General features: G+C 65.7%; 211 protein-coding genes, 3 tRNA genes, 1 pseudogene and 2 riboswitches (2 of these 217 cut by a window edge). Of the genes and pseudogenes, 105 read left to right on the forward strand and 110 right to left on the reverse strand.

Annotation, left to right across the window (positions count from 1 at the left end; translation table 11 throughout):
* A protein-coding gene (locus tag E4S58_RS00820) for a thiamine/thiamine pyrophosphate ABC transporter permease ThiP (protein WP_136634430.1) crosses the window boundary here: on the forward strand, positions 1-1,258 show its 3' portion. It extends 275 nt beyond the left edge of the window; the window shows 1,258 of its 1,533 coding nt (coding positions 276-1,533); its start codon lies beyond the left edge, outside the window; it ends in the stop codon at positions 1,256-1,258.
* Positions 1,245-1,937 (forward strand): thiamine ABC transporter ATP-binding protein, encoded by a 693-nt coding sequence (thiQ, locus tag E4S58_RS00825; protein ID WP_136634431.1) that lies wholly within the window; start codon positions 1,245-1,247, stop codon positions 1,935-1,937. The genes E4S58_RS00820 and thiQ overlap by 14 nt, the downstream gene beginning before the upstream one ends.
* A 230-nt stretch (positions 1,938-2,167) precedes the next feature.
* Here thiQ and E4S58_RS00830 read toward each other — a convergent pair whose 3' ends face one another.
* Genes E4S58_RS00830 through petA form a run of 3 tightly spaced genes read right to left on the reverse strand, consistent with a single transcriptional unit; the run spans position 2,168 to position 4,876 of the window.
* Positions 2,168-2,959, reverse strand: coding sequence for a cytochrome c1 (locus E4S58_RS00830; RefSeq protein ID WP_136634432.1), 792 nt, complete (start codon positions 2,957-2,959; stop codon positions 2,168-2,170).
* Between the two features lie 15 nt (positions 2,960-2,974).
* Positions 2,975-4,294: a cytochrome b gene (gene petB, locus E4S58_RS00835; RefSeq protein WP_136634433.1), complete on the reverse strand. Its 1,320-nt coding sequence runs from the start codon at positions 4,292-4,294 to the stop codon at positions 2,975-2,977.
* Positions 4,295-4,306: 12 nt separating this feature from the next.
* Positions 4,307-4,876 (reverse strand): ubiquinol-cytochrome c reductase iron-sulfur subunit, encoded by a 570-nt coding sequence (gene petA / locus E4S58_RS00840; protein ID WP_136634434.1) that lies wholly within the window; start codon positions 4,874-4,876, stop codon positions 4,307-4,309.
* Positions 4,877-5,096: 220 nt separating this feature from the next.
* Here petA and E4S58_RS00845 point away from each other — a divergent pair, with 220 nt between their 5' ends.
* Positions 5,097-5,762 carry an outer membrane protein gene (locus E4S58_RS00845; RefSeq protein ID WP_136634435.1) on the forward strand — a complete coding sequence of 222 codons (666 nt, stop codon included), beginning with the start codon at positions 5,097-5,099 and terminating at the stop codon, positions 5,760-5,762.
* A 191-nt stretch (positions 5,763-5,953) separates the two neighbouring features.
* Here E4S58_RS00845 and E4S58_RS00850 read toward each other — a convergent pair whose 3' ends face one another.
* The 4 genes from E4S58_RS00850 to dapF all read right to left on the reverse strand — a co-directional run bounded on the left by E4S58_RS00850 (position 5,954) and on the right by dapF (position 9,420).
* Positions 5,954-6,553 carry a glutathione S-transferase gene (locus E4S58_RS00850; RefSeq protein ID WP_136634436.1) on the reverse strand — a complete coding sequence of 200 codons (600 nt, stop codon included), beginning with the start codon at positions 6,551-6,553 and terminating at the stop codon, positions 5,954-5,956.
* 57 nt (positions 6,554-6,610) lie between these two features.
* On the reverse strand, positions 6,611-7,231 hold the full coding sequence (locus tag E4S58_RS00855; protein ID WP_136634437.1) for an FMN-binding negative transcriptional regulator: 621 nt from the start codon (positions 7,229-7,231) through the stop codon (positions 6,611-6,613).
* A 99-nt stretch (positions 7,232-7,330) separates the two neighbouring features.
* On the reverse strand, positions 7,331-8,584 hold the full coding sequence (gene mtaB, locus E4S58_RS00860; protein ID WP_136634438.1) for a tRNA (N(6)-L-threonylcarbamoyladenosine(37)-C(2))-methylthiotransferase MtaB: 1,254 nt from the start codon (positions 8,582-8,584) through the stop codon (positions 7,331-7,333).
* Positions 8,584-9,420 carry a diaminopimelate epimerase gene (dapF, locus tag E4S58_RS00865; RefSeq protein WP_136634439.1) on the reverse strand — a complete coding sequence of 279 codons (837 nt, stop codon included), beginning with the start codon at positions 9,418-9,420 and terminating at the stop codon, positions 8,584-8,586. Before dapF ends, mtaB begins: the two co-directional genes overlap by 1 nt.
* Positions 9,421-9,571: 151 nt before the next feature.
* On the opposite strand from dapF, the gene E4S58_RS00870 reads away from it, so the two are divergent.
* A tRNA-Lys gene (locus E4S58_RS00870) sits at positions 9,572-9,647 on the forward strand.
* Positions 9,648-9,737: 90 nt separating this feature from the next.
* On the opposite strand, the gene E4S58_RS00875 is transcribed toward E4S58_RS00870, so the two are convergent.
* Together E4S58_RS00875 and E4S58_RS00880 are read right to left on the reverse strand one after the other, a co-directional pair.
* Positions 9,738-10,451: a winged helix-turn-helix domain-containing protein gene (locus tag E4S58_RS00875; protein WP_136634440.1), complete on the reverse strand. Its 714-nt coding sequence runs from the start codon at positions 10,449-10,451 to the stop codon at positions 9,738-9,740.
* Positions 10,452-10,454: 3 nt separating this feature from the next.
* The gene (locus tag E4S58_RS00880; RefSeq protein WP_136634441.1) at positions 10,455-10,688 is read right to left on the reverse strand and encodes a hypothetical protein; all 234 of its coding nucleotides are present in this window, start codon (positions 10,686-10,688) and stop codon (positions 10,455-10,457) included.
* A 176-nt stretch (positions 10,689-10,864) separates the two neighbouring features.
* On the opposite strand from E4S58_RS00880, the gene E4S58_RS00885 reads away from it, so the two are divergent.
* From E4S58_RS00885 to E4S58_RS00895, 3 genes are all read left to right on the forward strand, one after another.
* Complete coding sequence (locus tag E4S58_RS00885; RefSeq protein ID WP_136634442.1) at positions 10,865-11,326, forward strand: hypothetical protein; 462 nt, start codon at positions 10,865-10,867, stop codon at positions 11,324-11,326.
* A gap of 232 nt (positions 11,327-11,558) precedes the next feature.
* Complete coding sequence (locus E4S58_RS00890; RefSeq protein WP_136634443.1) at positions 11,559-12,191, forward strand: ribonuclease HII; 633 nt, start codon at positions 11,559-11,561, stop codon at positions 12,189-12,191.
* A 96-nt stretch (positions 12,192-12,287) separates the two neighbouring features.
* A complete protein-coding gene (locus E4S58_RS00895) occupies positions 12,288-13,379 on the forward strand; it encodes a site-specific DNA-methyltransferase (protein ID WP_136634444.1) in 1,092 nt (363 codons plus the stop codon).
* 86 nt (positions 13,380-13,465) lie between these two features.
* Here E4S58_RS00895 and E4S58_RS00900 read toward each other — a convergent pair whose 3' ends face one another.
* The 3 genes from E4S58_RS00900 to E4S58_RS00910 are packed head-to-tail and all read right to left on the reverse strand — an operon-like array spanning position 13,466 to position 15,974.
* Positions 13,466-13,768: an antibiotic biosynthesis monooxygenase family protein gene (locus E4S58_RS00900; RefSeq protein ID WP_136634445.1), complete on the reverse strand. Its 303-nt coding sequence runs from the start codon at positions 13,766-13,768 to the stop codon at positions 13,466-13,468.
* Positions 13,765-14,895 carry an alkane 1-monooxygenase gene (locus E4S58_RS00905; protein WP_136634446.1) on the reverse strand — a complete coding sequence of 377 codons (1,131 nt, stop codon included), beginning with the start codon at positions 14,893-14,895 and terminating at the stop codon, positions 13,765-13,767. The genes E4S58_RS00900 and E4S58_RS00905 overlap by 4 nt, the downstream gene beginning before the upstream one ends.
* A gap of 17 nt (positions 14,896-14,912) precedes the next feature.
* Positions 14,913-15,974 (reverse strand): A/G-specific adenine glycosylase, encoded by a 1,062-nt coding sequence (locus E4S58_RS00910; RefSeq protein WP_136634447.1) that lies wholly within the window; start codon positions 15,972-15,974, stop codon positions 14,913-14,915.
* 105 nt (positions 15,975-16,079) lie between these two features.
* On the opposite strand from E4S58_RS00910, the gene E4S58_RS00915 reads away from it, so the two are divergent.
* From E4S58_RS00915 to E4S58_RS00925, 3 genes are read left to right on the forward strand one after another with little or no spacing between them, the layout of a single operon-like run.
* Positions 16,080-16,586, forward strand: a complete 507-nt coding sequence (locus E4S58_RS00915) for a DUF721 domain-containing protein (protein WP_136634448.1) — start codon at positions 16,080-16,082, stop codon at positions 16,584-16,586.
* 12 nt (positions 16,587-16,598) lie between these two features.
* Entirely contained in the window at positions 16,599-17,264 is a 666-nt protein-coding gene (locus E4S58_RS00920; protein ID WP_136634449.1) for a DsbA family protein, read from the forward strand.
* Positions 17,264-18,370, forward strand: coding sequence for a CaiB/BaiF CoA transferase family protein (locus E4S58_RS00925; RefSeq protein WP_136634450.1), 1,107 nt, complete (start codon positions 17,264-17,266; stop codon positions 18,368-18,370). Before E4S58_RS00920 ends, E4S58_RS00925 begins: the two co-directional genes overlap by 1 nt.
* A 91-nt stretch (positions 18,371-18,461) precedes the next feature.
* On the opposite strand, the gene E4S58_RS00930 is transcribed toward E4S58_RS00925, so the two are convergent.
* Positions 18,462-19,280, reverse strand: a complete 819-nt coding sequence (locus tag E4S58_RS00930) for a sulfotransferase family protein (RefSeq protein WP_136634451.1) — start codon at positions 19,278-19,280, stop codon at positions 18,462-18,464.
* Between the two features lie 142 nt (positions 19,281-19,422).
* Between E4S58_RS00930 and E4S58_RS00935 the strand changes: the two genes are divergently transcribed.
* Both E4S58_RS00935 and E4S58_RS00940 read left to right on the forward strand, forming a co-directional pair.
* Positions 19,423-21,000: a DUF5928 domain-containing protein gene (locus E4S58_RS00935; protein ID WP_136634452.1), complete on the forward strand. Its 1,578-nt coding sequence runs from the start codon at positions 19,423-19,425 to the stop codon at positions 20,998-21,000.
* 9 nt (positions 21,001-21,009) lie between these two features.
* Positions 21,010-21,390 carry an HIT domain-containing protein gene (locus tag E4S58_RS00940; RefSeq protein ID WP_136634453.1) on the forward strand — a complete coding sequence of 127 codons (381 nt, stop codon included), beginning with the start codon at positions 21,010-21,012 and terminating at the stop codon, positions 21,388-21,390.
* Between the two features lie 153 nt (positions 21,391-21,543).
* Here E4S58_RS00940 and E4S58_RS00945 read toward each other — a convergent pair whose 3' ends face one another.
* Complete coding sequence (locus E4S58_RS00945) at positions 21,544-21,951, reverse strand: GFA family protein (protein WP_136634454.1); 408 nt, start codon at positions 21,949-21,951, stop codon at positions 21,544-21,546.
* A complete protein-coding gene (locus E4S58_RS00950; RefSeq protein WP_136634455.1) occupies positions 21,948-23,336 on the reverse strand; it encodes an aminotransferase family protein in 1,389 nt (462 codons plus the stop codon). Before E4S58_RS00950 ends, E4S58_RS00945 begins: the two co-directional genes overlap by 4 nt.
* A gap of 121 nt (positions 23,337-23,457) precedes the next feature.
* Here E4S58_RS00950 and E4S58_RS00955 point away from each other — a divergent pair, with 121 nt between their 5' ends.
* Positions 23,458-24,717 carry a glycerate kinase type-2 family protein gene (locus tag E4S58_RS00955; protein ID WP_136634456.1) on the forward strand — a complete coding sequence of 420 codons (1,260 nt, stop codon included), beginning with the start codon at positions 23,458-23,460 and terminating at the stop codon, positions 24,715-24,717.
* Positions 24,718-24,720: 3 nt separating this feature from the next.
* Here the strand turns inward: E4S58_RS00955 and E4S58_RS00960 are convergent, their stop codons facing one another.
* Positions 24,721-25,743: a zinc ABC transporter substrate-binding protein gene (locus E4S58_RS00960; RefSeq protein WP_136634457.1), complete on the reverse strand. Its 1,023-nt coding sequence runs from the start codon at positions 25,741-25,743 to the stop codon at positions 24,721-24,723.
* Between the two features lie 64 nt (positions 25,744-25,807).
* Between E4S58_RS00960 and E4S58_RS00965 the strand changes: the two genes are divergently transcribed.
* The 4 genes and pseudogenes from E4S58_RS00965 (at position 25,808) to E4S58_RS00980 (ending at position 31,061) form a co-directional block, all read left to right on the forward strand.
* Positions 25,808-26,290 carry a Fur family transcriptional regulator gene (locus tag E4S58_RS00965; RefSeq protein WP_136634458.1) on the forward strand — a complete coding sequence of 161 codons (483 nt, stop codon included), beginning with the start codon at positions 25,808-25,810 and terminating at the stop codon, positions 26,288-26,290.
* A pseudogene (locus tag E4S58_RS00970) lies at positions 26,260-27,048 on the forward strand (metal ABC transporter ATP-binding protein); the annotation flags it as partial. The gene E4S58_RS00965 and the pseudogene E4S58_RS00970, both read left to right, overlap by 31 nt.
* A 227-nt stretch (positions 27,049-27,275) precedes the next feature.
* Positions 27,276-28,064 carry a metal ABC transporter permease gene (locus E4S58_RS00975; RefSeq protein ID WP_136635774.1) on the forward strand — a complete coding sequence of 263 codons (789 nt, stop codon included), beginning with the start codon at positions 27,276-27,278 and terminating at the stop codon, positions 28,062-28,064.
* A 57-nt stretch (positions 28,065-28,121) separates the two neighbouring features.
* Positions 28,122-31,061 carry an error-prone DNA polymerase gene (locus tag E4S58_RS00980; RefSeq protein WP_136634460.1) on the forward strand — a complete coding sequence of 980 codons (2,940 nt, stop codon included), beginning with the start codon at positions 28,122-28,124 and terminating at the stop codon, positions 31,059-31,061.
* Positions 31,062-31,139: 78 nt separating this feature from the next.
* Here the strand turns inward: E4S58_RS00980 and E4S58_RS00985 are convergent, their stop codons facing one another.
* A complete protein-coding gene (locus E4S58_RS00985) occupies positions 31,140-32,555 on the reverse strand; it encodes a lytic murein transglycosylase (RefSeq protein WP_136634461.1) in 1,416 nt (471 codons plus the stop codon).
* Between the two features lie 104 nt (positions 32,556-32,659).
* Positions 32,660-34,822 carry a response regulator gene (locus E4S58_RS00990; protein WP_136634462.1) on the reverse strand — a complete coding sequence of 721 codons (2,163 nt, stop codon included), beginning with the start codon at positions 34,820-34,822 and terminating at the stop codon, positions 32,660-32,662.
* Between the two features lie 162 nt (positions 34,823-34,984).
* Here E4S58_RS00990 and E4S58_RS00995 point away from each other — a divergent pair, with 162 nt between their 5' ends.
* Together E4S58_RS00995 and pbpC are read left to right on the forward strand one after the other, a co-directional pair.
* The gene (locus tag E4S58_RS00995; RefSeq protein ID WP_136634463.1) at positions 34,985-40,453 is read left to right on the forward strand and encodes an alpha-2-macroglobulin family protein; all 5,469 of its coding nucleotides are present in this window, start codon (positions 34,985-34,987) and stop codon (positions 40,451-40,453) included.
* Positions 40,450-42,612: a penicillin-binding protein 1C gene (pbpC, locus tag E4S58_RS01000; RefSeq protein ID WP_136634464.1), complete on the forward strand. Its 2,163-nt coding sequence runs from the start codon at positions 40,450-40,452 to the stop codon at positions 42,610-42,612. Before E4S58_RS00995 ends, pbpC begins: the two co-directional genes overlap by 4 nt.
* Positions 42,613-42,725: 113 nt before the next feature.
* On the opposite strand, the gene E4S58_RS01005 is transcribed toward pbpC, so the two are convergent.
* From E4S58_RS01005 to E4S58_RS01015, 3 genes are all read right to left on the reverse strand, one after another.
* Positions 42,726-43,904 (reverse strand): acetyl-CoA C-acyltransferase family protein, encoded by a 1,179-nt coding sequence (locus E4S58_RS01005; protein ID WP_136634465.1) that lies wholly within the window; start codon positions 43,902-43,904, stop codon positions 42,726-42,728.
* 138 nt (positions 43,905-44,042) lie between these two features.
* Complete coding sequence (locus E4S58_RS01010) at positions 44,043-44,789, reverse strand: metallophosphoesterase family protein (RefSeq protein WP_136634466.1); 747 nt, start codon at positions 44,787-44,789, stop codon at positions 44,043-44,045.
* 61 nt (positions 44,790-44,850) lie between these two features.
* A complete protein-coding gene (locus E4S58_RS01015) occupies positions 44,851-45,786 on the reverse strand; it encodes a LysR family transcriptional regulator (RefSeq protein WP_240789424.1) in 936 nt (311 codons plus the stop codon).
* Positions 45,787-46,001: 215 nt separating this feature from the next.
* Between E4S58_RS01015 and E4S58_RS01020 the strand changes: the two genes are divergently transcribed.
* Positions 46,002-46,358, forward strand: coding sequence for a cupin domain-containing protein (locus E4S58_RS01020; protein ID WP_240789425.1), 357 nt, complete (start codon positions 46,002-46,004; stop codon positions 46,356-46,358).
* Positions 46,359-46,371: 13 nt separating this feature from the next.
* Positions 46,372-46,749 carry a hypothetical protein gene (locus E4S58_RS01025; protein ID WP_136634469.1) on the forward strand — a complete coding sequence of 126 codons (378 nt, stop codon included), beginning with the start codon at positions 46,372-46,374 and terminating at the stop codon, positions 46,747-46,749.
* Positions 46,750-46,828: 79 nt separating this feature from the next.
* Here the strand turns inward: E4S58_RS01025 and serA are convergent, their stop codons facing one another.
* Together serA and E4S58_RS01035 are read right to left on the reverse strand one after the other, a co-directional pair.
* On the reverse strand, positions 46,829-48,424 hold the full coding sequence (gene serA / locus E4S58_RS01030) for a phosphoglycerate dehydrogenase (protein WP_136634470.1): 1,596 nt from the start codon (positions 48,422-48,424) through the stop codon (positions 46,829-46,831).
* A 96-nt stretch (positions 48,425-48,520) separates the two neighbouring features.
* Entirely contained in the window at positions 48,521-49,675 is a 1,155-nt protein-coding gene (locus E4S58_RS01035; RefSeq protein WP_136634471.1) for a phosphoserine transaminase, read from the reverse strand.
* Between the two features lie 292 nt (positions 49,676-49,967).
* Here E4S58_RS01035 and E4S58_RS01040 point away from each other — a divergent pair, with 292 nt between their 5' ends.
* From E4S58_RS01040 to E4S58_RS01055, 4 genes are all read left to right on the forward strand, one after another.
* Positions 49,968-50,483 (forward strand): SRPBCC family protein, encoded by a 516-nt coding sequence (locus tag E4S58_RS01040; protein ID WP_136634472.1) that lies wholly within the window; start codon positions 49,968-49,970, stop codon positions 50,481-50,483.
* 42 nt (positions 50,484-50,525) lie between these two features.
* Entirely contained in the window at positions 50,526-51,008 is a 483-nt protein-coding gene (locus tag E4S58_RS01045; RefSeq protein WP_136634473.1) for a (2Fe-2S)-binding protein, read from the forward strand.
* 98 nt (positions 51,009-51,106) lie between these two features.
* The gene (locus tag E4S58_RS01050; RefSeq protein WP_136634474.1) at positions 51,107-53,473 is read left to right on the forward strand and encodes a xanthine dehydrogenase family protein molybdopterin-binding subunit; all 2,367 of its coding nucleotides are present in this window, start codon (positions 51,107-51,109) and stop codon (positions 53,471-53,473) included.
* 51 nt (positions 53,474-53,524) lie between these two features.
* A complete protein-coding gene (locus tag E4S58_RS01055; protein WP_136634475.1) occupies positions 53,525-54,310 on the forward strand; it encodes an FAD binding domain-containing protein in 786 nt (261 codons plus the stop codon).
* 47 nt (positions 54,311-54,357) lie between these two features.
* On the opposite strand, the gene E4S58_RS01060 is transcribed toward E4S58_RS01055, so the two are convergent.
* The 3 genes from E4S58_RS01060 to E4S58_RS01070 form a co-directional block, all read right to left on the reverse strand.
* On the reverse strand, positions 54,358-55,560 hold the full coding sequence (locus tag E4S58_RS01060) for a winged helix-turn-helix domain-containing protein (protein ID WP_136634476.1): 1,203 nt from the start codon (positions 55,558-55,560) through the stop codon (positions 54,358-54,360).
* A 3-nt stretch (positions 55,561-55,563) separates the two neighbouring features.
* Positions 55,564-56,586 carry a LacI family DNA-binding transcriptional regulator gene (locus tag E4S58_RS01065; RefSeq protein ID WP_136634477.1) on the reverse strand — a complete coding sequence of 341 codons (1,023 nt, stop codon included), beginning with the start codon at positions 56,584-56,586 and terminating at the stop codon, positions 55,564-55,566.
* A gap of 106 nt (positions 56,587-56,692) precedes the next feature.
* Positions 56,693-59,050, reverse strand: a complete 2,358-nt coding sequence (locus E4S58_RS01070) for a methyl-accepting chemotaxis protein (RefSeq protein ID WP_169052567.1) — start codon at positions 59,048-59,050, stop codon at positions 56,693-56,695.
* 249 nt (positions 59,051-59,299) lie between these two features.
* Here E4S58_RS01070 and E4S58_RS01075 point away from each other — a divergent pair.
* The 5 genes from E4S58_RS01075 (at position 59,300) to E4S58_RS01095 (ending at position 63,527) form a co-directional block, all read left to right on the forward strand.
* A tRNA-Arg gene (locus E4S58_RS01075) sits at positions 59,300-59,376 on the forward strand.
* A 109-nt stretch (positions 59,377-59,485) separates the two neighbouring features.
* Positions 59,486-61,132, forward strand: a complete 1,647-nt coding sequence (locus tag E4S58_RS01080; RefSeq protein WP_136634479.1) for a thiamine pyrophosphate-binding protein — start codon at positions 59,486-59,488, stop codon at positions 61,130-61,132.
* Positions 61,129-62,172: a dipeptidase gene (locus E4S58_RS01085; RefSeq protein WP_136634480.1), complete on the forward strand. Its 1,044-nt coding sequence runs from the start codon at positions 61,129-61,131 to the stop codon at positions 62,170-62,172. Before E4S58_RS01080 ends, E4S58_RS01085 begins: the two co-directional genes overlap by 4 nt.
* 145 nt (positions 62,173-62,317) lie before the next feature.
* The gene (gene aroQ, locus E4S58_RS01090) at positions 62,318-62,758 is read left to right on the forward strand and encodes a type II 3-dehydroquinate dehydratase (protein WP_136634481.1); all 441 of its coding nucleotides are present in this window, start codon (positions 62,318-62,320) and stop codon (positions 62,756-62,758) included.
* A gap of 4 nt (positions 62,759-62,762) precedes the next feature.
* Positions 62,763-63,527: an HpcH/HpaI aldolase family protein gene (locus E4S58_RS01095; protein WP_136634482.1), complete on the forward strand. Its 765-nt coding sequence runs from the start codon at positions 62,763-62,765 to the stop codon at positions 63,525-63,527.
* 123 nt (positions 63,528-63,650) lie between these two features.
* On the opposite strand, the gene E4S58_RS01100 is transcribed toward E4S58_RS01095, so the two are convergent.
* The 14 genes from E4S58_RS01100 to E4S58_RS01165 all read right to left on the reverse strand — a co-directional run bounded on the left by E4S58_RS01100 (position 63,651) and on the right by E4S58_RS01165 (position 75,377).
* On the reverse strand, positions 63,651-64,121 hold the full coding sequence (locus E4S58_RS01100; RefSeq protein WP_136634483.1) for a DUF3237 domain-containing protein: 471 nt from the start codon (positions 64,119-64,121) through the stop codon (positions 63,651-63,653).
* Entirely contained in the window at positions 64,118-64,405 is a 288-nt protein-coding gene (locus E4S58_RS01105) for an ArsR/SmtB family transcription factor (protein WP_136635775.1), read from the reverse strand. The genes E4S58_RS01100 and E4S58_RS01105 overlap by 4 nt, the downstream gene beginning before the upstream one ends.
* A gap of 101 nt (positions 64,406-64,506) precedes the next feature.
* Positions 64,507-65,730, reverse strand: coding sequence for a mandelate racemase/muconate lactonizing enzyme family protein (locus tag E4S58_RS01110; RefSeq protein WP_136634484.1), 1,224 nt, complete (start codon positions 65,728-65,730; stop codon positions 64,507-64,509).
* A 196-nt stretch (positions 65,731-65,926) separates the two neighbouring features.
* Positions 65,927-67,012 (reverse strand): zinc-binding dehydrogenase, encoded by a 1,086-nt coding sequence (locus E4S58_RS01115; protein ID WP_136634485.1) that lies wholly within the window; start codon positions 67,010-67,012, stop codon positions 65,927-65,929.
* A gap of 96 nt (positions 67,013-67,108) precedes the next feature.
* Entirely contained in the window at positions 67,109-68,437 is a 1,329-nt protein-coding gene (locus E4S58_RS01120) for a lyase family protein (protein WP_136634486.1), read from the reverse strand.
* The gene (locus tag E4S58_RS01125) at positions 68,437-69,135 is read right to left on the reverse strand and encodes an alpha/beta fold hydrolase (RefSeq protein WP_136634487.1); all 699 of its coding nucleotides are present in this window, start codon (positions 69,133-69,135) and stop codon (positions 68,437-68,439) included. The genes E4S58_RS01120 and E4S58_RS01125 overlap by 1 nt, the downstream gene beginning before the upstream one ends.
* Entirely contained in the window at positions 69,135-69,734 is a 600-nt protein-coding gene (gene pcaG / locus E4S58_RS01130) for a protocatechuate 3,4-dioxygenase subunit alpha (protein WP_136634488.1), read from the reverse strand. The genes E4S58_RS01125 and pcaG overlap by 1 nt, the downstream gene beginning before the upstream one ends.
* 1 nt (position 69,735) lies before the next feature.
* On the reverse strand, positions 69,736-70,473 hold the full coding sequence (gene pcaH, locus E4S58_RS01135; protein ID WP_136634489.1) for a protocatechuate 3,4-dioxygenase subunit beta: 738 nt from the start codon (positions 70,471-70,473) through the stop codon (positions 69,736-69,738).
* The gene (pcaC, locus tag E4S58_RS01140; protein WP_136634490.1) at positions 70,466-70,852 is read right to left on the reverse strand and encodes a 4-carboxymuconolactone decarboxylase; all 387 of its coding nucleotides are present in this window, start codon (positions 70,850-70,852) and stop codon (positions 70,466-70,468) included. Before pcaC ends, pcaH begins: the two co-directional genes overlap by 8 nt.
* Positions 70,845-71,633, reverse strand: coding sequence for a 3-oxoadipate enol-lactonase (pcaD, locus tag E4S58_RS01145; RefSeq protein ID WP_136634491.1), 789 nt, complete (start codon positions 71,631-71,633; stop codon positions 70,845-70,847). Before pcaD ends, pcaC begins: the two co-directional genes overlap by 8 nt.
* Positions 71,633-72,802: a 4-hydroxybenzoate 3-monooxygenase gene (gene pobA / locus E4S58_RS01150; RefSeq protein ID WP_136634492.1), complete on the reverse strand. Its 1,170-nt coding sequence runs from the start codon at positions 72,800-72,802 to the stop codon at positions 71,633-71,635. Before pobA ends, pcaD begins: the two co-directional genes overlap by 1 nt.
* Before the next feature lie 92 nt (positions 72,803-72,894).
* The gene (locus E4S58_RS01155) at positions 72,895-73,875 is read right to left on the reverse strand and encodes a threonine ammonia-lyase (RefSeq protein WP_136634493.1); all 981 of its coding nucleotides are present in this window, start codon (positions 73,873-73,875) and stop codon (positions 72,895-72,897) included.
* Positions 73,872-74,693: an alpha/beta fold hydrolase gene (locus tag E4S58_RS01160; protein WP_136634494.1), complete on the reverse strand. Its 822-nt coding sequence runs from the start codon at positions 74,691-74,693 to the stop codon at positions 73,872-73,874. The genes E4S58_RS01155 and E4S58_RS01160 overlap by 4 nt, the downstream gene beginning before the upstream one ends.
* Positions 74,694-75,377 (reverse strand): haloacid dehalogenase type II, encoded by a 684-nt coding sequence (locus E4S58_RS01165; RefSeq protein ID WP_136634495.1) that lies wholly within the window; start codon positions 75,375-75,377, stop codon positions 74,694-74,696. It lies immediately after the preceding gene.
* Between the two features lie 294 nt (positions 75,378-75,671).
* Between E4S58_RS01165 and E4S58_RS01170 the strand changes: the two genes are divergently transcribed.
* The gene (locus tag E4S58_RS01170) at positions 75,672-76,556 is read left to right on the forward strand and encodes a VPLPA-CTERM sorting domain-containing protein (protein WP_136634496.1); all 885 of its coding nucleotides are present in this window, start codon (positions 75,672-75,674) and stop codon (positions 76,554-76,556) included.
* A 96-nt stretch (positions 76,557-76,652) separates the two neighbouring features.
* Here the strand turns inward: E4S58_RS01170 and irr are convergent, their stop codons facing one another.
* A complete protein-coding gene (irr, locus tag E4S58_RS01175) occupies positions 76,653-77,063 on the reverse strand; it encodes a Fur family transcriptional regulator Irr (protein ID WP_136634497.1) in 411 nt (136 codons plus the stop codon).
* A gap of 176 nt (positions 77,064-77,239) precedes the next feature.
* On the opposite strand from irr, the gene fabA reads away from it, so the two are divergent.
* Both fabA and E4S58_RS01185 read left to right on the forward strand, forming a co-directional pair.
* Complete coding sequence (fabA, locus tag E4S58_RS01180; protein WP_136634498.1) at positions 77,240-77,749, forward strand: bifunctional 3-hydroxydecanoyl-ACP dehydratase/trans-2-decenoyl-ACP isomerase; 510 nt, start codon at positions 77,240-77,242, stop codon at positions 77,747-77,749.
* Between the two features lie 28 nt (positions 77,750-77,777).
* A complete protein-coding gene (locus E4S58_RS01185) occupies positions 77,778-78,116 on the forward strand; it encodes a zinc ribbon domain-containing protein YjdM (RefSeq protein ID WP_136634499.1) in 339 nt (112 codons plus the stop codon).
* 9 nt (positions 78,117-78,125) lie between these two features.
* Here the strand turns inward: E4S58_RS01185 and E4S58_RS01190 are convergent, their stop codons facing one another.
* Together E4S58_RS01190 and E4S58_RS01195 are read right to left on the reverse strand one after the other, a co-directional pair.
* On the reverse strand, positions 78,126-78,359 hold the full coding sequence (locus E4S58_RS01190; protein ID WP_136634500.1) for a hypothetical protein: 234 nt from the start codon (positions 78,357-78,359) through the stop codon (positions 78,126-78,128).
* A gap of 50 nt (positions 78,360-78,409) precedes the next feature.
* Complete coding sequence (locus E4S58_RS01195; protein WP_136634501.1) at positions 78,410-78,799, reverse strand: hypothetical protein; 390 nt, start codon at positions 78,797-78,799, stop codon at positions 78,410-78,412.
* A 141-nt stretch (positions 78,800-78,940) separates the two neighbouring features.
* Here E4S58_RS01195 and fabB point away from each other — a divergent pair, with 141 nt between their 5' ends.
* A complete protein-coding gene (gene fabB, locus E4S58_RS01200) occupies positions 78,941-80,170 on the forward strand; it encodes a beta-ketoacyl-ACP synthase I (RefSeq protein WP_136635776.1) in 1,230 nt (409 codons plus the stop codon).
* A gap of 153 nt (positions 80,171-80,323) precedes the next feature.
* A complete protein-coding gene (locus tag E4S58_RS01205; protein WP_136634502.1) occupies positions 80,324-81,109 on the forward strand; it encodes an enoyl-ACP reductase FabI in 786 nt (261 codons plus the stop codon).
* 165 nt (positions 81,110-81,274) lie between these two features.
* On the opposite strand, the gene gltX is transcribed toward E4S58_RS01205, so the two are convergent.
* The 5 genes from gltX to E4S58_RS01230 all read right to left on the reverse strand — a co-directional run bounded on the left by gltX (position 81,275) and on the right by E4S58_RS01230 (position 85,863).
* Positions 81,275-82,600, reverse strand: a complete 1,326-nt coding sequence (gene gltX / locus E4S58_RS01210; RefSeq protein ID WP_136634503.1) for a glutamate--tRNA ligase — start codon at positions 82,598-82,600, stop codon at positions 81,275-81,277.
* Between the two features lie 62 nt (positions 82,601-82,662).
* Positions 82,663-83,091 carry a DUF1801 domain-containing protein gene (locus E4S58_RS01215; protein ID WP_136634504.1) on the reverse strand — a complete coding sequence of 143 codons (429 nt, stop codon included), beginning with the start codon at positions 83,089-83,091 and terminating at the stop codon, positions 82,663-82,665.
* Positions 83,092-83,182: 91 nt separating this feature from the next.
* A complete protein-coding gene (locus E4S58_RS01220; RefSeq protein WP_169052569.1) occupies positions 83,183-84,250 on the reverse strand; it encodes a hypothetical protein in 1,068 nt (355 codons plus the stop codon).
* 302 nt (positions 84,251-84,552) lie between these two features.
* The gene (gene trmB / locus E4S58_RS01225; RefSeq protein ID WP_136634506.1) at positions 84,553-85,263 is read right to left on the reverse strand and encodes a tRNA (guanosine(46)-N7)-methyltransferase TrmB; all 711 of its coding nucleotides are present in this window, start codon (positions 85,261-85,263) and stop codon (positions 84,553-84,555) included.
* A 45-nt stretch (positions 85,264-85,308) separates the two neighbouring features.
* Positions 85,309-85,863, reverse strand: a complete 555-nt coding sequence (locus tag E4S58_RS01230) for a hypothetical protein (protein WP_240789427.1) — start codon at positions 85,861-85,863, stop codon at positions 85,309-85,311.
* A gap of 200 nt (positions 85,864-86,063) precedes the next feature.
* Between E4S58_RS01230 and E4S58_RS01235 the strand changes: the two genes are divergently transcribed.
* Entirely contained in the window at positions 86,064-86,483 is a 420-nt protein-coding gene (locus E4S58_RS01235; RefSeq protein ID WP_136634507.1) for a DoxX family protein, read from the forward strand.
* Positions 86,484-86,539: 56 nt separating this feature from the next.
* On the opposite strand, the gene E4S58_RS01240 is transcribed toward E4S58_RS01235, so the two are convergent.
* Complete coding sequence (locus E4S58_RS01240) at positions 86,540-86,938, reverse strand: winged helix-turn-helix transcriptional regulator (RefSeq protein WP_169052570.1); 399 nt, start codon at positions 86,936-86,938, stop codon at positions 86,540-86,542.
* 102 nt (positions 86,939-87,040) lie between these two features.
* Here E4S58_RS01240 and E4S58_RS01245 point away from each other — a divergent pair, with 102 nt between their 5' ends.
* Positions 87,041-87,787 (forward strand): SDR family oxidoreductase, encoded by a 747-nt coding sequence (locus E4S58_RS01245; protein WP_136634509.1) that lies wholly within the window; start codon positions 87,041-87,043, stop codon positions 87,785-87,787.
* 64 nt (positions 87,788-87,851) lie between these two features.
* Here E4S58_RS01245 and metK read toward each other — a convergent pair whose 3' ends face one another.
* From metK to ybeY, 4 genes are all read right to left on the reverse strand, one after another.
* Positions 87,852-89,033: a methionine adenosyltransferase gene (gene metK, locus E4S58_RS01250; protein ID WP_136634510.1), complete on the reverse strand. Its 1,182-nt coding sequence runs from the start codon at positions 89,031-89,033 to the stop codon at positions 87,852-87,854.
* Positions 89,034-89,039: 6 nt separating this feature from the next.
* A riboswitch (SAM-SAH riboswitch) is annotated at positions 89,040-89,088 on the reverse strand.
* Between the two features lie 10 nt (positions 89,089-89,098).
* Positions 89,099-90,661: an apolipoprotein N-acyltransferase gene (gene lnt / locus E4S58_RS01255; RefSeq protein ID WP_136634511.1), complete on the reverse strand. Its 1,563-nt coding sequence runs from the start codon at positions 90,659-90,661 to the stop codon at positions 89,099-89,101.
* Entirely contained in the window at positions 90,658-91,608 is a 951-nt protein-coding gene (locus tag E4S58_RS01260; protein WP_136634512.1) for a hemolysin family protein, read from the reverse strand. The genes lnt and E4S58_RS01260 overlap by 4 nt, the downstream gene beginning before the upstream one ends.
* Before the next feature lie 65 nt (positions 91,609-91,673).
* On the reverse strand, positions 91,674-92,168 hold the full coding sequence (ybeY, locus tag E4S58_RS01265; RefSeq protein WP_136634513.1) for an rRNA maturation RNase YbeY: 495 nt from the start codon (positions 92,166-92,168) through the stop codon (positions 91,674-91,676).
* Positions 92,169-92,276: 108 nt separating this feature from the next.
* Between ybeY and E4S58_RS01270 the strand changes: the two genes are divergently transcribed.
* Positions 92,277-92,618 (forward strand): ArsR/SmtB family transcription factor, encoded by a 342-nt coding sequence (locus tag E4S58_RS01270; RefSeq protein ID WP_136634514.1) that lies wholly within the window; start codon positions 92,277-92,279, stop codon positions 92,616-92,618.
* Positions 92,615-93,523: an SRPBCC domain-containing protein gene (locus E4S58_RS18105; RefSeq protein WP_136634515.1), complete on the forward strand. Its 909-nt coding sequence runs from the start codon at positions 92,615-92,617 to the stop codon at positions 93,521-93,523. The genes E4S58_RS01270 and E4S58_RS18105 overlap by 4 nt, the downstream gene beginning before the upstream one ends.
* A gap of 9 nt (positions 93,524-93,532) precedes the next feature.
* On the opposite strand, the gene E4S58_RS01280 is transcribed toward E4S58_RS18105, so the two are convergent.
* Positions 93,533-93,763 carry a ribbon-helix-helix domain-containing protein gene (locus E4S58_RS01280; RefSeq protein WP_136634516.1) on the reverse strand — a complete coding sequence of 77 codons (231 nt, stop codon included), beginning with the start codon at positions 93,761-93,763 and terminating at the stop codon, positions 93,533-93,535.
* Between the two features lie 187 nt (positions 93,764-93,950).
* On the opposite strand from E4S58_RS01280, the gene E4S58_RS01285 reads away from it, so the two are divergent.
* Positions 93,951-94,331, forward strand: coding sequence for an ANTAR domain-containing protein (locus E4S58_RS01285; protein ID WP_136634517.1), 381 nt, complete (start codon positions 93,951-93,953; stop codon positions 94,329-94,331).
* Positions 94,332-94,352: 21 nt separating this feature from the next.
* On the opposite strand, the gene E4S58_RS01290 is transcribed toward E4S58_RS01285, so the two are convergent.
* The 4 genes from E4S58_RS01290 to miaB form a co-directional block, all read right to left on the reverse strand.
* A complete protein-coding gene (locus tag E4S58_RS01290) occupies positions 94,353-95,372 on the reverse strand; it encodes a PhoH family protein (protein ID WP_205965337.1) in 1,020 nt (339 codons plus the stop codon).
* A 124-nt stretch (positions 95,373-95,496) separates the two neighbouring features.
* Entirely contained in the window at positions 95,497-95,829 is a 333-nt protein-coding gene (locus E4S58_RS01295) for a hypothetical protein (protein ID WP_136634518.1), read from the reverse strand.
* Between the two features lie 14 nt (positions 95,830-95,843).
* A complete protein-coding gene (locus E4S58_RS01300) occupies positions 95,844-96,413 on the reverse strand; it encodes an OmpA family protein (RefSeq protein WP_136634519.1) in 570 nt (189 codons plus the stop codon).
* A 249-nt stretch (positions 96,414-96,662) separates the two neighbouring features.
* The gene (miaB, locus tag E4S58_RS01305) at positions 96,663-97,979 is read right to left on the reverse strand and encodes a tRNA (N6-isopentenyl adenosine(37)-C2)-methylthiotransferase MiaB (protein WP_136634520.1); all 1,317 of its coding nucleotides are present in this window, start codon (positions 97,977-97,979) and stop codon (positions 96,663-96,665) included.
* A gap of 118 nt (positions 97,980-98,097) precedes the next feature.
* Here miaB and E4S58_RS01310 point away from each other — a divergent pair, with 118 nt between their 5' ends.
* Positions 98,098-98,967, forward strand: coding sequence for a hypothetical protein (locus E4S58_RS01310; RefSeq protein ID WP_136634521.1), 870 nt, complete (start codon positions 98,098-98,100; stop codon positions 98,965-98,967).
* Between the two features lie 33 nt (positions 98,968-99,000).
* Here E4S58_RS01310 and E4S58_RS01315 read toward each other — a convergent pair whose 3' ends face one another.
* Positions 99,001-99,681 (reverse strand): FAD-binding oxidoreductase, encoded by a 681-nt coding sequence (locus E4S58_RS01315; RefSeq protein ID WP_136634522.1) that lies wholly within the window; start codon positions 99,679-99,681, stop codon positions 99,001-99,003.
* 67 nt (positions 99,682-99,748) lie between these two features.
* Entirely contained in the window at positions 99,749-100,321 is a 573-nt protein-coding gene (locus tag E4S58_RS01320; RefSeq protein WP_136634523.1) for a gamma-glutamylcyclotransferase family protein, read from the reverse strand.
* Positions 100,322-100,460: 139 nt separating this feature from the next.
* Here E4S58_RS01320 and E4S58_RS01325 point away from each other — a divergent pair, with 139 nt between their 5' ends.
* The 4 genes from E4S58_RS01325 (at position 100,461) to gcvP (ending at position 105,582) form a co-directional block, all read left to right on the forward strand.
* Positions 100,461-100,925: an RrF2 family transcriptional regulator gene (locus tag E4S58_RS01325; protein WP_136634524.1), complete on the forward strand. Its 465-nt coding sequence runs from the start codon at positions 100,461-100,463 to the stop codon at positions 100,923-100,925.
* 35 nt (positions 100,926-100,960) lie between these two features.
* Positions 100,961-101,049, forward strand: a riboswitch (glycine riboswitch).
* Positions 101,050-101,178: 129 nt separating this feature from the next.
* Positions 101,179-102,291 (forward strand): glycine cleavage system aminomethyltransferase GcvT, encoded by a 1,113-nt coding sequence (gcvT, locus tag E4S58_RS01330; protein ID WP_136634525.1) that lies wholly within the window; start codon positions 101,179-101,181, stop codon positions 102,289-102,291.
* A 20-nt stretch (positions 102,292-102,311) separates the two neighbouring features.
* A complete protein-coding gene (gene gcvH / locus E4S58_RS01335) occupies positions 102,312-102,671 on the forward strand; it encodes a glycine cleavage system protein GcvH (protein WP_136634526.1) in 360 nt (119 codons plus the stop codon).
* A gap of 70 nt (positions 102,672-102,741) precedes the next feature.
* A complete protein-coding gene (gcvP, locus tag E4S58_RS01340; protein ID WP_136634527.1) occupies positions 102,742-105,582 on the forward strand; it encodes an aminomethyl-transferring glycine dehydrogenase in 2,841 nt (946 codons plus the stop codon).
* A gap of 102 nt (positions 105,583-105,684) precedes the next feature.
* Here the strand turns inward: gcvP and E4S58_RS01345 are convergent, their stop codons facing one another.
* Positions 105,685-108,225 (reverse strand): ABC transporter permease, encoded by a 2,541-nt coding sequence (locus E4S58_RS01345; protein ID WP_136634528.1) that lies wholly within the window; start codon positions 108,223-108,225, stop codon positions 105,685-105,687.
* Positions 108,222-108,908, reverse strand: a complete 687-nt coding sequence (locus E4S58_RS01350; RefSeq protein WP_136634529.1) for an ABC transporter ATP-binding protein — start codon at positions 108,906-108,908, stop codon at positions 108,222-108,224. The genes E4S58_RS01345 and E4S58_RS01350 overlap by 4 nt, the downstream gene beginning before the upstream one ends.
* A 109-nt stretch (positions 108,909-109,017) precedes the next feature.
* Between E4S58_RS01350 and E4S58_RS01355 the strand changes: the two genes are divergently transcribed.
* The 3 genes from E4S58_RS01355 to E4S58_RS01365 all read left to right on the forward strand — a co-directional run bounded on the left by E4S58_RS01355 (position 109,018) and on the right by E4S58_RS01365 (position 110,791).
* Positions 109,018-109,605, forward strand: a complete 588-nt coding sequence (locus tag E4S58_RS01355; RefSeq protein ID WP_240789428.1) for an arylesterase — start codon at positions 109,018-109,020, stop codon at positions 109,603-109,605.
* A 199-nt stretch (positions 109,606-109,804) separates the two neighbouring features.
* Positions 109,805-110,011, forward strand: coding sequence for a cold-shock protein (locus tag E4S58_RS01360; protein WP_136634531.1), 207 nt, complete (start codon positions 109,805-109,807; stop codon positions 110,009-110,011).
* Positions 110,012-110,221: 210 nt separating this feature from the next.
* Positions 110,222-110,791, forward strand: coding sequence for a L,D-transpeptidase (locus E4S58_RS01365; protein WP_136634532.1), 570 nt, complete (start codon positions 110,222-110,224; stop codon positions 110,789-110,791).
* A gap of 32 nt (positions 110,792-110,823) precedes the next feature.
* Here E4S58_RS01365 and E4S58_RS01370 read toward each other — a convergent pair whose 3' ends face one another.
* Positions 110,824-111,252: a thioredoxin family protein gene (locus E4S58_RS01370; RefSeq protein ID WP_136634533.1), complete on the reverse strand. Its 429-nt coding sequence runs from the start codon at positions 111,250-111,252 to the stop codon at positions 110,824-110,826.
* 163 nt (positions 111,253-111,415) lie between these two features.
* Between E4S58_RS01370 and E4S58_RS01375 the strand changes: the two genes are divergently transcribed.
* The 3 genes from E4S58_RS01375 to E4S58_RS01385 all read left to right on the forward strand — a co-directional run bounded on the left by E4S58_RS01375 (position 111,416) and on the right by E4S58_RS01385 (position 114,094).
* Positions 111,416-112,309 carry an alpha/beta fold hydrolase gene (locus tag E4S58_RS01375; RefSeq protein ID WP_136634534.1) on the forward strand — a complete coding sequence of 298 codons (894 nt, stop codon included), beginning with the start codon at positions 111,416-111,418 and terminating at the stop codon, positions 112,307-112,309.
* Positions 112,309-113,457 (forward strand): geranylgeranyl reductase family protein, encoded by a 1,149-nt coding sequence (locus E4S58_RS01380; protein WP_136634535.1) that lies wholly within the window; start codon positions 112,309-112,311, stop codon positions 113,455-113,457. Before E4S58_RS01375 ends, E4S58_RS01380 begins: the two co-directional genes overlap by 1 nt.
* A 79-nt stretch (positions 113,458-113,536) precedes the next feature.
* Positions 113,537-114,094, forward strand: coding sequence for an REP-associated tyrosine transposase (locus E4S58_RS01385; RefSeq protein WP_136634536.1), 558 nt, complete (start codon positions 113,537-113,539; stop codon positions 114,092-114,094).
* Between the two features lie 401 nt (positions 114,095-114,495).
* Here the strand turns inward: E4S58_RS01385 and ettA are convergent, their stop codons facing one another.
* Positions 114,496-116,151 (reverse strand): energy-dependent translational throttle protein EttA, encoded by a 1,656-nt coding sequence (gene ettA, locus E4S58_RS01390; protein WP_136634537.1) that lies wholly within the window; start codon positions 116,149-116,151, stop codon positions 114,496-114,498.
* A 151-nt stretch (positions 116,152-116,302) separates the two neighbouring features.
* Between ettA and E4S58_RS01395 the strand changes: the two genes are divergently transcribed.
* Genes E4S58_RS01395 through dacB form a run of 3 tightly spaced genes read left to right on the forward strand, consistent with a single transcriptional unit; the run spans position 116,303 to position 119,630 of the window.
* Complete coding sequence (locus E4S58_RS01395; protein WP_240789429.1) at positions 116,303-117,418, forward strand: AI-2E family transporter; 1,116 nt, start codon at positions 116,303-116,305, stop codon at positions 117,416-117,418.
* A 47-nt stretch (positions 117,419-117,465) separates the two neighbouring features.
* Positions 117,466-118,104 (forward strand): nicotinate-nucleotide adenylyltransferase, encoded by a 639-nt coding sequence (locus E4S58_RS01400; RefSeq protein WP_136635780.1) that lies wholly within the window; start codon positions 117,466-117,468, stop codon positions 118,102-118,104.
* A 32-nt stretch (positions 118,105-118,136) separates the two neighbouring features.
* Positions 118,137-119,630, forward strand: coding sequence for a D-alanyl-D-alanine carboxypeptidase/D-alanyl-D-alanine endopeptidase (dacB, locus tag E4S58_RS01405; RefSeq protein WP_136634538.1), 1,494 nt, complete (start codon positions 118,137-118,139; stop codon positions 119,628-119,630).
* Between the two features lie 8 nt (positions 119,631-119,638).
* Here dacB and E4S58_RS17810 read toward each other — a convergent pair whose 3' ends face one another.
* Both E4S58_RS17810 and E4S58_RS01410 read right to left on the reverse strand, forming a co-directional pair.
* A complete protein-coding gene (locus tag E4S58_RS17810) occupies positions 119,639-119,788 on the reverse strand; it encodes a hypothetical protein (RefSeq protein WP_169052571.1) in 150 nt (49 codons plus the stop codon).
* A gap of 117 nt (positions 119,789-119,905) precedes the next feature.
* Complete coding sequence (locus E4S58_RS01410) at positions 119,906-120,331, reverse strand: tellurite resistance TerB family protein (RefSeq protein WP_136634539.1); 426 nt, start codon at positions 120,329-120,331, stop codon at positions 119,906-119,908.
* 110 nt (positions 120,332-120,441) lie between these two features.
* Between E4S58_RS01410 and E4S58_RS01415 the strand changes: the two genes are divergently transcribed.
* From E4S58_RS01415 to E4S58_RS01425, 3 genes are all read left to right on the forward strand, one after another.
* Positions 120,442-122,016, forward strand: a complete 1,575-nt coding sequence (locus tag E4S58_RS01415) for a lysine--tRNA ligase (protein WP_136635781.1) — start codon at positions 120,442-120,444, stop codon at positions 122,014-122,016.
* Between the two features lie 219 nt (positions 122,017-122,235).
* Complete coding sequence (locus tag E4S58_RS01420) at positions 122,236-122,640, forward strand: DUF4864 domain-containing protein (RefSeq protein WP_136634540.1); 405 nt, start codon at positions 122,236-122,238, stop codon at positions 122,638-122,640.
* 94 nt (positions 122,641-122,734) lie between these two features.
* Positions 122,735-125,026, forward strand: coding sequence for a glycosyl hydrolase family 28-related protein (locus E4S58_RS01425; protein ID WP_136634541.1), 2,292 nt, complete (start codon positions 122,735-122,737; stop codon positions 125,024-125,026).
* Positions 125,027-125,042: 16 nt separating this feature from the next.
* Here E4S58_RS01425 and E4S58_RS01430 read toward each other — a convergent pair whose 3' ends face one another.
* The 7 genes from E4S58_RS01430 to uvrB all read right to left on the reverse strand — a co-directional run bounded on the left by E4S58_RS01430 (position 125,043) and on the right by uvrB (position 131,844).
* A complete protein-coding gene (locus tag E4S58_RS01430) occupies positions 125,043-125,525 on the reverse strand; it encodes a HugZ family pyridoxamine 5'-phosphate oxidase (protein ID WP_136634542.1) in 483 nt (160 codons plus the stop codon).
* Between the two features lie 39 nt (positions 125,526-125,564).
* On the reverse strand, positions 125,565-126,212 hold the full coding sequence (locus E4S58_RS01435; protein ID WP_136634543.1) for a hypothetical protein: 648 nt from the start codon (positions 126,210-126,212) through the stop codon (positions 125,565-125,567).
* 154 nt (positions 126,213-126,366) lie between these two features.
* The gene (locus E4S58_RS01440; protein WP_169052572.1) at positions 126,367-127,068 is read right to left on the reverse strand and encodes a response regulator transcription factor; all 702 of its coding nucleotides are present in this window, start codon (positions 127,066-127,068) and stop codon (positions 126,367-126,369) included.
* Positions 127,069-127,279: 211 nt separating this feature from the next.
* Complete coding sequence (locus tag E4S58_RS01445) at positions 127,280-127,615, reverse strand: hypothetical protein (protein ID WP_136634545.1); 336 nt, start codon at positions 127,613-127,615, stop codon at positions 127,280-127,282.
* Positions 127,616-127,715: 100 nt separating this feature from the next.
* Positions 127,716-128,333: a hypothetical protein gene (locus tag E4S58_RS01450; protein ID WP_136634546.1), complete on the reverse strand. Its 618-nt coding sequence runs from the start codon at positions 128,331-128,333 to the stop codon at positions 127,716-127,718.
* Positions 128,334-128,736: 403 nt separating this feature from the next.
* Complete coding sequence (locus E4S58_RS18135) at positions 128,737-129,123, reverse strand: abortive infection family protein (RefSeq protein WP_136635782.1); 387 nt, start codon at positions 129,121-129,123, stop codon at positions 128,737-128,739.
* 537 nt (positions 129,124-129,660) lie between these two features.
* Positions 129,661-131,844, reverse strand: coding sequence for an excinuclease ABC subunit UvrB (uvrB, locus tag E4S58_RS01460; protein ID WP_136634547.1), 2,184 nt, complete (start codon positions 131,842-131,844; stop codon positions 129,661-129,663).
* A gap of 395 nt (positions 131,845-132,239) precedes the next feature.
* Between uvrB and E4S58_RS01465 the strand changes: the two genes are divergently transcribed.
* Both E4S58_RS01465 and E4S58_RS01470 read left to right on the forward strand, forming a co-directional pair.
* On the forward strand, positions 132,240-132,551 hold the full coding sequence (locus tag E4S58_RS01465; protein WP_136634548.1) for an ETC complex I subunit: 312 nt from the start codon (positions 132,240-132,242) through the stop codon (positions 132,549-132,551).
* A 107-nt stretch (positions 132,552-132,658) separates the two neighbouring features.
* Positions 132,659-132,735: transfer RNA gene (locus E4S58_RS01470), tRNA-Arg, on the forward strand.
* Positions 132,736-132,764: 29 nt separating this feature from the next.
* On the opposite strand, the gene E4S58_RS01475 is transcribed toward E4S58_RS01470, so the two are convergent.
* Positions 132,765-133,049 (reverse strand): NfeD family protein, encoded by a 285-nt coding sequence (locus tag E4S58_RS01475; protein ID WP_136634549.1) that lies wholly within the window; start codon positions 133,047-133,049, stop codon positions 132,765-132,767.
* Positions 133,049-133,894, reverse strand: a complete 846-nt coding sequence (locus E4S58_RS01480; protein WP_420821270.1) for an SPFH domain-containing protein — start codon at positions 133,892-133,894, stop codon at positions 133,049-133,051. The genes E4S58_RS01475 and E4S58_RS01480 overlap by 1 nt, the downstream gene beginning before the upstream one ends.
* A gap of 208 nt (positions 133,895-134,102) precedes the next feature.
* On the opposite strand from E4S58_RS01480, the gene nthA reads away from it, so the two are divergent.
* From nthA to E4S58_RS01515, 7 genes are all read left to right on the forward strand, one after another.
* Positions 134,103-134,726: a nitrile hydratase subunit alpha gene (gene nthA, locus E4S58_RS01485; protein ID WP_136634551.1), complete on the forward strand. Its 624-nt coding sequence runs from the start codon at positions 134,103-134,105 to the stop codon at positions 134,724-134,726.
* Positions 134,723-135,385 carry a nitrile hydratase subunit beta gene (gene nthB, locus E4S58_RS01490; protein ID WP_136634552.1) on the forward strand — a complete coding sequence of 221 codons (663 nt, stop codon included), beginning with the start codon at positions 134,723-134,725 and terminating at the stop codon, positions 135,383-135,385. The genes nthA and nthB overlap by 4 nt, the downstream gene beginning before the upstream one ends.
* A complete protein-coding gene (locus E4S58_RS01495) occupies positions 135,375-135,740 on the forward strand; it encodes a nitrile hydratase accessory protein (protein WP_136634553.1) in 366 nt (121 codons plus the stop codon). The genes nthB and E4S58_RS01495 overlap by 11 nt, the downstream gene beginning before the upstream one ends.
* 83 nt (positions 135,741-135,823) lie before the next feature.
* Positions 135,824-137,047 (forward strand): N-acetylmuramoyl-L-alanine amidase, encoded by a 1,224-nt coding sequence (locus tag E4S58_RS01500; protein ID WP_136634554.1) that lies wholly within the window; start codon positions 135,824-135,826, stop codon positions 137,045-137,047.
* A gap of 110 nt (positions 137,048-137,157) precedes the next feature.
* Entirely contained in the window at positions 137,158-139,671 is a 2,514-nt protein-coding gene (locus E4S58_RS01505) for a penicillin-binding protein 1A (protein WP_136634555.1), read from the forward strand.
* A 93-nt stretch (positions 139,672-139,764) separates the two neighbouring features.
* Complete coding sequence (prfB, locus tag E4S58_RS01510) at positions 139,765-140,886, forward strand: peptide chain release factor 2 (RefSeq protein ID WP_136634556.1); 1,122 nt, start codon at positions 139,765-139,767, stop codon at positions 140,884-140,886.
* A 189-nt stretch (positions 140,887-141,075) separates the two neighbouring features.
* Positions 141,076-141,954 carry an aldose 1-epimerase family protein gene (locus tag E4S58_RS01515; RefSeq protein WP_136634557.1) on the forward strand — a complete coding sequence of 293 codons (879 nt, stop codon included), beginning with the start codon at positions 141,076-141,078 and terminating at the stop codon, positions 141,952-141,954.
* Between the two features lie 4 nt (positions 141,955-141,958).
* Here the strand turns inward: E4S58_RS01515 and E4S58_RS01520 are convergent, their stop codons facing one another.
* The gene (locus E4S58_RS01520; protein ID WP_136634558.1) at positions 141,959-142,750 is read right to left on the reverse strand and encodes a lytic murein transglycosylase; all 792 of its coding nucleotides are present in this window, start codon (positions 142,748-142,750) and stop codon (positions 141,959-141,961) included.
* 174 nt (positions 142,751-142,924) lie between these two features.
* Here E4S58_RS01520 and E4S58_RS01525 point away from each other — a divergent pair, with 174 nt between their 5' ends.
* Both E4S58_RS01525 and E4S58_RS01530 read left to right on the forward strand, forming a co-directional pair.
* Positions 142,925-144,337, forward strand: a complete 1,413-nt coding sequence (locus tag E4S58_RS01525) for an amidase (protein WP_136634559.1) — start codon at positions 142,925-142,927, stop codon at positions 144,335-144,337.
* Positions 144,338-144,431: 94 nt separating this feature from the next.
* Positions 144,432-145,220, forward strand: a complete 789-nt coding sequence (locus tag E4S58_RS01530) for a DUF2189 domain-containing protein (protein ID WP_136634560.1) — start codon at positions 144,432-144,434, stop codon at positions 145,218-145,220.
* Here the strand turns inward: E4S58_RS01530 and E4S58_RS01535 are convergent.
* The 3 genes from E4S58_RS01535 to E4S58_RS01545 form a co-directional block, all read right to left on the reverse strand.
* Positions 145,217-146,479, reverse strand: a complete 1,263-nt coding sequence (locus E4S58_RS01535) for an MFS transporter (protein WP_136634561.1) — start codon at positions 146,477-146,479, stop codon at positions 145,217-145,219. The two genes, E4S58_RS01530 and E4S58_RS01535, sit on opposite strands and share 4 nt — an antisense overlap.
* An 87-nt stretch (positions 146,480-146,566) precedes the next feature.
* Positions 146,567-150,694: a translocation/assembly module TamB domain-containing protein gene (locus tag E4S58_RS01540; protein WP_136634562.1), complete on the reverse strand. Its 4,128-nt coding sequence runs from the start codon at positions 150,692-150,694 to the stop codon at positions 146,567-146,569.
* The gene (locus tag E4S58_RS01545) at positions 150,694-152,475 is read right to left on the reverse strand and encodes an autotransporter assembly complex protein TamA (RefSeq protein WP_136634563.1); all 1,782 of its coding nucleotides are present in this window, start codon (positions 152,473-152,475) and stop codon (positions 150,694-150,696) included. The genes E4S58_RS01540 and E4S58_RS01545 overlap by 1 nt, the downstream gene beginning before the upstream one ends.
* A 238-nt stretch (positions 152,476-152,713) precedes the next feature.
* Between E4S58_RS01545 and E4S58_RS01550 the strand changes: the two genes are divergently transcribed.
* From E4S58_RS01550 to E4S58_RS01565, 4 genes are read left to right on the forward strand one after another with little or no spacing between them, the layout of a single operon-like run.
* On the forward strand, positions 152,714-156,025 hold the full coding sequence (locus tag E4S58_RS01550; protein ID WP_136634564.1) for a c-type cytochrome: 3,312 nt from the start codon (positions 152,714-152,716) through the stop codon (positions 156,023-156,025).
* Between the two features lie 31 nt (positions 156,026-156,056).
* On the forward strand, positions 156,057-158,354 hold the full coding sequence (locus tag E4S58_RS01555) for a caspase family protein (protein ID WP_136634565.1): 2,298 nt from the start codon (positions 156,057-156,059) through the stop codon (positions 158,352-158,354).
* 24 nt (positions 158,355-158,378) lie between these two features.
* On the forward strand, positions 158,379-160,877 hold the full coding sequence (locus E4S58_RS01560; RefSeq protein ID WP_169052573.1) for a caspase family protein: 2,499 nt from the start codon (positions 158,379-158,381) through the stop codon (positions 160,875-160,877).
* A 33-nt stretch (positions 160,878-160,910) separates the two neighbouring features.
* A complete protein-coding gene (locus E4S58_RS01565; RefSeq protein WP_136634567.1) occupies positions 160,911-162,152 on the forward strand; it encodes a hypothetical protein in 1,242 nt (413 codons plus the stop codon).
* Positions 162,153-162,209: 57 nt separating this feature from the next.
* On the opposite strand, the gene E4S58_RS01570 is transcribed toward E4S58_RS01565, so the two are convergent.
* A complete protein-coding gene (locus E4S58_RS01570) occupies positions 162,210-163,442 on the reverse strand; it encodes a ferredoxin reductase family protein (RefSeq protein WP_136634568.1) in 1,233 nt (410 codons plus the stop codon).
* Positions 163,443-163,593: 151 nt separating this feature from the next.
* Between E4S58_RS01570 and E4S58_RS01575 the strand changes: the two genes are divergently transcribed.
* Positions 163,594-164,055, forward strand: coding sequence for an SRPBCC domain-containing protein (locus E4S58_RS01575; protein WP_169052574.1), 462 nt, complete (start codon positions 163,594-163,596; stop codon positions 164,053-164,055).
* Between the two features lie 4 nt (positions 164,056-164,059).
* Here E4S58_RS01575 and E4S58_RS01580 read toward each other — a convergent pair whose 3' ends face one another.
* On the reverse strand, positions 164,060-164,737 hold the full coding sequence (locus E4S58_RS01580) for an isochorismatase family protein (protein WP_136634570.1): 678 nt from the start codon (positions 164,735-164,737) through the stop codon (positions 164,060-164,062).
* Positions 164,738-165,281: 544 nt separating this feature from the next.
* On the opposite strand from E4S58_RS01580, the gene E4S58_RS01585 reads away from it, so the two are divergent.
* From E4S58_RS01585 to urtE, 7 genes are all read left to right on the forward strand, one after another.
* On the forward strand, positions 165,282-165,560 hold the full coding sequence (locus tag E4S58_RS01585) for a hypothetical protein (protein WP_136634571.1): 279 nt from the start codon (positions 165,282-165,284) through the stop codon (positions 165,558-165,560).
* A gap of 412 nt (positions 165,561-165,972) precedes the next feature.
* Positions 165,973-167,256: an urea ABC transporter substrate-binding protein gene (gene urtA / locus E4S58_RS01590; protein WP_420821267.1), complete on the forward strand. Its 1,284-nt coding sequence runs from the start codon at positions 165,973-165,975 to the stop codon at positions 167,254-167,256.
* A 105-nt stretch (positions 167,257-167,361) separates the two neighbouring features.
* Positions 167,362-169,320, forward strand: a complete 1,959-nt coding sequence (urtB, locus tag E4S58_RS01595) for an urea ABC transporter permease subunit UrtB (RefSeq protein WP_136634572.1) — start codon at positions 167,362-167,364, stop codon at positions 169,318-169,320.
* Between the two features lie 3 nt (positions 169,321-169,323).
* Positions 169,324-169,539: a hypothetical protein gene (locus E4S58_RS01600; RefSeq protein ID WP_136634573.1), complete on the forward strand. Its 216-nt coding sequence runs from the start codon at positions 169,324-169,326 to the stop codon at positions 169,537-169,539.
* Positions 169,536-170,765: an urea ABC transporter permease subunit UrtC gene (urtC, locus tag E4S58_RS01605; protein WP_136634574.1), complete on the forward strand. Its 1,230-nt coding sequence runs from the start codon at positions 169,536-169,538 to the stop codon at positions 170,763-170,765. Before E4S58_RS01600 ends, urtC begins: the two co-directional genes overlap by 4 nt.
* A complete protein-coding gene (urtD, locus tag E4S58_RS01610; RefSeq protein WP_136634575.1) occupies positions 170,762-171,502 on the forward strand; it encodes an urea ABC transporter ATP-binding protein UrtD in 741 nt (246 codons plus the stop codon). Before urtC ends, urtD begins: the two co-directional genes overlap by 4 nt.
* 1 nt (position 171,503) lies before the next feature.
* Positions 171,504-172,199 (forward strand): urea ABC transporter ATP-binding subunit UrtE, encoded by a 696-nt coding sequence (gene urtE, locus E4S58_RS01615; protein ID WP_136634576.1) that lies wholly within the window; start codon positions 171,504-171,506, stop codon positions 172,197-172,199.
* A 3-nt stretch (positions 172,200-172,202) separates the two neighbouring features.
* On the opposite strand, the gene E4S58_RS18075 is transcribed toward urtE, so the two are convergent.
* The 10 genes from E4S58_RS18075 to E4S58_RS01660 all read right to left on the reverse strand — a co-directional run bounded on the left by E4S58_RS18075 (position 172,203) and on the right by E4S58_RS01660 (position 180,542).
* Positions 172,203-172,325, reverse strand: a complete 123-nt coding sequence (locus tag E4S58_RS18075; protein ID WP_276605897.1) for a hypothetical protein — start codon at positions 172,323-172,325, stop codon at positions 172,203-172,205.
* Positions 172,326-172,414: 89 nt separating this feature from the next.
* Positions 172,415-172,852, reverse strand: a complete 438-nt coding sequence (gene dtd, locus E4S58_RS01620) for a D-aminoacyl-tRNA deacylase (protein WP_136634577.1) — start codon at positions 172,850-172,852, stop codon at positions 172,415-172,417.
* A complete protein-coding gene (locus E4S58_RS01625; protein ID WP_136634578.1) occupies positions 172,852-173,523 on the reverse strand; it encodes a nitroreductase in 672 nt (223 codons plus the stop codon). Before E4S58_RS01625 ends, dtd begins: the two co-directional genes overlap by 1 nt.
* Position 173,524: 1 nt before the next feature.
* The gene (locus E4S58_RS01630; protein ID WP_136634579.1) at positions 173,525-174,613 is read right to left on the reverse strand and encodes a TFIIB-type zinc finger domain-containing protein; all 1,089 of its coding nucleotides are present in this window, start codon (positions 174,611-174,613) and stop codon (positions 173,525-173,527) included.
* 86 nt (positions 174,614-174,699) lie between these two features.
* Positions 174,700-175,083: a nuclear transport factor 2 family protein gene (locus E4S58_RS01635; protein ID WP_136634580.1), complete on the reverse strand. Its 384-nt coding sequence runs from the start codon at positions 175,081-175,083 to the stop codon at positions 174,700-174,702.
* On the reverse strand, positions 175,080-176,228 hold the full coding sequence (locus E4S58_RS01640) for an SPFH domain-containing protein (protein ID WP_136634581.1): 1,149 nt from the start codon (positions 176,226-176,228) through the stop codon (positions 175,080-175,082). The genes E4S58_RS01635 and E4S58_RS01640 overlap by 4 nt, the downstream gene beginning before the upstream one ends.
* A gap of 15 nt (positions 176,229-176,243) precedes the next feature.
* Positions 176,244-177,194 (reverse strand): DUF2927 domain-containing protein, encoded by a 951-nt coding sequence (locus tag E4S58_RS01645; RefSeq protein WP_240789430.1) that lies wholly within the window; start codon positions 177,192-177,194, stop codon positions 176,244-176,246.
* A 19-nt stretch (positions 177,195-177,213) separates the two neighbouring features.
* The gene (locus E4S58_RS01650) at positions 177,214-178,413 is read right to left on the reverse strand and encodes a toxic anion resistance protein (RefSeq protein WP_136634582.1); all 1,200 of its coding nucleotides are present in this window, start codon (positions 178,411-178,413) and stop codon (positions 177,214-177,216) included.
* A gap of 12 nt (positions 178,414-178,425) precedes the next feature.
* A complete protein-coding gene (locus E4S58_RS01655; protein WP_136634583.1) occupies positions 178,426-179,310 on the reverse strand; it encodes a 5-bromo-4-chloroindolyl phosphate hydrolysis family protein in 885 nt (294 codons plus the stop codon).
* A 167-nt stretch (positions 179,311-179,477) separates the two neighbouring features.
* Positions 179,478-180,542 carry a pseudouridine synthase gene (locus E4S58_RS01660; RefSeq protein WP_136634584.1) on the reverse strand — a complete coding sequence of 355 codons (1,065 nt, stop codon included), beginning with the start codon at positions 180,540-180,542 and terminating at the stop codon, positions 179,478-179,480.
* Positions 180,543-180,603: 61 nt separating this feature from the next.
* On the opposite strand from E4S58_RS01660, the gene E4S58_RS01665 reads away from it, so the two are divergent.
* Positions 180,604-181,089 (forward strand): nucleoside deaminase, encoded by a 486-nt coding sequence (locus tag E4S58_RS01665; protein ID WP_136634585.1) that lies wholly within the window; start codon positions 180,604-180,606, stop codon positions 181,087-181,089.
* A 91-nt stretch (positions 181,090-181,180) separates the two neighbouring features.
* Here E4S58_RS01665 and E4S58_RS01670 read toward each other — a convergent pair whose 3' ends face one another.
* The 5 genes from E4S58_RS01670 to E4S58_RS01690 form a co-directional block, all read right to left on the reverse strand.
* Positions 181,181-182,677: a phosphomannomutase/phosphoglucomutase gene (locus tag E4S58_RS01670; protein WP_136634586.1), complete on the reverse strand. Its 1,497-nt coding sequence runs from the start codon at positions 182,675-182,677 to the stop codon at positions 181,181-181,183.
* Between the two features lie 143 nt (positions 182,678-182,820).
* Entirely contained in the window at positions 182,821-184,563 is a 1,743-nt protein-coding gene (locus E4S58_RS01675; RefSeq protein WP_136634587.1) for a KpsE/RkpR family capsule polysaccharide export protein, read from the reverse strand.
* Positions 184,541-185,200 carry an ABC transporter ATP-binding protein gene (locus E4S58_RS01680; protein ID WP_136634588.1) on the reverse strand — a complete coding sequence of 220 codons (660 nt, stop codon included), beginning with the start codon at positions 185,198-185,200 and terminating at the stop codon, positions 184,541-184,543. The genes E4S58_RS01675 and E4S58_RS01680 overlap by 23 nt, the downstream gene beginning before the upstream one ends.
* A 148-nt stretch (positions 185,201-185,348) precedes the next feature.
* Entirely contained in the window at positions 185,349-186,392 is a 1,044-nt protein-coding gene (locus E4S58_RS01685) for a permease (RefSeq protein WP_136634589.1), read from the reverse strand.
* The gene (locus E4S58_RS01690) at positions 186,385-186,729 is read right to left on the reverse strand and encodes an ArsR/SmtB family transcription factor (protein ID WP_136634590.1); all 345 of its coding nucleotides are present in this window, start codon (positions 186,727-186,729) and stop codon (positions 186,385-186,387) included. The genes E4S58_RS01685 and E4S58_RS01690 overlap by 8 nt, the downstream gene beginning before the upstream one ends.
* A 117-nt stretch (positions 186,730-186,846) precedes the next feature.
* On the opposite strand from E4S58_RS01690, the gene E4S58_RS01695 reads away from it, so the two are divergent.
* The 5 genes from E4S58_RS01695 to E4S58_RS01715 all read left to right on the forward strand — a co-directional run bounded on the left by E4S58_RS01695 (position 186,847) and on the right by E4S58_RS01715 (position 191,928).
* Complete coding sequence (locus E4S58_RS01695; protein WP_136634591.1) at positions 186,847-187,434, forward strand: uracil-DNA glycosylase family protein; 588 nt, start codon at positions 186,847-186,849, stop codon at positions 187,432-187,434.
* A gap of 6 nt (positions 187,435-187,440) precedes the next feature.
* The gene (locus E4S58_RS01700) at positions 187,441-188,229 is read left to right on the forward strand and encodes an SseB family protein (RefSeq protein WP_136634592.1); all 789 of its coding nucleotides are present in this window, start codon (positions 187,441-187,443) and stop codon (positions 188,227-188,229) included.
* 129 nt (positions 188,230-188,358) lie between these two features.
* On the forward strand, positions 188,359-189,180 hold the full coding sequence (locus E4S58_RS01705) for a TIGR00282 family metallophosphoesterase (protein ID WP_136634593.1): 822 nt from the start codon (positions 188,359-188,361) through the stop codon (positions 189,178-189,180).
* 4 nt (positions 189,181-189,184) lie between these two features.
* Entirely contained in the window at positions 189,185-190,102 is a 918-nt protein-coding gene (locus E4S58_RS01710; RefSeq protein ID WP_136634594.1) for a DMT family transporter, read from the forward strand.
* Positions 190,103-190,215: 113 nt separating this feature from the next.
* Positions 190,216-191,928: an SLC13 family permease gene (locus E4S58_RS01715; protein WP_420821271.1), complete on the forward strand. Its 1,713-nt coding sequence runs from the start codon at positions 190,216-190,218 to the stop codon at positions 191,926-191,928.
* A gap of 207 nt (positions 191,929-192,135) precedes the next feature.
* Here E4S58_RS01715 and E4S58_RS01720 read toward each other — a convergent pair whose 3' ends face one another.
* A complete protein-coding gene (locus tag E4S58_RS01720) occupies positions 192,136-192,876 on the reverse strand; it encodes a YebC/PmpR family DNA-binding transcriptional regulator (RefSeq protein WP_136634595.1) in 741 nt (246 codons plus the stop codon).
* A 147-nt stretch (positions 192,877-193,023) separates the two neighbouring features.
* Here E4S58_RS01720 and E4S58_RS01725 point away from each other — a divergent pair, with 147 nt between their 5' ends.
* Positions 193,024-194,796, forward strand: a complete 1,773-nt coding sequence (locus E4S58_RS01725) for an SLC13 family permease (protein ID WP_136634596.1) — start codon at positions 193,024-193,026, stop codon at positions 194,794-194,796.
* A 5-nt stretch (positions 194,797-194,801) separates the two neighbouring features.
* Here the strand turns inward: E4S58_RS01725 and E4S58_RS01730 are convergent, their stop codons facing one another.
* Positions 194,802-195,503: a dienelactone hydrolase family protein gene (locus E4S58_RS01730; RefSeq protein WP_136634597.1), complete on the reverse strand. Its 702-nt coding sequence runs from the start codon at positions 195,501-195,503 to the stop codon at positions 194,802-194,804.
* A gap of 36 nt (positions 195,504-195,539) precedes the next feature.
* Positions 195,540-196,427 (reverse strand): LysR family transcriptional regulator ArgP, encoded by an 888-nt coding sequence (locus E4S58_RS01735; RefSeq protein WP_136634598.1) that lies wholly within the window; start codon positions 196,425-196,427, stop codon positions 195,540-195,542.
* Positions 196,428-196,533: 106 nt separating this feature from the next.
* Between E4S58_RS01735 and E4S58_RS01740 the strand changes: the two genes are divergently transcribed.
* A complete protein-coding gene (locus E4S58_RS01740) occupies positions 196,534-197,127 on the forward strand; it encodes a LysE/ArgO family amino acid transporter (RefSeq protein ID WP_420821272.1) in 594 nt (197 codons plus the stop codon).
* A 144-nt stretch (positions 197,128-197,271) separates the two neighbouring features.
* Here E4S58_RS01740 and E4S58_RS01745 read toward each other — a convergent pair whose 3' ends face one another.
* The gene (locus E4S58_RS01745) at positions 197,272-197,910 is read right to left on the reverse strand and encodes an MAE_28990/MAE_18760 family HEPN-like nuclease (protein ID WP_169052575.1); all 639 of its coding nucleotides are present in this window, start codon (positions 197,908-197,910) and stop codon (positions 197,272-197,274) included.
* A 10-nt stretch (positions 197,911-197,920) separates the two neighbouring features.
* Positions 197,921-199,027: a DUF262 domain-containing protein gene (locus E4S58_RS01750; protein WP_136635787.1), complete on the reverse strand. Its 1,107-nt coding sequence runs from the start codon at positions 199,025-199,027 to the stop codon at positions 197,921-197,923.
* Positions 199,028-199,211: 184 nt separating this feature from the next.
* On the opposite strand from E4S58_RS01750, the gene E4S58_RS01755 reads away from it, so the two are divergent.
* Positions 199,212-200,120: a DMT family transporter gene (locus tag E4S58_RS01755; protein WP_136634600.1), complete on the forward strand. Its 909-nt coding sequence runs from the start codon at positions 199,212-199,214 to the stop codon at positions 200,118-200,120.
* Positions 200,121-200,128: 8 nt separating this feature from the next.
* On the forward strand, positions 200,129-200,695 hold the full coding sequence (locus tag E4S58_RS01760; protein WP_136634601.1) for a hemerythrin domain-containing protein: 567 nt from the start codon (positions 200,129-200,131) through the stop codon (positions 200,693-200,695).
* 3 nt (positions 200,696-200,698) lie between these two features.
* On the opposite strand, the gene E4S58_RS01765 is transcribed toward E4S58_RS01760, so the two are convergent.
* Complete coding sequence (locus tag E4S58_RS01765; RefSeq protein ID WP_136634602.1) at positions 200,699-201,310, reverse strand: glutathione S-transferase family protein; 612 nt, start codon at positions 201,308-201,310, stop codon at positions 200,699-200,701.
* Positions 201,311-201,382: 72 nt separating this feature from the next.
* Between E4S58_RS01765 and E4S58_RS01770 the strand changes: the two genes are divergently transcribed.
* A complete protein-coding gene (locus tag E4S58_RS01770; RefSeq protein WP_136634603.1) occupies positions 201,383-202,069 on the forward strand; it encodes a helix-turn-helix transcriptional regulator in 687 nt (228 codons plus the stop codon).
* 1 nt (position 202,070) lies between these two features.
* Here the strand turns inward: E4S58_RS01770 and E4S58_RS01775 are convergent, their stop codons facing one another.
* From E4S58_RS01775 to glpD, 4 genes are all read right to left on the reverse strand, one after another.
* Positions 202,071-202,754 (reverse strand): dimethylsulfonioproprionate lyase family protein, encoded by a 684-nt coding sequence (locus E4S58_RS01775; RefSeq protein WP_136634604.1) that lies wholly within the window; start codon positions 202,752-202,754, stop codon positions 202,071-202,073.
* Between the two features lie 213 nt (positions 202,755-202,967).
* Positions 202,968-203,759, reverse strand: coding sequence for an SDR family oxidoreductase (locus E4S58_RS01780; RefSeq protein WP_136634605.1), 792 nt, complete (start codon positions 203,757-203,759; stop codon positions 202,968-202,970).
* A 51-nt stretch (positions 203,760-203,810) separates the two neighbouring features.
* Positions 203,811-205,301, reverse strand: coding sequence for a glycerol kinase GlpK (glpK, locus tag E4S58_RS01785; RefSeq protein WP_136634606.1), 1,491 nt, complete (start codon positions 205,299-205,301; stop codon positions 203,811-203,813).
* A complete protein-coding gene (gene glpD / locus E4S58_RS01790; protein WP_136634607.1) occupies positions 205,298-206,905 on the reverse strand; it encodes a glycerol-3-phosphate dehydrogenase in 1,608 nt (535 codons plus the stop codon). The genes glpK and glpD overlap by 4 nt, the downstream gene beginning before the upstream one ends.
* A gap of 176 nt (positions 206,906-207,081) precedes the next feature.
* On the opposite strand from glpD, the gene E4S58_RS01795 reads away from it, so the two are divergent.
* Entirely contained in the window at positions 207,082-207,321 is a 240-nt protein-coding gene (locus E4S58_RS01795) for an HP1242/YdcH family protein (protein ID WP_136634608.1), read from the forward strand.
* 3 nt (positions 207,322-207,324) lie between these two features.
* On the opposite strand, the gene E4S58_RS01800 is transcribed toward E4S58_RS01795, so the two are convergent.
* Positions 207,325-208,725, reverse strand: a complete 1,401-nt coding sequence (locus E4S58_RS01800) for a helix-turn-helix domain-containing protein (protein WP_136634609.1) — start codon at positions 208,723-208,725, stop codon at positions 207,325-207,327.
* Positions 208,726-208,789: 64 nt separating this feature from the next.
* On the reverse strand, positions 208,790-209,998 hold the full coding sequence (locus E4S58_RS01805) for a multidrug effflux MFS transporter (protein WP_338101491.1): 1,209 nt from the start codon (positions 209,996-209,998) through the stop codon (positions 208,790-208,792).
* Between the two features lie 212 nt (positions 209,999-210,210).
* Here E4S58_RS01805 and E4S58_RS01810 point away from each other — a divergent pair, with 212 nt between their 5' ends.
* The 7 genes from E4S58_RS01810 (at position 210,211) to E4S58_RS01835 (ending at position 216,090) form a co-directional block, all read left to right on the forward strand.
* The gene (locus E4S58_RS01810) at positions 210,211-211,743 is read left to right on the forward strand and encodes an acyl-CoA carboxylase subunit beta (RefSeq protein WP_136634611.1); all 1,533 of its coding nucleotides are present in this window, start codon (positions 210,211-210,213) and stop codon (positions 211,741-211,743) included.
* 3 nt (positions 211,744-211,746) lie between these two features.
* Positions 211,747-212,094: a hypothetical protein gene (locus tag E4S58_RS01815; protein WP_136634612.1), complete on the forward strand. Its 348-nt coding sequence runs from the start codon at positions 211,747-211,749 to the stop codon at positions 212,092-212,094.
* Positions 212,091-212,492 carry a DUF6497 family protein gene (locus E4S58_RS01820; RefSeq protein WP_136634613.1) on the forward strand — a complete coding sequence of 134 codons (402 nt, stop codon included), beginning with the start codon at positions 212,091-212,093 and terminating at the stop codon, positions 212,490-212,492. Before E4S58_RS01815 ends, E4S58_RS01820 begins: the two co-directional genes overlap by 4 nt.
* Positions 212,493-212,703: 211 nt before the next feature.
* Positions 212,704-212,844, forward strand: coding sequence for a hypothetical protein (locus tag E4S58_RS17815; RefSeq protein ID WP_169052576.1), 141 nt, complete (start codon positions 212,704-212,706; stop codon positions 212,842-212,844).
* A 69-nt stretch (positions 212,845-212,913) separates the two neighbouring features.
* Positions 212,914-213,303, forward strand: a complete 390-nt coding sequence (locus E4S58_RS01825; protein ID WP_136634614.1) for a hypothetical protein — start codon at positions 212,914-212,916, stop codon at positions 213,301-213,303.
* 391 nt (positions 213,304-213,694) lie between these two features.
* Positions 213,695-213,904 carry a hypothetical protein gene (locus E4S58_RS01830; RefSeq protein WP_136634615.1) on the forward strand — a complete coding sequence of 70 codons (210 nt, stop codon included), beginning with the start codon at positions 213,695-213,697 and terminating at the stop codon, positions 213,902-213,904.
* Positions 213,905-214,044: 140 nt separating this feature from the next.
* A complete protein-coding gene (locus E4S58_RS01835) occupies positions 214,045-216,090 on the forward strand; it encodes an acetyl-CoA carboxylase biotin carboxylase subunit (protein WP_136634616.1) in 2,046 nt (681 codons plus the stop codon).
* Between the two features lie 142 nt (positions 216,091-216,232).
* On the opposite strand, the gene E4S58_RS01840 is transcribed toward E4S58_RS01835, so the two are convergent.
* The gene (locus E4S58_RS01840) at positions 216,233-216,718 is read right to left on the reverse strand and encodes a DUF4174 domain-containing protein (protein WP_136634617.1); all 486 of its coding nucleotides are present in this window, start codon (positions 216,716-216,718) and stop codon (positions 216,233-216,235) included.
* 144 nt (positions 216,719-216,862) lie between these two features.
* On the opposite strand from E4S58_RS01840, the gene E4S58_RS01845 reads away from it, so the two are divergent.
* The 6 genes from E4S58_RS01845 to E4S58_RS01870 all read left to right on the forward strand — a co-directional run bounded on the left by E4S58_RS01845 (position 216,863) and on the right by E4S58_RS01870 (position 222,858).
* A complete protein-coding gene (locus tag E4S58_RS01845; protein ID WP_136634618.1) occupies positions 216,863-217,873 on the forward strand; it encodes a hypothetical protein in 1,011 nt (336 codons plus the stop codon).
* Complete coding sequence (gene scpA, locus E4S58_RS01850) at positions 217,836-219,965, forward strand: methylmalonyl-CoA mutase (RefSeq protein WP_136634619.1); 2,130 nt, start codon at positions 217,836-217,838, stop codon at positions 219,963-219,965. The genes E4S58_RS01845 and scpA overlap by 38 nt, the downstream gene beginning before the upstream one ends.
* A gap of 257 nt (positions 219,966-220,222) precedes the next feature.
* Complete coding sequence (locus tag E4S58_RS01855; protein WP_136634620.1) at positions 220,223-220,714, forward strand: GNAT family N-acetyltransferase; 492 nt, start codon at positions 220,223-220,225, stop codon at positions 220,712-220,714.
* A 31-nt stretch (positions 220,715-220,745) separates the two neighbouring features.
* Positions 220,746-221,447 (forward strand): TerB family tellurite resistance protein, encoded by a 702-nt coding sequence (locus E4S58_RS01860; RefSeq protein WP_136634621.1) that lies wholly within the window; start codon positions 220,746-220,748, stop codon positions 221,445-221,447.
* A gap of 3 nt (positions 221,448-221,450) precedes the next feature.
* Positions 221,451-222,461 carry an endonuclease/exonuclease/phosphatase family protein gene (locus tag E4S58_RS01865; protein WP_136634622.1) on the forward strand — a complete coding sequence of 337 codons (1,011 nt, stop codon included), beginning with the start codon at positions 221,451-221,453 and terminating at the stop codon, positions 222,459-222,461.
* A gap of 37 nt (positions 222,462-222,498) precedes the next feature.
* Positions 222,499-222,858 (forward strand): hypothetical protein, encoded by a 360-nt coding sequence (locus E4S58_RS01870; RefSeq protein WP_136634623.1) that lies wholly within the window; start codon positions 222,499-222,501, stop codon positions 222,856-222,858.
* Between the two features lie 46 nt (positions 222,859-222,904).
* On the opposite strand, the gene E4S58_RS01875 is transcribed toward E4S58_RS01870, so the two are convergent.
* A protein-coding gene (locus tag E4S58_RS01875; protein ID WP_136634624.1) for a Ppx/GppA family phosphatase crosses the window boundary here: on the reverse strand, positions 222,905-223,159 show its 3' portion. The gene runs 1,299 nt beyond the window's last position; 255 of the gene's 1,554 nt are visible here — the last part of the coding sequence; its start codon lies off the right edge, out of view; the stop codon is at positions 222,905-222,907.

The raw sequence follows: 223,159 nt of genomic DNA on the forward strand, positions 1-223,159 counted from the left end.
CCTGCCGGTGGTGGCGGCCATCGCCGGGCTGCTGGCGCTGTTCGGGCGCAATGGCGTCCTCAACTCGGCGCTGGCGGCCTTTGGTCTGCCGGGGATCGAGATCTTCGGGCTGCATGGTGTCTTGCTGGCCCACGTATTTTTCAACCTCCCGCTGGCGGTGCGGCTGTTGCTGGAAGGCTGGCGTGCGATCCCGGCGGAGCGATTCCGGCTGGCCGCGCAGCTGGACATGCCGCCCGGCGCGGTGTTCCGTTTGATCGAATGGCCGATGCTGCGGCAACGGATGCCCGGCGTGCTGGCGGTGGTCTTCGCGATCTGTCTGTCCAGCTTTGCGGTCGTGCTGATCCTGGGCGGTGGCCCGGCGGCCACCACGATCGAACTGGCGATCTACCAGGCGTTTTCCTTCGATTTCGACCTGGGCCGCGCGGCGACGCTGGCGGTCCTGCAATTGATCATGGTGACCGTCGCGGCCCTTCTTGCGCTGCGCCTGGCACGGACCGACGGGATGGGCGCGGGCCTTGACCGCCCCATGGCGATCTGGACCGACCGGCCCGGGCTGCGTGTCCAGGACGCGGCGGTTCTGATCCTGACGGCGCTCTTCATCGCCGCGCCGATGGTGCTGCTGGTCATCCAGGGCCTGCCCGCGCTGGTGCAGATGCCTGCCGTGGTCTGGTCCGCCGCGCTGACCTCGCTGGCGGTGGCGCTGGCCTCGACCGGGATCGCGGTGCTGGCGGGCCTCGCGCTCGCCCTGCCGCGACGGGGGCTTTATGACAGCATCGCGATGATGACGCTGGCCGCGTCGCCGCTGGTGCTGGGGACGGGGCTGTTCCTGCTGATCCGACCCTTCGCCTTTCCCGGCAATCACATCCTGGCCATCACGGCGGTGGTGAACGCCGCCGCCGCGCTGCCCTTCGTGCTGCGCAGCCTCGCCCCTGATCTGCACGCGACCGAGGACGGGTTCGGGCGGCTGGCGGACAGCCTTGACCTGAGAGGATGGGCGCGGCTGCGCTGGTTGATCCTGCCCCGCCTGCGCCGCCCGCTTGGGTTCGCGGCAGGCCTGGCGGCGGCGCTCTCCATGGGGGATCTTGGGGTCATCGCGCTGTTTCCGCCGCCCGACACCGCCACGCTTCCCCTGCAGATCTACCGCCTGATGGGCGCCTACCGGATGGAGGCCGCCGCCGCGGCAAGCCTGCTTCTGGTCGCGCTCAGCTTCGGGCTTTTTGCGGTTTTCGACAGGATTGGCCGACATGCTGACACTTGAGGCCCTGACCCTGCGACAGGGCGACTTCACCCTGCACGCCGACTGGACACTGGCCCCCGGTGCCCGTCTTGCCTTGATCGGCCCCTCGGGGGCAGGCAAGTCGACGGTGCTGGCGTCCATCGCCGGGTTCCTTGATCCCGAGGCCGGGCGTATCCTGTGGGAGGGGCGCGATCTGCGCGGCACGCCGCCGGGCAAGCGGCCGGTCGCGATGCTGTTCCAGGACGGCAACCTGTTCCCGCATCTGACGGTCGCCCGCAACGTGGGGCTGGGGATCCGTCCGGATCTGAAGCTGACGGCTGCGGATCGCGACAGGGTCAGCGCCGCGCTGACCCGGGTCGGGCTGGCCGGGATGGAAGATCGCATGCCCGGCAGTCTGTCGGGCGGACAGCAAAGCCGCGTGGCCCTGGCGCGGGTGCTGGTGATGGACCGGCCCCTGTTGCTGCTGGACGAACCCTTCGCCGCGCTTGGCCCCGCGCTGCGGGCCGAGATGCTGGAACTGGTCAGCGCGCTCTGTGACGACACCGGCGCGACGCTGGTCATGGTCAGCCACGCGCCCGAGGATGCACAGCGGATCACCGGGCTGACCTGCGTGGTTGCAGACGGGCAGGCCGCGCCGCCGGTCGACACGGCGGCGGTCTTTGCAGATCCGCCGCAGGTTCTGCGGGATTATCTGGGGTAGGTCTTGGCGTTTATGCCGCGCTGACCCGAGACAGGCGATCGGGGCAAGCCGCTGTCCTGAGCGGGCGCGCGCCTTCGACTGAAGGCCTTTGAATATCGCCCCGCCTTTCTAGTGCTGTCGCTACGCGCCCGATGCAATCAGTCGATCGCAGGACAGGGGCCGAAACCTCGTCCCAAACGAAAAACCCCCGCCGAATGGGCGGGGGTTTCTATCTTGCCAACCTGATCGGATCAGGCGTGCTTCTTGCCCTTGTGCGGGGCCCAGAGCTTCTTGTTGGTCAGGTAAAGCAGCGAGGACAGGATCACCAGGAAGACCACCGCGACGAAGCCTGCGTGCTTGCGCGCCATCATCTTCGGCTCGGCCGCCCACATCAGGAAGGCCGCGATATCCTCGGCCTCGTGGTGCAGCTCGTTCGAGTGACCGTCGGCGAATTCCACGTCCTCACCGGCAAGCGGCGGGGCCATTGCGATCCAGCCGCCGGGGAAGGCGGTGTTCTCGTAATAGGTGGTGCCTGCTTCTTCCTTGGTCTCACCGGTGTAGCCGGTGAGCACGGACACGATGTACTCGGGTCCGCCGATGCCCTTGAAGAACTGGTTGATCCCCAGGCCGTAGGGCCCGTGGAAACCGGACCGTGCCTTCGCCATCAGGCTGAGGTCCGGTGCGTTCGGCAGGTTGGACTGCGGGAAGTGATCCGCCGGGATGGCCGGGCGGGTGTCGTCCAGTTCTGCATCGAAGGTCTCGAAGTTCTGGGACGCATAGGCGCGCACCTGATCTTCGGGAAGGTGCGGGCCGCCTTCGTCTGCCAGCGTCCGCAGCGGGACGTAGCGCAGACCGTGGCAGGCCGAACAGACCTCGGTGTAGATCTGCAGGCCGCGCTGCAGCTGGTTCTGGTCGAAGGTGCCGAACGGCCCTTCGAACGAGAAGTCCGTGTCGTGGACATGGCCTTCGCTGCCTGCCGCCTGGGCGGCACCGGCCGTGACGGCCAGTGCTGCGAGGGCAGAGAGAGTGAACTTGCGGAACATGATCTCTGTCCTTTCTTATTCGGCAGGGGTCTTCGGGCCGTAGTGCGCCTTGAAGTCATCTTCAATGGTCGCAGGCTGCGGCAGGGGTTTCTCGATCACACCGAGCAGCGGCAGGATCACCAGGAAGTAGGCGAACCAGTAGGCCGACCCGATCAGCGAGATGGTCGAATAGGGCGGTTCTGCCGGCATCGCGCCACACCACATCAGGACGAAGAAGTCGATCAGCAGCAGGTAGAACCACCATTTGAACATCGGACGGAACCGGCCGGACCGCACCGAAGAGGTGTCGAGCCAGGGCACCAGCGCCATGACGATGATCGCGCCGAACATCGCCAGGACCCCGAAGAACTTCGCGGTGACGATACCGCCGGTGACCCAGTTTGCCAGCATCACGACCCAGACGTCCGCGGTGAAGGCACGCAGGATCGCGTAGAACGGCAGGAAGTACCATTCGGGAACGATGTGTGCGGGCGTCGCAAGCGGGTTGGCCTCGATGTAGTTGTCGGGGTGGCCAAGGTAGTTCGGCATGAAGCCGACGATGGCGAAGAACACCAGCAGCACGATGGCCAGACCGACGAGATCCTTGATCACGAAGTAGGGCCAGAACGGCAGGGTGTCTTTCTCGGCTTCTTCCTTGGACCCGGTCCGCACCGGAACACCCGTCGGGTTGTTGTTGCCGGTCGAATGGAAGGCCCAGATGTGGACGATCACCAGACCTGCAATCACGAAGGGCAGCAGGTAGTGCAGCGAGAAGAAGCGGTTCAGCGTGGCGTTGTCCACGGCCGGCCCGCCCAGCAGGAAGGTCTGCAGCGTTTCGCCGATGAACGGGATCGCGCCGAAGAGGCCGGTGATCACGGTCGCACCCCAGAAGGACATCTGACCCCAGGGAAGAACGTAGCCCATGAAGCCGGTGGCCATCATCAGCAGGTAGATGATCATGCCGACGATCCAGGTGACTTCGCGCGGGGCCTTGTAGGACCCGTAGAAGAGACCACGGAAGATGTGGATGTAGACGGCGAAGAAGAACAGCGACGCACCGTTGGCGTGCAGATAGCGCAGCATGTGGCCGCCGCGCACGTCGCGCATGATGTGTTCGACGCTGGCGAAGGCCATGTCGACATGCGGAGTGTAGTGCATCACCAGAACGACGCCGGTGGCGATCTGCAGCACGAGGCAGAATGCAAGAACGATGCCCCAGATCCACCACCAGTTCAGGTTCTTGGGGGTGGGGATCATCAGGGTGTCATAGAGCAGGCCGACGACGGGAAGGCGGGAATGGAGCCACTTTTCCGCGCCGGTCTTCGGCTCGTAGTGATCGTGGGGAATGCCGGACATAAGTTACCTCCCTCAGCCCAGGACGATCTCGGTGCCCTCGAAGCGGGCAGTCGGAACGGGCAGGTTTTCGGGCGCGGGCCCTTTGCGAATACGGCCGGCGGTGTCGTAGTGCGACCCGTGGCACGGGCAGAACCAGCCGCCGAAGTCACCGGCGCCATCGCCAAGCGGGACGCAGCCAAGGTGGGTGCAGACGCCCATCATGACCAGCCACTCTTCGCCGCCCTCTTCGTTGGGCAGGCTGCGGTTCACGTCGGTGGCCGGCGATCCGGCGTCGATGTTTGCGTTCCGGGCTTCCGGATCGGGCAGCGAAGACACGTCGACATCGTTCGCGGCCGTGACCTCTTCTTCGGTACGGCGGCGGATGAAGACCGGCTTGCCGCGCCATTTCACGGTCAGCTGGGTGCCGGGTTCAAGGCCGGACACGTCGACACGGATCGACGACAGCGCCTGAACATCGGCAGAGGGATTCATCTGGTTGACCAGCGGCCAGACGGCCGCGCCTGTTGCGACGGCACCGGCGCCAGCGGTGGCATAGTAGAGGAAGTCCCTACGGGTGCCTGCGTGATCTTCTGCGTGGGACACGAGGTAAGCTCCATTCTTCGGCCGGGACGGCCAGATACGACTCATGGGCCGGACCACAGAGGTCCTGCCGGTCCGAGCCGGTGTTTAACGGCGGTTTTTCGCGCCGTCCAGCATACAATCGGCCACATTCGACAGGGGTGCGCTTGTGTCGCGCTTGAGCGGCCCTATCTGAGGGTGTAAGCATCCCGCACATCCAAGGCCGGTCACGAAAGACGCGAACATGCTGAAAGCCATGAAGATCTCCCTTCCCGTTGCGGCAGCCGCCGCCGCGCTGACCCTTTCGCAGCCCGCGCAGGCCGAGGTCGAGCTGAGCTTCTACACCGGCTACCAGACCTCTCCGCACAGCCGCATCACCGGGGTGCGTGGTAGCGGCGGCGGTGCTTATTCGAACCTGATCGGCTGGCAGGGCAAGAGCTTCGAGATGCCGCCCTATTACGGTGTCCGGGCCACCTGGTGGCGCGACAACGACATCGGTTTCGGCGTCGAATTCAGCCACAACAAGGCCTATGCCCCCGCGGCCGAGATGCCCGCAGGCTTCACCCGGCTCGAATTCACCGATGGCCACAACATCATCACCGCCAATGTCTCCAAGCGCTGGACGAACAAGTGGGGCAGCGTGACGCCCTATGTCAGCGGTGGCCTGGGCATCGCACTGCCGCATGTCGACGTGACCGAAGGCACCAACCGTACGTTCGGCTATCAGCTGACCGGCCCGGCCATGCGCCTGACCGCCGGTGCGAAATATGCCTTCAACGATCAGTGGTCGGTCTTCGGCGAATACCAGTTCACCTGGTCCCAGAACTCCGCCAACCTGGCGGGTGGCGGCACGATGGAAGGGCGCATCCTGTCGAACGCGCTCAACGTCGGTGTCGGCTTCAGCTTCTGATCCGGCCCATACCCGACCTTTCGTCCCGATGAACGACCGGCAGATACCCCATGGGTGTCTGCCTTTTTTCTTGTGCAACGCGGCGGGTACAGGGTCAGGTGCACCCCGCGTGGGATAACGGCGCGCCGCAGACCACAGACCCGGAACTGCCGCCGCGCCGCCGCCATGTCGCGGCGGCGCGAGGCGAACTCTCAGGGCGCGGTGGCGGCCATGGACGGGCGTTCGCCGAACTGCGTGAACCACCGGGCCAGCTCGGGGCAGGTGGCGCGCCAGTCACGGTCCGCGTGGCGGAAGTCGAGGTAGCCAAGCGCGCAGGCCACGGCGATCTGGCCCGCGTCGACCGGCCCGTTCAGATGGCCCATCCAGCGGTCATTGATCGCCTGCACGCCGCCAATCGCCTTGCCCCACTGCGCTTCGATCCAACCGTCGAACACCTTGTCTTCGGGCCGCACGCGGGTCTCGTAGACCATCAGCACGCCTGCCTCCATGACACCGTCCGCCGTCGCCTCAAGCGTCAGCACGTCCCAGATCCGCGCCTCGGGATAGAGCGTGCCGCCCGCGCGGTCGTTCAGGAACCGCGTGATCACGCGGCTGTCGACCAGCGTCGGCCCCTCGTCCCGCACCAGCGCCGGCAGCTTGCCAAGCGGGTTCGCGGCCTTCAGCGCCGGGTCGGTCGCCACGGCGGTGGTATTGGTCGGGATCAGCTCGACCTGATCGACCTGGCCGGTTTCATGCAGCGTGACCATGACCTTGCGGACAAAGGGCGATGCGGGGGAATGGAAAAGTTTCATCTGGATCTCCTCGTTCGCGCCGACCCTAGGTCTGCGCGGCGCGGCTGTCCATGTCCCTCAGACGGGCTTGGCCGCGCGCATCAGCGCCGCCAGCACGCCGGTCTCGGCCCCGACCCCTGCGGCCTCCATCCCGTCGGCGGCCGCAAGCCGCGCGGCCTCGGCTTTGTGCTGCGCCAGCTTCCAGGTGCCGTCGACCTCTTCGACATGCAGCACGAAGGGCTGGATCATGCGCATCATCCGCGCCATCAGATCGTCGGGCATCTTCGCGGTCTTCCAGACCGGTTTCGGGGCCAGCCGCGCCTCGAACTCGTCCGACAGCCGGTCCAGCGCGCCACGCAGATCCTCCTGCGGCAGGGGCTCCAGACGCCCGGTCAGATGGACCGAGACGTAGTTCCACGTCGGCACCTGGTCCTCGATCCCGTACCAGTCCGGAGAGACATAGCCATGTGGCCCCTGGACGGCCAACCGCGCCGCGGCGCCCGCGCGCGCGGCCCGCGCCACCGGGTTCGACCGCAGCATGTGCATCTCGATCCGATCACCATCGACGACAAAGGGCACATGCGCCATGTGCGGCGCGCCACCGGGGTCCGACACCGCGAGGATCCCGAACCCGGTGTCGCGGGCAAATGCCATGCAGTCGTCGCGCGTGCCCACGTGATAGATCGGATTGGGATGCATGCCGGGGCCCCTTCATCTTGCCAGAAATACTCCCGCCGGAGGCCTCCGACGGTGCAAACCAGACTACCGAACAAGGGGCAGGGCTGTCGCGGCCAAATCTCAGGCCAGCAATGACTTTCCGTCATGCGAGGAAATCCGGGCGGTGATGATCTGCCCTTCCGGCATGTCCCGATCAAACCGTACCTCGGCAAACTGTTCGGTCCGGCCCATGCGCGGCCCCTCCATCAGAACCGTCCGTTCGGTCCCGACCTGCGCATCCAGATGCGCCGTGACCCGCGCCTCACCAGCCGCGCGCAGCCGGGCCGCCCGATCCTTGATGGCAGGCCCGCGCACCTGCGGCATGCGCGCCGCGGGCGTCCCGGGGCGGGGCGAATAGGGGAAGACATGCAGCCAGGTCAGGTGGCAGTCCTCGACCAGCCGCAGCGAGTTCGCGAACATCTCTTCCGTTTCGGTCGGGAAGCCTGCGATGATGTCGGCGCCGAAGGTCATGCCGGGGCGCAGCGCGATCGCCTCTTCACAGAACTGGATCGCATCGTCGCGCAGGTGCCGCCGCTTCATCCGCTTGAGGATCATGTCATCGCCCGCCTGCAGCGACAGGTGCAGATGCGGCATCAGGCGCGGTTCGGTGGCGATGGCCTCCATCAGCGCGGGGTCCGCTTCGATCGAATCGATGGAGGAGATCCGCAGCCGTGGCAGGTCCGGCACCAGCCTGAGGATCCGGCGCACCAGATCGCCCAGGCGCGGGGTCGAGGGCAGGTCCGCCCCCCAGGAGGTCAGGTCGACCCCGGTCAGCACCACCTCGTTGAAGCCGCGATCGACCAGCCGCTTGATCTGGTCCACCACGACCCCGGCAGGCACCGAGCGCGAATTGCCCCGCCCGAAGGGGATGATGCAGAAGGTGCAGCGGTGATCGCAGCCGTTCTGCACCTGCACATAGGCCCGGTGCCGCCCGAAGCCGTCGATCAGGTGGCCGGCGGTTTCGGTGACTGACATGATGTCGTCGACGATGACGCGTTCGGTCTCTCCAATCAGGTCGGGGGCGAATCCCTTCCAGGTGTCGGCCTGCATCTTCTCCGAATTGCCGACGACATGGTCGACCTCGGCCATGGCGGCAAAGGTTTCAGGTTCGGTCTGCGCGGCACAGCCCGTCACGATGATCTTCGCATCCGGATTTTCGCGCCGCAGCCGCCGGATATCCTGGCGCGCCTTGCGCACGGCCTCGGCCGTCACCGCGCAGGTGTTGACCACGATGGCATTCTCGACGCCCGCGGCCTCGGCCAGCTCCTTCATCGCCTCGGTCTCATAGGCGTTGAGCCGACAGCCGAGCGTCTCGAATATGGGCGCGCCCGCCATCAGAGCGCCCCCAGCATCTCCGGCGTGAGCCGGGCGTCAAAGACATGCGCGACCGGGCCGGTCATCCAGACCCCGTCGTCGCGCCAGTCAAGCTCAAGCCAGCCGCCGTCCACTTCCATCCGGATATTGCGATCGGTCAACCCGCGCTGATGCGCCGCCACCGCGACCGCACAGGCGCCCGAGCCGCAGGCCAGGGTGATTCCCGTGCCGCGTTCCCAGACCCGCATCCGGACCTCGCCGCGATTGCGCACCTGCACGAATTCGACGTTGGTCGCCTGCGGGAACATCTCGTCATGCTCGACCACCGCGCCGCGCCCGGCCACGTCCACGTCCGCGATGTCGTCGACAAAGAAGACCGCATGGGGGTTGCCCATGCCGACGGCGACCGGATCACCTTCGATCGGCAGGTGTTGCAGGTCGACCGGCCGCGCCAGCGGCACGCGATCCCATTCCAGCACCGGGTGGCCCAGGTTCACCCAGACCGCATCCCCGCGCATCTCGCCCTGCAGGACGCCGCGTTCAGTGCGGATGCTCACCCGGTCGCGCCCCGTCTCGGCCATCCACATCGCGGCCACACAGCGCGTGGCATTGCCACAGGCCCCCGCGCGCGAGCCGTCGGAATTCCAGAAATCCAGGGCGATGTCGGTGTCAGCGCCATCCCGAATCTCGGCCAGCTGGTCAAACCCTACGCCGCGATGCCGATCACCCACGGCCTTCGCCAGACCCGGCGTGCACACCGGGTCCATGCCCCGGCTGTCGAGGATGACGAAATCATTGCCGGCCCCATGCATCTTGCGAAAGGGCAGGCCGTCGAGGGGGATCGCGCGCGTGTTCATCCCGCGCATATAAGGCGCATTCGGCCCTTGTGGAAGACGCAGCGCCACGAGCCGGGCGGACGCGACGTAGGGGCAGGTGCAAATTGACGGAAAAAATCGTTGAAAACGGGTTGACCCCCTGCCGCACCATATCTAATAGGGCGGCTCTAGTGGGCCGTTAGCTCAGTTGGTAGAGCAACTGACTTTTAATCAGTGGGTCGCAGGTTCGAATCCTGCACGGCTCACCACTAGATCAAAGGCTTGGGCGGCGACGCCCGGGCCTTTTGTCTTTTCTGGGGTAGGGAATTCGACGGGGCCAAAGCGGTCCCGGGCAATCGTCAGATCACCCGGATCACGTCCTTGCCGACCGACAGCATATACCCGCGCCGGGCAATGTTGCGCACCAGAAGCTCGCTGACCAGCTGGTTGCCCAGGGTGTCGCGCAGGCGCTTGATCCGGGTGGCGCCCGCGGCCTCCTCGCAGTCCTCGACCCGACGACCCGAGATCATCGCCTCGATCTGCGCACCCGACAGCATTTCGTCGTCCAGCCGCGCCTCGGCCAGGATCGACAGCGTCTCCATCGCCGCGTCGGTCAGCTTGAAGCCGTGGTTGTTCAGATAGACCGTCTTTTCTTCGCGCGAGATCAGCAGCGAATTCACCTCGATCCCTGCCCGTTCGATCTGTGCCATACGGCGGTTGAGCGTGATCAGGATGACAAGGAACACGAGCGCGGCGACCAGCATCGCGGTGGCGAAGACCAGCAGGATGAAGATCACGATCCGATAGCTCGACAGGGTTTCCGAAAAGGCCGTGCCGGACTGGGCAAGGATCTCCAGCAGCTTGATCTCGGCATCGCCGGTCAGCGTGTCGTTCTCGACGAACAGCCTCTCGACCCGCTGGTTGAAGACATCCGCGTCCGGCAGGGTCAGGAACAGGATCACGCCGCCGATCAGCAGCAGGGCCGCGATGGCCCCGATTCCGATGGCCACGGCGCGGGTGCCGATGCGCCGGACGTCGGCGGCGAATTCGGTCTGCTCTGACGGGACGCTCACCCGTCAGCCCTTGAGCGAAACGATCTTGAGCAGGATCCACCCCTGCTGCGCCAGCCGCGCGCGCACCTCTTCGGTGGCGCTGGCACGGTCGCAGGAGGCAACCTGCATCTCGCCATGCGTCAGGCGCAGGGGATCGTCCTGCTTGGCCTTGTATTCGGCGGTGCAGGCAGCCTGCGCGGCCACGGGCAGCGCAAGCGCAAGGGCGGTGAGCCCGGAGAGGATGAGGGTACGTGTCATGCCGCGACATTGCGCCGAACCCCGCCGTTATTCAATAACCATGGGGGCTTGGCCACGGTGTTATCGGATAACCCCCCGCTGTTATTGCCCGCTTTCGGCGGTTGCGGCCAGCCTTGGACATCCCTCGTCGGACCACACACGGTCCCCATCCCCGGCTGTCCCGAAAGGAGCCCACCATGACCCGCAGAATCCTCGCCTCCGTCCTTGCCGCCGCGATCGCGATCACTTCCTTCAACGCCACCGCCGTCCAGGCCGGGGATCGTGACGTCGCCAAGATCATCGTCGGCGCCACGGCCCTGGCCATCATCGGCAGCGCCCTGGCCGCCGAACAGCGCAAGCAGAACCAGGTGTCGCGCCACCAGCCCAGCTATCAGCCGCAGTACCCGCGCTATCAGAACCAGCGGCACAACCGCTATGACAACCACCGCCCGAAGCAGCAGTACCGCCCGGTCGTGTCGCGCGAGTGCCTGATGTCGGTGCGCGGACAGCGTGGCTGGACCGAAGGCTACGCGGTCCGCTGTGCACAGCGCACCACCCGCGCCACCCTGCCAAGCGATTGCGTCCGCCGGAACTATGCCCAGGGCCCGCGTCTGTTCTACGCGCCGGTCTGCCTGCGCCGGAACGGCTTCAACGCCTGATCGGAGCTTGATCGGGGTCTGATCGCCCCCTGATCGGAATGCGCGGCCATCGGGGCCCCACACCCCGGCGGACCAAGCAGTGGAGGGAGGGCCTGCGCCCTCCCTCTTCCATTGCGGGGGCAGGGGGGCTTTGCCCCCTCTTGAGCCCAGAGGGCTCAATTCACCCCCAGGATATTGGAACCAGAGGAAGCAGGCGGCTTTTCTTGTGGGACGGGGTTGGGTAGGTCAGGGCATGTCCGGACCTGATTATTCCTTCGAAACCGACCTGCATGACCGTGGCCTCCTGCGCATCGCGGGCGTCGACGAGGTCGGCCGTGGCCCGCTGGCAGGGCCGGTGACCGCCGCCGCCGTGGTGCTGGACCCCGCGCGGATCCCGGCCGGTCTGAACGATTCAAAGAAGCTGACCGAGAAGCGGCGCCTGGCCCTGCTGGAGGAGCTGATGGCCTGTGCCGAGGTCAGCGTCGCCCACGCCAGCGTCGAGGAGATCGACGAGATCAACATCCTGCGCGCCAGCCACCTTGCGATGGAGCGCGCCGTGGCGGGCCTGTCACTGCCGCCCGATCACTGCCTGATCGACGGCAACCTGATTCCCCGTGGCCTGACGATCCCCGCGACGGCGGTGGTCAAGGGGGACGCCCGGTCGGTGTCGATTTCGGCCGCGTCGATCGCCGCGAAAATCGCACGCGACACCATCATGCGGGATTTGGCGCAACAGTTTCCCAGTTATGGATGGGAGACAAATGCCGGATATCCATCAAAAAGCCATATTTCGGCGCTTGAAGCCCTAGGGGTGACCCCACACCATAGGAAATCCTTCAAGCCGGTCCACAACATCTTGTGTAAAGCCCGAATAGTAACCCATTGAATCAAAAAAGAAATTGACCGCGAATCGCTGTTGAATCATCCTTTGGCCATCCCAACGAGCGCCGGAAAACGGTGCCGAACCAGAGGCCAGACAAAGATGAAACGAACCGATCCGAAGGCATTTCTGCCTCTCAATACGATTATGGCAGGCGACTGCATCGAGGTGATGAATTCGCTTCCCGAGGCCTCTGTGGACCTCATCTTTGCGGATCCGCCCTACAACCTGCAGCTCAAGGGTCAGCTGCATCGTCCCGACAATTCCGAAGTGGATGCGGTCGACGATCACTGGGACCAGTTCGACAGCTTTGCCGCCTATGACAAGTTCACGCGCGACTGGCTGGCCGCCGCCCGGCGCCTGCTGAAGCCCAATGGCGCGATCTGGGTGATCGGATCCTATCACAACATCTTCCGCGTCGGATCGGCCCTGCAGGATGCGGGCTACTGGATCCTCAACGACGTGGTCTGGCGCAAGTCGAACCCGATGCCGAACTTCCGCGGCAAGCGGCTGACCAACGCGCATGAGACGATGATCTGGGCGTCGAAGGCCGAGGGCGCGAAATACACCTTCAATTACGAGGCGCTGAAATCGCTGAACGAAGGCGTGCAGATGCGGTCCGACTGGGTTCTGCCGATCTGCAACGGCCATGAACGGCTGAAGGATTCCAACGGCGACAAGGCCCACCCGACGCAGAAGCCCGAAAGCCTGCTGCACCGTGTGCTGATCGGGTCCACCAATCCCGGCGACGTCGTGCTGGATCCGTTCTTCGGGACGGGCACCACCGGGGCCGTCGCCAAGATGCTGGGCCGTGAATTCATCGGGATCGAACGCGAGGAGGCCTATCGCAAGGTCGCCGAGGCGCGCATCGCCAAGGTCCGCAAGTTCGACCGCGAGGCGCTGCAGGTGTCGGCGTCGAAGCGGGCCGAGCCGCGCGTTCCCTTTGGCCAGCTGGTCGAACGCGGCATGCTGCGCCCCGGCGAGATGCTGGTGAACGCCCGTGGTCAGGCCGCCCGTGTGCGCGCCGATGGCACGCTGGCCACCGACGGCTTCAACGGATCGATCCACCAGGTCGGTGCGCATATCGAAAACGCCCCGTCCTGCAACGGCTGGACCTACTGGAACTTCAAGAAGGACGGCAAGGTGATCCCGATCGACCTGCTGCGCCAGCAGATCCGCGCCGAGATGAACTGATCCATTCCAACGCCTGGCTCCGCCCACACACCGCTATTCATGGCGGAGCCTACCTATGCCCTGCCGTTCGCCGGCAGGGCGATTTTTTAGCGGTTGTAACGGCTTTCGCGCAGCACGCTGCAGACCTGCAGGTGGTAGTCGGCGTAGAACCGGTCGCGCCCGACCTTCTTGATCGCGATGTGATCGGCGTGCCGGGCCCAGTCGCGCAGGGTGTCTTCGCTGGCCCATTCGAACAGCGTCAGCCGTTGACCGTCCTCGGCCACGTATCCCTTGTGAGAGATGTAACCGGGCATGGTGGTGGCGATCTCCTCCATCCGTCTGAGCGCATCGTGGTAGTCGGGCCCCAGCCCGACCGGCGTGCGGTGCGCGCGAAAGACCACGACGATCACGACAGCCCCTCGTGCCGCCCCTGCTTGTAGGGATCCCAATCGGTGATCTCGGGATAGTACATGCCCCGCCACTTGCGCACGCGCGGGTTCATCATCCGGCGCCAGACCGGCGGCACCATCGCAAGCGCGGTCATCAGCGGATAGCCGTAGGGCAGCTGCGGCGCCTCGTCTTCGCCGTAGGTCTGCAGCAGCGGGAAGCGGCGGTCGGGCTTGTAGTGGTGGTCCGAGTGACGCTGCAGATTGATCAGCAGCCAGTTCGATGCCGTGTGTGCGGCGTTCCAGGAGTGGTGCGGTTTGACGTGTTCGAACTTGCCGTTGCCCAGGTATTTCCGCGTCAGCCCATAGTGTTCGACGTAATTCGTCAGCTCGAGCATCCAGATGGCGACGAAGGCCTGGCCGACGAACAGCCCCAACCCGTACCAGCCGCCCACGATCAACGCCATCACCAGCATCCCCAGCTGCAACGCCGCGTAGCGCCAGAAGGGGTTGCGCGCGTGAAGCGCGGCAAGCCCACGCCGTTTCAGCAGCGCGACTTCGGCCCGCCAGGACGACCCCAGGCTTTCCACCAGCACGCGCGGGAAGAAGCGCAGGAAGCTTTCGTTGTAGCGCGCCGTCACCGCATCGCGGGGCGTGCCGACATGGGTGTGATGCACCAGCAAGTGTTCCGACCGGAAGTGCGAATACAGCACCATCGACAGCAGGATGTCCCCCAGCCAGCGTTCGCGGGCGTTCTTCTGGTGCATCAGCTCGTGCGCATAGACGATGCCCGCCGCGCCGGTCATGATGCCCACGCCGTAGAGCAGCACGATCAGCTCGACCCAGTTGAGGTGCCGGTTGGCGGCGACGTAGCCGATGATCCAGAACAACAGCACGAATTGCACCGGCACCCAGATCATCGTGATCGCGCGGTACCAGAACAGGTCCGCTTCGTCGGTGTCGGTGTCCGCGTTGGTGGTGTTCAGACCCATCAGCCGATCAAGCAGCGGTACCGTGATCAGCCCATAGGCCGGCAGCAGCGCCAGGTACCAGCCGCCCCAAAGCGTGCCCATCACCGCCAGGGGCAGGTTGATCAGCGTCATCCAGAAAGGCAGCGCGCTGGAAAGGTTGGCCAGGGGTGTCGTGCTCATCTGCGGCTCCGGTCCCGTCAGTCGGGCAGAGTTTCCATGGCCGTGCGGGCAAGGTCAAATGCCTTTCGCATGACCGTCGGCAGGTCCGAGGGGCGGAAGGTCGCGGGCGGCAGTACCTCGAAGGCGCGGTCGGTCGGGATCTGCGCCGGGTCGATCACGGCCACGCGCAGCGCAAGGCGCAGGTGGAAGTGGGTGAAGGTGTGGCGCGCCTCGGCGCCGGCGTCGCGCCAGTCGGCGGGCAGGGGCGGGGTGTCGTTCGGGGTGGCCTCGGCCCAGTCAGTGCCGGGCCAGCCCAGCATCCCGCCCAGCAGACCGCGATCGGGGCGCCGTTCAAGCAGCCAGCCACCGTCGGGGGTGCGGCCCAGATAGGCGATGCCCAGCCGGACCGGCTTGGCCTTCTTGGGCGTCTTCTTTGGCAGCTCGGCTGCCGTACCCGCGACCCGCGCGGCACAGGGCGTGCGCCACGGGCAGATGCCGCAGGCGGGCGATCGCGGGGTGCAGATCGTCGCTCCCAGATCCATCACGGCCTGCGCATAGTCACCGGGCCGCAGGGCGGGGGTCAGGGCGGCGGCTTCGGCCTTCAGCTCGGGCTTGGCGGCGGGCAGGGGGGTGTGGATGTCATGCAGGCGGGCCATGACCCGTTCGACATTGCCGTCCATCACCACCGCCTGCCGCTCGTGGGCGATGGCCGCGATGGCCGCCGCCGTATAGGGGCCGATGCCGGGCAGGGTGCGCAGGCCCTCTTCGGTGTCCGGGAAGACGCCGCCCAGATCATTCGCCACGACCCGCGCACATTTCAGCAGGTTGCGGGCGCGGGCATAGTATCCCAGCCCTGCCCATTCGCCCATGACCCGCGCGTCCTCGGCCGCGGCGAGATCCGTGACCGTCGGCCAGAGCGTCGTGAACCGGGTGAAATAATCCTTCACCGCCGCCACGGTGGTCTGTTGCAGCATCACCTCGGACAGCCAGATGCGGTAGGGGTCGGGCGTCAGGTTCGACCCCGGCGGCACACGCCACGGCAGGTCGCGCGCATGCACGTCGTACCACGCCAGAAGATCTGCTGCCTTGGCCTTGCTCATCCGCCCCCCGATCCGTAGTCGTCACGCTTTGTTTACGACGGCGCAAGGCCTCTGGCCCCTGCCGAATATCCCACTAGGATAGGGCGCAACCCGCAAAGGCAAAAGATGACCCGCCGCGACACGACGACATATGGTTTCAAAAGCGCCTCGAAGCTGCTGGAAAGCCGGATCCGCAAGGCCGGTGAAACCCGTGGCTTTGCCGTCACGCGTCTTCTGACCCATTGGGAGGAGATCGCGGGCGAACTGGCCGCCATGGCGCGACCCGTCGACGTCAACTATGGCCGACAGGGATTCGGCGCGACGCTGACCCTGCTGACCACCGGCCCCATGGCCCCGATGGTCGAGATGCAGAAGGAACAGCTGCGCGAAAAGGTCAACGCCGTCTATGGCTACAACGCCATCGCCCGGGTCCGCGTGACCCAGACGGCCGCGACCGGGTTTGCCGAGGGGCAGGTCGACTTTGCGATGAAACCGAAACCCGGGGCCCGTCCGGCCCCGACGCCCGAAGTCCTCAGCCAGGCCCGCGACGTGGCCGATGGTGTGGGCGATGACGGGCTGAGATCGGCGCTTGAGGCGCTGGCACGCAATGTTCTAAGCAAACAGAACAAGTAGGAAGGACCCTTCATGGACCGCAGAACTCTTCTGATGGGCGGCGCGGCTGCCGCTGTCGTGGCCGCTGGTGGCCTCTGGCTCAACAGCACCCGGACCCCGGCCCTGCCGTCGATCGCGACGGTCACCCCGGCCTCGGGCGATGCCACCGACACCTCGGGCATCGTCGAAATGACCCTGGGCGCCGAAGATGCACCGGTTACGCTGACTGAATATGCGTCGTTCACATGCCCGCACTGCGCGAACTTCCATGGCGCGGTCTTCAAGGATCTCAAGCGCGACTACATCGACACCGGCAAGGTGAAGTTCGTCTATCGCGACGTCTACTTCGACCAGTTCGGCCTGTGGGCGGCGATGATCGCGCGGTGCGAGCCGACCCGGTTCTTCGGCATTTCCGACATGCTCTATGACCAGCAGAAGCAGTGGATCGGCGACGGTAACCCCGCCGGGATCGCCGAACGCCTGCGCAAGATCGGCCGCATCGCCGGGCTCGAGTCCGAGCAGATGGAAGCCTGCCTTGCCGACGAAGACCAGGCACGCGCGCTGGTGGGATGGTTCCAGAAGAACGCCACCGAAGACGACGTGACCGGAACGCCGACGCTGTTCATCAACGGCGAGAAGCATTCGAACATGAACTACAACGACCTCAAGGCGCTGCTCGACGCCGCGCTGGAGAGCTGATGACCACTCCGCTTCAAGGCTTGAAAGTCGTTGAACTTGCACGCATTCTGGCCGGCCCCTGGGCCGGTCAGACGCTGTCTGACCTCGGTGCCGAGGTCATCAAGGTCGAAAGCCCCGACGGCGACGACACGCGCAAGTGGGGCCCGCCCTTCATCGATCGCGACGAAGACCATTCGGCCGCCTATTACCATTCGTGCAACCGCGGCAAGACCTCGGTCGCCTGCGATTTCCGCACCCCCGAAGGCCAGGCGCAGGTGCGTGACCTGGTGCGGGACGCGGATATCCTGATCGAGAACTTCAAGGTCGGCGGACTGAAGAAATACGGGCTGGATTACGACAGCTTGGCGCAGGTGAACCCGCGCCTGATCTACTGTTCGATCACCGGCTTTGGCCAGACCGGGCCTTATGCGCACCGGGCGGGCTATGACTATATCATCCAGGGCATGTCCGGGCTGATGTCACTGACCGGCGAACCCGATGGCCAGCCGCTGCGCGCGGGCGTGGCGATCACCGATCTGTTCACCGGGGTCTATTCGACCACCGCGATCCTGGCCGCGCTGCACCAGCGCAGCGTCACCGGCCGGGGGCAGCACATCGACATGGCGCTGCTGGATTGCGCGGTGTCGGTCACGGCAAACCAGGCGATGAACTACCTGTCCACCGGCACGCCGCCCGCGCGGACCGGGAACTATCATCCGAACCTGACACCCTACCAGGTGTTCGAGACCTCGGACGGGCACATCATCATCGCCACCGGCAACGACGCGCAGTACCAGCGGCTGTGCGATATCCTTGACCTGGCCGACATGAAGACGGACCCCGATTATATCGACAACCCGTCGCGCGTCGCGAACCGGCCCGAGATGATCCGCCGAATCCAGGAGGCCTGCCTGCGCTTTACCAAGGCCGACCTGCTGGCCGGCTGCGAGGCCAAGGGCATCCCCGCCGGGCCGATCAACGACATGGCGGAGGTCTTCGAGGATCCGCAGGTCGTCGCGCGCGAGATGCGGATCGATCCCGAAGGCGTCCCGGGCGTGCGGGCACCCTTCCGGTTTTCGGATGCGGAGCTGAAGCTGGACAAGGCGTCGCCGAAACTGCCGCGCTGACCTTGGACGTTTGAGAATACCTCCCCGTCGGATGCCTCCGGCGGGGATATTTTTTGGCAAAAAGAAACAGGCCGAAAGGCGCGGGTGGGGGTCAGTCGCCCAGCTTGGCGTGCACTTCGTCCAGGTCGATCTCTCCGACCGGCATCTTGTTGGCCGGGTCGTGGAAATCGTATTTGAAGAGATCGAAGTCGCGTTTGTACATCTCGTAGACCAGGTGCATCGACAGGTCGTCGAAATAGTCTTCGACCGGATGCGCGCGTTTCGGACCGTGCCCTTCGCTTTCGTTGAAGCGCGGGATCTGGCCCAGGTCGACCGGATACGCCGTGTCGATATTGTTCAGAACCTGCTGCATCCCGTCGTTGAAATCCTCGGTCCAGAAGATCTGGTCATACCGGCCGCCATTCAGGATGAAGGTCGAGATATGGCCCGACATGGCTGACCAGTGGATGTCCGGTTCCATCGGTTTGCGCCAGCGGATGGTGTCGCGGGCAAACAGCAGGAAGCGGCGGAAGCTGCGGATCTGGTCGAACTCTTCCTTGCCGTCGTCGCCGCCGACCTCGATCCCGTATTTCTGCACCAGAAGCGGCACGAGGTTGCCCCGGTAGCGGTTGCCGTTGCGCTGGATGCCGCAGATCTTGTCGAAGAACGAGCTGAGGATCCGGGTGTAGGGGTTGCGCACGCAGGTGAAGGCATAGCTGCGATGTGCCGAGACGTTCGCCTCGATCGGGCCCTGGCTGTGGTCCTGCGCCCATTTGTGCAGGCCCGTTGTCGAATCGTGGATATCGCCGTCGTAGAACCGCCCGTGATCCGAGTAGTACATGATCTGCCCGATGGTAGAGCAGGCGCACTTCGGTACCACGCGGTACACGACGCTTTCGCTTTCCGTCATCCAGACGCCGGGGAACCCCATCTGCCTTGCCTCCCTTGCGCGGGGCAGTTGTGCCGCACCCCGCTTAGTGCGGTTAGAAAGCAAAAATCGGCCGCAATATCAATTGGGCAAAACCACAAAGGATCACTACACCCCGCGCCAAACCCCGGGTATTGTTCCTGAAATGGCGACGATTGCTTACATCCTGCTGTGCCACAGAGACCCCGATGCGATCATTGCGCAGGCGGAGCGGCTGACTGCGGCGGGGGATTATGTCGCCATCCACTTCGATGCCAATGCAGGCAAGCTGGCGTTCCAGACGATCCGGGACCGTCTGGCCGACAATCCCAACGTCACCTTCGCCACCCGCCGCCATCGCTGTGGCTGGGGTGCCTGGTCGCTTGTCGCGGCAACCCTGTCGGCGGTCGAGGCCGCGCTGGAGGCCTTTCCGCGCGCCACGCATTTCTACATGATGTCGGGCGACTGCGTTCCGATCAAATCCGCACGCTACGCGCATGATTTCCTGGACAGCCGCGAAGTCGACTATATCGAGAGCTTCGATTTCTTCCGCAGTGACTGGATCAAGACCGGGATCAAGGACGAACGGCTGATCTATCGCCACTTCTTCAACGAGCGGAAGCACAAGTGGCTTTTCTATCAAAGCCTTGACTGGCAGCGCCGCCTGGGGCTGGCCCGCGCGATCCCCGGTGATCTGCAGATCCAGATTGGCAGCCAGTGGTGGTGCCTGCGCCGCCGCACCATCGAGGCCGTGATGGATTTTGTCGCACGGCGTCGGGATGTCGTGCGGTTCTTCGCCTCGACCTGGATTCCGGACGAGACCTTCTTTCAGACCCTGGTGCGCCACCTGGTGCCCGGCTCTGAGATCGAAAGCCGCACCCTGACCTTCCTGATGTTCACCGACTACGGGATGCCGGTGACCTTCTACAACGATCACTACGATCTGCTGCTGGGCCAGGATTTCCTGTTCGCCCGCAAGGTCAGCCCCGAAGCCTACACCCTGAAGGAACGCCTCGGGGCGGTCTACAACGACGACACGGCAGAGTTCACGATCACCGGCGAGGGGCGCGCTCTGTATCGCTTCATCGCGGGGCGGGGGCGGATCGGGAACCGCTTTGCGCCGCGGTTCTGGGAAAACGAAAGCACGCTTGGCCGGGACCGCGAGCTTCTGATCGTGATCTGCAAGAAGTGGCACGTGGCGAAACGGTTGGTGGCGCGGATGCGCGGTGTGACCCGGGTGCCGGCCGTCGAATACCTGTTTCATGAAGAACGTGCCGTCCTGCCCGACCTGGGCGGCATCCAGTCAACCCTGGCCAAGCGGACGCGACATCGCCGGGCGCTGCTGCGCATGCTGTTCGATTACTTCGACACGAACCGGATGATCATCTGCCTGGATCCCGGCAGTCTCGACCTGATCGAGGATTTCTGCGCCGACCGGTCGACCACCACGCTGCTGGAGATCGACTGCGAGGTCGACGAAGCCTATCTGCGCGGCCATGCGCTTCGGACCGGTCTGGCGTCGGATCACACGGGCGCAGCCGCGATGGAACGGTTGCTGCCCACGGTGCGCAACGCCATCGCGATGGAAAGCGATCGGCTGCGCGATGCCGGCTTCGCCAACCTTCACCGTATCCGCCAGGCCGCGACGCAGGAACAGAATGCCCGGGCCCTGGCCGATTTCCTTGCCGTTCCGCCCGCCGTGGCGCATGAACTGGCGCAAGACCCTGACCTGTTTGCCGACTGAGGTTCCCGAATGGCCTATGCCTATGACGACCAGAACATCTTTGCCAAGATCCTGCGCAAGGAGATCCCCAACAAGACCGTGGTGGAAACCGACCACACGCTGGCCTTCGAGGATATCTATCCCCAGGCGCCGGTGCATGTGCTGGTGATCCCCAAGGGGGCGTACGTGACCTACGACCATTTCGCCGAGTCCGCGTCGGATGCCGAGATCGCGGATTTCAACCGCGTCGTCGCGCAGGTCTGCCGCAAGCTGGGCGTCAGCGCCGATGAGGGGCAGGGCTGCCGGTTCATCTCGAACGCGGGCGAACACGGCGTGCAGGAGGTGCCGCACTACCACCTGCATATCCTGGGCGGGCGTCCCCTTGGACGGATGCTGCAGAAGGCCGACTGACGCGGGGCAGGGGGCGCTGCCTTGCCGCTGTTTGGGCCCTAGCGCGAGCTTAAACTGCGTGCCCGGAGTTCGAATGGAGGAGGGGGCGCTGCCCCCGCTTGAGCCCTTGCGGGCTCAAGCCTCCCCCGGAGTATTTCTGGCAAGATGAAGAGCTTAGCCGCGCGGGGGCAGCTTTTCGAATTGCGGCAGGCCTTCGTGGATCTGGTGGAAGGACTGCAGATCACAGGTGTAGATCGCGCTTTCCGGCCCCGGGTAGTCCGCCGGGTCGTCCAGCGTGCCCACCTTGATCACCACCATCGACGGTCGCGGATAGGTGTTCAGATGCGTGCCGCAGGTCGGGCAGAAATGGCGCGTGACAGGGGTGTCGAGGTCCGGGCGCGCGAAGGCCGTGGGGGTCCCCTTGGTGATCCGGTAGTCCTCGGCCTTGCACATCATGAAGTAGTTGGGGCCGCCGCCGGAAATGTACTGGCATTCCCGGCAGTGGCACTGCGCATGGAAGAAGGTCGCGCCTGTCACCTCGTAGGTGCAGGCGCCACAGTAGCAGCGGCCCGTGATGCTCATCCGAAGACCGCGGTCAGGCTTTCGTCGACCGCATTCACGATCTCGTCGATCTGGCCTTCCGTCGCGATCAGCGCCGGAGAGAAGGTGAGCGTGTTGTTGTAGCCGGGGATCGACCGGTTGGTGACGCCGATGATCACCTGCCGCTTGGCGCATTCGGCGACGATCTGGGCACATTTCTTTTCGTCCGCCGGTTCGCGGGTATCGTGGTCCGCGACCAGTTCGATCCCGGCAAACAGCCCCTTGCCGCGCACCTGGCCCACGACCTTGTGCTTTTCGGCCAGCCCTTCGAACCCGGCCATCAGGCGCGCGCCCATCTGGACCGTGTTGTCGAGCAGGTTCTCGTCCTCGATGATGCGCATGTTCTCGATCGCGGCTGCGGGCCCTGCCGTGCAGCCGCCAAAGGTCGAGATGTCGCGGAAGTAGTTCAGCGGATCCTCGGCGTTGTCCTTGAACATCTCGAAGACGCGCTCGGAGGTGACGCAGCAGGCGATGGCGGCATAGCCCGAGGCCACGCCCTTGGCCATCGTCACGAAATCCGGCTCGATCCCGTAGTGCTGGTAGCCGAACCATTCGCCGGTGCGTCCGACGCCGCAGACGACCTCGTCTATATGCAGCAGGATGTCGTACTTGCGGCAGATTTCCTGCACGCGCGGCCAGTAGCCCTCGGGCGGGACGATCACGCCGCCGCCTGCCGTGATCGGCTCAAGACACAGCGCGCCCACGGTATCGGGTCCTTCGGCCAGGATGACCTGTTCGATCTGATCGGCCGCCCATTCGCCGTAGTTTTCGACCGGCGCGCCCTGATCGGCCGCGCGATATTCCAGGCAATGCGGCACGCGCACGAAATCCGGCGCGAAGGGGCCGTATTGCGCGTTGCGCTGATCCTGTCCTCCGGCCGACAGGCAGGCGATGGTGGTGCCGTGATAGTCGCGGTCGCGGTACAGGATCTTGGTCTTCTTGCCGCCATAGCGCTTGTGCGCGATCTGGCGGACCATCTTGAAGGCCTTCTCGTTCGCCTCGGACCCCGAGTTGCAGTAGTAGACGCGGGTCAGCCCCGGCATCTTTTCGATCAGTTTCTCGGCAAAGATCGCGCCGGGGATCGTGCCCGCAGCCCCCGCGAAATAGTTCAGCTTGATCAACTGGTCCCGCACCGCGTTGGCGATGGATTCGCGCCCGTAGCCGACGTTGACGGTCCAGACGCCCCCCGACACCGCATCAAGGTGCTTCACGCCGCGCTGGTCCCAGACATGGATGCCCTTGCCTTCGGTGATGATACGCGGCTCGCCGGTCTCGAACGCCTTGTGCTGGATCAGGTGGTGCCAGACGTGCGCCTTGTCGGCCTCCACGATCTTGGAAATGTCGTTGTCGCGGAATTCGCCGTCCATGGGATGTCCTCCATCGGGATTTGGCATTGGGATTTGGCAAAGCCTACGCTCGCGATTTGGGCTTGGCAATCCGGCGACGCATGGCGCTTGCAGCGCCTCGTCGCATCGCTAGGCTATCGCAATGACCCCTGATGATACCGTTTTCCTGACCCGATTGTTCGAGGCCGCCGTGGCCGCCGCCGACCCGGCCGAGGCGCTGCGCGGCCATCTGCCCGATCCGCCCAAGGGCCGCACGGTGGTGATCGGCGCGGGCAAGGGCGCGGCGCAACTGGCGCAGGCCTTCGAGGCTGCCTGGCCCACCCCGGTCGAAGGCATCGTGGTCACCCGCTATGGCTATGCCGTACCGTGCAAATCTTTGAAAGTGCTGGAGGCTGCGCATCCCGTGCCTGACGCGGCCGGAGAGGCCGCGACGCAAGAGGTTCTGGCGCTATTGGCCGATCTGACCGAGGATGACCTGGTCGTCGCCCTGATCACAGGCGGCGGATCCGCGCTGCTGGCCGCGCCGCCTGACGGTCTGACGCTGGCGGACGAACAGGCGCTGAACGAAGCGCTGCTGGCGTCGGGCGCGCCGATCGGTGTGATGAACGCGATCCGCAAGCAGGTCAGCCGGGTGAAGGGCGGACGGCTGGCCGCCGCGACCCGCGCCCGCGTGGCCACGCTGGTCGTATCGGACGTGCCGGGCGATGACCCGGCCGAAGTCGCGTCGGGCCCCACGGTGCCGGGCCCCGCCACCCGCGCCACAGCCATGGCGGCGATCCGGGCCTGGAACATTTCCCTGCCCGAGAGCATCCTGGACCACCTCGCCAAGGCCTCCGAAAACGCGCCCGCGTCGGACGACCCCCGGCTGGCGCGCAACACGGTGCAGGTCATCGCCTCGGCCGCGCGATCCCTGGAGGCCGCCGCCGCCCGCGCCGCCGCGCAGGGTATCCCGGCGCATATCCTGTCTGACGCGATGGAGGGTGAGGCCCGTGATATCGCCCGCGCCCATGCTGCGATCGCCCGTGAAGTCGCCCTGCGGGATCGCCCCTTCGCCCGGCCCTGCCTGGTGCTGTCGGGCGGAGAGACGACCGTGACCCTGCGCCACAAGGGCAAGGGCGGGCGCAACACGGAATTCCTGCTGGCCTTCGCGCTGGCGATCGAAGGCCAGCAGGGGATCATGGCGCTGGCCGCCGATACTGATGGCATCGACGGCAGTGAGGACAACGCCGGCGCCTTTGCCGACGGTCAGACCTGTGCCCGGATGCGCGCGGCCGGTATCGACCCGGCCGAGGCGCTGGCGCAGAACGATGCCTGGACCGCGTTCAATGCCTGCGGCCAGATCTTCGCGCCCGGTCCGACAGGCACGAACGTGAACGATTTCCGCGCCATCCTGATCCGCTAGCAGTCAGCCGCCAAGGCAGTCGGACAGTGCGGTCGCCAACCCGTCCAGCAGCTGTGTGTAGAGCTGCGGGCCGGGCTCAAGCGTGGATCCGACCGGATCCAGAACGCCGACCTGTGCATCCAGGGTTTCGGCCAGGCGCTGCGCCGCCCGGCTGTCGAACTGCGGCTCGGTAAACAGGCATTTGATTCCCGCGGCCTCGGCCTGCAGGTCGGCCAGGCGCCGCGCGCCCGGCGGCGTCGCATCGCCGTCCGTGATCATCCCGGCAGGGGGCAGGTTGAAGCGGTCGGTAAAATATCCATAGGCGTCGTGGTAGACAACGTAGCCGCCATCCAGCCCTTTCAGCCGGGCGTCGATATCGGCCTTCAAGCCACTGATGCCTGCCATCGCAGCTTCGGCATTCGCGCGATAGGTTGCGGCGTTTTCCGGATCGGCATCCGACAAGTGATGCGCGATTTCCGGCAGCCAGATTAACGCATTGGCGGGGTCCAGCCAGACGTGTGGGTCAAGCCCGGTGTGGTCATGGCCATCGCCCGCATGGTGCGCGTCCTCGTGCGCGTCGTGGTCCTCGTGCTCTTCATGTGCCTCTGATCCATGCTCTTTTTCGTGATCGTCGTGACCGTGATCATCGTGACCGTGATCATGGTCGGCATGATCGTCATGCTCCGCCGCGTGATCAGAATGATCGTGTCCGCCCATGCGCAGAACGGTGCCGTCGATCTCCATCAGGGCGACGGATCTCAGGTCGTGGCCCAATTGGTTTGACGCCTCGGCCAGCCAGGGGGACTGTGCCGGCCCGATCCAGAACAGGATCCCGGCCGCCTGCAACGCTTGCGCCTCGGACGGGCGCATCTGGTGGCCATGCGGCGACCCGCCCGGAGGCAGCAGGAGCTGCGGCGTTCCGACCCCCTCCATCACCTGGGCGACCAGAGAATGCACCGGCGGAATGTCGGTGATCACCTCTGGTGGCGCGGCCTGGGCGATCCCGGCGGAAAGGGTCAGCAGAATGGCGGGGGGAGTGAGGCGCATTGTCTGTCCGTTTTGTTATGATATAACGTTTACTGCGTCGCTCTATATGTGATAACGTAACAAGATGTCCAGAGCCGACACGCCACCGCCGCCGCGTGAATTCCAGCCGCACGACCACGCCCATTGCATCAACGATGCCATGTCGGCGGCCGAACGACTGTGTGCCGACGCTGGCGCGCGCCTGACACCGGTTCGACGCAGGACCCTTGAAATCCTGCTGGAAGGGCACCGGCCAATGGGGGCCTATGATGTGCTGGCGCGGTTGGATGCCGAAGGCTTTGGGTCGAAGCCGCCGGTGGCCTATCGTGCGCTCGGGTTCCTGATGGATCATGGACTGGCGCATCGAATCGAACGGCTCAACGCCTTTGTCGCCTGCCCCCATCCTGACAACGGCGGCCATGCGCCGGCCTTCCTGATCTGCCGGAACTGCGAAACCGTGGCCGAGGTGCCCGGCGCGCTCGCCACCCTGCCCGAGGGCTTTCGGGTCGAACGTACGACGGTCGAGGTCGAGGGGCTATGCGCCACCTGCGCGGAGGCCGCCGCGTGACGAGACTGATCGAGGCGCAGGGGGTCTCTGCGCAATATGGGCCGACCCCGGCGCTGCGGGGCGTTGATTTTCATATCGATGGTGGAGAGATCGTGACCATCGTCGGGCCGAACGGCTCTGGCAAGTCCACCCTCATGAAGCTTCTGGTCGGGGCGCTGCCGCCGTCCGCCGGGGGGATTGCGCGCGCGCCGGGCCTGCGGCTTGGCTATGTGCCGCAGAAACTTGCCATCGATCCGACCCTGCCACTTACAGTCGACCGGTTTCTGGACCTGCCACGCCGTCGACCCGCAGCGGCCAGGGCCGCCATGCTTGACCGGGTCGGCGTTGGCGGGCTTGGCTCGCGCGCCTTGAACGATCTGTCGGGCGGTCAATATCAACGCGTCCTCCTGGCCCGCGCCCTTCTGACCGACCCGCACCTCTTGATGCTGGACGAGGCGACGCAGGGCATGGACCAGCGCGGTTCGGCAGATTTTTATGCCCTGATCGAGGAGCTTCGTCGCGAAACGGGCGCGGCTGTGCTGATGGTGAGCCATGAGCTTCATGTCGTGATGAGCGCCTCCGATCGCGTCATTTGCCTCAACGGGCATGTCTGTTGCCAAGGCACGCCCGAACTTGTCAGGTCCGCCCCGGAATACCGTGCGTTGTTCGGCACCGGGACACATGGCGCGCTTGCCCTGTACCGGCATGAACACGATCACTCCCATGACCATGACCATGACCATGACCATGACCATGACCATGACCATGACCATGACCATGACCATGACCATGACCATGACCACGTGCGTGGCGCGGACCACGATCACGCGGCGCAGTCCGATACTGCGCGGAACACGGACGCGACCCGGCCATCCCGGCACGACGCGGGCCCGGTTGTCTCGACCCTGCCAGGCTTGGTCGAACCTCTGACAGACCAGCCTTCTGACGGCGGCCTTACCCGGACCGCACACTGCCCAACCACGAAAGCACCCCATAAATGACCGGCCTGTTTGCCGACTTCATGATCCGGGCCGCGCTTGCCGGGCTTGGCGTCGCCATCACGGCCCCTTGGCTGGGCGTCTTCGTCGTCTGGCGGCGCATGGCCTATTTCGGCGACGCCACCGCACATGCCGCGATCCTGGGAGTCGCCCTGTCCCTCATGTTGCAGCTGCCCGTTTACATGGGGGTCGCCGGGGTTGCAGTCGTCATGGCGCTGTCCATCGCGGCGATGGAGAAAGGCCGCCCTGGTCTGCCTGCTGACAGCCTGCTTGGGGTTCTGGCCCATGGTGCGCTGGCCATAGGCCTGATTGCCGTCAGCTTCCTGCCAGGGGCACGCCTGAACCTTGAGGCCTATCTTTTCGGAGACATCCTCGCAGTCTCCTGGTCGGACGTCGCGGTCATCTGGGCCGGGGCCCTGGCGATCATCATCGTGATCGGGGCACGCTGGCAGTCCTTGCTGACTGCCACGGTGAATCCCGACCTTGCATGGTCGTCCGGCCTCAACCCCGACCGGGATCGTCGGATTCTCACCCTGGCGCTCGCCCTTCTGGTCGCCCTGGCGATCAAGGTTGTCGGAGCCCTGCTCATCACGGCCCTTCTGGTGATCCCCGCAGCCGCCGCGCGCCCGCTGTCGCGCACGCCCGAGCGCATGTTGGGATCGGCCATCGCGGTCGGAGCTGTCTCTGCGATCGGCGGCCTCGTCATGTCCTATGTGCTGGACAGCCCGGCAGGGCCGTCGATCGTGGCGGTGTCTGTTGCTCTCTTCGCGCTCCTCCGTCTGGTCCCGATGCGCTGACGACTCTCAAGTTACAGTTCAAACGAGAACAAAACGTGAATATAGTCACGACTCACGATGTTCAGTGAATTGTGTGCCACATCCAACTTCACCTTTCTCACCGGGGCCTCCCACCCCGAGGAATACATCCTGCGCGCCGAGGAAATCGCCCTGCAAGGCGTTGCCATTGCGGACGAAAACTCTGTCGCGGGCATCGTGCGCGCGCATCAGCAATCCCGAGAGATTGCCCGCGCCATCCGCGAACGGGACACCTGGGATGCACGTCACGGGCCCATGGGGCCGCTCAAACCCGGCCATCGTCCACCCCGACCGCAGGTTCCGCGCCTGATTCCCGCCGCCCGTCTGCGGCTTATGAATGGGGCCGAGATCACCGCGCTGCCGCAGACCAGGGTCGGTTGGGGGCGGCTGTGCAGACTGCTGTCGGTCGGTCGATTGCGGGCGCCGAAAGGATCCTGTCACCTCACGATGGACGATCTTTTCGACAACGGGATGGAGGCCGTGCATCTGCTTCTCCATCCGCCAGTCAGCCTGACCTCACCGCGCGGCGCGCGCGCGTGGCGGCAACAGGCGCAGCAGCTGACGCGCCGCTTTGCCGGGCAGATGTCGCTGGTCATGGCCCCGGCGTATGACGGGCAGGATCCTGCGCGGTTCGACGCGCAGGCTGCCGTCGCCGAAAGGCTGGGCCTGTCGACCGTGGCCAGTGCGCGGCCCATGATGCACCATGCCCGCCGCCGCAAGCTGGCAGACGTGCTGACGGCCATCCGCACCGGGCGGCCGGTCGATAAACTTGGCCGTGCCGCCCTTGCGAACGGGGAACAAAGGCTCCGGTCGGAGCAGGAGCTCCGCCAGATGCTGGGGCGGCATCAGGGCGCGGTGGACCGGACCATCGCCCTCACACATGGCCTGACCTTCAGTCTGGACGAACTTCGTTACGAATATCCTAGCGAGATCGCGGAAGGGGAAACGCCCTCTGCGCGCCTGGCGCGCCTGGCGCGGGCCGGGCTGAAATGGCGGTATCCGCATGGCGCCCCGGATCGTGTGAAAAGTACGCTTGAACATGAGCTTAGGCTGATCGCGAAGCTGAAATACGAACCTTATTTCCTGACCGTCCACGACGTTGTCGCCTTCGCGCGGTCGCGCAATATCCTGTGCCAGGGGCGCGGGTCGGCGGCGAATTCCGTGGTCTGCTATGCGCTTGGGGTCACCTCGGTCAGCCCCGAGGTCGGGACCATGGTCTTCGAGCGATTCGTCAGCGAGGCACGGGATGAACCGCCCGACATCGACGTCGACTTCGAACACGAGCGCCGCGAGGAGGTGATTCAGCATATCTATGAACGCTATGGCCGCCACCGCGCGGGGCTGTGCGCGACCGTCATCCACTACCGTGGCAAACGCGCCATCCGCGAGGTCGGGGCTGCCATGGGCCTGACGCAGGATACGATTTCCGCTTTGTCTTCACAGCTTTGGGGCTTTTTCGCCGCAGGCGGGATGGAGGCGCAGCGGATGCGGGAAATCGGTCTGGATCCGACCGATCCGCGGCTGCGGCAGACCATGGCCTTGATTCACGAAATCGAAGGGTTTCCGCGTCATCTTTCCCAGCATGTGGGCGGCTTCATCATGACCGAGGGCCGACTTGATGAACTCGTGCCCATAGAAAACGCAACGATGGAGGATCGCACCGTCATCTGCTGGGACAAGGATGACATCGACACGCTCGGGATCTTGAAGGTCGACGTGCTTGCGCTCGGGATGCTGACCTGCGTGCGCAAGGCTTTTGACCTGCTGGTCCGGCACGAGAACATGCCGCTGGACCTCGCGACCATCCCGCCCGAGGATCCGAAGGTCTATGACATGTTGTGCAAGGCCGACACGATCGGGGTCTTTCAGGTGGAAAGCCGGGCGCAGATGAACTTCCTGCCCCGGATGCGGCCGCGCTGTTTCTATGACCTCGTGATCGAGGTTGCGATCATCCGCCCCGGCCCGATCCAGGGCGACATGGTTCACCCCTATATCCGCCGCCGGAACGGGGAGGAGGAGGTTGAATTTCCCTCGGACGATCTTGGCCGGGTGCTGGGCAAGACGCTTGGGGTGCCACTGTTCCAGGAGCAGGCAATGCAGATAGCCATCATCGGCGCTGGCTTCACACCCGAGGAAGCCGACCGCCTGCGCCGGTCGCTGGCCACCTTCAAGAAGCACGGCAATGTCAGCGAATTCCGGACGCGCTTCATGCGGGGGATGAAGAAGAACGGCTATGATGAGGATTTTGCGGACAGATGCTTCTCGCAGATCGAAGGCTTCGGCAGCTACGGGTTCCCGGAAAGCCACGCCGCCAGCTTTGCCCTGCTGGTCTATGCCTCAAGCTGGATCAAGCGGCACCACCCGGCGGTCTTTGCCTGTGCGCTGCTGAATTCGCAGCCCATGGGGTTCTATGCGCCCGCCCAGATCGTGCGCGATGCCCGCGCGCACGGGGTCGAGGTGCGGCCCGTCGACATCAATGCCTCGCATTGGGACAACACGTTGGAGCGGGAGGGCGCGCATTTGGCCCTGCGGCTTGGCTTCCGGCAGATCAAGGGCGTCGGCGAGACCGAGGCCGAGTGGATCTCGGCCGCCCGGGGCAACGGCTATACCTCGGTCGCGGATGTCTGGCGTCGCGCGGGTGTGCCTCCGTCGCTGATCGAACGGCTGGCCGAAGCGGATGTCTTCGCCGCGCTCGGCATCGACCGGCGCACCGCCATCTGGGAAGCAAAGGCGCTGCGCCCCGGCGCCCCGCTGCCGCTGTTCGATGGTGACATGGACGGAGAGGGCATCACCGAACCCGCCGCCCTGCTGCCGCAGATGACACCGGGAGAGGCGGTGGTGGAGGATTTCGTCGCCATGCGCCTGTCGCTCAAGGCGCATCCCGTGGCCTTTCTGCGCGAAGGGCTGACACCGGGTCATGCGGCCTGGCGCGCGCGGTTGCGCCTGCGCGACGGGGCAGTGGCACTGCCCGGACCGTGATCCGCAGCCCTTCATGACGCAGGGCCAACACGGGAAGGTCATCAGCTCATAATCCGAAAAATGCAAAAAAACAGATGGCTATCCGCGCAGTCGCGTCAACAGCGCGACCGAGGGATGGCCATCCGGCTCCATCCCGACGCGCTTTTGATAGTCGCGGATGGCGTCGACCGTGTTGGGCCCGATCTTTCCGTCCACGCCGCCCGTCGAAAACCCGGCGCGCGTCAGCAAGGTCTGCAGCTCTTGCCGTTCGGCGCGTTTCAGGGCGCGTTCCCCGGCGGGCCAGGATCCCCGCAGCGGCCCCGCGCCCCCGATCCGATCGCCCAGGTGCCCCACGCCAAGCGCATAGGCGTCCGAGTTGTTGTACCGCTTGATCACGTCGAAGTTTTTGAAAACAAGGAAGGCCGCGCCCTTGGCACCGGCAGGTAGAAGAATGCGCGCGGGTCCGTGGTCGGGCAGGGTGCCGCCATCGGCAGGCCGCACCCCAAGCCGCGCCCATTCCGACGGGAGCTTGCGCGGTCCGGAGGCCAGCATGAAGTTGAAATTCGCGGGCAGCACGACCTCGCGCCCCCAGGGCATCCCCTTGATCCAACCCATCCGGTCCAGGTAGGCGGCGGTCGACGCCAACGCATCGGTCGGATCGTCCGACCAGATGTCCCGACGGCCATCGCCCGTGAAATCAACGGCATAAGAGGCGTAGGAGGTCGGCATGAACTGCGTGTGACCCATGGCGCCGGCCCAGCTGCCCAGCATGTTTTCCGGCGTGGTGTCGCCGTGCTGCAGGATCTTCAGCACCTCGACCAGCTGCGCCTCAAAGAAGGTCGCGCGGCGGCCGTCATAGGCCAGCGTCGCCAGCGCCGAGGGGATATGCGTCTTGCCCCGGTAGCCGCCGTAATTCGTCTCCATCCCCCAGATCGCCGCAACGACGCGCTTATCGACGCCGTACTGCGCCTCGATCGCGGTCAGGGTGCGGTTCCAGTCCCCGGCCTTGCTGCGCCCGTTGGTCACCCGGGTATCCGAAACGGCGCTGTCCAGATACTCGCCCGTCGACTTGGTGAATTCGGACTGCTTGCGGTCCAGGCGAATGACATCGGGCAGGTAGCGGACGCGGCCCATCACCCGGTCATACACCGCCGGAGAGATCCCCTGCGACAGGGCGCGGGGGCGGAAGTCATTGATCCAGCTTTGAAACCCGGCCGGTCGCGGCGTGGTGTCCACGGCGCTGGCCTGAACCACGGCGGGCCGGATCTTGGGGCGCAGGCTGCGCGCGGGCCGCGGCGTGGCAGAGGCGAGGTTCAGCCGCGCCATCGTATCCGCGGCGAGCGACGCGGCGGCGTCGGACTGCGGACGGGCCACAGTCGCCACGGCAGGGACGGGGGCCACACCGGCGGGGCGCTGCATCGGGCGCAGAGACCGGCTTACCGGTTCCGCCGCCGCAACGGAGTGGGACAACAGGATACCAAGCGACACGAGGGCCGCTGTCAGAGAGATGCGCATGGGAACCGCCGGCCTGTATTCTTTGTCATTGTTTCGGATCCTACCGCGATTGTCCCCGAATCGGAAGTAAAGCCTGTGCGCCCTGCGGACCTTCGCCACCCTGCTCAGGCCTCGGCCGCGTGGCCGGGCACGTCGGCGATCCGCGTGGCCAGAAGATCAAGAACCGCGGATTTCCGCATCGGTTTGCCGACATAGCCATCCATTCCAAGCCGCTTCACCTCTTCCTCGGCGTCCTGCATGACATGTGCGGTCACGGCGATGATCGGGGTCCGGAGCAGCCCGCCCGCCTGCTCGGCCGTCCGGATGTGCTGGGTCGCCTCGGTCCCGTCCATGCCGGGCATCGACAGGTCCATCAGGATCAGGTCAGGCTTCAGCGCCTTCCACGATGCGACGGCTTCGGCGCCGTTTTCCGCGAAATGCAGATCGACCGGTTCATTCGCCAGCATCTTGGACAGGACCAGCCGGTTGGTCGCATTGTCCTCGGCGGCAAGGATCACGGGGCGAGCCCGGGCCGGAGCGCTGTCCGGCACGGGCGGGGCGGGGCCGATCCCGACCAGCGCGCGGAACAGGTCGCGGCGCGGGGTCGGGCGTTGCAGGACGGCGGCAAGATGGCGGCGGCCCGGCTCCATCTCGGCGAAGCCACTGGTCGAGGACAGCATGATGATCGGGACCTCGTGCCCGGCCTCGCGCAGCGCCTCGGCCAGTTCCATCCCGTCCATGCCGGGCATGTTGTGGTCGGTGATTACCAGGTCGACCCGGTCATCGATCCGCTCAAGCGCCTCTTGCGCGGTGCGGCAGCTGACGGTCTCCGCCCCAAGCACGCCGATCTGCTTTTCCAGGATGGCGAGGTTGACGGCATGATCGTCGACCAGAAGCACCCGGCCCAGGTTTCGCGGAACGATCACGGGCTGATCTGCCGCGGCCATGTCCTCGGCCATTGGCAGGGTGATCTGGAACCCGAAGGACGCGCCGACGCCTTCGTCGCTGTCCAGCCAGATCCGCCCGCCCATAAGCCGGATCAACCGCTGAGAAATCGCAAGGCCCAGGCCAGAGCCTTCGAAACTGCGTTTCTTGCCATCCTCGACCTGGCTGAATTCGCTGAAGACCAGGTGCTGCTTGTCCTTGGCGATGCCGATCCCGGTGTCTTCGACGGTGACGTGCACATGCACCTCGCCGCTGTCGGTGTCGGGCAGGCCGACGACGCGGGTAATCACGTGGCCTTCGGGCGTAAACTTGACCGCATTGCCCAGAAGGTTGGTCAGCACCTGCCGCAACCGCCCCGGATCGCCCAGGTACATGGTGGGCAGGAACAGGTCGTAGTCCACGATCAGCTCAAGCCCCTTGTCGCGGGCGGCGGGCTGTAACAGCATCACAACCTCGTGGATGCAGCGTTCAAGATCAAAGGGTTCGGGGTGAAGTTCCAGCTTCTCGGCCTCGATCTTGGAATAGTCGAGCACGTCGTTGATGATGACCAGCAGCGCCTCGCCCGAATTCTTGATCGTCTCGACATACAGGCGCTGTTCATCGTTCAACGGCGTGTCCGAAAGCAGTTCGGTCATGCCGACGACCCCGTTCATCGGCGTCCGGATCTCGTGGCTCATGTTGGCGAGGAACGAACTTTTGGCGCGATTGGCGGCCTCGGCCTTGAGGCGCGCGGCCTTGAGCACCTTTTCGTAGCGCACCGTATCGGTGATGTTGAGCGCAAGGCAGACGATGCCGCCGTCGTGGCCACGTTGTTCCACCAGCTTGATCGACACGCCGTTCCATAGCCGGAAGATCATCGGCTCGGGCGTCGGTGCCTCCCATCTCTCCATCACGGCGCGGCGCCAGTCGGCAGGGTCGGCATCGCCGATATCCACCACGCCCTCTTCGGTGGCAATCTGCAGAAGCCGTACGAAGGTCACGCCCGGCTTGACCTCGTCGACCCCGTCGAAGACGTCGATCCAGGCATCGTTGGCGGCGATCATATGCCCGTCGGCGTCGAAGATCGCAAAGCCGTCCTCGATCGCCTGGATCGACTGCCACAGCCGCCGTTCGGCCACCTCGATCTTCTGGTTGGCGACCGAGAGGTCCAGCTTGACCCGTTGGTTTTCATCCTGGACGCTTTGCACCTGCGCCCGGGTTTCGACGATTTCCTCGGACAGCGCGCGGGCGTGACGGCCAAGCTTGCGGTTGGCCGCATGCAACTCTGCCTGTTTCTGTTCCAAAAGCCGTTCGGCGGCCAGGCGCGCGCGCCGTTCCTCCGCAAGCTTGGTGGCCAGGGTCATGCTCCGTCTTCTCCGTCGACCATGCCGCACTTTCCCGGGTCTTGGTGAAAAATCCGTTTAGAAAGCCGCCCTGTCCGACCGAATCCTTGTAACCCCCGAAACCCCCGTGCGACCCTCGGGACAGATCGGCCTGCCCCTGCAGTCCCGTCCGAGGAGATTTCCATGATCCGTTTCAGCACCGTTCTTGCCACCCTTTTTGCCCTTGCCGCACCGATGGCGCAGGCCCAATCCGGACAGGCCCAATCCGGACAGGCCCAGACGACGCCCATGCCGGACACGCGGATCATCGTGACGCAGGATCGCGATTTCGTCGGACCCGACCTGCGGCAGTTGTTCGACACCACGTTCGAGGCCTGCCGGACGGCCTGCGAAAGCGATGGCGCCTGCCTGGCCTTCACCTTCAATTCCCGCTCGAATTCCTGTTTTCCCAAGTCCAACGTGACCGACACGACCGCCTATGACGGCGCGCAGTCGGCCATGATGCTGCGCATCGGGGACGCCGCGCGGACGCTGGCGGCGACCCGCGCGGCTGAGGTCGGGTTTCTGGGCGACGCCACCCTTTCGGGGGCGCGGGATCTGGCAAAGGACATCGGCTGGATCCACCCCGGCGGGCAGTTCCGGCTGGACCAGATGACCGCGACCGCGCGCGATCGCCGGGCCGAGGGCAACATGCTTGACGCGATGCGCTGGACGGGCGGTGCCGTCGCGGCCTCGGATGCGTCCGATCTCTGGGCCGACTACGCGCGGCTTCTGGTGATCGTGGCCCCGGACGATAGCCGCAATCGGCACACCTACACCCGCCGCGCGCTTTATGCCGCGACCAACGCCTACCTGCGCGCCGCGACCGACGCCGCGCGGGTCAATGCCCTGACCGCCATGGCCGAGGCGCTTGATCTGAACGACCGGGGCCGCGACATGATCCCGGCGCTGCGGCTGGCCGATCGCCTGCAACCGCGCGAAGACATCACCGCGCAGTTGGAAGACGCCATCGCGAAATACGGCTTCCGCATCCGCGAACACGAGGTCGACAGTGATCTTGCCGATCCCCGTATCTGCGCCGAATTCAATGAAGATCTGGTGAAGGCCGGGATCGATTACGCCGATTACGTCAAGCTGCCCGACCGCAGCCTGGCGGTCGAGGCATCAGGCAATCGTCTGTGCGTGACCGGGCTGACCCACGGCGAAAGCTACACCGTGACCTTCCGCGAAGGCCTTCCGTCGGCAAGCGGCGAGGCCCTGGCCAAGGACACGGAAATCCGCGCCTATGTCCGCGACCGGTCGCCCATGGTGACCTTCCCCGGTCGGGCCTACGTGCTGCCTGCGGCCGGTGATGCGGCCCTGCCGATCGAGACGGTCAACCTGTCTGCGCTGGACCTGACGCTGTACCGCGTGACCGACCGCAACCTGCTGCGGTCGATCCAGGAGGGCTATTTCGGCAACCGCATCTACACCTGGGATCGCGGCAATTTCGCGGACACCCTGGCCGAGGAGGTCTGGACCGGGACCGCCGAGACGGGCGAAGAGCTGAACCGCACCATGACCACCCGTCTGCCGCTTGGCGACGTGCTGGCTGGGATGGAGCCCGGGGCCTATGCGCTCAACGCCGCGATCCCCGGTCACGAGGAGGCAGACCCCGCGACCCAGTGGTTCATCCTGACCGACATCGGCATGACGACCATGCAGGGCGGCGATGGTCTGCACGTGTTCCTGCGCGGGCTGGGCGATGCGCGGCCCAAGGATGGGGTCGAGGTCGCCCTACTGAACAAGGCCAACCGCGTTCTGGGCACGGCCAGGTCCGATGCCATGGGCTATGTCCGTTTCGACGCCGGTCTGACCCGGGGCACCGGCGGTGCCGCCCCCGCCATGGTCACGGCCCGCGCAGGCGACGACCTGGCCTTCCTGTCGCTGACCGATCCGGCGTTCGATCTGTCCGACCGGGGCGTAGCGGGGCGCGAACCTTCGCCGCCGATCGACGTTTTCCTTGCAACCGACCGGGGCGCCTATCGCGCCGGAGAGGTCATTCACCTGACCGCGCTGGCCCGTGACGGTCAGGCCAAGGCAATCGACGGTCTGCCGGTGACGGCAATCCTGACCCGGCCCGACGGGGTGGAATACGCCCGCATGACCTCGACCCGCGACGCGGCGGGGGGGCATGTCTTTGCCATGCCGCTTGGCCAGACGGTGCCCCGCGGCAGCTGGCGGGTCGACATCAAGGCCGATCTCGACGCGCCCGCCCTGGCGACAACCAAGGTGCTGGTCGAAGACTTCCTGCCCGAACGCATCGACGTGGCGCTGGATCTGCCCGAAGCTCCGCTGGCGGCGGGTAACCTGCCGGACCTGGCGGTTCAGGCCGACTACCTGTTCGGGGCGCCGGGTGCCGATCTGGATGTCGAAGGGGATGTCCGCCTGACCACCGCGCGGCGGATCGACAGCTTCCCTGGCTATCTTTTCGGTCGTCACGACGCAGCGCGATTTGCCCGAACGACCTTTGTCTCCGGCACCACCGATGCGACCGGGGCGGCCCAGCTTGCCCTGACGCCCGAGTTTCCCGACAGCCCGATCGGCGCGCCCTTCGACCTGACCGCGACGATCCGCGTCAAGGAAGGCTCGGGCCGGCCTGTCGAACGGCAGATCACCCGCACGGTGGGCCCAGACGGTCCGGCCATCGGCATCCGCCCCCTGTTTGGCGGAGACCTCGCCGAAGGGGACACCGCGCGCTTTTCGCTGATCGCCCTCGACGCCGCCCTGTCGCCGCAGCCGATGCAGGTGCGCTGGACGGTCAACCGTGTCACCACCCGGTATCAGTGGTATCGCCAGTACGGCAGCTGGAACTGGGAACCCTACACCACCCGGTCCGAGGTTGCCTCGGGCACCGCCACCCTCGGGGCCGACCCGGTCGAGGTCGCGGCGCCGACCGACTGGGGCCAGTATGAAATCGTCGTCGAACGCACCGACGGCAGCTACGTCGCCTCAAGCACCGATTTCACCGCAGGCTGGTTCGCCCCCGCCGACGCGACCACGACGCCCGACATGTTGGAGCTGTCGCTCGATGCCGCCGAATACCGCGCCGGGGACACCGCCCGCCTGCGCATCGTCCCCCGCCATGCCGGCACCGCGCTGATCACCGTCGTGTCGAACCGTCTGATCGACATGAAGGCGGTCGAGGTTGCAGAGGGCGAGACCGTGATCGACCTGCCCGTCACTGACGACTGGGGCACCGGTGCTTATGTCACCGCCTCGGTCATGCGGCCGATGGATGCGGCGGCGGGGCAGATGCCCGCGCGGTCCCTGGGCCTGAGCCATGCCAGCGTCAGCCCCGGCGACAAGGCGCTGGATGTCCGGATCGAGACGCCCGAGGCCTCTGACCCGCGCGGACCGCTCAAGGCCACCGTGCAGGTCGATGGCATCACCGGAGGCGAGCAGGCCTACGTGACCGTGGCCGCTGTCGATCTGGGCATCCTCAACCTGACCGGGTTCGAGACGCCCGATCCGCAGGGGCACTACTTTGGCCAACAGCGGCTTGGGATGGATATCCGCGATCTTTACGGGCGGCTGATCGACAGCACGCAGGGCGCGCTTGGCCGGGTGCGGTCGGGCGGCGATGCGGCGGGCAGCGCGGGGTTGCAATCGCCCCCGCCGACCGAAAAGCTTGTCGCCTATTTCACCGGGCCGCTTCAGGTCGCCGCCGATGGCACCGCGCAGGTCAGCTTCGACATGCCCGAATTCAATGGCACCGTGCGCCTGATGGCCATCGCCTGGACTGACACAGGCGTCGGCGCGGCCGAGGCCGACGTGCTGGTCCGCGACCCCGTCGTCGTGACCGCATCGCTGCCGCGCTTCCTGCAGCCCGGGGATCAGTCGTCGCTGCTGCTTGAAATCGTGCATGCGACAGGTCCGACCGGCCGCATGGGGCTGGACGTGGTGGCCGATGGCGTGACCCTGACCGGTGCCGTGCCCTCGGGCATCGATCTGGCCGACAAGGCGACGGAAACTCTTCGCATTCCCTTCACCGCGACCGAGGTTGGCGATCATACGATCACGGTCGCCCTGACGACACCGGCCGGGCGGCAGCTGACCAAACGGCTGACCATGCCCGTGCGCGTCAATGACCCCGAAGTCGCGACGACGCAGCGGTTTACCCTCGCCGCAGGCGATACCTTCACCCTGGATCGCAACGTTTTTGCAAACCTCGTGGCCGGCACCGGAGAGGCCATCGTCTCGGCCGGGCCGCTGGCCCGCATCGACGCGCCCGAGCTTCTGGCGACGCTCAACAGCTATCCCTACGGCTGCACGGAACAGGTCACCTCAAAGGCGATGCCGCTGCTGTACCTGTCGTCGGTGGCCGAGGCCATGGGACTGGCGATGCCCGGACAGGTCGAAGACCGGATCGAACAGGCGGTCGACCGCATCCTGACGCGGCAGGCGACCAACGGGGCCTTCGGGCTCTGGCGGGCCCAGTCCGGGGATTTCTGGCTGGACGCCTATGTCACCGACTTCCTGTCGCGCGCCAAGGCCGAAGGGCACGACGTCAATCCGCTTGCCTTCCGCATGGCCGTCGACAACCTGCGCAACCGGGTGAACTATGCCCCCGATTTCGACGCCTCGACCAATGGCGGAGGAGAGGACCTGGCCTATGCCCTGATGGTGCTGTCCCGCGAAGGCGCGGCAAACATGGGCGATCTGCGCTACTATGCCGATGTGAAGGGCGATGACTTTGCCACCCCGCTGGCGGCGGCGCAGCTGGGCGCGGCGCTGGCGATGTACGGCGACCAGACCCGGGCCGATGCGATGTTTGCCATCGCCGGAAAGGCCCTGACCCGCCAGCACGAAACGCCCGAGGCGCGGACCTTCCGCACCGACTATGGCACCGACTTGCGCGACACCGCGGCCGTCCTGTCTCTGGCGGTCGAGGCTGGGTCGACCGCGATCGACCGGCAGGCGCTGATCGCCCGGGTGGTCAGCCGTGACGGCCCGATGTCGACGCAGGAAAGCGCCTGGACCCTGCTGGCCGCCAAGGCGCTGATCGACGATCCGGTCGCCGCCAACCTGTCGCTTGACGGTGCGCCCGTGTCGGGCCCCTTCGTGCGGCGGACCGAAGCGCAGGCCTTCACCCCCATGGCGATCCGCAACGAGGGGACAGAGGCCACCGACATCACCCTGACGACCCTCGGCGTGCCCGCCACGCCGGTCGAGGCCGGGGGATACGGCTATGCCATCACCCGGGAATACTACACCACCGACGGTGACCCGGTGGATCCGGCGCAGGTGGCGCAGGGCACCCGTCTGGTCACGGTGCTGACCGTCCAGCCGTTCGAAAAGACCGGCGCGCGGCTGATGGTGGACGATCCGCTGCCCGCCGGGTTCGAGATCGACAACCCCAACCTGATCCGCGCCGGCGACATCCGCGCGCTGGACTGGCTGAACCCGGTCGAGGGCGAGCACAGCGAATTCCGGTCGGACCGGTTCCTGACGGCGATCGACTGGCGGTCGGACAAGCCCTTCCAGCTGGCCTATATCGTCCGCGCGATCACCCCGGGCAGCTATCACCACCCCGCCGCCACGGTCGAAGACATGTACCGCCCGCGCTACCGGGCGCGGACCGATGCGGGTCGGGTGACGATCGCCGAATGACTCGCGCGCTGCTGATCCTGGCTCTGGCCCTCTGGGCCGGGGCGCTGGCCCGGGACCGGGTGGATCTGTGGATTGACCGCACCGATCTGCCGCCGCTCCTGCTTGAGACTTCGGCCGAGGTGCGGGACCGCAACGGCGACCTGTTGCGGGTCTACACGGTGGCGGACGGGCGCTGGCGGCTGCGGGTGTCCGGTGTCGCGACCGGCTGTGACGCGGCGCATCCGGCCACGACGCATTCCGACGCCCCGCGCGACGGTGACCGCGCATCCCGCCCGACTGCGGCAACTCGGGCTGGTCCATGCCCTGTGCACGACAAACCGGGCTCCGGGCACACGGGGTCGGCTATCGACCCCCTCTACCTCCGGATGCTCTTCGCTTACGAAGACCAGCGGTTCCTGACGCATTCGGGTGTCGACCTGCGGGCCATGGCGCGTGCGGCCTGGACATCGCTTCGCGCGGGCCGCATCACCTCTGGCGGCTCGACGCTGACCATGCAGACCGCCCGCCTGCTGGAAGCTTCAGGCACGGGCGCGTGGCGGGGCAAGCTGCGGCAGATCAGGGTCGCGCTGGCGCTGGAGCGTCAGCTGGACAAGGCGCAGATCCTCGATCTCTATCTTCACCTCGCGCCCATGGGCGGCAACCTTGAAGGCCTGCGTGCCGCGACCCTGTCGTATTTCGGCAAGGAGCCGCGCCGCCTGACCCCGGCCGAGGCCGCGCTGCTGGTTGCCCTGCCGCAGTCGCCCGAAGCCCGACGCCCCGACCGGCACCCGATCGAGGCACGCGCCGCCCGGGATCGCGTGCTGATCCGGATGATCCGCCAGGGCGTGCTGACAGAGGCCGAGGCCCGGGTGGCAGCCACCGATACTGCGCCACGTACCCGCCGGGCCTTCCCGGCGCTCGCGCCGCATCTGACCGACCGTGCCCTGCACGCGGCGCCGGATGCCCCGACCCAGACCCTGACGCTGGACGCCACCCTGCAGGCGCAGCTTGAGGATCTGGCGCGGCGCACCCTGCGCGGCCGGTCCGACCGCATTTCCGTCGCCATCGTTGCCGCGGATCACCGAAGCGGAGAGATCCTGGCCTCGGTCGGGTCCGGCGGCATGACGGACCGGGGGCAGGGGTTCGTCGACATGACGCAGGCCCTGCGGTCACCCGGATCGACGCTGAAGCCGCTGATCTACGGGCTCGCGTTCGACCAGGGCCTGGCCCACCCCGAAACGCTGATCGCCGACCGGCCGATGGACTTCGACGGCTACGCACCGCAGAATTTCGACGGCCATTTCCGAGGTGAAGTCCGCGTGGCCGATGCCCTGCGCCTGTCGCTGAACCTGCCGGCCGTGCAATTGACCGAGGCGATCGGCCCGCAGAACCTGATGGCCGCCCTGCGCCGCGCGGGCACGCAGCCCGATCTGACCGGCACGCCCGGCCTTGCCGTCGCCCTTGGCGGGCTGGGCATGACGTTGACGGATCTGACCCAGCTGTACGCAAGCCTGGCCAATGGGGGGATGACCCGTCCCCTGCACTGGCGGGCGCAGGAGCACCTGGACCAGCCGCGCCTGATGTCGCGCGCCTCGGCCTGGCAGGTCGGGCACATCCTTGCCGGTCTGGCCCCGCCACCCGGTGCGCCGGCCAACCGGCTCGCCTACAAGACCGGCACCAGCTATGGCCACCGCGACGCCTGGGCGATCGGGTTCGACGGGGCGCATGTGATCGGCGTGTGGATGGGCCGGCCCGACGGCACGCCCGTGCCCGGCGCCTTCGGCGGCGACCTGGCCGCCCCCGTCCTGTTCGAGGCCTTCGGCCGCCTGAAACCCACGCTCGACGCCCCGCCGCCACCGCCGCCCGAAACCCTTCTGGTCGGCGCGGCTCTGCTGCCCGAGCCGCTGAAACGCTTCCGGTCGCGCACGGGCCTGGACGACACGGATCGCCCGCAGGTCGCCTTCCCGCCGGACGGCGCGGTGCTGGCCGTCGGCGCGGCCCTGCCTGCCAAGGTGCGCGATGGCGTGGCCCCCTTCACCTGGCTGGCCAATGGTCATCCGGTCCGCACCGCCGAACGCGGGCGCGAAGTACTGCTGGACGGGCTGGGGCGCGGCTTTACCGAACTGTCGGTGATCGATGGGGCCGGGCGGTCCGCCCGGGTCGAGGTGGTGCTGGAGTAGGGGCGCCACGCTGGCCCGACGGCTCGGCAAGGTCCACGGGTGACCTGTCGGGCAGGCACCAACGACAACGGGCGCCCCGAGGGACGCCCGCCATGATCAGCCCTGTGGCCCGATCAGATCCGTTCGATGGCCAGCGCGATGCCCTGACCGCCGCCGATGCACATGGTGATCAGCGCCTTGGAGCCGCCGATACGCTCAAGCTCATACAGCGCCTTCACCGTCACGATGGCACCGGTCGCCCCGACCGGATGGCCCAGTGCGATGGCGCCGCCGTTCGGGTTCACCTTGGCCGCATCGAGACCCAGGCCCGCGTTCACAGCCAGTGCCTGCGCCGCGAAGGCCTCGTTCGATTCGATGACGTCGAAATCCTCGACCGACAGTCCGGTCCGCTTCAGCAGCATCTCGACCGCCGGGATCGGACCGATGCCCATGACCTCGGGGCGCACGCCGGCGTGGGCATAGCCCAGTACGCGCGCACGCGGTTTCAGCCCGGCCTTTTCCGCTGCCGAGGCCCGCGCCAGCACCAGCGCCGCCGCGCCGTCGTTGATGCCCGACGCATTGCCGGCGGTGACCGAACCGTCCTTCTTGAACGCCGGGCGCAGACCCGCCAGGCCTTCCAGCGTGGTGTTCGCCTTCACGTGCTCGTCGGTGTCGAAGGCGACCTCCTGACGCTTCACCTTGACCGTGACCGGTACGATCTGGTCCTTGAAGTATCCGGCCTCGATCGCCGCGGCTGCCCGTTTTTGGCTCTCCAGCGCGAAGGCATCCTGCGCCTCGCGGCTGACATCATGTTCGTCCGACACGTTTTCCGCCGTCACGCCCATGTGGCCGGTGCCGAAGGGGCAGTTCAGCGCGCCCAGCATCATGTCCAGCGTGCGGACATCGCCCATCTTGGCGCCCCATCTCTGGTCCGGCACGATGAAGGGCGAGCGGGACATGCATTCCGCGCCGCCCGCCAGGCCGAAGTCCGCATCGCCCAGCATCAGCGACTGGACCACCGACACGATGGCCTGCGCGCCGGACCCGCACAGGCGGTTCACGTTCATCGCCGGCGTCGTCTCGGGCACACCCGCCTGCATCGAGGCGACGCGGCTCAGGTACATGTCCTTCGGTTCGGTGTTGATCACGTTGCCATAGACCACATGGCCGATCTGGCCACCTTCAACGCCCGCACGGTCCAGCGCGGCCTTGGCGACCGTGGTGCCCAGTTCGATCGGCGGGATGGCCGCAAGGCTGCCACCAAAGGTGCCGATGGCGGTGCGCGCACCACTGAGAATGACGATATCTTCCATGAAAAACCTCCCGTTCGGGCGCCGGGCAGCATCCCCGGGCGCAGTTGCGCCGAGTTTTGCCCTGAACCACTGGCATATGCAACGCGGGCGGCAGTGCCTTCGCAATATAATTGCGCCCTGAAACGCCAGGTTATGGGGTCAGCCCGGAAAGGTGCCCCAATCCCCCGGTGGCATGGGGCGGCGACCCTGATCCGTAAGCTCGAACACCTCGCGGCCATCAAAGCCCGCAACCCGCAGCGCGCGGCCATGGCCCGCCCCGCCGTCCAGGTTGACGCGATTGCCCCTGTGTTCGGCGCTGTCCACGGCCGTGTGGCCATGCACCACCAGCCAGTCGAAGGGGTCGCGGTGCAAAAGGAAATCGTCGCGGATCCAGATCAGGTCGCGCGTCACCTGATCGGACAGTGCGACGCCCGGTCGGATGCCGGCGTGCACGAACAGCAGCCCATCCTGATCGTGATAGAGCGGCAGGTCCCGCAGGAACGCCCGGTGCGCCTGCGGTACGGCCTCGCGCGCCTCGGCCCAAAGCTCGGACACGGCGCGCGCGGGCGACGCATCGACGCCATAGCTGGCCAGCGTGGCCAGCCCGCCCAGCCGACGATCGGTCCAGGGCAGGCCGCTTTTCACCTCGTCGAAGTCAACGGTGCCCTCGGTCAGAAAGTCGTGGAACATCCGATCGTGATTGCCGGTCAGGCAGGTCCAGCGCCGCCCGTCGCGCTGCCCCGCGATCAGCCGGTCCAGCACGCCGCAACTGTCCGGCCCGCGATCGACGTAGTCGCCCAGAAAGACCACCTGCGCGTCGGCGCCGCCGTCGGCCTCGATCCGGTCGATCACGGCATCCAGCTGCGCGCGATGCCCGTGAATGTCGCCAACCGCATAAATCGTCATGGAAATCTCCTTCCCGCCGTTGATGGGCCGCGACCGCGCCGCTGTCCAGTGGCCCGGGCCGTCAGGTGTCGAGCGGGGCCATGATCCCGGCGATCTGTTCTCGCAGCCAGCGGTGCGGAGGCGAATTGGTCGAACGCTTGTGCCAGACGATACAGATCTGCGCCTTGGGCACGGGCATCGGCGGCGCGTGACAGGTCAGCCCGACGCGATCCTTGACGTGGCGGGCCAACTGCGTCGGCAGGAGCGCGATGAGGTCACTACCGGCGACGGCCCGGTACACGCCGGAAAAGACGGGCAGGGTCATTGCGACATGGCGCTTGCGGCCAAGCTTGGCCAGGGCCGCGTCCCCCATGGCCGACAGGTTCCCCTCGGGAGAGAACAGGACGTGGGGCAGGTCGCAGAACAGGTCGATCGGCATGGGATCGCCATCTTCGATGCCGGCCGCGGCAAGGGCCGGGTGTCCCTTGCGGGCGATGGCGATGAACGCCGACCGGAAAATGATCCGGTGATCGACCCAGTCGGGGAAGTCCATGCCGGGGATAAGCGCCATGTCGACCATGTACCGTTCGATCGTGTCGACGTAATTGTCCGGCACCAGGTCAACCAGTTGCACCCGCACCCCAGGCGCCACCCGGTCCAGATGGTCGGCAAGTTTGGGCATCAGCATTTCGGCGAAGAAGTCGCTGCCGGAAATCTTGAAGGTCAGTTCGGCCGCGCCGGGATCGAAGTCATGCGGGCCGTCGAGGATCGTGTTGATGCCGTCCAGGATGTCCCTGAGCGGCAGTTCTAGGCTGCGGGCGAAATCGGTCGGGACGATCCCCCGTCCGGCCCGCACGAACAGCGGATCGTTCAGGGCGTGACGCAGACGGGATAGCGCGGCGGACACGGCCGGTTGCGACAGGCCCACACGCTGGCCGGCCCGCACGGTGGACCCTTCGCGCAGCAGCGCATCGAGGACTTTCAGCAGGTTGAGGTCGAAGCCGGATAAATTCTTCACGCAAATTCTTCCCATACGATCAATCGATTTAACCAATGCCCGACGTCGTGCCACCATGCCGGACGTAACGATCTCACAGTTTAACGTTTTGATACGGTTATCATTTTTTACCACTCGAGGAGGGTGCCGCGATGTTTGATCTAGACCCGGCCGCCGTTGATTGGGGCCGAACACACTATCACACGATCTTGTCCGCCCGGGATACGGGCGGTGCCATGAGCATTGTCGACAGTATCTCTCCGGTCAATTCCGGGCCGCCGCGCCATGTGCACGACGCCGAAGACGAGGCCTTCGTCATCCTCACCGGAACATGCGAATTCTGGTTGGACGGTGACCAGTTCACGCGCAGCGCGGGCGAGACCGTTTTCATCCCGCGCGGCACGGAACACACCTTCCGGATCATCGGTGATGTCCCGTGCCGACATCTGGTGATCCTGACGCCCGGCGGGTTCGAAGCCTTCTTCTACGAAATGGCCCGTCAGAACTGCCGCATTCCCGATGACATGGATGCGGTCGTCCAAGCGGCCGCGCAGGTGAAGATGCGCTTTACCGGCCCGCCGCTGGCAGGATGAAGGAGACACGCAGATGAAGGGACTTCCCCTGATCCTCTGGATCGCCGCAATCATTTCAGCCCTGATCGGCATGGCCTGGGGCATCCAGATGTCGGCCAGCGGCGACCACAGCCTGTCGCCCGCACATGCCCACCTGAACCTGCTGGGTTGGGTCAGCCTGGCGCTTTTCGGGGCCTACTATCACCTCGTGCCGACGGCAGCCCAGGGCATCCTGGCCAAGGTGCAGGCCGGTGTCGCGGTGCTGGGCGTGATCACCATCGTGCCGGGTATCGTTCAGGCGGTCACCGGCGCGGGCGAAGGACTTGCCAAGATCGGTTCGGTCCTGACGATCTTGTCGATGCTGCTGTTTCTGGTGGTGGTCCTCACCAGTAGGTCACGGGCCGCCGCCTGATCCAACGCACCTTGGCGATACGGAAAACGCCGCCCGGACGGTCCGGGCGGCGTTAAATCTTTCGATCGGTAGGATCCGATCAGGCGATGTCAAACACCAGCGGCTTGATCTGGCGGAAAAGGCCGGTGCCCTCCAGTTCCTTCAGGATCGCGGGCGCGGGGGCCTCATCGAGGTAGAGAAGCGCGATCGCCTCGCCCCCGGCATTGGCACGGCCCAGGGTAAAGTTCGCGATGTTCGCGCCGCCCTTGCCAAGCGTGGAACCGAGCGTGCCGATGATGCCCGGCACGTCCTCGTTGGTGGTGTAAAGCATGTGCGGCCCGACCTCGGCGTCGACGTTGATGCCCTTGATCTGGATGAACCGCGGCTTGCCGTCGCTGAACACGGTGCCCGCCACCGACCGCTCGCGCTTGTCGGTCACCACGGTCACCTTGATGTAGCCTTCGAAGGCGCCCGACTTGTCTTGGTTGGTGGTCGAGATCTGGATGCCACGTTCCTTCGCCACGACCGGCGCGGACACGAGGTTCACGTCGGGGTTGGCCCGCTTCATGATCCCGGCGATCACCGAACAGTTCAGCGCGGCCAGGTTCATGTCGGCGACGACACCGTCATAGAGGATGTTGATCGCCTTGATCGGCTCGTCCGTCATCTGGCCGATGAAGGCGCCCAGGTGGCCGGCCAGCTTGACCCAGGGGCCCATGACCTTGGCTTCCTCGGCGGTCATCGAGGGCATGTTCAGCGCGTTTTCCACTGCGCCGTCGATCAGGTAGTTCGACATCTGCTCGGCCACCTGAAGGGCGACGTTTTCCTGCGCTTCGGTGGTCGAGGCGCCCAGGTGCGGGGTGCAGACGACGTTCGGCAGGTTGAACAGGACGTTCTCTTTCGCCGGTTCTTCGCTGAAGACGTCGAAGGCCGCGCCGGCGACATGGCCGGATTGCAGCATTTCTGCCAACGCCGCTTCGTCCACCAGGCCGCCACGGGCACAGTTGATGATCCGCACGCCTTTCTTGGTCTTGGCCAGGTTTTCCTTCGACAGGATGTTCCGGGTCGCGTCGGTCAGCGGCACGTGCAGGGTGATGAAATCGGCGCGCGCCAGCAGGTCGTCCAGTTCGACCTTCTCGACACCCATCTTGGCGGCCTTTTCCTCGCTCAGGTACGGGTCGTAGGCCACGACCTTCATCTTCAGGCCACGGGCGCGGTCACAGACGATGCCGCCGATGTTGCCGGCGCCGATGACGCCCAGGGTCTTGCCGGTCAGCTCGACACCCATGAACTTCGACTTCTCCCACTTGCCCGCATGGGTCGAGGCCGAGGCCTCGGGGATCTGGCGCGCCACAGCGAACATCAGCGCAATGGCGTGTTCGGCGGTGGTGATCATGTTGCCGAAGGGGGTGTTCATGACGATCACGCCCTTCTTCGACGCGGCGTCCTTGTCGACGTTGTCGGTGCCGATGCCGGCGCGGCCGACGACCTTCAGGCGGTCGGCCTTTTCCAGCAGGGACGGGGTGACCTTGGTGTTGGACCGGATGGCAAGGCCATCGTAGTTGCCGATGATCTCGGCCAGCTTGTCCTTGTCCTTGCCGAGGTCCGGCATGAAGTCGACGTCGATGCCGCGATCGCGGAAGATCTGGACGGCGGTTTCGCTAAGCTTGTCGGATACGAGTACTTTGGGGGCCATTGTGGCGCTCCTTGAATGGGTCGTCGGGGGAAGGCGGGGTGAACCCCGCCCTACGCGATGTGTCAGGGGCAGGGCGGGATGTATCCCGCCGTGGCCTCAGGCAGCCTGGGTCTGTGCTTCGATCTCGGCTTCAAAGGCCCATGCCAGCCAGGGCATCAGCGCCTCGATATCCGAGGTCTCGACCGTGGCGCCGCACCAGATCCGCAGACCGGCGGGGGCATCCCGATAGGCACCGATGTCCAGCGCGACACCTTCCTTCTCCAGCCGCTTGGCCACGGCCTTGGCAAAGGTGGCACCATCCTGGATCCGGTCGTCCGTGAACTTCAGGCAGACCGAGGTGTTCGACCGCGTCGCCGGATCCACGGCAAGGTTCGCGATCCAGTCGTTCGCCTCGCAGAAATCCCAGATGACCTTGGCGTTGGCATTGGCGCGGTCCTGCAGGCCCTTCAGCCCGCCAACCGCCCGCGCCCAATCCAGCGCGACGAGGTAATCCTCGACCGCCAGCATCGAGGGCGTGTTGATCGTTTCACCCTTGAAGATGCCCTCGATCAGCTTGCCGCCCTTGGTCATGCGGAAGATCTTGGGCATCGGCCAGGCGGGGGTGTAGGTCTCAAGCCGTTCGACCGCGCGGGGCGACAGGATAATCATCCCATGCGCCGCTTCGCCGCCCATCACCTTCTGCCAGGAGAAGGTCGTGACATCGAGCTTGTCCCACGGCAGGTCCTGCGCAAACGCGGCCGAGGTCGCGTCGCAGATGGTCAGGCCTTCGCGGTCCGCCGGGATCGCATCGCCGTTCGGCACGCGCACGCCAGAGGTGGTGCCGTTCCAGGTGAAGACGACGTCGGTGTTGAAGTCGATGGTGGTCAGATCGACGATCTCGCCATAGCCCGCCTCGCGGACCTCGGCGTCGATCTTCAGCTGCTTGACCACGTCCGAAACCCAGCCCGAGCCAAAGCTTTCCCAGGCGACCATCGTCGCCTTGCGGGCGCCCAGCAGGGACCACATCGCCATTTCGACCGCGCCGGTGTCGGACGCGGGCACGATGCCGATCTTGTAGTCCGCAGGCACGCCGAGGATGTCGCGCGTCTCTTCGATCGCGGCCTTCAGCTTGTCCTTGCCGACGGCAGCGCGGTGCGACCGGCCAAGCGCGGCATCGGACAGCTTCGACAATTCGAATGTGGGGATCTTGGCACAGGGGCCAGAGGAGAATCGCGGGTTTGCCGGCCGCGATGCCGGTGCGTTGTTCGCCATAGGTAGTAACCTTCCAGTCATACGCCCTTCGTTGGGGAAGGGTGTCCCGCTGACCGCTATACGGCTGATTCTCGGAACGCGCAATGACATTGATGCCGCATTCATGCGGGCTTTGGTCGCATTCGGTCGCTCTGGTCGCGAACAGACCTGAGGCAGCGCAAAAAGGCGGCCGTGCGAAATTTTGCAGCCCCGCCCTGTCGGGCCCGGGGTGGCCCGATGGGAAAACTTCACGGCGTTTCCATTTGCAGGGGCGGGAACACTCGTTACTCTGGCATGAAAAGGAAGGACTGGAATGCAACTCTCTGATTCCCGCGACATCTCTGCCGACCGTGACACCGTGTTCGCCGCGCTGCTTTCGCCCGAGGTTCTGCAGCAGTGCGTCCCCGGCTGTCAGGAGCTGACCGGCACCCCCGAAGACGGCTTCGAGGCGACCGTCGTGCAGAAGGTCGGCCCGGTGAAGGCGACCTTCAAGGGTCAGGTGACCCTGTCGAACATGAACGCCCCCGAAAGCCTGACCCTGTCGGGCGAAGGCAAGGGCGGTGCGGCCGGGTTTGCCAAGGGCGGCGCGGACGTGCGGCTTGAGCAGATCGACGGCGGCACCCGCCTGCATTATGAGGTCGAGGCCAAGGTGGGCGGCAAGCTGGCCCAGCTGGGCAGCCGCATCATCGACGGTTTTGCCAAGAAGATGGCCGACCAGTTCTTTGAAAATTTCGCCAATGCCGTCGAAGGCCCCAAGGCCGAAGACGACGCGGACGAGGGGCCGGAAGACCAGCCGAAACAGGGCTGGTTCAAACGTCTGACCAGCTGACCCCTTACGCCAGCAACCCAAAGCAAGCACCGGGAGGAACTCATGAAAATCTCAATGACGGTCAACGGCAAGACCATGTCCGGAGAGGCCGAGGGGCGCACGCTCCTGTCGACTTTCCTGCGCGAGGAACTTGGCCTGACCGGCACCCACATCGGCTGTGACACCAGCCAATGCGGCGCCTGCACTGTCCACGTCGACGGCAAGCAGGTCAAATCCTGCACCATGTTCGCCGCCGAAGCCGACGGGGCCGAGGTCGCGACGATCGAAGGGCAGGCCAACGCGGATGGAACGCTCAACAAGGTGCAGCAGGCGTTTCAGGATCACCACGGGCTTCAGTGCGGGTTCTGCACCCCCGGCATGGTGATGGCCGCGGTGTCGCTGCTGGAAACGAACGCCAAGCCGAGCGAGGCCGAGATCCGCGAACACCTGCAGGGCAACATCTGCCGCTGCACCGGGTACCACAACATCGTGAAGGCCATCATGGCCGCTTCGGGCCAGGAGGTCCCGGCAGTGGCCGCCGAGTAACGCGGCCACCGGTCAAGAGTACGATCCCGGCGCAGAGGTGCGCCGCGTGACTTTTCAGCGGTGTCGGAGGAGGGCACCGCACCCAAGGGAGGAAAACCATGCCCAAGGACGGCATCGGCGCCAGCACAAAGCGGCGCGAAGACATTCGTTTCCTGACCGGTACGGGCCGGTACACGGATGACATCAACCTGGCCAAACAGCTGCACGTGCATTTCCTGCGTGCCGACGTGGCCCACGCCACCATCAACGGCATCGACACCTCGGCGGCAGACAGCATGCCCGGTGTCGCCCGCATCTTCACCGCCAAGGATTTCGACGGTGTCGGTGGTCTGCCCTGCGGCTGGCAGGTGACCGACAAGCATGGCCAGCCCATGCAGGAACCCAAGCACCCGATCCTGGCCGAAGGCAAGATCCGGCATGTCGGGGAAATCGTCGCCGCCGTCGTGGCGGATACGGTCGAACAGGCGCGCGATGCGGCCGAGGCGATCGAACTGGATCTGACCGAACTGCCTGCCGTCATCGACATGAAAAAGGCCGTCGCTGATGCTTCGGTCAAGGTGCACGACGACCTGACCTCGAACCTCTGCTACGACTGGGGCTTCGTCGAGGAAAACAAGGCCGCCGTGGAGGACGCCTTTGCCAAGGCCGCGCATGTCACCACGCTTGAGTTGAAGAACAACCGCCTTGTCGCCAACCCGATGGAGCCGCGCGTGGCCGTTGGCGATTTCACCGCGCATGACGGCATGTCGACGCTTTATACGACGTCGCAGAACCCGCATGTGATCCGCCTGCTGATGGGTGCCTTCGTCCTTGGCATCCCCGAACACAAGCTGCGCGTCGTGGCCCCGGATGTGGGCGGCGGTTTCGGCACCAAGATCTTCCATTACGCCGAAGAGGCCTTCTGCACCTTCGCCGCCAAACAGCTGAAGCGCCCGGTCAAATGGACCTCGACCCGGTCCGAGGCCTTCATGTCCGATGCCCACGGCCGCGACCATGTGACCAAGATCGAACTGGCGCTGGACGCGGACAACAATTTCACCGCAATCCGCACCGAAACCTACGCGAACATGGGCGCCTACCTGTCGACCTTCGCGCCCTCGGTGCCGACCTGGCTGCACGGCACGCTGATGGCCGGGAACTACCGCACGCCGGTGATCTACGTGAACGTGAAGGCCGTCTTCACCAACACGGTGCCGGTCGATGCCTATCGCGGCGCCGGTCGGCCCGAGGCCACCTATCAACTGGAACGTCTGATCGACCAGGCCGCGCGCGAGCTCAAGGTCAGCCCGGTGGATCTGCGCCGTCAGAACTTCATCAAGCCCGACCAGTTCCCCTATGCCACCCCGGTGGCGGTGGAATACGACACCGGCAACTACGACGCCACGCTGGACAAGGCGCTTGATCTGGCCGACGCCGCCGGTTTCGAAGCCCGCGCGGCCGACTCCAAGTCCCGCGGCAAGCTGCGCGGCTTTGGTGTGGCCAACTATATCGAGGCCTGCGGCATCGCGCCGTCGAACCTTGTCGGCCAGCTGGGCGCCCGCGCGGGCCTATACGAATCCGCGACCGTCCGGGTCAATGCGACCGGCGGCATCGTGGTGATGACCGGATCGCACAGCCACGGGCAGGGGCATGAAACCACCTTCCCGCAGGTGATCGCCGACATGATCGGCATCGGTGCGGACCAGGTGGAAATCGTGCACGGCGACACCGCAAACACCCCCATGGGCATGGGCACCTACGGCTCGCGATCGCTCGCGGTCGGCGGGTCGGCCATGGTGCGCGCCGCCGAAAAGGTGATCAACAAGGCCAAGAAGATCGCCGCCCACATCATGGAAGCCTCGGACAGCGATATCGAGCTCAAGGACGGGCAGTTCACCGTCGCGGGCACCGACAAGTCGCTTGCCTGGGGGGACGTGACGCTGGCCGCCTATGTGCCGCACAACTACCCGCTGGAAGACCTTGAACCGGGGCTTGAAGAAACGGCCTTCTACGATCCGTCCAACTTCACCTATCCCGCCGGTACCTACATCTGCGAGGTCGAGGTCGACCCCGACACCGGCAAGATCGACGTGCTGAACTTCACTGCCGCCGACGATTTCGGCAACGTGGTGAACCCGATGATCGTCGAAGGCCAGGTGCATGGCGGCGTCGGGCAGGGGATCGGACAGGCGATGCTGGAAAACTGTGCGTATGACGAGGATGGCCAGCTTCTGTCGGCCTCCTACATGGACTACGCCATGCCCCGCGCGGCCGACCTGCCGATGATCACGGTCGACCATTCCTGCCAGACGCCCTGCACGCACAATCCGCTTGGCGTGAAGGGCTGTGGCGAGGCCGGGGCAATCGGCTCGCCGCCTGCGCTGGTCAATGCCGTTCTCGACGCGCTGAACCGCAATGGCCACGACATTGCACATATCGACATGCCGCTCACGCCTTCGCGTGTCTGGCAGGCCATGAACAAATGATCTACGCTGCCCCGAAAGGGGCGGCGACCCCCAGCACAGGGAGTTGAAAAGATGTACAATTTCGAATTCGTCAAGCCCTCTACCTTGGACGAGGCCCTGGCGGCGCTTGCCGATGAGGACGCGCAGCCGCTGTCGGGCGGGCAGACCCTGATCCCGACGATGAAACAGCGCCTGAACCAGCCGTCCAAGTTGGTCAGCCTGCTGGGCATCGCGGATCTGGTCGGTATCTCGGACAGCGGCGGCACCCTGTCGATCAAGGGCGCGACCAACCACGCCACCGTCGCACGCGAAACCGCGTCCTCCTTCCCCGGCCTGTCGGGGCTGGTGGCGAAGATCGGCGACCCGGCGGTCCGCAACCGCGGCACCATCGGCGGGTCGATCGCGAACAACGATCCCTCGGCCTGCTACCCGGCGGCGGCCATGGCCTGCCAGGCGACGATCGTCACCAACGCCCGCGAGATCGCGGCGGACGACTTCTTTCAGGGCATGTTCGCAACCGCGCTCGACGAGGGCGAGATCGTGACTGAGGTTCGCTTCCCGATCCCGGTGGCCTCGAACTACCAGAAGTTCGAACAGCCCGCGTCGCGCTTCCCGCTGACCGGGGTGTTCGTGGCGAAATACGGCGACCGTGTCGGCGTCGGTGTGACCGGCGCATCGAACGATGGCGTCTTCCGCTGGAAAGAGGCCGAAGAGGCGCTTGCGGCCAACTTCTCGGCCGATGCGATCTCAAACCTGACGGTGCCTGCGGACGACATGATCTCGGACCTGCATGGGTCGGCTGAATACCGCGCCCATCTGGTCAAGGTGATGACAGGCCGGGCCGTCGCGGCCTGCTGATCTGTCATTTCTGAAATGAGCAAAGCGCCGTCCCCCGGGGCGGCGCTTTACTGTATCCAGTCAGACGCGATCTGCACGTCGGAGACTCCAGCGAACTTGGCCATCCGACCCAGTTCAGCCTCGAGCTTTTGCAGCCGTCCCTTGGCCGGTTTGACCCCCGGCTCAAGCCACAGCTTGGTCACGTCCAACACATCCGCCGCCCGGTCGGCCTTCATGTCGATCCGCCCGATCACGCTGTCGCCCTCAAGGATCGGAAAGACATAGTACCCATACTGTCGCTGCGGTGCGGGGACAAAGATTTCAATGCGATAGAAGAAACCGAACAGCCGCTCGGCCCGCTTGCGGTCACGCAGGGCCGGGTCGAAGGGCGACAGGATGCGAACGCGCGACGGGGGCGGGGGCAGGGCGGAGGCCTCTTCGACCACGCCCGGAAAGGCCACCGATTTGCGCGCCTTGCCATCGACGCCGATGACGTCGATCTCCTCGATCCGGCCGTCGGACAGTGCGCGCGTCACCCAGTCCTTCGCCTCGGCCGGGGTCACGTTGGCCCAGAAGGCCGCGATCTCGCCGCTCGTCGCGAACCCCAGCCGGGTCAGCGCCTGCGTGCAGAACCAGTCGATGGCCTCATCCGGCGTCGAACAGGGCAGGTCAGAGGCCTCTGCGTAGCACTTGTTCGGAATATCGTATAATTTCTGAAATCCCTGACGTGCCGAAATTGTCAGCTGCCCGGTGTGCCACAGAAACTCAAGCGCGGCCTTCGACGGATGCCAGTTCCACCAGCCACCCGACTGCCCCCTGTGCTCCTCGCCGATCAGCTCGGAAGACTTGACGGGGCCCTGCGCGTCGACAAGCGCCAGCACCCGGTCGATTTCGTCCAGATAGGCCTCGCCCTGCCAGTTGCGCCATTTCTCGGCCAGGCGGGCGCGCTGTCGATCGAAGCGAAGGTGCCAATAGCGATAGAATTCCGCCGGAATGACCGAGGCATCGTGCGTCCAGTGTTCGAACAGCAGCCGGTCCTTTTCGATCAGCCGATGCAGCGCCCGCGGGCGATACGCGGGCCGTCGGGCAAACAGGATCATGTGATGTGCGCGTTCGACGGTGTTGACGCTGTCGATCTGCACGAAGCCCAGTTTGCGGATGACCCCCATGAGGTCCGCCCCCTTCCCGGGGCCAGCCGGTGTGTCACCCAGCAGGTGGCGGTGCAGAAACAGCCGACGCGCCGCCCGGTTGTCGAGGATCGGCCGCGTCATGCCTCAGGACAGGCGCAGCGTGTCGCCGGGATTGATCCGGGGCGTGAGTTCGACCTTGCCGGTCGGCGTGTCGTCCCCGTTCAGCCGCCCGAGGATGATCTCGGCTGCGCGCCGCCCGATTTCCTGACGGCAGCTGTCCATGGTGGCCAGCTTGCGTGGCAGGCCCTGCAGCAGCTGCACGTCGTTGAAGCCCGCGCAGCCCAGCCGATCGGGCACATCATAGCCCTTTTCGGTCAGCCAAAGCAGCCCGCCCGCGCCGATCATGTCGTTGGAGTAATACAGAAAATCAAGATCGGGCGAGCGGATCATCATGGCTTCCGTCATCTCCCGCCCCTTGGCGAGCGCAGAGCCGTCCGAATAGAACTCCTGATCCTGGATCTCGACACCGCCTTTGGCCAATGCTTCCGTAAACCCTTCGAACCGTTTGCGCGCGCGGTGATCGAGGCCGAGTTTCGTCCCCATGAAGCCGATCTTGCGATAGCCTGCCTCGAGGATCGCCTTGCCCATTTCGCGGCCCGCGCGGCGGTGCGAAATCCCGACCGCCGCATCGATCGGCGCGCCGTCCGTGTCCATGATTTCGACCACCGGGATTCCGGCCGCCGCCAGCATGGCGCGCGAGGCGTCCGAATGTTCCAGTCCCGCGATGATCACCCCCGACGGCCGCCAGGAGAGCATTTCGTAAAGGACCTTTTCCTCCTTGTCGGGGGAATAGTCGGTGACACCGACGACCGGCTGCAGCTCGGTCTCCTCAAGCGCGCGGCTGATCCCGCCCAGCACTTCGGGGAACACCATGTTGGCGACGGACGGAATGATGACCGCCACAAGGTTTACCTGCTGGCTGGCCAGCGCCCCGGCGATCTTGTTGGGCACGTAGCCCAGGGTCTTCGCAGCCTCCAACACCTTTTCGCGCGTGGCCGGAGAGACGTCGCCGCGGTTCCGAAGCACCCGGCTGACCGTCATTTCAGAGACCCCCGATGCTTCTGAAACATCGCGGAGGGTAAGCGGGCGTCGGTCTGATGGGGGCACTGTGGTCTTCCTGAATGACTGGGCCAAGTGTTACAGACCGGCCCGTCCCCGATCAAGCGCCAAGACCCGGCCAGTCACGGCCGGGCCTTTGATTTCAAAGGTGTGTTCAGAACTCGGCCCAGCTATCGTCAGACATGTCGTTGACCGTCGCGATCGGTGCGTTGACCGCCCGCTGAACCTGCTTTGTGGCGGGCGGTGCGGCCATCGGTGCGGCGGCAACGGGGCGCATCCCGTCGACCCGGAAGGCGGCGGAAACCTGCATCAACCGCGCCGCTTCGTTCACCATCACCTTGCCCGTGCCGTGGACCTGCGTTGCGACGGCTGCGTTCTTTTGCGTGACGCCATCCAACTGATCGACCGCCGAGCTGATTTCCTGGATGCCGACCGACTGTTCCCGCGCGGCTGAGGCGATGGAGGACACCGAGACAGAGACCTTGTCGAACTCTCCGATCAGGTTGTCGAAAGAGGCGCCGGCCTTTTCCACCAGTTCGACCCCGCTGACGACGTTGTCGGCGCTTTCCTGGATCAGGGCGTTGATCTGCTTGGCCGCGTCCGAAGACCGCTGTGCCAGCGCCCGCACTTCCGACGCAACAACGGCAAAGCCGCGCCCCGCCTCGCCCGCGCGGGCGGCCTCGACCCCGGCGTTCAGGGCCAGAAGGTTGGTCTGGAACGCCAGGTCCTCGATCACCGATGTCACCTGCGTGATCTTCTGTGACGAGGAGGAGATCTTGTCCATCGCGCCCATGGCCTGGGTGACGACCTGGCCGCTTTGCTGTGCATCGGCCTTGGCGCGCGTCATGACGCTGTCGGCATCGCCCGCCGCATCCGCCGTCGACTTGACCGATGCCGAAAGCTCGGTGATCGCGGCGGCGGTTTCCTCAAGGCTCGCGGCCTGTTCGATGGCCTTCTGGCTCAGGTCATTGGACGCGTTTTCGACGTCGCGCGCGTTGCTGTCGATTTCCTGCGCGGAATTCAGCAGCGACGCCACCGTTTCGTGCAGCTTTTCGACAGCCGAGTTGTAGGCCACGCGCAGCGCCTCGTAATCCTCGGCAAAGGCGGTCTTGATTTTCGTGGTCAGGTTGCCCTGGGCCAGTTCCGCGATGGAGGAGCTGAGCTGATCCACCACCTCGCGCTGGTTGCGGGCCTTCTGGTCGGCGCGTTTGCGGTCTGCCTGAGCCATCCCCAGCTTGTCGCGCAGGTTGTCCAGATCGCGGGCCAGGTCGCCCACGTCATCGGCGCGGTCGGTCATCGGGATTGCGGTGGTGTAATCGCCCGATGACACGTTGCGAAGGCTCGCATTGATGCGCTGGAACGGGCCGGCGACCCCCCGACCGATAAGCCAGCCGAGGATGAGCAGCACGGCAAACAGACCGGCCATCTGCAAGGCCAGCGTGTTGCGCAGATCGACGATCGGGCGCAGCAGTTCGCTGTCCTGCTGTTCCATCACGACCGACCAGGTCGTGTCATGAAAGGTCATGCGCTCGGCCATCATGTGGATGGAGTTGCCATCGGCCGTCTCGGTCTCTTCGAAACGCGGTTCGCCCGTTTCGAAGGCGTGCTGCAGCCAGGCGGTCTGGGGAACCTGTGTCAGAACGACCTCCGCTCCGCCGAATCGCGACGTCGAGCGGCGGGTATAGTCCGCAGCGACGGCATAGACCTCACCGGTTGCGCCCAGGCCCTTGGGGTTGTTCAGGATCGCATTGATCGGTTCGATCGGCAGGCGATAGATCAGGACGCCCTTGGTCTTGGTGCCGTCCGACACGGCGGTCGCCAGGAATCCGGCAGGGGCATTGTCGATGGCCCCGTACGCCGCGAAGTCCGCGAAAGAGGCATCGCCTGCGGGCAGCCCGATCGTCTTGCGGAAGATCCGCCCCAGGTCGGTGTCGCGCCATGCGCCATCGTTCAGGTTGGTCGCGAAATCGGACCGCTTGGCCACGGAGTAGACGACATTGCCGTCCGGATCGACCAGCAGGACGTCCGAATATCCCTGCGAGGTCATGACCTTGCGGTAGAATGGGTGGAACTTGAGATGCACGAGGTCATACTGGCTGCCGTCGGCCTTGGAGATCAGCGCATCGCGTTCGCCGGCCTCGAATTCGTTCTCGGCAATATAGGCGGTCTGCAATTGCTGCGTCTGTTCGCCCCCAAGTGTGCGCCAGGACAGTGAAAAGCTGCTGAGCGCAGACAGGGTCGTGGGGTTCTGGGCCTGCGTCAGAAGTTCGTCTTCCATGGTCGAAAGCAATGCCGACAACTGACTTTGTCGCGCTTCCAATGCCGTTCCGAACTTGGTTTCGATTTCCGTCGTGAGGATCGTTCGGGCGTTCATGAAGGATGTCGTGGCGATCACGGCCGCAACCAGCGCCCCGAGCGCCGAGATGATCAGCGGCAGCTTGACCGCCAGCCGCAGGTTGCTGATCCAGGTCAGCCGAGACAGCAGGCGGAGCGCGCCTGCGGTTTTGTCCAAGGTCGTTGACGCGGTAGCCGCCATATATCTCACCCTCATTTCAGTCATGCGGGGATCGGCCCCGGATTGAGACCCGCCCCGGGCACGTCCTCTGGGCAGGCAGCCGGACTTTGAACGCAGATACCTTAATATCAGCCTTCTACGACCTCGGATTTTCCGGGGATTTTCATCAAAGTCGCGAAAATGCCGTCCCACATGGCCCGCGAAGGCATGACAAGCCCCGGCGCCTTCGCTAAGAACACCCCGGCTGGCCCCGTGGCTCAACTGGATAGAGCAGCCCCCTCCTAAGGGGCAGGTTGCAGGTTCGAATCCTGCCGGGGTCACCATCTTCCCGCATCCGCCCCCTTGCGCGCATTCGGTGCGGTTTCCCGGTCGTGCTCTCTGGCCATTCCCGGCCAAAACCGCCACTCTGCGCCGAAAATGACGGAGGGTCGGATGGACCGTACAGGCGCACGCATTCTTGTGGATCAGCTTATCATTCAGGGGGTCGAACGGGCCACCTGCGTGCCCGGCGAAAGCTATCTTTCGGTGCTGGATGCGCTGATCGGCTCGGGGGTCGACATGCTGACCTGCCGTCAGGAAGGCGGAGCAGCCATGATGGCTGAGGCCTATGGAAAGATGACCGGCAAGCCCGGCATCTGCTTTGTCACCCGCGGCCCGGGCGCGACCAATGCCGCAGCCGGCGTGCATGTGGCGGCGCAGGACAGCACGCCGATGATCCTCTTCGTCGGCCAGGTGGCCCGCGACATGAAGCACCGCGAGGCCTTCCAGGAGCTTGATTACAGCGCGGTCTTCGGCACCATCGCCAAGTGGGCGGTGGAAATCGACGATGCCGCCCGCATCCCCGAACTGCTGGCCCGCGCCTTCCGCGTTGCCACCCAGGGCCGCCCAGGCCCCGTGGTGATCGCGCTGCCCGAGGACATGCTGGTCGACGTGGTCGATGTCCTCGATGCGCCAAAGGCAGACCCGATCGACATGACGCCCTCGGCCTCGGGCATCGCCGCCTTGACCGAACGGCTGGCGCAGGCCGAGCGACCGATCGCCATCCTTGGCGGCGGCGACTGGCGGGGCGACACCCGCGATGGCATGATCGCCTTCGCCGAACGCCACGCCCTGCCGGTCTGTGTCGAATTCCGGCGTGGCGGCAGCTTTCCGGCGGATCACCCGAACTACGTCGGCGACCTGTCGATCGGCGCGAACCCCAAGCTGATCAAGGCCATCAAGGACGCCGACCTGATCCTGATGCTGGGCGGGCGGCTGTCGGAAATGCCGTCGCAGAATTACACGCTGCTCGACATCGGGCCGGGGGATGACCGGCTGGTCCACCTCTATCCCGACCCCGAGGAAATCGGCCGCGTCTACCAGCCCGGCCTCGGCCTGATCGGCACGGCGGGCGGCTTCATCGAAGCCGTGGCGGACCTGCCCGGGCCCAACCGTCAGTCCGATCACGTCGCCACCCTGCGTCAGAATTACCTCGACTGGTCCACCGATCCCCTGCCGATCCCCGGCAGCTTCCAGATGGGCGAGGTCATGTGCCACCTGCGCGATACGCTTGGCCCGGATGCGGCGATCACCAACGGCGCCGGCAATTTCGCGACCTGGATCAACCGTCACTACCGGTTCCGCGATCATGGCTCGCAGCTGGCGCCGACCTCGGGCTCCATGGGCTATGGCCTGCCCGCCGCCGTCATGGCGAAACGGCACCGGCCCGAACGGGACGTGGTCTGCGTCGCGGGCGACGGCGACATCATGATGACGGTGCAGGAGCTGGCGACGGCGGCGCAGTTCGACATCCCGCTGATCGTGCTTGTCATCGACAACGGCATGTTCGGCACGATCCGGATGCACCAGGAACGCGAATACCCGGGCCGGATCTCGGCCACCGACCTGAAGAACCCCGATTTCGCCGCGATGGCCGCCGCCATGGGCTGCCACACCGAAACCCTGCACGACAGCAAGGACTTCGCGGCCGCCTTCGACCGCGCCCGGGTCAGCGGCAAGCCCGCCCTGCTGCATTGCTTCCTCGACCCCGAGGCGCTGACCATCGCCAAGACGCTGAGCGAGGTGAGGGCGGGCTCATGACGCCCTTCTTCGACGGTCACAACGACCTGCTGCTCAAGATGACCCTCGGCCGCATCACGGCCGAAGAGGTGCGCGACGGCCACGGCAAGGGGCAGATCGACGTGCCGCGCGCGCGGGCAGGGGGGCTGGGCGGCGGGTTCTTCGCGCTCTTCGTGCCGACGCCCGGCGCGCCCGGCATGGACATGGCGGCGATGCGGCGCGACAGCTATGACCTGCCCCTGCCGCCCGAACTGGACCAGCCGACGGCCATCGCGCAGGTGCGCGAGGGGATCACCCACTTCAACCGGCTGGCCGAGCTGGGCGTGATCACCCCCTGCACGACCGCACAAGAGGTCGAGGCCGCGATCCACGGCCCCACCCTCGCCGCGATCCTGCATATGGAAGGGGCAGAGGCCATCGGCCCTGACCTTGCCGAACTGGATGAGCTTTACGCCGCCGGCCTGCGCTCGATCGGACCTGTCTGGAGCCGTTCGACCATCTTCGGCCATGGCGTGCCCTTCCGCTTCCCCTCGACCTCGGACATCGGCCCCGGCCTGACCGACGCGGGCAAGCGCCTGATCCGCGACTGTAACCGGCGCCGGATCATGGTGGACCTCAGCCACCTGAACATGGCCGGGCTGCAGGACGTCGCCGACATCTCGGACGCCCCGCTGGTCGCCACCCATTCCAACGCCTTCCACGTCACCCCCTCGGCCCGCTGCCTGACGGATGATGAACTGCGCCTGATCGCCCAGACCGGCGGCGTGGTCGGCATCAACTTCGGCACTTGTTTCCTGCGCCCCGACGGCAAATTCATCGCGGACTGCCCGGTCGATCACCTGCTGGCCCACCTCGACCACCTGCTGACCATCCTGGGCGAGGACGGCGTGGCCTTCGGGTCCGATTTCGACGGGGCGATCCTGCCCAACTGGATGAAGGACGTCTCGGGCCTCGCCACGCTGCGCGACGCGCTGGTGGCGCATGGGATCAATGAGGCGCTGCTGGAAAAGCTCGCCTGGCGGAACTGGGTGCGCGTTCTGAAGCAAACCTGGGGCGAATGACGCGCAGGGCGCTACGCTCGCATCCTGCGGAACATGTCCCCTCCCCAGTCATGGGGAGGGTCAGGGAGGGGCAGGCCCCCCCAAACCCATGGCGCCCCTGAACAAACATGCTATCACTGCCGCAACCACGGCAGAGGAGACCGCAATGACCAAGACCGTCTATGTCCTGAACGGCCCCAACCTGAACCTCCTCGGCAAGCGCCAGCCCGAGATCTACGGATACGAAACCCTGGCCGACGTGGAAACGCTCTGTGCCGATACCGCCGAGGATCTGGGCCTGGCGACGACTTTCCACCAGTCGAACCACGAGGGCGAGATCGTCGAGGCGATCCACGCCGCCCGGGACGAGGCCGCTGCCATCGTCATCAACCCCGCCGCCTACACCCATACCTCGGTCGCGATCCTCGATGCGCTCAACGCCTTCGAGGGCCCGGTGATCGAGGTGCATATCTCGAACGTGCACAAGCGCGAAAGCTTCCGGCACCATTCCTACGTGAGCCTGCGCGCCGACGCGGTGATCGCGGGCTGCGGGACGCAGGGCTATGCCCTGGCCCTGACGCGCGTCGCCACCCTGCTGGAGGACTGATCCGATGGACCTGCCCAAGAACCGCTTCAAGGCGCTGCTCAAGGAAGGCCGCCACCAGACCGGCTTCTGGAACACCATCGCGGGCCCGATCGTGCCCGAGGCCCTGGCCGCCCAGGGCTTCGACTGGATCGTCGTCGATACCGAACACACCACGACCGAGGCGTTTCAGGTTCACCACTCCCTTCAGGCCATCGCGGCCTACCCCGAGGTCTCGGCGGTGGTCCGGCCGGTGTCGAACGATCCGGCCTATATCAAGCGCTACCTCGACATGGGCGCGCAGACCCTGATGATTCCTTACGTCAACTCAGCGGAAGAGGCCCGCGCCGCCGTTACGGCCATGCGCTATCCGCCGCACGGCATCCGCGGCATGGCCGGCGGCACCCGCGCCTCGGGCTTCGGGCTGATCAAGGATTACATGACCCGCGCCGAGGAAGAGCTCTGCCTGATCGTGCAGGTCGAAACCGCCCAGGCGCTGGACCAGTTGGAGGAAATCGCCACCGTCGACGGCGTGGATGCGGTGTTCATCGGACCCGCGGACCTCTCGGGCTCCATGGGTCACCCGGGCAACCAGGCGCACCCCGATGTCGTCGCCGCGATCGAGGATGCCTTCACACGGCTCAAGGCGATCGGCGTGCCCTCGGGCATCCTGACCCTGAACGAGGATTTCGCCCGCCACCTCGGCACGCTCGGGGCCGGGTTCACGGCCATCGGCACGGATATCTCGTCCCTGATGCGCGACGTGGCGGCACTGAAGTCGCGTATGTCCTGACGCGGCTGCGCCGCGTTGCCTCCGGCGGAGGTATTTTCCACCATATGAAGCCGACACCACGCGCGTCCTTCTTCTGGTCCGAAATACCTCGGGGGGAGGCCGCAGGCCGGGGGGCGGCGCCCCCTAGTCGACCGCAAAGAGCGACACGGTGACGCCGAGGGGCTGCCGGGTGCCGGTGCCCACGAAAATCGTCCGGTTGACCCAGTCATAGCGCGGATCGCCGGTTTCCAGCCGCGCCTGGGTGCGCATGTAATACTGGTCGGGCGGGACGGCTTCCCCGGCCATGACCCGGGCCAGAACCTCGGCCGGGCCGTGGCGATAGCCGTAGTTCACGATCTCGATCACCGCGCCGTCGTTGGTTTCCATCGCGTAGCGCGTGTCCAGTTCGGCGACGTCGTTCGGCCAGATCGTCTGCCAGTCCGCGCCGAGGTTCAACAGACGTCCGTTCAGGCGCGGGCCTTCGACACGACCGCCGATGATCGGGATGATGCGGCGACGCCCGGCGCGGCCCTGGCCCATCTCTCGGATCTGGTCCAGCTCGACATGCAGGTCGCAGACATGGGACAGCCCGGGGGTAGGCAGGGCAGGGGTCATGCGTCGGACTGGCAGAACAGCCGGTGCAGCAGGCCGATCACTTCGGACGTGTTCTCATTAGCCAGGCTGTAATAAACCGTCTTGCCGTCCCGGCGGGTGGCGACGAAACCCTCTTCGCGCAGCCGCGCCAGCATCTGGCTGACCGCCGCCTGCCGCATGTCCAGCAGCGCCTCAAGCTCACCGACCGATTTCTCGCCGCTGCCCAGGTGGCACAGGATCATCAGCCGTCCCTCGTGCGCCAGCGTCTTCAGGAAGGCCGCCGCGCTTTGCGCGTTCTCGGCCATGTCACTGGGGTTAACGGGGATCTGCAGGTCAGCCAAACTCGGGTCCTCCTGGGCGTCTTGCGGCTTCTACCATGTCGCATGTGGCTTGGCGAGACTTCGGGTCAGTCCCGGGGGGCGCCCCCCTGGAAATGGTTGGCCTGGACGTAATCGCAGGGCTCTTCCTGCATGCCCAGATGCAGCGCCGTGCCGGTGTAGGGATGCGTGCGGGCCAGGTCCTCGTCGATCTCGATGCCAAGACCCGGGGCCTCGGGCGGACGGACATGGCCCTCCTCGACCGTGATGCCGCCCCGGATCAGGTCGGCGTGGAACGCCGTCTCAATGGTTTCGATCATCAGCAGGTTTGGGGTCGACGCCGCGAGGTGCACGTTCGCCGCCCATTCGACCGGTCCGGCATAAAGGTGCGGCGCGATCTGGGCCCCGGCCACTTCGGCAAGGGTGGCGATCTTCTTGCCCTCCCAGATGCCGCCCGCACGGCCGAGCGCGGGTTGCAGGATCCGCACCCCCGCCCGCAGCAGGGCCGAGAATTCCTGCTTGGTGGTCAGCCGTTCGCCGGCGGCAACCGGGATCGACGTCGCACGGGCGACGGCGGCGATGGCATCCATGTCATCCGGCGGCACGGGTTCCTCGAACCACAGCGGGTCATGGGGCGCGATGGCCTGCGCCATGCGGATGGCGCCGTCGGGGGTGAACTGGCCGTGCGTGCCGAACAGCAGGTCCGCCCGGGTGCCCACGGCGGCGCGGATCGCGGCGCAGAACCGCGCCGACAGGTCGATGTCCGACAGGGCGGGCATATGGCCGCCCCGGATCGTGTAGGGCCCGGCCGGGTCGAACTTGACCGCCGTATAGCCACGCGCGACCAGATCACGCGCGCTCTCGGCGGCCATGTCGGGCGAGGACCAGAAGGCTGAGATCTCGTGCTCGGGCAGGGGGTAGAGGTAGGAATAGGCCCGCAGCCGGTCGTTCATCTTCCCGCCCAGCAGCGCCCAGACCGGCCGGTCGCGGTCCTTGCCGAGGATATCCCAGCAGGCGATCTCGAGCCCCGAAAAGGCGCCCATCACGGTCAGGTCGGGACGTTGCGTGAACCCCGAGGAATAGGCGCGGCGGAACATCAGCTCGATGTTTTCGGGCGACGTGCCCGCCATGTGCCGGTCAAAGACATCCCGGATGACGGCTGTCATCGCCTCGGGTCCGACCGAGGCGGCATAGCATTCACCCCAGCCCGTCACCCCGGTGTCCGTCGTCAGCTTGACCAGGATCCAGTAGCGCCCGCCCCAGCCCGGTGCGGGCGGGGCGGTGACGATGATATCGAGATCCTGAAGTTTCATCGCGCGTCTCTCCTGCTGTGCCGTGGTGCCGGGCCACGATATGGCCTGAGACCCGGGTGGCAAGGTCGAAGCGAACCGTTGGCAACACGGACGCCTGCAGGACCGGTCAGGCCAAAGGAAAAGGGCCGCCCTGGCAAGGCGGCCCCTGATGCGATCCGATGCCATGTGCCGCGACGGCGGCGCGCTGACCAAGATCCTATTTCATCATGATGACGTTGCGCCGGGCCGCGCCGGATTTCGTGTCCGCGATCGCCTCGTTGATCTGATCCAGCGTCCAGCGGCCCGAGATCAGTTCGTCCAGCTTCAGGCGGCCCTGCTGGTACATGTCGATGATCCACGGGATGTCGCGCTTCACCACGACGTCACCCATCATCGACCCGACGATGCCCTGGCCCTGATTGGCCATCATCAGCGGCGAATAGGACGACACCTTGTCGCCATGCGGCAGGCCGACCATCACCACGCGGCCCCCCTGGCCCAGGTAGCGCGGCGCCTGATCATAGACCTGCGCGACACCGACCGTGACCAGCACGACGTCGGCGCCATGGCCGAGGATCTTCTTGACCTCGGCCCAGGGTTTGCCCTCGGCCAGAACCGTATCGGTCGCGCCGAATTCCTTTGCGACCTCAAGCTTGTCGGCCAGCATGTCCACGGCAACGACGCGACGGGCGCCGGCAATCTTGGCCCCCTGGATCGCGTTCAGGCCAACGCCGCCCGCGCCGATCACCACCACGTCCTGTCCGACCTGGATGTCCGCCGTAAAGACCGCCGCGCCCACGCCCGTGATGACACCGCACGAGATCAGCGATGCCACGTCCTTGGCCATGTCGCCGGGGATCACGCAGATCTGCGATTGGTCCACGACAACCTTGTCGGCAAAGGCGCCCGAGGCCATCGCCTGGTAGATCGGGCTGCCGTCCTTGTCGGAAATCGGCGACCCCGCCATGTTGTCCTTGGGCGTCGAACAGATCGTCGGCTTGCCGGACTGGCACGGGGTGCAATGACCGCAGGCGTGGATCAGGGTAACGCAGACGCTGTCGCCCGCCGTGATGCCATGCACACCGTCCCCGACCCGGGTCACGACGCCCGCCGCCTCGTGTCCGTAGACCGCCGGAAGCGCGCCGCCGAAGCCGCCCTGCCAGAACGAGATGTCGGAATGGCACACCGCGACGGCCTCGATCTCGACCTCGACCTCGCCGGTTTCGGGCGCGCGAAGCTGCACCTCTTCGATGGTCAGGGGCGCGTTGTTTTCGCGACAGACAGCGGCGCGGATGGTTTGCATGAGATCCTCCCGTATTCGTGCAAAGCGTGACTCGTCCCGCGCAGCTTAGGCAAGCGCGAAACGGAATTCCACTATCCGGAAAGAATTTCCGCTGCGTCAGATGGCCCGGGCGCGTGTGGCGAAGGCGCGGGCCTGCGCGGGGGCGTCGCCCATCTGGCCGACGGCCCCGAAGACGGGGCTCAGGTCGATCTGTGGAAAGGCGTCGCGCGCGGCGGTTTCCAGATCGCCCCCGTCCGCGATCACCGCCTTGCACAGCCTTTTGACCTCGGCCTGCGCGTCGGGGCGGGCCATGTGCGAGGACAGATGAAAGCTCAGCGCCTCGGCCTGCATCAGTCCCTGCGACGCGCCAAAGGCCGCCCGCATCGCCTCGCGCTGCGGCTGCAGCCCCGGGGCCATCTTGCGCGCGGTCTGAACGGCGGACGCGGTGGCAAGGCACAGCTGCGGCAGCACCATCCATTCGGTGAACCAGGCCGCCCCGTCGCGTTCCTGCCGCGCCATGCCGGCGCCCGACAGCGTGGCGTTCAGCCCGACAGCCTGCCGCGCCACGGCCACCATGACCGAGGGCTGCACTGGGTTCTGTTTCTGCGGCATGGTCGATGATCCGCCGGCCGTGCCAAGCCGTACCTCGCCCACGCCCGACTGGGCCATCAGCGTCACGTCCTCGCCCATCTTGCCAAGCGCCACGGCGACGCGCGTCAGCCAGGCGGCGATGCGCAGCACCGGCCCCCGGTCCGAATGCCAGCTGCGGCCCGGATCACCCAGCCCCAGCCCCTTGGCCAGCGCCGCGCGCAGGGCAGGGGCCTGATCGCCCCAGACCGACCCTGTGCCCGCCGCGCCCGACAGCGACACCAGCAGCGACGAAGCCCGCAGCGCCGGCAGCTCGGCCAGCGCATCCAGCAGCGGATTGCCCCATTCGGCCACGACCGATCCGAAACTGACCGGCGTCGCATATTGTCCATAGGTCCGGCCCGCCATGGGCAGATCGGCGTGATCCTCGGCCAGGGTGGCAAGCGCGCGCAACACGTCCCGAAGGCCATCTTCGACCAGGCCCAGCAATTGGCGCAGACGCAGCATCAGCCCGCTGTCCACGATATCCTGCGAGGTCGCGCCCCAGTGCAGGTACTGCGCGTGTTCCGGCGCCTGCATCGCGCTGCGAAAGGCGGTGACAAGCCCCGGCACCGGCACGCCATTGGTGGCCGCCGGGTCGCCCAGCCCGCCGGGATCCAGCGGGATCTCAAGCGTGGCGCGGTGGATCGCGGCGGCGCTCAGCTCGGGGATGATCCCCAGACCGCCCTGCGCCTTGGCCAGTGCGCCTTCGACGATCAGCATGGCGCGGACCTCGGCGCTGTCAGTGAACAGCTTCGAGGCCTCGCCCGCGTCAAAAAGCTTGTGATAGATCGCGCTGTCGTGGACCGATCCCGCCATTAGCCTGCCATCCTGATCAAGTGTTCCGTCAGTTCCGCAGGCGCGGACAGGAAGGGCGAATGCCCCGTGTCGATCTGTGCCCGGTCGGTGATCGCCTGCGCCATCCGCAGCTGGTCCTGCGCCGGGATCACCCGGTCCGCGTCGCAGATCACCGCCGATTTCGCAACCCCGTCAAAGGCATCACCCAGCCGGATCGGATCACGGTGCGGCGCGGTCGGCTCGTAAGTGACCTGCGTCAGGGCCCAGTCCATCGCCGCCCGGTCGGCGCCGTTGTACAGCATTTCGCCCGCGCCGGGGGCGGTGGTGTCGAAGGAATAGCTCAGCCGGTCCTCGGCACGGATGAACCGGGGTGCGGGCCGGTCGCCCGTGAGCGCCCCCATCAAACCGACGACCGTATCGCCGTCCTGCGGCACCAGGGCCGCGACGTAGATCAGCCGCGCGACGCGGTCAGGCGCAGCCTGCGCGGCCGCCGAAATCGACAGGCCGCCGGCCGAATGCCCGACCAGCACGGCCTTGCCCTCGTAGGCCGACAGGATCGCCGTCGCATGATCGACAAGGGTCAGGTCCGGCACGCCGCCGCCCCGGCCCGGCATGTCGATCGCCTGAACGGAATGTCCCCGCGCGTGCAGCGCAGGGACAATGTCACGCCAGCACCATGCGCCGTGGCAGGCGCCGTGCACGAGGATGAATTGAGCCATCAGATATCCAGAAACACCGTCTCCCGGTCGCCCTGAAGGACGACATTGAAGGTATACTGGCCATCGCCGGTCTTCTTGGCAATCAGGGTCTCGACCCGGTTGCCCTGTTCGATCCGGTTCAGCAGCGGGTCGGCGCTGTTGTCTTCGTCCTCGAAATAGATGCGGGTCTGAAGGCCGATGTTGATGCCCCGCGCCACGATCCAGAGAGAGATATGCGGCGCCTGCATCGCCCCGCCCCGCGCCTTCACTGCGCCCGGCTTGACGGTGCGCAGGGTGAACTTGCCGCTCTCGCTGTCCGCGGCGAACCGGCAGAAGCCGCTGACCTTCGGGTCCGCGCCATCCTGACCGGGAAACAGGCCGGCCGCATCCGGTTGCCAGCTTTCCAGCATGGCGTCGCGCAGCGCCCAGCCGGTGCCGTCAAAGACCTCTCCGGTGATCTCGATCACCTCGCCCTTGGCGCCCTCGGCAATCGGGCTTTCGCCGATCTCGATGTCATAGGCTCCGGCATTCCCGGCATAGGTCGGCATGCAACCGATGTGGACGTAGGGCCCTGCGGTCTGCGAGGGCGATTCCACCAGCGTGTCGAGTTTCTGCACCATCTCACATCCCCTCGAGCTTGTTTTCGAACATGGTCTGGCGGCGGCCGCGCAGCACGATGTCGAACTTGTAGGCCAGGAAATCCATCGGCCGGGCCTTGGCCATGTCCAGGGGCGCGACCAGCGTGTCCAGCTGGCTGCGATCCTTAACCGTCGCCGCGATCGGGCAGCGGTAGATCAGCGGATCGCCTTCGAAATACATCTGGCTGATCAGGCGTTGGCCGAACGAATGCCCGAAGATCGAGAAGTGGATGTGCATCGGCCGCCAGTCGTTGCCCCGGTTGGGCCAGGGATAGGCGCCGGGGCGGATCGTCAGGAATTCATAGAACCCGTTCTCGTCGGTGATCGTCCGGCCGCAGCCGCCGAAGTTGGGATCGAGCGGGGCAAAGTAGGTGTCCTTCTTGTGCCGATAGCGTCCGCCGGCATTCGCCTGCCAGATCTCGACCAGCGCGTTCGGCACGGGCCGCGCGTTTTCGTCCAGCACCCGGCCATGCACGAGGATGCGTTCCCCGACCGCCGGTGCCTTGCCGCGCGTCCAGTTCATGATCAGGTTGTTGTCCCATTCGCCCAGCACATCGTGGCCGAAGGTGGGGCCGGTTTCCTCGGAAGGGCCGGAGTCAAGCGACAGCAGCGACCAGCGCGGGCTGCGCGGAACGGACGTCTTGTAGTCGATGTCATAGGCGGGCGGGTGCACCGCGCGGTTGCGCGGGATCAGCGGGCCAAGGTCGTTGTGATCACTCATCGCCTGTCTCCTCAAGTTCGGCGTAGATCTCGCGCGCCAGTTTGAACGCGTGATTGGCGCGCGGCACCCCGGCATAGATCGCGACGTGGTGCAGCACCTCGCGGATGTCGTCCTTGGTGGCCGCGGTGTTCACGGTGGCGCGCAGGTGCAGTTCGAATTCCTCGAAGTTGCCAAGGCCCGCCAACAAAGCCAGCGTCAGCATCGACCGTTCGCGTTTGGTGATCGCATCCGACGACCAGACGGTGCCCCAGGCCCCTTCGGTGATCAGGTCGATGAACCCGGCGTTGAACGGATCCGACGTGCCTTGCGACTTGTTGACATGCGCCTCGCCCAGAACGGCGCGGCGGGTGGCTTCCCCTGCGGGGCGGCGGTCAGCCATGACCCACCTCCTTGATGAAATCTGACAGAATGCGGGCGTAGTCTTCGGGTTTCTCGACGCAGGGCAGGTGGCCCGCACCGCGGATCAGCTCGAACTTCGAGCCGGGCACAAGATCGATGGTTTCGCGCACCAGGTCGGGCGGGGTCGATCCGTCCTCGGATCCGGCGATGCCCAGAACCGGCAGGCGCAGGCCCGAGGTCGGCGTGTAGAAATCCGTGCCCGAGATCGCCGCCGAACAGCCCGCATAGCCGTCGATTGTCTGGCGGATCAGCATGTTGCGCCAGGCAGCCAGTTCGTCGGTGTCGCGGAAGGCGCGGCCGAACCAGCGTTCCATCACCGCGTCTGCCAGGCTTTCGATGCCATCGCGGTTCACCGCGTCGATCCGGTCCTGCCACATCGAGGGCACGCCGATCTTGGCGGCCGAATTCGAGATCACCAGCGCCCGCACCAGGTCCATCCGCTTGACCGCCAGTCCCTGGCCGATCATGCCGCCGATCGACAGCCCGACGAACAGCGCATCCCGGACGCCGAGGTGATCCAGCAGGGCTTCGGCATCCTTCACCAGCCCGCCCATGGTGTAGGGCTGGGCCGTCGCATCGCTCAGCCCATGGCCGCGCTTGTCGTAGCGGATGTATTTCAGGCCCTGCGGCAGCAGTGGCAGCACCTTGTCCCACAGACGCAGGTCGGTGCCGAGCGAATTGGCAAAGACCACCGGCGCGCCGCTTGGGTCGCCATCGATCCGGTAGTTGACCCGGAACCCGTCTAGATCGGCAATCAGCATCAGTAAGGCAGCCCCACGTAATTCTCGGCCATGGCCTTCTGCGCGGCCTCGTTGTCCCGCAGGAAGGCGATGTCGGCCTGTTGCATCCTGAGATCGAAATCCGACTGGTCGGGGAAGTGATGCAGCAGGCTGGTCATCCACCAGCTGAACCGCTCGGCCTTCCAGACCCGGGCAAGGGCCTTGGCCGAATACTGATCGATCCCCTCATCCGACCCGTCGAGATAATGATCCCTCAGCGCATGATAGAGGTAATGGATGTCGGATGCAGCCGTGTTCAGGCCCTTGGCCCCGGTCGGCGGCACGATATGCGCCGCATCCCCGCACAGGAACAGCCGCCCCCACTGCATCGGTTCGGTCACGAAGGACCTGAGCGGCGCGATCGATTTCTCGATCGAGGGGCCGGTGATCAGCTTGTCGGCGGCCTCTTCCGGGATGCGCCGCTTGAGGGCTTCCCAGAAGGCGGCGTCCGACCAGTCCTCGGGCTTGTCGGTCAGCGGGCACTGCACGTAATAGCGCGACAGGTTGGCATTGCGCATCGAACACAGCGCAAACCCCTCGGGCGAAGAGGCATAGATCAGCTCGTCGTCGACCGGCGGGGTTTCCGACAGGATGCCGAGCCAGCCGAAGGGATAGACCTTTTCGAATTCGCGCCGCACGCCGTCCGGGATCGTCTTGCGGCTGACACCGTGAAACCCGTCGCATCCGGCGATATAATCGCAGTCGATCCGCTGGTCCTGTCCGCCGACCGTGTAGGTGACATAAGGCGCGTCGGTCTTGGCATCGTGGATCGTGACGCCCTCGACCTCGTAGACGATCTTGCCACCCGCCTTCTCGCGCGCCTCGTAAAGGTCGCGGGTCACCTCGGTCTGGCCATAGACCATGACGGTCGTGCCGGTGTGTTTCTTGAAATCGATCCGGAAGGTCGCGTTCTCGGCCGCGATCAGCGTGCCGTCATGGACATAACCTTCGGCCTCCATGCGGTCCGATACGCCAGCCTCGCGCAGCAGCCCGATCATGCCCTGTTCAAGGATGCCCGCCCGGATGCGGGCCAGAACGTAGTCCTTGGTCTTCCGTTCAAGGACGACCGACTCGATCCCGGATTTCATAAGTAGCTGAGCCAACAGCAGGCCCGACGGCCCGCCGCCAATGATGACGACCTGTGTGCGCATCACATCCTCCCTGTTCGCAGGACGGATGTGACTCAAAATAGTTGTCGATGTCAATTATATTCGTCGCGGCACTGCAGCGCCGCGACGCGGGATCAGGCCGGTCCGGCGTGGGTGATCAGCGACCGGCTGAACATCATCGGATCCACGTTGCCCCCCGAGACGACCGCGATCACGGCATCGCCCTCGATCTCGTCGCGGCGCAGAAGGGCGGCGGCCAGCGCGACGGCCCCGCCGGGTTCCGCCACCAGCTTGAGCCGCAGGAAGGCCTGCGCCATGGCATAGAGCGACTCGTCATCCGTCACGACCAGCCCCGGCCCACAGAGGCGTTTCATGATCGGAAAGGTCAGCTCTCCGGGTTCCGGCGTCACGATGGCGTCGCAGATCGACCCGCCCATGCGGTCGTTGCGCACGACCACGCCGCCCGACAGCGACCGCGTCGCATCGTCGAACCCGGCCGGTTCGACCGGACGCGCGCGCAATCCCGGCGCCTTCGCCTCAAGCGCCAGCGCGATGCCCGAGGTCAGGCCGCCCCCGCCGCAACAGACCAGCACGTCGGCGGTGTTTACCCCGGCCTCGGCCGCCTGTTCGGCAATTTCCAGTCCCACGGTGCCCTGCCCGGCGATCACCAGCGGTTCGTCGTAGGGACGCACCAGCGTCAGCCCCAGCTCTTCGGCCAGCGCCTTGCCCTTTTCCTCGCGGCTTTCGGTTTCGCGGTCATAGAGCACCACCCGCGCCCCAAGCGCCTTGGTGTTCTCGCGCTTCAGCTCGGGCGCATCGGCGGGCATGAGGATGACGGCCGGCGCGCCATGCTGCGCCGCCGCCCAGGCCACGCCCTGCGCGTGGTTGCCGGATGAATAGGCCATGACGCCCGCCTTGCGCACCTCGGGATCCATCGCGGAAATCGCCGACCAGGCACCGCGCGCCTTGAAGCTGCCGGTGTGTTGCAGGCATTCCGGTTTGAGAAACACGCGGCGCCCCGCGATCTCGTCCAGGAAGGGAGAGGTGAGAAGCGGCGTGCGCCGCAGATGGCCGGAGAGCCGCCCCGCAGCGGCCTCGATCATCTCGATATTCATGCAAGTTGTCCTTTCCAGGCGGCCAGCGCGGCCAGGGCTTCGGGTTCGTCAAGAAACGGGATATGCCCCCGGTCGGGCACATGGGCCACCACCGCGCCGGGGTGACGTTGGGACATCTCCTCGACCGTCGCGCGGCTTAGAAGGTCCGAATTCGCGCCGTGGATGATCGCCAGCGGTAGCCCGGCCAGCCCGTCGAACAGCGGCCAGGCATCGGCGGGTTCGGCATCGAAGGCGGGCGCCACCGCGTCATAAAGCCCGGGGTCGTAGTTGATCTTCAGCCCCTCGGGCGTCTCGTCGTAGACATGCCCCAGGAATCTGATCCAACGCTCCGCGGATACGCCCCTGAACTGGCTGGTGTCGGCCGTCCGCGCGTCGGCGGCATCCTTCAGCGTGGCAAAGCCGGGGTTCTGGCCCAGGTACCCCTGGATCGCTGCCAGCCCCGCCGGTTCGATCACCGGGCCGACATCGTTCAGGGCGATACCGATCAGCCGGTCCTTCGCCAATGCCGCCAGAACCATGGCGATCAGCCCCCCGCGCGAGGTGCCCAGCACCGCCACCCGGTCCAGTCCGAGGTGATCCAGAAGAGCCAGCACATCCTGCGCCTCGACGCCCACGTCATAGGTCTTGAAATCCGCCCAATCCGATTGACCGCGCCCGCGGTAATCCATGCATATCAAGCGCATGTCGGCCAGGTGCGGCGCCACGAAGTCGAAATCCCGCCCATTGCGCGTCAGTCCCGACAGACACAGCAAGGGGATCCCCTCGCCCGTGTCGGTGTAATGGATGCGGGTGCCATCGGCGGCAGGGAAGTGGGGCACTCAGAATACCTTCAGATCGGGAATATGGGTCAGGTCGGCGACCTCGTGATGCGGGCGACCGGGCAGGCGGTCCACAGGATCACCGCGCCGGTTCACCCAGGCCGTGGTGAACCCGTAGGACGCGGCCGAGGCCGCATCCCAGCCGTTGGAGGACACGAACAGCACCGCGTCGGCCCCACAGCCGAACCGCGCGCCGACCAGATCATAGACCGCCCGCGCCGGTTTGAAGACACCGACGCTTTCCACCGTCAGCACATCGTCCAGCAGCCCGCCGATCCCGGCCGAACGGACGGCATCGGCCAGCATCTCGGGCGATCCGTTTGACAGGATCCCGGTCGCCAGCCCGCGTTCCTTCAGCCGCGTCAGCATGTCGGGCACTTCGGGATAGGCGGCCAGGTCACGATAAAGTTGCAGCAGTCGGTCGCGCAGTTTCGCCCCGGACAGCCCGTGATGCTCCATCGCCCAATCCAGCCCGTCCTGTGTGACCTGCCAGAAATTCGTGTGCGCGCCCGTCACGGCCCGAAGCCAGGAATATTCCAGCTGCTTGCGCCGCCAGTCCTCGGCCAGCGCGGGCCAGATATCCGACAGCGCCTCCATTCCCGGTTCATCGGCGGCCTGACGCGCGGCGGCGCTGACGTCGAACAGGGTGCCATAGGCGTCGAAGATACAGGTGGTGATCGGCATCGCAGTCTCCTGCGTCACGTTAGCAGCGGCCGAAGAGGTGTACAGCCCCCACGAAAGGATACGGCCCGACGATTTCGGAGGTGCGCAGAGCGCGCGATGGATCACCGCCGACGCAGGCGGACGTGATGGCGGGTTCGGAAGACTCGCCCTCAGACCAAGTGAAGGAAAATCTTACGGTCCCGACAGTTCACAAAGGTTGAATTCAACAACAATACCGATACGGTCCGGCTTGGGTATTTTACATTGTGTTCGATGTCCGCAAAAATTCCGAATTCATCCCGAGGATAATAGAAGATGTCATCAAATTTCATGCTGTCGTTGTCAGCGGCACTTGCCATGACCACGCTTGTTCCAGTCACGGCCCTTGCTGCCAACGTATCGCCGAATATCATTTTCGGCTCCGGCAACACGAACGGCGGGTTCACCGTCGGCACCGGAACGTACGACGGCCCCAATATTGTTGGTCCGGTCGTCAAGCTCGAACTCGGGTTGCGTGCAAAGCTGCGCTTCGACGAAAACAACCTTCCAAGCGCCACGTACAATTACGATGGCGTGGACACCTACACGTTCAATGCAGGGGCGGCACCTGGCGGTTTCGGCTGGGATGCCGGTAGCCCGACCACACCTGTCTGGAGCTTCGATTGGAGCGTCGGTACGGATCTTGATTTCACTAAACCTTCAAATGGCTATACCAGCTTGAACGCGCTGACCTATCAAATGCGGATCGATGGTGACGCGGGCGCGGGTACCAATTTCTTCAACTTCGATCCGATCAATCAATCCTACGCCGACCATGCCCTTGGAAATATGATTACTGCCAATGGTGACGGAACAGTGGCTGCGGACGCGACGGGATACGCCGACTTGCTGAACAAGAGCTCCGTCGCCCAGAATTCGTGGAATTACGAATTCTTCAACGAAACGACTGACGCCTTCTTCATGCCGCCGCTCGCGAATTTCGATCCAAGCGTCGCCGGATCCTATAGGATCGAATTTGAAGCCTTCTACGACGATGGCACCGGCGCCGGCGCCGTGTCCGTCGCCAGCACCGGCATCAACATCAACGTGGTCGATCCGACGCCCGCGGTTCCGGTCCCGGCGGCCCTGCCCATGCTGCTGTCCGCGTTCGGAGGATTCGCAGTCGTCCGTCGCCGCCGACGCAAGGCCGCGTCCGTCTGATCAGAAAAAGATAGGGCCGCGACGTGCGGCCCTTATCTCATGATCTGGTCGGCACCCGCGATCCGCCATGCGCGCGCGGATCTTTCGGTTTCCGCTTTACCGCCGACGCAGGCGGATGACGACGTCGACCTTGGAAAGCTCGGCCCCGGCGGGAAGTTCCGGCAGGCGCGCGATTTCCAGCTGTTCAGCCGGGGCGTCGGTCAGGTCGCCGGTGTCTTCCCAGTAGAAATGCGGGTGGTCGTGCATGTTGGTGTCGAAATAGCTTTTCGACCCGTCCACCGTGATCTCCTGGATCAGGCCCGCTTCGCAGAACGCCTTGAGCGTGTTGTAGACCGTGGCCAGAGACACCGACTGGCCACTGCCCTGCGCGGCCTCGAACAGGCTTTCGGCGGTCACATGACGGTGCTGTCCATCCCCGACCAGAAGGTCGGCCAGAAGGGCACGCTGCCGCGTCGGGCGCAATCCGCCCCGCGTCAGCCATGCGACACCGGTTTCGCTATTGGTCATTGGCTACGATCCCTTGCACGACAGGCACTATATTACGTCTCTGGACAAATATTCAATGAAAGAAGCCCGACGCGCCCCGTGACCGTGTCCGCCGTGCCGCGCCGCGCCCTTGCAAGGCGCGCAACCCGGGTGCTAGAGGGAACAAAGCTCAGACCAAGGGGAAAGGGTCCGACTGCATGGCCGACTATCCGACCAGCTTCGACAAGGAAGATCTTCTGAAATGTGCGCGCGGGGAGTTGTTCGGCCCCGGCAACGCGCAGCTTCCGGCGCCGCCGATGCTGATGATGGACCGGATCACCGACATCTCGGGCGATGGCGGCCTGCACGGCAAGGGCCATGTCCGCGCCGAATTCGATATCACCCCGGACCTGTGGTTCTTTGACTGCCACTTCCCCGGCAACCCGATCATGCCCGGCTGCCTTGGCCTTGACGGGTTGTGGCAGCTGACCGGCTTCAACCTTGGCTGGCGCGGCTGGCAGGGGCGGGGTTATGCGCTTGGCGTGGGCGAGGTCAAGCTGACCGGCATGGTCCGTCCCGACCGCAAGAAGCTGACCTACTTCGTCGATTTCACCAAGGCGATCCAGACCCGCCGCCTGACCATGGGCGTCGCGGACGGCCGGGTCGAGGCCGACGGCGAAGAGATCTATGTCGTCAAGGACATGAAGGTCGCGCTCAGCGAAAGCTGAGCCGACGACGGGGGCAGGGGGACCGGCCATGACCGACAGCCTGCCACCGTGCCCCGACTGCGCCTCGGCCTTCACATACCAGATGGACGCGCTTCTGGTCTGTCCGGAATGCGGCCACGAATGGTCCGCGACCGAGGCCGCGGATGATGAGGTCATCCGCGACAGCGTCGGCAATGTCCTGACAGATGGTGATACCGTCACCGTCATCAAGGATCTCAAGCTCAAGGGCACGTCGCAGGTCGTCAAGGTCGGCACCAAGGTGACCAACATCCGGCTGGTGCCGGGCGATCACGATATCGACTGCAAGATCCCCGGGGTCGGCTCGATCGGGCTGAAATCGCAGTTCGTCAAGAAAGTGTCGGGCTGATCGCAGGTCTCAGTGCAGGCTGAGGATCATCGCGATATCCCGCGCATCCAGCCCCTTCAGTAACTCACGTTCCTCCGGGTGCAGCCGCGCGGTGTCCTCGATGTGCCGCAGCAGGGTCTGCCCGATCTCGCTGGTCGAGCGGTAGTAGAGGTCCGGCGCGTCCTTCGACACGTCGCCCAGCAACCGCTCCAGCAGCTTGAGCCGCTTGCGCGCCTCCAGATCCTTGTGGTTCTCGTGCAGCATGGCGATGCCTCCGCCAATGAATCTAGGGACGTCTGCCGCGCCGTCCAGCCTCAGTCGTCCGCGGTCTTGCGCGCCTTGATGGCGTCGTTGAACAGATCATGCAGATCCTCGCCCTTGAAATCGTTCAGATGCGTGACCGTGCCATCCTTGTCGTGGTACTCCAGCCGCAGCTCTCCGACCACCTCGCCATCGCGGTACTGTTCGCCGTCATCGAGGAAGGCCAGAACGGAAAACACCGCCGCTTGCCGCTGATCGGCCATCAGGAATGCGATCCGCGCGCGGTCCTCGTCGCTCAGCCCGTTGAGCCAATTGGCCATGGCACGCCTTTCGGCCGACACGCCCCGGCCCGGCGGATTGCGGTAATAATCAAGAATGCGGGCTGTCGGATCAAGCGGGATCACAGTGTCCGCGACGAGGGTGGCGAAGTCTGATTTTTTCATGATGCGCTTCTGGCTGTTGTGCCCAGACTAAGCGCCGATCGAGGGAACGAGGCAAGTGGATTTGCGGTCTCCCGCCTCTCCTCCTTGCGCCCGACCGCCCCCATGTCCTACACACAGCGCCAGCACACCGAGGGAGAGTTCATGCGCCGCGTCGTCGTCACAGGTCTGGGGATCGTTTCCAGCATCGGGAACAATGCCGAAGAGGTCACCGCCTCTCTCAAGGCGGGCAAGTCGGGGATCACCGCCTCGCCGGAAATGGCAGAGCATGGCTTTCGCAGCCAGATCGCCGGGACGCTCAAGATCGACCCGGCCGAACATATCGACAAGCGCACGCTGCGGTTCATGGGCCCCGGCGCAGCATATGCCTACATCGCGATGTCCCAGGCGATTGCCGACGCGGGCCTGACCGAAGATCAGGTCTCCAACCCGCGCACCGGCCTTGTCGCAGGGTCGGGCGGGCCGTCGACCAGCGCCATGCTGAGCGCGCACCAGACGGTGCTGTCGACCGGCGCGACCAAGCGGATCGGGCCCTTTGCGGTGCCCAAATGCATGTCTTCGACCGTGTCGGCGAACCTCGCGACCTCGTTCAAGATCAAGGGCATCAACTATTCGATCACCTCGGCCTGCTCGACCTCGCTGCACTGCATCGGCAACGCGGCGGAACAGATCATGCTGGGCAAGCAGGACGTGATGTTCGCGGGCGGCGGCGAAGAACTGGACTGGACGCTGTCGTGCCTGTTCGATGCCATGGGTGCGATGTCGTCCAAGTACAACGACACGCCCGAAAAGGCCTCGCGTGCGTTTGACGAAACCCGCGACGGCTTTGTCATCTCGGGCGGCGGCGGCATCGTCGTGCTGGAAGATCTGGACCACGCGCTGGCGCGCGGTGCCACGATCTATGCCGAGGTGACAGGCTATGCCGCGACCTCGGACGGGCATGACATGGTGGCCCCCTCGGGCGAGGGCGGCGAACGCGCCATGCGCCTCGCGCTCGACACGCTGCCCGAGGGCCGCAAGGTCAGCTATATCAACGCGCACGGCACCTCGACCCCCGTGGGCGACGTGGGCGAGATCCAGGCAGTCCGACGCGTCTTTGGCGAAGGCCAGACGCCGCCGGTCAGTTCGACCAAGTCGATGACGGGCCATGCGCAGGGCGCCGCCGGCGCGCTCGAGGCGATCTTCTGCCTGCTGATGCTGAAGGACGACTTCATCACACCGTCGATCAACGTCGAAACGCTCGACCCGCAGCTGAAGCCCGAGGAAATCGCCACATCGCTGGTCGAAAACGCCGGGCTGGACACGGTCATGACGAACTCGTTCGGGTTCGGCGGCACCAACGGCTCCATGCTGCTCAGCCGCTACCAGGCCTGAGCTTGGCGTGCCGGGGCGATGGTCGGCCCGGCACATCGCATGCCTGTGACGCAAACGCTACGCCGTCCGGCCGGCTGGCCCGACGGGGACCGGCGGCTTGACGTGATCGCCTGAATTGGCCAAATCGAAGGGCAGCCCGGAGGGGAGAAATCCATGTTGTCTCTTGAAAACAAACGCGGCCTGATCATGGGCGTGGCGAACGAACGCTCTATCGCATGGGGCATCGCCAAGGAAATGGCGGCCGCCGGCGCGCAGCTGGCCTTCAGCTACCAGGGCGAGGCCTTCGGAAAACGTCTGCAGCCCCTGGCCGAGTCGATCGGGTCCGACCTGATGGTCGACATGGATGTCACTGACGACGCCGCGATGGACAAGGGCTTTGCCGACCTGGCCGCGAAATGGCCGACCATCGACTTCGTGGTCCACGCCATCGCCTTTTCGAACAAGGACGAGCTGGGCGGCCGGTTCATCAACACCAGCCGCGACAACTTCAAGAATTCGCTGGATATCTCGTGCTATTCGCTGATCGACGTGGCCCGCCGTGCGGCACCGCTGATGACCAACGGCGGCACGATCCTGACCCTGACCTACCAGGGGTCGAACCGCGTGACCCCCTATTACAACGTGATGGGCGTGGCCAAGGCAGCACTGGAATCCGCGGTGCGCTACCTTGCCAATGACCTCGGCCCCGACGGCATCCGCGTCAACGCGATCTCTCCGGGTCCGATGAAGACGCTGGCCGGCGCCGCGATTTCCGGCGCGCGCAAGACCTTCCGCCAGACCGAGGCGAACGCGCCCATGCGCGCCAACGCGACGCTTGAGGCCGTGGGCGGCACGGCCGTCTACCTGGCCTCTGACGCGGGCGCCTGCACCAGCGGAGAGATCGTGCGCGTCGACGGCGGATACCACGTGCTGGGGATGCCGCAGCCGGAGAACCTCTGAGGCTGCGCAGACCTCGGGTCGGCTGCTGGCGGAGCGCGCCGGGGGCTGTCTGCCCCCGGACCCCCGAGGATATTGAAACCAGAGGAAGCAGGCGGCCCGTTTCGTCGCCGGAGCGTACCGCCCGTAGGGTGCGTGCTGGCACGCACCGTCACGCGGCGCGAGGCGTCAGTAGGTTCGCGCCTTGATCACCTGAAGCAACGGCAGCAGCGCGGCCATGTCAGGCCCGTTGGTGCGCCCGGTGACGGCCTTGCGCAGCGGCATGAACAGCCCCTTGCCCTTGCGCCCCGTCGCGTCCTTTACCGCCGATGTCCACTGGCCCCAGGTGTCACCGTCGACCTCTTCGGGCAGCATCGGCATGGCGGCGCGGATGAAGTCGGCATCTTCGTCGTCGACCAGCGGATCCGCCCCGTCGCGCATCAGCGCCCACCAGCCGTCGACCTCGTCCAGCACCGAGATATTGTCGCGCACGACGGCCCAGAAGGCCTGAGCCAGGTCATCCGGCACGCCGGCGGCCGCGATGCGGTCCTTGACCGACGCGTAGTCCGTGCCCTGCAGCACATGCGCGGTCAGGGGCAGCAGGTCGTTTTCGTCGAACTTGGTCGGGGCCGATCCGAACTGCGACAGGTCGAACCCTTCGATCAGCTCGTCGATCGACGACCGCAGTTCGACCGGCTGCGACGACCCCAGGCGCGCCATCAGCGACAAAAGCGCCATCGGCGCGATGCCCCGCGCGCGCAGGTCGCGGATCGACAGCGTGCCGAGCCGTTTCGACAGCGCCTCGCCCTGCGGGCCGGTCAGCAGGGAATGGTGCGCAAAGGCCGGGGCCGTGGCACCAAGCGCGTGGATCATCTGGATCTGTGTCGCGGTGTTCGTCACGTGGTCCGAGCCCCGCACCACATGGGTCACGCCCATGTCGGTGTCATCGACCACGGAAGCCAGCGTGTAAAGAACCTGACCATCTGCGCGGATCAGCACCGGGTCCGAGACCGAGGCCGCGTCGATCGACAGGTCCCCCAGGATGCCGTCGGTCCACTCGATCCGTTCCTGGTCCAGCTTGAACCGCCAGACGCCATCGCCGCGTTCGGTGCGCAGCCGGGCCTTGTCGTCGTCCGACAGCGCCAGGGCGGCGCGGTCGTAGACCGGCGGCTTGCCCATGTTCAGCTGTTTCTTGCGCTTCAGGTCCAGTTCCGTCGGCGTCTCGAAGGCCTCGTAGAAGCGGCCCATGTCGCGGTACTTGTCGGCGGCGTCGGCATAGCGGTCCAGCCGGTCCGACTGCCGTTCGACCCGGTCCCAGGTCAGGCCCAGCCATTCCAGATCCTGCTTGATCGCGTCGACGTATTCTTCCTTGGAACGTTCGGGATCGGTGTCGTCGATCCGCAGGATGAAGGTGCCGCCCTGCTTGCGCGCGATCAGGAAATTGAAGAGCGCAGTGCGCAGGTTGCCGACGTGGATATAGCCGGTCGGAGAGGGGGCGAAACGGGTGACGGTCATGTGCGGGCTCCTGAATGCCCCGGCGCTTTGTCACATGCGCGCCGAAATGTCCATCGGAAGGGCTAGGTCGGCCGCACCGGCCAGATCCGCGACAGGTCGTCGATGCCAGTGCGGATCAGTTCGGCCAGCACATCCATGTCCACCGCATCCAGCCGGGTGATATAGAGGCAAGATTTCCCCATCTTGTGTGGTCCCAGCCGGTCAAGGATCGCGCCATAATCCTGGTAGCCCGGCATGATGTAGACCGACAGGGCCGCCTTGCGGGGCGAAAACCCGGTGGCCAGCCATGTGCCGCTGCGACCGCTGGCATAGGTGTAGTCATAGGCGCCGTAGCCCAGGATCGAAGGCCCCCACATCCGCGCCTGCCATCCGGTCACGCGGTCGAACATTGCCTTCAGCGCAAGCCCCTGGTGCCGTCTGCGATCTGGCTGAACCGAGGCAAGGAAGGACATCGGCGCGACATCCGTGGGTAGGGTCTTCTGGTCGGTCATGCGGCGCAGGATAGCACGCCGACCGACATGCAAAAATACCCGGGCCTGCTTGGGGGCGGCAGGCCCGGATGCGTTGGCGATCGTGGAAGGATCAGAGAAAACCGGTCAGGAGGTCATCGACGACACCGTCGTCTCCTGCGCCGTCACAACCACAGTCGTCGCCGAACAATTCGTCCACGGTTCCGCCACCGCCCAGCAGATGTTCGACAGCAGCCCAGGTGGTGTCGGTCTCGTCCGGGGTATTGTCGCCATTGAGGACGTCATCGAGCGTGCCGCCGTCCCCGGCGATTTCGTCCACCGTGCCGCCATCCGCCAGCAGATCGTCGATCAGACCGTCGTTTTCGGTGCCGTCGGCCATGTCGTCCCCGGTCAGGATCGTGTCGATCACACCGCCGTCGCCAGCCAGTTCGTCGACGATGCCGCCTTCGGCCACCAGATCGTCAATCAGCCCGTCGGTCTCGGTGTCGTCGGGGTGGTCATCGCCGGTCAGCAGGTGATCCAGAACACCGCCGTCGCCCGCCAGGTCATCGATCAGGCCGTCTTCTTCCGTCAGCCCGGCGTGCATGGCGTCCTTGTCGTGGTCTGAACCGATCTGGACCCCGACGTGGACACTGACGCTGGCGTGCACGCTCAGCCCGTCGTCGCAATCGTCGCCTCCGTCCTGCCAGTCATCATGGCCCAGCAGTTCGTCGAGGATCCCGTCGTCGCCCGCGATATTGTCGACGGCGCCGTCCGTTTCGCTTGCATCCCCGTCGGGGTGGTTGTCGCCTGTCAGGATGTCGTCGACCGTACCGCCGTCACCCAGAAGTTCGTCCACCGTGCCGCCTTCGGCCAGCAGATCGTCCAGCAGTCCGTCATTGTGGGTCCCGTCGGCCTCGTCATCGCCCGTGAGTGTGGCGTCGATCACACCGCCATCCCCGGCCAGCTCATCCACCAGTCCGCCCTCGGCAACCAGGTCGTCCACCAGCCCGTCGGTCTCGGTCCCGTCCGACGTGTGATCGCCTGTCAGCAGCGCATCGACCGCGCCGCCATCGCCAAGCAGGTCATCAAGGAAGCCGTCTTCCGACGTGACAGACCCGTCGTGATGAGGGGCCTTCTGGGCAGGAGGCGTGAACACCTTTGCCGCTGAATCGAACAATTTGATTTTAAAGCCAAACATGGGCGTATCCTCAATACTCGTTACACAATGTCAGGCCAACGGGGCCCGATAGCTGTATCGTCGGCGCATAAATTCATGCTGGCTATGGTTGAGTGCGGGACACATTTTTTCGCGCATGGAAACGGCCGAAGCGGTTTGATTGGCACTGCAAATCATGCGCGGCAAAGATATGATTTCGGGCGAAAAAGTGGCGACGGTGCGGCAAGACAGCGACACCGACACGGGGCCGGCGCGAAATAGTTTCACGCATCGGCGGGAAATGACGGGCCGGTTTCAGACCTCAAACGGGTGCGAATCGTCGGTCAGATCCGGCGGAATGTCAGGTAATGCGGGGTGCGCCCTTCGCGCAGCGCCTTTTGTTCGTAGCGGGTCGAGATCCAGTCGTCCCAGGGCTCGCGCCAGTCCGAAGGTGTCTCGGCCAGCCACTCGAACCCCTGCCGTGGCACCTGTTCCAGCGTCTGGCGGACATAGTCGGGGATGTCGGTCGCCACGCGGAAGATCGCGCCGGGCTTCAGCTTGCGCGCCAGCGGCTCCAGGTGTTCGGGCGTGACGAAGCGGCGGCGGTGATGCCGTTTCTTTGGCCAGGGATCGGGATACAGTAGAAACGCCCGCGACAGCGACTGGTCCGGCAGCACGTCGAACAGATCGCGCGCATCGCCGGGATGCACCGCAAGGTTGTCGACACCGGCTTCGCGGATCTTGCCCAGAAGCATCGCGACGCCGTTGATATAGGGCTCGGCCCCGATGATGCCGACCTGCGGGTTCCGGGCGGCCTGATGCACCAGGTGCTCTCCGCCGCCGAACCCGATTTCAAGCCAGACGTCCTTGTCGCCGAATAGCGCCGCAAGGTCGATCGGGGTGCGATCCGGGTTCGCCTCCCAAGTGACGGCACCGGGCGACAGCGCATCGAGGTCTTCGTCAAGGTAGACCTCCTGCGACTTGCGCAGGCCCTTGCCCTTGAACCGGCCATAGAAGTTGCGCCAGGGGGCGCCAGAGGGATGCTGATCAGACATGCGCGTCCCCTTAGCGCCCGCAGGGCGGGGGATCAACCAGAGCCGTCAGTTCTGCTGCGCCATCATGCGCTCGTGCACCGCCGCCATGCCACGATTGGCCATGTCGGTCACCTCGTCCGCGTGGGTCTGCAGCGCCGCGACGACCTCTGGATCGTCCGAGGTCTGGGTGACCATCAGCCCGCCGTCGACCGCGGCGATGTCGGTGTCGATCCGGTCGCTGCGCGCGAACAGGATATCCAGCGTCGGGCTCTGGATGAACACCTTGGGGTCGTCCTTGTCGATGACCCGGCTGGTCATGCCGCTGATGTGGCTGACCAGGGCCGCTGCGACCTCTGGATCGTCGGACCGGGTCGTGGTGCGAATGCCGTTTGGCAGGTGTTCGACCTGCCGCTCCAACTGGGTGAAGTTCCGGAACAGCATGGCCATCTCGGCGCTTTCGTCCGTTGTGACGTTCTCTCCGCGCAGTCCGGGCATGTTGACCATGTCGTGGCCCGTCCCGTCCGCCCCGTGACCATGACCGTGTTGTCCACCGCCGTGCATCTGTGCGGCAACGGGGGCGGCCAGGACGGCGGCGGTCATCAGGGCAATCGCAAATCGCATCGGGCACTCCTTTGGATCGAGTAGGTGTATACAGACATCGCGCCGGGCCGGCCAAAATTCTGCGTGATCCATCCCGGACGCTTGGGCCGTCTTGCGCATTCCTGCACAGAATATGTCGAATTTCACCGAATATGCCACAAGCGCGAACGATGTCATCTTCCCTGCATCCCCCGCAAGGGCCCATCACAAGGACAGACACAATGACCAACCTTCTTGCCTACGCCGCGCCGCTTGGCCGCGTTCTTCTTTCCTTCATGTTCATCCTCTCCGGCTTCCAGAAGATCACCGGCTATGCCGGTACCCAGGGCTATATGGAGATGATGGGCGTTCCCGGTGCGCTTCTTCCGCTTGTCATCCTGGTCGAGCTTGTCGGCGGCATCGCCCTGCTGGTCGGCTGGCAGGCACAGATCGCCGCCTTCCTTCTGGCCGGCTTCTCGATCGTGTCGGGCTTCCTGTTCCACCTCGTCCCGTCCTTCGGGATGGAGGGCATGGCCGCCCAGGGCGAAGTCATCAGCTTCATGAAGAACGTCACCATCGCCGGTGGCATGCTGATGGTCGTCGCCTTCGGCCCCGGCACCCTGTCGGTCGGCAGCCGTCGCGTGGCCGTGCCTGCGGAATAAGCTGCGCCAACCCCACCTTGACGGGCCATCGGCACAATGCCGGTGGCCTTTTCGTGTCAGCCCTCCTGCCGGGCGGCATAGGCGGCGCGGGCGTCCTGGATGTCGGTGTAATGCGCCTCGGCCCATATCCAGACACCGCAGAACGCCTTGCTCAGCCCGGCGCCAAGGTCGGTCAGCCGGTATTCCACCTTCGGCGGCACCACCGGATAGACCTTGCGCGACACCAGCCCGTCCCGTTCCATCGCGCGCAGGGTCTGGGTCAGCATCTTCTGGCTGATGCCCGGACAGGCGCGGGACAGTTCGCCAAAGCGGCAGCACGCGTTTTCGGTCAGGATCTCGATCAGCAGCATGGTCCACTTGTCGGCGACGCGGCCGATCAGCTCTTCGACCAACCGGTCGACCGCCGGATCGGTTTCGATCTGGCGCAATTCCTGTCTCAGGTCAGGGTCGGGCATGTCCATACTCTCTTTTGGGTAAGTATAAATCTTTTGGGTGCCTTCTTTCCCATGGGTAGCAAAGGCGACATCTGGGGGAAAGTCACGACGAAAGGACACCCCATGACCATGACACATCGCACGATCCTCATCACCGGCGGCAATTCCGGCATCGGCGCGGCGCTGGCGCGCGCGCTGCTGGCCCTGGGCAACCGGGTGGTGATCACCGGCCGCAACCCCGACCGGCTGGCCGCCGTGCTGGCGGACACCCCCGGCCTCGCGGGCTATGCGCTGGATGTCACCGATCCGGCCGCGCTGGCGGATTTCCCGGCGCAGGTGCTGGCCGATCATCCGCAGCTGGACACGCTGATCCTGAACGCAGGCATCATGGAGGCCGAGGATTACACCGCCGATCCGGTTTCGACCGACGTCGCCGATCGCACCATCGCCACCAACCTGACGGCCCCGATCCACATGGCTGCGGCTTTCCTGCCGCACCTGCGGTCCCGGCCGCAGGCGGCGCTGATCACGGTGTCCTCGGGTCTGGCCTTCGTGCCCAAGGCGGCGAACCCGGTCTATTCCGCGACCAAGGCTGCAATCCATTCCTGGAGCCAGTCGTTGCGCCATCAGCTGCGCGACACCTCGGTCGCCGTGCACGAGATCGCCCCGCCACTGGTCGCGACAGAGCTGACGCCGGGCCAGTCCAAAGTCGCCGCCGCCTTGCCGTTGCAGGACTTCACCGATGAGGTCATCGCGATCCTGTCGCGTGACCGGATCCCGGACGAGGTTCTGGTCGACCGCGTCGGATTCCAGCGCCGCGCCGAGGCCGAGGGGCGTCACGCCGCCGCCTTTGCCGCGATCAACGGCTGAGGCCTGAACGAAAACGCCCCCGCACAAGGGCGGGGGCGTTTGTCGTGTCAGGCTCGGGCCTTGGTCAGATCGCTTTCTTCAGCGCCTCGACCAGGTCGGTCTTTTCCCAGGAAAACCCGCCGTCCGCTTCGGGCTTGCGGCCAAAGTGGCCGTAGGCGGCGGTGCGCTGGTAGATCGGCTTGTTCAGCTCAAGATGTTCGCGGATGCCGCGCGGGGTCAGATCCATGACCCGGGCCACGGCGCGCTCGATCTCGGCCTCGTCGACGTTGCCGGTGCCGTAGGTGTCGGCATAGATCGACAGCGGCTTGGAAATCCCGATCGCGTAGGACAGCTGGATCGTGCATTTCTCGGCCATGCCCGCCGCCACGACGTTCTTCGCCAGGTAACGCGCCGCATAGGCGGCCGAGCGGTCGACCTTGGTCGGATCCTTGCCGGAAAACGCGCCGCCGCCATGCGGGGCCGCGCCGCCGTAGGTGTCGACGATGATCTTGCGCCCGGTCAGGCCCGCGTCACCGTCCGGCCCGCCGATGACGAACTTGCCGGTCGGGTTGATCCACCATTCGGTGTTCGCGGTCAGCCAGTCACCGGGGATGACTTCGCGGATATAGGGTTCGACGATGGCGCGGATGTCAGCCGAGGTCTGGGTTTCGTCATGGTGCTGGGTCGACAGCACCAGCTGCATGACCTCGACCGGCTGGCCGTTTTCATAACGCAGCGACACCTGGGACTTCGCGTCCGGCCCAAGCGTCGGCTCGGTGCCGTCCTTGCGGACCTCGGCCAGGCGGCGCAGGATCTTGTGCGCAAACTGGATCGGTGCGGGCATCAGGTCGTCGGTTTCGGTCGTGGCATAGCCGAACATGATCCCCTGATCGCCGGCGCCTTCGTCCTTGTCGGCCTTGGCATCCACACCCTGCGCGATATGGGCGGACTGTTCGTGCAGCAGGTTGGTGATTTCCACCGTTTCGTGGTGGAACTTGTCCTGTTCGTAGCCGATGTCCTTGATGCACTCGCGCGCGATGGCGTCGATGCGGCCCATGTAGTCCTTCAGCTTGTCCTGGTCCGACAGGCCAACCTCGCCGCCGATGACGACGCGATTGGTGGTGGCGAAGGTTTCGCAGGCGACGCGGGCCTGCGGCTCTTCGCTCAGGAAGGCGTCGAGGACGGCGTCGGAAATCCGGTCACAAACTTTGTCCGGGTGCCCCTCGGAGACGGATTCCGAGGTGAAGATGTAATTCTTGCGGGTCATGAGAAGTGCTCCGATGAAAGTAGACTACTCCGTCAGGAAGCCGTTGGAGCAGCAGTTCCACCGGGTTAGACGCCGCCGTGTGGGGCGTCAACGTCAATCTGTGCGGCTTTTTTGCGATTGATCACCGCAAGACCGGCCAGGCCAAGGACCAGAAGCGCCGTCAGCGGCCAATCCCCGGTGCGCGCATAGAGCGTAGCATTGCGGGCCGGGGGCAGGGGCACATCGCGCACGCCCTGCATGCCAAGCGCCATCTCTCCGCTCAGGCGGCCGGCCGGGTCGATCACCGCCGAAACACCGGTATTGGCCACGCGCACCATCGGCAGGCCCTGTTCCACCGACCGTAGCCGCGCCTGCGCCAGATGCTGATAAGGCCCCGAAACCGTGCCGAACCAGGCGTCGTTGGTGATCAGCATCAGAAGGTCGGGCCGGGCCGGGGCGGCGGCCAGGTCGCGGGGAAAGATCCCCTCGTAACAGATCAGCGGCAGGGTGGCGCCGACGCCGGGAATGTCGATCAGCCGCGCACCGGGACCGGGCGAGAACCCGTTGCCCTCACGCTGCGCCAGGCCCCGGATGCCAACCCGCCCCAACAGGTCGCCAAGCGGTGTGTATTCGCCGAAAGGCACGAGGTGATGCTTGTCGTAAACCTCGGCGATGCCCGCGTCGGACCCGAGCAGCACGAGCGAATTGTAGATCCGTTGCGCGCCCGCACGGTTGATCCCGAAGATCAGCGGCACCTGCCCGCCCGCATCCGAGATCACCGGCATCAGGTGCATCACATCCTCGAGCCAGGCGGGGATGGCGGTTTCGGGCCAGACGATCAGGTCCGGCGCGCCCGGGCTGCGGGTCAGATCAAGCAGTCGGGTGAAGTGCTGCGGCGCCAACGCCGGATCCCATTTGTCCGCCTGCGGCACATTGGGTTGCACCAGTCGCACGACCGGGCGGCCGTCGGTTGGCGCAACCGCGGGGGTGATGGCCAGCCCCAGCAGGTAGATGCCCGCCCCAGCCACGGTCCAGACCGGCACCCCGACCCATGGGCGTGACAGGGCGAACACCAGCGCCACCGCGAACCCCGACACCACAAGGGTCAGCCCGATCGCACCCGTCCATTGCGCCAGCATCAGTATCGGCGTTGTGATCAGAACGTGCCCGGGCAGGGCCCAGGGAAAGCCCGTGAAGATCCAGCCGCGCAGCACGCCCGCCAAGGTCAGGGACAGGATCGTCGCAAAGGCAAAGCCGCTGCCGCGACCGGGGGCGATCCAGCGGGCCACCAGCCCCGCCAGCCCCCAGAACAGCGCCATGCCCCCGGCCATGAGCACAAGGGCAAAGGGTGCCATCCAGCCGTGCCGGGGGGCGTCGACAAGGAACGGCTCAACGATCCAGCTGAGCGACAGGGCGAAGTATCCCGTTCCCGCCGCCCACCAGATCGCCGCAACATGCCGCGCGCGCGGCACCGGGCGCGTCAGGCCAAAGACCACCGCCATCCCGATCACCGTCAAAGGCCACAGCGCCCAGGGGGCTTGCCCAAGCGCCGCCAGACCCCCGGCCAGGAACGACAGGGCCATGGACGGGCGCAGCTTCAGCCCCTCCGGCACGGGCCAGAGGGATCGGGCCGCCCCCGGTCCGGTCATTGCGCGGCAAGCTCTCTGGGCTGGTCCTCTTCGGGTTGGATCGCGGGCGCGCCTTCGGGGCGCAACCGCACGCGCAGCCGCTTGATCCGGCGCGGGTCGGCATCGACGACCTCGAACTCGTGTCCGGCGGGGTGCGGTACGACCTCACCCCGGGCAGGCACGCGGCCCGACAGCATGAAGACCAGGCCGCCAAGCGTGTCGATTTCCTCTTCGTCGACACTGTCGTCTTCGGTCAGGTCCACCCCGGTTTCCGAGGCGAAGTCCGACAGCGGCGTCTTGGCCAACGCGACATAGCTGTTCTCGGCCTCGCGGGTCCACAGCTTGCCTTCCTCGACGTCGTGTTCGTCCTCGATCTGGCCGATGACCTGTTCGATCAGGTCCTCGATCGTGACCAGCCCGTCGACCCCGCCGTATTCGTCGATCACCAGCGCCATGTGGCGACGTTCGGTCTGCATCTTCTGCAGCAGCACGCCGATCGGCATCGACGGCGGCACGAATAGCAGCGGCCGCAGCATCGCCTTCAGCGAAAACCGCGTCTGCTTGCCGTTGAACCCGTGGCGCAGCGCAAAGTCCTTGAGGTGGATCATCCCGACCGGCGTGTCCAGCGTGTCCTGGTAGACAGGCAGGCGGGTCATGCCGCTGTCGCGGAACACCTTCACCAGGTCCTCGCGGGTGATCGAGATCGGCACCGCCACGATTTCGACCTTCGGTACGGCCACGTCTTCCACGCGCATGCGGCGCAGGTTGATCATGCCGTGGGTCTGGCGCGGCATTGCTCCGTCCGCCCGTGTCACTGGTGCCGTGGTTGAGGCAGGGGAGGTGCCCCCGCCGAACAGGCGCGCCCAGAATCCCCGCCTCGGGGCCTGATCCGCGTCCTTCTGTGTCGTCTTGCCCTCGGGCAGCGCGCCCTGCGCTGCGTTAGAAGACCCGTCGTTTATGTCGCCCATCAATCCTTACCATTACGCGCCGTTCCGATCGGTGCTCCGAATCGGTCGGGTGCCGGGGAGTGCCCCTAACACCCTTCATATGGGTCTGGCAGACCCATTTTGCCAAGTATTTCCGTCTCAAGCCCCTCCATCAGGGCCGCATCCGGGTCATTTTCATGATCATAGCCGAGAAGATGCAACACTGCGTGAACGATCAGGTGCGACACATGTTCCGCCAGCGGTTTGTTGCCCTCGGCCTCGCGGGCACAGGTGTCATAGGCGATGGCGATGTCGCCAAGCTCGGGATCGAACCCCGGTTCCGGCAGGTCCGGCCGGTCGCCCGGGATCTCTGCCGCGCGTTCCTCGGACGGCCAGGACAGCACGTTGGTCGGCGTCGGCTTGGCGCGGAATTCGGCGTTCAGATCCGCAATCCGGGCGTCGTCGCAGGCAAGAAGCGATACCTCCCAATCCTCGGGGTCCAGCCCTAGGTGCGTCAACGCCGCGCGCGCGGCCGCCTCGGCCAGGGGGGCAATGCCCAGGTCCGTCCAGCGGTCGTCTTCTGTCATCACATCCACGATCATGGAGGCAGAGCTAATGTCGACGGGGTGCGACGGCAAGATCTCGCAGAAAGTTAGTCAATCTCCTAACTTTCTCTTGCGCGACTCGCCGGGCGCTGATTACTTAGTCACATGGCTAAGCATGATCCCTCACTCGATACCGTCTTTTCCGCCCTTGGCGATCCGACCCGGCGCGCGATCCTGGAACGTCTGGCCACCGGGCCCGCCTCGGTCTCGGATCTCTCGGCCCCGTTCGCGATGGCGATGCCGTCGTTCATGGGCCACCTGAAAAAGCTTGAGGCGGCTGGGCTGATTACCTCGGACAAGGCCGGGCGCGTGCGCACCTGCGCGCTTGTGCCCGGCGCCTTCGCCCCGGCGCGCGACTGGCTGTCGGCGCAGAAGGACCTGTGGAACGCCCGCCTCGATCGCTTCGACGCCTTTGTCACCCAACTTGCCAAGGACCAATCCGAATGACCCCGAACCCCGAAACCGACCTGGCCTTCACCCGGACGATCCCCGCCCCGCGCGATCTGGTCTGGGCCTGCTGGACCGATCCCAAGCTGCTGCCGCGCTGGTTCATGCCCGAACCCCACACGGTCGAGGAGGTCGAGATCGATCTACGTCCCGGCGGCATCTTCCGCACCCGGATGAACGTCGACGGCACCATCATGGACACCCCCGGCGTGTTCCTCGAGGTCGACGCGACCCGGCGGCTGGTCTTCACCGATGCCTATGCGCCCGGCTGGGTGATGAACCCGACGCCCTTCATGACCGCGATCCTGCGGTTTTCCGATGCCGACGGCGGCGGCACCACCTACGACGTGCTGGTCCGCCATGCGGACAAGGCGGCGCGGGACAATCACGAGAAGATGGGCTTCTTCGACGGCTGGGGCACTGTTGCCGACCAGCTGGGCGCCGCCGCCGCCGCCCTTTCCGGTCCCGAGCCCGAGCGCGAGATCCTGCTGACCCGCCGCATCGCCGTGCCGCCCGCCGTCGCCTGGAAGGCCTGGACCGACCCGGCGCTTCTGCCGAAATGGTGGGGGCCCGATGGCTATCACTGTGAAACCGAAAGCATCGACCTGCGCGCCGGTGGCCACTGGCGGTTCACCATGGTCGGCGAAGGGCAGCGGTTCCCCAACCTGCACGAGTTCGGTGAGATGGAGGAGGCGACGCGGCTGACCTACCGCCTGTCCGGCTTCGACGACATGCGCCACCACGCCGACGTGACCGTCGATTTCAGCGAAGAGGCCGGGGGCACCCGCGTGACCATGAAGATGACCCTCGCCGACATGAAGGCGGCGGATGCCATGCAGTTCGGCGCCCTGGAGAAGGGCTATGAAACCCTTGCCTCGCTTGAACAGGTGGCGCGGACGCTTTGACCGGTGCCGTTATTCGGTATGATCCGGATCATCCAGCACGCCGAAGTTGCTTGACGGCGATCCGCTTTGCGCCTGCGTGTAATAGCCTTCGGCGGCCAACCCCCGCCGGAGGAGTTCCCGAACGGCTGCGGATCTGCTGGGCATGCGAAGTTTGAAGCGCCAGTTGTCCACGGCCTCCAGTTCGTGATCGGTCAGCATGATCTGCAACCGCTCAAGTCTCTTCGATGCTTCGTCCGCCATGCCTTTCTCCGTTTTGGTGCCCGCAACATAAAGGAAGGGTGTCCCCGGATGACAAGATCCCCCATCCGAAATCGTTACTCATAATACCAAATACGCTAAATCGCTCAATCCACGCTTAGCAAGCAATATGATAAACTAAGTACATGAAATATATTGTATTTTACCAAGGTGAGTTCAGTATGTGCCTATGGATAGAATCGTCGAGACATTGCGCACGACCCACGATGACCCACCCCTGTCATCGGAGGTGCTGATCATCAGCAGCGACGCCCTGATGTCGCTGGATATCCAGATGTTCCTAAAATCGCAGGGATTTCTGCCGCAGATCATGACGTTTCCCACGGATGCGGCAATGCAGGTGACCCAGCTGTCGCGGTATTCCGCCGTCATCCTGGATATCGAACGCCCGTCTGACGCAACGTTATCGATGCTGGACTGGCTGACGCAGGGCCTTAGGCCAATCATCGTGGTGTCGACCTTCGACGAGGGCACGGTCGAAGGTCTGCCGCCCGGAACGATCTGGCACGCCAAGCCGCTCCGGGTCGATGATCTGGTGGTCCGGGCCTAGGACCGGACCAACAAGGGGCGCTCAGCCCTGCGGATCGGCCTCGTAGGCTTCGATGATCTTGGCCACCAGCGGATGCCGCACCACGTCCTTCGAGGTGAAGTAGTTGAAGCTGATCTTGTCGATCGACTTGAGCAGCCGTTCCGCATCCATCAGCCCCGACGGCATGCCGCGCGGCAGGTCGACCTGGCTGCGGTCGCCGGTGATGACCATGCGCGATCCTTCACCCAGGCGGGTCAGGAACATCTTCATCTGCATGGTCGTGGCATTCTGCGCCTCGTCCAGCACCACGAAGGCGTGGGAGAGCGTCCGGCCGCGCATGAAGGCGAGCGGCGCGATTTCGATCACCTTCTCCTCCATCATCTTGGCCAACTGCTTGCCGGGCAGGAAGTCGTTCAGCGCGTCGTAAAGCGGCTGCATGTAGGGATCGACCTTGTCCTTCATGTCACCCGGCAGATAGCCCAGCTTCTCGCCCGCCTCGACGGCCGGACGGGACAGGATGATCTTGTCGACCAGGCCGTCGATGAACATCGACACGCCCACGGCGACCGCCAGATAGGTCTTGCCCGTCCCTGCCGGTCCGATCCCGAAGGCCAGTTCGTTCTGGAACAGGTTCTGGACATAGGCCTTCTGCGCCTCGGTCCGGGGTTCGACCACCTTCTTGCGGGTCTTGATCTCGACCGGGCCGCCCTTGAACATCTCGATCTGGTGACCGTCGCGGCTGGCGCGGTCCTGGGTGTCGCTGCCGGGCATCCGCAATTCACGGTCGATGTCGCCCGAGGTCACCGGACGACCGGCCTCGAGCCGCGCGTAGAGGTTACGCAGCACCTGAACGGCCTCGTCCGCCGCGGGCTTCTCGCCCATGGCGACAAGGTGGTTACCGCGGCGCAGGATCTGCACCGACAGTTTCTGTTCCAGTTCGGCAAGGTTCCGGTCGAACTCTCCGCACAGTTCGATCAGCAGGAAGTTGTCGGGAAATTCGACGGCAACCTCTGCAAGCGATGGCGCGTCGGTCTCACGGGGGGGCAGCAATGTGGCAGCCAAGCAGGTCTCCTAGTCTTGTACTGGTGAAGGTAGGGCAGAACGCACCGACCCGGAAATCAAAAATGCCGCAGGCGAAAACCTGCGGCATGACTTTGCGTGATATGCGGGATCACCGTGCATTTCGTTACGACTGCGTCCCCGTGGTCGGAGAGTTCGGGTCGAAGATGTGACCGCCTCTCTTGAACCCGCCCGTCGCCGTGTTGGGCGGGGCCGTGCCGGAGCAGACCGGTTTCCCGTAGGGGTCGAGCCGGGTGCTGAGGTAACCTTCGACACCATCGTCGATGATCCAGTGGTCGCAACCGTTCGGATCGATCCAGATCCCGGCCTGCAACTGGCTGAGGTGCTTCTTGCCGAAGCCCCGGTCGACGCCCTTGAAGTCAGGGGTCGGGCTGGGGTGGCCGCAGGCCGCGACGCCGCCGACCATGGCGCATCCGAGGGCGAGTTTCCTGAAGTTCATGATGCTCCCTCCTCTCACTGGATGCAGATGATTTCGACGCGGCGGTTCTGCGCCATGCCGGCCGAGGTGTTGTTCGCCGCGATCGGCATCCGTTCCCCGTAGCCGCGCACATCCGCGATCCGCACGCCGGTGGCCGCAGCGACCTTGGCCACCGCATTGGCGCGGTTGTAGCTGAGGCGCATGTTGTATTCGTCGGACGCCCGGCTGTCGGTGTGACCCGCGATGATAAAGGCCGTCGCGGTCGAGGACTTGAAGAACTGCGCCAGCCGCTGCTGGTTCGCCGGGCTGATGCGGTACTTGTCGGTTGCGAAGAACTGGTCCGTCTGCATCACGCCGCAGACGTTCTTGCGGTGGCACACCGGCAGGCCCTGACGGGTCAGGTGCGGGTCCATGTACCCTTCAAGGCCGTCGTCCATGGCCCAGTGCTCGCACCCGTCCGGATCGACCCAGATCGTCGGAATATACGTTTCGTTATAGCCCTTGCCCTGCGCGAAGGCGGGGCCGGAAATCGCGACGAGGCAAAGGGCAGCGGCAGCGAACCCCTTCACGACTGTCGCGGCTGATCTGAAATCCAGCTTCACCACTAATGTTCCTCTGCTTCCCCCGAGGGCCGTTCCGGTTTGGCAGCAGGACCGGCCCAAGCGTGTTATCTGCCTTCACTTTAGCGGTTTGCGTGATCTTGTGAAGATTCAATCACAGCAATCCACACCGAAATCTAGCGATCCCGGCCCGAACAGCCACGAAAGATAGCGTATTGAACCGCAGGTCGCGGCGAAGGCGGGTGTTGGGCCAAGGCCGGGAACAACGCGGGGAATCAGACAGCCTTGGCGGCGTCAGATCAGCTCGCCCGCCAGGGAATTGGGGCCGCTTTCCACGATACGCACCCGGGCCAGCGATCCGGGTGCCAGATCGCACTGGACATGAACGGCGTGCAGGTGGTCCGACTTGCCGACCATCTGGCCCGCCATCCGGCCCGGCCGTTCGATCAGCACGCCGACTTCGTGGCCGACCATGGCGTCCTGCACCGCGCGTTGCTGGCGGGTGATCAGCGCCTGAAGTTCCTGAAGGCGGTCGGATTTCACATCCTCGGGCACCTGCGGGCGTTCGGCGGCCGGCGTGCCGGGGCGGGTCGAATACTTGAACGAAAACGCCTGCCCGTAATTGACCTCTTCGATCAGGCGCAGGGTGTCGCGGAAATCCTCGTCCGTCTCTTCGGGGAAGCCGACGATGAAGTCGCCCGACAGCAGGATATCGGGCCGTGCCGCGCGGATCCGGTCGATCAGCCGCAGGTAACTGTCGCGGTCATGGCTGCGGTTCATCCGTTTGAGGATCTTGTCCGACCCCGACTGCACCGGCAGATGCAGATAGGGCATCAGTTTCGCACAATCGCCATGGGCCGCGATCAGGTCGTCATCCATGTCGTTGGGATGCGAGGTGGTGAACCGGATGCGCGCCAGATCGTCGATTTCGGCCAGTTCGCGGATCAGGCGGGCCAGCGTCCAGTCGCGGCCGTCCGGGCCCGCGCCGTGATAGGCGTTGACGTTCTGGCCCAGCAGGGTGATCTCGCGCACGCCACGCTCGACCAGATCCTGCGCCTCGGTCAACACGCGATCGACAGGGCGCGACACCTCGGCGCCCCGGGTATAGGGCACGACGCAGAAGGCGCAGAACTTGTCGCAGCCTTCCTGCACGGTCAGGAACGCGGTCGGGCCACGCTTGGCCTTGGGGCGGGTTTTCAGCTTCTCGAACTTGTCTTCCTCGGGAAAGTCGGTGTCGATCACCTTCTCGGCCCCGGCGCGCGCCTCCATCTCGGGCAGGCGGTGATAGCTTTGCGGGCCCACGACCAGATCGACCATCGGCTGGCGGCGCATGATCTCGGCCCCTTCGGCCTGCGCGACGCAGCCTGCCACGCCGATCTTCAGATCCGGCTTCTCGGCCTTCAGCCCCTTGAAGCGGCCCAGTTCCGAATAGACCTTTTCCGCCGCCTTTTCCCGGATGTGGCAGGTGTTCAGCAGGATCATGTCCGCCTCTTCGGGCGATCCAACCTCGACATAGCCGCTCGGCCCCAGGGCCTCGGCCATGCGTTCGCTGTCGTAGACGTTCATCTGGCAGCCGTAGGTCTTGATGAAAAGCTTCTTGGGCTGGGTCATCGGGCATCTCGGAAAGGGCAGGGGATCGGGCGCCTGCCTACCGGAAACCTCCGGCTCTTGCAATGGAGCGGAAAAGGCGGGACTTTCGCCCAATCCTCAGACGATCCGCAGGGCAGCCATGCAGTTCACCACCCTCGACGCCTTTCTGAACGCCCGGCTGGCCGAGTTCACGAAGGGGCCGTCGGCAATGATCTTCGCCGAGGACGAGGTCGAACTGGACAGCACCCTGCGCCATCACCTGAAGGCCGGGTTCCGTTGCGTGGTGCTGTTCGCGCCGCCGGGCTTCAAGCTGGCCCGCGATCTGACGTCCCAGGTGATCCGTGTGGACTACGACCTGTTCAAGGGCGGGCGCATCGACGAGGCCGTCACCCGCGCCATCGCGATCGCGCCCGGGACGTGGCTCTATTACTGCTACAACGGCGAATACCTGATCCATCCCTTCTGCGAGAGCCGGACAGTCGGCGAAATGCTGGCCTTCCACGCCGAGGAACGGCGGGACGCCATGCTGACCTTCGTCATCGACCTCTATGCCGGCAATCTCGACGACGCGCCCGATGCGGTGACGCTGGACGACGCCTGGCTGGACAAGTCGGGATACTATGCGCTCGATCGGCTGGACCCGGCGAACAGCTATCGCAAGAAGGACCGACAGTTGGATTTCTACGGCGGCCTGAAGTGGCGGTTCGAGGAACATGTGCCCTATGAACGCCGCCGCATAGACCGGGTGTCGCTGTTCCGCGCGAAACCGGGGCTGGTCATGGCGCCGGATTTCACCTTCAACGATGAAGAATACAACACCATCTCGTGCAAGTGGCACCACAACCTGACCGCGGCGATCTGTTCGTTCCGCGCGGCCAAGGCGCTCAGGCGGAACCCCGGATCAACGTACGAGATCCGGACATTCCGCTGGCACAACTCCGCGCCCTTTGACTGGACGTCGGATCAGCTGATGGCGCTTGGCCTGATCGAGCCGGGCCAATGGTTCTGACAGTTGCGGTCCTGACGGCCCGGCCCGCGGTGGTCAGTCCAGATCTTCGGTGACGATCCGGTCTTCGCTGAATCCCAGGCTGATCAGCGCGTCATGCACGTCGTCGATCATCGGCTCCGGTCCGCAGATATAGGCTTTTCCATGGGCCGGATCGACGTGGTCCTTCAGGAAATCGCGGTCGATCTTGCGGGTCTCGACCCCGGCCGAGGGATGCTTGTCCCCGGTGACGGTATAGACGGTCTTCAACCCCTCCATCTTGTCGAAGGTGTCGCGCAGGATGATGTCCTCTTCCCTCTCGTTCGAGAAGATGAGCGTGCAGTCCTTCAGCGTTCCATGGGTTTCAAGCCGATCTTCCAGCACGGCGATGAAGGGCGTGACGCCCGCACCGCCGGCGATGAAATAGCCCGGCCCCTCGTCGTGGATGGCCCCCCAGGGATCGTCGATGATGACCCTGTCGCCCGGTTTCATCTGGCCGATCTGTTCGGTCACGCCGTCATGGTCCGGGTAGGACTTGATGACGAACCGAAGCTTGGGCTCATCGGGCAGGGACACCGGGGTGAAGGGGCGCTTTTCCTCGCGCCAGCCGTCGCGGTCCAGGGCAAGGTCGACAGCCTGCCCGGGGGTATAGTCGAAGCCCTCGGGACGGCTGAAGCTGAGGTGATGGGTATCCGGGGTGACCGGTTCGATCTTCTCTAGCGTCAGTGTGTGTGACATGGCGTTCTCCTTTGCCAGAAGAACGTGATCGCGGCTGCCCGGGTTCCGACGCCGGCCCGGAGGGGCCTCAGCCGGCCTTGACCAGCTGCGCCCCCATGCCTGCCAGCGCCCTGTCGACAAAGCGCGTTTCCTCGGTCTTCAGCAGCTGCGCGCGCGGATATAGCGGGGCGTCGCGATCATCCAGAATGGTGGTGTCCCAGCCTGCGGTCGTGTCGAAGAAATGCTGCCCGCCTTCTTCGCCGAACACCTGGAGATAGCCCTGCACCACCACGTCGAGATAGCTCAGCAGAATCGGGCGCGGCCCATCCGCCGGGCCGTGCTTGTCGGCGGGGATGTGATAGACCGCGATCTCGCCTGCATCGCTGGCCTCGTGGCGGATGCCCTGCGCCAGCGGCAGGCGGTCATAGCCCGTTTCGCGCAGATCCAGCGCGGCCCAGTCCGCCCCCGGCACTGCCGCGATCAGCCCGTCGATATAGCTGCCCTCGAACGGTTCGGCCGTCAGAAAAGCCATTTCCCGGAAGGGCGTATGCCGCCAGACCCGCCGCCAGCCGTCCAGACGCGCACGGTGATGGCGGTCATAAACGTGGGTCTGCGTGTTCACGAGGCTGCCGTAGCCGAAGAAGAACGGGTCGTGTGACAAAACTGGCTCCTATTTGATCCATGTCATATATGTGTTTGTTGATATGTGACATGGTGTATACATGTCGCATGTTATTGATCGGGTCCGCGCCTGGATCCGATACCCTGTAACGGCGGCCCAGGCCAAGGAGGCTTCCGCAATGCGATTGACCAAACGTTCCAACATTGCCATGCGCGTTCTGATGTATTGCGGCGTGAACAGGCACTCTCTCGTGACCAAATCGGAAATCGCCGAGTCCTGCAATACGTCGGAAAACCACCTTGCGCAGGTGATCAACCGTTTGGCGCAGCTTGGCTTCCTGCACACGCAACGCGGCCGCAACGGTGGCATGCGCCTGGCCCGCGACATGGAGGAGATCTCGGTCGGAGAGGTGCTGCGCGCGACCGAGGCGACGGTGCCGATTACCGAATGCTTCGATGCGTCGGAAAATACCTGCCCGCTAGTCCGGGGATGCCGCCTGCGCGATGTCATCGCCCGTGCGACCGAAGCCTTCTATGCCTCGATGGACGATGTCACCCTGGCGGATCTGGTCTGCGAAAATAATCAGCTGGACGCGATCCTGTCCGCGCCGGTGACCTGCCCGCAGCGGGCGATCCACGCCTGACCTCTTGCGCGGGTCGTTTTCCCGCGCTAGAGCGTCGATTACGGACAGGGAGAACCGGCCTCGCGCCGGTGCCGAAGGAGCAACCGCCCCGGAAACTCTCAGGCCCAAGGACCTGCCGTATTCGAACTCTGGAGAGTGGCGCCTAACGCGCCCGCCGAAGGGATAGCGATCTCAGGCGCAAGGACAGAGGGGGCATCGTGGCGCATCCGCGCCAGCGATGCCCGGCGCTTCCCGGGTCGGAAAGAGGACCGGGATGGACGACCTGCAAAGCCTGCCGCTTCATGACCTGCACGTGGACCTTGGTGCCAAGATGGTGCCGTTTGCGGGCTACGAGATGCCCGTGCAATACGCCGCCGGGGTGATGAAGGAACACCTGCACACCCGCGCCGCCGCCGGCCTCTTCGACGTGTCGCACATGGGGCAGGTGATCCTGCGCGGCACCGACGTGGCGCAGGCGTTCGAAGCACTGGTACCGGTCGACGTCATGGGGCTGGGCGAAGGCCGCCAGCGCTATGGGTTTTTCACCAACGACGACGGCGGCATCCTGGATGACCTGATGTTCGCCAACCGGGGCGATCACCTGTTCGTGGTCATCAATGCCGCCTGCAAGGCCGCCGATCTGGCGCACATGCGGGCCAACCTGACGGGCGTCGAGATCGAGGAAATCACCGACCGCGCCCTGCTCGCACTGCAGGGCCCCAAGGCCGAAGCCGTGCTGGCCACCCTCGCGCCCGAGGTGGCCGACATGCGGTTCATGGACGTGCGCACCGTCGCCCTCTGCGGGGCCGAATGCTGGGTCTCACGCTCGGGCTACACGGGCGAGGACGGATACGAGATCTCGGTCCCCGAAGACGCCGCCGAAACCCTGGCCCGCGCCCTGCTGGATCACGAAGACACCCTGCCGATCGGCCTTGGCGCGCGGGACAGCCTGCGGCTAGAGGCCGGGCTCTGCCTTTATGGCCATGACATCGACACGACCACCTCTCCGGTCGAGGCCGGTCTGCAGTGGGCCATCCAGAAGGTCCGCCGCACCGGTGGCGCGCGCGAAGGCGGCTTTCCCGGGGCCGACCGCATCCTGCGCGAACTGACCGAAGGTGCCAGCCGTAAGCGCGTCGGCCTGGCCCCGCAGGGCCGCGCCCCCATGCGCGAAGGCGTGCCGTTGTTTGCGGCCGACGACAGCGCCGACCAGATCGGCACCATCACCTCGGGTGCCTTCGGGCCGACGGTGCAGGCACCGGTGTCCATGGGCTATGTCCCCATTGACATGGCCGCACCGGGAACGATCATTTCCGCCGAATTGCGCGGCAAGCGTGCTCCGGTCGAGATCGCCCCGCTGCCCTTCACCCCCGCCAATTTCAAACGCTGACAAAAGCTGACGAGGACACCATGAAATTCACCGAAGAACACGAATGGCTGCGGCCCGAGGGCGACGAGATCGTCGTGGGCATCACCGAACACGCCGCCGAGCAGCTGGGCGACATCGTCTTCGTCGAACTGCCCGAGGTCGGCACCGAGGTGTCCAAGGACGACGAATGCGTGGTGATTGAATCGGTGAAGGCCGCGTCGGACATCCTCGCGCCCCTCGACGGTGAGATCACCGAGGTCAACGAAGCGCTGGTCAACGATCCCGGCAAGGTCAACGAAGACCCCATGGGCGACGCCTGGTTCTTCAAGATCAAGCCGTCTGAGCCAGAGCAGATGGACGACTACATGACCGAGAAGGAATATCAGGACATGATTTCCTGATCTCCTGACGTGTTCCCGCGCGGCGGCCCGCCCGCCGCGCCCCCTTTCCTGCCAGACGTGACCGGACGCCATGACATTCACCCCGACAGACTACGACGCCTATGATTTCGCCAACCGCCGCCACATCGGCCCGTCGCCTGCCGAAATGGCCGACATGCTGGCAACGATCGGGGTCAAATCGCTTGATGATCTGATCGACCGCACGGTCCCCAAGGCGATCCGCCAGGCTGAACCGCTGGACTTCGGCGCCCCCCTGTCTGAATCGGAACTGCTCAAGAAGATGCGGGAGGTGGCGGACAAGAACGTCGTGCTGACCTCGCTGATCGGGCAGGGCTATCACAACACGATCACGCCCCCGGCGATCAAGCGGAACATCTTCGAAAACCCCGCCTGGTACACCGCCTACACGCCCTACCAGCCCGAGATTTCGCAAGGCCGCCTTGAAGCCCTGCTGAACTACCAGACGATGATCTGCGATCTCACCGGGCTCGACATCGCCAATGCCTCTCTGCTGGACGAAGCTACCGCCGCCGCCGAGGCGATGACCATGGCGCAGCGGTCGGCCAAGTCGAAGTCGATGAAGTTCTTCGTGGACGAGGCCTGCCATCCCCAGAATATCGACGTCATCCGCACCCGCGCCGAACCCCTCGGCATCGAGGTCATCCTGGGTCGCCCCTCTGACCTGCAGGCCGATGACGTCTTCGGCGCGATCTTCCAGTACCCCGGTACCAACGGCGTCCTGCGTGATTTCACTCCGCAGATGGAGGCGCTGCACGCAGCCAAGGCCATCGGCATCGTCATCGCCGACCCCATGGCGCTCTGCTTGCTGAAAGAACCCGGGGCCATGGGTGCCGACATCGCCGTCGGCTCGACACAGCGCTTTGGCGTGCCGCTTGGCTACGGAGGCCCCCATGCCGCCTACATGGCCTGCAAGGATGCGCTGAAACGCGGCATGCCCGGCCGGATCGTCGGGGTCAGCATCGACGCGCGCGGCAACCGCGCCTACCGCCTGTCGCTGCAGACCCGCGAACAGCACATCCGCCGCGAAAAGGCCACGTCGAACGTCTGCACCGCGCAGGCGCTGCTGGCGGTCATGGCCTCGATGTACGCGGTCTTCCACGGGCCTGCGGGCCTCAAGGCGATCGCGCAGGGCATCCACGCCCGCACCGTCACCATGGCGGAAGGGCTGCGCAAGGCGGGCTTCGACGTCTTCCCGAAAAAGGTCTTCGACACGATCACCGTTGACGTCGGCCCCTTCCAGGGCGCGATCCTGAAGTCCGCGGTGGAAGAGGGGCTGAACCTGCGCCGCGTCGGCACCACCCGCATCGGCATCACCCTGGACGAGGTCACGACCCCCGACACCATCGCCGCCGTCTGGCGCGCCTTCGGCCTGACGCAGGAGGTGCCCGCCAGCACCACCTACGACCTGCCGGAAAAGCTGACCCGCGAGACGGACTACCTGACGCACGAGATCTTTCACATGAACCGGGCCGAGACCGAGATGATGCGCTACATGCGCCGTCTATCGGATCGTGACCTTGCGCTTGACCGCGCGATGATCCCGCTTGGCTCCTGCACCATGAAGCTGAACGCGGCGGCCGAGATGATCCCGGTCAGCTGGGACGAACTCAACAGCCTGCACCCCTTCGTGCCCGCCGATCAGGCGCAGGGGTATGCGGAAATCATCGGTGATCTGTCAGAAAAACTCTGCACGATCACCGGATACGATGCCTTTTCCATGCAGCCCAATTCCGGCGCGCAGGGCGAATACGCGGGCCTTCTGACGATCCGCAATTATCACATCGCCAACGGGGAAGGGGACCGCGACGTCTGCCTGATCCCCATGTCCGCCCATGGCACCAACCCCGCCTCGGCCCAGATGGTCGGCTGGAAGGTCGTGCCGATCAAATCGGCCGCCAACGGCGATATCGACCTGCAGGATTTCGAGGCCAAGGCGCAGGAACACAGCGCTAAACTGGCGGGCGCGATGATCACCTATCCCTCGACCCACGGCGTGTTCGAGGAAACGGTGACCGAGGTCTGCAAGATCGTCCACCAGCACGGCGGGCAGGTCTATATCGACGGAGCCAACATGAACGCCATGGTCGGCCTGTCGCGGCCCGGAGACCTTGGTGGCGACGTCAGCCACCTGAACCTGCACAAGACCTTCTGCATCCCGCACGGCGGCGGCGGCCCCGGCATGGGCCCGATCGGCGTCAAGGCGCACCTGACCCCGCACCTGCCGGGGCACGTGGCGCATGGGTCCGACCACGCGGTGTCGGCGACGCCCTTCGGCTCGCCCTCGATCCTGCCGATCTCCTGGGCCTACTGCCTGATGATGGGCGGAGAGGGGCTGACGCAGGCGACCCGCGTGGCGATCCTGAACGCCAACTACATCGCGGCGCGGCTCAAGGATGCTTACCCGATCCTCTACAAGGGGCCGCAGGGCCACGTCGCGCATGAATGCATCCTCGACACCCGTCCTTTCGCCGATCACGGTGTGACCGTCGACGACATCGCGAAGCGTCTGGTCGATTGCGGCTTCCACGCGCCGACGATGAGCTGGCCGATTGCGGGCACGCTGATGGTGGAACCCACGGAGTCGGAGACCAAGGCCGAGCTTGATCGTTTTTGCGATGCCATGCTCGCGATCCGCGAAGAGATCACCGATATCGAAAGCGGCAAGATCACGCACGAGGCCTCTCCGCTCGCCCATGCGCCGCATACGGTCGAGGATCTGGTGGGCGACTGGTCGCGCGACTATTCCCGCGAACAGGGCTGTTTCCCGCCGGGCGCCTTCCGGGTCGACAAGTACTGGCCGCCGGTCAACCGCGTCGACAATGTCTGGGGCGACCGCAACCTGACCTGCACCTGCCCGCCGATGACCGACTACGCCGAGGCGGCGGAGTAGGGGCGACGCCGACGGTGCGTGGGAACCACGCACCCTACGGCACCCCATTCCGCCGGATATGTAGGGTGCGTGCTCCGCACGCACCTCTACCCCACCCGACGCCTACTCCTGCGCCCTGAGCACCTGCGCCGGGCGCGCCGACAGGGGGCGCCAGGCAAAGACCAGCCCGGCCAGAAGGTTGGCGACCAGCCCGCCCAACACGACCGCAAAGGCGTTGCCCCAGATCACGGAAAACTCGGTCTCGAGCACGAAGTAGCAGACCGCCCAGCCCCCCTCGATCCCGGCGGCCAGGGCGACCACGCCGGCCCCCGCGCCCATCAGGGCCGACCGCAGGGCGAGGCTCGACAGGATCCGCCCGCGCGACGCGCCGAGGGTCTTCAGCACCGCCGCCTCGTAGATCCGCTCGCGCTCGCCCGACAGCGCCGCGCCGATCAGCACCAGGAACCCGGTCAATAGCGTCGCCGCCGCCCCCCAGGACGTGGCCGAAGCGATGCCCGCCAGCAACAGCGCCACCCGGTCGATCGCATCGCGCACCCGGATCGCCGTGACGTTCGGCGCGTCCGATCCGACGTCACGCAGGATCGCGGCCTCGGCGTCTTCCTCGGCATAGACCGTGGCGATGAAGGAATGCGGCGCACCGGCCAGCGCGGCCTCGTTCATGGCAAGGATGAACCCCATCCCGGCCGTGGAAAAATCGACCTCCCGGAACGACGCGATGGTGCCGGTGATGTCGCGGCCCAGCACGTTGATGGTCATCGTGTCGCCGATGGTCAGCCCCATCTCCTCGGCCTCTTCGGCAGCGAAGGAGATCAGGGGCGGGCCCGCATAATCCTCGGGCCACCATTCGCCCGCGGTGATCTTCGAGGTCTCGGGCAGGGCCGCCGAATAGGTGATGCCACGATCGCCCCGGACCACCCAGTGATCGCCCGCGACCTCGCGGGCGGGGCGGCCGTTGATCTGGCTGATGATCCCGCGCAGCATCGGCGCATAGTCGACCCGGCTGACCGCCGGATCGCCCTGCACCCGGTCAAGGAACCCGTCGATCTGGTCTTTCTGGATATCGACAAAGAAATACGAGGGCGCGCGGTCCGGCAGTTGCCGGGTGATGGCGCTGCGCATGTTGCCGTCGATCTGGCCGACAGCGGCCAGCACCGACAGGCCCAGGCCAAGCGACAGCACCACCGGCAGCACCTCGCTGCGTGGTCCGCCGATCGCCGACAGCGCCCATCTGAGAGCGGCGCGGCCCCGCGCCACCCGTTGCCCCCGCCGCGCCAGCCGCCGCAGCCCGGCCCCCGCCAGCGCCAGCAGCACCAGCGCGAAGAGGATCCCCCCGGCGGTCCAGAGCGTCAGGCCCCAGGTCCCGCTGAAGAGCGCCGCCGCCACGACCAGCAACGCCAGCAACCCGACGATGACGACAAGGTAGGGCAGGGGCGGCAGCACCCGGCCCGCCGACAGCGCATCGCGGAACAGCGTGGCGGCGCGGATCTCTCCGGTCCGGGCCAGCGGCCAGAGGGTGAAGATCAGCGCCGTCAGCACGCCATAGAACGCGGCCTCGGCCAATGTGCCGGGATAGAGGCCGAAGCGCGCGGGCACCGGCAGTTCGGCCGCGATGATCGGCCCGAAAAGGATCGGCACCACCGCCCCCAGCACCAGCCCGATCGCGATGCCCAGCACCGCCAGCGCGCCGATCTGCAGGAAGTAGGTCAGGAAGATCACCCGACGTTCCGCGCCAAGCGTCCGCAAGGTCGCGATGACGGATGTCTTGCGTGCCAGGTACGCCCGCACCGCCGCCGACACGCCGACGCCGCCCACGGCCAGCCCCGACAGCCCGACAAGGATCAGAAAGGCGCCCAGCCGGTCGACGAACCGCGCCACCCCGGGCGCGCCGTTGCGCGCATCGCGCCAGCGCAGGCCCGAGGACGAAAACCGCCCCTGCGCCTCGGCCTTGGCGGTGTCCAGCAGCAGCCCGTCCTTCAGGATCATGCGGTAGTGGCTGTCATAAAGCGTACCGGGTTGCAGCAGCCCGGACCCTTCAAGATCCGCCCGGCGCACGATCAGCCGGGGTCCGAAGGAAAAGCCCGCGGTGGCGCTGTCGGGTTCGCGCTCCAGAACGGCGGCAAGGGTGAAGTCCTTCTCGCCAAGGCTCAGCTGGTCGCCGGGCACCAGCCCCAGGCGGTCGGTCAACAGGGCCTCGGCCACGACGCAGGGCCGCGCGGGATCGCAATCAAAGGCGTCGGCCAACGGCATCGCGGGCGACAGGGCAACCGATCCGACCAGCGGATAGGCGTCGTCCACCGCCTTGATCTGGGTCAGCGCGCGCTCGGCCTCGCCGTCGCGGGTGACCACGGCCATCGACCGGAAGTCTGCGATTTCCGACACCTGCGCGGCGGTCGCCTCCATCCAGGCGCGTTCCTCGTCACTGGCGAAGCGATAGGTGAAGGACACCTCCGCATCGCCGCCCAGAAGCGCCGCGCCTTCCTCGGACAGCCCCGCCTCGATGGCCGAGCGGACCGACCCGACGCCTGCGATGGCGGCCACGCCAAGCGCCAGGCAGGCCAGCAGGATGCGAAAGCCCGACAGGCCTCCGCGCAACTCCCGCGCCGCGAACCGCCCCGCCAGCCGGGCGTCGGCCAGCAGGCTCATGCGGCGGCCTCGGCGCGGTCAAGTTCGCCGTCGCGCAGCCGGATCACCCGGTCGCAGCGCGCGGCCAGGTCGGGCGCATGGGTGACCAGCACCAGCGTCGCACCATGGCGGTCGCGCAGGCCGAACAGCAGATCCATGATTGCCTGGCCATTCGGCCCGTCGAGGTTGCCGGTCGGTTCATCCGCCAGCAGTATATCGGGGCGCGGCGCCACGGCCCGCGCCAGCGCCACCCGCTGTTGTTCGCCACCCGACATTTGCGCCGGGTAATGCCCCGCCCGCGAGGCAAGGCCGACGGCGGCCAGTTCGTCCTCGGCCCGGTCGAAGGCGTCCGGCACACCGGCCAGTTCCAGCGGGGTCGCGACGTTTTCCAGCGCCGTCATCGTCGGAATCAGGTGGAAGGATTGAAACACCACCCCCATATGTTCCCTGCGGAAACGGGCGAGCGCATCTTCGTCCATCGCGGTCAGATCCTGTCCGAGCGCACGGATCACCCCGCCGGTGGCGCGTTCCAGCCCGCCCATGAGCATGAGGAGTGACGACTTGCCCGATCCCGATGGCCCGATGAGCCCCAGTGTTTCCCCCTTCGCGACCTCAAGCGATATGCCCCGCAGGATGTCGACGGGGCCGGCATTGCCGTCCAGCGTCAGCCGCGCGTCGTCGAGGGTGAGGATCGGATCGGTCATGGGCAAACTCTCTGCGTTGCGGCGTTCTTGGACATATGGTCATCGCGCCGCGCGGGGCAAGGCGACGGCGGCGATTGTTGCAGCTCTGTGTGCCCTGCCGGTTAACGCCATGGCAGACACCACTATCCTCGCGCTTGGTGACAGCCTGACCCAGGGCTACGGCCTGCCGCAGGACGACGGCTTTGTCCCGCAGCTGCAGGCCTGGCTGCGCGATCGTGGGCATGCGGTCACCGTGATCAACGGCGGCGTGTCCGGCGACACCTCGCGCGGGGGGCTGTCACGGGTGGACTGGTCGCTGACCGATGACATCGACGCGATGATCGTGACGCTTGGCGGCAACGACATCCTGCGCGGGCTGGATCCGGCCGAAACGCGGCGCAACCTCGACGGCATCCTGAAGGCAGGCGAGGCAAAGGGCGTCGAGATGCTGCTGGTCGGGCTCAGCGCCGCGGGCAACTATGGCCCTGCCTACAAGCGCGATTTCGACGCGATCTACCCCGAACTCTCGGACACCTACGGCACGCTCTACGAGCCCAGCTTCTTCACCGGCCTGACCGGCGACAGCAACGATCCGGCCGCCGCCGCAGGACTGATGCAAGCCGACGGCATCCACCCCGCCGCAGAAGGCGTGACACGGATCGTGGCGCAGATCGGCCCCAGGGTGGAAGAGCTGATTGCCCGCACGGAATCGGAGTGACTTTGCTGCACTGAAACGGGCACGCTTCCGCCGCATTCCGCGAATCGGCTTCCCGGAGGACCGTGAATATGCGATGGTATAGGCGCTATACGACCTCTACCGACTCTTCTGTTTTCCGTTCCGGTGACAGTCCTCGTTAGACAAAGGACAGCCGGGCCGTCGCACTTCCGCGGGCGGCACTAAACAGGAGACCACGGAAATGGCCAATGGCACCGTGAAATGGTTCAACACCACCAAGGGTTACGGCTTCATCGAGCCGGAAGGCGGCAGCAAGGACGTGTTCGTCCACATCTCCGCCGTCGAGAAGTCCGGCCTCACCGGCCTGAAGGACGGCGCGAAGGTCACCTATGACCTCGCCTCCGGCCGTGACGGCCGCGAAAGCGCGACCAACATCGTCGTGCTCTGATCCTCGATCACAGCCACCGATGACGAACGCCTGCGGATTTCCGCAGGCGTTTGCTTTTTATGGCGGCCCTCACCGGAATGTGATCGCGATCTCGTGACACATCGGCCACAGGACGGGGGGGCAAGTGGAACGGGTCAGGGTTTCCGGACGTTACGAATCGGCCATCACATGGCAGAATCCGCTGTAACTTCCGTGTAAAAGGCTGCTCGTATGTCCACCCGTCGTGATTTTCTGCTGACCTCTTCCGCCGCCGTCGCGGCCGCCGCCCTGCCGATGCCTGCGCTGGCCTACACGCCGCCCAAGCACCTGATGCCCACCAAGGTGCGCATCGCCGCGCGGTTCCAGCCCGGAGAGATCGTGATCCTGCCGCGCAGCTATTTCCTGTACTACGTCACCGGCCCGAAAGAGGCGATCCGCTATGGCATCGCCGTCGCCAAGCCGGGTCTGGGGTACACCGGCACCGCCGTCATCAAGCGCAAGGTCGAATGGCCGACATGGCGTCCCACGGACGAGATGATCGAACGCAGCCCGCGCACCTATGGTCGGTTCAAGGACAACGAGGAACGGATGAAGGGCGGCCCGGGCAACCCGCTTGGCGCACGGGCGATGTACCTCTACGAGGGCAACAAGGACACCTACATCCGCATCCACGGAACGGTCGAACCGCAGTCGATCGGGCACATGGCGTCCTCGGGCTGCTTCCGGATGATCAATGACCACGTCATCGACCTCTACAACCGGGTGCCGATCGGGACCAAGGTGACGGTTCTGCCCTCCTGATCCCCATCTGACCCCGGTGTGTCGCGAACCGCCTAGACGCCCTGCGCCCAGTCGATGATCGCCGGGCTGCGCAGGGCGCCGGACTGGCGCTTGCGCTCCCGTCCACCGGAAAAGCCGACCATCGTGGGAATGCCCCGGATGCCGTAGATCTGTCCGGCCTTGGGGTGGGCCTCGGTGTTCAGCTTGACCAGACGCACCCGGCCCGACAGCGCCTGCGCGGCCTTCGAGAATTCGGGCCCCATCATCCGGCAGGGGCCGCACCAGGGCGCCCAGAAATCGACGACCAGCGGCACGTCATCGGTCCGCGCGGCCTTCTGCAACGTCGCCAGATCGACCTCGATCGCCTTGGTCGACATCAGCTTCGCACCGCAGGTGCCGCACTTGGGCCCGGCGTCCAGGCGGTCGCTGGCGACGCGGTTCACCTGTCCGCACGCCAGGCATGTCAGTTTGTGGCCGCTCATCTGCGCCTCCATTCACATTCGTATCGTCATATATGTACGCGCTGCGCCCCCGTGAAGACCTCGCGTTAACACTCCCGCGACCGCCGGATCGAAGATCCCGATGCGGGCTGGCGAATCCCGCCCCGTATCCTATGATCCGGGTCCATTGTCCCGGTCGGATGTCATGCGCCGCCTCGCCCTGCTGATCTTCCTTGCGCTTGCCGCCTGTTCCACCCTGCCGCCGCCCCAGAAGGTCGACGGGGTGCATCCGGTCGTGCACGACGGCAAGGCGGAAAAGGGCGTCGGGTCGGCCATCGTGCTGATACCGGGCGCGCTCGCCTCGATCGAGCTTTTCGCGCCGGTGCTGGACTGGGACGTGCCCGACAGCACCACCATGGCCTACCGCTTTCCCGGCGTCGACGGGCTCGCGCTCAACCACCGGATCGACATCGTGGATTCCGGTGCCCTGATCGCCAATCACCTCAACGCGCTTGGGGTAAAGCACGTCTATCTCATCGGCTATTCCACCGGCGGCCCGATCGCACTGGAAGCCGCCCGCCGGATCGAGGGGGCGAAGGTCGACGTGGCGCTTCTGTCGACGGCCAGCGACATGCCGGCCGCGCTGATCGCCTCGGCCAGGGGGGCGGTGGACGTGATCAAGGCGCTGCTGCGGGCCGACCAGGCCGGCCTGGACGAGGCGCTGCTGGAAAACTACCGCACGCTTCTTTACGGCCGCCGTCACTTCACCGAAGCGCAGCTGGCCGAACAAAGCCGCCGCCTTGCCGCGCTGCAACGGGGCCAGATCACGACGCCGCCCCGCAAGATGACGCTGGCCCACACCTCGGACCTGATGACCTGGTCGATCCGCGACCCCAGCTCGGTTCACGGCGCCCGGATCGGGGTGTTCCACGGCGCCGAGGATTCGGTTTTCTCGGAACAGTTGACCTGGCGCTTCGCCAAGCGGTTGCACGCAGAGACCTTCCGCAGTTATCAGGGCCAGGGTCATCTGCTGTTCGTCACCGAGCGGCGTATTTGGGACGACATCCGAGACTTTTTCGGACTCACGCCGGGGCAGTGATGGAAGATTTCGACGTAGTGGTAATCGGCGGTGGACCCGCCGGAGGGTCTGCTGCCCATGTGGCGGCCCGCGCGGGGCTGACGGTGGCGCTGGTCGACCGCCACGCCTTCCCGCGCGACAAGCTGTGCGGCGGCGGTTTCACCGGGCGCAGCTATCGGTATTACGAAGACATCTTCGGCCAGCCGATCCCCGAAGACATCATCCTCACCAAGACCAGTGTCGAATTCCACGCGCACGGGCAGGAACTGGCCCGGATCGACGACATCCCGCCCATCCACATGACCATGCGCCGCGACCTCGATGCCTCGATCGTGGCCCATGCCATGGCCAGCGGCGCGGCGGATTTCTGCGGCGCCGGGGTCGAGGCCATCGACCTCGAGGCCCGCACCGTCACCGTGAAGGACGGCCGCGTGCTGCGCTACAAGGTGCTGATCGGTGCGGATGGGGCAAACTCCGGCGTGGCCCGGGCGCTTTATGGCCGCGCTTTCGATCACGACCGCATCGGCTTCGGGCTTGAGATCGAGGCCCCGACGCCCGCCCCCGACGCCCCCGTGCGCATCGATTTCGGCGCGGCCGAATGGGGCTATGGCTGGAACTTCCCCAAGGCCGGATCCGCGACCATCGGCATCGGCGGCGTGAACGTCCGCAACCCCGACATGAAGGCCGCGATGGAGCGCTATTGCGAGATCTTCGGCGTCGCCGGCCAGCACAAGGTCAAGGGCGCCTTCCTGCCGTTTGGTGACGTGCGCCGCTGGCCCGGCCGACGCGAGGTGCTGCTGGCAGGCGATGCCGCGGGCCTTGTCGATCCGATCACCGGCGAAGGCATCGCCTATGCCATGCAATCCGGCGCCATGGCAGGCGAGGCGGCGATCGAGGCGATCCGCGCCAATCATCCGCCCCGCGCCCTGACGCTCTACAAGCAGAAGCTGCGCCCGATCCACAGCGCCATGTTCCACGCCCGCTGGATCCGCCAGATCATCTTCGGCAAACGCTTCCGCGACACCTTCGTGCGGGCCTTCCGTGGATCTGGCACCGTGCGCTACCAATACCTCCGCCTCATGGCCGGAGAGATCGAATACCCCGCGCTCGCCTGGGCCACCTTCAAGAAGGTGCCGGGGTTCGTGATGCGCAGCATGACCGGGCGGTAAACACCATGCGGTAGGGCGGGGTTCACCCCGCCCGATCCCCCTTCACCGGTATTTAACCAATATCGGCCCAACATCCGCCATGCCGCGTTACATCCGCCCCCGGCACAGTGGGGCCACGATCTTCTGCACCCTTTGCCTTGCAGACCGCCGCTCCGGCCTGCTGACGCAAAACATCGACAGGTTGCGGTCCGCCGTGCTCGCCACCCTGCTCGACAGACCGGTGACGGTGGACGCATGGGTGGTGCTGCCGGACCACATGCATTTTGTCTGGACGCTGCCGGAGCGTGACGAGGCCTATTCGATCAGGATCGCGGCCATGAAGGCGCGGTTTTCCAGGGCGATGCTTACGGCGGGGTTCATCCCGCCGCCGGTTGGCCGATGCAAGGGCGGGGTGAACCCCGCCCTACGCCGGAAGGGAGAGATCGGTCTCTGGCAGCCCCGGTTCTGGGAGCATCACATCCGGGATCAGGCCGATTACCAGGCGCATGTCCGGTACTGCTGGGGCAATCCGGTGAAACACGGGCTGGCAAGGCGCCCGGTGGATTGGCCATACTCGTCGATCCACCGCGATATACGCCGTGGGCTGGTCGAGGCGGAATGGTCGGCGGATGTGCCCGAAGGGGCGTTCGGAGAGTAGGGCGGGATTTATCCCGCCGCGCATTGGTGAGGTCGAGGCGGGGCAAACCCCGTCCTTCAGGTTATGATCGGCAAATTCATCCGGACCGTAGGGCGGGATTTATCCCGCCGTACACCGGCGAGGTTTGGCAAGGGTACGGCGGGGTGAACCCCGCCCTACGACGCCGAGACCCCAACCGGGTGCTGCTCTCACGGTTTGCATCCGCAAACCGCTGCCGCACACGGCTGGAACCCAAGCGGGAACCTTAAGAAATCCTCCCTTAGCGGGAGAACTTCTTATGGTTCAGGCGCTTGGGCGCAACGGCGTCGCACTGCTGAACCGAGTGCCGCTCTCGCGGTTTGCTTCCGCAAACCGCTGCCGCGCACGCGTCGAACCGATCCGCGAACCCCAATAACTCCGTTCTAGCGAACGAATTTCTTGTGCTTCAGTCGTTTCGGTTCGACGGCATCCGGACCCAATCTCCGCTTCTTGTCTTCCTCGTAATCCTCGAAGTTCCCCTCGAACCACTCCACATGCGCATCCCCTTCAAACGCAAGGATATGCGTGCAGATCCGGTCGAGGAAGAAACGGTCGTGAGAGATCACTACCGCGCAGCCCGCGAATTCCGTCAAAGCATCTTCCAGCGCCCGGAGCGTCTCAACGTCCAGGTCGTTGGTCGGTTCGTCGAGCAGGAGAACGTTGCCGCCCGATTTCAGCAGCCGCGCCATGTGGACGCGGTTGCGTTCACCACCCGACAGCAGGTTGACCTTCTTCTGCTGGTCGCCGCCCTTGAAGTTGAAGGACGAGCAATAGGCGCGGGAGTTCACCTGCGCGTCGCCCAGCTGGATGATCTCGGCCCCGCCGGTGATCGCCTCCCACACCGTGTCGCCATCGCTCAGGTCGTCGCGCGACTGGTCAACGTAGGACAGCTGCACCGTGTCGCCGAATTCGATCGTGCCGGTGTCGGGCTTTTCCTGCCCGGTCAGCATCTTGAACAGCGTCGACTTGCCCGCGCCGTTCGGACCGATCACGCCGACGATGCCGCCCGGCGGCAGCGAGAACGACAGATCCTCGATCAACAGCTTGTCGCCCATGGCCTTCTTCAGGCCCTCGACCTCGATCACCTTGCCACCAAGCCGCTGGCCTGCGGGGATGACGATCTGGGCGCGGGTGATTTTCTCGCGTTCGGACTGGTTCGCCAGATCCTCATACGCCTGGATCCGCGCCTTCGACTTGGCCTGCCGGGCCTTCGCGCCCTGCCGCATCCAGTCCAATTCACGCTGCAGCGTCTTCTGCTTGGCCTTGTCTTCCTTGGCCTCATGCTCAAGCCGCTTGGCCTTCTGTTCCAGCCAGGACGAATAGTTGCCCTCGTAGGGGATGCCCCGGCCGCGGTCCAATTCGAGGATCCAGCCGGTGATGTCATCCAGGAAATAGCGGTCGTGGGTGACGATCAGGATCGTGCCCTTGTAGTCGATCAGGTGCTGCTGCAGCCAGGCGATGGTTTCCGCGTCCAGGTGGTTGGTCGGTTCGTCCAGAAGCAGCATGTCGGGCTGTTCCAGCAGCAGCTTGCAGAGCGCGACGCGGCGTTTTTCCCCGCCCGAGAGGCTGGTCACGTCGGCATCGTCCGGCGGGCAGCGCAGCGCCTCCATCGAGATGTCGATCTGCGCGTCCAGATCCCACAGGTTCTGCGCGTCGATCTCGTCCTGCAGCTTGGCCATCTCTTCCGCCGTCTCGTCGGAATAGTTCATCGCCAGCTCGTTGTACTTGTCGAGGATCGCCTTCTTCCCAGCCACGCCCAGCATCACGTTGCCGCGCACGTCGAGGTTCGGGTCCAGTTCCGGCTCCTGCGGGAGGTAACCGACCTTGGCGCCTTCGGCATGCCAGGCCTCGCCCGAAAAGTCCTTGTCCCAGCCTGCCATGATCTTCAGCAGCGTGGACTTACCCGCGCCGTTGACGCCGACGACGCCGATCTTCACGCCGGGCAGGAAGTTCAGGTTGATGTTTTCAAAGCACTTCTTGCCACCCGGATAGGTCTTGGACACTCCGGACATGTGGTAGACATACTGATAGGCGGCCATGGAATCCTCCGTCGATTTGGCCGGTGTGATACGCGCAGCGGTCGCGCGGGGCAATCGGGGCCGCAAAAAAAGGGCTGTCCGCACCCTGCACCCGGCGGAACCCGACCCGGGCCCCGGCGTTGCCCCGTATAGGGTCAGGGAGATCACCGGCGTGGCGGACGGACAGGGTACGAGTATCACGGGTCAGGAACTGGACGAACGCCGCATCGCGTCGCTTCGCCATATCGAATACATGATCGGCGCGCTTCTGGTGCTGGCCATGATCGCGGCCATTTCGCTGGCCAAGGTCGTGGTCCTGCCGATCGTCCTTGGCTTCCTCTTCGCGCTGACCCTGTCACCGCTGGTCCGGCTGCTGGTGCGGATGCACCTGCCGATCGGCATTGCCTCTGTCCTCGTGATTACCTTCCTCGGGTCAGCCTCGGCCTTCGGGCTCTATATGATGAGCGGCCCGGCCGCGATGCTGATGGATACCGTCCCCGAGATGCAGGCGGCCGCCGAAGACAAGCTGCACATGATCCGCGACAAGATGGAACAGATGGAGCAAGCCGAAAAGCAGGTCGAAGAGATGACCGGCAATGGCGATGGGGAAAGGATCGTGGTCGACGACCCGGGGCTGGTGCAATCGGCCCTCGCATCCGTCGCAGGTCTGGGCAGCACGCTGGTGGTGGCGCTGATCCTGGCGATGTTTCTGCTGGCGGCAGGCGACATGTTCCAGCACAAGCTGGTGCGCAGCTTCAACCGCTTTGGCGACAAGAAGCGCGCGATCCGCATCAGCCACGACATCGAACGCCAGATTTCGCGCTACCTCGGCGCGATCACCATCATCAACGCGGGCCTTGGCGTCGCCGTGGGCCTCGCGCTCTGGGGGCTGGGGATGCCCTATCCCTATATCTGGGGCGTCGCGGCCTTTGCGCTGAACTACCTGCCGTATCTTGGCGCGATGATCGGCGTGGCAGCGGTTTCGGCCTTTTCGCTCATCACCTATGACACCACCGGGCAGATGCTGTTGCCGCCGCTGGTCTATTTCACCCTGACCTCGATCGAAGGTCAGCTGATCACGCCGGTGCTGGTCGGTCGGCACCTCAGCCTCAATGCGCCGGCGGTCTTTGTCGCGGTGATCTTCTGGGCGTGGCTCTGGGGGTTTGCCGGGGCGCTTATGGCGGTGCCCTTCCTCGTGGTGGTCAAGGTGGTCTGCGACAATATCCCGGCGGTTGAATTCATCGGCATCTTCCTGGGTGGCGAAGACGACCGGATCGAAACCGACTGACTGCGCAGCCCCTTGGGGAGGCGCGAAAAATCGGGTATGGCCGGATGATGCGTCACGACTTTCCCTCCGCCGCCCCCGGCATGGTGATCGGGTTGCTGGGCGGGTCGTTCGACCCGGCCCACGACGGACATGTGCACATCACGCTCGAGGCGCTGCGCCGGTTCGGCCTGACCCATGTCTGGTGGCTGGTCAGCCCCGGCAACCCCCTCAAGCCCAATCCGCCCGCCCCGCTTGCGACCCGGATCGCCCGGGCGCGGGCCGAAATGCAGCACCCCCGCGTCACCGTGACGGGGGTCGAGGCCAGGCTGGGCACCCGCTATACCGCCGAAACCATCCGCCGTCTGCGCGAACGCTATCCGGGCGTGCGGTTCGTCTGGCTGATGGGGGCGGACAACCTGACCCAGTTCGATCAATGGCAGGATTGGCGCTGGATCATGGACACCGTGCCGGTCGGCGTCCTGGCCCGGCCGGGTGACCGGATCTCGGCCCGGATGTCGCGTGCGGCGCGCGTCTATCGCCATGCCCGGCTGCCCGCCGGGGCGTCGCACCTGCTGGGCCGGTCGGCCGCGCCAAGCTGGTGTTTCGTCAATGTCCCCATGGTTTCGCTGTCGTCGACAATGCTGCGCGCCGCGGGAAACTGGGGGGCGAACGCCGCCGATGCCACCCCCGCCGCCGATCAGGCTTGAGAGCGCCGCGCAAGCCTGATTAACCTTGCGCCATGACACGTCATCTCGAACGCCGGTCTTTCCTGACGATGCTTGCCGCGGGGGCGCTTTTGCCCGGTGCGGTGCAGGCCGATATTCCCCGCACCTCTCTGCGCCCGCAGTCCCGCCCGGGGTCGGCCCGACCACTCGCCGCGACTGCCGATGACCTGATCGACAAGGCCAAGCTGAGCGGAGAGGTCAATTTTTCCGTCTTCGACCTGAACAGCGGCCGCCCGGTCGAGGCCCGCAACCCCACCAAACCCCTGCCGCCGGCCAGCGTGGCCAAGTCGCTGACGGCGCTCTACGCGCTGGATGTGCTGGGCTCCGATCACCGGTTCGAAACCCGGGTTCTGGGTACCGGGCCGATCGAAGGCGGGGTGCTGAAGGGCGACCTGATTCTGGCAGGCGGCGGCGATCCGACCCTGCAGACCGACGACCTGGCCGACTTGGCCGCCCGGGTGAAAGAGGCCGGCGTCGTCTCGGTCGAGGGCGATCTGCTGGTCTGGGGCGGGGCGCTTGCGTTCGAGCCGGTGATCGACACGCTGCAGCCGCCCCATGTCGGCTATAATCCGGCACTGTCGGGGCTGGCGCTGAACTTCAACCGCGTGCACTTCGAATGGAAACGGCAGGACGGCCAGTGGGGCGTCACCATGGACGCGCGGTCCAACCGGTACCGCCCGGCGGTCAGCATGGCGCGGATGCGGATCGTGAACCGCGATGTGCCGGTCTATACCTATGCCGACGACGGCGATCGCGACGACTGGACCGTGGCGCAGACGGCGCTTGGCAACGGCGGATCGCGCTGGCTTCCCGTCCGCAAGCCCGAGCTTTATGCGGGCGAGGTCTTCCAGACCATGATGCGGTCCCATGGCATCGTGCTGAAGGCGCCCGTGGTGATCACGGCCCTTCCGCCCGCCACGCCGATCGCCCGCCGCGACAGCGCCCCGCTGGACGACGTGCTGCGCGACATGCTCAAGTATTCCACCAATATCACGGCGGAAATGGTCGGCATGGCCGCCACCGTCGTGCGTCGCGGCCAGCCCGCCACGCTGGCCGGGTCCGCCGCCGAGATGAGCGATTGGGCCCGCGAGACGCTGGATCTGCGCGAAACGGCGATGGTGGATCATTCGGGGCTGGGCGACGGATCGCGCACCTCGGCCGGGGATCTGATCCGGGCGCTGCGCAGTCCGCTGGCGCGGGGCACCCTGCGCCCGCTGCTCAAGGACATCACGGTGCGCGACCAGAACTATCGCGCGATCAAGGGCCATCCGCTGCAGGTCGTGGCCAAGACCGGCACGCTGAATTTCGTCAGCACGCTGGCCGGGTACGCCAGCCTGCCCGACGGCACCGACCTGGCCTTTGCCATCCTGACCGCCGACATCGACCGCCGCGATGCGCTGACGATGAGCGAACGGGAACGGCCAAGCGGCGGCCCCGGGTGGAACCGCCGCTCGAAGCTGCTGCAGCAGGCGCTATTGCAAAGATGGGGCGTGATCCACGCCGGATAGGCGGCCGATCAGTAGGCCAGCGGGGCCGTCAGCACCTGCGTCGGCGCGGCCAGTCGCGCGGTCCGCGTGTGGCCATCCTGCGCCGACACGAAGGTTCCCAGGATCGGCATCGCGCACAACAGCGCGACCCCCACGAGAAGAAAGACTGATTTCGGCATTCGACCTGCTCCGGTTCGTTTTTGTGTTGAACCAGATTTGGGCCCGCCCTCGCATCCGATCAATTCACGGACGCGTGTAGGGCAGGGCGCTGGCGGAAATCGGCCAGCGCCCGCCTGTTACAGCGTCATGTGCCGCGCCCGCGCGCCCCGTTCGATCGCGCCCGCATGCAGCCGGTCGATGTTCAGCTCGTCCCGGATTTCCTCGAGCAGGCGCAGCTCTCCGTCCCGAATGGTGCCGTCGGCGGCGGCCACGTCGCAGGCCAGCGCATAGGCGGTCTCGAACAGCCGTTCGGGCATGTTGTCCCGCACAAGGCCGAACAGCGCGTCCAGCCCGTCTTCTTCCGCGAACAGGTCATAGACCGTCTTCGACAGCACGGTGATCCGGTCTATGTCGAACTGCCCGAAGATCGGCAGGGTGTTCACCTGGTTCTCGATCTTGATCAGTTCGGAGGTGCGGATCGTCTGATCCGACACCGACACGGCGATCATCAGCATGACCAGGCAGTCCTGCGGGGTAAGGGGGTGGTCTTGGGCATCGGTCATAGAAATTCTCCGGGGTCTTGTTGCGGTGCAGAATATTGACCCTTCCCATGCGGGGCAATAAGGAGGTGATCCTGACCGGACCCCTTCCGGGTAAAGAGATGGAGAGCAAGATGACCGATCTGCGTGACGCGGGCATGACGTCCAAGGCCTGGCCCTTCGAAGAAGCGCGCCGCTTGCTCAAACGCTATGAAAAGACGCCACCCGCCAAGGGCTACGTGCTGTTCGAGACGGGCTATGGCCCCTCGGGCCTGCCGCATATCGGCACCTTTGGCGAAGTGCTGCGGACCACGATGATCCGCCGCGCCTTCGAGGTGATCAGCGACATCCCGACCCGCCTGATCTGCTTTTCCGACGACATGGACGGGATGCGCAAGATCCCCGGCAACGTGCCGAACCAGGACCGCCTGCGCGAAGATATCCAGAAGCCGCTGACCGCCGTCTACGACCCCTTCGAGACGCACGAGAGCTTTGGCCACCACAACAACGCCATGCTGCGCCGGTTCCTCGACACCTTCGGGTTCGAGTATGACTTCTATTCCGCGACCGAATTCTACAAGTCCGGCGATTTCGACGCGGTGCTGAAGCTGGCCGTCGACCGCTATGACGACGTGATGAAGGTCATGCTGAAATCGCTGCGCGAGGAGCGCCAGCAGACCTATTCGATCTTCCTGCCGATCCACCCCGAAACCGGGCGTGTGCTGTATGTGCCCATGAAGTCGGTCAACAAGGAAGACTACACCATCACCTTCGATGACGAGGACGGCCGCGAATGGACCCTTCCCGTCACCGGCGGCAACGTGAAGCTGCAGTGGAAGCCCGACTTCGGCGCCCGTTGGGCCGCGCTTGGCGTCGATTTCGAGATGTACGGCAAGGACCATTCGACGAACACGCCGATCTACGACCGCATCTGTGAAATCCTCGGCGGCCAGAAGCCCGAGCATTTCACCTATGAGCTCTTCCTGGACGACAAGGGTCAGAAAATCTCCAAATCCTCGGGCAACGGCATCTCGATCGACGAATGGCTGACCTATGCCTCGACCGAGTCGCTGTCGTACTTCATGTTCCAGAAGCCGAAGACCGCCAAGCGCCTGTTCTTCGACGTGATCCCGCGCGCCATGGACGAATACCACCAGCAGCTGCGCGCCTATCCCGGCCAGTCGCCGGAACAGCAGGTGGCGAACCCGGTCTTCCACATCCACAACGGCGATGTGCCCGCGTCGGACATGGTCGTGCCGTTCTCGATGCTGCTCAACCTCGCGTCTGTCGCCGGGGCCGAGGATACCGAGACGCTCTGGGGCTTCATCCGCCGCTATGCGTCCGACGCCACGCCCCAGACGCACCCGCAGCTGGATGCCGCCGCCGGCTATGCCGTGCGCTACTACAATGACTTCGTGAAGCCCGAGAAGGTCTTCCGCGCCCCGACCGATCAGGAACGCGAGGCGCTTGAGGCGCTGCGTGACGCGCTGAAGGCCTATGACGGTGCGGTGGACGGCGATGCGCTGCAACAGGTGGTCTTCGACGTCGGTCGCGACCGGTTCGACCCGATGCGCGACTGGTTCAAGGCCCTTTACGAGGTGCTGCTGGGCGCGTCCCAGGGGCCCCGGTTCGGCGGGTTCATCGCGCTTTACGGCGTGGAAAACACCATCGCGCTGATCGACAAGGGCCTCGCGGGCGAGCTGGGCTGAGATCGCGAGCCGGGCGGGGTGAACCCCGCCCTACAAGGTGGGGTTGGTCCTGCGGTGGCGGGATAAATCCCGCCCGACGGTCATGTCTGCGGTAGGGCGGGGTTCACCCCGCCGCGCCCCTGCGGGCCGTTGCCTCCGGCGGGAGTATTTCCGGCAAGATGAAACCGCGCAGGCGCGGGGCGCGTACCTAGGGTATCATCCGCAAAGGAGGACCCTGCGATGCGTTTCCCGTCCCTGTCGGCCGCCGCCCTGCTGTCCGTCTGCCTTGCCTGGCCCGTACTGGCCCAGGACGGACCCGGTGGCGTGATCCAGAACCAGTTCGAAGCCTTCCGCGCCGACGACCTGCCCCGCGCCTTTTCCCATGCCAGCCCGATGATCCAGGGCTATTTCCGCACGCCCGAGAATTTCGGCCGGATGGTCGAACAGGGCTATCCGCAGATCCGCGAGCCCGGCGAGGTCCGGCTGCTTGAGCTGCGCGAGGTGGGCGGTCGGCTGGTGCAGCGGTTGCAGGTCCTGGACGTGCGTGGCGTGCCGCACCTGTTCGACTACGAGGTCGTTCAGACCGAAGAGGGCTGGAAAATCAACGGCGTGCGCTATGTCGGACCGCCCCCAGCCAGCGTGTGAACCGGGGGCACCGTCACGGTGCTGTCAGACTTGATTAACGAATTCTGAATATCTCTGTCCCCTCGCCATTCCACGCGATGAGAAGGGGACACTCATGAACAAGGCAATCACCGACGGCATCGGCTTCATGCCACCGGCCTTTGACGCCGGCCTGGGCGTCTGGTCCAGCGGCGATGGCACCAGCGGCTCCGACACCTATGCCGGGTCGCCCGACGCGGCACTGGTACCCGCTGACCAGGATTTTGGCGGATGTCTGGAAATTCTGAAATCCTCGTCAACTCAGAAACTGCGTTACATGGGGCAGACGCCGATCCTGCCGGGCTGCTATCTGCGCATCACGGCACGGGTGAAGGCGGTGGCGGGGGCACTGCCCTCGGTCCGGATCGCGGGCTGGGCGGGGCGCAACAACGATGTCCATGTGGGCGGTCTGGTCGAAGCCACCGCGCCCGTCACCCTGACCAGCTATGGCGAGGTGGTCGAGGTCCAGGCGATCGTCGGCACCGGCAACCGCCCGGGCGTCGACATGGCCTGGGGGACCGAGCCGACCTATGGCTACTTTGGCGTTGATCTGACAGGCGCAAACGGCGGCACGGTGCGGATCGACGACCTGGTGATCGAGGACGTCACCAGCGTCTTCCTGCGCGACATGATGGCCTGGGTCGACGTGCGCGACTATGGCGCCCGGGGGGACGGGGTGAGCAACGACCGCGCCGCCTTTGCCGCCGCCGACGCCGCCGCAAACGGGCGCCAGATCATGGTGCCCGCAGGCGTCTTTCACCTGGCCGACAGCATCGTGATCAACAGCCGCATCCAGTTCGAAGGCACGGTGACCATGCCGACGGACAAGATCCTGTCGCTGACCAAGAACTTCGATCTGCCCGCCTACATCGACGCCTTCGGAGACGAGGAGCTGGCGTTCAAGAAGGCATTTCAGGCGCTTCTGAACAATACGGATCACGAAAGCCTCGACCTTGGGGGGCGTCGGATCGGCGTCACCGAACCGATCGACATGCAGGCCGCCGTCGCCAACAAGGACAGCTATGCCACCCGTCGGCAGATCCACAATGGCCAGTTCGAATGCATCGCGGGCCCGGCCTGGGACACGACCACCGTGACCTCGCAGGCAAGCTATGCCCCGTCGAATGCGCTCAAGCTGACGGGCGTGACCAATGTTGCGAATATCCCCGTGGGCTCGCTGGTCACCGCCAGCGGCGTCGGACGCGAGGTCTATGTCCGGTCGGTCAACATCGGCGCACAAGAGGTCACGCTGTCGAAGCCGCTGTACGATGCGGCCGGAACCCAGACCTATACCTTCAAGCGGTTCAAGTACCTGCTGGATTTCAGCGGCTTTTCCCGCCTGGACAAGTTCGGCATGTCGAACATCGAATTCCAGTGCTGGGGCGATTGTTCGGCCATTCTGCTGGCCCCGACAGGCGTGGTCTTCCACCTGCGCGACTGCTTCATCACCCGACCCCGCGATCGCGGCATCACCTCGCACGGGCAGGGGTGCCAGGGGATGCTGATCGACCGTTGCCAGTTCCTGTCGGACGAAAGCGACAAGCTGGGGCAGGACCGCGTGTCGATCGGGTTCAACACCAATGCCAACGACATCAAGATCCGCGACAACCGGGCCCAGCATCTGCGCCATTTCGCCGTGGTGGGCGGGGCGAATTCGATCTTCACCGGCAACCATTTCTTCCAGGGCGACGGTGCCTCGAACGCCATCCGAACCGCCGGCATCATCCTGACCGAGATCTCGGCCCGCATGACCTTTACCGGCAACTACGTCGACAATTGCCACATCGAATGGGCGAACGAACACGACCCCGCTCCCGAGTTCGGGTCCGAGCTGTCGTTCTCGGCGCTCAGCCTGACGGGCAACATCTTCCTGGCCAGCCACGTCGCGCCCTGGTTCACCTTCCTGACCGTGCGGCCGCACGGGGTGGGGCATTTCATCAACGGGCTGTCGGTGACCGGCAACCTGTTCCGCGTCGTCGGTGGCAACACCAACCGGGTCGAGACGCTGGACACCAGCTTTGCCCCGATGGACTTCAGCCGGATGAAGAACATCACCTTCGCCGAGAATTCCTTCAACCAGGTGAACCATCCCGCCTCGAACCCCGTGACGATCAGCCATGCGCAGAACAGCCCGGCCCAGACCTGGACGGTGCCCTGCGCGCCGGGCCTGCCCTTTGGCGGCTGGGCGCAGACGGTCGAGGGGATCATCGCCAAGGGGGCGATCACCACCGGCGGCAACGTGAAGAAATTCGGGATGCCCCATGTGCAGACCGAACAGGGCGGCAGCCGGGATCAGATCACCCTGGGGTGGGAAACGGCCGTGAAGGGCAGCGTGGGTGTCACGGTCCGGATGGACAATCCGCTGTGACCGTCACCGGCGATCATCACAGTCCAAGATCTTCGGGCGTCAGGACAAAGGCCTTGCCGAACCCTCCGTTGAGGATCGCCCGCCGGACGGTGAAGCGGACCAGGTAGAAGTCGCCGAAATCGATGTAGAGCTTCGATTTCGGCCGCAATGCCAGGTAATGCTCGCGCAGGGCGACAAACCGGTCGTCATCCCGGGCCACCGGATCGGCCTGCGCCTGTAGCGTCAGGCGGGGGTGGGTCAGCGGGTCTCCGCGATCTTCGGGCTCTCCGACCAGCAGCGAACAGACCGGGTCCGCCGCCAGGGCACGGGCATGGGCCGACAAGGATGATATCAGGCTGATCGGCGCCGCGTCCGGGTCCATGGCGATGGCCACGCGGCTCAGCATCGGGCCGCCACCGTCGGGGTCCATCACGCCGAGCGCGGCAAAGGTGGCGTCATCCATCAACCCGCGCGCCAGGGCGCGGGCTTCGTCGTCTGTCGGGCGGATCGGGTCGGTCATGGGCGCAGGATAGATCCGCGCCTGGGTGCCCTCAACCCCCTAGAATTCCGCCCATATTCCCAGGCTGATCCGCGCCGTCCCGCCGCGATCCAACCCCTGGGATGCCTTCAGCGTGACCCAGGTCGTCGCGCCAACCGGCAGGGCCGCGCCAAGGCCTGCGCGCACCTCAGTCAGCCGCGCGGGGGCCAGCAGGGGCCGGATCTGCATGTCGCCGGTAACAGAAAGCTGTGTCCAGAGCTTCAGGGCCCCGCCCGTGGTCACGCCAAGCGTCGCCTCGGCCCGCGTTTCGATCGCCGTGGCGGTGCCGATCACCTCGGTCTCGCCACTGATCCAGCCGTCCAGCCCCATGATCCGGACGCCGCGCCCGATGGCCAGCGCGCCGCGTGCGGCCGCATCTCCGTCGTGCAGGCCCAGACCCAGGGCCCAGCCATGCCGCCAAGCCCGGTCGGGCCAGAGATCGCGCGCGATCGACACCATCGCGCGCGGTGGCCCGCCCCGTGTCCGGCTGGCCGAAAAGACAAGCGTCATCCGGTCGGTCAGCCCGTGTTCGCCATACCCGGCAACCCCGGGCGCCCCACCATCCGAGGTGACGGAAAAGCTGAGAAACTGCTGCCCCGCGCCCCTTGGCCATGGACCCGCCCCGACGGAGGTCGCCCACATCATCAACAAAAGTACAACCCGAACCACGGCGACCTCCGCGCCCCTCACAAGAGGCGTCCCGATATTGAACCCAAGATGGTTAACAAAGGCTGAAGGCCACGGCGCAGACAGCAAAACGCCCGCCGGGGAGAGAGACCGGCGGGACGTTTCAGGAGGGGCCGCGCAGGTGCGCGCGGCGGGGTCAGGCAGCGACGGCGGTGGCTTCGACAGGGATGGTGTTCAGCCGGTACCCCTGGGCGAACGAGGTCACGATCACCTCCTCTGTCGCGCCGGCGGCGGCCATCTTGGCACGCAGGCGGCAGATGTAGACGTCGATGATCTTGGCGTCCGGTTCATCCTTCCAGGCGTAAAGCTGCAGCATGATCTGGTCGCGGCTGATCAGGCGTCCATTGCGCAGGGCCATCGTCTCGATCAGCTCGTATTCCAGCCGGGTCAGGTGCACCGGCATGTCGCCGTACCGCACGACCTGCTGTTCAAGGTCGATGACCAGCCCGCCGACTTCGACTTCGGTGGTGGCAAAGCCCGCGGCACGGCGCACATAGGCCCGAAGCCGCGCCAGGATGTCCCCGACGCCATGGTCGGGCCAGCGGATCACGTCATCGGCGCCGTTGATCAGGGCGCGGGTCAGGTCCTGGTCGTCGACCTTGCGGGTGAACAGGCAGATCGGGATGTGGCGGTTCAGCGACCGCAGGCGGCGCACCAGGTCATGCGCATCGCCATCCGGCAGGTCGGGGTCGATCAGGATCGCGTCCTGTTCGCCCAGCCGGGCGAATTCGGTCAGCTCGGCGCCGCTGCCAGCTTCGGTCACGAAGAACCCGGCATCCCGCAGCTCTTTCGCGAGGATGGCCATGTTCCAGGTTGTATCGGTCAGAAGAATGCGCATGGCGCCGGGCCTTTCCTTGGGACGGAAGGGCGGCGCGTCCACGGGGTGGCAACACCGGCCCACACCGTCGACTGTTTCTGGGGAAGGGCGACCGTTCTGCCGCCGTTGCATCAGGGTATACAGGTCCTTGCATCCCCTGTGACCTGTCCGAAAGGATAAAACCCGGGGGATTTGAAGGGCTTGGTTAACAGCGTGGGGCGCAGACCCGGCCTTACAGCCAGCGCAGCATCAGCGCCATCGCGACCAGCGCACAGCCGATCCCGGCCATGTCGCGCCATTCCGCCGTTTCGCCGAAAACCCAGACACCGACGACGAAGAGCCCGATGAGAGAGAACATCGAATAGGCCACCGCCGCCTGCCCAAGCGAGATGTGGCGCATCGTGAAGAACCAGATCACCGCCGAGAACACGTAAAGCCCGACGCCGAAGGCCATGGGACGAGACGAGAAATCTTCGCCCTCGGCCGCGATCTTGATGGAATAATCCGCGAAAATGATGATGGCCGACGTGACCAGAGAGAGCCCGAGCCCCATAAATGTACTGAACATAAGAAAATCCTGCTGAATGCGGCCCTTTGGTCTGGCCGTCTGACAGCAGGTTAGCGGCACGGGGTGACGCAGCGTAAGTCAGGTATTCCCGACCCGCCGGTCATTCGCGACAGGCGTAGACCGTGCCGCCAACCACGACGAGAGCCGAGGTCGCCGCCGTCGCCCCGACCGCCGTCACGGCCGTGCCCAGCAACGTCACCGCCGTGGCCCGCAGCGCATCCGACAGCGTCCGCGTGACGATGGTATCGCCGCCCCGCAGGATGACCGCGCCCGAGGACTCCTTCAGATAGGTTTCCTCCTCTTCGGTCTTGGCGCGTCGCAGCCCGGTGACCAGCGCCGCCGTGTCGGCCGTATCGGTCACCCGTTCGCAGAAACTGCGCGTCGGCTTCTCGCACCTGAGGAAGGCATCGCGCGACCCTTCGGCGAACCCCGCATAGGTCCGCACCTCCTTGTCCCAGACAAGGCAGAAGGGGCCACGCTGCGCGTCCTCAAGTTCGGGCGTGAGGTAGCGCAGGGTGACGAAGGCCGGACAATCCAGCCCCTTGTGTTCGCCGCGCAGCCATTCCCGGAAGGACACGTTGTCCTTCACCGTCTCATCGTCGGGCAGATAGCTGATCTGCAACGTCTCGCCCCGGATCGAGGTGGTGCATTTCGTCAGCTCCTGCGCCGTAGCGGGGGCGGCGAGGGTCAGCAGGAAGAGGAGGAAGGCGATGCGCATGATGGCTCCGGTCGGGTCGGCGCAGGCATAGGACGGGATGGGCCGAACCGGCAAGTCACACCCGAGTGAGAGGGCGGGCCGGGGGTGGTTGTCTGGTTGGGCGCTAAGAGACACCGCGCCGGACCATGTGATGCCCGCCCGGATCAATGACCTGACCCAGGGGCAGGGCCTGTCCGCCGGGCGGGCGTGCCACCGCCCGAGGTCGTCGGTTTATCGTGCCGTGGTAGCGCCAAGTGCAATCGTCGGGAAGGCGTCCCCGAAGCGCCCGTCCGAGGGGGTGAGGGCCGTCAAGGAAACGGTCCAGTGGGCCGTTTCAGGCCCGAACGGGCGAAGCCCAGTACAGACGGGCGCTGGCCCGGCGGCACTGCGTGCCTTGTTCCGGGTCAGTAGCCCGTAAAGTGATTTATTCTTCATAGCTTCCAGAGATGTCGTTTTTGGGCAATCGATCCTCAGGGAATTGCTTTTCCCATGTTTCGACCAAGAAAAGTGCGACTGTCGAAGCAGTGCTCACTGACAAGCGAGCAATCCGAGGGTCTAACCTGCGAAAGCCTCTTTCTCTGCCGTGAGCTGTCCCCGAGTGTGTTCTTAAAGCACCAATTCCGGATACGACATTCGACAGTCCGCTGAGTACTGATCGAATATCAGATTCGATTTCTGATCCAGGTAAATCCTTGTCGGGTGATAGCCCAAGTGGCTCTCGTACAGCTTTGTATAGCGTTTTTATGTCCAGCGTTTTTGGGGGCGGTATATTCCTTGCAGAGATTATCGACCGGCAAACGCTCTCCAGCATAGAGCTGGCTGCCGTTACAGCGGCTTCAGGGTCTGAATCTATGTTGTCAAAAGCCCTTCTGTACTCTCTTTCAAGTGTATCCAAAGTCCACTCTGCACTCACCCGATGTATTAAGGGCCCAGCTGTGTGAGATGGCTGGGAACCGATTTCTCCTATCAATTTCCGGAATGGGACATCCTCGCGAGACGCTTCCTCATGTAGAGAGTTCAATTGTTCTAAAGTTACGGACCAAGATTCTGAATTGTATGCCGTGTGAGTCCTGTCGATAATCTCATCACGCTCAAGGTGCTTTCGGGTCCAAAGAAGCTTTAGAAGCTCTATCACTAGGTGCGGGGGAGAAAGTTCTATGAAGGCCAGCAACCTGTTGAATTTAGAAGTCCCTTTCTCGCTAAAAGCATCGGCATAAATGTTAATTTCGAAGTGGTCCTGAAAAAACTCGGAGAATGTTCGATTTGTAAAGTCTAAGACGTAGCCGGGCTCGGGGCAAAACCATTTCGTAATTTGATCACGTTGATAATGTTTCAATTGAGCCAAGAGTCACCGCCCCTTCTTCCGCCTCTGCACATTCCCCCCACGCTGGCCCGGCCGACCCGCCGTTGACCGCCCACGGGACGACACCGCCGCCTCGGCCGCCTTTTCCACCGCGTATTGCCGCGCCATCGGGTCGTCGGAGACCGCGAGGTCGACCGCCTCCAGCCGTTTGACCTCGTCGCGCAGGCGGGCGGCTTCTTCGAATTCCAGGTTCTCGGCGGCCTTGCGCATCTGGTCGCGCAGCGCGTCGAGGTGGGCCTGTAGGTTGCCCCCGGCCATCGGCTTTTCGACCTGGGCGGTGACGCGGTTCATGTCGACGTCGCCCTGGTAGAGGCCGGCCAGGATGTCCTCGACGTTCTTCTTGACCGTGGCGGGAGTGATCCCGTGTTCCTCGTTGTAGGCGATCTGCTTTTCGCGGCGGCGTTCGGTTTCGTTCAGCGCGCGCTCCATCGACCCGGTGATGCGGTCGGCGTACATGATGACGCGGCCGTCAGCGTTCCGCGCGGCGCGGCCGATGGTCTGGATCAGCGAGGTCTCGGACCGCAGGAAGCCTTCCTTGTCCGCGTCCAGGATGGCCACCAAGCCGCATTCGGGGATGTCGAGCCCTTCGCGCAGCAGGTTGATGCCGATCAGCACGTCGAAGGCGCCGAGGCGCAGGTCGCGCAGGATCTCGATCCGTTCGATCGTGTCGATATCGGAATGCATGTAGCGGACCTTGATGCCCTGTTCGTGCAGGTATTCGGTCAGATCCTCGGCCATGCGTTTGGTCAGCGTGGTGACCAGCGTGCGGTAACCCTGGGCCGAAACCTTGCGGATCTCGTCCAGCAGATCGTCGACCTGCATCGACACGGGCCGGATTTCGACCTGTGGGTCCAGCAGGCCGGTCGGGCGGATCACCTGTTCGGTGAAGACGCCGCCGGTCTGGTCCAGCTCCCACGACCCCGGGGTGGCCGAGACATAGATCGACTGCGGCCGCATGGCATCCCATTCCTCGAACTTGAGGGGGCGGTTGTCCATGCACGACGGCAGGCGGAACCCGTGTTCGGCCAGGGTGAACTTGCGTCGGTAGTCGCCCCGGTACATGCCGCCGATCTGCGGGATCGACACGTGGGATTCATCGGCAAAGACAATGGCATTGTCGGGGATGAATTCGAAAAGCGTGGGCGGCGGTTCGCCCGGCGCGCGGCCCGTCAGATAGCGCGAATAGTTCTCGATCCCGTTGCAGACGCCCGTGGCTTCCAGCATCTCGATGTCGAAGTTGGTGCGCTGTTCCAGCCGCTGCGCTTCCAGCAGCTTGCCTTCGCCGACCAGCTGGTCGAGCCGCTGCTTGAGCTCTTTCTTGATGCTGACCACGGCCTGCTGCATCGTTGGTTTGGGCGTGACGTAGTGCGAATTCGCATAGACCCGGATCTGGTCGAAGCTGCCGGTCTTCGATCCGGTCAGCGGGTCGAATTCCTGAATGCCTTCAAGCTCTTCACCGAAGAACGACAGCCGCCAGGCGCGGTCTTCCAAGTGGGCGGGCCAGATTTCAAGGCTGTCGCCACGCACCCGGAACGACCCGCGCTGAAACGCCTGGTCGTTGCGCCGGTACTGCTGCGCCACCAGATCCGCGATCACCTGCCGCTGGTCATACATCGACCCGGCCTTCAGATCCTGCGTCATGGCCCCGTAGGTTTCGACCGACCCGATACCATAGATGCACGAGACCGAGGCGACGATGATCACGTCGTCGCGTTCCAGAAGCGCCCGGGTGGCCGAATGGCGCATCCGGTCGATCTGTTCGTTGATCTGGGATTCCTTCTCGATATAGGTGTCCGAGCGCGGAACATAGGCCTCGGGCTGGTAGTAGTCGTAGTAGCTGACGAAATATTCGACCGCATTGTCGGGAAAGAAGCCCTTGAATTCGCCGTACAATTGCGCCGCCAGCGTCTTGTTCGGGGCAAGGATGATCGCCGGGCGCTGCGTTTCCTCGATGATCTTGGCCATGGTAAAGGTCTTGCCCGTCCCCGTGGCCCCCAGAAGCACCTGGTCGCGTTCGCCGTCCAGCACGCCGCCCGACAGTTCTTGGATGGCCTTGGGCTGGTCGCCCGCGGGATCGAACGAGGTCTGCATGACCAGTCGCTTGCCGCCTTCCAGCTTGGGGCGGGCGCGGACCTGGTCCATGGTTTCGGGCATGGCGGTGGTTGTCATGGGCGATTCTCCGGTTGCCCAAGATTTGATCTCATTTTGTTCCGGTTCAACCCCACCTCCTGACAGCGCGTGTCATGAGACCGCCCGCCGCAGGACCGAAAAGCCGCCTTTACCTGAATCCAAGGCGTGGCCCGAAAGGCCCGTGACACTTGGCCCAAGGCGCAATCCCTTGACCGATCAGTCAAAACTCGTGACTTGCAGGGGCAGGGGACGCGTGGAAGCCTGACTGCAGATGCCGCGGGTCGTGACGGGGTCTGGATTGCTCCTTACCCACCCTTCGCTCCTGCAATTCACAGCCCGGAAGGTCCGCGGCATCGCCCTTGGCGCGACCCTGAAACCCCTTGCCTGACACGGCGCGATCCCGCATAACCGGCCCGTTCGCACCGGAGGTTTCCATGACCGCACGTATCTATCGCCCCGCCCGCAACGCCATGCAGTCCGGCACGGCCAAGACGAAGGACTGGGTGCTGGACTATGTCTCGGACACGGCGCGGGATATCGATCCGCTGATGGGCTGGACCTCGAACGAGGACACGCAGGCGCAGGTGCGGCTGCGGTTCCCGACGAAGGAAGCGGCGCTGGACTATGCCAAGGACAACGGCATCGACGCAGTGGTGATCGAACCGCAGACGCGCAAGGCAAACGTCCGCCCCGGTGGCTATGGCGACAACTTTGCGACCAACCGCCGCCAGGTCTGGACGCACTGATCCCGCACGCCCGGGGCATCAGGGCCGGCGGGACATGAGGCCGACGGGACACGGGGCATCCAGCTTCTTGCCAAACCCGCATCAATGCAGCAGAACCCCGATCAAGCGGTCCCTTAGCTCAACTGGATAGAGCAGCTGACTTCTAATCAGCAGGTTTGGGGTTCGAGTCCTCAAGGGATCGCCAGCCTGCCCGGGGTGTCCGGGCCCCCGCCCTCAGTCCGAATTGATGTCGCGGTCGATCACGCGGCTCTGGCCGTGGCGCACGCCGACCAGGCGCCGCAGCAGGATCCAGGCGGCCAGCGACAGCGCGGCGAACATCACCAGCAGAAGCGGCAGAGACCCCGCGATCATCGCCGCCACCGGTCCGCCGACCAGCAGCAGAAGTCCGATGATCAGTGCCCCGATCGCAAAGCCCAGCACGATGAAGGCCGGCGCCAGCAGTTCCACGATGCCCAGCAGCAGGGCGGCGACGATCCAGACCCACCATTCGGCCCACATCAGCCGCGCCCCTTCAGCAGCTTGAAGGCATCCCCGAAGGCCTCGATCGCGGCGGCGGGCACGATGATGGTCTGCCGGCCCGTGCCTTCGCCCAGGGCGGCCAGGGTTTCGACCTGCTTCAGCGCCACCTGGTATTGCGCGGCCTCAAGCCCGTTGTCGGCAATCGCCTTGGCCACGACCGAGGTCGCATAGGCCTCGGCCTCGGCCTGGACCTTGCGCGCCTCGGCGGTCTTCTGCGCAGCATAGAGGTCGGCGTCGGCCTTCAGTTCAACCGCGCGCTTCTTGCCCTCGGCCTCGGTCACATGGGCACGGCGGGCGCGTTCGGCGTTCAGCTGCTGCAGCATCGCGTCGCGCGTCGCCTGGTCGAGGTTCACGTCCAAAATCTCGGCCCGCGTCACCTCGATCCCCCAGTTGTCCACGGCATCTTCGACGCTGCCCTTGATCGTGGCGATCAGCGCGGCGCGGTTAGATTGCACCTCGTCCAGCTCCATCTTGCCGATCTCGGCGCGGACGATCCCGGCGACCGTGGTGGCGATGGCGGCGTCCACGTCGCGGATCCGGTAGACGGTCTTTTCCGGCTCGAGGATGCGGTAGAAGACGGACGTCTCGACCTCGACCAGCACGTTGTCGGCGGTGATGGCATCCTGGCTGGCCGTGGGCAGCTGGCGTTCCAGGATCGACACCTTGTGCGCCACCCGGTCGAGGAACGGCACGATGAAGTTGATGCCCGGCCCCAGCACCGACCGCAGCCGCCCGAAGCGTTCGACCACATGCTGTTCCGATTGCGGCACGATCCGCACGCCCAGCCAGATGACGAGGATCAGCAGGATCGCCAGCAGCCACATCCATGCGCCCGAGGCACCGCCGATCTCGTCCAGTACCATCTGCAATTCGTTCATCAAACCTCTCCCGGCCTGGTCAGGCCCCGTCAATTGCCGCCCGTCAATGGTCGACAGTATGGGGCGGAATGCGGGGCGGGGGAAGGCGGTTCGTCGGCGCGGCTTGCCACGGCCTGCGCCGCGTGGTTCCCTGTGCCCGACGACGGAGACCACGATGCCCCACGACCACGCAGACCACGATCACACCCACGACCACAGCGACCTTGACGACATGACCGCCCGTGTCATGGCGATGGAGAAACTGCTTGTCGACAAGGGGTTGGTGGATCCCGCCGCGCTGGATGCCATCGTCGAGACCTACGAGGAAAAGATCGGCCCCCGCAACGGCGCCAAGGTTGTCGCCCGTGCCTGGACCGACCCCGACTTTGCCGCCGCACTGAAGGACGACGCCACCACCGCGATCGCCACGCTTGGCTTCAGCGGTCGCGGCGGCGAACACATGATGGCGCTGTTCAACACCCCCGATCAGCACAACATGGTCGTCTGCACCCTGTGTTCATGCTATCCGTGGCCGGTGCTGGGCCTGCCGCCGGTCTGGTACAAGTCGATGCCCTACCGGTCGCGCGCGATCAGCGAACCCCGCGCCGTGCTGGCCGAATTCGGCGTGACCCTGCCCGAGGGCACGAAGATCCGTGTCTGGGACAGCACGTCCGAACTGCGCTACCTTGTCATTCCGATGCGCCCCGAGGGGACCGAGGGCTGGACGGCCGAACAGCTGGAAACCCTTGTCACCCGCGATTCCATGATCGGCACGGGCCTTGCGGGGGCGCGGCCATGAACGGGCCGCAGGACGCGGGCGGGCGGATGGGCTTTGGCCCGGTCGAGGCCGAGGTGGACGAGCCGGTCTTTCACGCCCCCTGGGAACGCCGGGCGCTGGCGCTGAACGTGGCCGCAGGCGCCGCCGGGCAATGGACCATCGACCAGAGCCGCCACGCCCGCGAAGACTGTCCGCCCGCCGACTATTACAGCTTCAGCTATTACCAGATCTGGATGCGGGCGCTGGAAAACATGCTGGTCGAACGCGGGCTTGCCACGCGGGACGAGATCGCGACCGGGCAGATGCAGCAGCCCCTGCGCGCGGGTATCACGCCGCTGGCGGGCGATCGCGTGGCGGATGTGCTGGCGGCGGGCTTTCCCTATGACCGCGACCCCAAGGGGCAGGCCCCGGCCTATCCGCTTGGCACCCGCGTGCGCACCCGCAACCTGCAGCCGCGCGGCCATATCCGCCTGCCATCCTACTGCCGCGGCAAGGTGGGCGAGGTCACGACGATCCACGGCTACCACGTCTTTCCCGACACCAGCGCCGAGGGCGACAAGAGCATCGCGCATTGGCTTTATGCCGTGACCTTCCAGGCGCGTGATCTGTTCGGGGATCGCGCGGCCGAAGGCGACACCGTCTGCGTCGACCTGTGGGAGCCTTACCTCGATGCCGAATAACCCCGCCATCCCCGGGCTGGACGGCGACGCCCCGCATTTCTTCGCCCCCTGGCAGGCCAAGGCCTTTGCCCTGACCGTCCACCTGCATGACCAGGGGCGGTTCACCTGGACGGAATGGGTCGACACCTTCGCCCCCCGCGTGGGCGGCACCGCACCCTTGCCCGACGCCGCCACCACCGCCGACCACGCCGAGGTCTACTACCTTGCCTGGCTCGACGCGCTTCAGGCGATCCTGGGCGACAAGGGCCTGGCCGAGGCGGCCCTGATCGGCGAGATGGCCGAGGTCTGGCGCCGCGCCGCGCTGGCCACGCCACACGGCACCCCGATCCTCTACGAGGCCGGGCTGACGGGGTAGGGGCCTGCGTCCGGGTGCGGCGCGGGGCATTTTCAAACCCGCTGCGGTGCCCTAGACTTGGGCCAACCAAAATAGGGGCAGAGATGAGCAGAGCCTCGAAGCTATTGATCGCGGCCTGTCTTGTGGTCGCGGGTCTTGTGTCTCCGGTGCAGGCGCAGGGCCTGTTCGGCGTGGCGCGGATCGCGGCCGGGGACAGTGCGCTGACCGAGGATCGCGGTCGGCTGGACCTGAGCCTGTCGCTGACGCAGCCGGTGCCCTGGCGGATCTTCACCCTGACCGATCCGGCCCGCGTGGTCATGGACTTCCGCGAGGTCGACTGGACCGGCCTGACGCCCGAGCGGCTGCGCCAGACCGCGCTGGTGACGGACGTGCGTTTCGGCACTTATCGTCCCGGCTGGTCGCGGCTGGTGCTGACGCTGGCGGATCCGATGGCGCTGGCCTCGTCGGCCATGACCGTCGATCCTGACCGGGGCACCGCCCGGATCACCGCCCGCTTCGCCCCGGTGGCGGCAGGTGTCTTTGCCGAAGGCGCGGGGGCGCCGAAGACCCCCGGCTGGGATCTGCCCGACCCGGCGGTGACCGCCGGACAGGCGGTTGACGATGGCGTGCTGACGGTCGTGATCGACCCGGGCCACGGCGGCATCGATCCGGGCGCGGTGCGCGGCAATCTGACCGAAAAGACCCTGATGCTGACGCTGGCCCGCACGCTGGCCGAAACGCTGATCCGCGAAGGCGACACCCGCGTGATCCTCACGCGGGAAGACGACAGCTTCGTGCCCCTGGAACGCCGCGTGTCGCTGGCGCACGAGGCCGGGGCGGATCTGTTCATCTCGCTTCATGCCGACGTGCTGCCCAATGGCCGGGCGCGCGGCGCGACGGTCTATACCCTGTCGGAACAGGCCAGCGACGAGGCCTCGGCCAAGCTGGCCGAACGGCACGACCGCGACGACCTGCTGTCGGGCGTGGACCTGACCGGCAAGGATGACGTGGTCGCGGGCGTGCTGCTGGACCTGGCGCGGCAGGAAACCCGCCCGCGCACAACCGCCTTTTCCCGCGCCCTGACCGAAGCGATCGGCGCGGCGGAGGTGCCGCTGAATTCGCACCCGCTGAGATCGGCGGATTTCTCGGTGCTCAAGGCGGCGGACATACCGTCGGTGCTGATCGAGGTCGGCTACCTGTCATCGGACCGCGACCGCGAGAACCTGAAGGACCCCGCATTCCTGACCCGCATCGCGGGCGCCATCCGCGATGCGATCCTTGCCTGGTCCAAGGCCGACGCGGCCTTGAAGCCCCTGGTCAGGCAGTAGGGTCCAGGGGGCAAACCGGCGATGGCGCGACCAAATGCGCCCATTGCACGAACGTGTTTTGACCCCACGCCTGCAGCCGCCTATATGGTTCGGGATCGACAGAGGCGACCATGATCCGATTCATACTTTCCTTCTTCGGGGCTATTTTCAGCCTCCTGACCCTTGGGCTGAGCGTCATCGCGCTGTCCATCGGGGCGGTGTTCTGGGTCTATGGGCAGGATCTGCCAAGCCATGAAAGCCTGGCTTCCTACCAGCCCAAGACGATCAGCCGGATCTATTCGTCCGAAGGGCGGATCATCGACGAATTCGCGGTGGAACGGCGTCTCTTCGCGCCTGCTGCCGAAATCCCCGACCTCGTGAAGCACGCCTTCATCTCGGCCGAGGACAAGAACTTCTACACCCACGCGGGCTATGACACGCGCGGCATCGCCGCCGCCATCGTCGAAGCGGTGCAGTCGCGCGGCAAGAACGTGCGCGGGGCCTCGACCATCACGCAGCAGGTGATGAAGAACTTCCTGCTGTCCGGCGACCGCCAGATCGAACGCAAGATCAAGGAAATCATCCTCGCCGCCCGGCTTGAGGAATCGATGTCCAAGGAAAAGATCCTCGAGCTCTACCTGAACGAGATCTTCCTGGGCCAGAACTCCTATGGCGTGGCCGCCGCCGCGCAGACCTATTTCAACAAGCCGCTGTCGGAACTGGCCCCGCACGAAGCCGCCACGCTGGCCTCGATGCCCAAGGCGCCGTCGGATTATCACCCGGTTCGCCGCAAGGACCGCCTGCTGCAACGCCGCGACTACGTCCTGCGCGAGATGATGGAGAACGGCTATATCTCGGCCGCCGTCTACGAGACGGAAGTCGCACAGCCGCTGCGGTCGGTGCAGAACGGCGACTTCGACAGCTATCGCGACGAACGCCCGCCGCGCGACTATTTCACCGATGAGATCCGCCGCCAGCTGTCGCGCGACTTCGGCGACGAGGAATTCTTCTCGGGCGGGTACACGGTCCGCGCGACCATCGACCCCGACATGCAGGTCGTCGCCGCCCATGCGCTGCAGACGCAGCTGGAACAATACGATCGCGGCCTTGGCATCTGGACCGGCACCGGCAAGACGATCGAAGCGGACAAGCTGGGCAGCGAGGCCGAGTGGCGCGCCGCCCTGGCGAACGTCAACGTGGCGCGCGACGTCACGCTCGAGGCACCCTGGCATCCGGCGGTCGTTCTGGCGGTCGAGGACCAGCAGCTGCGCATCGGCATCGAAGGGGTCGAGGAAACCGAGGCCGAGCCCTTCGTCGTGCCGCGCAAGGACATCGGCTGGCTGCGCGGCAATTTCCAGGACAACTTCAAGGTCGGCGACGTCGTGCACGTCCGCCGCATGACCGAGGGCGAAACCTTTATCCGCTGGACCCTGCGACAGGTGCCCAAGGTGCAGGGCGGCTTCATGGCGATGGACGTGAACACCGGCCGCGTCATCGCGATGCAGGGCGGGTTCAGCTACCAGAACTCGGTCTTCAACCGCGCCACGCAGGCCCGCCGCCAGCCGGGGTCCAGCTTCAAGCCCTTCGTCTATGCCTCGGCGCTCGACAGTGGCTATACCCCCGCCACGATCATCATCGACGCCCCGATCGAGATCGACACGCCGCAGGGTGTCTGGCGGCCGCAGAACGCCAGCCACCAGTATTACGGCCCGACCCCTCTGCGCACCGGCATCGAACGGTCGCGGAACCTGATGACGATCCGCCTCGCGCAGGAGGTCGGCATGGATATCGTCGCCTCCTACGCGGAGAAGTTCGGGGTCTACGACAACATGGGGCAGTTCCTGGCCAACGCGCTCGGGTCCGAGGAGACGACGCTTTACAAGATGGTGTCGGCCTACGCGATGTTCGCCAACGGCGGCGAACGGGTCGAACCGACGCTCGTCGACCGGGTGCAGGACCGCTATGGCAAGACGATCTATCGCCATGACCAGCGCACCTGCGTCGATTGCGCCGATCCCCGCATCCCGCGCTCGCGCAGCCCGCGCATCGTGTCGGACCGCGCCCGGGTCATGGATGCCATCACCGCCTACCAGCTGACCTCGATGCTGCAGGGCGTGGTCGAACGCGGCACCGCCTCGAACGCGGTCAACCTGCCGGTCCCGACCGCAGGCAAGACCGGCACCACCAACGATGCCAAGGACGTGTGGTTTATCGGCTTCACCTCGAACGTGGTGGCCGGCTGCTACATCGGCTACGACGATCCCAAGCCGCTTGGCCGGGGCGCCTCGGGCGGGGGGTTCTGCGGGCCGGTCTTCCAGCGCTTCATGAGCGAGGCGGTCAAGGAATACGGCGGCGGCAAGTTCAAGGTCCCGCCGGGTGGCCATTTCATCAAGATCGACCGCTTCACCGGCGCCCGTCTGCCCGACGACGCCAGCGGCGAAAACGTGGTGGCCGAATACTTCCGCGACGGTGAAGAGCCGATCTTCGGCATCACCTTCGACGGCGGCTTCGCCATGGGCGCGGACCTGCCCCTGTTCGAAGAGGCCCGCACCGGCGCGCGGCAGGTCACCACCTCGACCGGTCGCAAGGCCGTGGTCGGGCCCAAGGCGACCTTCGGCACGCTCAGCTCGGGCGGGCTTTACTGACGGGGCGGGGGCGGCCCGCAACGGCACGCCCCCCGCTTGCCCCGCCGCCCCCTTCGCGGTATCACGCGGCTTCCATATCTAGGACACCCGATCATGCGCGCAGAGACCCAGAACCTTGTCTCGGACATCGAAACCTCGCTGGAGCTTCTGCGCCAGCGGATGGACTGGGAGACCGCGCAGCACCGGCTTGAGGAATTCAACGCCCGGGTCGAGGATCCCAACCTCTGGGACGATCCCGCCAAGGCGCAGGCGCTGATGCGCGACCGGCAGGGGCTGGTCGACGCCATGGCCGTGCACGACGGCATCAAGCAGGATCTGTCCGACAACGTCGAGCTGATCGAGCTGGGCGAGATGGAGGACGATGCCGAGGTCATCGCCGACGCCGAGGCCGCCCTGAAGGCCCTGCGAGACAAGGCCGCCGAAAAGGAGCTTGAGGCGCTGCTGAACGGTGAGGCCGACAGCAACGACACCTTTTTGGAAATCAACGCGGGCGCCGGCGGCACCGAGGCCTGCGACTGGGCCAACATGCTGCAACGGATGTATGTCCGTTGGGCCGAAAAGCGCGGCTACAAGGTTGAACTGCAATCGGAAGAAGCGGGCGCCGAGGCGGGCATCAAGTCGATCGCCTACAAGATTTCCGGCCCCAATGCCTATGGCTGGTTGAAATCCGAAAGCGGCGTGCACCGGTTGGTCCGGATCAGTCCCTTCGGCAAGGGCACGCGCGAAACCAGCTTTGCCTCGGTCTGGGTCTATCCGGTCGTCGACGACAACATCGAGATCGAGGTCAACCCGGCCGACATCCGCATCGACACCTACCGGTCCTCGGGCGCGGGCGGTCAGCACGTGAACACCACCGACTCGGCCGTGCGGATCACGCACCACCCCACGGGGATCGTCGTGACCAGTTCCGAGAAATCGCAGCACCAGAACCGCGACATCGCCATGAAGGCCCTGAAATCGCGGCTGTATCAGCTGGAACTCGACAAGCGGAACGCGGCGATCAACGAGGCGCATGAGAACAAGGGATCGGCCGGCTGGGGCAACCAGATCCGGTCCTATGTCCTGCAGCCCTACCAGATGGTGAAGGATCTGCGTACCCAGCACGAGACCAGCGACACGCAGGGCGTTCTGGACGGCGCGCTGGACGAATTCATGGCCGCGACGCTGGCGATGGACGTGTCCGGCAAAAGCCGCGCCGAGGCGACGGCCGAGTAGGCGGGAAAAGGGGCGCTGCCCCTGCGACAAAGCAGGCTTTGTCGCCACCCCGGGATATTTCCGGCAAAAAGAAGCAAGGCGCCGCCGACCCCTTGAGGGCGTCGGTGGATCCCCGCCTGTGCCACGCCGCGCGCTATGGGGCGGGGGCGCGATCCATGGCAGACTGTCGAAAAAAGACAGGACGAGCATATGGACGGACAGCTTCCCGACACCCTGACCCGCATTTCCAGCGATCAGCTGGACATCACCGTTTCCGATCTGGGGGCGGAGATGCAGAGCCTTGTGGCACATGGCGAAGACTACCTTTGGCACGGGGATCCGGCCTGGTGGTCGGGGCGGTCGCCGATCCTGTTCCCGATCGTCGGCAAGGCGCCGGGGGACCGGGTGGGCGTCGACGGGCAGGAGGGCGAGATGGCGCAGCACGGGTTTGCCCGGCGCATGACCTTTGCCCGCGCAAAGGCGGAAGCCACCCGTGTGGTGCATACGCTGACCGATACGGTCGCCACGCGCCGCGCCTATCCCAAGCCTTTCGCGCTGACCGTGACCCATTCGGTCAGCGGCGCCACGCTGAGTGTCAGTGCCACCGTGGCCAATACCGGCCGCGCGCCCTTGCCCTTCGGGTTGGGATTTCACCCGGCCTTCCGCTGGCCCCTGCCGGGGGCCGAGGGGCAGGCGCATGAGGTAACGCTGGCCAACCGGGGCGAGCCCGCGCTGGCCCGTCTGCGCGATGGCCTGCTGGACGATCAGCGCCATCCCTCGCCCTTCCGGCGTGGCAGGCTGACGCTGGATCCGGCGATGTTCGATGCCGACGCGATGATCTTTCCCGAAGGGGCAGGCACGGGCCTGAGCTATGGGGCCGACAAGGGGCCCGAGCTGACGTTCACCTTCGACAACCTGCCCAACCTCGCGCTCTGGCAGAAGCCCGGCGCGCCCTTCCTTTGCATCGAACCCTGGCACGGCATGGCGGCGCGGCACGGCGCGGGGCCCGAGATCGCCGCACGCCCCGGCACCTGCACGCTCGCCCCCGGGGACGTCGCGCGCTTCCGCTGGTCGGTTACCGTGCGCTAGGCGGTCAGCCGTCGATCCGGCGGGCCGCGATGGCGATGGCCTGCTGATAGACCGTTGCCGCGTTCCATTCGTTCAGCACGCGGAAATTCCGCGACCCCTCTCCATAGGGCTGGCCCGGTTGCCAGCCCTTCTGGCTCAGGTAGTTGGCGGTCGAGGCCATGGCGTCGGACAGGCCATAAAGGTTGACCCGCCCGTCGCCATCGCCATCCCGCCCGTAGGTCAGGACGTTGCCGGCAAGGAACTGGGTATGCCCGATCTCGCCATGCGCGGCGCCGATCGCGTTCGGGTCCAGCCAGCCGCGATCCACCATCTCCAGCGCTGCCAGCATATGGGCCGCAAAGAACTTGGACCGCCGACAGTCATAGGCGACCGTCGCGTTTGAACTCAGGACGTTGTACTTGCCCAGGAAGGATCCAAAGCCGCTTTCCATCCCGTGGATCGCCAGCAGGATCCCCGCAGGTACCCCGTAGATCCGTTCAAGCGAGGCATAGAAGGTCGCATTCGCCGCCTTGCGCTTGCGCCCGCCCGCGACGATGGCATCGACGCCGCGGATCCGCATGAAATCCTGCAGCGAATACTTCACGCCCTTCTGGTTGCGATCCGCCGCGATGGTGCCCTTGGAATATTGCACCTGCGACAGGGCCTGAAGGCCGCGCTGGCCGATGCCCTTGGCGGCCGCCTCTTGCGCGAAGGCGGCTTTCCAGGCGGCGAAGCCGTTGGCGGTATTGCCGCAGGGGGCGGCGGCGGCGGCGAAGGGCAGGGTGGCCAGGACGAGGGCGGCAATCAGGGGACGCATGAGAAACCTTTCAACGGAAATACCTTGGGGGCCAGCCTAGCGCGCCCCGGTCTTTGCCCCAAGCGATCTTTGCAGTCCCGGGGTGGCCAGGGTTACTGGGGGGCAGGGTGTGAAAAGGCTGGCGACGGGTGGGGTTCGCGGTCATGCTGCGCCGAAATTGGAAAGGCCCGCCTGATGACCCTGATCGACCTCGACGCCACCGCCCTTGTTGCCCAGATGGAGACCGGCGCGGTCACCTCGGAAGAGGTGATGACCGCCTGTCTCGACCGGATCGAGGCGGTGAACGGGCAGGTCAACGCCATCGTCGCCCTGCGCGACCGCGACACCCTGCTGGCGGAAGCCCGCGCCGCCGATGCCACCCCGCGCAAGGGCTGGCTGCATGGCCTGCCGATCGCGGTGAAGGACCTGGCGAACACCATGGGCATTCCGTCGACCATGGGATCGCCGGTACTGAAGGACTTCGTGCCCAAGCGTGACGATCTGTTCGTGGCGCGCATGCGGGCGGCGGGGGCGATCTTTATCGGCAAGACCAATGCGCCGGAATTCGGGCTGGGGTCGCACACGGTGAACCCGGTCTACGGGCCGACGCGCAACCCCTATGACACCGCGCTGTCGGCCGGTGGATCCTCGGGCGGGGCGGGGGTGGCGCTGGCTGCGGGGATGCAATGGGTCTGCGACGGGTCGGACATGATGGGCAGCCTGCGCAACCCGGCAGGCTGGAACAACGTCTACGGCTTCCGCCCGTCCTTCGGGCTGGTGCCGGGCGACGTGGACCGTGATTTCTACCTGCATCCGCTGGCGACCTCGGGGCCCATGGGCAAAAGCCCGGCAGACATGGCGGCGCTGCTGGATATCCAGTCAGGGGCCGATCCGCGCATCCCGCTGTCGTTCGACGGGCCGCAGTTCGCGGGCAACCTGCAGGCCGAGGTCGCGGGCAAGCGCGTCGGCTGGCTGGGCGACTGGGGCGGGGCCTGGCCGATGGAGGCGGGCGTGAAAGAGACCTGCGAAGCCGCGCTGTCGACCTTTGCCGACCTAGGGGTAGAGGTGGTGCAGACCGACGCGCCCTTCCCGGCGCAGGACCTGTGGCAGGCCTGGATCGACCTGCGCAGCTTTGCCGTCGCGGCCAGCTGCGCGCCGATCTATGACAACCCCACGCATCGCCCGCACCTGCGCGAAGACGCCGTGTGGGAGCTGGAGCGCGGCCGTGCACTGACGCCGGTGCAGATCCAGAAGGCCAGCGCGATCCGGTCGGCCTGGTTCCGCCGCGCCGGAGAGCTGTTCGCCGATGTGGACGCCCTGATCGCGCCGACCGCGCAGGTCTGGCCCTTCCCGATCGACTGGATGCATCCGAAGGAAATCGCGGGTCGCCGGATGGACACCTATCACCGCTGGATGGAATGCGTGATTCCGGCCTCGATCATCGGGCTGCCTGCGGCGGCGGTTCCGGCGGGCTTTGGCGACGCAGGCCTGCCCATGGGGCTGCAGATCATCGGTCCCTACAAGCGTGACCTGTCGGTCCTGCAGATCGCCCAGGCCTGGCACGAGGCGACCGACTGGCCCGCCCGCCGCCCGGCCCTGCGGGGATAGGCGGCCTGACCTACGGGGATAGATGTATGTCGGATGTACTTGATCCGGCGTGATTTTCCCGCTCTGCTGTCGTCACGACCGGCAGGAGGAGCCCATGTCGCACAGCGAGACCCCGCACCACGGACTGCCCGATCTGCGCCCGGTAAGCCGCGCCATGCTGTCACGGGCGCTGGCCCGGGGCGCGGCGGACATGCGACGCGCGCCGCTCTGGGGGCTGTTCTTTGCCCTGGCCTACGTGGCGATCGGCTGGGTTCTGGCCTGGATCACCTGGGCCACGGGGCAAAGCTATTGGCTGATCTTCGCCGCCGTGTCCTTTCCGCTGATCGGCCCCTTCGCCGCCGTCGGCCTTTACGATGTGTCGCGTCGGCTGAAGCAGGGGCAACCACTGGCCGCACGGGACATCCTGCCGGTGATCCTGCATCAGTCGAAACGCCAGCTGCCCTCGATCTGCGCCATCGTGATCTTCCTGTTCCTCGTGTGGTTCTTCATCGGCCACATGATCTTTGCGCTTTTCATGGGGCTGTCGGTGATGACCAACGTGTCCTCGTCGTTCGAGGTCTTCCTGACCCCAAACGGCCTGGCCATGCTGACGGTCGGCACCGGGGTCGGGGCGCTCTTTGCGCTGCTGCTTTACATGATCACCGTGATCTCGCTTCCGCTGCTGCTGGACCGGGAGGTCGATTTCGTCACCGCGATGATCGCCTCGTTCCAGACGGTCACGCGCAGCCCCGGGCCGATGCTGGGCTGGGCGGTGCTGATCGTGGTGCTGACCTTCGTGGCGATGATTCCGCTGTTTCTGGGCCTCTTCTTCGTGCTGCCCCTGCTGGGCCACGCGACCTGGCACCTCTATGACCAGGCGGCCTATGGCGACCGGGCGTCCTAGCCGCGCGCCCGGGCAAACCCGCGTCCAAGCGGACCCCAGGCCACCAGCGTCAGAAGCGCCGCCGCCAGCGCCGCGACGATGAAGGGCACGACCAGCGCCACGCCGCGCGAGACGATCCCTTCGGCCAGCGACACCAGAACGCCCGACAACAGCAGCCCGACCGGCATCATGCCCCAGGCCAGCAGGCGGTAGATGCTGTTCACCCGACCCAGAAGCGCATCCGGGATCACCCGCTGGCGATAGGATACCGACACGGTGTTCCACACCAGCCCGGTGAACTCGAACGCCGCGAGGATCGCCGCCAGCGTCCAGCCGCCCGGCGCCACCGCCACGCCCGCGAAGGCCACGGCCGAGGCCAGCGTCATCCACTGCGCCGACCGCCCTGGCCCAAGTGCCCGCACCACCCGGTCGGCCAGAAGCCCGCCCAGGATGCCCCCCACGGCCCCCGCCGCCAGGATCAGCCCGTAGGCCCGCGCGCCCAGGCCGAAGTTTTCCTGCACGTGCAGGACCAAGGCGATCACCACCATCTGGTGCAGCAGGTTCCACACCCCCGTGATCACCGCCAGCAGCCGCAGCAGCGGCGCGTCGCGCAGGAAACTCAGCCCCTCGCCCAGCTCGCGCCGCCAGTTGCGGGTGGCGGATTGCGCGGGGCGGAAGGTGCCGGTCATCTGCATCACCAGCAGGACGGCCACGACATAGGCGGCGGCATTCACCGCGAAGGGCAGCCAGACCGCCGCCGCGATCAGGAAGGCGCCAAGCGCGGGGCCCAGCAGGGCATTGCCGATCAGCTCCACGCTCCAGAGCCGCCCGTTCGCGACCTCGAGCCGGTCGTGCGGTACCAGCGTGGGGAGCATGGTCTGGGCGGCATTGTCGCGAAAGACCTCGGCCGTGCCAATGATAAGTGCGCAAAGCAGCAGGACCGCGAAGGTGCCCGGCGCGCTGATCCCGTGAAGCGGCGGATCGGCGAAGGGCAGGGTGGCCAGCAGCACACCGACCGCGACGACAAAGCCCGCCGCGCGCAGCATGTCCATCGCCAGGATCAGCCGCCGCCGGTCGACCCGGTCGGTCACGATCCCGGCGGGCAGGGCAAACACGAACCACGGCAGCCGCACCGCGACGGGCATCAGCGCGACGAAGATCGGATCGCGGGTCAGAAGCGTGGCCAGCCAGGCCCAGACCACCAAGGCGATGCCGTCAGCCAAGTTGGTAAAGCCGCTGGCGGCGATGAAGGTGGCTAGGCGTCGGGAGGGTTCGGTCATGATGCCGACTGAACGGCGTCACGCGCCGGTCGGCAAGGGGGAACGGCGCGGGCGGGCCGCAAAACGGCTGTTGCGGCCCGCGCGGTCCTAGTAGTCCTTTTCGAAGAACAGCCCGAGGCTTGAATCCCCGTCGGAGCCGACCTTGCCCTTGGCCGTCAGGCTTCGCGTCACATCCAGGTTGATCGACAGGCTGGTCTTGCCGCCGCTGGTCGCCTCGACCTCGGTATAGACGTTCTCCGAGATGTACTTGCCCGCCGACAGGGCGGTTTCCCCGTCCGAGGTCTGGCTGACGTCCAGGTCGTCAAGGCCCGCGCCATCTCGGATCTTGCCCACCACGCCGCCGCCGCCTTTGCCGGTCAGTTCCGCGATGGCCAGGGCCAGCCGCGCCGCCTGGAACGGCGACAGGGACGTGATGTCGCGTTCGAAAAACAGCTGCGACAGCACCTCGTCCTCGGGCAGTTCGGGGCGCGAGGTGAACAGGACCTGCGGTTCGGCCACCGGCCCGTCCAGGATGATCTGCACCACGTATTCGCCCGACTGGCTTTCCGCGACCAGCCGCACGATCGGGTCGAACCCGCCCGCCAGCCGCACCCGGCCTTCGGTGAACTCAAGCCGCTTGGTCAGGATGTCGATCCGACCGCGCATCAGGTCGAACTGGCCGACCGGCTGCACGTCGGCGGTGGTGCCTGTCAGGGTCAGCCCGCCGCGCAGTTCCGCGTCGATGCCGCGCCCGCGCAGGAACATGGCATCCGTCGACTCGATCCGCAGGTTCAGGCCAAGCGCGCTGCCCGACCCGCTGCCGCCGCCCGATCCGTCCCCGTCGGTCAGACCGGCGCGGGCACGGGTGGTGCGGCTGGCGCGGTCTTCGTTGACGTGGCGCATGTCGGGGATCGGTTCGACCCCGCCGAAGCCGCCCGAGGGAATGCGCAGCTCGGTCCCCGACAGGCCGATCCGTCCGCCGATGACGCCGCCGCCGGTCAGCCCGCCCGACACGGTCACCTGCCCGTTGAGGGTCGTGGTCACCAGACCCGGGCGCGTGAAGGGCACGTTGGCGAGCGACGCGGTCAGGTTCGCCGGATAGGCCCCCGACAGCGTGACGGGGCCATTCAGGCTAAGCGCGCCGCCGTTCATCGCTGCCCGCAGGTCCAGCTGCGCCCGGCCCGAGGACAGCGCGACCGTGCCGGTGATATCCTCGACCACAAGCCCCAGCCCCGGCTCGGACGCGCGGCCCCCGTTCAGCGTGACCTGACCGCTGAGCGCATCGAGCCCGGGCGCCCCGGTCATCGCCAGATCGAAGCTGGCCGTGCCGGTCACGCTGCGCGGCGCGATATAGGGGTTGGCCAGCGCCAGCGGCGCCGTGCCCGTGATGTCCAGATCGACCGCGCCGCCCGGCAGCCCGGCCCGGCCCGTGACCCGCGCATTGGTGCCGCCCGGCCCCTCGGCCGTCACGTTCAGCGTCAGCGCGCCGTCCTCACCCTGTTGCACCGACCCGCTGGCGGACACCGGGCCCGCGGGCGCCTGCGGCACGACCCCGGCCAGAGAGGCGAGGCGGGCCGAGAAATCAAGCGCGGTATCGCCACTGGCCACGACGCCGCTGGCGCGGGCGGTGACGGTGCGGCCATCGACCGTGGCGCTGTCCAGCCGCAGCCGCGCGCCGTCCAACCGGCCGCGCACCGCAACCTGCGTGGTGCCCGCCAGAAGCGTATCGGCCAGCGCCTGTCCGGTGCCGATGTTCTGCACCTCTCCGTCCAGATCCAGCAGGTAGCCTTCGCCGTCCTGCACGGCCCGCAACGTCGCCTCCAGGGGACCGCCGGTGCCGCCAAGCGGCAGGCCGCTGTCGGCCAGACGCGCGGTCAGGGTCACGTCGCGGCGGCCTTCGGTCAGGTCGCCTTCGGCATGGGCGGTCACCGCGTCGTTCGCGATGTCCAGCCTGTTAAGCGTGATCAGATCGCCCAGCACCGCCTGCGCCGTCACCTGCGTGCGCCCACGCAGCAGCAGGTCGGCCTGCGCCACGCCGGTCTTCAGGTCGCGCCCGGTGCCATCCAGCGTGACGACAAAACCCGCGTCGCTTTCGCGCGCCGTGACCGTCGCGGTCAGCGGCCCGCCCGGCGTGCCGGTCAGATCACCACTGTCGAACAGCTCTCCGGTGACGGTGACCTGCCGTGCGCCGGCGGTCAGCTCTCCTTCCGCGCGGATGTCCATCGCGGGGGTGGTGATCGTTGCGCGGTCCAGCAGGATGCGATCGTTCAGCAGCACGCGGGCCGAGACATCGACTTCGCCGCGCAGCAGGGCATCCGCCTGCGCGATCCCGGTGGCCAGATCCTCTCCGCCGCCGTCGAGCGTGATGGTAAAGGTGTCTTCCTTGCGTGCGACTACGCCGGTCAGTTCGATCGGCCCGCCATCCACACCCATGAACGCGCCCGAGTTCGCCAGCCGCGCCGAATAGTCGATCCGCCCGTCCGCGTTGTCGACCGTGCCCGAGGCCGCCAGCGCGATCTGGTCATTGGTCAGGCTGAAGGTGTCGATGGTGATCCCCTCGGGGCTGCGCGCCACCGCCACCTCGAGCGCGGCGTTGCCGCCGATCACCGGATCAAGCCGGTCGATCCCAAGCGCCAGATCCGTGGTCGCGGCAGTGGCAGTGACCGAGAAGCTGCCGCCCAGCAGGTCATAGGACAGGTCGAACGTCGCATCCGCTGCGCCCAGCAGGTCGGTGCCCGCCAGATCGGCAAACCGGCCAAGGTCCTCAAGCGCGGCGCGCCCCGCTGCGGTCAGGATCGAGGTGCCGCCGCCCGCCGTCAGCGTGGCATCCACCTGCGCCTGATACCCCGTGCCCTGCAGGTCCAGCCCGCGCATTTCAAGATCCGCGCCCTCGGCCCAGGTCACGCGGGTCCGGGCGGTGATGTTTTCCCCAAGCGCCTGCTGCATGGCCGCGTCGTCAAAGCTGACGCCCGCCAGTTCGGCCGCGATATCCAGATCGACCGCCGGGGCGGTGCCGGTGTCCAGCGTGCCGGTCAGCGTCAGCGTGCCGTTTTCGATCGCGGTGCCGGGTTGCGCGAACCCGGCCATGGTGATCTGCGCCGACACGTCGTCGCCCTGCGCGGCGTCGAACTGCGCTGCGATCTCGGCCCGGCGCAGCGACAGGTCGGTGCCGAAGGGCAACACGACAGGCGCGCCGTCCGCAGCGGCAATCACGCCGGTCAGGTCAAAGCGCGCGGGCTTGCCGTCGGGCGTGGTATCGAGCGAGCCGGTCAGATCCACCGTCGCGGCCTTCAGCGCGAACTGGTCGAGCGACAGCGCGCCATCGGCGGTACGTGCGCCCTGCACGGTCAGACGGACATCATCGCCCAGGAATTCGCGCGCCTGCGGCAACAGAAGGGCGGTCAGGTCGCCGCCGACATCCGCAGCAAAGGATTGTGCGCCCTCTTCGTCCCCGCGCAGCGTGACGCTGCCCGCCAGCCGGTCTGCCCCGTCCGAGGTCAGGCGGATATCGGCGGTGAAGTCGTCCAGCGGGCCCGATCCGTCGACGTTCAGCGACAGGGCAGGGCGGCCGGGCAGGTCGAGGATCCGGGCGGTGATGCCGTTCTCGGGCTCCTCGGCGGCGATGTTCAGCACCAGCTGGTTCTCTTCTGGCTGAAGATCCAGTTCGACCGCGATACGTCCGTCCCGGTCCACCCGGTCCAGCGTCAGGGTCGTGGCCAGGTGGGAGTCATCCAGCAGCGCGTTGCCGTCGAAGGTAAAGACGGCCTCTTCGCCCAGCAGGTCCGACCCAAGGCGAAGTTGCCCGATCGCCAGTTTGCCGACGTTGACCGACACCGGCAGGTCCGGGATCGCAAAGCCCGAGGCCTCGGCCTCGGACCCGCCGCCCGCGGGGGCGCGGGTGATCGTCAGCGCCTCGGCCGACAGTTCGTTGACTTCCAGCCGCCCGCGCAGCAGCGCGGACCGGTTCCAGTCCAGCACGGCGCCGGTCAGTTCCAGCCAGACGCCGTCGTCATCGGCGATGGTCATCCGGTCCAGCGTCGCCCGAGAGCTCAGCGCGCCGCGAAAGCCTTCGATCTGCACGGTCCGCCCGGCATCCGACAGCGTGTCCTGCAACAACCGCGCCAGGTAGCCCTGGCCATCGTCATCCTGTGCCCGCACGGGCGTCGGCACGGCCGACACGAAGGCCAGGACAAGCGCGACAAGGGCCGCGCAGAGATATGTATGGATCCGTATCATCAGAAGGACTGCCCGATGCCGACGTAAAGACTGACGCTCTTGCTGTTGCCGGTGATCGGCACGGCCAGGTCGGCGCGCACCGGGCCGATCCCGGTCTTGTAGCGCACGCCGATGCCCGCGCCCGCGTGCCAGTTGCCGCCGTCGAACGACGGAGAGGCCGCGACATAGCCATAGTCCACGAAGGCCACGGCGCCGATGTTGTCGGTGATGCCGGCCCGCACCTCGGTGCTGAACCCGGCAAAGGACCGACCGCCGGTGCGCGTAGGCCCGGTGCCCACACCAAGCGACTGGTAGCCCTGGCCGCGCACCGTGCCGCCGCCGCCCGAATAGAACAGGAAGTCCGGCGGGGTGGCGGCGATCGACGATCCCATGACCGACCCAAGCTGCATCCGCCCGGCCAGCACGAACCGTTCGCCAAGCGACCGGTAGCCGCGCAGATCGGCTGTGGCCCGCACCCCCGAGGCCGAGCCGGACAGGCCGACGAAGGGCGTCACCTCGATATCCGCATAAGCCCCCTTGGTCGCATCCGAGGTGCTGTCGCGGTTGTCCCATTCGACCCCGGCGGTGAACAGCAGGTGGCGGAAATCGCGGGTGCCGAAGGTGTCGCGGCTTTTGGCGATCCGCAGCCCGACCTCGCCGGTCACGGTCAGCCGGTCGGTCAGGATCCGCTCGACCCCGACCGAGACTTCCAGCAGGTCGGTCAGATAGGTCGGCTCGTCCTCGCGCTGGAGGATCGCGCCGAAGGTCAGCTGCGCATCCGGGTGGCGGAAGGCGGGCCGGGTCAGCGTGACGCCAAGCGAATAGTCGATGCCGCCGGTCTGCCCGCCGATCCCCGCGACCTCGGCATCAAACCGCAGCCGTTCCGCGCCGCCAAAGGCGTTGCGGTGCATCCAGAATCCGGTCAGCCGCAGGCCTTCGACGGTCGAGACCTCGGCGCCGACGCCGAAGCGGCGCTGTTTCGCATCCTCGACCGCGATCTCGGTGCCAAGCGTGTCGCCGGGGCCGATCGCCTCGTCCTCGCTCACCACGGCCGAACGGAAGGCGCCGGTGCGGCGCAGGCGGCGTTCGGCCTTGTCTATCTCCTCGGGGCTGAAGACCTTGCCCTCGGGGATGCCGGCGATGGCGCGGATCCGTTCGGGGCGGACCTTGCTGTCGGCACTGTCGGCCGAGATCCGGGGGCGCCCGAAGGTCAGGCGCGGGCCGGGAGTGATCCCGAACCGCGCGGCGACGGTGGTGGCGCGGTGGTCCGCGGTGATCTGCTGGTCCGTGACCTCGGCCTTGGCGTGGCCGACCTGTCGCCAGCTTTCCACCCCGGCCTGTGCGGCTTCGCGCATCACGGCCGTGCCGGCCCGCGCGCCCGGGGCAAAGCCCGGCACCGGCGACGTCAGCGGTGGCAGCGGGGCCACCCGGGCCTCGGAGAAGGTAAAGGCAGGGCCGGGGGTCACCGCGATCTCGACCGTGTTGACGGCGGTCGGCGGGCGCAGCGTGTCCAGCGACGCGGCTTCGCGGCCATCGACCCGGATGTGGACCTCGGCGCTGAAATACCCTTGTTCGTAAAGCGCGGCCAGCACGCGGGCGTAATCCGCCTGCGCCGCCGCGACCAGATCCTGCGGCTGCACGCGGCCTTCGTTCAGGGCCGTCGCAGTCAGCGAGGCGCCGCGCACGGCATCGTCCAGATCCTCGGGCGCGGTGACACGCAGATCGGCGGCCAGCGCAGGCATGGCGGAGACGGCCAATCCGGCCAGAAACAGGGCCCGGAGGGCGGGAAGGCGGAGTGTCATCAGCGGGTGTTTCGCGGCAGGGAAGGCATCGCCTTCAACCTAGCCTCGCCATCGGCAAGTTCCAGCGGATTCGGCCGCAGGGGCAATCCATGGCAACAACCCGCGCTTGGAAACACGGACATGTGTAAGATGACAATTGTCGTCACGAGGGAAAAAGGTGGGGTATTCCTGCCTAAAGTGTTTTGAGTCTTCGGTTTAGGTTTTTATTGTCGACTCGTTCAGACCGCACGGATTCATTATGAAAAAGCAGCTTGCCGCCACGTTTCTTGTCATGTCCCTGGCCTTGCCCGCAGCGGCGCAGGGCTTCGACGACACCAGTTTTGACAGCTACCGGCCCGATCTGGCGCGCGGTGAACGCCTGTTCGAGGTCGGCGCCTGCGCCTCGTGCCACCTTGAAAAGGGCGCGACGCTGGATCCGGCAGCCCCCGTCCTTGGCGGCGGGATGGAGATCGACAGCCCCACTTTCGGCACCATCCGCGTGCCCAATATCACCGGATCCTCGGCCGGGATCGGCGACTGGAGCCGGGGCGATTTCCTGAACGCGATGCTGCACGGCACCTCGCCCGAGGGCGGGCAGTACATGCCGCTGTTTCCCTATGAATTCTACGCGAAGATGAAGCCCGAACACGTCGTGGACCTGTTCGAATACATCAAGCAGAGCGCGCCGAAGTCCGACCGCGCCTCGGAACCGCATTCGATCCTGCTGACCCGGCGGCTGTTCGGCAAGACACCCTGGCGGTTCTCGTTCGAACCGGCGGCCTATGACGGGCAGGGCGACAGCGAAAGCGATGCGGTCGCCTGGGGCAAGTACCTGACCGAAGGCGTCGCGGCCTGCGGCGCCTGCCACACCCCGCGCAATTCGGCCTTCATCCTCGAGGACACGCAGGCCAACACCGGCGGCATCAGCCCCCTGGGCGAGGTCGCGGGCGACATCACCAAGGCAGCGCTGTCACCGCTTGGACCGGACGGGTTCCACGACATCATCGCCCGGGGCACGGGGTTGGACGGCCAGACGCCGGTGCAGGGCACCATGGCGCGCGTGTCGGCCATGCTTGGGCAGGCCGATGAGTCCGACCGGATCGCCATCTATCAATACCTTGCCGACCTGAAGGACCTGCCGAAACCCGTGGTCGAGATGACCTGCGACGCGCCGCAGTCGCCGGTTTCGGACGCTTCGCCCGAACTGACCTCGGCCGTCGACGACTTCTTTGCTCGTCAGTGCAAAAGCTGCCACGTGCGCGGCGCCTCGGCCGCGTCCAAGGCGGTGCTGGCCTCGGCCTCGCGCGTGGCCTCGGACACCTCTCTGGTGAGCCCGGGCGATCCATCGACCTCGGCGCTCTATCGCTCGCTCTCGACCATGCCGCCGGGCAACGCCACCTCTGACAGCGACCGCAAGCTGGTCGAGGACTGGATCGCGGGCCTGGCCGTCGACAAGTCCTTCCTGACGGCGGAAAAGATCGACCCGCCGCGCGACGGCAGCCGGATGCACATGACGTTCGAGGCCGAGAACCGCGCCGTCCAGCAGCACCTTGTCGCGCAGGACGACAACGACCGGCCCTTCATGCGCTATTTCACCTTCCGGCACCTGCAGAACGGCCAGCTGCCCTGCCAGTCGATGGACGATTTCTTCGAACAGCACATGAACGGTTATCTCGCCGGGCTGAACAAGCTGGTGAATTCCCTGTCGTGGGAACCGAAGGTGACCAAGGTCGAACCGATCGCGGACGGCATGGGCGTCTATGCCATCGACATCCGCGATTACGGCTGGACCCACCAGCAGTGGGAAGCCCTGATCGCCGGCCAGATCCCCGGGCTTGAGGAGGCGCTGCCCTATCCCTACGGTCTTGATCCCTTTGGCGCTGAACGCGACGAGAACCTGACCCAGATCGCGCAGATCACCGGCACCTCGGTCCCGATCATGCGCGGCGACTGGTTCGTCGCGAACGCGGGCGAACCCTTCGCCTACAAGTTCATGCTCAACCTGCCCGACACCGTGCAGGAGTTCGAGAGCCACCTTCTGCGCGTCGACCGGATCGGCGACATCCAGCGCCGCGACGTGATGCGCGCCGGGTTCCTCGAAGGCGGGTCGGGGGTCAGCCAGAACAACCGCCTGATCGAACGGCTGGTCCAGCCTACGGGGGGCTACTACTGGGTGTCGTATGACTTCGACCGGGCGGTGGCCTCGGAAAAGCGGCTCAAGCAAAGTCCGCTTGGTCCGCGCGAAGCCTTCCCGCCCACACAGCACGTCTTCGATGGCGACGGCGGAGAGATGATCTTTACCCTGCCCAACGGCATGCAGGGCTATTACCTGACCGACGGCCCCGGCCATTTCATCCCCGACGGCCCGACCTCGGTGGTATTCTTCAAGGGGGAAAGCCCGGTCTCGGGGGCCACGATTTCCAACGGGTCGGCCTGCATGACCTGCCACCTGAACGGCCCGATCGAGGGCTATGACCAGATCCGCGACGCCGTCGAGGCGCAGGGGATCGACCGCGTCACGCTTGAGATCGTGCGCGACATCTATGCCGAGGACGACGCGCTGCGCGAGGCCTATGCCGAGGACACCAACCGCTATCTCGACGCGCTGGCGAAGTCCGGCGGGGATTACACCATTCCTGAAGGTCCGGGTCGGTACCACCACGAACCGGTGACCAACACCATCGCCAAGTACTTTGATGAGCTCGACAAGGATCTGCTGGCCGCCGAATTCGGCCTGACCTTCGATGAATTGCAGGACCGCGCCAAGACGCTGCCCTTCTCGGCCGCGAAGGACCGGCTGCATGCCTGGTTCGCGGATATCGAAGGGCGCGGGCTGGTCGAACGCTACGAGGTTGAGGAAAGCTTCCAGATCGTCGCGGCGGCCCTGTACCTGACCACGCCGCGCCCGCAGGTTGGCCATGCCGTGCCGCAGACCGCCAGCTATCAGCCGACCCATGTGGCCGCGGCCCCGGTGGTCACCCACGTGCCGACGCCCGCGCCCGCCGTGCAGCATGCCCCGGCGCCGCGCACCATCGCGGCCCAGCCGGGTGCCGCTGCCCCGCAGCGCCATGGCCTGACCGTCCGGGTCGAGAACCCGCACCTCAAGGTCTGCGAAGGCGCGCGGTTCACGGTGCAGACCGACCGCGCCTGCCTGCTGGACGTGATCTATCCTGACACCCGCGCAGGCACTTTCTTCCGCCTGTCCGAAGCCGCCATCGGCGCGCCCATCCTGATGCCCGGAGAGGTCCGCCAGATCCCGCAGCCGGGGCGCGAACTGCAGTCGCACACCCCGTCTTCGGGCGTGGATATCGCGATCAACTGCTATCCTGGCTTCGGCAGCTATGCCGAACTGGGGACGGATCTTCTCAAGACGCTCGAGCAGTACAATGCCACGCAGGGTCGGACGAAGAACTTCTCGGAGATCGTGTCCAACGTGACGGAACAGACCTTCGAACAGCGCCAGTCCCCGACCGTGACCGACGACGACCCGCTGGCCCCGGTCACCGCCACCGTGCGCTTTTCGATCACCGAGGACCGGACGCGGCTGGATGCCAACGGCCAATGCAAGTGACGACCCGAGGAGAATTGTGAAGGAGTAAGTGATGCGCCTGTTTTCCGCCCTGCTGACCGCCGCCGCGCTGGCCCTTCCCGGGCTGGCGCAGGCGCAGTCGGTCCTGTTCAAGAACTTCTCGGAAGTGCAGGTCACCGGCGCCGTCACCGCCGAGGCCAGCGTGAATTCCCACGCGCTGATCATCTTCAATTCGGACTACGACCATCCCGGCATCAGCGACCTGCCGGTCACGGCCAACGATGCGCAGGCGGTGCGGCGGCTGTTCGTCGGCATGGGTTACCCGCCGGGCAACATCACCATGGTCGACAATGCGCCCAAGGACGACCTGAAACGCGCGGTCTTCGACTTCACCGCGCGGCTGACCGACGACAGTTCGGTCGTGGTCTACTATTCCGGGCACGGCATCAGCTTTGCCGGGGATGCACGCAACTACATCGTGCCGGTGGATCTGGATCCGCAGGTGCAGGGCGGTGCACGGTCCCTGCGCGAACGGATCTTCAAGGACCGGGCGGTCAACTTCAACGACGACGTTCTGGGCACGATCAAGCTGGCGGGCCCCAAGGGCGTGGTCGTCTTCTATGACGCCTGCCGCAATTCCCCGATCGCCACGGACGACGCGACCAAGGCCGTGGGCGCCGAGGCCAGCTTCGTGCCGGCCAAGATCCAGGGCACGGCGATGTTCTATTCCGCCCGCGCCGGGCAGACCTCGCTTGCCGCGCTCGACAGTGAAAACGATGCGAACCTGTCGGTCTACACCCGGGTTCTGGTGACCAAGCTGGCGGCGAACCCGACCATGCGCCTGTCGGACCTTCATGCGGTCGTGCAGTCCGACGTGTCCCGGCTGGCCCGTGAAAAGGCCGGCGGGCACAGGCAGCACCCGGTCTTCGAGGACGAGCTGGACTATTCCCGGTCGGATCACAACGAATTCTGCCTCGCCACGGTCACGGTAAACGGCGTCGCCCGCTGCACCGGCCGGGACGAGATCCTGACGCCGGGCGGCGGCCAGGTCCAGCAGGCGGCGGTCGGTGGCTCGACCACCTCGACCGCGCCCGCAACGCCGGGCGTGACCGCAGGCGGCAAGGCCGACACCGAACGCCTGTACTGGGAAAGCGTGAAGGACAGCGAAGACCCGCGCGAGGTGCAAAGCTATCTCGATCTCTATCCGCAGGGCTTCTTCGCCCCGATTGCGCGGCTGCGGGTCGACAAGCTGATGGCGGCGCTGCAGGCCGAGGAAGACCGCAAGGCCGAGCATCAGGCCACTGTCGCCGCCGAAGCCGCCTTCTGGAATTCGGTCAAGGACATGGACGATCCGGAGATGATCCGGCTTTACATCGAACAATACCCCGAGGGGCAGTTCCGTCCGCTGGCCGAAGCCCGCATCGCCCAGATCCAGAACGCGGCGGTGAATTCGCGCCAGGCGCAGGCGGCGCAGATGTACGCGCAGGCCCAGGCGGCCGATACCCAGCAGGCCTACCAGGGATACCTGAACCTCTATCCGGCGGGCGAACATGCCAGCGCCGTGCGGGCGCACCTCAGCCGGATGCAGTCGCTGTATCAGCCGTCGTGGTGTCGCGGCGGCGCGTCGCTCAATCCGACCGAACGCGCGATCTGCGACAACTATGAACTGGGCCGCCTGGACCAGCAGCTGAACGAGGTCTTCGTGACGGCCCGCGCCCAGAACCGGACCAACAACGCCGATCAGTCGTCCTGGCGGACCGGGGTGCGGGATGCCTGCGGGCTTAACCCGTCCTGCGTCGGGCAGGTGACGGCGCAGCGTATCGCGCAGCTGCGCGGCGCGGCCTACAGCCCGGCGCGTCCCTCGGCGCCGCAAAGCCGCTATGCCGCCTGTCCCGCACCGACCGGCACCTGGCAGGTCCAGAACGTGTCGACCGGCGACTGGCTGAACATCCGCGCCGCGGCCGGATCGTCGTCCAAGGCGGTCGGCGCACTGGCCTTCAACGATACCGGCGTGACGGTGCATGGCTGCCAGGGCAACGGATGGTGCCGCGTGTCGCTTGGCTGTGCCAGCGGCTGGGCCTTCGGCAAGTACCTGGGCGAAGGCCGCACCGTGCAGAATGCCACCCACACCGGCCTTTACCGCGTCGTGGATCACCCGATGGACCAGCTTCTGAATGTCCGGACCGGTCCCGGCACCGAATTCCCGATTGTCGGAGAGCTTGCCCCCGATGCCACCAATATCCAGGTCGGCGACTGCCAGCGCGTCAAGGGCTGGAAGATGCGGTGGTGCTCTGTAAGACACGCCTCCGGCACGATTGGCTGGGCTTATGGGCAATATCTTGCCAACCAATGGGGCCAGAAGCCAAGCTGACGGCACGCCCGAAGAAAGACGATGATGACCCTGATCCGTTCCCTCCTTGCCCTTGTCCTGATCGCCCTGACCACCCCCGTCATGGCGCAGGCCGTCCTGTTCAAGAACTTCTCCGAGGTGCAGGTCACCGGCCCGATCGCGCGTGAGCTGTCGGGCGACAACCACGCGCTGATCATCTACAATTCCGAATACGAACACGACGGGATCAGCGATCTGCCGGTGACGGAAAACGACGCCAAGGCAATCCAGAAGCTGTTCGAAGGGATGGGGTACCCGACCCAGAACATCAAGGTCATCGCCAACGGCGACAAGGACACGCTGGAAGAACAAGTGTTGTTCTTCGCCTCGACCCTGACGCGCGACAGTTCGGTCGTGGTCTACTATTCCGGCCACGGCATCAGCTTTGACGATGACCCGTCGAACTATGTCGTGCCCGTCGACATGAACCCCGAGGTCTCGGCCCCGAACGCCGCCGCGAAGGAACTGCTGTTCAAGCGTCGGTCGGTGAACTTCAACAAGGACGTGCTGGGCATCATCAAAAGCGCGGGGCCCAAGGGCGTGGTCGTCTTCTACGACGCCTGCCGCAATTCGCCGGTGACCGCCGGGGACGGCACCAAATCCGTGGGCCGGTCGGACAGCTTCGTGCCGGCCAAGATCGAAGGCACGGCGATGTTCTATTCGGCGTCCTCTGGCCAGACCTCTCTGGCCTCGCTTGGCCCGCAGGACGACGTGCACCTGTCACTTTATACCCGCGTGCTGGTCAGCCAGCTGTCGTCGAACCCGTCGATCCGCCTCAGCGACCTGCATTCCCAGGTGCAGGGCGAGGTCACGACCATGGCCCGCACGCGCGCGGGCGGCCACAGCCAGAAGCCGGTCTACGAGGACAAGCTGGATTATTCGAATTCCGAGAACAAGGAATTCTGCCTGGCCTCGGTCATGGTCAACGGCGTGCCGCGCTGCACCGGCCGCGAAGGGCTGAAGGTGGCCTCGGGCGGCGGCGACCTGCCCGAGGGGTTTTGTGAAAACGCCCCCGTCCAGGCCACGCTGGCGGGCATCACCGACCTGACGCAGCTGCGCGCCGACCGCGATACCTATTTCCGCTGCACCGCCCTGCGCACCGCGATCGACGCCCGCATCGCCACGCTGAACTGGGACAGCACCACCGCGACCAACAGCTGCGACGCCTACCGCAGCTACCTGCGCAACTTCCCCGGATCGGTCCACGCCGCCACCGCCCAGGCCCGCGAGGCCGAGGCCTGCCGGGTCCTGTCGCCCGCCGAACTGGCGCATCACATCGGCATCTGTGAAAGCGTCTACCGCAACTTCAGCTTCGGCAACACGAACATCCCGGCGGCCGATCTGGCGGCGGCCACGGAAAGCTGCAAGGCGGCCTCGAACGCCCGTCCGACCGATTACGAGCTGGGCTTCAAACGGGCCGAGCTGTTGCTGGCCACGGGACAGCAGACCGACTGGCAGCAGGCGGTCGAACTGCTGTCGAATGCCGCGATTTCGGACTATCCCAAGGCGGCGATCCGTCTGGGCGACTATTATTCCAGCGACAACGCGGGCTTCCTGACGCGCGATCTGAACCAGGCGCTGACCTGGTACGAACGCGCCACCAAGATGCAGCGGATCGCGGCGCCCGACATGGTGGCGTCCCTCTACCGGATTGCCGCGCTTTACGACGAACTGGGGTCCGCGCATCTGGCCACGGATGCCTACCGCCGGATCGTGCAGATCGAACGCAGCCCCCGCGCTCTGCTGGACCACGCCCGGTCGATCCCCGAAGGGCAGGCGGGCCGGGTCCAGCCCGACGATGTCTATGACCTGGTCTTCACCAAGTGGAACGACGGCGACACCGCGTTCCAGATCGGCGAGGCCTGGGAGGCCGGGGCGCACGGCGGGCCGAACCTCAAGAAGGCGCAGCAATGGTACGAACGTGCGCAGAAACTGGGGAACGCCGCCGCCGGTTCCAAGATCGCGCAGGTCAGCACCTCGGGCAGCACGGGCGGAGACGGCAGCTATGACGCGCTGCTGGCCTGCATCGACGAGGCCGAACGCCAGCTGCGCCCGCAATCCCGGCAGGAGGACACGGTGAACTGCCTGCAGACCTACCTGTCGCGCGCCTCCATGACCGACCCCTACCGCGCCGAGGTCGAGGAATACCTGGCCGATCTGACGGCCTCGACCCCGGTGGCGGCCACGCCTGCCGCCCACCCGGCCGCGCGGTTCAACGGCAGCTACTCCGGCTGGCGCGGCTATACCGATGGCGGCCGCCGGTCGCCCTCGAAGGAATGCCTGAACCGCTACAGCTTCACGGCCGAGATCACCGATGGCCAGATCCGCTTCTGGTCTGACGGGCGCACCTTTACCGGGTCGGTCGATGCCAACGGGTTTGTCAGCATCGACCGCACCGGGCTGAGCCCCCGGTCGAAGACGCCCTTCACCATCGACGGCCCGCTGACCGAGGCCCATATGTATTCCGGCTACTGCGGCAACGGATATTTCCGCCTGCAGATGTAGTCGACGGCAGACCAGAGCAGAAGGGAGCGCAGAATGTCGCCCATGACCCGCACCGCCTTTGCGGCGCTGATGCTGAGCGTGACGGCCTGGCCCGTCGCTGCGCAATCCTCGGCCAGCCTGTTCCAGAAACAGCCCGCCGCCCCGGGCGCGGCCGGATCGGCGGCGGCAAGCCTGTTTCCGCAGGCCGACCTGGAGGCCGCGGCCGACATCTCGGTCGGGATCGAGGCGCCGCAGCCGGACCCGCTGCCGGTGCCGCAGGTGGCGGAGACTACGACCACGGTCACCGCGCCCGAGGTGGTAACCGAAACCGAGGCGGCCGAAGTCAGTCCCGCCGAGGCATCGACGGCCACTCCGGTCGATCCGCAGCCCACGCTGGCCCCCGCCTCTCCGACCCTGATCGCGCTGACGCAGGGCATCCGCCCCCGCCTGCGCCCGGCCGAGATCGACACGCAGGTCGTCGCGGCCTCGGCTGTCTGTCTTGCACCATCTGCGGTGCGCGACCGGGATCTTGCGCGCAATGCCGGCGCCTTCGACGTCGATCCGAACCTCTGCATCACCGAGGAACGATTTACCGAACACGGCAGGCCCTGGCACATGGTGGTGATCGAAAACCGCCGCAGCCCGCGCGGTCCGGTCTGGGCGATCCTGCACGACAACGAGGACAGCGCCTTTGACGCGGCGCTGTATTCCGTGTCGCGCTACGGCGGCAAGATGATCGCCCTTGAGACCGGGGAAAGCCGGTCGTTCCAGAAACAGGATCCCAACCGAAACTTCGGCGCCACCCGGGGCATCACCGCCCCCTGCCGCAACATGGTGAACCAGCCGGCGCCGGGCTTTACCAAGGCCATTCAGAAACACTTCAACCGCCGCTATCCCGTGCTGACGATGCATTCGAACGACAACGGCCATGCCGGGGCAGGGGGCGCGGGCCATATCTCGGCCCGCCGGTCCAGCGCGACGATGACGGGCCTGATGTCGCCCAATCCGCAGGGCAGCCTGTCGGACGAGGACAATGCCGTGCTCACGGCGGGCACCGTCCCCTTCGATCAGAACCGCGACGCGCAGAAGCTGGCCAAATACCTGGGCGCGCAGGGGATCAACATGATCTACGAACACGTGCGCACCAACACCAACGACTGTTCGTTTTCCTTCCACGTGAAGCTGAATAAGCTGGGCGACTACTATAACATCGAGGTCGAACACGGCCGGGTGGAGGATCAGAAACAGATCCTCGACGCGCTGATGGCCTATCTCAACGTCAAGCCCCGCCGCTGAGGATCCGCCTTGCGGCGGAGGCCTTCGGCGAGAGTATTTTCGGCAAGATGAAGCGGATCAGAATTCGAAGTATTCGAACCGCAGCTTCCGGCCGAACTGTTTCTTCAGGATGTCGCGCAGCACCGGCGGGCCGCAGAACAGCACGGCCTGGTGCCCCGCATCAGCAGACAGCCCCGGCCAGCGTCCCTTGTCGTCGGACGGATGCAGCGTGAACGAGAAGTTGTCGACCCGGTCGGCGGCGGCGCGGAATTCGTCGAGGCCCACGGCCTCGGTTTCGTTGCGGACCAGGTAGACCATCTCGACCTCGCCCTTCAGATCGTCAGGCAGGCTGCGCACGAAGGACAGGAAGGGCGTGATGCCGATGCCCGCCGCGATCCAGGCCTGCTTGCCGCCCCGGTCGGGATAGCGGAAGTCGCCATAGGGCCCTTCGACCACCAGCGTGTCGCCCTCGGCCAGGTCGTCGTGCAGGCGCCGGGTGTAATCGCCCAGCCCCTTGATGTTGAACTGCACCACGCCGTCGGGATCTTCCCCGCCCGAGATGGTGAAGGGGTGCGCCTCTCGCAGTCCGGTCTTCTTGGCGTGGATGAAGGCGAACTGGCCGGCGCGGTGGCGGATGCCGTGGGTCTTGGGGTGGGCCCGGATGCCGGTGACGCCGCCCGAGCGCGTGACGCTTTCGACCACGTAGGCCTTGGTGCGCCGCATCCGCAGCACCCACCCCACGAGGTAGAGGATCAGGCACAGCGCGCCGATCACCCCGATGATTTCCGCCATCTGCTGATAGACCACCGGCATCTTGCGATTCTGCATCAGGTGGAAGAAGGCCAGCCACCAGGCCGCCAGAAGGCCGTAGTGCGACCACTTCCACCACTGGTAGGGCAGGCGCCATCCGCGAAAGGTCTTGCGCCGCGCCCAGGACAGCAGGCCCAGCACCATCAGGATCTTGAAGCCGATCTCTCCGCTTTCGATGGCCGCCTTGCACAGGTCGTCGCAGGAAGCCAGGAACTGCGGAAAGGACGGCGGGTTCAGCCAGTGCACCGCAGCCGCGGCCAGGGCGAGGTAGCCGAACTGGCGGTGCTGCAGGAACATCTTGTCCATGCCGCCGAAAAGCCGTTCGATCGCGGGCAGGCGCGCGCCAAGAAGCAGGTTCAGCGACATCGACGAAAAGGCCACCATGCCGGCGTAGATCGCGGCGACGGTTGGCAGATCCTCGCGCGGGTTCGACACCAGAAGCACCGCGAACAACACGACCATAAGGCCGACCTGCGGCAACCAGCGCAATACGACGCCCATTGTATTCTCCGTTCCTTGCCAGAGGCTTCGACAGCCCCGTCACCCCGTGGCGTCAGCCTATGCGCGCAATCCCGCCGTGGCAATGCGCGGTGGCGGGAACCGGGGCGGGGTTGCGGCGTTGATCGGCAGACCTGGGAGAAAGCCACCGATCATGAACACCGTCAGACCCGTCGCCGTTGCCCGTGTGAGCCTGCCGATCCGACGTCCCCGCCGCGAGGTCTTCCTTGCGCTGACCGACCCCGAGATGCTGTGCCGGTTCTGGCCACGTTCTGCCGGGGCCCAGGTTCTGGAAACCGGGCTGACGACACAGTGGTATCTTGGTGAGGTGCCGGTCACCGTGACCTGCGTCCAGATCGTCGAGGATCAGCTGATCCGGCTGACCCTGTCGACCGGCGCGCGCATCATGCTGACGCTGGACCGGTTCGATGATGGCGGCACCGTCGTGCACTACTGCGAATGCGGCTTCGGCGCGGAAGGCGACACCGCCAGCCAGGAGGTGTCGCGCGTGACCAGTGCCGCCGCCCTGATGCTGTCGGACCTCAAGGCGCTGCTGGAGCGTGGCGCCGAGACCCGCGCCCGCGCGGACAGTCAGTGCCTGCCAAGCGCCGCCTGAGCGATCAGAGCGCGCGCCAGACCCGGGCGATATCCCCGCCGGTGTAGCGCAGCGGGGCAGAGCCCTGCAGGCGCCACACCTGCCGCTCTGCGCCCGTCATGAGGGCGAGGGCCATGTCGGTATCGCAGACCGCCCCGCCGTAAAGCCGGTTGGCCAGGTTGATCACCCCGCTTTGCGACATCGCCACAGTCCCCGACCCGACCGCATCCTTGACCAGCAGCACACGGATACCGCGGGCGATGGCATCACGGACGGTGGCCGCCACGCAGGCTTCGGTCCAGACGCCGCAGATCACCAGCCATTCGATCCCCGCGACGGTCGGGGCGAAGTCGGGGTCGGAAAAGCAGCTGAGGTCGTTTTTCCAGATCACCGGCTCACCGGGAATCGGCGCGACCTCGGGGCAGAAGGCCGTGGCGGGGTCGTTCAGGTCCGAGAAGGCGGCGCTGCCATCTGCGGACAGCGGTTCGAACGGTCGGGGCGGGACGCGGGCAAAGTCGCGCCGGAACCCGGCGTGGACGACACGCAGCCCCGCAGCGCGCGCCTGGCCCAGAAGCCTGCCGACCCTGCCCAGCACCTCGGCGTAGCCCTCGACCAGATAGCGCGGATCGGTGCGGTGTTCCTCTTGCAGGTCGATTGGCAGCAACGCGGTCCGCGACAGCGGCAGGGTCAGGGGAACTTGCATGCGACGGGGTGTCCTGAAATCGGGTGTGCCGTGCTTTTAGCGCCGCCGATCGGGGGATGAGGTGCCCGTACCGGCGCGGAACAGGCAGAATGCGGCAAAATCGTGGCGCGCCCGCCCGATCGGCCAATCCGCGCCGACCTGAACGCCGTCAGCCAAATCGCCAACACCCGGCCGAGGCAGGAAAATCCTTGATTTGACCGACCCGCCGCGCCGGATGAGGCCCCAGGATCGGTTAGGTTTCCATTAAGAAAAAGGGGTTTCGCGGCCCGAATCGGAAAATCTGCATCGAAAATACGTTTTTCAATTAAACGGCCGGTACACGTCCAAAGGGGACTTATCCTAAGGAATAGTCACAGCCGTTTGGCGGCAACAGTCACCGCCGCGATGTCGGAATTGTTCCGAATCCCGCACCGGTTCGCGATAAGGGCCGTTTCGCGCCCAAGTCTTGCCCAGATTCGTCGTCATCTAGGTTTGGCCAAAGTCAAAACGACGGGTGTGTACAGGAACCGGATGTAGTCTCCGGCAAGACAAGAAGGGTGACACTATGGAAAAGCTCGACCAACTGTCGACCATGATTGCCGATGAGATCATGTCGGCTCCGGAACAATCGCGTGCCGACATGGCGCTTCAGATCGCGTCGAGTTTCGTGGAGCTGAGCGGGTACGAGATGGCCCGCAGCGGGACGGTCAAATCCTCCACCCGGCTTTTCCTTCTGGCCAACGAGATCGAACGCCTGCGCCGCGCCGAACGCGATGCCGCCATCAGCGACAATACGGTCGTGCCCTTCGTGCCGCGCGCCAGCACGCAGTGGGCAACCGCCTGACCGAGTCAGCCCCGGTACAGTCAGAACACCGCCCCAAGTCGGGGCGGTTTTTATTTTCTCGCCTCTAAAGTGTGCTGTCCGCGGGCGTTTGGGGTGCGATTGCAGATGAAATGCGCCCATAAATTGGGCGATTACGGGCGGCGCGGCGCAATAATGCCCGGAAATTAATCATTCAGCTCCGGCGGCCATCCCGATGTACCTGAAAAAATTCCGTCGGGTCATCAAACTGGATTTGCTGTCCCCAGCCCGATGAGGGGCGCGAAGGGAGCGCGCGACGGACCACCATTCGCCAGTCCGGTATCCGCCGCACGCAAGCAACATTGCTGTCGCTGACAGGCATGTAGGAGGGGAGGGGAGACTTTGCAATCCACACCCGACGCCTGTCGCGACTGACACCAAAGGGGACTATGTCATGTCGCAATTTCTGAAAACCATGCTGGGCGCTGCCGCCGGATCGCTGATCCTCGGCTCTGCGGCCTTGGCGCAGGACGACACCATCAAGGTCGGCGTGCTGCATTCGCTGTCAGGTACGATGGCGATTTCCGAGACCACGTTGAAAGATACCGTTCTGATGCTCATTGAAGAGCAGAACAAGAAGGGCGGCGTGAACGGCAAGATGCTGGAAGCGGTCGTTGTCGACCCTGCCTCCGACTGGCCGCTGTTCGCCGAAAAGGCGCGCGAGCTGCTGACCGTGTCGGACGTCGACGTGATCTTCGGCTGCTGGACCTCGGTGTCCCGCAAGTCGGTTCTGCCGGTCATCGAAGAACTGAACGGCCTGCTTTTCTACCCCGTCCAGTACGAAGGTGAAGAATCGTCCAAGAACGTCTTCTACACCGGCGCCGCGCCGAACCAGCAGGCGATCCCGGCCACCGACTACTACCTTGAAGAACTGGGCGTCGAGAAGTTCGCCCTGCTCGGCACCGACTACGTCTATCCGCGTACGACCAACAACATTCTTGAGAGCTACCTCAAGGACAAGGGCATCGCGGCGGAAGACATCTTCGTCAACTACACGCCCTTCGGTCATTCCGACTGGTCCAAGATCGTGTCGGATGTCGTGGCGCTTGGCGCGGATGGCAAGAAGGTCGGTGTGATCTCGACCATCAACGGTGACGCGAACATCGGTTTCTACAAGGAACTGGCCGCACAGGGCATTTCCGCCGAAGACATCCCCGTGGTTGCCTTCTCCGTGGGTGAGGAAGAACTCTCGGGGCTCGACACCTCGAACCTCGTCGGTCACCTCGCCGCCTGGAACTACTTCCAGTCCGCAGAATCCGAGGCCAACGACGAATTCATCGCCGCCTGGAAAGCCTTCGCTGGCGAAGAGCGTGTGACCAACGACCCGATGGAAGCCACCTACATCGGCTTCAACATGTGGGTGAACGCCGTCGAAGCGGCAGGCACCACCGACGTCGACCCTGTCCGCGAAGCCATGTGGGGCCAGGAATTCCCGAACCTGACCGGCGGCACCGCCGTGATGGGCACCAACCACCACCTGTCCAAGCCGGTCCTGATCGGTGAGATCCTGGAAGACGGCCAGTTCGACATCATCTCGGCCACCGATCCGGTTCCGGGCGACGCATGGACCGACTTCCTGCCGGAATCCGCGGTTCTGAAGTCCGATTGGAAAGAGTTGGAGTGCGGCATGTACAACACCGACACCTCCACCTGCGTCCAGATCGAATCCAACTACTGATCCGATCAGGGGGCGGCCCCGCGCCGCCCCCGTGACGACCCTGTGACGACCGGGCCGGGCCGTTCGCGGCCCCGCCCCTCCCGTCCTCCAAGTCCGGACCGTTCCATGATCTTTCGCCTTCTCGCGGCCCTGGCCCTGACCCTGATGATGGGCACGTCCGGCACCGCCCAGGATGCCGACGCGCCGATCCAGCAGCTGCTGCAGGAGCATGGCGAGATCATCCGCAAATCCTCTCGCCGCACGATCCAGCCCGCCATCGACGCGATCCGCGACAGTGGCCTGGCCCAGGCGCCGCTGGTGCTTGAGGAATGGGGCAACCGCGACATGTGGGTGGACGAGGCGACGGGCCTGTTTGTCTATGCCCGCAAGGCCGGGTCCAAGACCCTGAAGATCTTCGATTTCGCGACCGGAGAAGAGATTGGCGAAGCGCCCAGTGACGGCTACGACCAGCTCAAGCCGAACTCGGGCATTCGCGGGCTGATCGGCTCTGCTCTGGTGAAGTTCCAGCTGTCCGATCCCGACCCGCAGGCGCGGCTCGCCGCGCTGACGGCGCTGGAACGCAACGGCAACGAAAGCCACCTGCCGGTGTTGCGCGACAGCATCGCTGACGAACCCGACGCCACCATCAAGGCCCGCAAGCAGCGGATCGAGCGTCTGTTGACCATCGCCTACGGCAACGACGCCGCCGAACGGATTTCCGCGATCGAGGCCTTCAGCGGCGACCTTGGCGTCGATGCCCGGGCCGCGCTGAATCCGTTGGTCGCCACCACGCGCCGTGCCGCGCCCACGCTGCCCGAGGATCAGAACATCGCCCGCACGCTGCGCGTCGGCCGCGACCTGACCGAAGAGGAGGCCTATGACCTGCTTGTCTCCTCCGACCTTGCCCCGGCGCGGCTGACCAACGACGCGCAGCGGCAGGCCCTGCAGGCCAACATCGACGGCGATACGGTCGGCGGCGTGCCGGTGGCGAGCCTCTTCGAGCCCGCGCTGCGCGACAAGGCCTACGCCGCCCTGGTCGAGGCCGGTCTGGCCGAACCCGCCGCGACCGAGGCCCAGGTACAGGAGGCGATCGCCGCCCATACCTTCTATGAAACCTACTCGGAACCGGACGCCGAGGTCACGGCCGCCGCCGAAGACGCGCTGATCGCGATCGAGCTGAAGGTCGGCCTGAACCAGGCCTTCGACCTCTCGCTGGATGCGCTGTCGCTCGCCTCGATCTACTTCCTCGCCGCGATCGGCCTGGCCATCACCTTCGGCGTGATGGGCGTCATCAACATGGCGCACGGCGAATTCATCATGATGGGCGCCTACACCGGCTACGTGATCCAGCAGGTGATCCCGAATTATACCGTGTCGATCCTGGTCGCGATCCCGGTGGCCTTTGCCGTGACCTTTGCCGCAGGCGTGGCGATGGAGCGGCTTGTGATCCGTTGGCTCTATTCCCGCCCGCTGGAAACCCTTCTGGCCACCTTCGGCATCTCGATCGCGCTGCAGCAGATCGCCAAGAACGTCTTCGGCACGCAGGCGCGGCCGCTGACCTCGCCCGCCTGGCTGGACGGCCAGTGGCAGATCAACGACATCGTCGCGATCTCGAACATCCGGATCGCCATCTTCGTGCTGGCGCTGATCTTCCTGGGCTTCTTCCTGTTCCTGATGAAGAAGACCCGGCTTGGGCTGGAAACCCGCGCGGTAACTCAGAACCCGCGCATGGCGGCCTCGATGGGGATCAACCCCGACCGGGTGAACATGCTGACCTTCGGGCTCGGTTCGGGCATCGCGGGCATCGCGGGCGTGGCCATCGGCCTTTACGCCAAGGTGACCTCCGAACTTGGTGCCGACTACATCGTGCAAAGCTTCATGACCGTCGTGGTCGGCGGCGTCGGCAATATCTGGGGCACGCTTCTGGGCGCCACCATGATCGGCTTCCTGCAGAAGGGGATCGAATGGCTGAACCCGTCGAACACGCTGGCGGCCCAGACCTACATGATCGTCTTCATCATCATCTTCATCCAGTTCCGCCCCCGGGGCATCATCGCCCTCAAGGGCCGCGCGGCCGGAGACTGACCCATGATCACCACACCGCTTCCCGCCAATTCCAACACCCCGCCCGCGTCCGACGGCACGCCCGTCTGGCCGATGTTCCACCGCCTCCGGCGGGAGTATTTGGAGCAAGATGAAGCAGGCGCCCTGGCCGCCTCCGGTCGCAAATATCTCGGGGGAGGCGCGGAACGCGCCGGGGGCAGCGCCCCCGCACCCATCCGCAGCGAGGCGCGCCACCCATGAGCCGGTCCTTCCTCCTCCGCAATCCGTCGGTGCTGATCTTCCTCGCGGCCCTGGCGATCTTCACCCTGTCCGTGACGCTTTTGTCCGAGGCCTTCGGGTCCGACGTGATCTCGACCTCCTTCGTCAAGACGCTTGGCAAGACGCTGTGCCTGTGCCTCGTGGCGCTGGCGATGGACCTGGTCTGGGGCTACTGCGGGATCCTGTCGCTTGGGCATTTCGCCTTCTTCGGGCTGGGCGGCTACATGATCGGCATGTGGCTGATGTATGCGCGCACCGAGCTGATCGTCGCCGACAGCCTTGCCAATGCCGCCATCCCGCCGACGGACCAGGAGGTCGTCGATGCCATCGGGACCCAGATCTTCGGCGTCGTCGGGTCGTCCGATTTCCCGCCGATCTGGGCCTTTGCGCATTCCCTGCCGCTGCAGCTGCTCATGGTGCTGCTGGTCCCCGGCCTGCTGGCGCTGGTCTTCGGCTGGCTGGCCTTCCGGTCCCGCGTCACCGGCGTCTACCTGTCGATCCTGACGCAGGCGATGACGCTGGCCCTGTCGCTTTACCTTTTCCAGAACGAGTCCGGCTTGCGCGGCAACAACGGGCTGTCGGGTCTGCAGAACCTGCCGGGCGTCACGGCAAGCCAGGCGGTCGTGTCGATCTGGTTTCTCTGGGCCTCGGCCTTCGCGCTCGGGGTCGGCTATGTCGTCTCGGCCTGGGTCGTGTCGGGCAAGTTCGGGTCGGTCATCCGCGGCATCCGCGATGACGAGGCGCGGGTGCGGTTCCTGGGCTATTCGGTCGAGGGCTACAAGCTCTTCATCTTCACCTTCACTGCGATCATCGCCGCCATCGCAGGCGCGCTTTATTATCCGCAGGCCGGCATCATCAACCCCGGAGAGGTCGCGCCGATCGCGTCGATCTACCTGGCGGTCTGGGTCGCCATCGGGGGCAGGGGGCGCCTCTACGGCGCCGTCATCGGGGCGGCGTTCGTATCGCTGGTGTCGACCTGGTTCACCGGCGGGCAGGTGCCGTCGGTGCCGCTTGGGTTCTACACCATCGACTGGGTCGACTGGTGGCTGGTGCTGCTGGGCCTGTCGTTCGTGCTGGTCACGCTGCTGGCGCCCAAGGGGATCGGTGGGCTTTTTGATCTGATCTCGGGGCGGCTGGCCCCGAACCGCCACGGCGCGGACTACGGCCCCGACAAGGGCAGCCTGCAGGAAGAGGAGGGCCGGGGATGAGCAACCTTCTGGAAGTCTCCGGCGTCTCTGTCACCTTTGACGGCTACCGCGCGATCCGCAATCTCAGTTTCCAGATCGGCAGCGCCGAACTGCGCGCCATCATCGGGCCGAACGGGGCGGGCAAGACGACGTTCATGGACATCGTCACCGGCAAGACGCGCCCGGATGAGGGACGCGTGACCTGGGGCGAGCGGTCGATCAACCTGCTCAAGATGAACGAGGCAAGGATCGCACAGGAAGGGATCGGGCGGAAGTTTCAACGTCCCACGGTCTTCGAAGACCAGACCGTGTTCGCCAACCTGCTGATGGCAGTCCGGAACCCGCGCGGGTCGTTTGCCTGCCTGTTCTACCGGCCGACCGCGAAAGACCGCACCCGGGTCGAGGAGCTGGCCTCGGAAATCGGGCTGTCCGACGCGCTCAGCCGCAAGTCCGGGGAACTGAGTCACGGCCAGAAGCAATGGCTGGAAATCGGGATGTTGCTGGCGCAGGAACCGCGCCTTCTGCTGGTCGATGAACCCGCCGCCGGCATGACGCTGGCCGAACGCGAACACACCACCGACCTTCTGAAAGAGGCCGCCAAGACCCGCGCCGTTGTCGTCGTCGAACATGACATGGAGTTCGTCCGGCGTCTCGATTGCAAGGTTACGGTGCTGCACGAAGGGTCGGTGCTTGCCGAGGGATCGCTGGACCACGTGACCGCGAACCCGCAGGTCATCGAAGTTTATCTGGGGCGCTGACATGCTGGAAACCAAGGGCCTGACACTTCACTACGGGCAAAGCCAGATCCTGCATGGCATCGACCTGAGCGCCGAGACAGGCAAGGTCACCTGCATCATGGGCACGAACGGGGTGGGAAAGACATCGCTTCTGAAGGCGATCTCGGGCACCCATCCGCGATCGGGCGGCACGATGATGCTGGACGGCGAAGACCTGGGCCGTCTGCCCGCACACAGCCTTGCGCACAAGGGCATCGGCTATGTTCCACAGGGGCGGATGATCTTTCCGTTGCTGACGGTCGAAGAAAACATGCAGACGGCCTATGCCTGCCTGCCGCGATCGGAACATCATATCCCTGACGAAATCTTCGAGCTGTTCCCGATCCTGAAGGATTTCCTGCATCGGCGCGGCGGGGACCTGTCGGGCGGCCAGCAGCAACAGCTGGCCATCGCCCGCGCCATGATCACCAAGCCGAAGCTTTTGCTGCTGGACGAACCGACCGAGGGCATTCAGCCCAATATCATCCAGCAGATCGGCCGCGTGATCGAATACCTGCGCGACAAGGGCGACATGGCGATCATCCTCGTCGAACAGTATTTCGAATTCGCCTACGGCCTGGCCGACACCTTCTACGTCATGCGACGCGGAGAGGTCACGACCTCGGGCACCAAGGCCGAGCTGACCAAGGATCAGCTGATGGCCGAGGTGTCGGTCTGAGGGTCAGCCGATCCCGATGAAGCTGAGAATGGCGAGGACGATGACGACAAGTCCGACGATGTAGATGATGCGGTTCATAGGGGTCTCCTGACTTTGTGATGTCAGGACAACGGTCGACGAGGGCATTCGGTTTCACGCGGTCGTTAACCGGCCGTCCTCGGGTCCCCTATCCCGGGGCGTCCGCAGGACGCGGGCAGCGCCCCGATCGCGTCGGATCAGACCTCCATCCAGATCGTCACCGGGCCGTCATTCACCAGCGACACCTTCATGTCCGCGCCGAAGCGGCCGGTTTCGACCGGCACGCCGAGCCCCTGCAGGGCCTGTGCGAAATGGGTATAGAGCCGGTCTCCATCTTCGGGCGCGGCGGCCGTGGAGAACCCCGGGCGGTTGCCCGACCGCGTGTCGGCCGACAGGGTGAACTGCGACACGACCAAGGCCGATCCGCCGATATCCAGGACGGATCTGTTCATCTTGCCCAGGTCGTCCTGAAAGATCCGGCATTTCGAGACCTTGGCGGCCAGTTGCTCCGCGCTGGCCTCTGTATCCCCGCGCATGGCGCAGACCAGGATCATCAGGCCGGGGCCGCATTGGCCGATCAGCTCTCCGTCGACGCGCACCTGCGCCTCCGACACCCGTTGCAGCAGCGCGCGCATCAGCCCCGGATCTCCATGATCTCGGGTAGGTCTGCACGGTCGGTCCGGAAGGCGTTCGCCGGGTGGGACGAGTCTTCGTAGCCGAATGTGATCGCGCAAAGGATCAGCCGATCTTCGGGGATGCCCAGCACCTCGCGCACGACATCCGAATGGAAGGCCACAGCGGCCTGTGGCACCGTCGCCAGCCCCAGGGCCTGCGCCGCCAGGCAGAAGGCCATCAGGAAACCGCCGCTGTCCAGTGCGCCGTAGGCACCAAGTTCCCGCCCCGAGGTCAGGATCGCCGTATGCGGCGCGCCGAAGAGGTTGAAGTTCTCCAACGCCTGTTTCGCGGATCCCACCCGGTCGCCCTTTTCGACGCCCACGGCGTCATACAGCTGCCAGCCGCAGGTGCGGCGACGGTCGCGGTGTGCGCCGGTGTAGGCTTCGGGCCCCGGCACATCGGGGGCCTCGGCGCGGGTGCCGGCGGCCGCCATCAGGGCCTCGCGCAGGCGGTCGGTTTCCTCGCCCCGGGTCACGATCACCTGCCAGGGCTGGGCATTGCACCACGACGGCGCGCGCCCGGCCGCCGTGACGACCTGGCCGATCAGATCCGCGGGCACCTCCTGGTCCAGAAAACCCCGGCACGAATGGCGCGCCATCAGCAGGCCCATCAAGGTGTCGTAATCGCTCATCTCATCCCCCGTTCTGCGCATAGAAATATCCGACCACCCCGGCCAGGATGACGCCGGCCACCACCGCCAGCGCGATCTTCCAGGGCGAATAGGGGCGTTCGCCCTGCACCCGCCCGGTGCGGCCGTTGACGACGAACCGATAGGTCTTGCCCCGGAACTTGTAGGCGGCCATCCAGACGGGCAGCAGGATATGCTTGAAGGTCACGTCCTTCACGTCCGTCTGGATCCCGTGAACCCGCTGACGGTCACCGCCGATGTCGAACCGCACGTCGCGGTCGATGGTGCGGTCCATGATCGCGCGCGCCTCGCCATAGCCGTCCTGCAGTTCGACCTGGTAGCCCTCGGCGCGGAACCCGGCGAGGTATTCGGGCGCATAGGGCTTCAGTTCGGACAGATCCCAGGGCTCAAGCGCGTCGGTGTATTTCTTCGGCAGCGACCGCGAGGCCAGCACAAGCACATCGTCGAAGAACCGCGCCACCCGGCCCGACACCGGGGTCCAGCGGATCTTCTGGACCTGCACCTGCGTCGGCTTGCCATCGCGCATCACCGTTTCGGTGACGTAGTAGACCGTGCCACGCTCGCCGCGGTAGGCGGACTTGGTGTCGGCATCGAAGGTCCAGTAGGGGACATAGATCCCGTCCATCTTGCGGCCCTTGCGGGCGTAGTCCTGCAGACCGTTCGGCGCGAACCACAGCCGCCCCAGCCAGGTGACCATCGCATCGCGGGCCTGTACCTCGGTCAGTGCGAAGGGCAGCACGCCGCGCGGCTTGATATGGCGGTGCGTGCCGGTGTCGGTGACCACGGGCGTCGCGCAGAAGGGGCAGTCGCGGGCGTGGGTGTCGGCGTCAAATTCGACCTGCGCGCCGCAGTTGGGGCATTGGGAGACGCGCGTTTCCTCGATCTCGGCCTGTGGCAGGCGCGCTTCGATCGCGGCGCGGAAGTCCAGTTCGGGGATGCTGCCCGCCCACGGCCCCTCTTGTGCCAACGGTTCGGAATGGCCGCAGTGATCGCAGATCAGCTTGCCCTCGGCGGGGGCAAATCGGTAATCGGCACCGCATTGCGGGCAGGGAAAACGGTGGTCGTCGGTCATGGCTTATCGATCCTGCCGGGGTGTCGCGGGCGAGGCTAATGCGCCGCCCCGCAAAGGGAAACCGCATTTGCGGGCCTGCAGGGGCGTCAGCGCCGTTTCACCTGGTGTTCGAAGCTGACCAGCTGCGCGATCTCGCGACAGGCGGCGGTGGTATAGCGGATGACATGGCAGAACAGCCGCTCGTCCTCCTGCCGGGCGGCGCGGCCCGACACGGAGCCGCTGCGGCCGTGGGTGACGACCTGGTCGACCTCGATCCGGGTGGGCGGACGGGTTCGGCGCAGAGCACCCAGGATCGCGGCCCGCCCACTGACCGCGCCGCCCGGGCGTTCCCAGACCGCGTTTTCCGCCAGCAGATCCGGGTCGATCGCGCCCGCGCCCATCAGGGCCAGCGCAACATCCTGCGCGCGGGCGTTCTTGGGGGAATTGCCACAATCGGGTGCCAGCGACAGCTCCGGCTCCGGGTCGCTCATGCCCCCGGAAGCGGCGGCGGCGGGGGCGGCGGCATGACGGTGAAAAGCTGTGCAAGCTCCATCACGTCCTCAGCCCGTTTCCAGCCGTCCTGACCGGCGGTCCAGACCAGCGTATCGCGCGTCAGCTCGCCCTCGGTCACCATGCGTCCCAGCCGCGCCTTGGAAAACGGCCCCTTGGTCACGCCGCCCTCGGCGATGTGCCAGACATGTTCGACGGGCGGCGGTGGCGGGGCAGGGGCCGCAGCAGGGGCCGGCGCTGCCTGAGGCCGCGCGCCCCAGGGGCCTTGTGCCATCTGACCGCCCAGCTGGTTGGCCATCGCCATGCCCATCCCCATGCCAAGCCCCGCGCCCATGCCGCCATCCCCGCCGGGGTTCGATGCGGCCTTGGTCATCGCCTCGGCGGCGGAAAACTGGGTGTAGCGCCCCAGATCGCCGACGATCCCCATGGAGGTGCGCTTGTCCAGAACCTCTTCCACCGCGGGCGGAAGCGAGATGTTCTCGATGTAAAGCTCCGGCAGCTCCATCCCGTAGTCGGCGATGGTCGAGGAGATTTCCTTGGCGACCAGCTTGCCCAGGTCCGAGGTGTTCGCGGCCATGTCGAGCACCGGGATCCCGGACCCCGCCACCACGCGGCTGAATTCCTGCACGATGATATTGCGCACCTGGAAGCTGATCTCGTCCATGGTGAATTCGCCGTCCGTGCCGACGATTTCCGTCAGGAAGCGGCCCGGGTCGGTGACGCGGATCGAATAGGTCCCGAAGGCCCGAAGCCGGACCGGCCCGAATTCGGGATCGCGCGCCATGATCGGGTTCTTGGTGCCCCACTTGAGGTCCGTGAAGCGGGTGGTCGAGACAAAGTAGACCTCGGACTTGAAGGGCGACTTGAAGCCGTGATCCCAGTGCTGCAGCGAGGTCATGATCGGCATGTTGTTCGTCTCGAGCATGTAGAGCCCGGGGGTGAACACATCCGCCAGCTGCCCCTCGTGCACGAAGACGGCCGCCTGTCCTTCGCGGACGGTCAGCTTGGCGCCGTACTTGATTTCATGCCCCTCGCGTTCGAACCGCCAGACAAGCGTGTCGCGGGTGTCATCCGTCCAGTGGATGACGTCGATGAACTGTCCGCTCAGGAAATCCAGAATACCCATGTCAAAATCCTTCTCTCAACTCTCGCCGCCGACCAGCTCTTCGGCCATGCGGCGCACGATCGGGCGCGCTTCGTCCGCGCTCATCCCGATACGCAGTCTCGGGTCATACAACATCCGCAGCAGCATTTCGTCATGCGTGGTCAGCAGCGCAAATTCGTCGTCGTCGTTGAAGATCGACGGGCGCGCGCGGGGGCTGTCGTTGGCCAGCCCCAGACCCTGCGCCATTTCCTCGTGATAGCAGCTGCGCCGCACCAGGTCGGGATGTTCGGCACGCACCAGCGCGATCGCGGTGCCGTAGCCTTCGGTCGTGTTGTCCTTGGAAAAGGCCACGACAAGGCAATGGATCGCCTTGGGCAGCCGTTCGAAGATGCCTAGCGCCGTCGGAGAGATGTCGGGCACGATCTGCCGCACGCGGGTGATCAGCTCGTCATGGTCGTCCTCGCCCATGACAAGGACGTGGAAATTGCCGCCCGGGCCGACCATGCTGATCGGATGGCGCGTCTGTTCGGCCAGCCGGGCGCTATAGCCACGGACGATCGCCCGGTCCTGCTGGCGCAGCTCCGCCGGGACCGAGGTGCCGAATTCAAGATCGATGCGCACCGGGTCGGGCCAGCGGCGCAGGCGGGCGCTTTCGTTGCGGGCCCCGCGCAACCCGCCGCCCCGCACGTATTCGTCGTAGAACACGATCTGTTCGAAATTCTCGGCCAGTTCGCGCGCGGTGAAGGGCGTATCGGGCCCGCCACCATCGGTGCGCAGAAGACCCTGCGCCAGAAGATCCGCCTGGAACCGGGCATAATACGTTGACAGCGCACGGCTGGCCGACGACGGCCCGGCCGGTTCGGCGGGCACGGTCATCGCGGCCGGGCGCACCTGGGGTTTCAGCGAAACCTCAGGTTCGGTCATCTGGCATCCCGCCAGCACCGCCGCCCCCAGGACCGCGGGCAGGGCCCGCTTCAATGCCGTCACGCCTCGTCCTCCTGCCGTCTCAGCCCTTCGGGACCGAGGTCGCCATGGTGTCGCCCCGACCATCCGCCCGGGCCTTGGCCGCCGCCAGCGTGTCACGCAGCTCGGCCTCCATCTTCTTGAGGTCCTCTTCCGCCGCCGCGCGCTTGGCCTTGCCTTCGTCGGCGATCTGCAGGCTTTCCTGGATCGTGCCGATCAGGTCGGCGTTGGCCTGCTTGACCGCTTCGATGTCAAAGACGCCCCGCTCCATTTCCGTGCGGATCATCTTGTTGCTGTCGCGCAGGTTCTTGGCGTTTGAGGTCAGCAGTTCGTTGGTCAGGTCGTTGGCATCGCGTACCGCCGCTGCCGCCTCGGCGGACCGCTGGATCGTGACCGCCTGTGCCAGCTGGGTTTCCCACAGCGGGACGGTGTTCACGAGGGTCGAGTTGATCTTGGTGACAAGGCTCTTGTCGTTTTCCTGCACCAACCGGATCGAGGGCAGCGACTGCATCGTGACCTGCCGCGTCAGCTTGAGGTCATGCACCCGGCGTTCCAGGTCGTCCCGCGCCGCGCGCACGTCCCGCAATTCCTGCGCCTTCATCACCTGCTCGCCCTCGGGCGAGGCATTGACCTCGGCCTCCTTCGCGGGGATCTCGACCTCGTCCATGCGTTTGAGCTTTTCTTCCCCGGCGGCGATGTAAAGCGCCAGCTCGTCGTAGAAGTTCAGCGTCTTTTCATACAGCATGTCCAAAGACTTGATGTCCTTGAGCAGCGTGTGCTCATGGCTCAGCAGGTCCTCGGTGATGCGGTCGATCTGGTCCTGCACCTCTTCGAACTTGGCGGTGAACTTTGCAAAAGGCGCGGCGCGGCCCAGCAGGCGTTCCCACAGCGTCCGCTCCCGCCGCACGTCCAGCTCGCTGACCGAAAAGCCGCGGATGGTCGACACGATGTTGCGCAGGCTGTCACCCGCCGGGCCCACGTCCTTGTTGCGCACGTCCTGCAGCATCGCCTGGCTGATCGTCTGAAGTTCGGCCTGCGCGCCCGATCCGAACCGCACAATCGACCCGGTGTCGGCCATGTCGAGCTCGGCGATACGCTTCTCGATCTCGGCCGAGGTTGGCGCGTCCGCTTCGGCCAGCGGCACCAGCGCATCGGCGGGGCGGGGTTCGGGCAGGACGACCGCCGTGACCTCTTCCACCTGTTTCAGCGTTTCCGCCGCTTTCGTGCGTATCGTCTCGGACATGTAATCTCTCCACTATTCCGGGCGAACGCCCTCACGCTGCAGCCTTTCGCGCAGCACTTCAATCTCAACGGTCATGTCTGAGGCATCGTCAGACAAGAGCCTGTCTGTGCGTGCCGCGAAATTCTGCTCAAGATCACTCAGCAGTGCCTCGTAATCGGCCCGTGCCTGCGGATCGCGGCTGCGGGCATAGTGATCGGCGAACTTGACGGTCGCGTCCCGCGCACCCTGCAGGTAGATGCCCAGATACTTCCGCGCCGCTGTCAGGTCGCGGGGGTCATTTTCGACGGTCCGGAACAGGTCACGCGCGACGGTGATGAACCGATCAACCCGCGTCTCAAGCTGCCGGTCCTGCGCGCGCCGGATGGCGTCCTGCATCGCGGCCAGATGCGCCTCGGCCCGGTCGACGGCCCGCGCCACGCGGTCGGTCTGGTGCTGGTCGACGCCCTCCATCCCCTTGTTGCGCAGGGGATCGATCCCGAAGGCCATGGAATGCAGCACCACGCCCAGCAGTCCGAAGATCACGCCCTCGATCACGCCATGCCCGGTCACACCCACGACGCCCAGGCCGACGCCGGTCAACAGCGAGGCCAGCATCTTGCGTGGCAGGGCAGGGCGGCGGGCGACCTTGCGCGCCTCGTAGGCCTCTTCGGCCTTGATCCCTTCGCGGGTCAGCCAGGCGGCCAGGATCAGGATGCCGAAACCGGCCAGGTAGGGCGCCATCAGCAGCGCGCCCGAGGTGAAGGCCTTCCAGATCAGTGGAAAGGGCGCGAGAAACAGCAGGTTGACCCGCCCCCCGGCGCGGGTGCGCCGCGCGCCCCGGAACTGCGGATCGCCCTTGGGGTCGGTCGCGCCGGATGCGCCCTTGGGGCTGAATTCGCCGCCGAAACGCTGTGCCATCAGCTGCCCGCCAGAAGGCTGGCGTAAAGCATCACGGCCACCAGCAGGAAAAAGGCCAGTTTCTGTAATCCGCTTCCGGTCATGCCACCCCCGTCACATTGGCCGTCACATTGGCGTCCCGGTACATATGGGGATGGAATACACCAATGCTATCCCCCTGCAAAGCCTCAGTCCTTTTTGGGACGTCTCCGGGTAAGCTTGGGGCGGCGGTCGTCGCCCCAGGGCGCATCGCCCTTGGGCTTGGCCGACTTGCCACGCGCCTGGTCGCCGGGCTTGCGACCCGGGGTGCCGACTGCGGCCCCACGGGCAGCGCCGCGGGCAGGCTTTTCGCCCGATTTCGGCTTGCCTCCCTTCGGCGCACCGGGGCCAGGACGGGGGCCAGCACCGGCGCCATTTCCGGGGCGCATACCGGGCTTGCCCGGCCCCTTGCCGCGCTGGCGGGTGGGGCGCGGCTTGGCGTCTTCGTCCTCGGCCTCAAGCCCCAGCTGGTCGCGCAGCACGCGCCGCCGGACCTCTTCGACGCCGCCGGGCGCCAGCGGGCCCAGCTGGAACGGCCCGTAGGAAATCCGGATCAGCCGGTTGACGCTCAGCCCGATGCTTTCCATGGCGCGGCGGACCTCGCGGTTCTTGCCTTCGCGCAGGCCGACGGTCAGCCAGGCGTTCGACCCCTGCTGCCGGTCCAGCGTGATCTGCATCGGCTGGAATTCCTCGCGGTTCAGCACGATGCCTTCCCGCAGCGGGGCAAAGGTCGCATCCGTCGGATTGCCCTTCACCCGCACACGGTAGCGCCGCAGCCAGCCGGTCGAGGGCAGTTCCAGCCGCCGCTTCAATCCGCCGTCGTTGGTCAGCAGCAAAAGCCCCTCGGAATTGAGGTCAAGCCGCCCGACCGACATCACGCGCGGCATGTCATCCGGCAATTCGTCAAAGATCGTCGGCCGCCCCTGTTCGTCCCTGGCCGTCGTCACCAGCCCCGTCGGCTTGTGATAAAGCCAGAGCCGCGCCGGTTCCGGCGCATCCAGCGGCCGCCCGTCCACCGCCACCTTGTCGCGCGCGGTGACGTTCAGCGCCGGGCTGTCGATGACCTTGCCGTTGACCGACACGCGGCCCTCGCCGATCATCTTTTCGGCCTCGCGTCGCGACGCGACACCGGCCCGCGACAGCACCTTGGCGATGCGGTCGCCCGGAGGCGTCTTTGGCTGGGTTTTCTTCGGATCTTGGTCAGGGGTGCTCATGTCCCCGGCTTATCCCGTTTCCCGCGCTTGCGGAAGCACGGATCGTGGGGCAGTCAGGGGCATGATGTTCACGTCGCACATGTCCGAAGCCCTGGCCGAGGCCCGCGCCGCCGCCGCCCGTGGCGAGGTGCCCGTGGGCGCCGTGCTGCTGGACCCGCAGGGCCGGGTGGTCGCCCGCGCGGGAAACCGCACGCGCGAGATGTCGGATCCGTCCGCCCATGCCGAGATGCTGGTGATCCGGCAGGCCTGCGCCGCGCTTGGATCCGAAAGGCTGCCAGGTCATACGCTTTACGTCACGCTCGAACCCTGCGCGATGTGCGCCGCCGCCATCGCCGCCGCCCGGATCGCCCGGGTCGTCTATGGCGCGTCGGATCCCAAATCCGGCGGCGTGGCCCATGGCGCGCGGGTCTTCAGCCATCCACAGGCGCACCACCGGCCCGAGGTTCTGGATGGCATCTGCGAAGCCGAGGCCGAGGCCCTGTTGAAAGACTTTTTCGCCAGGCGGCGCACCCCGGGGGCTCTGCCCCCGGACCCCCGGGATACATGAACCAGAGGAAGAGCCGGACCCGCCCCGGCTTCCTCTGGTCACATATCCTGGGGGGAGCCCGGAACGGGCGGGGGGCAAGGCCCCCCATCCGTCAGAAGGTCTGGTCGTAGTCGCCGACGGCCGGTTCGGTGCGGATCACGTCGTCGATTTCCTTGAAGATCGCGCGCAGTTCTTCTTCGGACTCGGAGCTTTCGCAGACCACCACCAGGTTCGGCGTGTTCGACGAGGCGCGGACCAGGCCCCAGGACCCGTTGTCGAGGATGACGCGCGCGCCGTTCACCGTCACGACCTCCTTGATGGCGCGGCCGGCGAAGGTGTCGCCCGCCTTGCCCTTGGCGACCAGTTTCTCCACCAGCCGGTCGAGGATTTCGTATTTCTCGGTATCGGCGGCATAGGGCGACATCGTCGGGGTCGACCAGGTCTTGGGGAGCGCTTTGCGCAGGTCCGACATCTTCATGTCCGGGTTGCGGTCCATCAGTTTGCAGATCTCGACCGCGACGCGCATGCCGTCGTCATAGCCGCGGCCAACGGGTTCGGCCATGAAGTAGTGGCCCGACTTCTCGAACCCCGCCAGCGCGCCAAGTTCATGCACCCGGCGCTTCATGTGGCTGTGGCCGGTCTTCCAGTAGTCGGCCTTGACGCCATTGGCGATCAGCTCGGGGTCCGAGGCAAAGAGGCCGGTGGATTTCACATCCGCCACGAAGGTCGAGTTGGGATAAATCTTGGACAGGTCGCGGGCCATGATCACGCCCACCTTGTCGGCAAAAATCTCTTCCCCCTCGTCGTCCACCACGCCGCAGCGGTCGCCGTCGCCGTCAAAGCCAAGCGCCATGTCGGCGCCCGACGCCTTCACGCTGTCGGACATGTCGTGCAGCATTTCCATCGCTTCGGGGTTCGGGTTGTAGTTCGGGAAGGTGTAGTCGAGCGTGTTGTGGCTATCCACGATCTCGACCCCGATCCGCTTGAAGACCTCGGGGGCAAAGGCCGCGGCGGTGCCGTTGCCTGTGGCGCAGACGACCTTGAGCTTGCGGGACATTTTGAAATCGCCCACGAGGTCGTCGATATAGGCGTCCCAGACACCGTCGACGAACTCATACGACCCGCCCTCGCGCGCCTCGCCCTTGTCGTTCAGGACGATGTCTTTCAGCTCGCCCATCTCGTCGGGTCCGTGCGTCAGGGGCATGTCAAATCCCATCTTCACGCCGGTCCAGCCGTTCGGGTTGTGCGATGCCGTGACCATGGCCACGGCGCAGCCGCCCAGGTGGAAGCTGCTGAAATAGGCCATGGGCGTGATGCAGGGGCCGATGTCCTTGACCTGAATGCCAGCCCGCATCAGGCCGAGGATCAGGGCGTTCTTGATGGTCAGCGAATAGTCGCGATAGTCGTTGCCGACCGCGATCACCGGCTTGATGCCCCGCTTGATCATCTGCGTGCCAAGGCCGAGGCCAAGCGCGGTCATGCCGGGCAGGTTGATCTCTTCGGGGTATTTCCAGCGCGCGTCGTATTCGCGAAAGCCCGTCGGCTTGATCATCGGGTCGCGCAGGAATTCCCAGGTGTTGGGGGTCACATCGGCAATGGGTTTGGTCACGTCAATCTCTCTGTCTGTGCGGGCGGGGCCCGGGTCTTCTGGTCTGCCATCTAATTGTAACGGCGGGTCCTGTGGTCGGAACCGCCCGGGCAGGTTTGGGTCGATCGGCACCCCGGCGCAGGGCCGGAGTGCCGGGACATGCGTCAGCTCGACACCTGTTCGCGCAGGATCGAGGCGGTGAGCGAAATCATCAGGTAGACCCCCGAGAGGATCAGGAAAGCGAGGATCGTGTTTTCGAACTTGCGCGGATAGCTTGGATCTTCGGCCGCCACCGGGTTGACCGAGGTCGTCAGGTACCGCACCTGCCGGTTCGCCTCGAGCTGTGTCTGCTTTTCATTCTGCAGCGCCGATTGCAGGAACAGGTCCGCCGTGGCCAGGTCCGCCTGCGCCATCTGGATGCGGGCGGCCTTTTCGGCCAGCGAGGTCTCGCCGCTCGTGGCGTCGGTCATTTTCGAGTTCAGCTCGTCCAGCAACGCCTGCAGCCGTCGGATATCGCCACGCGCGCCGTCGACGCGGCTTTGGTTCGGGCGGGCGTTGTCGAGAAGTGCCTGAAGCTGCAGCTCTTTTTCCTGCAGCTGGACCTCGTAGTTGTTGATCTGCGCGCGCAGCGAGGCGATGTAGCCCTCGGGGTCGACAAAGTTGTCTTCCTGCAGCTTGACCAGCGCCTCCTGTGCGGCGCGGCGGTCGTCCTTGGCGCGTTCCAGGCTTTCCAGCGCGGTGGCCATGCTGTCTTCGCGCTTGCGGCGCGACAGCTCGTCCACGCGGTCTTCGGCAAAGGAAATCAGGTGGCTGGCAAAGCCGGCGGCCACGGCGGGATCGGCGGCCGACACTTCCATCCGGATGACCCCTTCGGAGGGGTCGTAGCTGATCTTCACGTATTTCTTGTAGACCTTGTAGGCCTCTTCGTTGGTGGGGCTTTCGCCCAGCCGCTGGATCGGGTCGATCCAACCTTGGGTGAAATGCGCCTTGAAGCCCATGTCCTCGTCCAGCCGCACCATGGCGTCCTTGGACTGCAGGTAGCTTTGCACCGCGATGGCGTCCTGGTTGGTGGCGAACTGCGTGCCCTGCAACAGCCCGCCGATCCCGGTGCCGCCCGCGTTGTCGGCCTGCAGGATCAGGAATTCGGCCTTCGAGGCATACATGGGCGTGGCCACGGCGTAGAAATAATAGCCAGCCAGGATCGTCGGCGCGAGAACGAAGAAGGCCAGCCGGGTGAACAGCAAGGCCAGTCGGCGACGGCGCCGACGGGCGATATCGCGCTGGATATCCATGATCTCGCGGGCGCGGCGGTCGGCGGGGTTCACATCCGTCGACGGCAGCTGCGCTTTGTCCAGCGGCACGGTCTTGGGCAGGGTCTGTTGCGTGCGGGCGGGCAGCTTGGGGTCGGCCTGCGCGCTGCCGGCGCCCGGCACCACGAGTTCAAGCATGTTGGTCGGCTTGAACGGATCGATGCCACGCGCGCGCAGCTGGCGCACCGCGTCGTAATCCGAGGTGGGCGCAAGCCCGTGTTTCTGGGCGACGCGCCGCGCCATGCGCAGCTGGCGGCCGGTCAGCCCCTCCTGCTTGATCTTGTCGAGGTCGGTTTCAACCTTGCCTTCCTCGGCCGAGGATACCTCTCCGCTGCGGGCCTGCGCCTCGCCACGGGGGCTGACCTTGCCTTCCTTCAGCGCGGCAAGGGCGGCGGCCCGGCGGCGGGCGACATCGGCGGCCGAGGCGCGGTCGCTCTCGGCGCTCGGCGCGGCCTCGGTCGGCGCGGGCGGGGTGTCGTCCTCGGCGGCATCCTCGACGGCCTCGGCGTCCTCGATCCCGGTGTCGTCGGCGGGGGCCGGGGCCGTGGCGTCGGTACGCTTGATGCGGAACTTCCTAGCCTTGGGTTTCATAGTCATAGAGCTGCTTCGCTTCTTCCAAGGTATCGAACATGTGCAGCTGGCCGTTCATCAGCACTGCCGCCTCGCTCGCGAACTTCTGTAGCACGTCGGGCTGGTGCGACACGATCACAACCGTGGTCGTGCGCAGCCTTTCCTGCAGGATTTCCCCCGCCTTGCGGTTGAATTCGACATCGGTGGACGACGGCATGCCCTCGTCGATCAGGTACATGTCGAAATCCAGCGCCAGCATGAGCGAGAAGTGGAACCGCGCCCGCATCCCCGAGGAATAGGTGCCAAGCGGCTGGTCGAAATAATCGCCCAGCCCGCACAGCCAGCGGCAGTAGGCTTCGACGTAATCGGGATCGAGCCCGTAAATTCGGGCGATGTAGCGCGAGTTCTCCATCGCCGAATGGCGCGATACCGTGCCGCCCATGAAGCCAAGCGGGAACGAGATGCGGCAGCTGCGCCGGATGTCGCCCTCGTCGGGTTTTTCCAGCCCCGCCATCATGTTGATCAGCGTCGTCTTGCCGGTGCCATTGGGCGCGAGGATGCCAAGCGACCGGCCAAGGGTCACCCGGAAGGAGACCCGGTCAAGGATCACCTTGCGTTGTTTGCCCGTCCAATAGGACTTGCTGACGTTCTCGAATTCGAGCATCGGCTCGCTCCGGGGTCTGCTCTTCCGCACGCCTTATCGGATTTTGGTTAATGGCGTCTTCCCGACAATATGCCGGATTTCTTAACGCCATGCCAAGTCAACACGTCGAAATTGTGGCAAACCGATGCACAGGGGGCGCGCCGGGCCGTCAGACGACCCCGGCCACGGCCCCCCAGGCAAATCCGGCCAGCAGCGCGCCGACGACGGCCAGCCCGGCATAGGCCGCAAAAACCCGCGGCTTGACCAGCGCCCAGACCGCCACCGCCGCCGGAATGCAGGTCACGCCGCCCGCGATGACAAACGACATCGCCGCCCCCGGTGCCATGCCTTGGGCCAGCAGGCCATCGACCAGCTGAACGGCGGCATAGCCGTTAAGGTAGGCGGGCGCGCCGACGACGGCACCCATGATGACCGGCATCGGGCCCGTGCCACCCAGGATGCCCGCGATCCAGTCCGCAGGGACATAGGCCAGCATCAGCGACTCGATCAGGTAGGCCAGCACCAGCCATTTCAGCAGGAAAACCGCGTTTTCAAGCACGGCCGCCCGGAAGGTCTCGCGCCGTTCGGGCATGGTCCAGAAGCGCCACTCGGGCTTGCCTGCAAAGGGTTTCTTGACCCCGCAGCAGCCGCCGACCTGCGGTTTTTCCCGCAGCGGGTCGGCAAAGATGGGCGATCCCTTGGCCGCCATGGTGACGAACCCGCCGAACAGGCCAAGCGCCACCGCCGCCACCGCCTTGGCCACCGCGAAGTCGACGCCAAGCGCCCCGGCGGTGACGATGAACATCGCCGGATCCATCAGCGGCGACGCCAGCCAGAAGGCCATGACCGCCGAAATCGGCGTGCCCACGGCCAGCAGGGCGGCGATGAAGGGGATCACCTCGCACGAGCAGAAGGGCGACAGCCCGCCCAGCAGCGCCGCCATGACGACCATCTGCACCTCGTTGCCCTCAAAGGCCTTGGCGATGGTGGTCTCGGCCCCCGTCGCCTTGAGGTATCCGATCGCCAGAACGGCAAAGGCGATGATCGGCAGCGTGTTGCCAAGCGCCCGCGCCGCGAAGATCAGCGTTTCCGTGAACTGCCCCGTGTCGGCCAACAGCAGAACTGCAAGGATCATCCCGCTCGCCAGCCAGGCCTTGTCGATGCGCCCCCAGCCGGTCCCGGAGGCCGCGCCGTGCGAATGTGTGTCAGCCATGGTCATGTCCCTTTGTGGAGCAGGTCGCATCCGCGCAGCATTCCTTCAGCAGGAACCCGGCCAGCGCCTGCAGTTCTTCATAGGCAACGGCCGCGCAGATGATGCTGCGGCCCTGTTTTTCCTGTGTGACCAGGCCCGCTTGGGCGAGGATCTTCATGTGATGGGTCAGGGTCGACCCGGTGATCCCCGACCGTTCGCCCAATTGCCCGATGCTCAGCCCCTCGGGCCCCGCGCGCACCAGCGTGCCAAGGACGGTCAGGCGCTGTTCACTGCCAAGCGCGGCAAAGGTGGATGCGGCGCGTTCAAGCCGCAGGTCACTGTCAGGTGTCATTTTCATGATTCTAGAAATATCGAAGGGAATGAGGTTCGGCAAGAAATATTTCGACAGTCGTCGAACTATCTTGATCGCGCCCCCAGCCTTTACCTTCCGCCGCACCGGTGCATCATCCCCTCGATGTCCGACCTGCCGACCCAGATCCGCGCCTGTCGCCTGTGCGCCGACCGTTTTGCCGCGACGGCCACGTGCCATCAGCCGCGCCCGGTCCCGTGGTTCCGCCCTACGGCGCGTCTGCTGATCGCCGGCCAGGCCCCGGGCCTGCAGGTCCACGAAAAGGGTCGTCCCTTCGACGATCGATCGGGCGACCGGCTGCGCGACTGGCTGGGGATCGACCGCGACACCTTCTATGACCTTAACCGCATCGCCGTCGTGCCCATGGCCTTCTGCTTTCCCGGCTACGACGCCAGGGGATCCGACCTGCCGCCGCCCAAAATCTGCGCCGCCACATGGCATGATCAGGTCTTCGCCAGCCTGCCGCACCTGCGCCTGCGCGTGCTGATCGGGGCCCATGCGCAGCGCTGGCACCTGGATGCGCGCCCGCCAATGACCGCCACCGTCCGCGCCTTCCGCGACCATCTGCCGGGGGCGATCCCCTTGCCTCATCCGTCCTGGCGCAATACCGGATGGCTGAAGAAGAACCCCTGGTTCGAAACCGACCTGCTGCCCGTGCTGCGCGCCCGCGTGACAGAGGCCCTGGAGGACTGACGCCGCATGACCGAGACCGCACTCGACACCGCCCACGCCGCGATGGAGGCCGCGCCCGACGACGACACCGCCCGCCTGCGGTTCTACGAACGCCTGGCCGACAGCGAACTGTTCCTGATGCTGAAGGAAGAGCCGCGCGACGACCAGATCTCGCCCGGCCTGTTTGAGCTGCCCGAGGCCACATTCGTGCTGGTCTTCGACCGCGAGGAACGGCTTTCGGCCTTCGCCAACCGGGCCGTTCCCTACGTCGCCCTGTCGGGGCGGGCGATCGCCGGGATGCTGGCGGGGCAGGGGATCGGGCTGGGCCTGAACCTCGACGTCGCGCCCTCGGCCATCCTGATCCCGCCGCAGGCCGTCGACTGGCTGGCCGCCACCCTGTCCGAGGCCCCCGCCGAGGTCGAGGAACGCATCGCCGAGTTCTCGCGCCCCATGGGCCTGCCCGAGGTGCTGCTGTCGGCGCTGGATCAGAAGCTTGCCATGGCCACGGGGCTGGCGAAGACCGCATACCTTGTGGGCACGACCTCCGAGTCCGGCACCAAGGGCCACCTGCTGGCTTTCATCGGCGCGAAAGACGGCGCCGAGGCCCCGCTCGCCAAGGCGGCGGGCGAGGCGCTGACCTTCTCGGGGCTTGATGCGGGCGTGCTGGACGTGGGATTCTTTGCGGCTCACGACAGCGCTGCTGCGGCGCTTGCCCGGCACGGATTGCGGTTTGATCTGCCCCAACCGGAAGAGCCGACCCGGGTCGAACGGATCGCGCCCGGCAGCGACCCCGACAAGCCGCCGATCCTGCGGTGAGGGGGAGAGGGGCGCTGCCCCTCGTCGCCTGCGGCGCCTCACCCCGGGATATTGGACCAGGGGAAGGCAGGGCCGGGGCACCGCAACCAAACCCTTGCCCTTTTGCGCGCCGCCACTTACCCAATCGCCATGAGATTGCTTTTCCTTGGCGACATCGTCGGCCGCAGTGGCCGCACGGCCGTAACCGAAACCCTGCCCAGGCTGCGCGCGGCCTGGAAGCTCGACTTCGTCGTGGTCAATGGCGAGAACGCGACCAATGGCGCGGGGCTGTCTTCCGATCACGCCAAGGCACTGCTGGCGGCGGGCGTCGATGTGCTGACGCTTGGCGATCATGCCTTCGATCAGAAGGACATGATGTCCTTCATCGACCAGGAACCGCGCATCATCCGCCCGATCAACTATGCCCGGTCCGCCCCCGGCCGCGGGTTTCGCGTGTTCGACGCGCCGGGTGGCCGCAAGGTGCTGGTGGCGCAGGTGCTGGGGCAGGTCTTCATGTCGCGCCCCTATGACGATCCGTTCTCGGCCATCGAGACGGTCCTGAAATCCCATCCGCCCGGCGGGATGGTGCAGGCCTCGATCATCGATGTGCATTGCGAGGCGACGTCCGAGAAGATGGCCATGGGGCACTGGTGCGACGGCAAGGCCTCTCTGGTCGTGGGCACGCACACCCATGTCGCCACGGCGGACGCGCAGATCCTGCCCGGCGGCACGGCGCATATGTCGGATGCGGGGATGTGCGGCGATTACAATTCGGTCATCGGGATGGACAAGGGCGAACCCCTGCGTCGCTTCGTGACCGGCATGTCCAAGGGCCGCTTCCAGCCGGCCGAGGGCGAGGCGACCCTGTCGGGCATCTATGTCGAAACCGACGATCGCACCGGGCTGGCCAAGCGGGTCGAGATGGTGCGCCACGGCGGGCGGCTGTCGCAGTCCGGTCCCGGCCCGGTCTGAGCCGATGTCCCGGGTCGCCCTGGCGCTGGCGCTGCTGGTGATCGGCGCGGGCTGGGCGCTGACCGTGCCGCTGGCCAAGATCGCCGTCTCGACCGGCTACCAGCCGCTTGGCCTGATCTTCTGGCAGACCACGATCGGCGTGGCGATCCTGGGCCTGATCCTGCTGGTCACCGGCGCGCGGTTCCGGCCGACCCGCGCGCAATGGGCCATCGCGCTGATGATCGCGCTGACCGGGACGATCCTGCCCAATGCCTTTTCCTACCGCGCTGCCGTGCACCTGCCCGCCGGGGTCATCGCGCTTTTGCTGTCGCTGGTGCCGATGATGGCCTTCCCGATGGCGCTGGCGCTTGGCACCGACCGGACGTCGCCGCGCAGGCTGGTGGGTCTCGCGCTAGGGCTTGGCGCCACCCTGCTGATCGTCCTGCCCGAGGCCAGCCTGCCCGACCGCGCCATGCTGGTCTTCGTGCCGCTGGCACTGGTGGCCCCGGCCTTCTATGCGCTCGAGGGCAACCTGGTCGCCCGCTTCGGCACCGCCGGCATGGATGCGGTGCAGACGTTGTGCCTGGCCTCCGTGCTGGGGGCGCTGATTGCCGCGCCGCTGGCCGTGGCGACCGGGCAGTTCATCATCCCCCGCAGCTTCGGCGCGCCCGAGGCCGCGCTGGCCGGGTCGGCCGCGATCCATGCGCTGGTCTATTCCGGCTATGTCTGGATGGTCGGTCGCGCCGGTCCGGTCTTTGCGGTGCAGGTCAGCTACCTGGTCACGATTTTCGGCATGGTCTGGTCCATGGCGCTTCTGGGCGAACGGTTTTCGCCCGGCCTTTGGGCATCCCTGGCGCTGATGCTGGCCGGGATGGCGCTTGTCCAGCCCCGCGCGCGGGATGAGACAACACCGCCCTTGCCGGGACCGCCCCCGGACGCCTAGATAGGGTCCGGCGTGGCCAATCGGCCCACCCGGGACAGGAGCTCATGGTGATCGAATTACTCGGCGTGTCGCAGACCGGAACCGCGGTTCTGACCCTGGTCGTGGTCGGACTGATGTTCATCCTCTTCCTGCGAGAATCCTACCCGACCGAGGTCGTCGCGATCGGCGGTGTCGCATTGCTTCTGGTGCTGGGCATCCTGCCCTATGACGAGGCCCTGCCGGTCCTGGCCAACCCCGCCCCCTGGACCATCGCGGGGATGTTCCTGGTGATGGGGGCGCTGGTGCGGACCGGGGCGCTAGATGCCTTTACCCAGATGGCCACGCGTCGCACCGACAGGCCCCGGGTGGCCATCGCCGCGCTGATGGTCTTCGTGCTGATCGCCTCGGCCATCGTGGCCAACACGCCCGTGGTGGTCGTGATGATCCCGGTCTTCGTGCAGCTGGCCCGCAAGCTCGGCATCAATGCCTCGCGGCTGCTGATCCCGCTGTCCTACGCGGCGATCATGGGCGGCACGCTGACCCTGATCGGCACCTCGACCAACCTGCTGGTGGATGGTGTCGCCTCGGCCCGGGGGCTCGAGCCGTTCTCGATCTTCGAGGTCACGCCGATCGGTCTCGTCGTCGTCCTTTACGGCATGACGTACCTTTATGTCGTCGGACGCTGGCTGCTGCCCGATCGCGACAGCATGGCCGACATGCTGTCGGACCGGTCCCGGATGAAGTTCTTCACCGAGGCCGTCATCCCCCCCGAATCCAACCTCGTCGGACGCGAGGTCCTGTCGGTGCAGCTGTTCAAGCGTGAAGGCGTCCGGCTGATCGACGTGGTGCGCGGGGACGTGTCTCTGCGGCGCAACCTGAAGGACGTGGTGCTGCAGGTCGGCGACATCGTGGTGCTGCGCAGCCAGATCACCGAACTGCTGTCGCTGCAGGCCACCAAGAGCCTCAAGCGGGTCGACCAGATCTCGGCCGTGGAGACCTCAACCGTCGAGGCGCTGATCACCCCCGGGTGCCGTCTGGTCGGTCGCCAGCTGGGCGCCATGCGCCTGCGCCGCCGTTACGGTGTCTACGTGCTGGCGGTGCATCGCCGGAACCAGAACATCGGTCGCCAGCTGGACGAAACGGTCGTCCGGGTCGGCGACACGCTGCTGCTGGAAGGCGCGCCCGAAGACATCCGCCGCCTGGCGTCCGAGATGGAGATGGTCGACGTCACCCAGCCCACGGCCCGCGCGTTCCGCCGTGGCCATGCCCCGATCGCCATCGCCTCTCTGATCGGCATCGTGGCGTTGGCGGGTCTCGGCATCGCGCCGATCTTCCTGATGACGATCCTGGCCGTCGCGGTCGTCCTGCTGACCCGATGCATCGACGCGGACGAAGCCTTTTCCTTTGTCGAAGGCCGCCTGCTGGCCATGATCTTTGCCATGCTGGCCGTGGGGGCGGCACTGGAACATTCCGGCGCAGTCGAGCTGATCGTGAACGCCATCGCCCCCGCGCTGACCGGGCTGCCACCCTTCTTCATCGTCTGGGCGATCTATCTGCTGACCTCGATCCTGACCGAACTGGTGTCGAACAACGCCGTCGCCGTGGTGGTCACGCCGATCGCCATCGGGCTGGCCCAGGTGGCTGGCATTGATGCGCGGCCGCTGGTGGTCGCGGTGATGGTTGCGGCCTCGGCCAGCTTTGCCACGCCGATCGGGTATCAGACCAACATGATGGTCTACGGCCCCGGCGGCTATCGCTTCACCGACTTCATGAAGATCGGCATCCCCCTGAACCTCAGCATGGGGCTGCTCGTCTCGGCCGTGATCCCGCTGATCTGGCCGCTGTGATCCCGGCACAGGCTGGAGGGCGCTGCCCTCCAGACCTCCCGAGGTATTTTGAACCAGAAGAAGGGGCGGGCGCCCGTCTTCTTCTGGTCGAAAATACCTCGGGGGAGGCGGCCGCAGGCCGACGGGGGCAGCGCCCCCACCAGGGATCAAAAACAAGAACGCCGGGCAGGGGCCCGGCGTTTTCAAGTCATTGCGAATTGGCGGGCCTTACAGCTGCGCCATGACCTCGTCCGAGGCCTCAAAATTCGTGGTGACCCGCTGCACGTCGTCGTCGTCTTCCAGCGCATCCACCAGCTTCATCAGCTTCTGCATGCCCTCAAGGTCCAGCTCGGTGGTGGTGGTCGGCTTCCACACCAGCTTGGTCGATTCAGATTCGCCCAGCTCAGCCTCGAGCGCGCTGGCCACGTCGTTCAGGTCCGAGTCGGCGCAATAGATGTAGTGCCCCTCGTCCGAGCTTTCGACATCCTCGGCGCCCGCTTCGATCGCCGCCATCATCACCGTGTCCGCATCACCCGCGTCGGCGCCGTAGGACACTTCGCCCTTGCGGTCGAACATGAAACCGACCGACCCGGTTTCGCCCAGGTTGCCACCGTTCTTGGTGAAGGTCGAGCGGACGTTGGACGCGGTGCGGTTGCGGTTGTCGGTCATCGCCTCGACGATCACCGCCACGCCGTTCGGGCCATAGCCCTCATAGCGGATCTCTTCGTAGTCGTCGCCTTCACCGGCCTGCGATTTCTTGATCGCGCGGTCGATCACGTCCTTGGGGACGGAATTCGACTTGGCTTCCTTCACCGCCAGCCGCAGCCGGGGGTTCTTGTCGGGATCGGGGTCGCCCATCTTGGCGGCGACGGTGATCTCTTTCGAGAGCTTGGAAAACAGTTTCGACCGGGCGGCGTCCTGACGCCCCTTGCGGTGCTGGATGTTCGCCCATTTTGAATGGCCGGCCATGGTGTTCCCTTCATTTGCCCGGAAATTGGTCCGCTGCTCTATAATTCATGGGCCCGGGGGCAGGCAAGCGGATAGCTGAGCCATGGGGGTGGGCGGGCCGCGAAGGTTTCCCCTGTTCGCCGCCCCGATCCGCGTTACCTTCGCGCCATGAATACCGACCAGATCATCCTGTTCACCCTCTTCCTTGTCGTCTTCGCCCTGCTGCTCTGGGGACGGTGGCGGTATGACATCGTGGCCTTCGGCGCCTTGATGGTGGCCGTGGTGCTGGGCCCGGTCGAGGCCGAGCATGCCTTTGACGGTTTCGGTCACGAGGCCACGTTGATCGTCGCGTTGGTGCTGATCGTCTCGGCCGGGCTGGTGCGTTCCGGCGCGGTCTACTTGATCACGCGCACGCTGGTGGACAGTTCGCGGCGTCTGGGCGGGCACATTGCCCTGATGGGCGGGATCGGCGGGGTGCTGTCGGCCTTCATGAACAACGTGGCGGCGCTGGCCCTGCTGATGCCGGTGGATATCCAGACCGCGCGCAAGGCGGGCCGCGCGCCGGGCCTGTCACTGATGCCGCTGTCCTTTGCCACGATCCTGGGCGGGATGGCGACGCTGATCGGCACGCCGCCGAACATCATCATCTCGGCCATCCGTGCGGATTCATTGGGAGAAAGCTATCGCATGTTCGATTTCGCCCCGGTCGGCGGGCTGGCGGCGATCGCGGGTCTGGCCTTTGTCGCGCTGGTCGGCTGGCGGCTGATCCCGGTGCGCGAAGACGCGGTGGTGCGCCGGTCGGACATCGCGAATTACGTCGCCGAACTGACCCTGCCCGAGGGCAACAAGCAGATCGGCAAGCGGGTCGGAGAGCTGACCGAGGCCGCCGACAAGGCCGATGTGGTCATCATCGGCCTGATCCGCGACGGCAAGCGTCTCTATGGCAACGCACGCAACAACATCCTGCAGGCCGGCGACGCGCTGGTGCTTGAGGCCACGCCCGAGGCGCTGGACGAATTCCGATCGGCCCTGTCGCTGGCCTTTTCCGACGACCGTCGGGAGGAGCTGCTGCAAGCCGACAGCGAGGGGCTCGATATTCTTGAACTGGTGGTCAGCCCCGACAGCCGCATCGCCGGAAAGACCGCGCAGGCCGTCGGGCTATCCTGGCGGCAACGCGCTGTTCTGCTTGGGATTTCCCGGCAGGGGCGGCGCATTCAAAGCCAGGTCCGCAAGACCGAGGTGCAGCCCGGCGACATCCTGTTGCTGCTGGTTCAAAAGGACACCGGCGGCGATGTGGCCGACTGGCTGGGCTGCCTGACACTGGCCGACCGGGGGCTTGCCGTGACGCAGGACACGAAGACCTGGGCTGCGATCGGGTTGTTCGCGGGGGCGGTCCTGCTGGCTTCGATCGGGGTGGTCGACCTGGCCATCGCGCTTGGGCTGGTCGTGATCGCCTATGTGCTGATGCGCGTGATCCCCTTGCAGGAGCTTTATGACCACGTCGAATGGCCCGTGGTTGTCCTGCTGGGGTCGATGATCCCCTTGGGTCAAGCCCTTGAAACATCGGGCGGAACCTCTCTGATCGCGGACAGTCTGGTCTGGGCGACGGACGGCTGGCCCGCCTGGGCGATCCTGACCGCGCTGATGGTGGTGACCATGTCGCTGTCGGATGTGCTGAACAACACCGCGACGGCCATCGTGGCGGCACCCATTGGCATCCAGATGGCCGACCGCCTGGATGTGTCGCCGGACCCCTTCCTGATGGCGGTTGCGGTGGCGGCGTCCTCGGCCTTCCTTACGCCGATTGGCCATAAGAACAACACGTTGATCCTGGGCCCGGGGGGCTATCGCTTTGGCGATTACTGGCGCATGGGCCTGCCGCTGGAAATCCTCGTGGTCGCCGTGTCGATCCCCGCGATCCTGGTATTCTGGCCGCTCTGAGGGGGCTAACCCCTCAGGATCTCGTCGAAAAACGCTGTCAGCGCGCGCCATGATCGCCGGTCTGCGGCCTTGGAATAGCCGAAGCCCTTGCCGGGGGCGGCCTTGACGTTGGTGAAGGCGTGGCCGGTGTGGCCGAAGGCCAGCATCTGCCAGTCGGAACAATGGGTTGTCAGCTCCTCGGCCAGCGCGACCTTGGCGTCGGGCGGGCACAGGCTGTCGTCCCAGCCGTCGCAGATCAGCAGGGCAGGGGCCATGGTCTTCGACCCGTCGGGCGGAGCGTCGTAGACCCCGTGCAGCGTGACGCCCGCGTCGAACGCCGCGCCAGAGCGTGCGAGGTCCAAAACCCCTTTGCCACCAAGGCAATAGCCCATGGCGCCAACCTTCCCGGCCATCTGCGGCACGGCCCGGATCGCCGTCAGCGCGGCCTGCATCCGGGTCGCGAACAGCGGGCGGTTGCCCTGCAGCTCTGCCATCCATTCCGCCGCCTGCGCCCGGTCGGTCGAATGCCGCCCACCCGAATAATAGTCAACGCCCAGAGCCACATAGCCCAGATCGGCCAGCCGGTCGCAGGTGGCGCGGTCGCTGTCGGAGAGCCCGCCGAAAGCCGGGGCGACCAGCACGCCGGGGCCGTCGCCTGCGGGCAGAGCGAGGTAGCCGATGCATTCGGCCCCCTTGGCGTCGTAACGGTGATCCTGACCTTTGAGCATGGTATCGTCCTGTTTTGATTGTGTTTCGTTGCGCGTCTATCGGTACAGGTGATCCGCGGCCACCTTGCGGATCGCCAGCGTCAGCGGCGCAAGCGCGTTGCGCAGGCGGCGCGGTGTCTGCCAGAAAAGCGGGGTGTCCCAAGCACTTGACTGGATCAGGGGCACCAGCAGCCGGTCCGCCAGAGGCCGTCGCACCAGCATTTCGGGGTTCATCCCCCAGCCCAGCCCCCGACGCGCGGCTTCGACGAAGGCGGTGGTAGAGGGCAGGTAATGCGTCGGCGGCATCCGCGTCACGCCGAAATTATGCGCCAGCCAATCCAGCTGAAGCCGGTCCTTCTTGTCGTAGGTCAGCATCGGGGCGTGTTCCAGCGCGGCGCCGGTAACCCCTTGGGCGAAATAGCGTTTCATGAACCTCGGGCTGGCCGTCGCGATATAGCGCAGCGACCCGAGCGGATAGCTGTCGCAGCCCGTCGGCGGATCCTCGGTGCTGGTCACGGCGCCCACGACCTCGCCCCGTTTCAGGGACTCGGCCGAATGCTCCTGATCGTCCACGACCACGTCAAAGAGCATGTCCGGCAGGGCCAGCCGCGCTTCGGCCAGGGCGGGCACGATCCAGGACGCCAGGCTGTCGGCATTGACGGTGATCCGAGCCCGTGGGGTATCGGGAAACCTCAGGCCCAGGTCGCCGGACAGCCGCGCCTCCATCAGCCCGACCTCTTCGACGTGGCGGGCAAGGCGCTGCCCCATCTCGGTCCCCGAGCAAGGAGTGCCCCGGATAACAAGGGGTTGACCCACCCGATCCTCCAGCGCACGCAGCCGTTGGGACACGGCGGACTGGCTCAGGTTCAGCTCTCCGGCCGCGGCATCGAAAGACCCGTGCCGCAGGATCGCGGCCAGCGTATGTAGCTGAAGATAATCATACATAAGCAAAGCTTATCCAGATGCAGAAACATTCGCTAGGCTTATATCGCCTCGCCGCCTATCCCCGTCCTGCGCGAAACACCGCGCGAAACGGAGACCGCCGATGACCCTGACCACCTTCTTCGCTGCCTTCGGATTGGGCCTGTCGCTGATCGTCGCGATCGGCGCGCAGAACGCCTTTGTCCTGCGGCAGGGTCTGCGGCGCGAACACGTCGGCCCGATCGTGTTGACCTGCGCCCTGTCGGACGCGGCCCTGATCGCCGCCGGGGTCGCGGGGTTCGGCACCCTGACCGAGGCCATGCCCTGGTTCGGAGAGGCCATGCGCTGGGGCGGCGCGGCCTTCCTGTCGGTTTATGCGGCGCTGGCCCTGCGCAACGCGATCCGCGGCGGAGAGGCCCTGACCCCCGACGCCACCCCCGCCATTCCCCTGCGCCGCGCGCTGGCGACCTGCCTGGTGCTGACCTGGGCCAACCCGCACGTCTATCTCGACACGCTGGCGCTGATGGGCGCGGTGTCGGCGGGCCATGACGACAAGCTGGCGTTCGCGCTGGGGGGCATGACGGCCTCGGCGATGTTCTTCGTCGCGCTGGGCTACGGCGCGAGGCTGCTGGCCCCGGTCTTCCGCCGCCCCCTGGCCTGGAGGCTTCTGGATCTGGGGATTGCCGTGGTGATGGGCGCGATTGCGGTGGGGTTGGTTTGGTGAGGGGGGTAAGAGCGTTTCGGCCCTTTCCGGACATTCGAACCAGGCGCAGCTGGTAGTCGGTTCATCCCATCACCGACCGTTCGTGTTTCGCGCGTCGAGTGACCGGTCTGAACCTTTTGAGGATAAAGCTTCCCCGTCTTCACTCTACCGTTTATAGGCTTCCATCGAAGCAGCATTTTGCAGGTCGGTCTTGTATTCGCGCATCACCTGCAAAACTGCGTCCTGCAGTTCGCCGAACTCCTTTCCGCCTATGTCTATAAATTCACCGTGCGCGATCTTATTTCTTCTGTTAACCAGGCTTTCATCGATCAAGTTAAATCTCGAAGCATACGGAGCGAGGCTGATATCCAGCGAAAGAGCGATATTACTGAACACTTTAGATGTGAGGTTTGACTCTGTATTAATCGCGGATCCGATCTGCAATCTTGCAGGTTGATCGAGCTGCAGGAGAATGAAATCAAAAGCATCTATGTTCGATAAGGATTGGCGAGAAACGGACAGCGTCTGAAGCTTTGACTTCAAGCCAAATACGGAGAAGCAGGACTTTAACTCATTATATTTCAGTCCACGGCTACTGACAAAGTTGAGGTAATTCTCCGAAGATTTTTTCACAAAACCCTCCCAGTGAGCGTAAAGAAGCGCTACTCCCGCTCTTATGAAGTATCGCCGATCAGGGCTATTAGCTCTTGAAGCAATGCTGAAGGCTTTAACTTCCTTCAGTCGCCATGACATCTCCCTGTCCAGAGCATCCTGGAAGTCATCGAGTGTCCGAATATCGGCCAAAGCTTCGTCCTCACGGCCGCAGTAGCTGAGAGGCAAGTGGCAGCAGCTTTGTAAGCCTAGTCGTACCTCGTATACCTGCGCCTGAATATTTGTTGAAAGTCGTGTTCTGCCAAAGATCTTTCGCAGCTTTGCAGAGGAAGTCCTTGCGGAGTTGATCGTTCATAACCTGCAAAGCAGGGAGGTTATCCGATACGCCTTTCGTCATCACTTCGAAGACAGACATGAGAAACTTACCGCTAAATGCGTTCCCATTCCACCGCTTGAACGCTGCGTTCCCGAGCGCCTCGTCGATGTATTGAAATGATAGAGCGAACTCGGCCCCAATGGCATTGAGATCAAAGTTTGGGTCGCTCGCCATTTGAATGAGCGCTTCGTCGAGATACTCATGAACATCCAGCCCCGGATCGTATTGTATTGTCTTGAAGGCGAGAAACCTCAGCGCGAGCTCGACCCCTGCCTGAGACATGAGTGCCGCGTCAGTCTGGTTGGTTGTATTAATAAAATTTGCATTATTCGAAAGCTGAACCAGCCAGTCGTAAAATGGTCTATTTATCGCTACGGCCATGCTGTTTCGAACTTCTTGCTCAGACAAGCTAACGCCACCAGTATTGAGGCGCTGAAATAGCTCGAACTTTGCGGTGGAATCACTTTCCGCTTTAAGTATTTCGACTCGGACGCGAGCTCGCTTGATCTCGATCTGAAGAGATTGCCCGAGGCCATCACCAGCACCCTGACAACTTTCTTTCCAACGCTTACCGTTCAAGCTCGGAAGAAATTTCGTTCCATTCAGGATCAGCGGACCGAGCTCTACTGCCAAATCGCCACGCAAATCTCCTGTCAACTGCAAAATAGTGGAAATACGTTGCAAGCCGTCAATCAACTCCCACACCCCACTTTCATTCTGCGACACAAAGATGGAGGGAATTGGAATTCCAAGAATTATAGATTCTATGAATCGCGTTTTTCGTTCATCACCCCAACGAAATAGGCGCTGAAATACAGGATCGATGATTAGTTCTTCATCTCGGTATAAGTTAACAACTTCACCTAACGACATATCATAGCCGTCTGTAACAATCGTCTTGCGAGCAATCTGAATTTCGTTTGCTAGTGACATAGTACCCTCCATACCACCGGCGGCGGCACTGCATTTTTTTTGTTCATGTAGCATGTCCTACCAATGAGCGCTATTGCGCATCACTGCCGTTCGTGCGGGAAGCAGCGAACTTCGGCTCCCCGCCCTTCCCACCCCCCCCCACATCCCCCTTGCCGTCCCCGCCCAATCATGGCACCCAGAAAACATGACGGCAGCATTCAATTCCCGGCCCGTGGAGGGCATCCTCTGGACCTTCGGGGCGGGGATCCTGTTTGTCGGGGTGAATATCCTGGTCAAGTACCTCGGCCCCGTCATGCCCGCGCCCGAGATGGCCTTTATCCGCTATGGGCTGGGGCTGATGCTGCTGGTGCCGGCGATCCGGCAGATCATGCGGATCCGGCTCAGCCCGCGGCAGTGGGGGCTTTTTGCGCTCCGGGGCGGGTTGCATGCGGCGGGGGTGGCGCTGTGGTTCTATGCCATGGCGACGATCCCCTTGGCGGATGTGACGGCGATGAACTACCTCTCGCCGATCTACGTGACCATCGGCGCGGCGCTTTTCATGGGTGAAAAGCTGGCGGTCCGGCGGATCCTTGCGGTCGTGGTGGCGCTGGTGGGGGCGGTGGTGATCCTGCGGCCGGGGTTTCGCGAAATCGGGCCGGGCCACTATGCCATGCTGATCGCGGCCGTGGTCTTTGCCGGATCCTACCTGCTGGCCAAGCGGTTGACGGACGAGACGGACCCGGTGGCGGTCATCACCATGCTGTCGGTCAGCGTGACCATCGGGCTGGTGCCGATCGCGGCCATCGACTGGGTGACGCCGACGGGCTGGCAGCTGTTGGTGCTGCTGGCCACGGCGGGCTTCGCGACACTGGGCCATTACCTGATGACCCTGGGGTTCCGCGCGGCCCCGATCACGGTGACGCAGCCGGTGACCTTCCTGCAACTGGTCTGGGCGGTACTGGCGGGCTATGTCCTGTTTGACGAGGCGGTGGACCCCTACGTGGTGCTCGGCGGCGTGATGATCATCAGTGCGATCAGCTTCATCACCTGGAGGGAGCACGTGCTGAAACGCCGCCAGATCACCCCGCCGGTGCCGCCGCAGAAACTGACCTGAGGGCCAAGATGAGCGATGACGACCTGGCGCTGGATGCGCGCACCGGCCTGCCGGAGCACCTGCGCGTGCTGGCGGATCTGTATCCCCGGACCGAATGGCGCGGGCACCCGAACTTCAACGACCTGACCTCCTTCTGGCTGGAACGCCACGGGATGTTCCGCCAGCTGAACGACCTGCTGGTCGAGGGCACGCAGAAACGGCTGGACGGCGCCAACCCGCGCTATGGCCGCGAGATGCAGCATTATACCTCGATGTTCCTCAACCAGCTGCACGGGCATCACCAGATCGAGGATCACCATTACTTCCCGCAGTTCATCCCGCTGGATGCACGGCTGGAAAAGGGCTTCGAGATCCTCGATCGGGACCACCACGCGCTGGACGGGCATATCCATGCCCTGGCCGATGCCACCAACGCCGTGCTGCAGAAGATCGCCGCCGGAGAGGACGACGAGCGCGAGGCGCGCACGCTGCTTGAGGCGCAGGTGGCCTTCCGAAGCTTCCTGCACCGCCACCTTGAAGACGAAGAGGATCTGGTCGTGCCGGTGATCCTGGAATACGGCGCCGTGCTGGAGTGAGCCTCAGGCGGTGAGCCGGGCGAGGGCGGCGGCCTCCTCGGCCTGCTGGGCCTGTGCGGCGGGCCGAGCGGCGCACCGGGCCAGCCAGTCACGGATCGCGGGCCGGTCGGGCGTGAGGTCCGGCAGCCAGGCAAACGGCGAGGCGCAGAGGATATCCGCGGCCGAGAACCGATCGCCCAGCAACCACGGCCCCTGCGAAAGCGCCGCCTCCAACCGGTCGGCCATCCCGGCCAGATCGCCGAAGGTGTCGCGCACCAGTGGGCTGTCGACACCTGCGACCGACAGGATCAGCAGCGGCTCCATCACGCCCTGGTAGTAGGACAGCCACGACAGGTAAGCACCACGCCCCGGATCGCCCGAATGTGGGCCAAGCCCGGCCTCGGGGTAGAGGTCAGTCAAATAGGCCATGATCGCGCCGCGTTCGCGCAATGCCTCGTCCCCGTCGACAAGGAAGGGCACCTTTTTCTCGGGGTGGGGATTGGCCGGGTCCGGCGCGCCGGATCCGTCGCCGCGCCGCACGCTGACGATGTGGATGTCGACCGGGGCCTGCAATTCGCGGATCAGCGTGCAGACAGCCGAGGATCGGGTCAGGGGCGCGTGGTAGAGGGTGGGCATGGGATCTGTCCTTTGCTTTTCGATGGCCCGGGTCTACGACGGGGATACTGACAGTTTACGGCAGGATGTTGCATGGCCCGCACGGATCGTCTGATGCGCCTGATGACGGCGCTGCGCAGCCTGCCCGCACCGGTGACGGCGGCGCGGCTGGCAGCGGAGACGGATGTCTCGCCGCGTCAGCTCTATCGCGACATTGCCACGCTGCGGGCGGGCGGGGCGCTGATCGATGGCGCGCCCGGGGTCGGCTATACCCTGACCGAGGATCCCGCGCTGCCACCGCAAAGCTTTGACCGGCTGGAAATCGAGGCGCTGATGGTGGCGCTGTCGGCGCTGGAACAGATCGGCGATGACGCGCTGGCGACCGCCGGGCGCGCGGCGGTGGCGCGGATCATCGCCACCCTGCCGGACCGGATGGCACGACAGGCGCTGCACCACACGATGATGACCTGGCGGCCCGCCCCCGACCGGCCCGAGGTCACGATCGACATGGACCTGCTGCGCCGCAACTGCTGGGACGAACGCAGCCTCCGCATCCGCTATCGCGACGCGCAGGACCGCGTGACCGACCGCGAGGTCTGGCCGCTGGCGATGTCCTACAGCGACCGGTCGCTGATGCTGATGGCGCATTGCCGGATGCGGATGGATTTCCGAAGCTTCAACATAGCGCGGATCGCCCAGGCCGAGGACGGCGGCGACACTTTCCGCCCGCACCGGGTGCCCCTGCTGCGGGAATTTGTCGCCCGCTACCGCGACGACTGACTCAGATCCCCTGCGACATCCGCGCCTTGCGGGTCGACGACAGCTTCATCCCCGGATCGCTCAGCATCCCCGCCGGTCCGACCCAGGCATAGGCCAGCAGGCAGGGTGCCAGGTCGGCAGTGGTGATGCGGTGTTCGTGATCGGGCCGGTTCAGGATCAGCGAGCCCGGCGCATAGACCGCACTGTCATTCTCGGACCAGGATCCCGCGACCGAGATATAGCTTTCCTCGATCTCCTTGTGGGAATGCTGCGGATAGGTGGTCCGGGGCGCGAACAGCACGAACCCAAGGATCAGCCGGTCGCACAGCACCGGCCCGCGCGGGCCCAGCACCTCGCAATAGGCGTATTTCTGGGCCAGCGCCCGTGGCACCTTCTCATAGCCGTATTCCCAGGTCAGCCTGTCCGCCACCCGCGACAGCGCCCGCGTCAGCCCGTGCACCACGCCGCGTTCGCCGATGTCGAGCGCGCGGTTCAGATGGGCCGTCACCGGCTTTGATGCGGCCTGGCGCGGCGCGACCACCGGGTTCTCGGTGATCACCGCCGACAGCCCGTCGCGCACCCGCTTGCGATGTGACCGGATCGCTTTTGACCCGCCGTCGGATCCGTCACGATAGAGCAGGTCGAATTCGCGCAGCAGGTAGCCCCAGTCGGGGCAATCGCCAAGGCGGGGATCGGTGTGGGTCATGGGCGGGCTCCGCTGGATCGATGCCCCTAGGGTGGACGCGATCGCGCGGGCCCGCAAACCCATGTGCGGCACGCCCTGTCGCGAACGGCACCCCGCCGGGACAAACGCAAAGGGACCGCCGCCGCGCGCCGGTCCCTGCTTCATCTTGCCGGAAATACTCCGGGGGGCCCGGAACGGGCGGGGGCAGCGCCCCCAACCCGCCAACCCCGCCGCTCAGGCGTCGATCGACGATCCGATCGTGGCCCAGACCAGCCCGCCGTCCACGGCGATCGTCTGGCCCACCACGTAGTTGCCGGACCGTGCCGCCAGATAGATCGCCGCGGCCGAGATATCCTCGCCATTGCCGATCCGCTTGAGCGGGATGCGTTTGGCGACCTCGTCCCCGTGATCGCGGGCCGCGCGGTTCATGTCGGACGCAAAGGCGCCCGGCGCGATGCAGTTGACCAGCACGTTGTCTTCAAGCAGGCGGGCGGCAACGCGGCGGGTCAGGTAGATCAGCCCGGATTTCGACGCGTGATAGGCGTAGGTTTCCCACGGGTTCAGCCGCAGCCCGTCGATCGAGGCGATGTTGATGACCTTGGACGGCTCGTCGGCGGTCGCGTTCTTGGTCAGCAGGTCGTGCATCTTCTGCGTCAGGAAGAACGGCGATTTCAGGTTGAGATCCATGGTCTTGTCCCAACCGGCCTCGGAGTATTCGAGGTAATCCTCGCCCCAGGCGGCGCCGGCGTTGTTGATCAGGATGTCGACGTGGTCTTCGTGGTTCTTCAGGTCGGCGACAAAGGCGTCGATGCCGTCCAGCGTCGACAGGTCATGCGGCAGGGCGATGCATTTCTCACCCAGCTCTTCGGCGGTGTCGACGCAGGCCTGGGCCTTGCGCGCGGTGATATAGACCTTGGCGCAGCCAGCCTCGATGAAGGCGCGGGCAAAATGCTTGCCGATCCCGCGAGAGCCGCCGGTGACGACGGCGACCTTGCCCTCGAGCGAAAAGAGCGTGCTGATGTTCATGGTGTTCCTCCCGTTATGCGGAAACGAATTCCGCACGGATCGGGGCGGGGGTCAAGGCGAAAGCGGGCCGGCGGCGATCGTGGCCTTCACGGCGGCGGTCCAGCGGGCATAGCGCGCGTCACGCTCGGCCGTGTCCATCTGCGGTTCGAACCGGCGGTCCAGCGCCCAGCTGTCGCCGATGGTGTCGGGGCCGGGGCAGAGGCCCGCCGACCAGCCCGCCAGCCAGGCCACGCCAAGCGCCGTGGTTTCCAGCACCTCGGGCCGGTCGACCGGCGCGCCCAGGATGTCGGCCAGGTATTGCATCGTCCAGTCCGAGGCGGTCATGCCCCCGTCCACCCTCAGCACCGTGTCGCCCGGATCCCAGTCGGCGCGCATCGCCTCCAACAGGTCGCGGGTCTGGAACCCGACGCTTTCCAGCGCGGCCCGGGCGAAATCGGCGGGGCCGGTCGCGCGGGTCAGGCCAAAGATCGCGCCCCGGCAGTCGGCCTGCCAGTAGGGCGCACCAAGGCCGGTGAAGGCGGGGACCATGATGACCTGCTGCGCGGGATCGGCGGCTTCGGCCAGCGGCTGGGTTTCCCCGGCCTCGCGGATCATCTTGAGCCCGTCGCGCAGCCATTGCACCACCGCACCGGCGATAAAGATCGATCCCTCCAGCGCATAGGTCGTCTGCCCGTCGAACTGGTAAGCCACGGTCGTCAGCATGCGGTTCTGCGACCGCACCTTTTCCCGCCCCGTATTGAGTAGCGCAAAACATCCGGTGCCGTATGTTGATTTCATCATGCCGGGTTCGAAGCACGCCTGCCCAAGCGTCGCGGCCTGTTGATCGCCTGCCACGCCGAGGATCGGGATGGGGCGACCGAAGAGATCCGCGCGGGTTTCCCCGAAGCCCGCGTTGCAATCGCGCACCTCTGGCAGCATCTGCTGGGGGATGTCGAAGAGACGGCAGAGGTCGGGACACCATGCGCCCTTGCCGATGTCATAGAGCATCGTGCGCGAGGCATTCGTGGCGTCGGTCGCATGCACCGCGCCGCCGGTCAGTTTCCAGATCAGGTAACTGTCGACGGTCCCGAACAGCAGATCCTCGGCCTTCGCCCGCGCGCCGTCGACATGATCGAGAATCCAGCGGATCTTGGTGGCTGAGAAATAGGGATCGAGCAGCAGACCGGTCTTGTCCGTCACCTCTTCCTCGACACCCTGCGCCTTGAGGTCATTGCAATACGCTGCCGTACGGCGATCTTGCCAGACGATCGCGTTGTGCACCGGCGCGCCGGTGGTGCGATCCCAGACCAGCGTGGTTTCGCGCTGGTTGGTGATGCCGATCCCGGCGATGTCCTGCGCGGTCACGCCCGCGCGTTCGATGGCCGACCGCGAGGTCGCGGCGACGGTGCCCCAGATGTCGCGTGGATCGTGTTCGACCCAGCCCGAGCGCGGGAAGATCTGGCGGAATTCCTCTTGCGCAGAGGCGACTGGGGTGAGCGCCTGATCGAAGACAATCGCGCGGCTGGACGTGGTGCCCTGGTCGATGGCCAGAATATGGGTCATGTGCTCTCCTCAGCCGCGCTTTGTGCGGCCTGCGCCATGAAGGCGTCAAGCGCAGCGATCTGGTCGGGGGTCATGCGCAGGCCCAGCTTGGTGCGGCGCCAGACGACATCCTCGGCACTCTGCGCCCATTCGCGGGTCATCAGCCAGCGGACCTCGGCCTCGGTCAGGGTTGCGCCGAAATCCCGGCCCAGATCGGCGAAGCTTTGGGCGGTGCCAAGGATCTGCCGCGCCTCGGTGCCATAGTGGCGGATCAATCTTTCTGAGATTTCAGAATTCATAAACGGGTAGTCGCGGGCAAGGTCTGCCGTGACCTGCGCCGTGTCCTGAACCGCGAAATCGCCCCCGGGCAGGGTCGCGCCGGCGGTCCAACCCGCGCCCATGGCGGGGAAGGTTTTGCCAAACTTCTCAAGCGCATGTTCGGCGAGGCGGCGATAGGTTGTGATCTTGCCGCCAAAGATATTGAGCAGCGGTGCCTCCTGCGCCGTGCCTTCCAGCTTCAGCACGTAATCGCGGGTGGCGGCGGTCGCGGACCCTGCGCCGTCGTTATAGAGCGGCCGGACGCCGGAGTAGGTCCAAACGACGTCTTCAGGCTTTACAGGCGTTTCGAAATATTGTGACGCGAAGGTACAAAGATAGGAAATCTCCTCCTCCGAGCACTCCGCCTCGCCCGGCGCACCGTCATGATCCTGATCGGTCGTGCCGATCAGCGTGAAGTGCTGTTCGTAAGGAATGGCAAAGATGATCCGCCCGTCCGCACCCTGAAAGAAATAGCAGCGGTCGTGATCGAAAAGCCGCCTAGTCACGATATGGCTGCCCCGCACCAGCCGGATGTTCTGGCGGTTCGACTGCCCGAGTGCGCCCTGGATGACGTCGTCGACCCAGGGGCCCGCGGCGTTCACCAGCGCGCGGGCGATCACGCGCGCGGGGCCGCCCGGCCCCTCCAGATCGATCTGCCAAAGACCGTCCTCGCGCCGGGCCGAGGTCACGCGGGTGCGCACCATGATCCGCGCACCGCGCGCCTGCGCATCGCGCGCGTTCAGCACCACAAGCCGCGCGTCCTGCACCCAGCAATCCGAATATTCATAGGCAAAGCGCATGTCGTCCTGCAGGGCCGCGCCCACGGGATCGCGCGACAGATCCACCTTTCGCGTGCCGGGCAGGATCTGCCGGCCGCCAAGCGTGTCATAGAGAAACAGACCCAGCCGGATCAGCCAGGCGGGGCGACGGCCCTTCATCCAGGGCATGACAAACGACAGAAGGCGCGAGGTCGGCGTGTCGCTGTCGAACCGCATGTCCGCGCGGTAGGGCAGCACGAACCGCATCGGCCAGCTGATGTGCGGCATGGCGCGCAGCAGGGTCTCGCGTTCCTGCAGGGCTTCGCGGACGAGGCGGAATTCGAAGAATTCCAGATACCGCAGGCCGCCATGGAACAGCTTGGTCGAGGATGACGAGGTCGCCTGCGCCAGGTCCCCCATTTCCGCCAGCGCGACCGACAGCCCGCGCCCGGCGGCGTCACGCGCGATGCCGCAGCCGTTGATGCCGCCGCCGATGATGAACAGGTCGACAGGATCGGTCGGCGGGGCGGAGGAGGGCTGGGCGGTCACGGGGATCCCTTTCTTGTCGGCGCCACCCAAGCGCGGGGCGGCGGCGGTGTCAAAGGAAAGGCGGGCGGTTTTTGGCCGTGTCCGGGCCTGTGGATGGAAAAATTTGATCTGGCGCAGCTTGGAAAGGGGCGACTCGCGCTATTGTAAGATTGGGTAGAGGAGGAAAGGACGAAGCCATGGCGCATACACCCCATGAACTGCACGAAGAATTTCCCCGACATGCTGAGGTCATCAGCTCTCTGAGGCAGGTGAACGCGCATTTCGCGCGCATGACCGAAGAATACCACCTGCTGAACCGCCGCATCCACCGGGCGGAAACCAACGTCGAACCGCTTGCCGATCTGGCGATGGTCCATATGCGCAAGCAGCGGGCCGCCTTGAAGGACAATATCTACAGCGTGTTACGCCGACATTGACCGTCAGCCGACGTCGTAGGGCAGGGTGCCCCGCGCGTTCGGGTCGATGGTCAGCTTACGCTCCAGCGGGGGGACGGACCGCTGGTGGCAGTGTTCGCGTTCACAGATCCGGCACGAGATTCCGATGGGTTCGAAGGTGTCGGGCCGGGTCAGATCCAGATCGTCGGCATAGACCAGCGCGGGGGCATGCGTGACCTCGCATCCAAGCGCGATGGCGAACCGGCGGTCGGGCGCGCCCCAGGATCCGCCGGGCTTGCTGACATCGCGCGCGATCGAGATATAGCGCACCCCGTCGGGCGTTTCGGCCAGCTGCCGCAGGAACCGCCCCGGCGTTTCGAACGCCCGGTGCACGTTCCACAGCGGACAGGCGCCGCCAAAGCGGGCGAACTGCAACCGCGTGGCCGAGTGCCGTTTCGTGATCGTGCCGGCCTGGTCGACGCGCACGAAGAAGAACGGGATCCCCTTGGCGCCGGGGCGCTGCAGGGTCGACAGCCGGTGCGCCACCTGTTCGATCGAGGCACCGAACCGCAGGGCGAGGATTTCGACGTCATGCCGGACCTCGCGCGCGGCGTCGAGGAAGGTGGTGTAGGGCATCAGCGCGGCGCCGGCGAAATAATTGGCCAGCCCGATCTTGGCGATGGCGCGGGCGGCGTCGGACTGGAATTTCGCGAAATCCAGCGTCGCCTCAAGCAGGGGGTCGTGCTGCAGCAGCGCCATTTGCAGCAGCAGCTGGAAGGTCTGGGTTTCAGGCGCGGCGCGGCGCGACAGGGTCAGCCGCCGGGTTTCGGGATCATAGCTGCGCAGCGTCTTGGTGTCGGCGAAGCTGACGGAAATCCCCTGGTTGCCCAGCTTGCTGACGGCGCGGACGCGGATGTTCTTTTCCGGCTGTGACGGCGAGGCAAAGTTTTCCGCCGCCCGGTCCACCGCGTCGATGTAGTTGTCGCAGTAATGGAAGAAATCCCGCACCTCGTCCCAGGGCGAAGGCAGGGTGCGCGCATCTTCGCGCCCCAAGGCTTCGTCGAGCGAGGCAAGCCGTTCATGCGTCTGCCGGTAGGCGCGGTGCAGGTGCAGGAAGGCGCGGGCCAGCGCGGGCGCATTCGAGGCGGTCAGGCGCAGGTCGGCCAGGGGCGGCGCGACGTCGGCCAGGATCGGGTCGGCCATGGCTTCGCGCATGTCCGAGACCAGCCGTTCGCTGTCGCCGGTCGACAGTTCGGTGACGTCAAAGCCGAATTCCTGCGCCAGGGACAGGACAACCGTGGTCGACACCGGCCGGTTGTTGTTTTCCATCTGGTTGAGATAGGGCAGCGACACGCCCAGCTTGGCCGCGAATTCCTTCTGCGTCAGCCCCAGCTTCTGGCGCGTTTCCCGCAGCTTCGCCCCGGCGTAGAGTTTCTTGGTGCCCATGCAGGTGCTTTTTGCAGATTTACACTAACACAAGCCTAACTTTGCAAACCTGCCCGCGCAAGCGTCAGCCGCGCAGCTGACGTTCGCGCAATAGCACCAGCAGGATCGACAGCAGCCCGGCCGTGCAGGTCATGGCCATCAGCACCAGCACCGGCATCTCTGTCGCGCCCGGCACCAACAGCAGCCCCGCCACCGCCGACAGGATGGCGCCGCCGCCGATCTGCATCGCGCCCCCCAGCCCCGAGGCCGTGCCGGCCAGGTGCGGGCGTACCGACAGCATGCCCGAGGTCGCCGAGGGGATCGTCAGCCCGTTGCCGACACCCACGAAGGTCATGCAGCCGAAGAAGATCCACTTGCCGCCCAGGCCCGCCATGGTCAGCGCGATGGCCGCCAGCACGCCAAGCGCCGCGACCAAGGTGCCCATGATGATCATCCGGTTCATTCCGATCCGCGCCGCGGCCGCCCCGGTGATCCAGTTGCCCAGGAAATAGCCGATCGCCGGTGCGCCGGTGAAATAGCCGAACTCGGCCGGGGACATGCCGAAGACCTCGCTTGCCACGAAGGGGGCGCCGCCAAGGAACACGAAGAAAGCACCCGAGGTGAAGGCCGAGGTCATGCAGTATCCCCAGAAGCGCGGCGAGGTCAGCAGTTCGGGGTATTCGGCAAACTGCTGGCTGGTCGACAGGTCCGAGGGCGTGCCGGTTTCGCCCAGGTCGGCCCAGGTGATCGCGACGACGATCACGCCGCCGACAAACAGCGCCCAGAAGGTCGCCTGCCAGCCGTAGGCCTCGCTGAGCACGCCGCCGATCGCCGGGGCGATCATCGGCACGACAGACATGCCCATGATGACGTATCCCATCTTGGACGCGGCCTGTTCCGGCGTGTTCATGTCGCGCACCACCGCCCGGCTTAGCACCATGGCCACGGCGACCGAAGCCTGTATGACCCGGAAGATCAGGAAGACCGTCACGTTGGGGGCGAAGAGGCAGCCAAGCGTCGCCACGCAGAAGATCGCCAGCCCCGACAGGATGACCGGCCGCCGCCCGAACTTGTCGGCCAGCGGGCCGATGAAGATCTGCAAAAGACCGTTGCTGGCCAGGAAGATCGCCACTGACAGCTGCATCACCCGATAGGGCGTGTCAAAGTGCTCGGCCATCTGTGGCAGGGCCGGCAGGAAGACGTTCATCGTCAGCGCGGTCATGCTGGCAAGCAGGATCAGCGTCGACAGGTGCGGCGCAGAGCGGTGATCTAGGTAACGGGGTGCAGGGGCCATGGTCATCACTGTGCGCTACTCTTGGCCGTGGGGCGAGTCTATGCTTCGAACTGCAAGGGCGGGATTTATTAGCTACTTTGCACTTTGCTCGCCGCGCTGTGCCAATAGTTTGCAAATTTGCTCAATATCCCTTTGGTCTGGCGGCGGAAGTGCCTATGGTCGCGCCAGATTGCTGCGCCCGCGAAGGGCCTGTCCGAGAGGGAGATCACGCCATGAAAGACATCATCCAGGAACTCCACGATCGCCGGGAAGCTGCCCGGCTGGGTGGCGGCCAGAAACGGATCGACGCGCAGCACGCCAAGGGAAAGCTGACCGCCCGCGAGCGGATCGAACTGCTGCTGGATGCCGACAGCTTTGAAGAGTTCGACATGTTCGTGGCACACCGATGCACCGACTTCGGCATGGAAGAACAGCGCCCGGCAGGCGACGGCGTGGTCACCGGCTGGGGCACCATCAACGGCCGCATGGTCTATGTGTTCAGCCAGGACTTCACCGTCTTTGGCGGGTCGCTGTCGGAAACCCACGCACAGAAGATCTGCAAGATCATGGACATGGCGATCCAGAACGGCGCCCCGGTCATCGGGCTGAACGACTCGGGCGGCGCACGGATCCAGGAAGGCGTCGCCTCTCTTGCCGGGTATGCCGACGTGTTCCAGCGCAACATCATGGCATCCGGCGTGGTGCCGCAGATTTCCGTCATCATGGGGCCCTGCGCCGGCGGCGCGGTCTATTCGCCCGCGATGACCGACTTCATCTTCATGGTGAAGGACAGCTCTTACATGTTCGTGACCGGTCCCGACGTGGTGAAGACCGTCACGAACGAGGTCGTGACCGCCGAGGAACTTGGCGGCGCCTCGACCCACACGAAAAAATCCTCGGTTGCCGACGGTGCGTTTGAAAACGACGTCGAGGCGCTGGCCGAGGTCCGCCGTCTGGTCGATTTCCTGCCGCTCAACAACCGCGAAAAGCCGCCCGTGCGGCCCTTCTTCGACGCGCCGAACCGGATCGAGGACAGCCTTGATACGCTGATCCCCGAAAACGCCAACACGCCCTACGACATGAAGGAATTGATCCTCAAGGTCGCGGACGAGGGCGATTTCTACGAGATCCAGGAAGACTACGCCAAGAACATCATCACCGGCTTCATTCGTCTGGAAGGGCAGACCGTGGGCGTCGTGGCCAACCAGCCGATGGTGCTGGCCGGGTGCCTGGACATTGACAGCTCTCGCAAGGCCGCGCGGTTCGTCCGGTTCTGCGACGCCTTCGAGATCCCGATCCTGACTTTCGTCGACGTGCCCGGGTTCCTGCCCGGCACGGGCCAGGAATATGGCGGCGTCATCAAGCATGGCGCGAAGCTGCTGTTCGCCTATGGCGAGGCGACGGTGCCCAAGGTCACGGTGATCACCCGCAAGGCCTATGGCGGCGCCTATGACGTGATGGCCTCCAAGCACCTGCGCGGCGATTTCAACTATGCTTGGCCGACCGCGGAGATCGCGGTGATGGGCGCAAAGGGCGCGGTCGAGATCCTCTATCGCTCGGAACTGGGCGACAAGGAAAAGATTGCCGAGCGGACGCAGAACTATGAAGACCGCTTTGCCAACCCGTTTGTCGCCGCTGAAAAGGGGTTCATCGACGAGGTGATCCAGCCGCGCAGCACCCGCCGCCGGGTGGCCCGCGCCTTTGCATCGCTGCGCGGCAAGAAGCTGACGAACCCCTGGAAAAAGCACGACAACATTCCGCTGTGATCCATGGGAACCACCGGCTGGCATATCCTGCGTGACGACACGTCGGTCACGGTGGCGCGGCATCTGCCCGCCCGCTTCGACCTGTGCGTGACGACGCGCATCGCGGCGCCGCAGGGCGTGTCGCGCACGGCCCTTGCGCAGCAGGTGCGGCAGGATCTGTGGCGCGCGGCGCAGCGGCTGCGGGGCTTTTCGCCGGTGGTCCGCGTCGCAGGGGCCGAGGGTGCGCTGGTAATCGAGGCCGGTGGGCGGTGTGACGGGGCCACGGGCGGCGCGCAGGCGCGCATCGCCGAGGTGCTGGAAAGCCCCGCCAACCGCCGCCGCTGGCTGGCCCACGCGGGGCGTCGGGCATGAACGTGCATTGGAGACATGTCGCGGCACTGGGGGCGCTCTGCGCCGCCGCGACCACGGTGCGGGGGCAGGAGGAGTCCCCGTCCGTGCCCTCGGGGATGCATCTGACCCTTCAGGAAGTTCTGGAAGACCTGCAACCCGACGGCGCGCTCTGGCTGCGGTTGCGCTATGTCGCGCCCGACATGACGCGGGACTCGCGCGCCGCCATGGAAGAGGATTTCGAAGCCCTGTGCCTGTCGCAGGCCCTTGCCTATCAGCCCGTATCAGGCGAAGCGGCGGCAGAAACCGTCATCTCCATCGCCTCGGCCCCGGTCGAGTTCGGGGCCAACGCGCCGGAGGTGATCCAGTTCTTCGAAGTCTTCCGCCTCGCGGATGGCACCTGCATATGGGAGGGCTTTTGATGCCCGCACAATATCTAGCTTTCGCGCGGATTTCCGCCGTTTCCCCTGCGTCTTTCGCGTCACAGGCTGCGGGGGGCACGCGCAAGTCGTATGAAGTCACACGGAATTGCGCTATGTTTGATCAAGGCGTTTCCCAAGACACGCCGATGTGTGGGGGGACCCGGGATGACACCGGGGCCCGTCCGCATGGCAGACTTAACAGGAGTTACAGATGTCCAAGAGCATCAAAATTGTCTTCGCGCTGGGCCTGGTGTCCTTCGCAGCCGCTTGCGCTCAGCCCGAGCCGGAATACGTTGAAGTTCAGCCTGCGCCGATCTCCAGCGAACCGGTCTACACCGGCAAGTACAAGTAAGATCAATCGGGGCGCGGCCGTCCGGCCCGCCCCGGTTACCCCCCGCGGTCCCCGGATGGGGGACGCATCATGCTGAAGCATCGCGGGTTTCCCGGTCGCCTGACCGGCACGGATTTCCAGTTCACAATCCGACGCGCCAACCCCAAGGGGGTCACCGCCATCACCCGGCGCGAACGCTATCGCGACCGCCGTCCCGCTGATCGCCGCGCGGACGAGGCCTTCATGGCCGCGCTTTGGGAACATTTCGGAGATGAGCCTTTCGAACGTGGCAACCTGGATGCCGGTCGCCTGTCGTGGCTGTTCGGTCGCGAGGTCGTCCCGGCGCAGGAGCCCTTCGACCCGTCGGATTACGAGGCGCTTCTGAAGATCGACGAAGCCGTGGCCCGCCGCAGCTTCCCGCAGGTCTTCGAGGCCGATGCGCCCTGGGAAGACGATGAAGACGACGAGGAAGACTGGTGATGTCCGTCCGCCTCATGCCTGCCCGCCCTCACACTTCTGAGTTGAGCGTTTTTTTGCCGAACACGCGCGGATTTGCGCGGGTTCCGGCTCAGGTTTCGGCATCGGCGGAAAACACGTTTTCGATTTCTGAAAAGCCTGTCACGGTCATGGATATCGCAGAAGGGTCTGTCCTAGCCCGGACCGCGATGTGTCAATACCGTTACCCTTCCCCAATTGGGCGGTCTGGTTCCCCCAAGGCCAGACCGCCCGCCCTTTTTCCCCGCCATGCGCAGCCGTCTACACTTCCGCGTGATCGCGGGCGTTTTTCCGCCTGTCGTCAAACTTTTGCGGAACATTCCCCGACCTCGCGTGTTATCGTGGGGATACGCATTAATCGAGGAGTAACGGAACGATGCGCAGAGCAAAAATCATTGCAGTGGCAGCACTTGCCCTCGGCGGTCTCACGGCTTGTGGACAGACGGTCGGTGAGCAGGCCCTCGTGGGTGGCGCGGCCGGCATCGGCACCGCTGCTGTCACCGGCGGCAACATCGGCACCGGCGCCATCATCGGCGGCGCGGCCAACGTCGCCTACTGTCAGACCAACCCCGGCAAGTGCCAGTAAGTCTGACCTGATCTTCACCCGTCAGAGCGATCTGACGGGCCAGAAATCTGTGAAACCCCGTAGCAGCCCTGCTGCCGCGGGGTTTTTGCGTTGCAATATGCCCCGGGTGCTCCGGGGCCAGGAACCGGGAAGGGACTGACATGTTCGACAAAATCCTGATCGCCAACCGGGGTGAGATCGCCTGCCGCGTCATCAAGACTGCGCGCAAGATGGGCATCCAGACCGTGGCCATCTATTCTGACGCCGACAAGAACGCGCTGCATGTCGCGATGGCGGACGAAGCCGTGCACATCGGCCCGCCCCCGGCCAACCAGTCCTACATCGTGATCGACAAGGTCATGGAGGCGATCAAGGCTTCGGGCGCGCAGGCCGTGCACCCCGGCTACGGCTTCCTGTCGGAAAATTCGAAATTCGCCGAAGCCCTGGACGCCGCAGGCGTGGCCTTCATCGGCCCGCCGGTCAAGGCGATCGAGGCCATGGGCGACAAGATCACGTCGAAGAAGATCGCGCAGGAAGCCGGGGTCAGCACCGTTCCCGGCTACATGGGCCTGATCGAGGACGCCGACGAGGCCGTGAAGATCTCGAACCAGATCGGCTATCCGGTCATGATCAAGGCCAGCGCCGGCGGCGGCGGCAAGGGGATGCGGATCGCCTGGAACGACGCCGAGGCCCGCGAAGGCTTCCAGTCGTCCAAGAACGAGGCCGCGAATTCCTTTGGCGACGACCGGATCTTCATCGAGAAGTTCGTCACCCAGCCCCGCCACATCGAGATCCAGGTGCTGTGTGACGCGCATGGCAACGGCATCTACCTGGGCGAACGCGAATGTTCGATCCAGCGCCGCAACCAGAAGGTCGTCGAAGAAGCGCCGAGCCCCTTCCTGGACGAAGCCACCCGCAAGGCCATGGGCGATCAGGCCGTGGCCCTGGCCAAGGCCGTGGGATACGCCAGCGCGGGCACCGTGGAATTCATCGTCGACGGCGAGAAGAACTTCTACTTCCTCGAGATGAACACCCGTCTTCAGGTGGAACACCCGGTGACCGAACTGATCACCGGCGTCGACCTGGTCGAACAGATGATCCGCGTCGCGAATGGCGAGCCGCTGACCATCACCCAGGACGACGTCAAACTGACCGGCTGGGCGATCGAAAACCGTCTTTATGCCGAAGATCCCTATCGCAACTTCCTGCCGTCGATCGGCCGTCTGACCCGCTATCGGCCCCCGGCCGAGGTCGCCGCGGGCCCGCTGCTGGACAACGGCAAATGGCAGGGCGACGCGCCCAAGGGCGACACGGCCGTGCGCAATGATACCGGCGTCTACGAGGGCGGCGAGATCAGCATGTACTACGACCCGATGATCGCCAAGCTCTGCACCTGGGCGCCGACCCGGGCCGAGGCGATCGAGGCGATGCGCGTCGCGCTGGACACCTTCGAGGTCGAGGGCATCGGTCACAACCTGCCCTTCGTCGCTGCCGTGATGGATCACCCGATCTTCATCGACGGTGAAATGACCACCGCCTTCATCGCCGAACAGTACCCTGATGGCTTCGAGGGCGTGACGCTGGACGAAGCCGCCCTGCGCCGCATCGCCGCCGCCACGGCCGCGATGAACCGCGTCGCCGAAATCCGCCGCACCCGCGTGTCGGGTCGGATGGACAACCACGAACGCCATGTCGGCGAAGACTGGAACGTCACCCTTCAGGGGGCGGAGTTCGAGGTCACCATCGACGCGGACCCCAAGGGGTCGACCGTGACGTTCGCCGATGGCACCGCGCACCGGGTCGAGGGCGACTGGACCCCGGGCGACCAGCTGGCCCAGATGACTGTCGACGGCGCGCCGCTGGTGCTCAAGGTCGGCAAGATCTCGGGCGGGTTCCGCATCCGGTCGCGTGGCGCGGATCTCAAGGTCCATGTCCGCAGCCCGCGTCACGCGGAACTGGCGAAACTGATGCCGGAAAAACTGCCGCCCGACACGTCGAAACTGCTGCTCTGCCCGATGCCGGGTCTGGTCGTGAAGATCGACGTGGAAGAGGGCCAGGAGGTCCAGGAAGGCCAGGCGCTCTGCACCATCGAGGCGATGAAGATGGAAAACATCCTGCGCGCCGAACGCAAGGGCGTGGTGTCCAAGATCAACGCGGGCGCGGGCGACAGCCTGGCCGTCGACGAAGTGATCATGGAATTCGAGTGATCCATGGGCTTCGTCGTCACCCCAGTTGCGACCCCGGCGGATCAGCGCGAGGCGCTGATCTGTTCCGTGGGCGCGTCCGGGGGGGCCGCGGATAAGACGTCGTGGCGGACCATCTGGTGACCGGTCCGGGGCATAACCCGGGCTACCGCCCGACGGCCACGCCCCCGCGCTGGCCCAGGTCGCGCAGTTCCTGCTGCCGCAGCGGGGTCTTGTCGATCGCGCGCGAGATTTCCCGCACGTCCCAGGGCTGGGGTTTGCGCAGCTTGATCTGGCCGTCCTTGCCGACCAGCACCATCATGAACCCGCGCGGCCGGAAGGTCTGGCGCAGCGCGGTTTCGGCGGCGGGATCGGTGTCGGTCACCACGACCACGTCGCGGAAGGCGAGCGGGCCGGGATCGGCGCGCAGGGCCTCCATCTGGCGGCGGAAGTTCGGATCGTTCGGGCTGTCGGCAAAGACCGCCACGACCCGTTTGACCCACCTGAGGTCCTCCAGCGCCTCGGGCGCCACATCAAGGAAAACGCCATCCGTCGCCTCGGCCGCCGGGGCCGGGGTGGTGGCGGCGCCTGCATCCTGGGCCGCCAGCGGTGCGGCCAGCAGAAGCAACAGTGAGGTCAGTAACTTGCGCATGTGTCGCGGGTCCTCCGTTGTTCCAGATATAGGGTGTAAAACCGCCCAAGTCACCGGCACCCGCCCGATTTGTCGCAACCCCCTGTGGTTGGCCCCGGCCCGCGTTAAGCACTTTGTCAGAGGTCCCCGGTCATGATGCATCGCATGATCGACACGCACCGCCGCATCGCCGCGCGGCGCAGAGGGGCCAGACAGATGGACGTGATCCTGCATATCGGGGCGCATCGCACAGCCACGACAAGCTTTCAGCACTACTTGCGCCTGAATGGCCCGGCCCTGCAACGCCGCCGCGTCGGGTTCTGGGGGCCGCTGCGCACGCGGGGCGCATTGCTGGCCGGGGTGCTGCCCGCGACGAACGAAGTGGTGGACCCAAAGGCCCGCGACACCGCACGCCGCCGGATCGAAACCGCGCTGCGCCGGGCCGAGGCCGCGGGCCTGCGCCACCTGGTGGTGAGCGAGGAAAACCTGCCCGGAACCCCCGCGCACAACATGCGTCAGGCGCAGCTTTACCCCGATGTCGGTGCCCGGATCGCGCGGGTCTCAGAGGCTTTCGGCCATCGGATTAGCCGCGTCGTGATGACGTTACGGCCGCAACCGGGCTACTGGCCCTCGGCCCTGGCCTGTGCGGTCGAACGCGGCCATCCGCTGCCCGCCCGCGCGCAGCTGGACCGGATCGCCCGGGGCCCGCGCCTTTGGCAGGACGTGGTGCGCGATCTGGCGTCCCACCAGGGGGCGCCGATCGTGCTGCTGCGCCACCGGACCGCGCCGGACGACATGCTGACGGCGATGACGGCGAGGGCTGTCGCAGCCCCGCAGGATCACACGGACCACTGGCTGAACGCCGCCCCCGACCGCGCAGAGCTGCGCGCCGCGCTGGACGCGCGCGGGGCCATGGCCTGTGCCATCCCTGCGGGTGAAGGGGCCTGGCAGCCCTTCACCCCCGATCAACGCGCCCTGCTGGCCGAGGCCTGGCAGGACGATGAATTCTGGCTGGCCGCAGGGGCAGGGGGTCTGGCGACCTATCTGCCCACGGGCCGGTCAGGTTTGAGGAAGACGGAACAGTCCGAGAGAGCGGGGCAACACCTGCCGCCCGGGCGTCACCAGAGAGGACAAGCACATGGGATCGAAAAAAGACGAATGGTCGGCCATCGCTGAGAAAGAGCTGCGGGGAAAGCCGCTCTCTGATCTCGATTGGGAGACGCTTGAGGGGATCACCGTCAAGCCGATCTATACCGAAGAGGACACCGAGGGGCTGGATCACCTGGGCTCCATGCCCGGCATGGCCCCCTTCACCCGTGGCCCCAAGGCGACGATGTATGCGGGCCGCCCCTGGACGATCCGGCAGTACGCGGGCTTTTCCACGGCCGAGGAATCCAACGCCTTCTACCGCCGCAACCTGGCCGCCGGTCAGCAGGGCGTCTCGGTCGCCTTCGACCTGGCGACGCACCGCGGCTATGACAGCGACCACCCCCGCGTGGTGGGCGACGTCGGCAAGGCCGGCGTGGCGATCGACAGCGTCGAGGACATGAAGATCCTGTTCGACGGCATCCCGCTGGACAAGGTGTCGGTGTCGATGACGATGAACGGCGCGGTGATCCCGATCCTCGCCAGTTTCATCGTGACGGGTGAGGAACAGGGGCATGACAAGTCGCTTCTGGCCGGCACGATCCAGAACGACATCCTGAAGGAATTCATGGTGCGGAACACCTATATCTATCCGCCCAAGCCTTCGATGAAGATCATCTCGGACATCATCGAATACACCAGCAACGAGATGCCCAAGTTCAATTCGATCTCGATCTCGGGCTACCACATGCAAGAGGCCGGCGCGAACCTGGTGCAGGAGCTGGCCTATACCCTGGCCGACGGCCGCGAATACGTCCGCGCCGCGATCGAGGCCGGCATGGACGTCGACAAGTTCGCCGGGCGGCTGTCGTTCTTCTTTGCCATCGGCATGAATTTCTTCATGGAAATCGCCAAGCTGCGCGCCGCGCGGACGCTCTGGCACCGCATCATGACCGAGTTTGGCGCCAAGCAGGAAAAATCCAAGATGCTGCGGACGCACTGCCAGACCTCTGGCGTGAGCTTGCAGGAACAGGACCCCTACAACAACGTCATCCGAACGGCGTACGAGGCGATGAGCGCGGTTCTTGGCGGCACCCAGTCGCTGCACACCAACGCGCTGGACGAAGCCATCGCGCTGCCCACGGACTTCTCGGCCCGGATCGCGCGGAACACGCAGCTGGTCCTGCAGGAGGAAACCGGCGTCACCAAGGTCGTCGATCCGCTGGCGGGGTCCTATTACATCGAAAGCCTGACCAACGAGCTGATCGAAAAGGCCTGGGCCCTGATCGAAGAGGTCGAGGAGATGGGCGGCATGACCAAGGCCGTGGCCTCTGGCATGCCCAAGCTGCGGATCGAGGAATCGGCGGCGCGCCGTCAGGCCATGATCGACCGCGGCGAAGAGGTCATCGTCGGCGTCAACAAGTACCGCAAGGACAAGGAAGACCCGATCGACATCCTCGACGTCGACAACGTCAAGGTGCGCGAGTCACAGGTCGCGCGGCTTGAAAAGATCCGCGCGACGCGGGACGAGGCCGCCTGCACGGCGGCGCTGGACGAACTGACCCGCCGCGCCAAAGAGGGCGGCAACCTTCTGGAAGCGGCGGTCGAAGCCGCGCGTGCCCGGGCCAGCGTGGGGGAGATCAGCATGGCAATGGAAAAGGAATTCGGCCGCCATCGCGCCGAGGTGAAAACCCTGGCGGGAGTCTACGGCGCGGCCTACGAGGGCGACGAAGGGTTCGCCGCCATCCAGCGCGATATCGAGGCCTTCGCCGAAGAAGAAGGCCGCCGCCCCCGCCTGCTGGTCGTCAAGATGGGCCAGGACGGGCATGACCGGGGCGCCAAGGTCATCGCCACGGCCTTTGCCGACATCGGCTTCGACGTCGACGTCGGCCCGCTGTTCCAGACCCCCGACGAGGCCGCGCAGGATGCAATCGACAACGACGTGCACGTGGTGGGGATTTCCAGCCAGGCGGCTGGCCACAAGACGCTGGCCCCGCAGCTGATCGAGGCGCTGAAGGAAAAGGACGCGGGCGACATCATCGTGATCTGCGGCGGGGTCATCCCGCAGCAGGACTATGAGTTTCTGAAGAAAGCCGGTGTGAAAGCGATCTTCGGCCCCGGGACCAACATCCCGACGGCGGCACAGGACATCCTTCAGCTGATCCGGGCCGCGCGGGCGTAACGACCCCGACGGTGCAAGACGGGAAACCGCCGCGTGTGATGCGCGGCGGTTTTCGTTTGGGCGGCGTCGGTTGTCCGATGACGACGGTTCGCAAGGGCAGGGGGCAAAGGGGCTGTCTGCCCCTTCTTGAGCCTGCGGCTCAATTCATCCCCGAGGATATTTTCGGCAACGAGAAGACCGGGGCGGGCCATGGGACGCGGCCCCTTGCCTTTTCCCGGCGCACAGGGAGATTGGGCACCTGACCCAGGAGGTACCCCATGCCGACCATCCGACCCGTCGCGCCGGACGATTATCCCGCGATCCAGGCGATCTGGACGCCGATCATCCGCGACACGACCGTCACCTTTGCCTCCGCCGAAAAGAGCCTTGAGGACATCGCGGGTTATGTCGCGGACAGACAGGCGCGGGGCCGAGCGTTTTTCGTGGCCGAGGTGGCGGGCGCGGTCGCAGGGTTTGCCAGCTATGATCAGTTTCGCGGCGGCAACGGCTATGTGCATGCGATGGAGCATACGGTGATCCTGGGCCCGGCCGCGCGGGGGCAGGGGATCGGGCGCGCGCTGATGCAGGCCGTCGAGGATCATGCCCGGGACGCGGGCGCGCACACCATGGTCGCGGGGGTGAGCGGCGAGAACGCGGCCGGCATCGCCTTTCACACCGCCATGGGCTATGAGACCTGCGGGCGGATGCCGCAATCGGGGCGCAAGTTCGGGCGGTGGCTGGACCTTGTGCTCATGCAGAAAATTCTCTGACAGCCGCGCTGCAGCGCGATAAGGTGCGCCCATGTCGATCTGGAGCCGAATATCGGAAGCGGTTGGAAAGCTGGCGCGGGGGGAAAGCCTGTCGTCGGTTTTCGAGTCGTTGCGCACGCCGCCCGAACGGTCAGTCGCCTTTACCATCGCCGTGATCGCCCTGGGCGCCAAGATGGCCAAGGCCGACGGGCAGGTGACCCGTGACGAGGTCACGGCCTTTCGCGAGGTGTTCCAGATCGCCGACCGGGACGAGGCCGAGGCGGCGAAGGTCTTCAACCTGGCGCGGCAGGACGTGGCGGGGTTCGACGTCTATGCCCGGCGGATCGCCGACATGTTCGGCCCGGCAAGCGAGACGCTGTGCGATATCATGGACGGGCTGTTCCACATCGCCATGGCCGACGGCGGCTATCACCCGGCCGAAGACGAATTCCTGGCCGAGGTGGCCCGCATCTTCGGCATGAGCGAGGCGCGCTTCCGCAACCTTCGCTTCCGCCATGTGCCCGACGCCATGGCCGACCCCTATTCCATCCTCGGGCTTGATCCCGGCGCCACCTATGACGAGGCGCGCGCCGCCTGGAAGCGGCTGGTACGCGAAAACCATCCCGACCGCCTGGCGGCCCGGGGCCTGCCCGAAGAGGCGCTTGGCATGGCAGAGCGCCGGATGATGGACCTGAACCGCGCCTGGGAGGAGATCACCGCCAAGCGCAGCCGCGCGGACGCGCCGGTGGCCTGAGCCATGCGGATCGCCGCCTACAATGTCGAATGGTTCGATGCGTTGTTCGACGACGCCGGGCGGCTGCTGGTCGATGACCGCTGGTCCGGTCGGCGCGACGTGACGCGGGCGCAGCAGATCGAGGCCCTGGGGCTGGTCTTTTCCGCCATCGACGCGGATGCCATCATGGTGATCGAGGCGCCCGACACCAACAGCCGCCGGTCGACGATCCGCGCGCTGCAGGGCTTTGCCGAGGCCTTCGATCTGCGCGCGCGGCGCACCGTCACCGGCTTTCCCAACCAGACGCAGCAGGAAATCGCGCTGATGTTCGACCCCGATGTGCTGGTGGCGCAGCACAGCCCGCAGGGTCTGGCCGATGCGCCCCATGCGCCGCGGTTCGACGGGCGGTTCCGGATCGATCTGGATGTCGACGCCACCCAGGACGAGGTGGTCTTTTCCAAGCCCCCGCTTGAACTTGCGGTGACGACGGCCGCCGGGCGGGCGCTGCGCATGATCGGCGTGCACCTGAAATCCAAGGCGCCGCACGGGGCCGTGGGGCGCGATGCGGTCATGCGCCTGTCGATCGCCAACCGGCGCAAGCAGCTGGCGCAGGCGATCTGGCTGCGCCAGCGCGTGGCGCAGCACCTGGGCAGCGGTGAAAGCCTGATCCTGATGGGCGATCTGAACGACGGGCCGGGGCTGGACGAATACGAACATCTCTTCGGGCGATCCTCGGTCGAGATCGTGATGGGCGATTCCGAGCCGCGCCTTTATGATCCGCACGCCGAAGAGGCATTGCAGGCCAGGCTGACCGCCCCGCCGTCGACGGCGCGGTTCTACATCCAGCCCGAACGGCGGTTCCTGCAGGCGCTTCTGGATTACGTCATGGTGTCGCCGGACCTGCGCGCGGCCAACCCGCGCTGGCGGATCTGGCATCCCTTTGATGATCCTGATTGCTGGGGCCGTGTGGAACTGCGCGAGGCGCTGATCGCGGCCTCGGACCATTTTCCGGTGGTGTTGGACATCGATCTCTGACCTTCCTTGGCGGACGCGCGGCCCTATATTGAGGGGCATGAGACATCTTGTGCTGATCCTCGCCCTTGCCGCGCCCGCGCCTGCCCTTGCGCAGGACGAAGACGGGCCGTCGCTGATGGAACGCGGCGCGCGGCTGTTCTTTCGCGGGCTGATGGAGGAGATGGACCCGGCCATGGACCGGCTGCGCGCCTTTGCCGAGGACGCGGGCCCCGCGATGGACAGCTTCCTGCGGGAGATGGGCCCGGCGCTGATGGAGCTGATGCAGGACGTGAAGGACTTCAGCGCCTATCACCCGCCGGAAATCCTGCCGAACGGCGACATCATCCTGCGCAAGAAAGTCCCGGACGAGGTGGAAGAGAAGCCGGAGCCGGGGCCAAACGGTGAGATCGAGCTGTAGAGGGCGCCCCATCCGGGATCCCGAGGGGCGGGGCAGGCGTCGGCCCTCACCGCATCATGCTGACGTCCAGTTCGGCGTTCAGCGACGAGGCCAGCGATTTCAGCCGCGCCATGGCCACCTCGCCCAGCAGCGGCCAGGCGGCTTCGGTGACGCGAAGTTCCAGCACCTTTTTCTTCGGGAACCAGCGGAATTCACCGGGGATCGTGTCGCGTTCCAGCCAGAGCATTGCGCCGAAGCGCATGGCCTTGCCGACGACCTCGGCCTGTTGCTGTTCGACGGGATCGAGGAAGGGGTAGAGCCC

The sequence above is a fragment of the Pseudooceanicola onchidii genome (genome assembly GCF_004959925.1).
Lineage (GTDB): Bacteria > Pseudomonadota > Alphaproteobacteria > Rhodobacterales > Rhodobacteraceae > Pseudooceanicola > Pseudooceanicola onchidii.

What these genes read in the sequence shown, in the direction of transcription:
- trmB (WP_136634506.1), bottom strand. Translation starts at nt 85,263, where the DNA reads ATGTCTGATCAGCATCCCTCTGGCGCCCCCTGGCGCAACTTCTATGGC.
- E4S58_RS01425 (WP_136634541.1), top strand. Translation starts at nt 122,735, where the DNA reads ATGAACAAGGCAATCACCGACGGCATCGGCTTCATGCCACCGGCCTTT.
- E4S58_RS01865 (WP_136634622.1), top strand. Translation starts at nt 221,451, where the DNA reads ATGCGGATCGCCGCCTACAATGTCGAATGGTTCGATGCGTTGTTCGAC.
- E4S58_RS01365 (WP_136634532.1), top strand. Translation starts at nt 110,222, where the DNA reads ATGTCCACCCGTCGTGATTTTCTGCTGACCTCTTCCGCCGCCGTCGCG.
- nthB (WP_136634552.1), top strand. Translation starts at nt 134,723, where the DNA reads ATGAACGGGCCGCAGGACGCGGGCGGGCGGATGGGCTTTGGCCCGGTC.
- lnt (WP_136634511.1), bottom strand. Translation starts at nt 90,661, where the DNA reads ATGACCGGACCGGGGGCGGCCCGATCCCTCTGGCCCGTGCCGGAGGGG.
- E4S58_RS00960 (WP_136634457.1), bottom strand. Translation starts at nt 25,743, where the DNA reads ATGCGCCTCACTCCCCCCGCCATTCTGCTGACCCTTTCCGCCGGGATC.
- E4S58_RS01770 (WP_136634603.1), top strand. Translation starts at nt 201,383, where the DNA reads ATGGCCCGCACGGATCGTCTGATGCGCCTGATGACGGCGCTGCGCAGC.
- E4S58_RS01220 (WP_169052569.1), bottom strand. Translation starts at nt 84,250, where the DNA reads ATGTTTGGCTTTAAAATCAAATTGTTCGATTCAGCGGCAAAGGTGTTC.
- E4S58_RS01550 (WP_136634564.1), top strand. Translation starts at nt 152,714, where the DNA reads ATGAAAAAGCAGCTTGCCGCCACGTTTCTTGTCATGTCCCTGGCCTTG.
- E4S58_RS01235 (WP_136634507.1), top strand. Translation starts at nt 86,064, where the DNA reads ATGACCAACCTTCTTGCCTACGCCGCGCCGCTTGGCCGCGTTCTTCTT.
- E4S58_RS01505 (WP_136634555.1), top strand. Translation starts at nt 137,158, where the DNA reads ATGATCCGATTCATACTTTCCTTCTTCGGGGCTATTTTCAGCCTCCTG.
- pcaG (WP_136634488.1), bottom strand. Translation starts at nt 69,734, where the DNA reads ATGGTGCAGAAACTCGACACGCTGGTGGAATCGCCCTCGCAGACCGCA.
- E4S58_RS01050 (WP_136634474.1), top strand. Translation starts at nt 51,107, where the DNA reads ATGCCCAAGGACGGCATCGGCGCCAGCACAAAGCGGCGCGAAGACATT.
- E4S58_RS01635 (WP_136634580.1), bottom strand. Translation starts at nt 175,083, where the DNA reads ATGAGCGACCCGGAGCCGGAGCTGTCGCTGGCACCCGATTGTGGCAAT.
- E4S58_RS00905 (WP_136634446.1), bottom strand. Translation starts at nt 14,895, where the DNA reads ATGAGCACGACACCCCTGGCCAACCTTTCCAGCGCGCTGCCTTTCTGG.
- petB (WP_136634433.1), bottom strand. Translation starts at nt 4,294, where the DNA reads ATGTCCGGCATTCCCCACGATCACTACGAGCCGAAGACCGGCGCGGAA.
- thiQ (WP_136634431.1), top strand. Translation starts at nt 1,245, where the DNA reads ATGCTGACACTTGAGGCCCTGACCCTGCGACAGGGCGACTTCACCCTG.
- E4S58_RS01475 (WP_136634549.1), bottom strand. Translation starts at nt 133,049, where the DNA reads ATGTGGGCCGAATGGTGGGTCTGGATCGTCGCCGCCCTGCTGCTGGGC.
- E4S58_RS01665 (WP_136634585.1), top strand. Translation starts at nt 180,604, where the DNA reads ATGATGTTCACGTCGCACATGTCCGAAGCCCTGGCCGAGGCCCGCGCC.
- E4S58_RS18075 (WP_276605897.1), bottom strand. Translation starts at nt 172,325, where the DNA reads ATGCCCTCGTCGACCGTTGTCCTGACATCACAAAGTCAGGAGACCCCT.
- E4S58_RS01695 (WP_136634591.1), top strand. Translation starts at nt 186,847, where the DNA reads ATGTCCGACCTGCCGACCCAGATCCGCGCCTGTCGCCTGTGCGCCGAC.
- E4S58_RS00955 (WP_136634456.1), top strand. Translation starts at nt 23,458, where the DNA reads ATGACCCCTGATGATACCGTTTTCCTGACCCGATTGTTCGAGGCCGCC.
- E4S58_RS01120 (WP_136634486.1), bottom strand. Translation starts at nt 68,437, where the DNA reads ATGGCGGGATCGGTCCACGACAGCGCGATCTATCACAAGCTTTTTGAC.
- E4S58_RS01780 (WP_136634605.1), bottom strand. Translation starts at nt 203,759, where the DNA reads ATGAACATCAGCACGCTCTTTTCGCTCGAGGGCAAGGTCGCCGTCGTC.
- E4S58_RS01410 (WP_136634539.1), bottom strand. Translation starts at nt 120,331, where the DNA reads ATGACCGATGCCCAAGACCACCCCCTTACCCCGCAGGACTGCCTGGTC.
- E4S58_RS01350 (WP_136634529.1), bottom strand. Translation starts at nt 108,908, where the DNA reads ATGACCGATCCGATCCTCACCCTCGACGACGCGCGGCTGACGCTGGAC.
- E4S58_RS01845 (WP_136634618.1), top strand. Translation starts at nt 216,863, where the DNA reads ATGATCGACACGCACCGCCGCATCGCCGCGCGGCGCAGAGGGGCCAGA.
- E4S58_RS01750 (WP_136635787.1), bottom strand. Translation starts at nt 199,027, where the DNA reads ATGTCACTAGCAAACGAAATTCAGATTGCTCGCAAGACGATTGTTACA.
- E4S58_RS01625 (WP_136634578.1), bottom strand. Translation starts at nt 173,523, where the DNA reads ATGAGCGATTACGACACCTTGATGGGCCTGCTGATGGCGCGCCATTCG.
- E4S58_RS00935 (WP_136634452.1), top strand. Translation starts at nt 19,423, where the DNA reads ATGGCGACGATTGCTTACATCCTGCTGTGCCACAGAGACCCCGATGCG.
- E4S58_RS01835 (WP_136634616.1), top strand. Translation starts at nt 214,045, where the DNA reads ATGTTCGACAAAATCCTGATCGCCAACCGGGGTGAGATCGCCTGCCGC.
- E4S58_RS01560 (WP_169052573.1), top strand. Translation starts at nt 158,379, where the DNA reads ATGACCCTGATCCGTTCCCTCCTTGCCCTTGTCCTGATCGCCCTGACC.
- E4S58_RS00850 (WP_136634436.1), bottom strand. Translation starts at nt 6,553, where the DNA reads ATGAAACTTTTCCATTCCCCCGCATCGCCCTTTGTCCGCAAGGTCATG.
- E4S58_RS01040 (WP_136634472.1), top strand. Translation starts at nt 49,968, where the DNA reads ATGCAACTCTCTGATTCCCGCGACATCTCTGCCGACCGTGACACCGTG.
- E4S58_RS01010 (WP_136634466.1), bottom strand. Translation starts at nt 44,789, where the DNA reads ATGACGATTTATGCGGTTGGCGACATTCACGGGCATCGCGCGCAGCTG.
- glpK (WP_136634606.1), bottom strand. Translation starts at nt 205,301, where the DNA reads ATGACCCATATTCTGGCCATCGACCAGGGCACCACGTCCAGCCGCGCG.
- E4S58_RS01125 (WP_136634487.1), bottom strand. Translation starts at nt 69,135, where the DNA reads ATGGCTCAATTCATCCTCGTGCACGGCGCCTGCCACGGCGCATGGTGC.
- E4S58_RS01585 (WP_136634571.1), top strand. Translation starts at nt 165,282, where the DNA reads ATGGAAAAGCTCGACCAACTGTCGACCATGATTGCCGATGAGATCATG.
- E4S58_RS01270 (WP_136634514.1), top strand. Translation starts at nt 92,277, where the DNA reads ATGGCTAAGCATGATCCCTCACTCGATACCGTCTTTTCCGCCCTTGGC.
- urtA (WP_420821267.1), top strand. Translation starts at nt 165,973, where the DNA reads ATGTCGCAATTTCTGAAAACCATGCTGGGCGCTGCCGCCGGATCGCTG.
- E4S58_RS01095 (WP_136634482.1), top strand. Translation starts at nt 62,763, where the DNA reads ATGGACCTGCCCAAGAACCGCTTCAAGGCGCTGCTCAAGGAAGGCCGC.
- E4S58_RS00940 (WP_136634453.1), top strand. Translation starts at nt 21,010, where the DNA reads ATGGCCTATGCCTATGACGACCAGAACATCTTTGCCAAGATCCTGCGC.
- E4S58_RS01380 (WP_136634535.1), top strand. Translation starts at nt 112,309, where the DNA reads ATGGAAGATTTCGACGTAGTGGTAATCGGCGGTGGACCCGCCGGAGGG.
- E4S58_RS01385 (WP_136634536.1), top strand. Translation starts at nt 113,537, where the DNA reads ATGCCGCGTTACATCCGCCCCCGGCACAGTGGGGCCACGATCTTCTGC.
- urtC (WP_136634574.1), top strand. Translation starts at nt 169,536, where the DNA reads ATGAGCCGGTCCTTCCTCCTCCGCAATCCGTCGGTGCTGATCTTCCTC.
- E4S58_RS01500 (WP_136634554.1), top strand. Translation starts at nt 135,824, where the DNA reads ATGAGCAGAGCCTCGAAGCTATTGATCGCGGCCTGTCTTGTGGTCGCG.
- E4S58_RS01660 (WP_136634584.1), bottom strand. Translation starts at nt 180,542, where the DNA reads ATGAGCACCCCTGACCAAGATCCGAAGAAAACCCAGCCAAAGACGCCT.
- E4S58_RS01045 (WP_136634473.1), top strand. Translation starts at nt 50,526, where the DNA reads ATGAAAATCTCAATGACGGTCAACGGCAAGACCATGTCCGGAGAGGCC.
- E4S58_RS01430 (WP_136634542.1), bottom strand. Translation starts at nt 125,525, where the DNA reads ATGACCGACCCGATCCGCCCGACAGACGACGAAGCCCGCGCCCTGGCG.
- E4S58_RS00980 (WP_136634460.1), top strand. Translation starts at nt 28,122, where the DNA reads ATGTTCAGTGAATTGTGTGCCACATCCAACTTCACCTTTCTCACCGGG.
- E4S58_RS00930 (WP_136634451.1), bottom strand. Translation starts at nt 19,280, where the DNA reads ATGGGGTTCCCCGGCGTCTGGATGACGGAAAGCGAAAGCGTCGTGTAC.
- E4S58_RS01195 (WP_136634501.1), bottom strand. Translation starts at nt 78,799, where the DNA reads ATGAAAAAATCAGACTTCGCCACCCTCGTCGCGGACACTGTGATCCCG.
- gcvH (WP_136634526.1), top strand. Translation starts at nt 102,312, where the DNA reads ATGAAATTCACCGAAGAACACGAATGGCTGCGGCCCGAGGGCGACGAG.
- E4S58_RS01655 (WP_136634583.1), bottom strand. Translation starts at nt 179,310, where the DNA reads ATGGCACAGCGTTTCGGCGGCGAATTCAGCCCCAAGGGCGCATCCGGC.
- nthA (WP_136634551.1), top strand. Translation starts at nt 134,103, where the DNA reads ATGCCCCACGACCACGCAGACCACGATCACACCCACGACCACAGCGAC.
- E4S58_RS01420 (WP_136634540.1), top strand. Translation starts at nt 122,236, where the DNA reads ATGCGTTTCCCGTCCCTGTCGGCCGCCGCCCTGCTGTCCGTCTGCCTT.
- pcaH (WP_136634489.1), bottom strand. Translation starts at nt 70,473, where the DNA reads ATGAGTGATCACAACGACCTTGGCCCGCTGATCCCGCGCAACCGCGCG.
- E4S58_RS01580 (WP_136634570.1), bottom strand. Translation starts at nt 164,737, where the DNA reads ATGCAAGTTCCCCTGACCCTGCCGCTGTCGCGGACCGCGTTGCTGCCA.
- E4S58_RS00845 (WP_136634435.1), top strand. Translation starts at nt 5,097, where the DNA reads ATGCTGAAAGCCATGAAGATCTCCCTTCCCGTTGCGGCAGCCGCCGCC.
- urtD (WP_136634575.1), top strand. Translation starts at nt 170,762, where the DNA reads ATGAGCAACCTTCTGGAAGTCTCCGGCGTCTCTGTCACCTTTGACGGC.
- E4S58_RS01355 (WP_240789428.1), top strand. Translation starts at nt 109,018, where the DNA reads ATGGCAGACACCACTATCCTCGCGCTTGGTGACAGCCTGACCCAGGGC.
- E4S58_RS01240 (WP_169052570.1), bottom strand. Translation starts at nt 86,938, where the DNA reads ATGCCCGACCCTGACCTGAGACAGGAATTGCGCCAGATCGAAACCGAT.
- E4S58_RS01805 (WP_338101491.1), bottom strand. Translation starts at nt 209,998, where the DNA reads ATGGCCCCTGCACCCCGTTACCTAGATCACCGCTCTGCGCCGCACCTG.
- E4S58_RS01795 (WP_136634608.1), top strand. Translation starts at nt 207,082, where the DNA reads ATGGCGCATACACCCCATGAACTGCACGAAGAATTTCCCCGACATGCT.
- E4S58_RS01230 (WP_240789427.1), bottom strand. Translation starts at nt 85,863, where the DNA reads ATGCGATTTGCGATTGCCCTGATGACCGCCGCCGTCCTGGCCGCCCCC.
- pobA (WP_136634492.1), bottom strand. Translation starts at nt 72,802, where the DNA reads ATGCGCACACAGGTCGTCATCATTGGCGGCGGGCCGTCGGGCCTGCTG.
- mtaB (WP_136634438.1), bottom strand. Translation starts at nt 8,584, where the DNA reads ATGGCGGGCGCGCCCATATTCGAGACGCTCGGCTGTCGGCTCAACGCC.
- E4S58_RS01345 (WP_136634528.1), bottom strand. Translation starts at nt 108,225, where the DNA reads ATGAGCCTGCTGGCCGACGCCCGGCTGGCGGGGCGGTTCGCGGCGCGG.
- E4S58_RS01100 (WP_136634483.1), bottom strand. Translation starts at nt 64,121, where the DNA reads ATGACCCCTGCCCTGCCTACCCCCGGGCTGTCCCATGTCTGCGACCTG.
- E4S58_RS01415 (WP_136635781.1), top strand. Translation starts at nt 120,442, where the DNA reads ATGACCGATCTGCGTGACGCGGGCATGACGTCCAAGGCCTGGCCCTTC.
- E4S58_RS01495 (WP_136634553.1), top strand. Translation starts at nt 135,375, where the DNA reads ATGCCGAATAACCCCGCCATCCCCGGGCTGGACGGCGACGCCCCGCAT.
- E4S58_RS00925 (WP_136634450.1), top strand. Translation starts at nt 17,264, where the DNA reads ATGACCACTCCGCTTCAAGGCTTGAAAGTCGTTGAACTTGCACGCATT.
- E4S58_RS01105 (WP_136635775.1), bottom strand. Translation starts at nt 64,405, where the DNA reads ATGGCCGAGAACGCGCAAAGCGCGGCGGCCTTCCTGAAGACGCTGGCG.
- E4S58_RS01735 (WP_136634598.1), bottom strand. Translation starts at nt 196,427, where the DNA reads ATGTATGATTATCTTCAGCTACATACGCTGGCCGCGATCCTGCGGCAC.
- E4S58_RS18105 (WP_136634515.1), top strand. Translation starts at nt 92,615, where the DNA reads ATGACCCCGAACCCCGAAACCGACCTGGCCTTCACCCGGACGATCCCC.
- serA (WP_136634470.1), bottom strand. Translation starts at nt 48,424, where the DNA reads ATGGCCCCCAAAGTACTCGTATCCGACAAGCTTAGCGAAACCGCCGTC.
- E4S58_RS01570 (WP_136634568.1), bottom strand. Translation starts at nt 163,442, where the DNA reads ATGGGCGTCGTATTGCGCTGGTTGCCGCAGGTCGGCCTTATGGTCGTG.
- E4S58_RS00830 (WP_136634432.1), bottom strand. Translation starts at nt 2,959, where the DNA reads ATGTTCCGCAAGTTCACTCTCTCTGCCCTCGCAGCACTGGCCGTCACG.
- E4S58_RS01565 (WP_136634567.1), top strand. Translation starts at nt 160,911, where the DNA reads ATGTCGCCCATGACCCGCACCGCCTTTGCGGCGCTGATGCTGAGCGTG.
- metK (WP_136634510.1), bottom strand. Translation starts at nt 89,033, where the DNA reads ATGACCCGCAAGAATTACATCTTCACCTCGGAATCCGTCTCCGAGGGG.
- E4S58_RS01440 (WP_169052572.1), bottom strand. Translation starts at nt 127,068, where the DNA reads ATGCGCATTCTTCTGACCGATACAACCTGGAACATGGCCATCCTCGCG.
- E4S58_RS01165 (WP_136634495.1), bottom strand. Translation starts at nt 75,377, where the DNA reads ATGCCGATCACCACCTGTATCTTCGACGCCTATGGCACCCTGTTCGAC.
- E4S58_RS01375 (WP_136634534.1), top strand. Translation starts at nt 111,416, where the DNA reads ATGCGCCGCCTCGCCCTGCTGATCTTCCTTGCGCTTGCCGCCTGTTCC.
- E4S58_RS01855 (WP_136634620.1), top strand. Translation starts at nt 220,223, where the DNA reads ATGCCGACCATCCGACCCGTCGCGCCGGACGATTATCCCGCGATCCAG.
- E4S58_RS01310 (WP_136634521.1), top strand. Translation starts at nt 98,098, where the DNA reads ATGCAGTTCACCACCCTCGACGCCTTTCTGAACGCCCGGCTGGCCGAG.
- E4S58_RS01725 (WP_136634596.1), top strand. Translation starts at nt 193,024, where the DNA reads ATGAATACCGACCAGATCATCCTGTTCACCCTCTTCCTTGTCGTCTTC.
- E4S58_RS01860 (WP_136634621.1), top strand. Translation starts at nt 220,746, where the DNA reads ATGTCGATCTGGAGCCGAATATCGGAAGCGGTTGGAAAGCTGGCGCGG.
- E4S58_RS01540 (WP_136634562.1), bottom strand. Translation starts at nt 150,694, where the DNA reads ATGATACGGATCCATACATATCTCTGCGCGGCCCTTGTCGCGCTTGTC.
- E4S58_RS00990 (WP_136634462.1), bottom strand. Translation starts at nt 34,822, where the DNA reads ATGACCCTGGCCACCAAGCTTGCGGAGGAACGGCGCGCGCGCCTGGCC.
- E4S58_RS01525 (WP_136634559.1), top strand. Translation starts at nt 142,925, where the DNA reads ATGACCCTGATCGACCTCGACGCCACCGCCCTTGTTGCCCAGATGGAG.
- E4S58_RS01600 (WP_136634573.1), top strand. Translation starts at nt 169,324, where the DNA reads ATGATCACCACACCGCTTCCCGCCAATTCCAACACCCCGCCCGCGTCC.
- fabB (WP_136635776.1), top strand. Translation starts at nt 78,941, where the DNA reads ATGCGCCGCGTCGTCGTCACAGGTCTGGGGATCGTTTCCAGCATCGGG.
- urtB (WP_136634572.1), top strand. Translation starts at nt 167,362, where the DNA reads ATGATCTTTCGCCTTCTCGCGGCCCTGGCCCTGACCCTGATGATGGGC.
- pcaC (WP_136634490.1), bottom strand. Translation starts at nt 70,852, where the DNA reads ATGGCTGACCGCCGCCCCGCAGGGGAAGCCACCCGCCGCGCCGTTCTG.
- E4S58_RS01215 (WP_136634504.1), bottom strand. Translation starts at nt 83,091, where the DNA reads ATGACCGACCAGAAGACCCTACCCACGGATGTCGCGCCGATGTCCTTC.
- dacB (WP_136634538.1), top strand. Translation starts at nt 118,137, where the DNA reads ATGACACGTCATCTCGAACGCCGGTCTTTCCTGACGATGCTTGCCGCG.
- urtE (WP_136634576.1), top strand. Translation starts at nt 171,504, where the DNA reads ATGCTGGAAACCAAGGGCCTGACACTTCACTACGGGCAAAGCCAGATC.
- E4S58_RS01675 (WP_136634587.1), bottom strand. Translation starts at nt 184,563, where the DNA reads ATGACTATGAAACCCAAGGCTAGGAAGTTCCGCATCAAGCGTACCGAC.
- E4S58_RS01800 (WP_136634609.1), bottom strand. Translation starts at nt 208,725, where the DNA reads ATGGGCACCAAGAAACTCTACGCCGGGGCGAAGCTGCGGGAAACGCGC.
- E4S58_RS01480 (WP_420821270.1), bottom strand. Translation starts at nt 133,894, where the DNA reads ATGTGGCTGCTGGCGATCCTGCTGATCCTCGTCATCTGGCTGGGCGTG.
- E4S58_RS01720 (WP_136634595.1), bottom strand. Translation starts at nt 192,876, where the DNA reads ATGGCCGGCCATTCAAAATGGGCGAACATCCAGCACCGCAAGGGGCGT.
- E4S58_RS01285 (WP_136634517.1), top strand. Translation starts at nt 93,951, where the DNA reads ATGGATAGAATCGTCGAGACATTGCGCACGACCCACGATGACCCACCC.
- E4S58_RS01260 (WP_136634512.1), bottom strand. Translation starts at nt 91,608, where the DNA reads ATGGGCGACATAAACGACGGGTCTTCTAACGCAGCGCAGGGCGCGCTG.
- E4S58_RS01020 (WP_240789425.1), top strand. Translation starts at nt 46,002, where the DNA reads ATGAGCATTGTCGACAGTATCTCTCCGGTCAATTCCGGGCCGCCGCGC.
- E4S58_RS00910 (WP_136634447.1), bottom strand. Translation starts at nt 15,974, where the DNA reads ATGAGCAAGGCCAAGGCAGCAGATCTTCTGGCGTGGTACGACGTGCAT.
- pcaD (WP_136634491.1), bottom strand. Translation starts at nt 71,633, where the DNA reads ATGCTGATTGCCGATCTAGACGGGTTCCGGGTCAACTACCGGATCGAT.
- E4S58_RS01055 (WP_136634475.1), top strand. Translation starts at nt 53,525, where the DNA reads ATGTACAATTTCGAATTCGTCAAGCCCTCTACCTTGGACGAGGCCCTG.
- E4S58_RS00895 (WP_136634444.1), top strand. Translation starts at nt 12,288, where the DNA reads ATGAAACGAACCGATCCGAAGGCATTTCTGCCTCTCAATACGATTATG.
- E4S58_RS01450 (WP_136634546.1), bottom strand. Translation starts at nt 128,333, where the DNA reads ATGCGCATCGCCTTCCTCCTCTTCCTGCTGACCCTCGCCGCCCCCGCT.
- E4S58_RS00880 (WP_136634441.1), bottom strand. Translation starts at nt 10,688, where the DNA reads ATGACACGTACCCTCATCCTCTCCGGGCTCACCGCCCTTGCGCTTGCG.
- dtd (WP_136634577.1), bottom strand. Translation starts at nt 172,852, where the DNA reads ATGCGCGCGCTGCTGCAACGGGTGTCGGAGGCGCAGGTGCGCGTCGAC.
- E4S58_RS01545 (WP_136634563.1), bottom strand. Translation starts at nt 152,475, where the DNA reads ATGACACTCCGCCTTCCCGCCCTCCGGGCCCTGTTTCTGGCCGGATTG.
- E4S58_RS01035 (WP_136634471.1), bottom strand. Translation starts at nt 49,675, where the DNA reads ATGGCGAACAACGCACCGGCATCGCGGCCGGCAAACCCGCGATTCTCC.
- E4S58_RS01110 (WP_136634484.1), bottom strand. Translation starts at nt 65,730, where the DNA reads ATGAAACTTCAGGATCTCGATATCATCGTCACCGCCCCGCCCGCACCG.
- dapF (WP_136634439.1), bottom strand. Translation starts at nt 9,420, where the DNA reads ATGAACACGCGCGCGATCCCCCTCGACGGCCTGCCCTTTCGCAAGATG.
- E4S58_RS01705 (WP_136634593.1), top strand. Translation starts at nt 188,359, where the DNA reads ATGAGATTGCTTTTCCTTGGCGACATCGTCGGCCGCAGTGGCCGCACG.
- E4S58_RS01700 (WP_136634592.1), top strand. Translation starts at nt 187,441, where the DNA reads ATGACCGAGACCGCACTCGACACCGCCCACGCCGCGATGGAGGCCGCG.
- E4S58_RS01760 (WP_136634601.1), top strand. Translation starts at nt 200,129, where the DNA reads ATGAGCGATGACGACCTGGCGCTGGATGCGCGCACCGGCCTGCCGGAG.
- E4S58_RS01280 (WP_136634516.1), bottom strand. Translation starts at nt 93,763, where the DNA reads ATGGCGGACGAAGCATCGAAGAGACTTGAGCGGTTGCAGATCATGCTG.
- E4S58_RS01465 (WP_136634548.1), top strand. Translation starts at nt 132,240, where the DNA reads ATGACCGCACGTATCTATCGCCCCGCCCGCAACGCCATGCAGTCCGGC.
- E4S58_RS01765 (WP_136634602.1), bottom strand. Translation starts at nt 201,310, where the DNA reads ATGCCCACCCTCTACCACGCGCCCCTGACCCGATCCTCGGCTGTCTGC.
- ettA (WP_136634537.1), bottom strand. Translation starts at nt 116,151, where the DNA reads ATGGCCGCCTATCAGTATGTCTACCACATGTCCGGAGTGTCCAAGACC.
- E4S58_RS01630 (WP_136634579.1), bottom strand. Translation starts at nt 174,613, where the DNA reads ATGACCGACGACCACCGTTTTCCCTGCCCGCAATGCGGTGCCGATTAC.
- E4S58_RS01640 (WP_136634581.1), bottom strand. Translation starts at nt 176,228, where the DNA reads ATGGGTATTCTGGATTTCCTGAGCGGACAGTTCATCGACGTCATCCAC.
- E4S58_RS01190 (WP_136634500.1), bottom strand. Translation starts at nt 78,359, where the DNA reads ATGCTGCACGAGAACCACAAGGATCTGGAGGCGCGCAAGCGGCTCAAG.
- E4S58_RS01360 (WP_136634531.1), top strand. Translation starts at nt 109,805, where the DNA reads ATGGCCAATGGCACCGTGAAATGGTTCAACACCACCAAGGGTTACGGC.
- gcvP (WP_136634527.1), top strand. Translation starts at nt 102,742, where the DNA reads ATGACATTCACCCCGACAGACTACGACGCCTATGATTTCGCCAACCGC.
- E4S58_RS01325 (WP_136634524.1), top strand. Translation starts at nt 100,461, where the DNA reads ATGCGATTGACCAAACGTTCCAACATTGCCATGCGCGTTCTGATGTAT.
- E4S58_RS00885 (WP_136634442.1), top strand. Translation starts at nt 10,865, where the DNA reads ATGACCCGCAGAATCCTCGCCTCCGTCCTTGCCGCCGCGATCGCGATC.
- E4S58_RS17810 (WP_169052571.1), bottom strand. Translation starts at nt 119,788, where the DNA reads ATGCCGAAATCAGTCTTTCTTCTCGTGGGGGTCGCGCTGTTGTGCGCG.
- E4S58_RS01060 (WP_136634476.1), bottom strand. Translation starts at nt 55,560, where the DNA reads ATGACGCGGCCGATCCTCGACAACCGGGCGGCGCGTCGGCTGTTTCTG.
- E4S58_RS01445 (WP_136634545.1), bottom strand. Translation starts at nt 127,615, where the DNA reads ATGTTCAGTACATTTATGGGGCTCGGGCTCTCTCTGGTCACGTCGGCC.
- E4S58_RS01650 (WP_136634582.1), bottom strand. Translation starts at nt 178,413, where the DNA reads ATGTCCGAGACGATACGCACGAAAGCGGCGGAAACGCTGAAACAGGTG.
- E4S58_RS01245 (WP_136634509.1), top strand. Translation starts at nt 87,041, where the DNA reads ATGACCATGACACATCGCACGATCCTCATCACCGGCGGCAATTCCGGC.
- E4S58_RS01825 (WP_136634614.1), top strand. Translation starts at nt 212,914, where the DNA reads ATGCTGAAGCATCGCGGGTTTCCCGGTCGCCTGACCGGCACGGATTTC.
- E4S58_RS00915 (WP_136634448.1), top strand. Translation starts at nt 16,080, where the DNA reads ATGACCCGCCGCGACACGACGACATATGGTTTCAAAAGCGCCTCGAAG.
- uvrB (WP_136634547.1), bottom strand. Translation starts at nt 131,844, where the DNA reads ATGACAACCACCGCCATGCCCGAAACCATGGACCAGGTCCGCGCCCGC.
- E4S58_RS01810 (WP_136634611.1), top strand. Translation starts at nt 210,211, where the DNA reads ATGAAAGACATCATCCAGGAACTCCACGATCGCCGGGAAGCTGCCCGG.
- E4S58_RS00950 (WP_136634455.1), bottom strand. Translation starts at nt 23,336, where the DNA reads ATGGACGGCGAATTCCGCGACAACGACATTTCCAAGATCGTGGAGGCC.
- aroQ (WP_136634481.1), top strand. Translation starts at nt 62,318, where the DNA reads ATGACCAAGACCGTCTATGTCCTGAACGGCCCCAACCTGAACCTCCTC.
- E4S58_RS01815 (WP_136634612.1), top strand. Translation starts at nt 211,747, where the DNA reads ATGGGAACCACCGGCTGGCATATCCTGCGTGACGACACGTCGGTCACG.
- E4S58_RS00945 (WP_136634454.1), bottom strand. Translation starts at nt 21,951, where the DNA reads ATGAGCATCACGGGCCGCTGCTACTGTGGCGCCTGCACCTACGAGGTG.
- E4S58_RS01155 (WP_136634493.1), bottom strand. Translation starts at nt 73,875, where the DNA reads ATGAATATCGAGATGATCGAGGCCGCTGCGGGGCGGCTCTCCGGCCAT.
- E4S58_RS18135 (WP_136635782.1), bottom strand. Translation starts at nt 129,123, where the DNA reads ATGCTGGAGAGCGTTTGCCGGTCGATAATCTCTGCAAGGAATATACCG.
- irr (WP_136634497.1), bottom strand. Translation starts at nt 77,063, where the DNA reads ATGACCAATAGCGAAACCGGTGTCGCATGGCTGACGCGGGGCGGATTG.
- E4S58_RS01840 (WP_136634617.1), bottom strand. Translation starts at nt 216,718, where the DNA reads ATGCGCAAGTTACTGACCTCACTGTTGCTTCTGCTGGCCGCACCGCTG.
- E4S58_RS01775 (WP_136634604.1), bottom strand. Translation starts at nt 202,754, where the DNA reads ATGACCCACACCGATCCCCGCCTTGGCGATTGCCCCGACTGGGGCTAC.
- E4S58_RS00985 (WP_136634461.1), bottom strand. Translation starts at nt 32,555, where the DNA reads ATGCGCATCTCTCTGACAGCGGCCCTCGTGTCGCTTGGTATCCTGTTG.
- E4S58_RS01715 (WP_420821271.1), top strand. Translation starts at nt 190,216, where the DNA reads ATGTTCATCCTCTTCCTGCGAGAATCCTACCCGACCGAGGTCGTCGCG.
- E4S58_RS01080 (WP_136634479.1), top strand. Translation starts at nt 59,486, where the DNA reads ATGGACCGTACAGGCGCACGCATTCTTGTGGATCAGCTTATCATTCAG.
- E4S58_RS01315 (WP_136634522.1), bottom strand. Translation starts at nt 99,681, where the DNA reads ATGTCACACACACTGACGCTAGAGAAGATCGAACCGGTCACCCCGGAT.
- E4S58_RS01680 (WP_136634588.1), bottom strand. Translation starts at nt 185,200, where the DNA reads ATGCTCGAATTCGAGAACGTCAGCAAGTCCTATTGGACGGGCAAACAA.
- miaB (WP_136634520.1), bottom strand. Translation starts at nt 97,979, where the DNA reads ATGACCCAGCCCAAGAAGCTTTTCATCAAGACCTACGGCTGCCAGATG.
- ybeY (WP_136634513.1), bottom strand. Translation starts at nt 92,168, where the DNA reads ATGATCGTGGATGTGATGACAGAAGACGACCGCTGGACGGACCTGGGC.
- E4S58_RS01820 (WP_136634613.1), top strand. Translation starts at nt 212,091, where the DNA reads ATGAACGTGCATTGGAGACATGTCGCGGCACTGGGGGCGCTCTGCGCC.
- E4S58_RS01530 (WP_136634560.1), top strand. Translation starts at nt 144,432, where the DNA reads ATGTCGCACAGCGAGACCCCGCACCACGGACTGCCCGATCTGCGCCCG.
- gltX (WP_136634503.1), bottom strand. Translation starts at nt 82,600, where the DNA reads ATGACCGTCACCCGTTTCGCCCCCTCTCCGACCGGCTATATCCACGTC.
- E4S58_RS00855 (WP_136634437.1), bottom strand. Translation starts at nt 7,231, where the DNA reads ATGCATCCCAATCCGATCTATCACGTGGGCACGCGCGACGACTGCATG.
- pbpC (WP_136634464.1), top strand. Translation starts at nt 40,450, where the DNA reads ATGACTCGCGCGCTGCTGATCCTGGCTCTGGCCCTCTGGGCCGGGGCG.
- E4S58_RS01515 (WP_136634557.1), top strand. Translation starts at nt 141,076, where the DNA reads ATGGACGGACAGCTTCCCGACACCCTGACCCGCATTTCCAGCGATCAG.
- E4S58_RS01830 (WP_136634615.1), top strand. Translation starts at nt 213,695, where the DNA reads ATGCGCAGAGCAAAAATCATTGCAGTGGCAGCACTTGCCCTCGGCGGT.
- fabA (WP_136634498.1), top strand. Translation starts at nt 77,240, where the DNA reads ATGGCCGACTATCCGACCAGCTTCGACAAGGAAGATCTTCTGAAATGT.
- E4S58_RS00965 (WP_136634458.1), top strand. Translation starts at nt 25,808, where the DNA reads ATGTCCAGAGCCGACACGCCACCGCCGCCGCGTGAATTCCAGCCGCAC.
- E4S58_RS01370 (WP_136634533.1), bottom strand. Translation starts at nt 111,252, where the DNA reads ATGAGCGGCCACAAACTGACATGCCTGGCGTGCGGACAGGTGAACCGC.
- E4S58_RS00995 (WP_136634463.1), top strand. Translation starts at nt 34,985, where the DNA reads ATGATCCGTTTCAGCACCGTTCTTGCCACCCTTTTTGCCCTTGCCGCA.
- E4S58_RS01690 (WP_136634590.1), bottom strand. Translation starts at nt 186,729, where the DNA reads ATGAAAATGACACCTGACAGTGACCTGCGGCTTGAACGCGCCGCATCC.
- E4S58_RS01870 (WP_136634623.1), top strand. Translation starts at nt 222,499, where the DNA reads ATGAGACATCTTGTGCTGATCCTCGCCCTTGCCGCGCCCGCGCCTGCC.
- E4S58_RS01575 (WP_169052574.1), top strand. Translation starts at nt 163,594, where the DNA reads ATGAACACCGTCAGACCCGTCGCCGTTGCCCGTGTGAGCCTGCCGATC.
- E4S58_RS01115 (WP_136634485.1), bottom strand. Translation starts at nt 67,012, where the DNA reads ATGCAAACCATCCGCGCCGCTGTCTGTCGCGAAAACAACGCGCCCCTG.
- E4S58_RS01400 (WP_136635780.1), top strand. Translation starts at nt 117,466, where the DNA reads ATGCGTCACGACTTTCCCTCCGCCGCCCCCGGCATGGTGATCGGGTTG.
- E4S58_RS01755 (WP_136634600.1), top strand. Translation starts at nt 199,212, where the DNA reads ATGACGGCAGCATTCAATTCCCGGCCCGTGGAGGGCATCCTCTGGACC.
- E4S58_RS01025 (WP_136634469.1), top strand. Translation starts at nt 46,372, where the DNA reads ATGAAGGGACTTCCCCTGATCCTCTGGATCGCCGCAATCATTTCAGCC.
- scpA (WP_136634619.1), top strand. Translation starts at nt 217,836, where the DNA reads ATGGGATCGAAAAAAGACGAATGGTCGGCCATCGCTGAGAAAGAGCTG.
- E4S58_RS00890 (WP_136634443.1), top strand. Translation starts at nt 11,559, where the DNA reads ATGTCCGGACCTGATTATTCCTTCGAAACCGACCTGCATGACCGTGGC.
- E4S58_RS01005 (WP_136634465.1), bottom strand. Translation starts at nt 43,904, where the DNA reads ATGGAAGATATCGTCATTCTCAGTGGTGCGCGCACCGCCATCGGCACC.
- E4S58_RS01535 (WP_136634561.1), bottom strand. Translation starts at nt 146,479, where the DNA reads ATGACCGAACCCTCCCGACGCCTAGCCACCTTCATCGCCGCCAGCGGC.
- E4S58_RS01730 (WP_136634597.1), bottom strand. Translation starts at nt 195,503, where the DNA reads ATGCTCAAAGGTCAGGATCACCGTTACGACGCCAAGGGGGCCGAATGC.
- E4S58_RS01185 (WP_136634499.1), top strand. Translation starts at nt 77,778, where the DNA reads ATGACCGACAGCCTGCCACCGTGCCCCGACTGCGCCTCGGCCTTCACA.
- E4S58_RS01295 (WP_136634518.1), bottom strand. Translation starts at nt 95,829, where the DNA reads ATGAACTTCAGGAAACTCGCCCTCGGATGCGCCATGGTCGGCGGCGTC.
- E4S58_RS01685 (WP_136634589.1), bottom strand. Translation starts at nt 186,392, where the DNA reads ATGGCTGACACACATTCGCACGGCGCGGCCTCCGGGACCGGCTGGGGG.
- E4S58_RS01205 (WP_136634502.1), top strand. Translation starts at nt 80,324, where the DNA reads ATGTTGTCTCTTGAAAACAAACGCGGCCTGATCATGGGCGTGGCGAAC.
- E4S58_RS17815 (WP_169052576.1), top strand. Translation starts at nt 212,704, where the DNA reads ATGTCCAAGAGCATCAAAATTGTCTTCGCGCTGGGCCTGGTGTCCTTC.
- E4S58_RS01555 (WP_136634565.1), top strand. Translation starts at nt 156,057, where the DNA reads ATGCGCCTGTTTTCCGCCCTGCTGACCGCCGCCGCGCTGGCCCTTCCC.
- prfB (WP_136634556.1), top strand. Translation starts at nt 139,765, where the DNA reads ATGCGCGCAGAGACCCAGAACCTTGTCTCGGACATCGAAACCTCGCTG.
- E4S58_RS01170 (WP_136634496.1), top strand. Translation starts at nt 75,672, where the DNA reads ATGTCATCAAATTTCATGCTGTCGTTGTCAGCGGCACTTGCCATGACC.
- E4S58_RS01520 (WP_136634558.1), bottom strand. Translation starts at nt 142,750, where the DNA reads ATGCGTCCCCTGATTGCCGCCCTCGTCCTGGCCACCCTGCCCTTCGCC.
- E4S58_RS01085 (WP_136634480.1), top strand. Translation starts at nt 61,129, where the DNA reads ATGACGCCCTTCTTCGACGGTCACAACGACCTGCTGCTCAAGATGACC.
- gcvT (WP_136634525.1), top strand. Translation starts at nt 101,179, where the DNA reads ATGGACGACCTGCAAAGCCTGCCGCTTCATGACCTGCACGTGGACCTT.
- E4S58_RS00920 (WP_136634449.1), top strand. Translation starts at nt 16,599, where the DNA reads ATGGACCGCAGAACTCTTCTGATGGGCGGCGCGGCTGCCGCTGTCGTG.
- E4S58_RS01710 (WP_136634594.1), top strand. Translation starts at nt 189,185, where the DNA reads ATGTCCCGGGTCGCCCTGGCGCTGGCGCTGCTGGTGATCGGCGCGGGC.